Genomic DNA, 227,984 nt, shown 5'->3' with positions numbered 1-227,984 from the left:
TGGCGCGCCCGGCCGCGCCTTGCCCGAGCCGCAGCGCAGCGATGCCCTGCGCGAGTACGACTACGCACTCACCGACGACGGCCAGACCCTCACCACCGAGGGCCGTGCGCCGGCCGCGTCGCTGCCCTCGGCCGACACGGTGATCGCGGTGGTGGCCGAGTCCGACCTCAGCTGGCGCCAGGTGGAACTGCCCCGCGCCGGCCGCCAGATGCGTGCGGCGCTCGCCGGGCGCCTGGAAGAAGCCCTGCTGGACGAGCCCGACGCCTTGCACTTCGCGCTAGAGCCCGATGCCTTGGGTGGCGACACCGCGTGGGTGGCCATCACCTCGCGCCCCTGGTTGGCCGACCACCTCGCCGCGCTGGACGCCGCCCAGGTGTTCGTGGACCGCGTGGCGCCCCTGGCCTGGCCTGACGCGCAGGCCCGCGGTCATTTCTTCGAAGCGCAGCCCGACAGCACCACGCCCGCGCTGCGCTGGAGCCACCAGGACGGCGTCACCACCCTGCCGCTGGAAGGCGGCCTGCCGCGCCAGTTCTTCCCGCCGGGCCTGGTGCACGCTGCGCAATGGACCGCCACGCCCGCCGTCGCCACCGCGGCCGAACGCTGGCTGGGCACCACCGTCACCGTGCAGACGCCTGCGCAACGCGCGCTGGCCGTGGTGGACAGCCCCTGGAACCTGCGCCAGTTCGACCTCGCCCCACGGGCCCGCGGCGTGCGCGCCCTGCGCCTGCTGCACCGCGCGCTGATGCGCAAGCCCTGGCGCCCGGTGCGCTACGGCCTGGCGGGCCTGGCCCTGGTGCAGTTGCTGGGGCTGAACCTCTGGGCCTGGCACCAGCACCGCGAAGTGGCCGCCCGGCGCGAAGCCGTCACGGCCGCGCTGACCGAGGCGTTCCCGCAGGTGCGCGCCATCCTCGACGCACCGGTGCAGATGCAAAAGCAGCTGGACCTGCTGCGCGCCACCGCCGGCGCCGTGGGCGAACAAGACCTGGAAGCCCTGCTCGGCGCCGCCGCAACCGCCTGGCCCAGCGACCGCCCGCCGACCGAAGCCCTGGCGTTCGAGCCCGGGCGGCTCACGCTGTCTGGCCAGGGCTGGGCGCCGCAACAAGTCGACAACTTCCGCACCCAGCTGCGCAGCGAAGGCTGGCAGCTGGACGCCAGCGAGGGCAAGCTGACCATCAGCCGCGCCGCCGCGCAAGGACGCTCCTGATGGCTTCTTCACGCAACCCTGCCGGCGACGGGCTCGCCGCGCAGTTCCAACAAGCCAAGGGCCAGGCCCTGGCGCAATGGCAGGCTCTGGGCGAGCGCGAGCGGCTGACGCTGGGCGTGGCCGGCGTGCTGCTGGCGCTGCTGCTGGGCTGGAGCGTGCTGCTGGCCCCGGCCCTGCGCACCCTGAAAACCTCGCCCGCCGAGCTGGAGAAGCTGGAGCTGCAACTGCAACAGATGCAAGCCCAAGCCGTGGAGGCCAAGGCCCTGCGGGCCGCACCGGCCGTGCCGCCGGCCCAGGCCCAAGCGGCCTTGACCGCGTCGGTCGAACACCTCGGCCCGGCGGCCCGCCTGAACCTGACGGGCGACCGCGCCATCGTCACCCTCAACGGCGTCTCGCCAGAGCAATTGCAGGCCTGGCTGGGCGAGGCCCGCTCGGCCGCCCGTGCCCGCCCGGTGGAGGCGCAACTCACGCGCGGCCCCAAGGGCTTTGCCGGCAGCATCGTGCTGGTGCTGGGGAACAACTGATGGCCTGGTTCAAGAAAGACAACGCGCCCACGGTGGCCTTGGACTCGGTGCTGGGCCTGCCTGCCGCCGGTGGCCGGGCGGTGCGGCATGTCACGCCCAAGCGCTGGAGCATTGGCGGCGCCCTGGTAGGTGTGGTGGCCGCGCTGGTGATGTTCGCGCCGGCCAGCTGGCTGGCCCGGGCCGTGGCCTCGGCGTCTGGCGAACACGTGCTGATCGTCGACACCCGCGGCAGCATCTGGAACGGCTCGGGCGTGCTGGTGCTGACCGGCGGCGTCGGCAGCCGTGACGCCGCCGCCCTGCCCGGCCGCATGCACTGGAAGCTGGCCGTCAAGGGCTCGGGCCTGCAGCTGGCGGCCCGGCAAGACTGTTGCATCAACGGCGAGTTGCTGCTGGGCATCCGCCCCGGACTGGGCCGCGTGGATGTGAGCGTGGACAGCAAGGCCGACTGGCTGGCTCGGCTGCCGGCCGACCTGCTGGCCGGCCTGGGCACGCCCTGGAACACGCTGCAGCTGACGGGTTCGCTGCGGCTGTCGGCGCGTGACCTGCGGCTGGAATCCGTGCAGGGCCGCTGGCGCCAGTTCGGCGAACTGCAGCTGGACCTGCTGAACCTCTCGTCCCGCGTGTCCACCGTGGCACCGCTGGGCAGCTACCGCTTCACCGTCACCGCCGACACGGCCACGCCGGGCGCCAGCACCATGCGCCTGTCCACGCTGGAAGGCGCGCTGCAGCTGTCGGGCGTGGGCGTGCTGAACCCGGGGGGCAAGAGCCGCTTCACCGGCGAGGCCACGGCCGCACCGGGCCGCGAAGAAGCGCTGAACAACCTGCTGAACATCATCGGGCGCCGCCAAGGCGCACGCTCCGTCCTGACGATCGGATGATCATGAATCTCCAACGCACCGCCACGGCCGCTGCCGCGATCACCGCCCTGCTGCTGAACACCAGCAACGCGCTCGCCCAGCCTGACAACGCCGGCGTGCAGCGCGGCCGCCCGGCCGGCCCCGCCGTCAAGGCCAGCTCGCCCGTCACGCTGAACTTCGTGAACGCCGACATCGAGGCCGTGACCCGCGCCATCGGCGTGATGCTGAACCGCCAGATCATCATCGACCCCCGCGTGAAGGGCACGATCACGGTCTACAGCGAGCAGCCCGTGTCGGTGGCCGACGCCTACCGCAACTACCTGGCGGCGCTGCGCGGCCTGGGCTTTACGGTGGTGGAAGCCGCCGGCTTCCTGAAGGTCCTGCCGGAGCCCGACGCCAAGCTGCAGGCCAGCTCGGTGGCCGTGGAAAGCTCGGGCGCTCGGGGCGACCAGATCCTCACGCAGATCTTCCGCGTGCAGCACGAGAACGCCAACAACCTCGTGGCCGTGCTGCGCCCGCTGATCAGCCCCAACAACACCATCAACGCCAACCCGGGCAACAACAGCCTGGTGATCACCGACTACGCGGACAACCTCCAGCGCATCGCCAAGATCATCGCGGCCATGGACACGCCGGGCAGCAGCGACATCGAGATCGTGCCGCTCAAGCACGCGGTGGCGGCCGACCTGGCCCCGCTGGTGCAGCGCCTGGCCGATGGCGGCAGCGCCACCGGTGCGGCGGTGCCCGGGCAAGCCGGCGGCTCGGTCAGCGTGCTGGTGGACCCGCGCTCCAACGGCCTGATCCTGCGCGCCAGCAACCCCACCCGATTGGCCGCCGTGCGTTCCATGGTGGACAAGCTGGACCAGCCCAGCAGCGACGGCGGCAACGCGATTCGCGTGGTCTACCTGAAGAACGCCGACGCCACCAAACTGGCCACGGTGCTGCGCGCCGCCTTCGGGGCCGCCGCAGCCGGCAGCAGTGGCAACAGCAGCAGCACGGGCTCAACCACCGGCTCCAGCCTCAACGGCGGCAACACGCTGGCCACTAACGGCCAGAACCTCACGAACACCAGTGCCACGGGCAGCAGCGGTGGCGGCATGAACTCCGCGGCCGCCACGTCGCCGCTGAGCCAGTCGGCCGGCCCGTCCACCGGCGGCTTCGTGCAGGCCGACCCGTCCACCAACTCGCTCATCATCACTGCGCCTGAGCCGCTGTACCGCCAGGTGCGCGCCGTCATCGAGCAATTGGATGCCCGCCGCGCCCAGGTGTACGTGGAGTCGTTGATCGTGAAGATCGACAACACCAAGGCCGCGCAGTTCGGCGTGCAGTGGCAGAACATGTTCGGCAGCAAGGGTGACAGCAGCATCACCGGCGCCGGCACCAACTTCGGCACCGGGCTGGCCAACATCATCAACGCCACCGGTGCGGTGGCCAACGGCACCAGCGGCATCACGTCGGCGCTGTCCAGCGGCTCGGCGCCGTCGGGGCTGAACATCGGCCTGCTCAAGAAGTTCGGCAGCGTCTACACGCTGGGCGCGGTCGCCAACTTCTTCGAGAGCCAGAGCGGCGCGAACGTGCTGTCCACGCCCAACCTCGTGTCGCTGGACAACGAGGAAGCCCGCATCGTGATCGGCCAGAACGTGCCCTTCGTGACCGGCTCTTACGCCAGCACCTCCACCAGCGGCAGCACGGTGAACCCGTTCACCACGGTGGACCGCAAGGACGTGGGCCTGACGCTGAAGGTCAAGAGCCAGATCGGCGAGGGCGGCGCGGTGCGCATGGTGGTGTACCAGGAGAACTCGTCCGTCGTGCCTGGCTCCAACGGCACCACGGGCCCGACGCTGGACAAGAGCGCCATCGAAACCTCGGTGGTCGTCGACGACGGCGACATCATCGTGCTGGGTGGCCTGCTGAAGGACGAGTACACCGACGGTGACGACGGCGTGCCCGGCCTGTCCAAGATTCCGGTCATCGGCAACCTGTTCAGCAGCAAGAACCGCAAGCGCGTGAAGACCAACCTGATGGTGTTCCTGCGCCCGGTGGTGATGCGCTCGGCCGACAGTGCCAACCAGTTGACGCTGGACCGCTACCAAAGCATCCGCGCGGTGCAGGAAGGCGCCCAGCCGCAAAAGAGCCTGATCCTGCCCGACACCGGCGCGCCGGTGCTGCCGGAGCCGAAGTCGTCCCCCGCCAAGGCCCTGCCCCAGAAGTAAGTCACGCACGCCATGGCCGCCACCCGCCACCCCCTGCCTTATGCCTTCGCCAAGGCCAACTGCGTGCTGCTGGAGGACGACGGCGACCGCCTGACGCTGTGGACGCCGCCCGATGTGGGCTGGGCCACGCTGTCAGAAGTGCAGCGGCTGTACGTCGTCGACCGGCTGGAAGCCGAGGCCGCACCGGCCCTGGCCGAGCGCATCAATGCCGCCTATGCCGGCAGCGAGAGCAGCGCGGCCGTGGTGGTGGGCGAGGTGGAAAGCGCGGTGGACCTCTCCCGCATGATGCAGGACCTGCCGGCGGTGGAAGACCTGCTGGAGGCCGCGAACGACGCGCCCATCATCCGCATGCTCAACGCGCTGCTGACGCAGGCCGCGAAGGACGGCGCGAGCGACATCCACATCGAGCCCTACGAGCGCAGCAGCTCGGTGCGCTTCCGCGTGGACGGCACGCTGCGCGAGGTGGTGCAGCCCAACAAGGCCCTGCACGCCGCGCTCATCAGCCGGCTGAAGATCATGGCCGAGCTGGACATCGCCGAAAAGCGCCTGCCGCAGGACGGCCGCATCTCGCTGCGCATTGGCGGCCGCGCGATCGACGTGCGCGTGTCCACGCTGCCCTCGGCCCACGGCGAACGCGCGGTGCTGCGCCTGCTGGACAAGAGCGAATCCAAGTTCACGCTGGAAGGCCTGGGCATGGACGGCGCGGTGCTGTCAGCCTTCAAGAAACTGGTGCAGCAGCCGCACGGCATCGTGCTCGTGACCGGCCCCACCGGCTCGGGCAAAACCACCTCGCTCTACGCCTCGCTGCAGACCGTGGACACCAGCACCACCAACGTGCTGACGGTGGAAGACCCGATCGAGTACGAACTGCCCGGCATCGGCCAGACGCAAGTCAACGCCAAGATCGACCTGACCTTCGCCAAGGCCCTGCGCGCCATCCTGCGCCAGGACCCGGACGTCATCATGATTGGCGAGATCCGCGACTACGAGACCGCGCAGATCGCCATCCAGGCGTCCCTCACCGGCCACCTGGTGCTGGCCACGCTGCACACCAACGACGCCCCCAGCGCCGTGACCCGGCTGACCGACATGGGCGTCGAGCCCTTCCTGCTGTCGTCATCGCTCTTGGGCGTGCTGGCGCAGCGCCTGGTGCGCCGCCTGTGCCCCGACTGCAAGCGCCAGGACGAACACGGCCACTGGCACCCGGTGGGATGCGACAGCTGCGGCCACACCGGCTACAAGGGCCGCACCGGCGTGTACGAGCTGATGGTGGCCGACGAGGCCGTGCGCAACCTGATTCACCAGCAGGCCGCAGAATCCGAGCTGACCACCGCCGCCCGCGCCGCCGGCCTGCGGTCCATGCGCGAGGACGGTGAACGCCTGATTGCAGCCGGCGTGACGTCGCTCGAAGAAGTCCTTCGCGTGACCCGAGACTGAGGTCGCCGTCGTGCCCGCCTACAAGTACGAAGCCCTCACCGACGCCGGCCGCCAAAGCAGCGGCCTGATCGAAGCCGACAACCCTCGCGCCGCCCGGGCGGCCGTGCGCGCCTTGGGTCTCACGCCGCTGTCCATCGAGACCGTGCAGCAGCATGGCGCGCAGGAAGGCAGCCGCTTCACGCGCCGCGTGTTCAGCCCCACGGCACTGGCGGTGTGGACGCGTCAGCTCGCCGGCCTGGTGGGCTCCGGCCTGCCGATTGAGCGGGCACTGACCGCGCTGGCCGAAGAGAGCGAAGACACCAAGCAACGCGAGCTCATCAGTCAGCTCAAGGCCGAGGTGAATGCCGGCTCGGCCTTTGCCCGCGCGCTGGCCTCGGCCCCGCGCGAGTTCGACGAGGTGTACCGCGGCGTGGTGGCCGCCGGTGAACAAAGCGGCGCGCTCGGCCAGGTGCTGGAAAAGCTGGCCGACGACCTGGAAGAACGCCAGGACCTGAAGGCCAAGCTGGTGGGCGCCATGGCTTATCCGGCCATCGTGTCCCTCATCTCCGTGATGATCGTGATCTTCCTCGTCACCTACGTGGTGCCGCAGATCGCCACGGTCTTCACCAGTTCCAAACGCGCCCTGCCTGCGCTGACCGTGGCCATGCTGGCCGTGAGCGACTTCGTGCGCGCCTGGGGCTGGGCCATGCTGGGCGCGCTGATCGCGGGCGGCATGGGCTTGCGGTACGCCCTGAAGGCCCCAGCCTTCCGGCTGCGGTTCGATGCCGGCATCCTGCGCCTGCCGCTGCTGGGGCGGCTGGCCCGGGGCTACAACGCGGCGCGCTTTGCCGGCACGCTGGCCATGCTGGCTGGCGCTGGCGTGCCCATCTTGAAGGCGCTGCAGGCCGCGGCAGAAACCTTGTCCAACCGCGCCATGCAGGCCGACGCGCTGGACGCGCTGGTGATGGTGCGCGAAGGCGCGCCGCTGGGCTCGGCCCTGGCAGGCAAGAAGCGCTTCCCCGGCATCCTGGCCATGTTCGCCCGGCTGGGCGAGCAAACCGGCCAACTGCCCGAGATGCTGGGCCGTGCGGCGCGCCAGCTGGGGGTGGAAGTGCAGCGCCGCTCGATGGCGGCCGCCACGCTGCTGGAGCCGCTGCTGATCGTGGCGATGGGCGCGGTGGTGCTGCTGATCGTGCTGGCGGTGTTGCTGCCGATCATTCAGCTCAATACCTGGGTGAAATAGACCACCCCCTACCGCAGCGGAGCTGCGGCCCCCTCAAGGGGGCACTTGCGGCTGCCCGGCAAAGCCGGATCAGCGCAAGTTGCTGGAGGGGCTGCGGCGCTTCGCGCGCAGGGTCAATGTGAATCAGTGGATCGGTGACGCGTGTCGCCCCCTTACCGCAGCGGAGCTGCGGTAAGGGGGCATTTGCGGCTGCCCGGCAAAGCCGGATCAGCGCAAGTCGCTGGAGGGACTGCGGCGCTGCGCGCGCAGGGTCAGCGTGAATCCGTGGATCGGCGTCGCGTGATCTGGTGCGCGATTCGGTGATTTCTCTAGGTCCACGGGGCGAACAGTTTTTGCTTGAATGGACTCGGAAGGAGTTCCGGCATGAGCAGTACCGCCCTCACCTGTGTCGCCCCTCGCATCCCGGTGGCTCGCATGCGCAGCATTTACCGGCTGGAGGATGTGTCCAAACGGCTGGAGAAGCTGCCGCCCAAGGAGCACGAGTCCTTGCGTGCCACCTACGAGCGCATGCTGGAAAAGGGTGAGCAGCGCTTTCAGGTCAAGCCCTCCGGGCTGCCGGTGATGGACGCGCTGTACGACGAGATGCCCAACTTCCACGAGGTGCTGGATGACGTGAAGCGGCAGATCGCCCTGTGTGACGGCAGCAGCGATGCGCTGGAGATCACACCGCTGCTGCTGCTCGGACCGCCGGGGGTGGGCAAGACGCACTTCGCGCGGCAGCTGGCCGAGCTGCTCGGCACCGGCATGGGCTTTGTGTCCATGAGCTCACTGACCGCCGGCTGGGTGCTGTCCGGCGCCAGCAGCCAATGGAAAGGCGCCCGCGCCGGCAAGGTGTTCGAGGCCTTGGTGGACGGCGAATACGCCAACCCGGTGATGGTGGTGGACGAAATCGACAAGGCCGGCGGCGAAGCGGCCTACGACCCGTTGGGGTCGCTTTACAGCCTGCTGGAGCACGACACCGCCAGCGCCTTCATCGACGAGTTCGCGGAAGTGGCGGTGGACGCCAGCCAGGTCATCTGGGTGGCCACGGCGAATGACGCGCGCAGCATCCCGGACCCCATCCTGAACCGCGTCAACGTGTTCGAGGTGCAGGCGCCGGACTTCGACGCCGCCCGCGCCATTGCCCGGCGGCTGTACGCATCGCTGCGGGGCAGCCACGACTGGGGCCGGCGCTTCGACGAACACCCCAGCGCCGCCGTGCTGGACCGCATGGCGGAACTGGCCCCGCGGGAGATGCGGCGCGCCTGGATGACCGGCTTCGGCAACGCGCGGCTGGCCGGGCGCGGCACGGTGCTGTGCGACGACCTGCCCGCCGGCGGGCCCAAGAAAGGGCGCATCGGCTTCATGCAGTGAGCGGGCGGCAGGAAGGCAGGCAGGCAGACGGCGCGGGCTGAAAATGCCCGCATGCCAGTCAGCCTCCATGGGCAACTCGTCGTTGCCATTTCCGCCCGTGCCCTGTTCGATTTCGAGGCCGAGAACCAGGTGTTCGAGGCCGGCGACGACCGCGCCTACATGGCCCTGCAGCAGCAGCGCCTGGACGAGCCCGCGCCGCGCGGCGTGGCGTTTTCGCTGGTCGAAAAACTGCTGGCCTTCAACGAAGGCGGTGCACCCCAGGTGGAAGTGGTGGTGCTGTCTCGCAACGACCCGATTTCGGGCATGCGGGTGTTCCGATCCGCCCGCCACTACGGCCTGCCCATCGAGCGGGGCGTGTTCACGCGCGGCGCGTCACCGTGGCGTTATTTGAAGCCGCTGTCGGCGCAGCTGTTCCTGTCCACCAACGAAGCCGATGTGCGCCAGGCGCTGCAGGCCGGCGTGGCGGCCGCGCGCGTGATGCCGCAGGCCGCGCGGGCCTCGGCCGCCCACCCGCACGAGCTGCGCATCGCGTTCGACGGTGACGCGGTGCTGTTCTCGGACGAAGCCGAGCAGGTGTTCCAGCGCGACGGCCTGGCCGCCTTCCAGGCCCATGAAACCTCCCGCGCCCACCAGCCGCTGCCCGCCGGCCCGTTCAAGCCCGTGCTGGAGGCCCTGCAGCGGCTGCAGCACAGCACCGGCGGCGGCATGAAGGTGCGCACCGCCCTCGTCACCGCCCGCAGCGCGCCGGCCCACGAGCGGGCCATTCGCACGCTGATGGACTGGCAGATCGAGGTGGACGAAGCGATGTTCCTCGGCGGCTTGCCCAAGGGCGAGTTCCTGCGCGAATTCGAGCCCGACTTCTTCTTCGACGACCAGGCCGGCCACATCGCCAGCGCCGCAGCCCACGTGCCCGCCGGCCATGTGGCCATGGGGGTCGCCGCCGGCCAGGGTTGACCCGATGTGACCTCCCGCTGACGGGCCGCGCATGACCACAATGCCGCCATTCACCGGAGAACTCACATGTCTCGTATCCGTTGGGCCGCGCTGGCGGCCGCGCTTTGCGCCACCGGCGCCTGGGCCGGCACCTCGGGCTTTTATCGCCAACCCGCCTTGCAGGGGGACCAGGTCTACCTCGTGGCTGAAGGAGACCTGTGGCGCGTGGGCGCGCAGGGGGGCGAAGCCCAGCGCCTGACCACCCACGCGGGTCAGGAAACCCAGCCCGCCGTCTCGCCCGACGGCCGCTGGCTGGCCTTCACCGCCCAGTACGACGGCGGCACCGAGATCTACCTCATGCCCACGGCCGGCGGCCCGCCGCGGCGGCTGACCTGGGAAGGCGGCGGCATGCGCGTGTGGGGCTTCACCGCCGGCGGCGAGGTGCTCTACACCGCCAACGACGCCCGGCCCGGCTCGCAACTGTTTGCCGTGAACATCCAGACCGGCCAACGCCGCGCCCTGCCGGTGGGCCAGGCCAGCGACGCCGCGCTGAGCGCCGATGGCAAGACGCTGTACTTCACCCGCAGCGGCCTGCGCGGCGACAACGCCCGCCAGTACCGCGGCGGCGCGCTGGCCCGGCTGTGGACGCTGGACCTGACCCGCCAGGACGAAGCCCGCCCGCTGGTGCCTGAAGGCCACAACGACCGCCGGCCCATGCCCTACCGCGTGGGCGGCGCCGAGCGCGTGGCCTTCCTGTCTGACCGCGACGGCACGGTGAACCTGTGGTCCGTCAACGCGCAGGGCGGCGACCTGCGCCAGCACAGCACCCACCGGGGCTGGGACATCCGCCACGCCTCCATCGACGGCAGCCGCGTGGTGTACGCCCTGGGCGCGGACCTCTACCTCACAGACCTCGCGCAAACGGCGGCCCCCAGCAAGCTCGCCATCACGCTCGGCGGCGACTTTGACCAACAGCGCGAGCGCTGGATCAAGCGCCCGCAAGACTTCCTGACCGACACCGCCCTGGCCCCCAACGGCGAGCGGGTGCTCATCGCTGCGCGCGGCCACCTCGCCACCCAAGGCGTGCAGGCGTTGCGCCGGGCCGAACTGCCCCAGCCGGCCGACGGCCGCTGCAAGAACGGCGAGTTCAGCCACGACGGCAAGCAGGTGTTTGCGCTGTGCGACTTCAGCGGCGAGACCGAGATCTGGCGCTTCGCCGCCAACGGCACCGGCCAGCCCGAGCGGCTCACGCGCGGCGCCACCACCCAGCGCCGCGACCTGCTGCCCTCGCCCGACGGCCGTTGGCTGGCCCACACCGACAAGGAAGGCCACCTCTGGCTGACCGACCTCAAGACCCAAGCCACCCGCGAGATCGCCCACGGCGCGCTCGGCGAGCCCCGGCTGCAGGCCTGGAGCCCGGACGGCCAGACCCTGGCCTGGACGCTCGCGCTGCGCCATGCCAACCGCGCCCAACTGCAGCTGCACCACCTGCCCGACGGCCGCACCCACACGCTGACCAGCGACCGCTACGACACCGACGGCGCCACCTTCAGCCCCGACGGCCAGTGGCTGTACTTCAGCTCTGACCGCAACTTCGTCGTCGGCGGCAACCCGGGCCCCTGGGGCGACCGCAACACCGGCCCCTTCTTCGGCAACCGCAGCAAGCTCTACGCGCTGGCACTGCAGCCGGGCCTGCGCTCGCCCTTTGCGGCCAAAGACGAGCTGGACGCCGCCGCGCCCAAGGCCGACGACAAGAAGCCCACCGAGCTGCCCGCGAACACCAAGCCCGCGGCAGACAAGCCAGCCGACAAGCCAGCCAACCCAGCCGCCAGCGCCCCGGCAGACAAGGCCGCCGAGAAGAAGGGCAAGCCCGCCATCGTGTTCGACGGCCTGGCTTCGCGGCTGTTCGAGCTGCCGGTGCCCGCAGGCACCTACCGCGCCCTCCGCACCGACGGCAAGCGCCTGTGGTTCCTGGACCAAGACCTGGAGCGCAGGAGCCACCTCAAGTCCATCGCCATCGACAACCAGGGCGCCGCGCCCGAGGTGATGGCCAGCGATGTGCGCAGCTACACGCTCAGCGCCGATGGCAAGAAGCTGATGCTGGTGCGCAACCAGGGCCAGAACGCGCCCGAGGTGTTGATCGTGGACGCCGCGCCCAAGCTGCCCACCGAGCTGGCCAAGAGCCAGGTGCGCTGGAGCGACTGGCAGATCGCCACCCAGCCCCGCGCTGAGTGGAAGCAGATGTTTGCCGACGCCTGGCGCATGCACCGCGACCACTTCTACGACAAGGCCATGCACGGCGTCGACTGGGCCGCCGCACGCGCCAAGTACGAGCCGCTGCTGGACCGCGTGACCGACCGCTACGAACTGGCCGAACTCATGGCGCAGATGGTGAGCGAGCTGGGCGCGCTGCACAGCCAGGTCGCCCCGGGCGACACCCGCCCCACGCCGGACGAGCCCGCACTGGCCGGCCTGGGCGGCCGCTTCTCGCGCGTGGCCGAGGGCTGGCGCATCGACGCCATCTACGCGTTCGAGGCCGAACTGCCGTCCGAAGCGCCGCCGCTGGCCGCACCGGGCCTGGGCTTGAAGGTGGGCGACGTCATCACCGCCGTCAACGGCCGCCCCACCGCCACGGCGCCGCACCTACTGGAGATGCTGCGCGGCCAGGCCGGCCGCCAGGTGCTGCTGGACGTGAAGCAGGGCGACAAGGCGGTGCAGCGCATCGTGACCCCGGTGGCGCAAGCGCGCGAAACCCAGCTGCGCACCAACGACTGGCGCGTGGGCCGCGCCCGTGCCGTGGAGCAGGCCGGCCAGGGCCGCATCGGCTACGTGCACCTGCGGGCCATGGGGGCGGCCGACATCGCCGACTTCGTGCGCGAGTTCTACGCCGCCAGCGACCGCGACGGCCTCATCATCGACGTGCGCAACAACAACGGCGGCAACATCGACAGCTGGATCCTGGAGAAGCTGCTGCGCCGCGCCTGGGCCTTCTGGCAGCGCCGCTCGCCGGCGGAGTCCCCCGTGTACCCCAACATGCAAAACGTCTACCGCGGCCACACCGTGGTGCTGATGAACGAGGACACCTACTCCGACGGCGAGACCTTTGCCGAGGGCTTCAAGCGCCTGAAGATCGGCCCGGTCATCGGCAAGCGCAGCTCGGGCGCGGGCGTGTGGCTGTCGGACGGCAACCGCCTGCTGGACAACGGCATCATGCGCGCCGCTGAAACGGGCCAGATCGACGCCGACGGCCGCTTCCTCATCGAAGGCATCGGCGTGTCGCCCGACATCGAGGTGGACAACCCGCCGCGGGCCACCTTCCTGGGCCAGGACGCGCAGCTGGACGCCGCGATTGCCGAGCTGAACAAGCGCATCGCCGCCGAGCCGGTGCGGCCGGTCAAGCCCGGCCCCTACCCGCGGCCGGTGAAGCCGTAAAAAACAAAGGGAGGCCGCGGCCTCCCTTTTTTGTGGCCCGGCCTGGGCCGGGCGCTGCGCAGCCGCCGGCCGTTCAGCTCAGCGTGACCTTGGCGAACTTGCGCTTGCCCACCTGCAGCACGTGCTCGCCAGCGTCGAGCTTCAGGCCCTTGTCCGACAGCACCTCGCCGGCGCGGCGCACGCCGCCCTGCTCGATCATGCGCAGGCCTTCGCTGGTGGATGCCACAAGGCCGGCAGCCTTCAGCACCTGGGCGATGCCCATGGGCGCACCGGTGAGTGCCACGGAGGGGATGTCGTCAGGGATGCCGCCCTTAGAGCGGTTGATGAAGTCCTGCTCCGCCGCGTCCGCCGCCGCCGCGTTGTGGAAGCGGGCCGTGATCTCCTTGGCCAGCGCCACCTTGGCGTCCTTCGGGTTGCGGCCTCCCGCGATCTCGGCCTTCAGCGTAGCAATCTCAGCGATGGACTTGAACGACAGCAGGTCGTACCACTTCCACATCTGCACGTCGCTGATCGACAGGATCTTGGCGAACATGGTGTTGGCCGGCTCGGTGATGCCGATGTAGTTGTTCTTGGACTTGGACATCTTCTCGACGCCGTCCAACCCCTCCAGCAGCGGCATGGTCAGGATGCACTGCGGCTCCTGGCCGTACTCCTGCTGCAGGTGGCGGCCCATCAGCAGGTTGAACTTCTGGTCGGTGCCGCCGAGTTCCAGGTCGGCCTTCAGGGCCACCGAGTCGTAACCCTGCATCAGCGGGTACAGGAACTCATGCACGGAGATGGGCGTGCCGGCCGCGAAGCGCTTGGTGAAGTCGTCGCGCTCCATCATGCGGGCCACGGTGTACTTGGCGGCCAGCTGGATCATGCCCACGGCGCCCAGCGGCTCGCTCCACTCAGAGTTGTAGCGAATCTCGGTCTTGGCCGGGTCCAGCACCAGCTTGGCCTGGGCGTAGTAAGTCTCGGCGTTGGCCTGGATCTGCTCCTTGGTCAGCGGCGGGCGCGTGGCGTTGCGGCCGGACGGGTCGCCGATCAGCGAGGTGAAGTCGCCGATCAGGAAGATGACCTGGTGGCCCAGGTCCTGCAGCTGGCGCATTTTGTTCAGCACCACGGTGTGGCCGACGTGGATGTCCGGCGCCGTCGGGTCCAGGCCCAGCTTGATGCGCAGCGGCACGCCGGTGGCAGCCGAGCGGGCGAGCTTCTTGGTCCACTCCGCTTCGGGCAGCAACTCATCCACGCCACGGCGCGTGATGGCCAGGGCCTCCTGGACGGCATCGGTCACGGGATATTGCGGAGCTTGGGACATGGCGCTGGAGCGGCCCGTCTTTACACGGGCTTGGTGTTAAGTCATTGATCACTCGGGGTAAACCGGCATGCCCTTAGCAGGCTTGACGTTAGAATTCACCCCTCTCGTCGGCGAGTGTTGCAAGCACGCAACCGACCCAGGATTTTAGGGTGCTGTACCCCGGCGCCCGATCGCAAGGAACCGGCCCGACCGGGTTTGCCGCTGCGACAACCCCGGAATCTGTAGCGTGACCGTGTTTCAGCAACGCCTCCAGCACCTCCAAGCCCGCCTGCAGCGCGTCGAAGCCTTTGCCGCCCGCCATCCGCGTGCGCTGACGGCCTCGGTCGTGGGCGCGCTGAGCTGCTTTGCGGTCACGGCCTTCGGCATCGCGCCGCTGGCACCGGACGCAGCCGAGCTGCCCAAGCGCACTGTGGTGGAAACCGTGGCGGCGCCCAGCATCGAGGCGCAGCTGGAAGAACTGTCGGCCCACCGCATTGGCCTGAGCCGGGCGGAAGCCACCCGCTCCACCGACACCCCCGACACCCTGCTCAAGCGCGCCGGCGCCTTCGACCCGGCCGCCGCAGCCTTCCTGCGCGCCGACCCGCTGGCGCGCCGCATCTTCCAGGGCCGCGCCGGCAAGATGGTGCACGTCACGGCCGACGCCTCCGGCCAGGTCCAGCAGATCGTGGTGCGCTTCCCGGCCGAGAAGTCGGAACAGCAGGGAAGTCATTTCACCCGCCTGACCATCGCCCGTGACGGCGCGCGCTTCACCGCCCGCACCGAAACCGCGCCGCTGCAAGCCCAAGTGGCACTGGGCAGCGGCACCATCCGCACCTCGCTGTTCGCCGCAACCGACGACGCCAACATCCCCGACGCCATCGCCTCGCAGATGGCCGACATGTTCTCCGGCGACATCGATTTCCACCGCGAGCTGCGCAAGGGCGACCGCTTCAGCATCGTCTACGAAACGCTCACGGCCGACGGCGAACCCATCACCTGGGACAGCGGCGTGGGCCGGTTGCTCGCGGGCGAGTTCACGAACAACGGCCGCACCTACTCGGCTGTCTATTTCAAAGACAGCGTCACCGGCAAGGCCAGCTTCTACGGCTTCGACGGGCAGAGCAAGCGCCGCGCCTTCCTCGCCAGCCCGATGGAGTTCTCGCGCATCACCAGCGGCTTCGCGATGCGCTTCCACCCCATCCTGAACACCTGGCGCCAGCACAACGGTGTGGACTACGGCGCCCCCACAGGCACGGCCGTGCGCTCGGTGGGTGACGGCACGGTCGAGATGGCCGGCTGGCAAAACGGCTTCGGCAACGTGGTCAAGATCCGCCACGGCGGCGACCGCCTGACGGTCTACGCCCACCTGAGCAAGATCGACGTCAAGAAGGGTCAGCGCATCGAGCAAGGCCAGCCCGTCGGCGCGGTCGGCTCCACGGGCTGGGCCACGGGCCCGCACCTGCACTTCGAGTTCCACGCCGGCGGCCGCCTGATGGACCCGCGCGCCATCGCCCGCGCGTCGGAGTCGGTCACGCTGCCGGGCTACGCCAAGTCGCAGTTCCTGCAAACGGTGGCCAGCGTGCGCACCCAGCTGGCCGTGGCGCAAACCATGGACGGCGTCACCGCCACCGAATAAGCCCGGCCGTGGCCGCGCTCTACATCGGCCTGATGTCGGGCACGTCGCTCGACGGCACCGATGCGGTGCTGTTCGACGGCGGGCAACTCACCGTCTCCGGCCACGTGCACGCCCCGTTCGCCAGCGCGCTGCGCGACGAACTGCTGGCCCTGAACACCCCTGGCGATCACGAATTGCACCGCGCCGCACTCGCGGCCAACGGGGTCGCCCGCGCCTACGCCGATGTCGTGGCCCAACTGCTGGAAGCCACCGGCACGCCACGCAGCCACATCGTCGCGCTGGGCGCTCATGGGCAGACCGTGCGCCACCAGCCGCACGGGCCGGACGGCTACACCGTGCAATTGCTCAATGGCGCCTTGCTGGCCGAGCAGACCGGCATCGACGTGGTGTGCGACCTGCGCAGCCGGGATGTGGCGGCCGCCGGTCAGGGGGCGCCGCTGGTGCCGGCCTTCCACCGCGCGGTGTTTGGCGCCGAAAACCAAGACGTGGCGGTGCTGAACCTCGGTGGCATCGCCAACTTGAGCCTGCTGCACGCCGACGGCCGCACCGGCGGCTTTGACTGCGGCCCCGCCAACTGCCTGATGGACGGCTGGATCGCCCAACATCGCGGGCTGGCGTTCGACGCCGACGGCGCCTGGGCCGCCACGGGGCGCGTGTCACTCGCCCTGCTGGCCACGCTGCTGGCCGAACCTTTCTTCGCGGCCGCACCGCCTAAGAGCACCGGGCGCGATCTCTTCCACCCCGCGTGGCTTCAAGCGCGATTGACCGCAGGCGTGACGCCGGAAGATGTGCAGGCCACGCTGCTGGAGCTCACCGCACGCAGCGTCACCGACGCCCTGCGCAGCGCGATGCCGGCGGTCACCCGCCTGATCTGCTGCGGCGGCGGGGCCCGCAATGGGCGCTTGATGGCACGGCTGTCGGACCTGCTGCCGGGTGTTCAGGTCACCCCCAGTGCCGCACACGGGCTGCCGGTCGACCAGGTGGAAGCGGCCGCCTTCGCCTGGCTGGCACAGGCCTTCCAAAACAAACGGCCGGGCAATTTGCCGGCCGTGACGGGCGCCGCAGGGCTGCGACGCTTGGGGTGCCTGTATCCCGCCTGAGCACGCCGGCCTGATGAGGCCTGCGCGGGGCGGGTGGCTTCAGGGGCTCAGACCGAGAACGACGAGCCGCAACCGCAGGTGGTGGTGGCGTTCGGGTTCTTGATCACGAACTGCGCGCCTTGCAGGTCTTCCTTGTAGTCGATCTCGGCGCCCATCAGGTACTGCAGGCTCATGGAGTCGATCAGCAGGGTCACGCCGTTCTTCTGCATCTGGGTGTCGTCGTCGTTCACGGCCTCGTCGAACGTGAAGCCGTACTGGAAGCCGGAGCAGCCGCCGCCTTGCACGAACACGCGCAGCTTCAGGTCCGGGTTGCCCTCTTCGGCCACCAGGTCGCGCACCTTGTCGGCGGCGCTGTCGGTGAACACCAGAGGCACGGGGATGTCGGTCGGGGCGTCAAGCACTGCACTCATGGCGGGCTCCTAAGAAACGTACAGAAGACAGATATCGGGATTGTCGGCCCAAAAACAAAAGGCCGCGGTGAAGCGGCCTTTTGCTGAGTCGAGAAGCGATTAACGCTTGCTGAACTGCTTGCGGCGACGGGCGCCGTGCAGACCGACCTTCTTACGCTCGACTTCACGCGCGTCACGCGTAACGAAGCCGGCGCGGCTCAGTTCGGGCTTCAGGGCTGCGTCGTAGTCGATCAGCGCGCGGGTGATGCCCAGGCGCAGCGCGCCAGCTTGGCCGGACTCGCCGCCACCGTGCACGTTGACCTTGATGTCGAACGCTTCACCATTGTTCGTCAGCAGCAGGGGCTGCTTGGCGATCATGATGGAGGTCTGACGACCGAAGTAGCTGTCGATGGTCTTGCCATTGACGATGATCTGGCCCGTGCCCTTCTTGATGAAGACGCGAGCGACCGACGACTTGCGACGGCCGGTACCGTAATTCCAGTTTCCGATCATGGCCGTTCCTTAGATCTCGAGAGCCTTGGGCTGCTGAGCGGTGTGCGGGTGCGTGGGACCTGCGTAAACCTTCAGCTTCTTGACCATGGCGTAACCCAGCGGGCCCTTGGGCAGCATGCCCTTGACGGCCTTCTCCAGCGCGCGGCCGGGATGCTTGGCTTGCATGTCCTTGAACTTCGTGGCGTAGATGCCGCCAGGGAAGCCCGAGTGACGGTAGTACACCTTGTCGGTGGCCTTGTTGCCGGTGACACGGAGCTTGTCGGCGTTGACGATGACGATGAAGTCACCGGTGTCGACGTGAGGCGTGTAGATGGCCTTGTGCTTGCCGCGCAAACGGAGTGCCACTTCGCTGGCAACACGTCCGAGCACCTTGTCGGTGGCGTCAATCACAAACCACTCGTGCGTCACTTCGGCCGGCTTGGCGCTGAAGGTCTTCATGAATGTGCTTTCGCTGTGCCGACCCCTTCAAAACAAGGGGCCAGCGTTGGATGGCTGAAACTGCTCCGGCCTCGGTGCTGCTTCTGAACGCAGCCTCTCAACACGGATCTTTCCCGCAGCCTTTTGACGGAAAAGCCCACGAGTGTAGCAGCGAGCACGGTGGTTTGAAACCCCTGCGCCCGGTTACGCTTGTGAACACTGCTGGTTCTGCCATGTCCACGCTCCCGCCCACCCCGCACGCTCCGCCGGAGGAACTCACGGCGGACTGGACGCATGAGCTGTCGGCGTTCGGCCCCGATGCTCCCGACCCCACCGCCACGCGCGCCCCCAGCGGCCCGCTGGCGGGGGCCCGGGCTGCGCTGGGCCGGCTGTCGACCTGGGTGCCCATCCGCTCGCTGGGGCGGCGTCACCGGCACCGGCTCATCGAGCACCTGCTGGCGCTGGACCCGCACGACCGCTACCTGCGCTTCGGCTACCCCGCGTCGGACGAGCAGATCCGCAAATACGCGCTGGGCATCGACTTCCGGCGTGACGAGGTGCTGGGCATCTTCAACCGCCGGCTGCAGTTGATTGCCCTGGCTCACGTGGCCTACGGTCAGACGCTGGAAAGCGACCCCGCCCGCACGATGGCCGAGTTCGGCGTGTCGGTGCTGGCGCAGTCACGCGGGCGAGGGCTCGGGCGGCGGCTCTTCGACGCGGCGGCGCTGCACGCCCGCAACCGCGGCATCGACACCCTGTTCATCCACGCCCTCACCGAAAACCTGCCCATGCTGCGCATCGCCGAAGCCGCGGGCGCGGTGGTGGAGCGCGACGGCGGTGAATCGGCCGCCTGGCTGCGCCTGCCGCCCGACACCTTCGGCTCCCAGGTGGAGCAAGCCCTGGAACGTCACCTGGGCGAGCTGGACTTCCGGCTCAAGCGCCAGGTGCAGGTGCTGGGCGACATCGTGGACGGCGTGGCCGAAGTCAAAGCCCACTTCGACGCCGCCGGCCGGGCCGCACGGCAGTAGCACGCGCCCGCGCCTGCTTGGCGCCCCCTCGCCCCTCAGGCCGGGGGAATGCGGGCTAGCGAGTACTACTTTTTGGGGACGTTGCGCTACATTCTTTCGCTTCGCGCCAGGGGTTTGGCGCCACGGATCACCGCCTCACAAGGGACATGCCGTACGCCGCTTACTGGATCGCCGCCCTGGCCGCATGTGTGCTGGGCTTGGCTGTCAGCCTCATCTGGGCCTTGCGGCGGCCGGCTTACGCCAACAAGGGCTTGCCGGTGGAGTGGTCCCTCACCGCGCGGCCGGTGTTCAGCACCGATGAGCGCCGCGTGTTCCGTCTGCTGCGCGAAGCCCTGCCCCACCATGTCGTGCTGTCCAAGCTGCCGCTGGTGCGTTTTTGCCAGCCCACCGAAGCCAAGGAAGTGCGCTACTGGTTCGACCTGCTTGGCGCCTCCCACGTGACGTTTGCCGTGTGCAGCCCCAACGGTCGCGTGCTGGCGGCCATCGACCTGGAAGGCGAGCGCGGCGCCACGCCCCGCAGCCTGCAGATCAAGCAGGCCGTGCTGTCGGCCTGCCGGGTGCGCTACCTGCGCTGCGCCATGGATCAACTGCCCAGCGTGGCCGAACTGCAATTGCTCGTGCCGCAAGGCAGCAACCCACGCGGCCCGCTGCCCGCCCCCTCGCCGGCGCACACCCTGGGCCGCCGCCGCAGCGCCCTGGGCGAAGATGAACACGGCAGCGACTGGGGCCAGTTCTCTCAGCCACTGCCGCTGTGGCAAGACGCCAGCGCCTTTGGCGGGCATGACCCCTACGGCGAGCCCTACGCCCACCGGGCACCCACGCAGCGTCGCGCCTCGCTGCCGGACGTGCCGCCCCCCGCGGCGCCAGCACCCCAGCGCCGACTGCCGCCACGGCACCTCGACACCGCCCGCTTCAACCCCCGCACCCTGCCGGTGCTGGACGATGCCGACGAGGAAGCCATGATGGACGACATCGTCGGCGTCGTGGTGGACGCCCCGCGCTACGCCAGCGAACAGCGCCCCCGCCGCCGCTGAGCGGCGCACCGCCGCCCCACCACCCGCAAAGCAGTCCGGCGACACTCGCCGGATGCACCACGCCACCCCTGACCTCAGCTTCGGCGACCTGACGCCGGAGTTCATGCTCGACGCGCTCGATGCCACCGGCCTGCGCGCCGACGGCCGGCTGCTCCAGCTCAATTCCTTCGAGAACCGCGTGCTGATGCTGCACCTGGAGGAGCCCCGCGCCGGCAGCACCGCCGCGGTGGCCAAGTTCTACCGCCCGGGCCGCTGGACCGACGCGCAAATCCTGGAAGAACACGCCTTCGCAACCGAACTGGCCGCGGCCGAAGTGCCCGTGGCCGCACCCTGGGTGCTGGACCACGGCTCCACGCTGTTTCACCACCAGGGTCAGCGCCTGGCCGTCACGCCGCGCCAGGGCGGCCGAGGGCCCGAGCTGGAAGACCCCGAGGTGCTGCGCTGGATCGGCCGGCTGCTGGCCCGCCTGCACACCGTGGGCCGCCAGCGCCCGTTCGAGCACCGCCTCGCCTGGGCCAGCGCCGCCCCCGCCCAGGCGGCGCGCGACTGGCTCATGCAGAACGACGCCCTGCCACCAGAAATCGCCCCCACCTGGGACGACGCGGCCCGCCGCTGCATCGACGCCATCCAGGCCGCCTTCGACACCCTGCCCGACCTGCCGCTCACCCGCCTGCACGGCGACTGCCACCCCGGCAACATCCTCTGGACGCCCGACCGTGGCCCCCACTTCGTGGACCTGGACGACGCCGTCACCGGCCCGGTCGTGCAAGACCTGTGGATGCTGCTGCCCGGCGAGGCCGATGCCGCCCGCCAGTTGCTCAACGCCGTGCTCGACGGCTACGAGCAGATCGCCGAATTCGACGACCGCGAACTGCGCCTCATCGAGCCCCTGCGCACGATGCGCATGATCCACCACAGCGCCTGGCTGGCCCGCCGCTGGGGCGACCCTGCCTTCCCGCTCGCCTTCCCGTGGTTCGGCACGCCCAACTACTGGCTGGACCAAGTGGCCAAGCTGCGCGAACAGCTGGAAGCCATGCGCCCGCGCGACAGCGCCGCGCCGCTCACCCGCGACGAAGACGAAGTGAACTTCGACGGCGACGGCTTCGCCTGAGCCGCCGGGCCCGGCTTGCCGGGCCTCCCCCTCGCGCCCCTCCCGCGCGAGCCACCCGGGCAGCACCGCCCGCACCGCGTCAAGCCAGAGCCGGCCGGTGGGATGAAGTGCAAAAATACTGGATATACATACAGTATTGTGGTCTCATCCCTCCCCCGGTTTTCTGTTTTTCGACTCGGCCATGCTGCCCGCCCCTGCCCCTCTCTCCGCCCGTGTGCCCCCGCCCACACCAGGGCGGCCGGCGACCGCCCCTGCCGCACCCGAGGCCGCCGACGCCCTGGCCCGCCTGCAAGGCCGGCTCTGGCGCGGCACCAGCCTGGGCCGCACCGCCGAGCCCGTGCTGGCCAGCGGCTTTGAAGCGCTGGACGCCGAATTGCCCGGGGGCGGCTGGCCGCTGAAAGCCGTCACGGAACTGCTCACCCCGCAAGCGGGCACGCTGGAATGGCGGCTGCTGGCCCCCGCACTGCGCCGCTGGTGGGCCGGCCAGGCGCCGGCCAGCCCACGCCCACCCCACCCGTTGCCCCACCTGCTGCCCACCCGCCGCATGGCCCGCGCCGCGCCGGCGGCCGCCCTGCGCTCGCTGCTGCTCATCCACCCACCGCACGCCCCGCACCTGCCCGGCCTGCAACGCCTGGGCCTGCCGGCGTCGGCCCTGGTGTGGGTGTCAGCCCGCACGCCGGCCGAGGGCCTGTGGGCCGCCGAGCAAGCCATCAAGTCGCACGTGGCCGTGCTGGCCTGGTTGCCCCAGGCCCGGCCCGAGCAAATCCGCCGCCTGCAGGTGGCCGCACTCGGGTGCGACGCGCCCGTCTTCCTGGTGCGGCCCGAGCAGCTGGGCAGCCAATCTTCGGCTGCGCCGTTGCGCCTGGCCGTGCGCCCCGGCCCCGGCTGGGGGCTGGACGTGCACCTGATCAAGCGCCGCGGCCCCGCGCACGACGGCTGGCTCACCCTGCCCGCCATCCCGGGCGCCGTTGAAGCGCTGCTGCCCTGCGCCCCAACGCCGGCTCAGCCCTCGCCACGGCCGCACCCCGCGGCGCTGCCGGCCGCGCGGCCCGAACCCCTGGCCCCGGCCACCGCCTGGCCGGCCCCCGGCTTCCCCTTGGAGCGCCCCGATGCGCTGGCTCGCCCTGTGTTGCACGCCTGACGCCCCGGCCGGCGACACCGACGCTCTGGGCTGGCTCGCGCTCACCTTCACACCCCGCGTCACCCGGCTGGAAGACGCCGTGCTGGCCGAGGTGTCTGCCAGCCTGCGGCTGTTTCGAGGTGCCCGGGCGCTGCGGCTGCAACTGCTGACCCAAGCCGCACAGGCCGGCCTCGCCGTGGGCGCCAAGGCCTGGGCGCCCACGGCCCTGGGCGCGCTGGCACTGGCACGCGCCCCCGAGGCGCCCGCCCGCGGCCCCTTCGCCGAACGGCTGAACGCCCTGCCCCTGCACACGCTGAGCGCCGCCCAGGCCCACCACGCCATGCTGGCGCGCCTGGGCTGCCAACGCCTGGGCGAGCTGCGCGCCCTGCCGCGCCCCGCGCTGGCCCGGCGCTTCGGCCCGGCCCTGCTCACCGCACTGGACCAAGCCTATGGCGACCTGCCCGAAGCCCACACCTGGCTGACCCTGCCCGACCGCTTCGAGGCCCGGCTGGAACTGCCCTGGCGGGTGGAGCACGCCCCGGTGCTGCTGAGCTTTGCCGAAACCCTGCTGCGCCAGTTGTGCGCCTTTCTGGCGGCGCGCCACGCGGGCGTGCGCTCGCTGCGCCTGGCCTGGCAGCACGACGCCATGCGCGCCCGGGATGTGGCGGACAGCGGCGAGCTCACCCTGGCCACGGCCGACACCACGCGCGACCTCGCCCGCCTGACGCGGCTGCTGGGCGAGCACCTGGCCCGCACCACGCTGGCGGCCCCGGCGGGCGAGATCTCGCTCACCGCTGAACAACTGCTGCCGCTGCAGGCCCTCAACGCCGGCCTGCTGCCCGGCGAGGCCGACGAACACGCCCACACCACCACCCACGCCCTGCTGGAGCGGCTGTCGGTGCGCCTGGGCCCCGACCGCGTGCGCCAGGGCGAACTGCGCGCAGACCACCGCCTGGACCGCATGCAGCACTGGCACCCTTGGCCGGCCCCGGCCTCGGCCGCGCCGGCCGCCCCCGCGCTGCAGGCGCCGCCCGGCCCGCAACCCACCTGGCTGGTGGAGCCGCCGCTGCCCCTGCGCTGCGACCCGCACGAGCAACCGCTGCTGGCCGGCCCGCTGACCCGCATCAGCGGGCCGCACCGGGTGGAAACCGGCTGGTGGCAGCCCGGCGGCCTGCAAACACGCGACTACTTCGTGTACCGCAGTGCCACGCGCGGTGTGCTGTGGCTGTACCACGAGCGCTTTCCCGACCCCACCGCCCCCCGAGCCTCAGGGTGGTTCCTGCACGGGGTGTTTGCATGACGGCCGCACGCCTCCAGCCGGCGGGCATGCCGGCACCAGGGCCAGGGCCAAGCCCGGCGCCGGGGGCCGCCAGACACGGATCGGCCGAGGGCCACCGCTATGCCGAGCTGCACTGCCTGTCGGCCTTCAGCTTCCTGCGGGGCGCGTCTGAACCGCAGGAACTGGTGGAGCGCGCCGTGCAGATGGGCTACACCGCCCTGGCCCTGACCGACGAATGCTCGCTGGCCGGCGTGGTGCGTGCCCACAAGCAGCTGCGCGAAATGCGCGAGGCGGCCGCGGCCGAGGGGGCCGCCCCCGTGGCGCTGCAACTGCTCATCGGCAGCGAATTCCTCGTGCGCGACGACGCCGGCCACCCGCGCTTCAAGCTCGTGCTGATCGCACAAAACCTCAACGGCTACGGCAACCTCAGCCAGTTCATCACCCGGCTGCGGCGCGCCAGCCCGGTCAAGGGCGAATACACGCTGCATTGGCGCCAGCTCGCGCCCGAGCGGCTGACCGACTGCCTGGCCCTGCTCGTGCTGCCGCGCGAGCACCCCACCCCCACGCCCGACGCCGACCTGCTGGCCCCCGCGCAATGGGTGCTGCAGCACTTCACCGGCCGCGCCTGGCTGGCGGTGGAGCTGCTGCGCGAGGCCAGCGACGCGCGCTGGCTGCAGCGGCTGCAGGCGGTGTCCGAAGCCACCGCCCTGCCCCTGGTGGCGGCGGGTGACGTGCATTTCCATGTGCGCTCCCGCAAAGCCCTGCAAGACGTGATGACCGCCACCCGGCTGGGCCGGCCTGTGGCCGAGTGCGGGTTCGAGCTGCAACCCAATGCCGAGCGCCACCTGCGCAGCCGCTACCGCCTCTCCCGCGTGTACCCGCCCGAGTTGCTGGCCGAGACCCTGCACGTGGCCGCACGCTGCCACTTCAGCCTCGACGAAATCCGCTACCACTACCCCAGCGAAGTGGTGCCGCCTGGCGTGAGCGCCACCCAGCACTTGCGCCAGCTCACCGAAGCCGGTGCCGCCCGGCGCTGGCCGCAGGGCCTGACGCCCGAGCTGCGTGCACGCATCGAGCACGAACTCGCCCTGATCCAGGAACTCGGCTACGAGCACTACTTCCTCACCGTGGCTGACGTCGTTGCCTTCGCCCGTGGTCGGCAGATTCTTTGCCAGGGCCGCGGCTCGGCGGCCAACAGCGTCGTCTGCTACTGCCTGGCCATCACCGCCGTGAACCCCGAAGAAAGCACCCTGCTCTTCGAGCGGTTCATCAGCCGCGAGCGCAACGAGCCGCCGGACATCGACGTCGACTTCGAGCACGAACGGCGCGAAGAAGTCATCCAGCACCTCTATCAAAAATACGGCCGCGACCGCGCCGCGCTCACCGCCGTCGTCATCTGCTACCGGCCCAAGAGCGCGCTGCGCGACGTGGGCAAGGCCCTGGGCTTCAGCGACACCGAGCTGGAGCTGATGAGCAAAGACCACAGCGGCTGGTCCACCCAGGTGCTGCCCGAGGAGCACCGCGCTGCGCTGCTGCAGCAACTCGGGCTGGCGGCTGACGACCCACGGCTGCTGCAGCTCATCACGCTGGCGCGCCAACTCAACGGCCTGCCGCGCCACCTCAGCCAGCACGTGGGCGGTTTTGTGCTGACCCAAGGCCCGCTGGAGCGGCTCGTTCCCATCGAGAACGCCACCATGGAAAACCGCAGCGTCATCGAGTGGGACAAGGACGACATCGACGAACTCAAGATGATGAAGGTCGACGTGCTGGCCCTGGGCATGCTGAGCGCCATCCGGCGCTGCATCGACCTCGTCAACACGCTGCGCGGCGAGCACTGGGAACTGGCCACCATCCCGCGCGAATGCCCAACCACCTACGACATGATCTGCCGCGCCGACACCGTGGGCGTGTTCCAGATCGAGAGCCGTGCACAGATGTCCATGCTGCCGCGCCTGAAGCCGCGCTGCTACTACGACCTCGTCATCGAAGTCGCCATCGTGCGGCCCGGCCCCATCGAAGGCGGCATGGTGCACCCCTACCTCAAGAACCGCGCGCTGCCCGAGCACGAAGTGCCCTACCCCAGCGAGGCACTCAAGGCCGCGCTGTGGCGCACGCGCGGCGTGCCCATCTTCCAGGAACAGGTGATGCAGGTGGCCATGATTGCCGCCGGCTTCAGCCCCGGTGAAGCCGACCAACTGCGCCGCGCCATGGCCGCCTGGAAGCGACCCGGCGTGCTGGAGAAGTACTACGACAAGGTCGTGCTAGGCATGCGCGAGCGCGGCTACACCGACGACTTCGCGCAAAGCATCTTCAAGCAGATCAAGGGCTTCTCCAGCTACGGCTTCCCGGAAAGCCACGCCGCCAGCTTCGCGCTGCTGACCTACATCAGCTGCTGGCTCAAATGCCACGAGCCCGCCGCCTTCCTGTGCGCGCTGCTCAACTCCCAGCCGCTGGGTTTCTACACGCCCAGCCAACTGGTGCAAGACGCCCGGCGCCACCGCATCGAGGTGCGCGCCATCGACGTGAACCACAGCCACCGCGACAGCACGCTGGAGCCCGACACGCTGCCCAATATGCGGCCCGACATGCGGCCCGCCCCTGGCGAACGCCCCCAACCCGCCGTGCGCCTGGGCCTGCGCCTGGTCAACGGCCTGGGGCACGAGGCCGCGCTGCGCATCGAACACGCCCGCCGGCACGCCGGCCCCTTCGCCCACCCGCAAGACCTGGCCCACCGCGCGCGCCTCACCCAGCAAGACATGCAGCAACTGGCCGCGGCCGACGCCCTCACCTCCCTCGCCGGACACCGCCGCCAGCAGGTGTGGCAAGCCTCCGCCCTGCACGCCCTGCCCCAACTGTTGCAAGGCAGCCTGTTGCCCGAAGACGACCTGCCCCTGCCCGCCGCCGCCGAAGGCGAAGAAGTGCTGTGGGACTACGCCGCCACCGGCCTCACGCTGCGCAGCCACCCCCTCGCGCTGCTGCGCCCACGCCTGACCCAGCAAGGCCTGCTCACCGCCCGGCAACTCGACGGCGTCAAGGCCGGCCGTTACGCCAAGGCCTGCGGCATCGTCACCGGCCGGCAAAAGCCGCAAACCGCCAAAGGCACGCTCTTCGTCACGCTGGAAGACGAAACCGGCAACGTGCAGGTCATCGTCTGGCCGAAGGTGTACGAAGAACACCGCAGCACCATCCTCAGCGCCCGCCTGCTGGCCGTGGAAGGCCTCTGGCAACGCGGCGACGGCGACGTGCGCCACCTGCTGGCGCGCAAGTTCAAGAACCTGAACCCGCTGCTGGGAAGGTTGCCGACGGAGAGTCGGGATTTCAGGTGAGGCGGACGCGGGCTCGGGCGCGCGACGAGACCGATTCGCGTCAGATGGAAAGTGGACGCCCGCTCATGCACGTTGTGCGGAGTGGCGCCCAGAATGGCTTCACGACATAATCCAACTTAACGAACTTTCCAAACGAGGGTCGCATGATCGTCTTGAAAGCTCCCCCAGCCCCAGTGCTGCAGGCACTTCGAGCCGTGTCCGGCATCTTGGACAGACGGCACACGTTGCCCATCCTTGCCAACGTTCTGATTCGCGGCCGCGCCAACAACAACCTGTACGACGACGACTTCGCAATGCGCGGCACCCGAATGACGTCGGCGCAGAGCCCCCTGGCCTTCGCACCGCGCCTGACCGAGTCAGCAGGACCATCGATCAAGTTGGCATTCATCGGAAGTCTTGAATGGGTCCGGCGCTGCGTGCGCCAGCTGTCCGGCTTCTTCTGCGCGTCGAAGGTCAACGCGCGCAACGCGCCCTGAAGCGATAGATCCGTGTTGCCATGAAAACAGCCTTCTCCACACATCCTCTCGCACAAAGCTCGGCCCGCCCCTCCCGCGCACCCCGCCGCCCTTCACCCTATGTGTCCGCCGCGCAAACTCGATCGCTCCTTGCCGACAGCCTCGCTGTCCGCACCGAGCGCCTGCAGGCCGGCGACATGGTGACCACAGATCAAGCGGCCGAACTTGCAAGCACAACCCGCGTGACCATCAACGCCTGGATCGCCAAGGGCCGAGCCATTGGCCTGACCCAAACCCGACGCGGTTATCGGCTGCCGAAATGGCAGTTCGAGCCGGCGATTTGGGACTCGATCCCCCGCCTCGCCGACGCGCTGGGCACCAGCGAAGGCTGGGCGCTCCTGTCGTTCTTGGAGACGCCTTTGGGTGGCCTCGACGGCAAGACGCCTCGCCAGGCGATCGAACAGGGGGACACGCCCCGGGTTATCGAACTTGCAGCTGCGGAGGGCACCTAATCGATCCGCATGAAGCTTGCCGACCTCGAATTCACGCCCAGCTTTGATCTGCCTGCACCTGCCGTTCTCTATCGCATTCAGCGGATCCGAGCCCGCCGCGGCTCGATGCGAGTCGGGCGAGTCTTGCTGCCACCTGCCGATCTGCTCGGAGGCCGCTTTGACATTGCCGGTGTCGCCGTCGGTTATTTCGCAGAGGCGCCCGAGACGGCGGTGTATGAATCTCTCTGCCGCCGCGAGGCCACCAGCGTCTCGCTACGGACCGCTTCGCTGCGCACGCTGCTTTGCCTGCGAACAACCCAAATCCTCAACCTGCTCGACCTGCGCATGCACGCAAGCAGTTGGCCCGTCCTGCAGTCTCTGCGCCTAAGGCACACCCAAGAACTTGCTGCAGACGCTCACGCCCATGGGTTTGCGGGCATCGTGTATTGCTCGGCACAGCAACACAACATGCATTGCTACGCGCTCTTCGGAGACCCGCTGAACAGCCTTCGCGCCGTGTGGTCTGAGCACTTGACCGAGCCAGGCACAGGCAATCTGCACACCGTCTTGGCCGGTGCAATCAAAGGGTCTCAGGTGCCACTCGTACCTTGAACAAAGCGGCGCTGCGCGTGGCCGTGGCCACAGCGCCCCGTGTCCATCCCCCAATCAACGTCCCTGCCGCAACTCCGCCACCACCGCTTCGGCCGACTGCTGGCGCGCGGCGCGTGCCACCTCTTTGGACACGATGGTCTGGCCGATGGGGGCCAGGGCCAGGCCGGCCAGCTTCAGGTGCTGGATGCCGAACGAAATGCCCAGGATGGTGATGAAGCAAAACACCGCCGACGCCACATGGCCCAGCGCCAGCCACAGGCCAGCGAACACGAACCACACGATGTTGCCCAGCAGGCCCAAGCCGCCCGTGCCCACGTCGTCTTGCTGCGTCAGCACCTTGCGGCTGATGGCTTCCTTGCCGAAGGGCAGGAAGGCGAACTGGCCGATCACGAAGCAGGCCTTGGCCCAGGGAATGCCCACGACGGTGATCACCGCCACCAACCCGGCCGCCCACCAGCCCAGGCCCATGAAGAACCCGCCCATCAACAGCCACAACAGATTGCCAATCGCGCTCATCGAAACGTTATCCCGGTGCTTTGTTGGAGGACGCCGTCACCCCGGGTGACGGTCGCCGCAAAGCCGCGCATTGAACCCGCCGCGGGCGCAGCGGTTGATACGGTCAAACCCGGGGAGATGCCACCCCGACTTGGGCCACCCCGACCTGAGCCACCAAACGGGGGGGGGCACGTGCGGGCCACCCACAGCCCCCCCCCCCACAGGCCAGGCACCCGCACTGCCGTCAGGCCAAGGGCGCCGGCACGGCCCGCACGCAGTGCCAGGCGAAGTAAGCGGCTTTGGCGCGGGGCCGGCAGTAGCGCTGTTTCTTGAAGGTCAACCGCACGCGGCCGACCCAGGCGGCGTCGATGTCCACCGACATCACGTCGTCCACCGCGCAAGCCGGGTCGGGCAAGGTGCGTGCGGCCTGGGCCACGAACTGGCTCTGCACGCGCGCCAGGATGTCGTTCTCGGGGCCGCCCAGCGGCTGCGGAGGAAGGTGTTCAGGAACTTGCATGCGCCCGATGGTGCAGAGCGCCTGGCTCACAGCGTGAGCCCCCGGGCAACCCCGCCCCGCGCCCCACTCACAGGCCGAGTTCCGTCAGGCCCGGGTGGTCATCCGGCCGGCGGCCGAGCGGCCAGTGGAACTTGCGGTCCTGGGGCTGGATGGGCCGGTCATTGATGCTGGCGTGGCGGTGGGTCATGAGCCCCTGGTCGTTGAACGCCCAGTTCTCGTTGCCGTGGCTGCGGAACCAGTTCCCGGCGTCGTCGTGCCACTCGTAGACGAAGCGCACCGCGATGCGGTGGCCTTCAACCGCCCACAGCTCCTTGATCAAGCGGTAGTCCAGCTCGCGCGCCCACTTGCGCTCCAGCAGCGCCTGCGCCACCTCCAGCGCGCGGCGGTAGCACGAGGCCAGGAGCGCCGCCCCACCATGCCGGCCTCCACGCCAAACCGGGCCTACGCTGTGAATGATGTAGCGAGCCGGGAGTCGATGGCCGCCAGTGAGCTTGGCGTCACCGGTCTTGAAACCGCCCAGCAGTGACAAGTTGGCCGCGTGACGGCGGCGTCAATGCGCAGCGTGGTGATGTGGGCGCGCAGGCCGCGGAGAGTGGTGGGCATGGCAGGTCGGGAGTCTGAAGCGGCGGGCAACGCCCCACCCGATGCGCGGTCATCACGAATGCGGCAGCCCGTGCCTGCGCTCAACCACTCGCTTGCCGACGAACAAGCCTGCCGTACCCACCAACACCAGGGCTGACCAGGACGAGAACGGGATTCGAAAGAGAACCACCAGAAAGGGAAGCGCGAACAACCAAGCGCCGAAGGCGAGCATCAGCAAAGCGTGGCTGCGAGCCAAGCTCGGCATTTGATCGGGACGGGCTCCCTTGTAGGTCGTCAGCGCCCCGTACTTCTTTCGGACGCCGAGGTTGAAGGCTGTCCATATCGACCACAGGCCGGACAGCAAAAGCACGAGAAGGAGGACGAGAGGGATCGACACGCGCGGATTCCGCCCAAGGCGGCTCAACAAACTGACATCCATTGTTCACCGACACAGTCCGGAGCCCTCTCGCCCGGCTGCCCACACGATCCATCGGCGAGGCTCAACCGATGGACGGGCGCCATTCGCGCGCCAAACGCTCCCGCGCCCCAGGCTGCACGTTCGCCCGCGCCAAGTCGCCACCGTAATGCGCCATCACCCGCGCATCCATCAGCCAGTACCAAAGCGGCGGCACGTAGGCCACCAGCAGCAGGCCGGCGTAGCCGCTGGGCAGTTGCGGCGCCTGCTCGAAATGCCGCAGCGCCTGGTAGCGGCGCGCCGGGTGGGCGTGGTGGTCGCTGTGGCGCTGCAGGTGGTACAGGAACAGGTTGGACATGCGGTGGTTGCTGTTCCAGGAGTGCTCGGGCGCGCAGCGCTCGTAGCGGCCGTCTGCGCCCCGTTGGCGCAGCAGGCCGTAGTGCTCGATGTAGTTCACCACCTCCAGCAGCTGCGCGCCGTAGGCTGCCTGCACCAGCAGGAAGGGCAGCACGGCCCAGCCCAGCCAGGCCACCAGGCCGGCGTAGAGCAGCACGGTCATGGCCCAGGCCTGCAGGCATTCGTTGCGCCAGTGCCAGGGGCCCAGGCCGCGGCCGGCCAGGCGCTGGCGCTCCAGGTGCCAGGCCGAGCGCAGGCCGCCCACCACGGTGCGGGGCAGAAAGGCCCAGAAGCTCTCGCCCAAGCGGGCGCTGGCCGGGTCTTCCGGCGTGGCCACGCGGCGGTGGTGGCCACGCTTGTGTTCCACAAAGAAGTGGCCATACGCCACCGGCGCGAGCACAAGGCGCGACAGCCAGCGCTCCCACGCCGCGTGCTTGTGGCCCAGCTCATGCGCGGTGTTGATGGCCACGCCGTTGATGCCACCCACCGTCAGCACCAGACCCGCCAAGCCCAGCGCCCCGAGGCCGCCATGCACGGCCAGCCACGCGCCGTGCAGCGTGAGGCCGAACTGCAGCGGCACGAACAGCAGCAGCACCGCGAGGTACCAGCGGTCGCGCTCCAGTGCCGGCACCTGGGCCTCGGGCGGGTTGCTGCGGTCTTCGCCCAGCAGCCAGTCCAGCAGCGGAATCAGCGTGTACATCACCCCCGGCAGCGCCCACAGCCAGGCGACCTGACCGGTGCGCTCGGCTTGCCAGAGGTTCAGCCAAGCCAGGCCCGGAAACGCGCCGGACAGCAGCCACGCGTAGCGCTTGGCGTCATGCCACGCCGCAGCACCGGGCGGTGGCGTGGCGGATGAGGTGGGGTGGGCAGCCATCGGGCCATGCTCGGCCGTGGTGGGGTTGCCGTCAAGGACGGGAATGGTCGGGTTTACGCATGACCTCGGACACGCCAGCCGGCGCAGGTGTAAGTTCCGCCCACCTCTGGCCGACCCAAGAGCTAGCTTCACTGCGCTGCCCACCATGCTGATCAAGACCCCCTTTGCCCACGAGCCCCTGCCCAGCGAGATCACGCCGCAGGGTCTGTACCTGAACCGCCGCGCCGCGCTGGCCGGGTTGGGCTTGGCGGCGGCCTCGCCCCTGGCGCTGGCCCAAGGGGCCCCGGGTGGCGGCAAGTTGCCCAAGCTGCCTGGCACGCGCTCGGCGGTGCCCGGCGCCATCGTGCTGGACAAGCCCACCAGCTACACCGACGCCACCTCGTACAACAACTTCTACGAGTTCGGTACCGACAAGGCCGACCCCGCTGCCTACGCCCACACCCTCAAAACCCGGCCGTGGACGGTGAGCGTGGAAGGCGAATGCGGCAAGCCGCAGCGCTTTGACATCGAGGCGCTGCTCAAGCTCGTGCCCCTGGAGGACCGCATCTACCGCCTGCGCTGCGTGGAGGGCTGGAGCATGGTGGTGCCCTGGGTGGGCTACTCGCTGGCCGAGGTGCTGAAGAAGGTGGAGCCCACCTCCAAGGCCAAGTACGTGGAGTTCACCTCGCTGGCCGACAAGGCGCAAATGCCCGGCGTGCGCTCGGGCGTGCTGGACTGGCCCTACGTGGAAGGCCTGCGCATCGACGAGGCCATGCACCCGCTGGCGATGCTGGTGTTCGGCATGTACGGCGAGGTGCTGCCCAACCAGAACGGCGCGCCGCTGCGCCTGGCGCTGCCGTGGAAGTACGGCTTCAAGTCGGCCAAGAGCATCGTCAAGATCCGCCTCGTGGAGAAGGAGCCCGTGTCCAGCTGGACCAAGGCCGCCCAGCAGGAGTACGGCTTCTATTCCAACGTGAACCCCAACGTGCCGCACCCTCGCTGGAGCCAGGCCACCGAACGCCGCATCGGCGAAGACGGCCTGTTCGCCAAGAAGCGGCCCACGCTGATGTTCAACGGCTACGAGCCGCAAGTGGGCCAGCTCTACGCCGGCATGGACTTGAAGCGCAACTACTGATGAAGGCGGTGTTGACGCGCGCGCTGCTGCACCCAGCGGCGAAGGTGCTGCTGTTCCTGCTGTGCCTGGCGCCGCTGACGTGGCTGATCTACGCCGCCGCCACCAACCAGCTGGGCGCCAACCCGGCCGAGGCCTTGATCCGCCGGCTGGGCGACTGGACGCTGCGCGGCCTGTGGCTGGCGCTCACCATCACGCCGCTGCGCGAGCTGACCGGCCTGGCCGCATTGGCGCGCTTTCGACGCATGCTGGGCGTGTTCAGCTTCGTGTACGCCAGCCTGCACTTGCTGGCCTACGCCTGGCTGGACATGGGCCTGGCGCTGGACGACATCGCGGTGGACATCGCCAAGCGCCCGTTCATCCTGATGGGCTTCACGGCCTGGGCGCTGATGCTGCCGCTGACGGCCACCAGCTTCAACCGCGCCATCAAGGCGCTGGGCGCAAAGCGCTGGCAGACGCTGCACAAGGCGGTCTACGCGGTCGCGGTGATCGCACTGCTGCACTTCATCTGGATGCGCGCCGGCAAGCACAACTTTGCCGAGCCGGCGGTGTACGGCGCACTGCTGGCGGTGCTGCTGGGCTGGCGCGTCTGGAAGCGCCTGCGCCGATAATTTTTGGGTTTCAGCCAGCCCCCGTTCGCGCCCGCCATGTCCAGCACTGCTTCTTTTGATGTCGCCATCCTCGGCGGTGGCCCGGCCGGCTGCAGCGCGGCCTCGTGGCTGGGCCAGCTGGGCCTGACCACCTTGCTGGTGGAGCGCGAAGCACAGCTGTGCGCGTCGCTGGCTGCGCTGGACTTTGCGCAGAACTGGGTGCTGGGCGACCCCGCCACCCGGCTGTGCGACCTGGCCGCGCAGTACGCCGCGCAGGCCAGCGCCACGCCGGGCCTGAGCCTGCGGCTGGGCACGCAACTGGAAAGCGCCCGCCACACAGCCGACGGCTGGGCACTGCAACTGGCCGGCGGCGAGCGGGTGCAAGCCCGCGCGCTGCTGATTGCGACGGGCCTGCGCCTGCTGCGGCCGGCGCGCTACTTCGCCTCTCCTCACGCCCGCGTGCTCGACGCCTCCGGCCTGACCGCCCAGCGCGACACCCTCGCCCCCGGCCGCGCGCTGCTGCTGGGCGCGGGCGACAACGCCGCCGAGAACGCCCTGCACCTGGCCGAGCGCGGCTTCGACGTGACGGTGTGGACCCGCAGCGGCTGGCGCGCGCAAACCCACCTGGTGGAGCGCATCGAGCGCCACCCGCGCATCACGGTGCGCCTGTCCACCCCGCTGCCCGACGCCCTGCTGCCCGACGCCACCGGCGTGAGCGTGGGCGCCGAGCGCTATGACGTGGCCGCCGTGCTGCTGGGCTTCGAGCCCGAGCCCTCGGCCTTCAGCCTGCTGGACGAGCACGCCCGCCAGCGCGTGTTCGTGGCGGGCGACGCCAGCGGCCGCTGGCACCCCTGCGTGCAAACCGCGCTGGCCGACGGCGTGCAGGCCGCCAAGCAGATCGAACAGGCCCTGCGCCCACAGGCCATGGCCGCACCGCAGCGGCACAACAACCGCCAGGTGATTCACCTGCAGGGCCTGCGCTTTCGGGCCAACCTCGGCGTGCTGGACTTCGAGCGCACCGGCCCGCAGCCGATTCAGGTGGACGCCGAAGTCAACCTCGGCGCGCTGCCCGTCGTCGCGCGCGACGCCGACATCGGCCACGTGCTGGACTACCGCCGCGTGCGCACCGCCATCATTGATGAATGCACCGCCGAGCACACCGACCTGGTGGAGGCGCTGCTGGGCAAGCTGTGCAACCGGCTGATGAGCCTGCCCGGCGTGGTGGGCGTGCGGCTGAAGCTGACCAAGCTGGAGATCTTTCCGGACTGCGAGGTGGCCATCAGCACCGAACTGGGCGCCTGGTAAGCACAAGCTTTGATGTGCGGCAAACGCCGCGCACCAGCTATTGACGCAGGTTAAGGACGGCCCCGCCCCGTGCACCGAGCATTGGGGCCGTCCATGTTGCACACCCCGCACGTCAGTTGCTGCGCCAGCCTCCGCCAAGCCTTGCTGCAAGGCTGGCAGCAAGGCTTTCCGCTGCACGCCTCGCCGTTTCGGCAAATGGCGGCCCGCAGCGGCGCCACGCCGCGCGAGTTGCTGGGCCTGTGCCAGGACTTGCACCGTCAGGGCGCGCTGCAGGCCATCTTGCCGCGCTGGGGCGACGGCCTGCGCCGCCAGCGTTGGCGCCTGGCGTTTGCACAAACTGCCGACGAAGCGCGCCTGCATGCCGCCCTGCTCGCCCTGCCCGGGTGCTTCCATGTGGAGCGCAGCACGGCGCCGCAGCCGGGCTTGCCCGCGCTGTGGGCCGAGCTGGAAACCCTGAACACCCAGGCCCTGGCGCTGCAACTGCAACGCCTGCCGCACCCGCCCGTGGCGCGCTGGCTGGCGCCTGAGCCCGCGCCAGCCGACACGGCCGATGCCGCGCTGCACGACGCCGACGACCTCGCCACCGCGCGCCAACTGGAGCGCGGCTTGGCGCTGTGCTCACGCCCCTACGCCGACTGCGCACGCCACATCGGCTGCAGCGAGCTCAAGCTGCTGGCCCGCCTGCAGGCCTGGCGGCGCACCGGCGTGCTGGCCGACATGACGCTCAAGCCGCCGCCCACCCGCGTGCCGCAACCCGGCATGCTGGCCCTGTGGACTCACGCGCCCGCCACGCCGGCGGCCGTGCAGCGCTTGCAAGACCACCCGGGGGTGGACCGCGTGATCGTCGGCCCCGCCGCTTCAACAGCCCCCGGCGCCGTTGACAGCGCCTGGCCCTGGGCGCTCAGCGTGGTGCTGCAAGCCGCCCCGCAATTGGCCCTGGATCAACTGCGCGAAACGCTGGCCCACACCGGCGTGCGCACGCCGGACTTCAGCATCCCGCTGGTGATTGAACAGCCCCGCGACCAGGCCCTGCTGTTCCAGACCGTGCCCGCCACCGCCTGACGCGCCAAGCGCTGGGCCCCGCCGGTCCAGCCACTCCGACCAGGTGGAACAGGCCGGCCTGGGCCGGCCCCGCCCCGCCGTCAGGCCGGCGTGCCCACCGGCACACCCGGCGTCAGCAAGCGCTCCAGCAACTGGCGCACGGAGGTGATTTGCGTACCGAACGGCAGTGCCCCGCGGCCGCGGAAGAACAGGCCCTTGGCCATGTCGCCGCGCAGCGCGGCAGCCAGGCGTTGGTCGATGCAGAACTGGCCCCAGCCCTTGAGGCCGTCGCGCAGGCCGCACTGGCTCAGGCAGTCGAACGCCATCGTGCAGCGCTGCTTGAGCTGCACCACGGCCTGCAGCCGCTCCTCGGCCTTGAGGTACTTCTTGAGCCACGGCGTCATCACCGCGCGGGCCGGCAGGCCGGCCACGCTGGTGAACTCCATCAATTCGTCGTCACGCGCCTCGGCCAGCACCTGCTTGAAGTTCGGGTGGGCATCGCATTCCTCGGTCACCACGAACGCGGTGCCCAGCTGCGCTGCATCGGCGCCCAGCGACTGCAGGCGCAAGATGTCTTCACAACTGCGCACCCCGCCCGCGGCAATCAGCGGCACGCGACCTTCCAGGCCGGCATCACGGATGTGCTGACGCACGGCGGGCAGCACGGTCTCGAAGCTGAAGCGCGCGTCGCCCACGTCAGCCACCTTGGCCGCCCCGAGGTGGCCAGCCGCATGGCCCGGGTGCTCGATGACGATGGCGCTGGGCAGGCGCTGGCGGCGCTCCCACTTCTTCCACAGCAGGGCCACGCCGCGCGCGTCGCTCAAGATGGGCACGAGCGCGGTGTCCGGGTGGTCTTGGGCCAGCTCCGGCAGGTCCAGCGGCAGGCCGGCGCCGCAGACGATGGCGTCAATGCCTTCCTGCAGCGCGGTGCGCACGCTGGCGGCGTAGTCGCTCACCGCCCGCATCACGTTCACGGCCAGCAAGCCACGGCCACCGGCGAGCGCCCTCGCCTGACGGATTTCGCGGGCCAGGGCTTCCTGGTTGGCGTCTTGAATGAGGCCCTTCTTCCGCTCGTCGCCGTCGCTCATGCCTTCGGTGCGGGCCATCAGGTCGGGGTGGTGGCGCCGCAAGTCCACCGAGGCAATCGTGCCCCAGGCGCCTTGCGCAGCCACGCTGCCGGCCAAACGGTGCGCCGAGATGCCCACCCCCATGCCGCCTTGCACGATGGGCAGCAGCTGTCGGCCGCGGATCTGCAGGGGCTGGAGGCCGGCGGCCGCAACGCGGTCCAGCAAGGGGCTTGAGGTCATGGCACAGGCTCGGGCGGTTGAAGGAGGCGCCATGCTGGCGCGGCTGAACTCGCACCGCTTTGATGCGGTGCAAACATTGGTGAGATTGCTCAGGCGGAAGCTCAGCCGGGCCGGCCGTCCAACCGGGGGCGCGACAGCACCGGCCAGTAGCGCACCGCGTACAGGCCAAACCCGGCGGACCACAGCAGTGCCGAGGCCAACACTGCCGGCATCAGCAGCGCGGGCGCCAGCAGCGGCACGCCCACGCGCACCGCTGCGGCGGCCGCCACGGCGAGGTAGCAGGCCACCTCGTACCGGTCAGCCTTCAGCGGCCGGCCGGTGTGGCCGCGCGCGGTGCGGGTGATCATGCCGATGACCAGGCCGCCCACGGCGCCCACGGTCAGCGCATGCGTGCCCAGCGAGGCCGGCACCCAGCCGAACGCCGCCGCCGCCCGCAGGCCCAGGTGCACCGGCACCCATGCATAGGCCAGGTGCAGCACCCACACCAGCGGCGCGCGGCCGGTGCGCCACGGGCGCCACAGGGCCCAGCGCAGGCCGTGAGCCAGGCCGGCGGCGCCCGCCACGGCGGCCACCACGGGCCAGGGCAGGTCGGCCGCATCGGCCACGCCCAACACCAGCAGCGCGCCCAGGGCCACGCGCTCCACCGCCGGGCGCCGCTCGGCCCCGGCGCCGGGCACGCCGTTGTTGGTGAACATGGGAATCACGCGGCCGCCCATGACGGCCAGGATGAACAGCACCACATCCAGCGCCACCCCCACCGCACGATGGGGCGCTGCAGACAGCACCCCCAGTTGGGTCAGGTGCAGCACCGCGGCCGCGCCGGCCAGCAACAACAGCAGGCCTACGAAGAAGTAATTGCGCCGGTTGCGCGCGCGCCAGAACGGCGCGGCCAGCGCGCCGGCTGCGGCCAGCGGAAAGGCCACGTTGGCCACGGCCGCCGCCACACCCCAGGGCGTGAGCACCAGCACGCGCGCCGCCAGCCACAGCGCCACCAGGGCCGCCAAAGGACGCCCGGTGGGGGTGGGCTGGTTCGTCCAGTTGTGGCCCGCCGTGAACAAGAACCCCACGATGACCGCCAGCGCGAAGCCGAACAGCATCTCGTGGGCATGCCACACCGGGCCGGAAAGATAGGGCTGGCCCAGCAGGCCCGAGAACTGCAGTGCCCACAAGGGCACCGACAGCGCCGCGAACACGCTGGCCAGGAAATAAAACGGCCGGAATCCGAGCGCCAGCCACGCGGTGCCCGTGCGGGCCGCCGGGGCCGGCTCTTCCAGCCGGAGCAAGGGAATCATGCAGTCCACTCCGCGCGGGGCAGGTTCAGAGGCAGGTGCAGCACCTGCGCCAGCGCCTGGCGGTTGGCGGTGATGTCGGCCACCGTGTAGCCGTCCAGCACCGCATGAAAGGCCTCCACCGCCTCGGCCAGCACGCCCTTGAGCCGGCACTGGCCGACGATGGCGCACGGCGTGGCCTTGGCGGTGAAGCATTCGGCGGGCAGGTCCTGCCCTTCCGCATCACGCACCACCTCGCCCACGCGAATCTGCTCCGCCGGGCGGGCCAGCGTGAGCCCACCGCCCTTGCCGCGCACCGTGGCCACCCAGCCGCGGCGGGCCAGGTGGTGCACGACCTTGGTCAGGTGGTTGGGCTTGATGTCGTAGGCCGCGCAGATCTCGGCCACCGTGGCACGGCGGTCGGGGTCAGCGGCCAGGAACATCAGCACACGCAGGCTGTAGTCGGTGAAGGCGGTGAGCTTCATGCGGGAAGGGGCAAGTCCGGGTCAGCGCCCGCGGGCCGGTGCGGCGCCCGTGGGCAGGGTTTCAGCCGCCGGGCGGCGCAGCAGGAACAGCGCATACACGGCCAGGAAGACGCTGCCCGCGGCGAAGACGATGTCGCCCGGCACGCGCAGCCACACCAGAGTCTCCATCACCGGCGAGTGGATGACCGCCGGCGACCGCGCAAACCACAGTCCCGTGGTGATGCTGTGATAGGCCTGATAAATGCCCGCCGGCAGCAGCGACATGAACACCATCATCGCCAGGCCGATGTTCAGGCTCCAGAAGGCGGGCTTCAAGAACCGGTCGGCATGCAGCGAACGGGCAAACAGGCCGCGCAGGCAGAACAGCATCAGGCCGATGCCCAGCATGCCGTACACGCCGAACAGCGCCGCGTGGCCGTGGGCCGCCGTCATGTTCAGGCCTTGCACGTAGTACAGCGAGGCCGGCGGGTTGATGGCAAAGCCCAGCAGGCCTGCGCCCACCGTGTTCCAGAAGCCGACCGCCACGAAGCTCAGGATGACCCACTTGTAGGCGCCCAGCCAGGCCACGCCTTGCGAGCGGCGGTAGGTTTGCAGCGCTTCCAGACCGATCAGCGTGAGCGGCACCACTTCCAGCGCCGAGAACACGGCGCCCACGGCAATCACCGAGGTGGGCGTGCCCGTCCAGTACAGGTGGTGCAGCGTGCCCAGGATGCCGCCGAACAGGAACACGATGGTCTCGGCAATGATGGCGCGGTTAGCCGATTCGGCACGCACCAGTCCCAGGTTGGTGAAGATCAGCGCAACCACGGCGGTGGCGAACACTTCAAAGAAGCCCTCCACCCACAGGTGCACCAGCCACCAGCGCCAGTACTCGATCATCGAGTAGTGGGTGTGCTGGCCCCACATCAGCGACGACGCATAGAAGCCGCCGATGCAAGTGGCCGACAGGAACACCATGGCGATCAGGCCGCGGGTTTCAGACGGCTTCTTCAGTGCCGGCCACAGAGCCCGGCCCAGCAGGAACACCCAGAACAGCAGGCCCACAAACAGCAGCACCTGCCAGAAGCGGCCCATGCTGGTGAACTCCAGGCCCTGGTTGCCGAACCAGAAGCTGAAGTCCACACCCCGGTGCTGCAGCGTGCCCAGCCAGCCGGTGATCGTCGAGCCGAGCACCACGACGATGAGCGCCCAGAACAGCGCGTCCACCCCGAGCTTTTGCAGCTTGGGCTCGCGGCCCGACAGCAGCGGCGCCACGTACAGGCCGGTGGCGAGCCACGCGGTCGCGATCCAGAACACGCCGATCTGCGTGTGCACGGTGCGGCTGATGGTGTACGGCAGGATTTGCGCCAGTGGCAGGCCGAAGAACGACTGCCCCTCCACCGCGTAGTGCGCGGTGATGACGCCCATGCCGATCTGCAGCAGCATCAGCGCGATCACGATGAAGAAGTACTTGCGCGTGGCCTTCATCGACGGCGTGGCTTGCGCACCCAGCAGCGGGTCGGCCTTGGGCACCACCGCGGCGTCTTCGCCATCGCCCTTGTGCAGCCACAGCATGGCGGCAATGCCCGCCAGCAGCAGCACGATGCTGGCCATGCTCCACATGGCAGCCGTGGTGCTCATGGTATTGCCCACCAGTGGCTCATGCGGCCAGTTGCTGGTGTACGACAGGCCGGCTTCGCCCGGGCGGTCGGTGGTGGCGGCCCAGGCCGACCAGAAGAAGAACGCGGTCAACGCCTGGCGGCGCTCGGCGTCGGGCAAGGCATCGGCCGTCATGGCGTACTGCTCGCGCAGGGTGTCGAGCTGGGCGTCGTGGCCGAACAGGCCCTCGTAATGCGCGGCCACGTCACGGATGGCCTGGGCGCGCACGGCGCTCACGCGCACGGTGTTGCTGGCCTCGTCGAAGGTGTTGCGGCGCATTTCCTCGCGCACGCTTTGGTCCACCGCGGCACGCTGGGCGTCGCCCAGGGCCAGGCCGCTGCGTTGCTGCTCGGCCAGGCGCTTGTCCTTCAGCGCCACGGCTTCGCGGTGCAGCCAGTCGGCCGACCAGTCCGGCGCCACGTAGGCGCCATGCCCCCAGACCGTGCCCAGTTGCTGGCCGCCGGCCGACATCCAGGCCTGCTGGCCGAGCTGGATCTGCTCGCCGGTGAACAGCACCTCGCCGTCGGCGGTGAGCACGCGGCTCGGAATCGGCGGCGCCGAGAGATAGATCTGCCAGCCCAGGTAGCCCAAGGCCCCGAACGACAGCACAAAGATCAGCCCTAGCCAGCGCCAGAGCCTTGCGGTGGATTTCATGAATGCCTCCTTCCGGATGCCGGCTGCGCGAAGGCGCCGCCAAAACATGCATACAGAATGCATGAAATATAAAAACCGGGCCGGGCCACGGGTTTGACGCACATCAAACCGCCGGAAATTCCGACTTGCTGCGCAGCCCCATGCCCAGGCGGCTGCGCACAGGCCGTCGGGTTTGGGACAATCGCGCGCTTTCCCTCCCCGACTGCGAAGTCGCCACCAGCACCTCACCGGGTGCGTGATGAGCCCCATGTCCGACGTCCTCGCCCCCACTGCCCCCGCCACGCCCAGCGCCGAAGACCTCGCCGCCAAGAAGGCCGCGCACGAGATCAACAAGCTCTCCAAGCGGCTGCACCGCCAGGTCGGCCAGGCGATTGCCGACTTCAACATGATTGAAGAAGGCGACAAGGTCATGGTGTGCCTGTCCGGCGGCAAGGACAGCTACTCGATGCTGGACATCCTGCTGAACCTCCAGCAGCGTGCGCCCATCAAGTTCGATCTGGTGGCCGTGAACCTGGACCAGAAGCAGCCCGGCTTCCCCGAAGACATCCTGCCCAACTACCTCAAGACGCGTGGCGTGCCCTTCCACATCGAGGAGCAGGACACGTACTCGGTGGTGAAGCGCGTGGTGCCCGAGGGCAAGACAACCTGCGGCCTGTGCTCGCGCCTGCGCCGCGGCATCCTGTACCGCGTGGCGGGCGAGCTGGGCTGCACCAAGATCGCGCTGGGCCACCACCGCGACGACATCGTCACCACGCTGTTCCTGAACATGTTCTTCGGCAGCCGCATGAAGGGCATGCCGCCCAAGCTGGTGAGCGACGACGGCAAGAACGTCGTCATCCGCCCGCTGGCCTACGTGCAGGAGCCCGACCTCGTGCGTTGGGCCCAGCACCGCGAGTTCCCCATCATTCCGTGCAACCTGTGCGGCAGCCAGGAGAACCTGCAGCGCGTGCAGGTCAAGGCCATGATCAACGAGTGGGAAAAGCGCTACCCGGGCCGCATCGACAACATCTTCACCGCGATGACCAACATCGTGCCCTCGCACATGATGGACAAGAAGCTGTTCCCGTTCGAGACCATCAAGGCCACGGGCCAGGCCGACGCCGGCGGCGACATCGCGTTCGACGACGATGAATCTTGCGCGACGCCGTCGGCCAGCACCTCGGTGATCACGCTGCAACGCTGATTTACATCGGGGAAATCTGCGCGGGTCAGAATCGCTCCATCCCCAAGATGGAGGTGTTCATGAACCGCCGCCTGATCCTCACCACCCTGGCCGCCACCACCGCGGCGGCGCTTGCCGGCTGCGCCGGCCCCACCGCGTTCTCGGCCGACGTGTCCAGCTACGGCGCCTGGGCCGCCGGCCGCAAGCCCGGCACCTACGCCTTCGACCGCCTGCCCTCACAGCAGCAAAGCGAAGAAGCCGCCAAGCGCCAGGCCACGCTGGAAGACGCCGCGAAGGCCGCGCTGGAACGCGCCGGCTTCAAGCCCGCGCCTGACGCGAAAACGGCCGATGTGCTCGTCACGCTGGGCGCCCGCGTCACCGCCTACGACCCCGTGCCCTGGGACGACCCGCTGTGGTGGCGCTGGCGCGGCCGCCTGATTGCCCCGCGCTACGGCTACGCCCCGGGCTGGAGCGGCTTTGGCTGGCGGCACGACCCCTTCTTCGACCGCCGCTACGACCGCGCCGTGGCCCTGCTGATGCGCGACCGCGCCACCGGCGAAGCACTGTTTGAAACCCACGCCAGCAACGAAGGCTTCACCGCCGGTGGCGACAGCCTGCTCACGCCGCTGTTCGACGCCGCGCTGGCCGAGTTCCCGCAGGTCAACCCCAAGTCACACCGCGTCACGGTTCAGCTGCTGCGCTGAGCCCGGGCGCCGCGTGGCGCCTGCCCATAATCTCGCCTTTGTTCCAACACACCGTCGCAAGGCAGAGAAGGCAAGGCAGGCATGGCGCTCAACATCGTGATCATGGCCGCGGGCAAGGGAACCCGCATGAAGTCGGCAACGCCCAAGGTGTTGCACAAGCTGGCCGGGCGCTCGCTGCTGGGCCATGTGCTGGCCAGCTGCGAGCCCCTGGCGGCCGAAGCGCGCATCGTCATCACCGGCCACGGGGCCGACCAAGTGGAAGCGGCCGTGGCCGCCGAGGGCCTGAGCTTTGTGCGCCAGATGCCCCAGCTCGGCACGGGCCACGCGATCCAGCAGGTGGTGCCCGCGCTGCAAGGCGAAGGCACGACGCTGATCCTCAATGGCGACGTGCCACTGATTGAAACCAGCACCGCCCGCGCCCTGATCGACGCCTGCGCCGGCCACGCCCTGGTGCTGCTGACCGTGAACCTCGCCGACCCCACCGGCTACGGCCGCATCCTGCGTGATGCCGATGACGGCGGCGTGCTGGCCATCGTCGAGCACAAGGACGCCACGCCCGAGCAACGCCGCATCCACGAGGGCTACAGCGGCATGATGGCCGCGCCCACTGGCGCACTCAAGCGCTGGGTCAGCCAGCTCACCAACAACAACGCCCAGGGCGAGTACTACCTGACCGACATCGTCGCCATGGCCGTGGCCGAAGGCCTGCCGGTGCTGGGCATCCAGGCCCACAGCGAGATCGAGGTGCTGGGCGTGAACGACCCGGTGCAGCTGTCGCAACTGGAGCGTGCGTACCAATCGCGCCAGGCCGAAGCCCTGATGCGCGCCGGCGTGCGCCTGGCCGACCCGGCCCGCTTTGACCTGCGCGGCACGCTCACGCACGGGCAAGACGTGGAGATCGACGTCAACTGCGTGTTCGAAGGCACGGTGAGCCTGGGCGACGGCGTGCGCATTGGCGCGAACTGCGTGATCCGCAACGCCACCATCGCGGCCGGCGCCCGCATCCACGAGTTCACCCACATCGACGGCGAGAAACAAGGCGCCAGCGTGGGCGAAGGCGCCCTGATCGGCCCGTTCTCGCGCCTGCGCCCCGGCGCGCAGCTGGGCGCTGAAGTGCACATCGGCAACTTCGTGGAAGTGAAGAACTCGACGCTGGCCAAGGGCGCCAAGGCCAACCACCTCGCCTACCTGGGCGACGCCACCGTGGGCGAGCGGGTGAACTACGGCGCCGGCGCCATCACCGCCAACTACGACGGTGCCAACAAGCACCGCACCACCATCGGCGACGACGTGCACGTGGGCTCCAACTGCGTGCTGGTGGCCCCGGTGACGCTGGGCGCGGGCGCGACGATTGGCGGTGGATCGACCATCACCAAGGACGTCAACCCCGGCGACCTCGCCGTGGCGCGCGGCAAACAGGTGGCGCTGGCCGGCTGGACCCGCCCGACCAAGAAGCGTTGAATAGGCCGGTCTTTGTGACTTAGTTCCGGGGACGCCGTTGCAGCGCCGGGAATCGGGGGGCGCACCGCCACCCACCCCGCCGTTACGATCGGTCGACCCAGGAACGCTTCTGCAGCCCATGGCCCACGAACTCGACTTTGCCGCGCTCTCGCTCGACGACGCCATACCGGCGGACTTCAGTGCGCTCGAAATCGCCCAAGCCCAGGCCGACGCCGAGGCCCAGGCCGCCCGCAGCCGGGCGTTGGAGCTCAAGGCCCAGGCCTGCGACAACGCCGCAGACGCCTGCTGGTACCTCGCCCGCAGCCTCGGCGCCGCGCGCGACCTGCCGCAAAACGGCGAGGCCAGCCTGGAACTACTGTTTCAGCTGATCGGCGCCCTGGCCGACTTGCCGACCGACATCGCCAGCGCCCCGCTGCCCGAGGTGGTGGGCGGCCGCGACGACGGCATCACCGAACTCTGCCTGCAACTGGAAAACGCCCGCGAAGTGGCACAAGACGCGCTGATCCAGGCCGACTTGGCCCCGGCACGCACGCAGCACTGCCACTGACCCCGGCACGCACTGCACACGCCAAAGGCGCCCCGAGGGGCGCCTTTTTCTTGGGTGCGTGAGGGCGCTGCGGGGTGTTGCAACACCTTCACGCGCGCATCAAGCCCCCGTGGCGGCCGACGCCGGCCCGCTGGCCACCGCCGGCAGGCTCAGCCGGTTGTCCACCGCCTTCACGCCTTGCGTGGTGGCGGCCAGCACGCCGGCACGGTCACGCGCGGCGGGGTCGGGCGCCTGGCCTTCCAACTTCACCACGCCGCGGTCGGTGCTCACCACGATGCCCAACCCGGCCAGGCGGGCGTCCGTGGCCAAGGCCTGGCGCACCTGCTGGGTGATGCCGGCATCAGCCGGGTCCGGCGTGACGGCGGGCGCCGCCGCCACGACAGGGGCTGGGGCCGCTGCGGCCGGTTCCGAAGCGGCCGCAGGCGCTGCCGCCACGGTGGCCGGCGGGGTGGACGCTGACACCGGAGGCACCGTCATGGGCTGGACCGGGCTCACCGCGGGTGCCGGCGCCTGCGCCACGGTCTCCGGCTGCACGCGGGCCAGCGGCTGCGCCTCGCTCAGCCGGCGCTGCAGCGTGGCCACAGCGGCCGGTTCCGCTGGCACCTCCGTCACGCGCTGCGTGGGCACGCCACGCGTCGGGAGGCTGTCTTCCGAGGGCCGAGTGGGCACGGCCGTCGGGGCCGCGATCGGGGAGCGGGTCGGGGCGGCGTCCGCGGTCGGCGTCGTGCCGCTCGTCACACCTGCGGCGGGCGGTGCCGTTTTCAATTGCTGGTCGGGCGACACCGGCAACTCGGGCGGTGGCGTCCAGCCCGCCACCTGCGTGGCGGATGTCGACAACGGAGAAGCCGGATCGCGAGTGGCGCGCTGATGCGACACGGCCAGCGCCGACACCCCCACCACCAGCACGCCCACGCCGGCGGCCAACGCCCAGCCCGGCATGCCCGGCACCACGGCCGCCGGCTCCCGGTGAACCGGGCCGGCGCCGATCACACGGCTGGGCGGGTTCGCGACCCAAGGGAACGGCGTGTGCAGGCCCAGTGGCTTGGCCCCGGCGCGCAGCATGCGGTGCGGGCGGTGGGGCGCCCAGCGGCTGGCGCCACCGTGCGGGGGCAGGGTCGCGGCTGACAGCGGCGTCGCGCCGGAGCGTGAAACGGGCGCCACGCCGTCCGTCGGCGTGGTGTCGATGTGCCGGCCCCAGCCTTCAGCGTGCAGAGCATGGTTGAACTTCATCGCGGCCTCCTGTGTCTGATCGACGAGTTGCAGATGAGTTCATGGTGGCCAGCGCGGCGCGCCGCGCGTGCCGGCTTCAACCCACTCGGCCTGTAGGACGAGCGGCGCCCCCGGTTGCAAGGTGTGAGCGACGTGTCCAGGCGCTGCACTCAGCGCAAACGGCGCCCCGGCGGAATCAAAGCGCGATCGGCGCCGCGGTGTCCCAAATGAACCGGGCCATGCCGGCCACGTCCGTCAGGTTCCATTGCGGCAGCGGGCAATCCGGCACGGCCGCGTCGCTGGCCAGGGCCACGATGCCCGGCCACTCGGGCCACAGCGGCGTGGCACCGTGCGCGGCGCGCCAGACCTCCAGCTTGGGAAAGTCGCCGCTCTTGAAGCCCTCCACCAGCACCAGGTCGCAGGCCTGGATGCGGCTGAGCAGGTAGGGCAGCTCGGGCTCGGGGTCGCCGCGCAGCTCGTGCATCAGCGCCCAGCGCGTGGCACCCAGCAGCAGCACCTCCTGGCAGCCGGCCTCGCGCAGGCGGAAGCTGTCCTTGCCCGGGCGGTCCACCTCGATGTCCTTGTGGCTGTGCTTGATCAGCGACACCCGCCGCCCCGCGCGGGTGAACTCGGGCACCAGCCGCTCGAGCAGCGTGGTTTTGCCCATGCCGGAGCGCCCGGCAATGCCCATGACTTTCATGCCGGGCATCTTCGCGCAGCCCCAATGAACGTCGCTTGACCGCGCACAAGCCGCGGCGCGGTGGCGCCCCACAGAATGCCGCGATGGTCGACACACGCCGACGCTTCTTCCTGCGGGCCCAGCCCGCGCCCCCGGCCCAGCCGCGCCCGCCGGGTGCGCTGGCGGAAGGCGCTTTTCTGGACGCCTGCACGCGCTGCGGCGACTGCGCCACCGCCTGCCCCACCCAGGTCATCCAGCGAGGCGACGGCGGCTATCCGGTGCTCGATTTCTCCCGCAATGGCTGCGAGCTGTGCGGCGACTGCCAGCGGGCCTGCCGCGCGGGCGCCCTGCCCGGCTCCACCGCGCTGGGTGGCTGGCTGGCGGAGCTCACGCTGGCCCGCTGCCTGTCCAGCCGCGGCGTGGAATGCCGGCTGTGCGGCGATGCCTGCGAGCCGCGCGCACTGCGCTTCCGGCCCGGGGCGCGCGGCGTGGCGCTGCCTCAGCTGGAGGCCGAGGCCTGCACGGCCTGCGGGCACTGCGTCGGGGTGTGCCCGACGCAGGCGCTGTCAGTGCGACGCCGGCCCCTGGGCGGCTGAGGCCGCCGACGAGCCGGTGGTGGCCGGCAGCGTCACCTCACCGGCCTTGTGCTCACCGATGGGCTGGGCGATGGGCGGCAGGCTGTGGGCAATGCCCTTGTGGCAGTCGATGCAGGTCTGGCCTTGCGTGAACGCCACCTGGTGGCGGGTCGACGCACGGCTGTTCTGCTCGGCGTAGTCCATGTAGTTGAAGTTGTGGCAGTTGCGGCACTCGTGGCTGTCGGTGCGCTTCATGCGGTCCCACTCGTGCTGCGCCAGTTCGGCCCGCTTGGCGTTGAACTTCTCCGGCGTGTCGATGGACCCGAGGATCTTGTGCAGCACCTCGTTGCTCGCCTGGATCTTGCGAATCATCTTCGGCCCCCACTCCTTGGGCACATGGCAGTCCGGGCAGGTGGCCCGCACGCCGGTGCGGTTTTGGTAGTGGATGGTGTTGCGGTACTCCTGGAACACGTTCTTCTCCATCTCGTGGCAGGAGATGCAGAAGGCTTCGCGGTTGGTCCACTCCATGGCGGTGTTGAAGCCGCCCCAGAACAGGATGCCGCCCACGAAGGCGATGGACAGAATCCAGAACTGCTTGGTGTGGGCAAAGGCCCAGAGGCGGTGGATGAGCTGCTTCATGGCGTGGCCTTACTGCATGCCCTTGGCACGCTCGTAGGTGTTGGGCACCAGCGGCTTGGCGTCGCTCTGCGGCACGTGGCACTGGGTGCAGAAGTAGCGGCGCGGGCTGACCTTGTCCAGCTCCACCCCGTCGCGCGTGCGGAAGTGGGTGACGCTGATCTTGGTGGCGCCGCTTTCCTTGGTCTTCTGCCAGGCGTGGCAGTCCATGCACTTGTTGAAGTTCTTGGTGACCTGGTAGCCGCTGATGGTGTGCGGGATCAGCGGCGGCTGCTGCACGAAGTCGCGCTCGCCCACCGGGTGGTCGCGCTCCTGGCGGTAGTTGTTGGGCGGGTTGTCCTGATTCAGCGGCGTGCCGCCGCGCAGGCCGTCCAGCTTCACAGCGGCTTTGTCGGCCACCTTGTCGGCCGGTTTGTCCACGGCCTGGGCGGAGAGCCCGGCAAAGGCCAGCAGCAGGGGCAGGCAATACAGCAGTCGGCGGAGTTTCATGGGTCAGTCCCTCTGGCGGTCGAATCGGTGGGTGAAGCGCAGCACGTCGGTCGAGCACACGTCGACACAACGCCCGCAGGATGTGCATTCGCGGGCCGTCACCACGGGGCCCGCGCCGTCCTTGCCCTTGAGCGGCGCCACGAGCACCAGCGGCTCGGGGCAGACGGCATAGCAGTCGCCGCAGTCATTGCAGCGGCTCGAATGGGTTGCGGCGACCCGCAGCAGCGGCTTGCTGCCGATGAGCGCGTAGGCCGCGCCCATGGGGCACACGTGACCGCACCAGCCGCGCGGCGCTGCCAGCAGGTCGAAGGCGAACACGGCGCCCAGCGCGGCCCAGGCCAGGCCGCCGCCGAAGATGACGGCGCGCTGCGTGAGCGTGACGGGGTTCACCGCCTCCCACACCGCGTGGCCGGTGAGCGCGCTGGCCGCCAGCACGGCGCCCAGCAGCCACCAGCGCAGCTGGCGCGAGGGCGCGCGGCCGCCGGTGAGGCGCAGGCGGCGGCGCAGCCAGGCGGCACCGTCAGTCACGGCGTTGACCGGGCAGACCCAGGCGCAGTACGCCCGCCCGGCCACCAGGCCGTAGAACAACAGCACCACGGCGGCGCCGATCAGCGCCGTCGCGCCGGGTGCGTGGCCGGCCAGCAGGGTCTGGGCCAGCACGAAGGGGTCCGTCAGCGGCAGCACGCCCAGCGTGAGGCTGCTGGCCAGGTTGCCCTTCACCACCCACACGCCCGCCCAGGGCCCGAGCAGGAACAGCGCCAGCACGCCCAGCTGGCTGGCGCGGCGCAGGAGGAGAAAGCGCTCGCGCCGCCACAGGCTGCGGGGCGTGGCGAGCGGCACGGCGGCGCTCATGGCCGGGCCTCCGACGCGGCCGCAGCACCGTAGGGCGCCTGCCCGCCGCGCAAGGGCGTGATGTCGCCGCCGGCCTCGGGCAGGCGTTGGGTGGGCAGGTCGAAATGCGGCTGCACGGCGCGGGCGCCGTCTTCCCAGCCCTTGCGGTAGTGCGCGCCCGCCTGGCCCTGGGCCACCGCGCGCGGCAGCACCTTGATGGCCGCGCCTTCCAGCACGCAGGCCTTCTCGCACTTGCCGCAGCCGGTGCAGGCGTCGGCGTGCACGGTGGGCAGCAGCATGGCGTGGCGATCGCTGCGCGGGTTGCTGACCTTCTCCAGCGTGATGGCCTGGTCCACCAGCGGGCAGACGCGGTAGCAGACGTCGCAGCGCAGGCCCTGGAAGTTCAGGCAGGTCTCGTGGTCGATCAACACGGCCAGGCCCATGCGGGCGTCTTCGATGCGCTGCAGGCCCGCGTCCAGCGCGCCGGTGGGGCAGGCTTTGACGCAGGGGATGGCCTCGCACATCTCGCAGGGGATGTCGCGCGCCACGAAGTACGGCGTGCCCACGGCCACCTCGCGCGCAAGGCCATGCCCCAAGCGCGAGAGCTGCAGGTTCTGCGGCGGGCAGTCGCGCACGCACAGGCCGCAGCGCACGCAGGCCGCCAGGAAGCGGTCTTCCGCCAACGCGCCGGGCGGCCGCAGCGCCTGGGCCGGTCGCGCGGCGGCGCCGGGCGCCACCAGCGCCGCACCGCCGGCCAACAGGCCCGCCGTGCAGGCGCTGGAAGCCCCCTGCAGCAAATCCCGACGCGACAGCCTCATCGCAATCTCAAGCCTTGACGACCTTCACCGCGCACTTCTTGAAGTCCGTCTCCTTGGAGATCGGGCAGGTTGCGTCCAGCGTGAGCTTGTTGACCAGCCGGCCTTCGTCGAAGAAGGGCACGAACACCAGACCGCGCGGCACCTTGTTGCGGCCCTTGGTTTCCACCTGCACGGTGATCTCGCCGCGGCGGGACGCCACCTTCACCTTCATGCCGCGCTGCAGGCCGCGGTCGCGGGCGTCGTCGGGGTGCATGAACAGCAATGCCTCGGGCACGGCGCGGTGCAGCTCGGGCACGCGGCGCGTCATGGTGCCGGTGTGCCAGTGTTCCAGCACGCGGCCGGTGCACAACCAAAGGTCGTAGTCCTTGTCGGGGCTCTCGGCCGGCGGCTGGTAGGGCAGCGCGAAGACGACGGCCTTGCCATCCTTGTGGCCGTAGAACTTCACGTCCTCGCCCTTCTTCACGTAGGGGTCGAAGCCCTCGCGGAAGCGCCACAGCGTTTCCTTGCCATCCACCACGGGCCAGCGCAGGCCGCGCACCTCGTGATAGGTGTCGAACGACGCCAGGTCGTGCCCGTGGCCGCGGCCGAACTCGGCGTATTCCTCGAACAGGCCCTTCTGCACGTAGAAGCCGAAGGCCTTGGACTCGTCGTTGCTGTAGTCCTTGATGTACTTGGCGTTGACCTTGGTGAGGTCGGCCAGCGGGAACTTGTTGACCTTGCCGTTCTTGTAGAGCACCTCGAACAGCGTCTTGCCCTTGAGCTCGGGCTTCTTGGCGATGAGCTCAGCGGGCCAGACCTCTTCGATCTTGAACCGCTTGCTGAACTCCATCATCTGCCACAGGTCGCTGCGGGCCTCGCCCGGGGCGCTGACCTGCTGGCGCCACACCTGCGTGCGGCGCTCGGCGTTGCCGAAGGCGCCTTCCTTCTCCACCCACATGGCACTGGGCAGCACCAGGTCGGCCGCCATGGCGCTGGCGTTGGGGTAGACGTCACTGACGACGATGAAGGCCGCCGGGTTGCGCCAGCCGGGCAGGATCTCGCCGTTGATGTTCGGCCCGGCCTGCATGTTGTTGTTGGTGGTGTTCCAGTAGCACTTGAGCTTGCCGTCCTTCAGCGCGCGCGACATGGCCACGGCGTGCAGACCGATCTTGTCGGGAATGGTGCCGTCCGGCAGGCCCCAGATCTCTTCGGTGTGCTTGCGGTGGTCGGGGTTGGTCACCACCATGTCGGCGGGCAGGCGGTGGGCGAAGGTGCCCACCTCGCGCGCCGTGCCGCAGGCGCTGGGCTGGCCGGTCAGGCTGAACGGGCTGTTGCCCGGCTGGCTGATCTTGCCGGTCAGCAGGTGGATGTTGTAGACGAGGTTGTTGGCCCAGGTGCCGCGCGTGTGCTGGTTGAAGCCCATGGTCCACAGGCTCATCACCTTCACCTTGGGATCAGCGTAGAGCTTGGCCAGGTCTTCCAGCTGCTTCACAGGCACGCCCGACAGCGCACTCACCTTCTCGGCCGTGTACTCGGAGACGAACTTGGCGTACTCCTCGAAGGTGATGGGCTTGGCGTCGTTCGGGCTGCCCTTGGGCTTGCCATCGGCGCCGGGGTAGCCGTTGGACTTGGCGTCCTTCTCCAGCGCATGTGCCGGGCGCAGGCCGTAGCCGATGTCGGTCTCGCCCTGCTTGAAGTTCAGGTGCTTCTTGACGAAGTCCTGGTTCACCTTGCCGTTCTTGATGATGTAGTGCGCGATGAAGTTCAGGATGGCCAGGTCGGTCTGCGGCTTGAAGACCATGGGGATGTCGGCCAGGTCGAAGCTGCGGTGCTCGTAGGTGGACAGCACGGCCACCTTGGTGTCCGGGTGGCTCAGACGGCGGTCGGTGATGCGGCTCCACAGGATGGGGTGCATCTCGGCCATGTTGCTGCCCCACAGCACGAAGGCGTCGGCCTGCTCGATGTCGTCGTAGCAGCCCATGGGCTCGTCGATGCCGAAGGTGCGCATGAAGCCCGTCACCGCCGAGGCCATGCAGTGGCGCGCGTTCGGGTCGAGGTTGTTGGAGCGCAGGCCCGCCTTCCAGAGCTTGGAGGCGGCGTAGCCTTCCCACACCGTCCACTGGCCCGAGCCGAACATGGCCACGCTCGTTGGGCCGGTGTCCTTGAGCGCAGCCTTCCACTTGGTGGCCATGATGTCGAAGGCCTCGTCCCAGCTGACCGGGGTGAAGTCGCCGTCCTTGTCGTACACGCCGTTCTTCTTGCGCAGCAGCGGCGTGGTGAGGCGGTCGCTGCCGTACATGATCTTGGACAGGAAGTAGCCCTTGATGCAGTTCAGGCCGCGGTTGACCGGCGCCTCGGGGTCGCCCTGGGTGGCCACCACCTTGCCGGCCTGCACGCCCACGACGACGGAGCAGCCCGTACCGCAGAAACGGCACGGCGCCTTGTCCCAGCGCACGCTGTTGTCAGCGCCTGCGGCCGCAGCGGCCGGCGCAGCCGGCGAAGTCAGCGGCACGCCGGCGGCGGCCGCAGCGGCCGTGGCGGCCTGGACTTTCAGGAACACGCGGCGGCGTTCGTTGGTGTCGACGGTCATGGAGGATCTCCTGGAGCGATGGGGGTGGCGGGCCGCTCAGGCGGCGTCGCGGTGATCGAGGGTGTCGGGGCGGGAGAGGTCGCGGAGCGGGCTGCGCCACTCGGTCACCGGCGCGTGCACGGCCGGCGACTCGGGGCCCGAGTACTCGTAGACCAGAGAGGTGGACAGCAGCTGCGGCCACTCGGCCAGCTGGCCCAGGCGCGCGGGGGCGGGGCAATCGGCCGCGTCTTCAATGACGAGCACGAGGCGGCCATCACCCGGGTTGGCGGCCAGTTCCACGCCGGCTTGCTCGCCCAGACGAGCCACCACGGCGGCCAGGTCTTCCGGCCGCACGCGCGCCACAACGCCCAAGATGGACATGCTTGTCTCCCGATTCCGTGTTCTGTTGAGTCCGCCGGACTGTGGCGGTTTGGCGCCCAGCGCGCCTTAATTCAGATCAAGGCCGCGGCGGATCGGGCAGCGCCAGGCCCTGCTCGGCGCTAGCCCTCAGCGGGTCGCCCTCGGGCGCCAGCGCCTTCACGCGCGCCCAGTGCTGGCGTGCCTCGGCCGGCCGGCCGTCGGCCCAGGCCCAGGCGGCGGCCAGCGACAGGGCCTGCAAGTGATCTGGCGCCAGGCGCAGCGCCTGGGCCACCAGTTGCGCCGGCTCGCCGGCCAGCGACCCGCCCTGCTCGGTGGCGAGCAAGTCCGCCAGCGCGGCCAGGGTGTCCGGCTCGGGCTGCAAGGCCAGCGCGCGGCGGTAGGCCTCCACGGCCGCGGCCGTGCGGCCCAGCACGGTTTGCGATCGGCCCAGCATGGCCCAGTCGGCCGCGCGGGCGGTGTCGGGGCTGGCAGCCAGGCGGTCGGCCAGGCGCTGCACCATCAACTCACCGGCGTCGACCGGCGAGCGGGCCTGCCAGCCCTGCCAGTTGCCGGTGAAGGCGTAGCCGGCCAGCCCCACCACCAGCACGAAGCCGGCCAGGGCTGCCCGCTGGCGGCCGGGCAGGCGCACGCGCTCGGCGGGCCGGCTGGCCAGCAGCTCGCGGGCGATCTCGTCCAGCAGGGCCGGGCGCTCAGGCGATGCAGCCGGCAACGCCTGCAAGCGCTCGCGCAGCGCGCGCAGGCCGCTCAGGTGGCGCAGGGGGTCATGCATGGTCGTCACCGGGTTCGGGGTCGAAGTCCTGCGGCGCCAGCCGGCTGCGCTGGCGCAGCACCCAAGCCAGGCCGCCCAGCGCGGCCGCGAACAGCAGCGCCGGCCCGCCCCACAGCAGGGCCGTGCTGGCCTGCAGCGGCGGCCGATAACGCACGAAGTCGCCGTAGCGCGCGGTCAGGTGGGCCAGCACCTCGTCGTCGCTGCGGCCAGCGGCCACCATCTCGCGCACCTGTTGCTTCAGGTCTTGCGCCAGCGGCGCGGTGGAGTCGGCCAGCGTCTGGTTCTGGCACACCAGGCAGCGCAGCTCGCTGGCCAGGCGGTGTGTGCGCGCGTCCACCTCGGCGGGCGACGGCGCGGCCCAGGCGCTGGCGCTGGCGCTGGCGCACAGCAGCATCGCCCCGACAGCTCGAAGCAAGGCCCTCATCGCGCACCTCCCAGCAACGGCTCGATGTGGCGGGCCAACGCGTCGTCCGTCAGCGGGCCCACGTGCTTGTAGGCCACGCGGCCGGCAGCGTCGATGACGAAGGTCTCGGGCACGCCGTACACGCCCAACTCGATGCCGGCGCGGCCGTCGGTGTCGGCGCCCACCTCGGCGAAGGGGTCGCCCAGCTGCTGCAGCCAGCGGCGCGCGGCGCCGGCTTCGTCCTTGTAGTTGAGCCCGGCAAAGCGCACGCCGGGGTGGCGGCGGGCCAGCGCCACCAGGCGCGGGTGCTCCTCCTGGCAGGGCGCGCACCACGAGGCCCAGACGCTCAGCACCGTCACGCGGCCGGGCCAGGCGCGGGTGTCGAACGGCGCGCCACCGGGGTGGAGCGCGCTCAGTTGCAGCGCCGGCACGGGCCGCCCCACCAAGGGCGAGGGCAGCTCGCGCGGGTTGAGTTGCAGGCCGCGCGCCAGCAGCAGGGCCAGTGCCACAAAGGCCAGCAGCGGCAGCCAGACGCGCGCCTTCATGCCGCCGCCCCGCGCCGGTAGCGGCGGTCGGTGGCCGCGAGCAGGCCGCCCAACGCCATCAGCACGCAGCCGCCCCAGATCCAATTCACGTAGGGCTTGATGGAGATGCGGACGATCCAGGCCCGGCCGCGCTCGCCGTCCAGCGGCTCGGCCAGCGAGGCGTACAGGTCGCGCCACCAGCCGCTGTCAATGCCGGCCTCGGTCATGGGCATCTCGCTGCTGTTGTAGACGCGCTTCTCGGGCCGCAGCCGGGCCACCTCCACGCCGCCCTGGCTGAGTTTCAGCTCGGCCTGGGCCGCGCGGTAGTTGGGGCCCTCCACGCGGCGCAGCGACAGCATCTCCACGCGCAGCCCGTTCACGTCCACCGCGCGGCCCGGCGCCAGCGTCACATCACGCTCGGTTTGCAGGCTGCCCACCATCGTCACACCCACGATGAACACCGCAACGCCCGCGTGCGCCAGGTGCATGGCCAGCACCGCGCGCGGCACGCCGTTGCGCCAGCGCGCGCCGAGGTCGGCCGCCACCGTGGCCGCCACCCACCAGGCCAGCAGCAGGCCCATCAGGCCGGCCGGGCTCATCAACCCATGCACCCAGGCGTGGGCGGCCGTGGCCAGCGGCGCCAGCAGCAGCGGCCAGCGCAGGCGCTTGAGCAGCGCGCCCAGGTCGGCCTGCTTCCAGCTCAGCAGCGGGCCCAGGCCCATCAGCAGCACCACAGGCACCATCAGCGGCACGAACACGGCCTCGAAGTACGGCGGCCCGACCGACAGCTTTTGGCCCAGCAGCGCGTCCAGCAGCAGCGGGTACAGCGTGCCCAGCAGCACCGCGCCGCCGGCCGCCACCAGCATGGCGTTGTTGGCCAGCAGCGCCGTTTCGCGGCTGCGCCAGTCAAAGCGCGCCCCCAACCCCAGGCGGCCGGCCCGGCTGGCGTAGAGCGCCAGCGACCCGCCCACCACGATCACCAAAAAGGCCAGGATGAACAGCCCGCGCCGCGGGTCGGTGGCGAAGGCGTGCACGGAGCTCAGCACGCCCGAGCGCACGAGGAAGGTGCCCAGCAGCGCCAGGCCGAAGGTGAGCACCGCCAGCAGCACCGTCCATGCCTTGAAGGCGCCGCGCTTCTCGGTCACGGCCAGCGAGTGCAGCAGCGCCGTGCCGGCCAGCCAGGGCATGAAGGAGGCGTTTTCCACCGGGTCCCAGAACCACCAGCCGCCCCAGCCCAGTTCGCTGTAGGCCCACCAACTGCCCAGCGCAATGCCCAGCGTCAGGCTGCACCAGGCGGCCAGCGTCCAGGCCCGCGCGCGGCGCGCCCAGGCGGGCGTGATTTCGCTGCCCAGCAAAGCCGCCAGCGCAAAGGCAAACGCCACCGTGAAGCCCACGTAGCCCATGTAGAGCATGGGCGGGTGCAGCACCATGCCGGGGTCTTGCAGCAAGGGGTTGAGGTCGTTGCCGTCCGGCACGGCGGGCAGTACCCGCTCGAAGGGGTTGGACGCCGCCAGCAGGAACACCAGAAACCCCGCCGCCAGCGCGCCCATGAGGCCCAGCACGCGCGCTCGCAGCGCCTCGGGCCAGGCACCGCTGGCCGCGCGCAGCGCCAGCATCCAGCCCGCCAGCAGCGACACCCACAGCAGCAGCGAGCCCTCGTGCCCGCCCCACACGGCCGCCAGCCGGTAGGCCAGGGGCAGCTCGCGGTTGGCGTGCTGGGCCACGTAGGCCACCGAGAAATCGGCACTGGCAAACGCCCAGCTGAGCGCCGCGTAGCCGGTGCCCACGAACAGCGCCAGCCAGCCGGTCAGCGGGCCGGCCATTTGCATCCAGGCCGGACGCCCGAGCGCCGCGCCACGCAGCGGCAGCACGGCCAGCAGCAGCGCCGTGCCCAGCGCCAACCACAGGGCCAGGTGGCCGATCTCAGGAATCACCGCGCGCCTCCGGCCTTCAGGGCGGCCGCGGCCTCGGGCGGCATGTAGTTCTCGTCGTGCTTGGCCAGCACCTCGCGGGCGACAAAGTCCGCGCCTTCCAGCTGGCCTTGCGCCACCACGCCTTTGCCTTCCTTGAACAGGTCGGGCAGCGCACCGTGGAAGCGCACCGGCAGGCGCTGCGCGCCGTCACTCACGACGAAGCGCACGGCCAGGCCCTCGCGCTTCACGCTGCCGGGCTCCACCAGGCCGCCCACGCGAAAGCTCTTGCCCTGCGGCGCCTCGTGCGCCACCACCTGCGTGGGCGTGTAAAAGAACACCAGGTTGGAGCGCATGGCGTTGACCACCAGCGCGGCGATCACGCCCACCACGGCCAGCAGCCCCAGCCCCCAGGCGAGGCGACGGTGGCGCAGCTTCATGCCTCGTCCTCCGGGGTGGTCAAGGCCCGCCGCGCGCGGCGCAGGCGCAGTGCGGCCAACGCGGGCTCCACCGCAAACACCAGCGCCGCGAGCCCGTAGCTGGCCAGCAGATAGCCGAGATGGTCATTCATCGTGGGGTCTCCTCCAACTCGCCCACCCACTGCCGCCCGGCCTCGCGCTCCAGCACCAGCGCACGGGCGCGCAGGAACACCACGGCAAAGGCATAGGCCCAGCAGGCCAGCGTCGTCAACGCCAAGGCCAGCAGCATGGTGCGGGCCATGGTGGGCGCGGCCGTGAGGCTGATGCTGGCGCCCTGGTGCAGCGTGTTCCACCAGCGCACCGAAAAGTAGATGACCGGCACGTTCACCGCGCCCACCAGCGCCAGCAGCGCGCTGGCCGCGTCGGCCCGCTGCGGCTCCTCGATGGCCGACGCCAACGCCAGGTAGCCGGCAAACAGGAACAGCAGGATCAGCTCCGACGTGAGCCGCGCGTCCCACACCCACCAGGTACCCCAGGTGGGCTGGCCCCACAGCGCGCCGGTCACCAGCGCCAGCACCGTGAACAGCGCCCCGGTGGGTGCGATCGCCCGCGCCAGCATGGACGCCATGCGCGCCTTGAACGCCCAGCCGATGCCGGCCCAGAACGCCATGGCCACGTACAGCACCATGGACAGCCAGGCCGCCGGCACGTGGATGAACAGGATGCGGTAGACCTCGCCCTGCGTGGCGTCGGTGGGCGCCACCCCCAGGCCCACGTAAAGGCCGGCCGCACCCAGCAGCAGCGCCGCAACCCAGAGCCAGGGCAGCAGCCGGCCGGTCAGTGCGTAAAAGCGCAGAGGCGCAGCAAAGGTGTAGAGGCGCAGGGGTGAACTCATGACAAGGCAATGCGCAGCGCGGCGGCCGTGGCGGCGGGCGCCACCAGCCCGGTGAACAGCAGCAGCGCGGTCAGCAGCGAAAGGTGCCCGTCCAGGCTCTGACCGGCCTGCTGGGCGGCCAGCGCCCCGCTGCCGAAGATCAGCGCCGGCACGGCCAGCGGCAGCACGATGAGCAGGTTGAGCAACGCCCCATGGCGCAAGCCCAGCGTGAGCGCGGCGGCGAGGCCACCCAGCAGGCTCAGCAGCGGCGTGCCCAGCAGCAGGGTCAGCTCCAGCACACCCAGCTCGGCGGCGGGCAGGCCGAACATCAGGCCCAGCAGCGGCGCCACCACCAGCAGCGGCAGGCCGTGGCCGCACCAGTGGGCCAGCGCCTTCACCACGGCCAGGCGCAACGCGGAGTGCGGCGGCATCAGCAATTGATCCAGGGTGCCGTCCTGCGCGTCGGCCTCGAACAGCGTGTGCAGCGACAGCAGCGCCGCCAGCAGCGCGCACACCCACAGCACGCCGCCGGCCATCTCGCGCAGGCGCTGCGGCTCGGGCCCCACGCCCAGCGGGAACAGGCTGGCCGCCACCACGAAGAACACCAGCGGCAACAGCGCCTGGGCGGGCCGGCGCAGGGCGAGCCGCAGCTCGCGCTTCAACAGCAGCCCGGTCATGCGGCCAGCCTCAGGTCGTCGCCCCGGCGCACGGCCACGGCGGCGGCTTCCTGGTGGCTGGTGAACAGCACGGCGCCGCCGGCCTCGGCATGGGCCGTGAGCAGACCTTGCAGCCGGGCCACGCCGTCGTCGTCCAGCGCGTCGAAGGGTTCGTCCAGCAGCCAGACCGTGCCAGCGGGCTGCGGCAGTGCCAGCGCGGCCAGCGCGGCGCGGCGCTTCTGGCCCTGGCTGAGCAGGCGCACCGGCCGCCGGGCCTCGCGGGCCAGGCCCAGGCGCTCCAGCGCGGGCTTGAGAGGGGTGTCAGCCGGCAGCCCCTGCCAGCCGGCCGTCCAGCGCAGCGACTCCAGCACCGTCAGCTCGGCCGACAGCGCATTGGCGTGGCCCAGGTAGCGCAGCGGCCCGCGCTCGATGCGCCCGGCCGCCGGGGCCCGCAGGCCGGCCAGCGTGCGCAGCAGCGTGGTTTTGCCGCTGCCGTTGGCGCCACGCAGCCAGCGGCACTCGCCGGCCGAGAGGCGCAGCGCCAGCCCGCGCCACAGCGGGCGCCCGCCCCGTTCGGCGGTCAGGTCATGGGCCTGCAGCAGCGCGGCGGGCGGGTCGGCGAAGGCATTCACTCATTCAGTGTCAACCGCTTCACGCCAACGTGGCTTGAACTGGATCAAGCCAAATCAAAACCCTTGAACAGGAAGTGCGGCCGACCGCTGCAACCAGTTGCGGGGCGAGTAGGCGCTGGCCGCGTCGGTCACGTGCAGCGTGTACGCGTGGCGCGATTTCTCGGAGCGGTTGGCGGCCGAGTAGTGCGGCAGCAGGCCGTGGAAGACGACCAGCGAGCCAGCTTCCACCTCCAGCGGCACGGCTTCTTTGGAGTCGGCTGCAGGCCAGGGGGTCGCGTCGACCTGCTCCATCCAGGCCTTGCGGCCCTCGCGCACAAAGCGCTCGCGCAGCACGCCGCGCGCGCCCCGGTGGCCGCCGGGCTCGGCCCACAGGCAGCCGTTTTGCAGCGTGGCGTCTTCCAGCGCGAACCAGAAGGTGGTGACGGTGATGGGGTCGCTCTCGAAGAAGCTCGCGTCCTGGTGCCAGCGCACCTCGCCGCCGATGCCGGGCTGCTTGAAGATGAACATGCTTTGCCACACCTGCGGCTTCGTCAGGCCCAGGCCGGCGGCCACGCCGCGCAGCGCGTCGCCCTTGGAGAAGGCGCTGAACACCGGGTCCAGGTCGTGCATCGCATGGCCGATCTTGTTGATGGCCAGTTCCTTGGGCACGCGCAGCCGGCCCTCGGCATCGAACGCCTCTTCCTCGAAGAAGCAGCGCACCTGGTCACCGCTGTCCAGGAAGTAGTCGTCCACGTGGCGCTGCTGCTCCTCGGTGGTGAACACGGGGCGCTGCTCGCCGGGGTCGAAGGCGTCCACGATTTGCAGCGCGCGCTCGCGCAGCGCGGCGATTTCGGCGGCCGACTTGAAGCCGGGAATGATGAGGAAGCCTTGTTCGGCGTAGCGGGCGGTGTCGACAGTCATGACCAAGCGCAAAAGAAGGAGCGCTGATTGTGTCGCTGCCGCAGGCCCCTGACCGCGAAGTCCGGGAAGTCCGCAACGTGGTGCCGTCAGTGCGCGTCCGACACGAGGGCCAGCGTCAGGGCCGCTTCCGTCACGGCGCGGCCCAGCGGTGTGGCCGGGTCCGGGCGGCGCAAGCGGGGCACGGGGCCGCTCAGGTCCAGGCTGGCCACGACGGTGCCTTGGTAGAGCATCTCGTACCCCACGGCCGCGGCCTGCGGCGTGGCGCGGCCCTCCAGGCGGTGGGCCGAACGCAGGCCCAGTGTCAGCTCACCCCGGCGGTAGGCGCCCTCACGGCCGGGCAGCCCGCCCCGCGGTGTGCCCTCGCCTATTTGCAGCATGGCGGCCGGCCCGCTGCCCCAGCGGCAACTCAGCACCCACGCCTGCGGGCTGCTGGCCGGCGTCCAGCCCTCACACACGGCCTGGCTGTCGCCGGTGGGTGCGGCCCAGTTGAACCGAAGCGGCGTGGCCAGGCCCGCGGGCAGCGGCTCGAACAAGGCCAGGCGCGGCGCGCCACGCTCGTAGCGCACCCGCTGGCCATGCAGCAGGAACTCGCCTTGCCGGCCGAAGGTTGCGGCACCGAAGCTTTCCTCTGCCACACCCGCCACCGAGGGCGGCTGCACCATGCGCGGCGCGGCCTCGGCCCGGCCAAGGGTGGGGGGCGATGACGGGCTGCGAATCGACGGGGGCGCGCCGGCACAACCGGCCAGCAAGAGCGTGGCGCACCACGCGACAGGGCAACGTTTCATGGGCGGGCCTGCAACAGGCGTCGTGAAGCTGGGGGCACTCTAGGCGTCCGATCCGCCACCCACGTGTGACGCCAGGTTGCAGCGGTGAGCAGGTGCAGCCGGTCGCGCGGCAGCGTGGGTTCATCGGGCCCCGCTGCCGTTCGTCGCACGGGCACCGGGCGGCGCGGCTGCCGCTGTCATGCTGGGCGCTTTGGCTCACACATCGCCCATGTCTGCTTCACTTGCTCTGCGCCTGCGCTGGTTTGCCTTTGCCTTGGGGGCCGAGGCCCTGCACCTGGCCTGGGAGGCGATGCACGGCGGCATCGTGACGCATCACCTGATGCAGCGCAGCGACTGGCCCGGACTGTCCAACGCCTGGGGCCTGCTCGTGGTGCCCGCGCTGGCGGCTTGGGCCGCCGGACGCTGGGACGGGGCCGCCGCCCAGCGCCGGCAAGTCGCCTGGGGTGGGGTGGTGGCGTTGGCGTGGGGGCTGGCGCTGTCCACGGCGTTCGCCTGGCCGTGGCCGGCGGCCACCGAGGTGCTGTTCTTTGGCCTGCTGCTGGCAGCGCTGGCGTGGCCGGTCCACCGGGCGGAGTGCCTGCTGGGCTGGGTGCTGGGCATGAGCTGGACCTTTGGCGCCCTCTTGCCCACGGCCATCGGCGCGGTGCTGATGCTGCTGTCTTGGAGCGCGCGAGGGGCCGCCGGGCGGGCCTACCGTTGGGCTCGGCCGCACTGAAGCATCACACCCAGCGCCACACCTGGCGCATGGTGCAATCTGCAGCTTCACTTCTGGGAGCCTGGCATGCAACGCGTCACCGGCATCGGCGGCATCTTCTTCAAATCCCGTGACCCGGCGGCCCTGGCGGCCTGGTATCAAAAGCACCTGGGGCTGGAGGTGCAGCCCTGGGGCGGCGCGGCCTTCAGCTGGGTGACGCCCGACAACCCCGGCGGCGTGGGCACCACGCTGTGGACGCCGTTCAAGGAAGACACCACGCACTTCGCGCCCAGCACCGCCCCGTTCATGCTGAACCTGCGGGTGGCTGACCTGCACGGCTTGATCACCGCGCTGCGGGCCGAGGGCTGCGAGGTGGTGGGCGAGCCGCAAGACTCGGAGTACGGCAAGTTCGGTTGGGTCATGGACCCCGAGGGCCGCAAGGTCGAGTTGTGGGAGCCCCCGGCGGGGCAATGAGCTCAGTTCGCGGCGCCCGGCTCTGACGCCGCCCGTTCCGGCGCCGAGGCTGCGGCCTCGGGCGTGCCCTGCAGGCCGATGCGCGCCACCGCCAGTTCGCCTGCGAACTCGCTGTAGAACCAATTCCCGTCCTGGAACACCAGGCCCTCGGACGGCGACGTCAGCGGCGCGTGCGGCTGCCCCTTGAGCGCCACCGCCATGGTGGCCGCCCACACGGGCAGGGCCAGCCCGCCCCCGCTTTCCCGCTCGCCCAAGGATTTGGGCGTGGGGTAGCCGATCCACACCGCACCGGCCCGCGTGGCCTGGAAGCCGCAGAACCAGGCGTCCACCGCGTCGTTGGTGGTGCCGGTCTTGCCGTAGAGGTCCGAGCGGCCCAGCAGCGCGCTGGCGCGAGCCGCGGTGCCTTCGCGCGTGACGGCGGCCAGCAGTTGGGACGTCATGAAAGCGTTGCGGGCGCTCACCGCCGTGCGCATCGGCGGCGCGTCGGCCTTCCACAGCACCTCGCCCTGAGCGTCTTGCACGCGCTGGATCAACCAACCCGTGGACAGCTGCCCGCCGTTGGCAAACGCGCCATACGCCTGCGCCATCTGCAGCGGCGTGACGCTGCCGGTGCCCAGCGCCAGCGTCAGGTTCAGCGGCTGGCGGTCTTCGTCCACCCCGAACCGGGCCGCCCAGGCACGCGCCCGCTGCGGCCCCAAGGCCTGGGCGATGCGGATGGTGACCATGTTCTTGGACTTGGCCAGCGCCTGCTGCAGCGTGAGCGCCTCTTCGTACTGGCCGTCGTAGTTGCGCGGTGCCCAGTCGCCTTGCTCGAAGGGCTGGTCGCTCACCAGCGTGCCGGCCCAGCCGCCTTGCTCGATGAGCGCGGAGTAGATGAAGGGCTTGAAAGCCGAGCCCGGCTGACGCCAGGCCTGGGTCGCGGAGTTGAACTGGTTGCGGGTGAAGTCAAACCCGCCCACCAGCGCGCGGATGGCGCCGGTGGCGGGGTCCAGCGTCACAACCGCGCCTTCGGCCTGCGGCGTCTGGCTGACCTGCCACTGCCGGTTGGACTCCAGCAGCCGCACCACGGCCCCGCGCTTCAGGTTGACCAGCGGCCGCGCCGCAGCGCCCTTGAGCGTGACCCGTTCGCCATCGCCCAGCACCAGCTCAGCGGCGGTCTTGTCGGCCTTCAGCAGCACGGCTGCGCGCAGCTCGCCGAGGTCGGGATGGGCGTCAAAGGCCGCGTCCAGTGCGTCGTCCAGGCCGTCACCTTCGGGCAGCTCCACCGTGGCCTCGGGCCCGCGGAAGGGTTGGCGACGCTCCAGCTCGAACAACGCGTGGCGCAGGGCCTCCTGCGCGGCGGCCTGCTCGGCGTACATCAGCGTGGTGGTGACGGTGAGGCCGCGCGTGTAGGCCGCCTCGCCGAAGCGGTTGAGCATCTCCTGCCGCACCTGTTCGGCGGCGTGGTCAGCCACACCTGAGAGTCGCTTGGGCCGCTGGATGTGCAAGGTTTGCTCGCGCGCGGCTTGCGCCTGCTGCGCCGTGATCAAGCCCACCGACGCCAGCCGCTCCAGCACCACGGTCTGGCGGCGCTTGGCGCGGCCCAGGTTTTGCACCGGGTTGAAGCCCATGGGGTTCTTGGGCAGACCGATCAGCAGCGCCATCTCGGCGGTGTTCAGCTGGTTAAGCGTCTTGCCGAAGTAACGCTCCGACGCAGCAGCAAAACCGTAGGCGCGGTTGCCCAGAAAAATCTGGTTCATGTAGATCTCAAGGATCTGCTCTTTGCTCAGCGCGTGCTCGATCTTGATTGCCAGCAGCGCCTCCACCACCTTGCGCGACCAGCGCTGCTCCTTGGTGAGGTAGGTGTCGCGCGCCAGCTGCTGCGTGATGGTGGACGCGCCGTGCAGCGGCCCGCCGTGCGTGAGGTTGCGCACCATGGCGCGCAGGATGCCGCCGAAGTCGATGCCGGAGTGGGCGTAGAAATCGGCGTCTTCCACGGCCAGCAGCGCGTCCTGCATGGGCTTCGGAATGTCTTTGAGGGCCACGAAGCGGCGGCGCTCGGCGCCGAACTCGCCCAGCAGCTGGCCATCGGCACTCATCACGCGCAGCGGCTGGCGGGGCTGGTAGTCGGTCAGCACCTCCAGGTCCGGCAGCTGCTGCCACAGCACCACGGCCACGATGGCCCCGGCCAGCAACAGCACCACGGGCAGGGCCAACAGCGCCAGCAGGCGCGGGCGGGTCCAGAACGACGAGCGGGACGAGGGAACCAAGGGCACTTCCAAAGGCGTCGACGAGCGACAGGTGGGGCCGCAGCTTAGCGCCGCCGGCCACCCGGCCGCCAAAGGCCATGGGCGGCGTGCGGTGGGGGCCGGCGTGCCGGCCACGCCGCTGGACACCCGGTGCCATCGGTCATGCCCGACGGGCTGCGTGGCACCGCGCCCTGCAGCCTGTCCGCCCGAACGTGCAGTTCGTCGAACGCGGGCCGACACCGCCGGCCCGGCTGCCTAAGGTGAAGGCCTGTCTCGATTCCTTGCCGGAGCCTCCCATGCCTTTCCTTCGTTTCAGCGCCGCCACGGCGGCCACCGCAGCTGCCCTGCTCATGGCGGCCGCGCCCTGTGCGCACGCCGCCCCCACCCCGGCTCACTGCCCCGAGGTGCACGACCAACTGACGGAAGCCCTGGCCGCCGCCAAGCAGCGCGTGGGCCGTGACGGCCTGGTGCGGGTGGACTTCGAGGTCGATGCCCAGGGCCGCGCCCGCGCCGTGGCGCTGGACGGGACGCGCCGCTACCTCACGCCGGTGCGACTGGCCGTACCCAGCTTGCAATGCACGGCCGGCGCGCCCCAGCGCTATGTGGTGGAGGTTCGCTTCGCCGATTCGCCCGCGCCCACGCCGATGCTCGCGCAAGCCCGCGGCGGCTGAGGGCGCGGGTTCACAACGCCCGCTCGGCCGCGGCAATCAAGCGACTGATGCGCGAGACCGACAGCCCCAGTTGCCGGGCGAGGTCGGACATAGGCACGCCACCCTGGGTATGGGCCAACCACAGCGCCTGCTCACGAATGCCGTCAGCCTGCTGCAGCCACGCGTCAAACCCGGCGGCCTGCGGTGGGGTGCCCCCGGGGGCCGCGGCGAGGGCCCGCATGCGCGCGGCGAAGCGAGCGTCCCCCAGGAAGATCTGTTCCCGCAGTCGGCCGGGCCACAGCTGAAAGCCGGGGTCGGCCGCCACCAGCCTGGCGTAGCGTGCGCCGGCCTGGCGCTGTTGGGCGGCGGTGCGGGCCGGTCGCTGCAGCAGGTGCGCGTGCAGGCCGGCCGCGTCGAGCCAGTCCGGCGCGGGCTCCAGCGCGGCCAGCGCGCGGAAGCTGGAGGCGGGCCAGTCGGCCGCCGTGGGCACCAGCCCCAGCCGCACCGGGTTGAGATCCAGGTAGCGGCAGCTGTCCAGCAGGTGGTGTTCACGGTCCACCAGCACCGCGTGAAATCGCCCTTGGAACAAGGCGCCGCTGCCGCCGTGGCGGCGCTGGTGGTGCTGGGTGTAGACCCCATTCATGTGCCGCATCAGCAGCGACAGGTTGGCCCGGCGCGTGAACAGCAGCAGGTGGAAATGGTCGGGCAGCAGCACGTAGGCCAGGGCCTGCGCGTCGAATCTCAGCAGCGCCTGGGCCAGCAAGGCGCGCCAGGCGTCGTGGTCAGCCGCGTCGGCAAAGGCAGGCAGCCCGCGGTCGTACGGGCAATGGGCACTGATCAGGTAGACCGCACCCGCGATCTCAAGTCGAAGAGGCCGCGCCATGCGCCACCTTAAGTCGCGGCGCCCGGAATGGCAAGATGGCGGCTTGCCGGCCTCTGGAGGGCGCCCGCCCTTCCCCCGCTCCATGAAAACCCACCAGATCGAAATCCAGAAGTTCAAGGCCGCGTCCAACAACATCCACGGCCAGGTGATGTTCAAGATCGACGCCTTGGTGTCGAACCGCACGCCGGTCGACGGCATCGAACCCAGCAGCCTGCTGGTGATGACCGAACAGAACGCCCGTGTGCTCATGGCGCTGCTGAAAACGCAGCTCGCCGAGTTCGACAGCAAAAAACCCAAAAGCCGCCACGGCCGCCACGGCTGAACCCGCGCCCAGGACGCCCCGACGATGGAATACCCCCACTACAACCCCGCCTCCGACAACCGCCCCGTCTCTGACGAGGAACTGGAAGACCTCGACGAACTGCTGGCCGCGCTGCCCACCGACGGCGCGCTGAACATCGAGGCGCTGGACGGCTACCTGGCCGGCCTTTTGATGACCCCCGGGCGCAACCTGGCCGACGTGCCCGGCGCGGCCTGGCTGCCGGTCGTCTGGGGCGGCGACGGGGAGCCCGAGCCGGCCCCGTTCACCAGCGGCAAGCAGCGCAAGAAGGTGATGATGCTGGTGCTGCGGCACCTGCACTCCATCGACTGGGCCTGGACGAACCGCCCGCAAGCCTGGGAGCCCATCTTCAGCGTGGCCGACGGCGAGGGCGAAGACGAGGACCTGGAGTTCGCCGACGCCGAGGACTGGGCCGCCGGCTTCCTGATGGCGGTGGACCTGGCGCCCGAGGCCTGGGCCCCGTGGTTCGAGAACGGCGAAACGGCCGAGCTGCTGGCCCCGATTGCCGCGCTGGGCAGCCCGGACGGCGCGCTGGCCGAAGGCTCGATGGCCGCGCGTGACGAAGCCACCCGGAAGATTCCTGACGCCATGCTGGCGCTGTGGGCCCTGCGCAAGGGAGCGTGAACATGCACGCATTCCGGCTGGCCTCGCCCGCTGGAATGGGTCACACTCAAGTCATGTTGCACACCCTGCTCGCGTCGCTCGGCCTGGCCGTCTGCATCGCCCTGGCGGTGCACATGGCCCTGCCCTACCGGGCGCAGCGCTGGGTGGACACGCAAGCCCGGCGCGCATGGAACACCGTCAAGCAGCCGGGCGTGCGTCTGGCCGGCTGGTGGCGTGAGCGGCGAGACACCCGCGCCGCCGCGGCCGAAGCCGACCGCGTGATTCGCCGGGCCCGCGAGTCGGCCCTGCACGATGCCCGCGACAGCCGGGTGGACGGGGTCTGGGAAGGCAACGTGTACCGACCCAAGAACTTCGAGAAGCCCAAGAAGCCGCACTGAACGGCCAACAGGGCTGCAAGCCGACGCCGGTCAGTCGGCCGACTGCTGCAACTTCCACATGCTGGCGTAGCGGCCGCCCTGCGCCAGCAGCGCGTCGTGCCGGCCGCGCTCGATGACACGCCCCTGCTCCAGCACCAGGATTTCATGCGCATCCACCACGGTGGACAGCCGGTGCGCAATCACGAGCACGGTCTTGTTCTGCCCCACCGCCTCCAGCTCGGCCTGGATGGCCCGCTCGTTGGTGGAATCGAGCGCCGAGGTGGCCTCGTCAAAGATGAGCAGCGGCGGGTTCTTGAGCAGCGTGCGGGCAATCGCCACGCGCTGCTTCTCGCCGCCGGAGAGCTTCAGCCCCCGCTCGCCCACCACGGTGTCGTAACCCTTGGGCGTGCTGGCGATGAAGTCGTGGATGTGCGCTGCGCGGGCGGCGGCCTCCACCTCCGCCTGGCTCGCACCGGGCCGGCCATAGGCGATGTTGTAGGCCACGGTGTCGTTGAACAGCACCGTGTCCTGCGGCACGATGCCGATGGACCGGCGCAGGCTGTCTTGCGTGACCTGGCGGATGTCTTGCCCGTCGATGCGGATGCTGCCGCTGCCGATGTCATAGAACCGGTACAGCAGCCGCGCCAGCGTGCTTTTGCCGGAGCCACTGGGCCCCACCACCGCCACCTTGCGCCCGGCCGGGATCTCGAAACTCACGCCATGCAGGATGGGCCGCTCGGCGTCGTAGGCAAAGTGCACGTTGTCGAACACCACCGCCGCGCCTTGCACCTGCAGCGCGGGCGCGCCGGGGGCGTCGTCCACTTCCTGCGGACGGTCCAGCAGGCGGAACATCTTCTCGATGTCGGTCAGGCTCTGCTTGATCTCGCGGTACAGCACGCCCAGGAAATTCAGCGGGATGTAGAGCTGGATCATGAAGGCGTTCACCATCACCAGGTCGCCCAGGCTCATGCGGCCGTCCACCACGCCCTGCGTCGCCCGCCACAACATCAGCACCAGCGCCGTGGCGATGATGAGTTGCTGGCCGCTGTTGAGCAGCGAGAGCGTGGTCTGGCTCTTGAGCTGGGCACGGCGCAGCTTTTCCAGGCTTTCGTCGTAGCGGCGGGCCTCGAAGGATTCGTTGTTGAAGTACTTGACGGTCTCGTAGTTCAACAGCGAGTCGATGGCCTTGCTGTGCGTGACGGAGTCCAGCTCATTGAGCAGTTTGCGGAACTGCGTGCGCCACTCCGTCACCACCACCGTAAAGGCCACGTACACCACCAGCGCCGCCACCGTGATGCCGGCAAACCAGGCATCGAACTTCACGCCCAGCAGCGTGAGCACCAGCACCACCTCGATCAGCGTGGGCACGATGCTGTAGAGCGAATAGCTGATGAGCGAGTGCACCGCGCGCGTGCCGCGCTCGATGTCGCGCGTCATGCCGCCGGTCTGGCGCTCCAGGTGAAAGCGCAGGCTGAGTGCGTGCAGGTGGCGAAACACCTGCAGCGAGATGCTGCGCGCCGTGCCCTCCGTCGCCTTCGCGAACACCAGCTCGCGCAGCTCGGTGAAGAGCGACGTCAACAGCCGCAGCGCGCCGTAGGCCATCAGCAGGCCCAACGGCACCACCAGCACCGCCTCGGGCGCGCCGGGCTTGAGGTCCAGCGCGTCCACCAGTTGCTTGAGCAGCAGCGGCACGCCCACGTTGCTGAGCTTGGCCCCCACCATGAAGGCCAGCGCCAGGCCCACGCGCCAGCGGTAGCGCCACAGGTAGGGCAGCAGCCGGTGCACCGTGCCCCAGTCACCTTTCACGGCCGGGCCGGTGCCGGCGGGAATTCGATCGTTGGTTTGACGCATGTCGTGATTGTCCGCGGCGCTTCGGTGGTAGAACGGAAGCAACACCGCTCCCGCAAGGCTCGGATGACCGCCGCCCCTGACTCCCGTCTGCACGTGCTGGTCGTTGACGACGACCCACTGAACCTGCGCATCGCGGCCCGCTTGCTGCGTGAACTCGGCCACCAGGGCGCCTTGGTCAACAACGGCGCCAAGGCCGTTCAACTCGCCCGCGAGCAGCGCTTCGACCTGGTGCTCCTGGACATCCACATGCCCGGCCTCGGCGGGCAAGACACGCTGGCCGCCCTGCGCAGCCTGCCGCCCGGCAGCGCGCGGCCCAAGGTGCTGATGGTGTCGGGTGAAGCCGACCCGGCCACGCAGGCCCACTTCCTGGCCGCTGGAGCGGATGGCTTCCTGACCAAACCGCTGGCGCGCGACCCGCTGGCTCAAGCCCTGGCCAGCCTGAGCCGCGGCCGCCCGCTGGCATGAGCCCGCACAGCCGGCGCCCGCCCGGCAGCGGGCACGAGCGCTTGGCGCTGCTGGCCATCCTGGATGAGCAGGCCGGCGTGACCGAGAACGACCTGGACGGGCGCATCATCCGCGTCAACGCGCGCTTCGAGCAGTTGTGCGGTTATGGCGAGGCCGAGTTGCTGGGCCAGACCTTTGAGTTGCTGGACTCGGGCGTCCACAACGCCGACTTCTGGGAGGCCATCTGGCAGCAGCTGCGCGCCGGCCAGGCCTGGCACGGCGAGATTTGCAACCGCGCCAAGGACGGGCAGCTGTTCTGGGAAGACACCGTCATCGCCCCGGTGCCCGGCCCCGACGGCCAGACCCTGAAATACATCGCGGTGCGGCGCGACATCACGCCCACCAAGCAGGCCCAGGCCGAGCTTCAGGCCCGCCGGGCGGAACTGGCGCGCGTGCAGCACCTGGCCGGCGTGGGCGGCTGGACGCTGGACCGCGGTCGCCAGCGGCTGCTGCTGTCGGACGAATGCCGCCGCCTGTTGGGCCTGCCCCCCGGTGAGGACCTGGACCTGAACGGCGCGGCACGGCTGTTCCGGTCGGCCGACTGGAACGCCCTGCGTCAGGCCATCCGCGAAGCGGCCGAACACGGCCAGCCCTTCGACCGGCTGCTGGCCCTGCGCGCCCGCAACACAGCGCCGCGCTGGTTCCGGGCCATGGGCGAAACCGACACCGCACCGGGCCGTGCGCCCCAGCTGGTGGGCGCACTGCAGGAGGTGACCGCGCTCACGCTCGCTCAGCGCAGCGCCGAGGCCAACGAACGCACGCTGCGGTCGGCCATCGAGGCGCTGGACGAGCCCTTTGCGCTGTTCGATGCCGACGAGGCCCTGGTGTTCTGCAACGAGCGCTACCGCTACTTGGTGGGCACGCAGCACGGCACCGTGCAGCCTGGCATGCAGTACGAGGACGTGGTGCGGTTGGGCATGCGCAACGGCGGCGCCCTGCCCGACACCGACGATGTGGAAGGCTGGGTGCAGGAACAGATCGCCCTGTTCCGCACCCGCCACTCGGACCAGCAAAACGCCCTGCGTGATGGCCGCTGGATTCGTGCCATCAACCGCGGCACGGCCGACGGCATGCACGTGGTGTTCCGCATCGACGTGACCGAAAGCCGCCGCCGCATAGAAGCGGCCGGCGCGGCTGCGCGCAGCAAGAGCCAGTTCCTGGCCAACATGAGCCACGAGATCCGCACGCCGCTCAATGCGGTGCTGGGCATGTTGCAGCTGCTGGGGCACACCACGCTGGACGCCGAGCAGTCGGACCTGCTGCACAAGGCCGACGGTGCCGCGCGCCACTTGCTGGGGCTGCTCAACGACATCCTGGACCACTCCAAGGCCGAGGCCGGCAAGATGACGCTGGAGCCTTTGCCGCTGCACCTGCCGCACCTGCTGGACGAGCTGCGCGTGATCCTCAGCGCCAACATCGGCAGCAAGCCCGTCGCGCTGAACTTGGTGCTGGACCCGCAGGTGCCGCACTGGCTGGTGGCCGACGCCATGCGCCTGCAGCAGGTGCTCATCAACCTGGCGGGCAACGCCTTGAAATTCACCGAGCGCGGCGAGGTGCGCGTGGAGGTGCGCCTCGTCGGCCTCGACGACACCACGGCCCGCCTGCACTTCGCCGTGACGGACACCGGCATCGGCATCGCCCCCGAGCAGCGCGAGGCGATCTTTGCGGCGTTCAGCCAGGCCGAGATTTCCACCACACGCCGCTTCGGCGGCACGGGGCTGGGCCTGTCCATCAGCCAGCGGCTGGTGCACCTCATGGGCGGAGACCTTCAGCTCGACAGCGAGCTGGGCCGCGGCAGCTGCTTTCACTTCGAGTTGCCCCTGCCCCTGGCTGATGCCGCCACCGTGGCGGGCATGGCCCCCCGCCCGGCCGCCGCCCCCGGGCCCTCGGCAGCGCCCGGCGCGCCGCGCCTGGCCGGCCTGCGCCTGCTGCTGGCGGAAGACAACGCACTGAACCGCGAAGTGGCGCGCAAGCTGTTGGGGCGCGAGGGCGCCACCGTGGTGTGCGCCGAAGACGGCGAACAAGCCCTGGCCGCGCTGGACCGCGAGCCCTTCGACCTGGTGCTGATGGACATGCAGATGCCGCACATGGACGGGCTGCAGGCCACCCGACAACTGCGTCGTGACCCGCGCTGGGCCACGCTGCCGGTACTGGCCATGACGGCCAACGCCAGCGCCGAAGACCGCAACACCTGCCTGGCGGCGGGCATGAACGGGCATGTGGGCAAGCCCTTCAACCTCGACACCCTGGTGGCCCTGGTGCTGGGCCTGTGCGGCCACGCCCCGCTGCCCGGGCACCGCCCGGACGCCCCGCCGCCGGCGTGGGAGGACAGCGCGGTGCTGGACGACGCTGGAGCGCTGGCCCGCTTCGGCCATGACCGCAACTTCTACGCCGGCCTGCTGCGTGAATTTGACCCTCAGGCCCGCCGCCTGGTGGATCGGCTGCTGCAGCAGGGCGACCGCGACGCCGCGCACCAACTCAAGAGCGGCGCGGCGGCGGTGGGCGCCTACCGGCTCTCCGCCCTCTGTGCGGTGTTGGAGGCTGGGCGCGAGCCCAGCATTGCCGCCGACGACGCGAAACGATTGCAGGCGGAACTTGACGCCGTGAGCCGCGCCGTGCAAGGGTGGCTCAGCACCTTTGACGGTGCGCAACACGGGGCCGCGGCGCTGGCACCCACGCTGCAGGCCTTGGCCGACAGCCTGCACAGCCAGTCGCTCGACTGCTTCGACCGTTTCGACGCCCTGGTGGCGGCGCACGGCGAGCAACTCGGCGCCGCGCTGGACCCGCTGCGCGAAGCCATGGCCGCGTTCGACACCGAGGCGGCTGAGACCGCCTGCCGCGGTTTGCTGTTTGATTTAAGCCAAAGCAAGGGTCTGTCTGCGCATTGACGCGTCAGGTCTTGCCGCTATGCTGAACCACTGATCGCCGAACCGCAGCATCACCGCGGCCGGCGGACCACCGTTCCACCAGAGAGAGGGCGACATGCGTACGAACCTGCCGGTGACCCAGAACGAGTATTCCTTTCCGCCGGATCAAACACTCATCTCCATCACGGACCTCAAAGGTCGCATCACCTACTGCAACACGAACTTCGTGAACGTGAGCGGCTACACCAGCGCGGAGCTGATGGGGCAGCCGCACAACCTGGTGCGCCACCCCGACATGCCGGAAGAAGCCTTCCGCGACATGTGGGCCACCATCGAAGCCGGCATGCCCTGGAGCGCGCTGGTGAAGAACCGCCGCAAGAACGGCGACTACTACTGGGTTCGAGCCAACGCCACGCCGGTGCGCGACGGCGCACGCACGGTGGGCTACCTGTCGGTGCGCACCCGCCCGGATGCCACTGAAACCCGCGCGGCCGAGGCGCTGTACGCCAAGATGCGCGAGGAGGCCGCCGCCGGCCGCCGCGTGACCGTGCTGCGCCACGGCGTGGTGCAACGTAACGACCTGATCGGCCGCACACTGGAAGCCTTGCGGCCGGAACTGCGCGGCCGCGTGGTGGGCCTGGCATTGCTGGCCGCCGCCCTGCCAGCGGCCGCCGCGGCGATGGATGCGCCCACCTGGGGCACCGTGCTGGCGGCTGCGGTAGGGGCCACGCTGTCCAGCGTGGGCCTGCTGGTCAGCGCCGTGCAGCCCTTGCGCGGGGTGATCGCCACCGCCAACCTGCTGGCGGGGGGCGACCTGACCCGGGCCGTCGAGGTCAGCGGCCGTGGCGAGATCGGTGAGTTGCAGCTGGCGCTGGCCCAGCTCACAGTGTCGGTGCGCACCGTGGTGCGGGATGTGCGCCACGAGGTGGCCAACCTGCTCGGCGGCGCGCAAGAGATTGCCGCGGGCAATCAGGACCTGTCGTCCCGCACCGAGTCGCAGGCCAGCAGCCTGGAACAAACCGCTGCGGCCATGGACCAGATCGGCGGTACGGTGAAGCAGACCTCCGAGCTCGCCGGTGAAGGCGCGCAGTTTGCGCGCGACACCGCCGGCGTGGCCCACCGCAGCCAAGAGGCGGTGCACAGCGTGGTGGACACCATGCAGGAGATCGCCGACTCGTCACGCCGCATCGGCGACATCATCCAGGTCATTGAAGGCGTCGCCTTCCAAACCAACATCCTGGCGCTGAACGCCGCGGTGGAAGCGGCCCGCGCCGGCGAGCAGGGCCGGGGCTTCGCGGTGGTGGCGTCTGAAGTGCGCGCGCTGGCGCAGCGCACCAGCAGCGCTGCCAAAGAGATCCGAACGCTCATCGAGGAATCGCGCGAGCGCGTCGAGGCCGGCGGTCAGCGCGCGGCCGACGCCAAGGTGCGCATGGACGAAGTGATGTCCGCCGTGTCCCGCGTGACGCATGTGCTGGAGCAAATCGACAGCGCCGCCCGCGAGCAATCCATCGGCGTGGGCCAGGTGGGCGAGGCCGTGCAGCATCTGGACTCCATCACCCAGCAGAACGCGGCCATGGTGGAAGAGCTGGCCGCGTCGGCCAGTGCCCTGAACAGCCAGGTGGGTCTGGTGCACAACACCATCCGCGTGTTCCGGCTCACGTCGAAGGACAAGTCCCTCGCGGAGGAAGATGCCGTCGAGATGCGGCGTCAGGAAAAGGTCAGCGCGGCCGCCCCGAGCCGCGCACCGGCCGCGAAGGAACCCGCCCCATCGGCCGCGCCTCAAACCCACGCCAAGGCCAGCCCTTCGGGCGCCAAGCCCGCGCAGGCGCCGGTTGCCCGCCCGGCCCCACGCGCCGCACCGGCCCCGGCCGCCACCGCAGCGGACGAAGACGACTGGACGAGTTTCTAAGGCACGCGCGGCGCCACTGAAGGGACAATCCGGGCATGAATTCGATCCCTACCCCGGCTGCGGCCGGTGTCCAGCGCGAGCTGGTTCTGCGCGTGATGCCCATGCCGGCCGACGCGAACGCCAACGGCGACATTTTTGGCGGCTGGATCATGGCGCAGGTGGACATTGCCGGCTCCATCCTGCCCGCACGCCTGTCCCGCGGCCGCGTGACGACCGTGGCCGTCAATGAGTTCATCTTCAAGCAGCCGGTCTCCATCGGCGACCTGCTGAGCTTCTACGCCACCGTGACCCGCGTGGGCCGCACCTCGATCACGGTGCACGTGGAAGTGATGGCCGAGCGCGACCCCGAGAACCTGCACGTGGTGAAGGTGACCGAAGCCAACCTGACCTACGTGGCCATCGACAACGACGGCAAGCCCAGGCCCATCACCACCTGATCGGCCACGGCCTCGGCCCAGAGCGCGTAGCCGCGGGGGCCGGGGTGGAAACCGTCTTCGGCCATCCAGCGCGCGGCGTCTTGCTGCAAGGCCGCCGGCAAGGGCAACACCACGCGGCGCGGCTGGCCGGCCACTGCTGCCTGAAGGGCTGCGTTGTAGCGCGCGGCCTCACGGCCAAAAAACCAGCGCAGGGGCTGCGGCAGCAGCGGGAAGTGCTGCATCGGCGGCGCGGCGCAGTGCACGGTGAACTGCACACCAGCCCGGTCCACCGCCTGCTGGTGCAGGGCGTGCAGGTCCGCCAAGGCTTGGCGCGCGGGCACCTGCTCCACCACGTCGTTCACGCCCAGTGCGGTCACCAGCACATCGGCCGGCTGCAACACCGCCGACGCGAGCTGCGCGTGCGCCTCCCGCGTGCCGTGGCCGCTGGCTGCCACCAGCTGCCACCCCACCGGCCGGCCAAGCCGGCGGCGCAAGGCCTGGGCGAGACACCCCGCCAGGGCTTGATCCTGATGGCGCGCGCCCACGCCGGCCGCTGACGAATCGCCCACGATCAACACGCGCAGGGCATCGCCCTCGGCGGCACGGGGCCCGGCCGCTTCGGGCAGCCGCAGCGCGGTGGCGCGCACCCGGCGCCCCTGCCAGAGCAGCAGCGGCCCCAGCAGGAGCTTGGCGATCACTCGAACTTCGAGAAGTCGGGCGCGCGCTTTTGGAAGAAGGCCTGGAAGGCTTCCATCGCCTCGGGGCTGCGCAGACGGGCGCCGAAGACCTGCGCCTCGCGCGTGATGGCGGCCTTGACCGCCTCGCGCTGCGGGTCACGGATCAGCTTCTTGCTGTCGCGCACCGCGCCCGGGGCCAGGGTGTTGAAGCGCTCGGCCACACGGCGCGCGTGGTTCAGCACTTCGCTGGCAGGCAGCACACGGTTGGCGATGCCGCATTCCACGGCCTGCTCGCCGGTGAAGGGGTCGCCCAGCAGCAGCTTTTCTGCCGCGCGCACGTTGCCCATCAACTGCGGCACCACCACGCTGGACGCGAACTCGGGCACCAGGCCCAGGCCCACGAACGGCATGGCCAGGCGCGCCTCGTCGGCCACGAACACGAAGTCGCAGTGCAGCAGCATCGTCGTGCCGATGCCGATGGCCGCGCCCGTCACCGCCGCCACGACGGGCTTGCCGCAGTCCACCAGCGCGTGCATGAACTGGAAGGTGGGCGCGTCTTCGCCGCGCACCGGGCCGGCCATGAAGTCTTCCAGGTCGTTGCCCGAAGTGAAGATGCCGGGCTGACCGGTGATGAGCACGGCGCGCACGGCCTTGTCGGCGTCGGCCGCGCGCAGCGCATCGGCCATGGCCTGGTACATCGCCTGCGTGATGGCGTTCTTCTTTTCCGGGCGGGCGATCTCGATCGTCGCAACGCCATTGACGGTGTAGGTCTTGATGGTCATCGGTGGGGCTTTCAGGTCAGGCGTGGGCGGTCAGCGGCTGGAACTGGGTCCAGTGCTGGGCCAGGTGCATGAGGTGGGCGCGCTCGTACTGCGGCTTGGTCAGCTCGCCATACGCGAAATGCGGGCGCAGCGTCCCGTTGAAGTCGGCAAACGCTTCCATGGCGTCCAGCAGGCGCTGCACGGACACCTTCAGCGCCTGGGTGGCTTCCAGGGCTGGCGCGCCGGGAATGGGTTCGTCCAGGCTGTGGCTCATCTCGCCACGGGCATTGAACACGGCAAACGCCGCGGAGCCGACCGTCGAGCGAAACCAGGCGCCCTTGAGCACCGGGTAGCCCTGCATCGAGAACTCGATGCTCTGCGCGAGATGCTGCAACACCTGGCTGAGGTTCCAGGGATTGCCCTGCACAGCCTTGGGCACGAACAGCAGGTCCAGCACGGCCTGCTGCGCCTGCCGCCAGGTGGTGAACGTGGTGAGCCGCCCCGAGCAGCCGGCCAAGGGTGCGGCCGAGAGCAGCACCATCGACGATCCAAGCCATTTGCGTCTGTTCATGAAAGGCGATTCCTGCCTGTGATCAAGCGCGCATTGTCGTGCGGTGCTGGGGCCTGAGGCCCGGGCGGCGCTGGCGGGGCCAGCTCGTCACGGGCACCCCCTGGCGAGGTCGGGCGACGCCCGCCGGGGGTGGGTTGGCTTACAGGCGCTCGAAGATGCCCGCAGCGCCTTGGCCGGCGCCCACGCACATCGTCACCATGCCGTACTTGCCGCCGGTGCGGCGCAGGCCGTGGATGACCGACGCAGCGCGGATGGCACCCGTGGCGCCCAGCGGGTGGCCCAGCGCGATGGCGCCGCCGTTGGGGTTGACCTTGGCGCGGTCCAGCTCGATGCCCTTGCTGTCCAGGTCGTTCAGCACGGCCAGGCTCTGTGCAGCGAAGGCTTCGTTCAGCTCGACCCAGTCCAGGTCCTTGGCGGAAATGCCAGCGGCCTTCAGTGCGGCGGGAATGGCTTCGATGGGGCCGATGCCCATGATCTCGGGCGGCACGCCGCGCACGGCGAAGGACACGAAGCGGGCCAGCGGCGTCAGGTTGTAGCGCTTGAGCGCGGCTTCGCTGACGATCAGCAGGCCACCCGAGCCATCGGACGTTTGCGAGCTGTTGCCGGCGGTGACGCTGCCCTTGGCGGCGAACACGGGCTTGAGCTTGGCCAGGCCTTCCAGGCTGGTGTCGGGGCGCGCGCCTTCATCCAGGCTGACCGTGCGGGTCTTGATGTTGACCGTGCCGTCGGCCAGGTTGGGCGTGCGCTCGACGACGTCGAAGGGCGTGATCTCGGCGGCAAAGTGACCGGCCTGCATGGCGGCCACGGCGCGGCGGTGCGATTCCACCGAGAACGCGTCCTGCGCTTCGCGGCTGATCTTCCACTGCGCGGCCACCTTCTCGGCCGTCAGGCCCATGCCGTAGGCGATGCCGATGTTCTCGTCCTTCTCGAAGATCAGCGGGCTCAGGGACGGCTTGTTGCCCCCCATCGGGATCATGGACATGGACTCCACGCCACCGGCGAACATCACGTCGGCTTCGCCCACGCGGATGCGGTCGGCGGCCATCTGCACGGCGGTGATGCCGGAGGCGCAGTAGCGGTTCACCGTCACGCCGCCGATGGTGTTGCCCAGACCCGCCAGCACCGAGGCCACGCGGGCGATGTTCATGCCCTGCTCGCCTTCGGGAAAGGAGCAGCCGACGATGGCGTCTTCAATCGCGGCCGGGTCCAGGCCCGGGGCCTGGGCCAGCGCGGCCTGCATCACCTTGACGAGCATCTCGTCCGGGCGGGTGTTCTTGAAATAGCCGCGGCCGCTCTTGCCAATGGGCAGACGGGTGGCGGAGACGATGTAGGCGTCTTGGACTTGCTTGCTCATGTTGCTTCCTTTCAAGCCTGGGGCTTGCTTTTGGATGTCTCTTTGGGCACCCAGGCCCAGACAAATTCACACTGGATCGGCTCGATGCCGGCTTCATCGGTCACGGTCACGGCCACGGTGACCTCACCCTTGGTTTCGTTCGCCATCGCAAAGCGCTGCGCGGCCGTCAGGTGTGCCTTGGCCACCAACCCACCGGTGGCGCGGCGCTTGAAGTTCACCTGCAGCGACTTGCACAGCGGCAGACAGTCATCCCGCACATTCATGCCCACCACCATGCCGGTGGCGGTTTCGGCCAGCAGCGACATGGCCGCCGCATGCACGCCCTTGATGTGGTTTTGCACCGGACGCTGGTTGGCGATGCGGATTTCGCTGCTCTCAGGCGAGAGCGCCACGAAATCCAGCGATGCCGTGCCGGTGAAGGGCACGGCCCGGCGCAAGGCGAAGTTGCGCGCGACACCCCTCAGCGGGGCGGGCAGGCCGTCCAGCTTGGCGAGGGTGCGTTGAAGCCGGTTCATGGCCTGGCTTAGTTGCGGACGGGCTTGCCCGTTTGCAGCATCCCCATGATGCGTTCTTGCGTCTTGGGGTTGTCCAGCAGCGAGCAGAAGTGCTTGCGCTCCAGGGCCATCAGGTACTCCTCGGTGACCAGGGAACCGGCCTCGACCTCACCACCGCAGACCACGTCGGCAATCGCCGCGGCCAGGTGGTAGTCGTGCGCGCTGACGAAGCCGCCGTCACGCATGTTGGCAACCTGGCCCTTGATGGTGGCGATGCCACTGCGGCCCGCCACCGGGAACAGCGCCTTGTGCGGCGGGCGGTAGCCGGCTTCGGCCATGCCCAGCGCGGTGGCCGTGGCCACGTGCAGCAGTTCGTCCTTGTGCGGCACGATGACGTCGCTGTCCAGCAGGAAGCCGTTCTTCTTGGCTTCGTGCGCGGAGGTGGCGACCTTGGCCGTGGCGGCGGTCAGGAAACCGTCCTTCAGGAAGGTCAGGATGTCGGCACCGGCATTGCCGGCCGCGGCCATCTCGGCGGCACGGCGGGCGATGTAAGTCAGGCCGCCGGCACCCGGCACCAGGCCCACGCCCACTTCCACCAGTCCCACGTAGCTCTCGACATGCGCCACGCGGCGGGCGCAGTGGATGGCCAGCTCGCAGCCGCCGCCCAGCGCCAGGCCACGCATCGCCGCCACCACCGGCACCGAGGCGTAGCGGATGCGCAGCATCGCATCCTGCAGCTTCTTCTCTTCCGGGGCGATGCCCTTGCTGCCCATCTTCATGAAGACGGGCATCAGGCTTTCCAGGTTGGCGCCGGCGGAGAACACGTCGTCCGGGCTCCAGATCACCATGCCTTGGTAGTCGGCCTCGGCAATCTCGACGGCCTTGATCAGGCCCTCGGTCACGGCCGGGCTGATCAGGTGCAGCTTGGCGGTGATGGAGGCGATGACAACCTTGCCGTCCAGCGTCCAGACGCGCACTTCGTCGTTCTTGAACAGCTCGGTGCCGCTCTTCAGCGGGTCGGCGGCGCCGGTGCCCAGCAGCGATTCACGGAAGGCCTGGCGGCTGTAGACCGGCAGTTCGCTGCGCGGCTTGAACTGGCCTTCGGCGGCGCTCCACGAGCCTTGCGGCGTGTGCACGCCACCGGCTTCGGCGACGGGGCCGGACGTGACCCAGGCCGGCAGCGGCTCGGTGCTGAGCGCCTTGCCCGCGGCGATGTCTTCGGCGATCCAGCCGGCCACCTGGTTCCAGCCGGCGGCTTGCCACAGCTCGAACGGGCCTTGGCTGCTGCCGAAGCCCCAGCGCATCGCGAAGTCGATCTCGCGGGCGGTGTCGGCCACGGTGTTCAGGTGCACGGCGGCGTAGTGGAAGCTGTCGCGCAGGATGGCCCACAGGAACTGGGCTTGCGGGTTGGTGCTTTCGCGCAGCAGCTTCAGGCGGTCGGCCGGCTGCTTCTTGAGCATGCGAGCAACGATCTCGTCGGCCTTCTTGCCGCCGGCCACGTACTCACCCGTGGCGAAGTCCAGGCGCTGGATGTCCTTGCCCACCTTCTTGTAGAAGCCGGCGCCGGTCTTCTGACCCAGCGCGCCATTCTCGATCAGGCCGGCCAACACCTTGGGCGTGGCGTAGGTGCTGTAGAACGGGTCGTCCTTCAGGTTGTCCTGCATCGTCTTGACGACGTGGGCCATGGTGTCCAGGCCCACCACGTCGGCGGTGCGGAAGGTGCCGGAGGAGGCGCGGCCCAGCTTCTTGCCGGTCAGGTCGTCCACCACGTCCACCGACAGGCCGAACTTCTCGGCTTCGATCATCGTGGCCATCATGCCGGCGATGCCGACGCGGTTGGCGACGAAGTTGGGCGTGTCATGGGCGCGCACGACGCTCTTGCCCAGCGCGGTGGTGACGAAGGCTTCGAGCTGGTCGAGGATGACCGGCTGCGTGGTCGGGGTGTTGATCAGCTCCACCAGCGCCATGTAGCGCGGCGGGTTGAAGAAGTGGATGCCGCAGAAGCGCGGCTTGATTTCTTCCGGCAGCACTTCGGAGAGCTTGGTGATGCTCAGGCCCGAGGTGTTGGACGCCACGATGGCGTGCGGCGCCACGAACGGCGCGATCTTGGTGTACAGGTCGAGCTTCCAGTCCATGCGCTCGGCGATGGCCTCGATGATGAGGTCACAGCCCTTCAGCACGTCCAGGTGCTCTTCGTAGTTGGCTTGCTGGATCAGCGCGGCTTCCGACGCATCCCCCAGGGGCGCCGGCTTGAGCTTCTTCAGGCCTTCCACGGCCTTGGTCACGATGCCGTTCTTCGGGCCTTCCTTGGCGGGCAGGTCGAACAGCACGACGGGCACCTTGCAATTGACAAGGTGGGCAGCGATCTGCGCGCCCATCACGCCGGCGCCGAGCACGGCGACCTTGCGGACTTGGAATCGACTCATTGATTTCTCCAGGATGTTTTGGTTACTCGACGCGCACCCAAGTCTGGCTGCGGCCGAAGAGGGGGGCGCCGATGTAGCCACGCACCTCGAGTTTTTTTCCACCGTCCACGGGCTTCAAGCGCGTGCGGTAGGTCTTTCCGTCTTTGGGGTCGAGGATCTCACCGCCCCCCCAGACGCCGTCGCCCTCGCCCTTCACGCCGCGGATGATTTGCAGGCCGACGACGGGCTGGTCCTTGCGGTCGTCCTTGCACTTGTCGCACTTGGCGTCGCCCGGGTCCTTGGGGTCCAGCAGCTTGTCGATGCTGCCCACCAGGGCGCCCCCCTGTTCGCTGATGCGGACCAGCGACTTCGCGGTTTTGCCGTCGTCGTCAATGGTCTTCCACAGGCCCACGGGTGAGGTCTGCGCGAACGCAAACGCGGGCATCAGCAGGGCAACAGCGAACAGGAATTTCATCGGGGCATCCTTGGCGTCAGGCGGTGGCGAAGCCGCGTCAGAACAGGGCTTCTTCCATTTCCATCAGCGGCGACAGGCCCGCGCGGCAGGTGCGGATCAGCGTGGCAGTTTCAGGCAGCAGCTTGGCGAAGTAGAAGCGCGCCGTGGCCAGCTTGGCGGTGTAGAACGGGTCGCCGCTGTCCTTCTTGGCCAGGGCGATCTTGGCGGCCTGGGCGAAGAAGTAGGCGAAGGTCATGTGACCGACCACGCGCAGGTAGTCCACCGCGGCGGCGCCGACTTCGTCGGGGTTGCCGAAAGCCTTCATGCCGATCTCTTGGGTCAGCTTGTTGACCTTGTCGCCCAGGTCGGCCAGCGGGTTCACGAACTCCTGCATGGCTTCGTTGGTGCCCTCTTCCTCGATGAAGGCAGCGATCTTCTTGCCGAACTTCTTCAGCGTGGCGCCGTTGTTGCCCAGCACCTTGCGGCCCAGCAGGTCCAGCGACTGGATGGTGTTGGTGCCTTCATAGATCATGTTGATGCGCGCGTCGCGCACGAACTGCTCCATGCCCCACTCATGGATGAAGCCGTGGCCGCCGAACACCTGCAGGCAGTGCGACGTGGCCAGCCAGCCGTTGTCGGTGATGAAGGCCTTGATGATGGGCGTCAGCAGCGCGACTTCAGCGTCGGCTTCCTTGCGCTCGTCTTCATCGTCGCTCTTCAGCGCCTTGTCCAGCTGCAGCACGGTGTAGCCCTGCAGCATGCGGCCGCCTTCGGCAAAGGCACGCGCGGTCAGCAGCATCTTGCGCACATCGGGGTGCACGATGATGGGGTCGGCAGCCTTGTCCGGTGCCTTCACGCCCGACAGCGAACGCATCTGGATGCGGTCCTTGGCGTAGGCCACGGCGTTTTGGTAGGCCACTTCGGTCAGGCCCAGCGACTGGTTGCCCACGCCCAGACGGGCGGCGTTCATCATCACGAACATCGCGGCCAGGCCCTTGTTGGGCTCGCCCACCATGGTGCCCACGGCGCTTTCCAGCACCATCTGGCAGGTGGCGTTGCCGTGGATGCCCATCTTGTGCTCGAGGCCGCCGCAGTAGATGCCGTTGCGCTCGCCCAGGCTGCCATCGGCCTTCACCAGGAACTTGGGCACCAGGAACAGCGAGATGCCCTTGGAGCCGGCCGGCGCATCCGGCAGGCGCGCCAGCACCAGGTGGACGATGTTTTCGGCCAGGTCATGCTCGCCGGCCGAGATGAAGATCTTGGCGCCGGTGATCTTGTAGGTGCCGTCGGCTTGCGGTTCGGCCTTGGTGCGCAGCAGGCCCAGGTCGGTGCCGCAGTGCGGCTCGGTCAGGCACATGGTGCCGGTCCACTCGCCGCTGGTCAGCTTGGGCAGGTAGGTGGCCTTTTGCTCGGGCGTGCCGTGGGCGTGCAGCGCCTCGTAGGCACCGTGGCTCAGGCCGGGGTACATCGTCCACGCCTGGTTGGCCGAGTTCAGCATTTCGTAGAAGAACTGGTTCACCGTGTGCGGCAGGCCCTGACCGCCGAAGTCCGGGTCGCAGGACAGAGCCGGCCAGCCGCCTTCCACGTACTGCTTGTAGGCTTCCTTGAAGCCCTTGGGCGGCGTCACCTCGTGGGTGGCTTTGTCGAGCTTGCAACCCTCGGCGTCGCCGCTCAGGTTGATGGGGGCGATGACCTCGGCGGCGAACTTGCCACCTTCTTCGAGCACCGCGTTGATCGTGTCAGCGTCGATGTCCTCGTGGCCGGGCAACATCTTCAGCTCGTCGACGACGTTCAGCAGCTCGTGCATGACGAACTGCATGTCACGCATGGGCGGGGTGTACTGGGGCATCGAAAACTCCTGGAGAGGTGGGTGGGTGATGGGGTTCAGCGCTTGACGGCGCTGGTTTTGGAAGCCTTGCGGCGCTGCTCGATCTCGAGGCCGGCCGGCGTGGCGTAGAACTGGATCGTTCGGTCGAAACCGACCCCGGCGCGGGTGAGCGCGCCCGGGATGCGCATGAAGCGCGCGTCGTGGTGCAGCGACAGGATCAGGCCGTGCAGTTCGAACACGATCTGCTCGACATCGGCGTCGGGCTGCAGGTGTCCTTCCTGCACCGAGAGCACGATGGCCTTGTGCAACGCGGCGTGCCAGGCCTTGACCATGCCGACCAGGGCGTCACGCACCGGGCCAGGCCGGTCGTCGAATTCGACGGCGCCGCTGATGTAGATGCAGCCCGAGTCCACTTCCACGGACACGCGGCGCACCCAGCGCTCGAACATGGCCCGCAAGCGCGGCAGACCCCGCGCTTCGCGGATGGCGATGAAGAAGACTTCTTCCTCGAACTTCGCGTGGTACTCGGTCACCACCGCGATCTGCAATTCCTCGCGGGAGCCGAAGTGGGCGAACACGCCCGACTTGCTCATGCCCGTCACGTCGGCCAGCGCGCCGATGGACAAACCTTCCAGGCCCATGTGAGACGCCAGTCCGAGCGCGGCTTCGAGGATGGCGGCGCGGGTCTGCTGGCCCTTTTGCAACGAGCGCGGCACGCGCGCCGGCTTCGCAGCGCGGAGCGGTGCGGCTTTCTTGGCGGGGACGGGCAGCGGGCTCACGGCAAGGGCAGAAATAAAACGAACGATCGTTCTATTTTGCAGGTCGCTCCCGCGACAGCGCCAGCCCAGTCCGACGAAATCCTAGGGTGATGTGCCTAAAACTGCCAGGGCCTCAGGGTAATCACCAACTTCCCAAGCGCTCTCAACGACGCCGCACTGTCACGTCAGCACGCTTGAGCGGCATGCCCGTTCTGAAGTAGTCTGTCCCCAAGGAGGTTGACGCTGTGGATGTGCTCCAACTCGATGTCTCCGGCCGGCCCCAGGCCTGGATCACCACGCGCGAGGCGGCGGTGATCTATGCCAGCGACGGCGTCGCCTGGACACTGGGCGACACCTGCCAGGTACTGCGCGGCGGGCTGCAGCGCAGCAGTGGGCTGCAGTCACGCATCGAAGTGCACCCCATCATCGCGGTGCGCGGCGCGGTGCCCAGCCGGGCCTGGCGCCAGGCGCCTGCGCTGACCAACAGCAAACTCTTTGTGCGCGATCGCTTCATGTGCGCGTACTGCGGCCACCGCCACCCCGCCGAAGATCTCACCCGTGAACACATCCACCCCACCTCCCGCGGCGGGCAAGACAGCTGGATGAACTGCATCACCGCCTGCCGCGCGTGCAACGGCCGCAAAGGCAACCGCATGCCGGAAGAGGCGCACATGAGCCTCATGTACCTGCCCTACGTGCCCAGCCTGCATGAAGACATGATCCTGCGCGGCCGCCGCATCCTGGCCGACCAGATGGAGTTCCTGCTGGCCAGCGTGCCGCGCAACTCGCGGCTGCACGGCTGAGCGGCCGAATCAGCTGGGCGGCCGGGCCGTTCGGGGTAAAGACTTGTAGTGCGCCGTCGCCGCCGGTCAACGGACTGACAATTCGAGACGTTAGGCGGCTGTATCGCCTTCGGAGACCTTGAATGTCCAAACTGATCACCTCGCTCACCGTCGTTGCCGCCCTGGCGCTGTCGGCCTGCTCCACGACCAGCCCTGACGTCGTGCAACGGCACGACGCGCAGCGCCTGTCGCAGGTGCAAGACGCCACCGTCCTGTCGTCGCGCCCGGTCGTGGTGGATGGCTCGCAAAGCGGCATCGGCGGCGTGGCAGGGGGTGTGACTGGCGCCATCGCCGGCAGCTCGGTCGGTGGCCGTCGTGAAGGTCAGGTCGTCGGGGTGCTGGGCGCCGTGGCCGGCGCCGTGATTGGCAACGCCATCGAGCGCTCGGCCACCCGTGAAGACGCGCTGGAAATCATCGTGCAGTTGCGCAACGGCGAGCGCCGGGCCATCATCCAGGCCAAGGGCAACGAAACCTTCAACAGCGGCGACCCGGTGGTGCTGGTCACCACCGGCGGCAAGACCCGCGTGACGCGCGCCCCCGCGGTGACGCCCACAGCTGCCCCCGGCAGCGCCAGCTGACCCGCCACGCACCCGGGGCGACCCACGCCCCCCAGGGCTCCCCCGGGGCGCCTTCCCCTCACGGCCAGCGCTGGCTCCAGGCCAGCCCGGCCGCCCAGGCGGCACTGCCAAGGCTGTTGCCCCGCGTCACATGCAGCCGCAATTGCTGCCCGCCCCAGCGCTGCTGGCCATACACCGTCAGCTCGGCCTGCGGGCCCACGCGGCTGACCGCTTCACGGGCATGGGCAAACGCTCCCCATTGCCAATCGGCCACCCAGGGCGACTGCGCCCCCAGCTCGGCATGCCAGGCGTTGCGCCGCGGCGTGCGGCCGGCCGGTGTGCCGGTGACGCGGTAGCCCAACTCCCCGAACACCAGCCACTGCGCCGGGGCCACATGCGCCCACTCCAGCTGCACCACCGCGTCTGACGCGCCGGTGCCCAGACCCCGTGCCGCGCTGCCGGTCGCGGTTTTCCATTTCACAGCCAGGTCCCAGCCGGACTGCGCCGCCCCCAGGGCCTGCAGTTCGCGACTGAGCTTGAGCACCACGTCGCCCAGCCCCGCGGCGCGGCCATCGGCGTCACGCCGCTGCAGCACGGGCACATCCAGGCCCCACTGCCACCCGGCCGGACTGCCGCGCAGGCTCCAGCTCGCCTGGTCCAGCCGGTCGGCCTCCAACTCGCCCGCCGAACCGGTGGAGCGCTCGACAGCCCATTCCATGCGCAGCAGGCCCCAGGGTGCCGGCGAGCGCGTTGCGGCGCCCGCCGGGTCGTCCGTGCTGGCCTCGGCCGCCAGGGCCGTGGCCAGCAGCCAAACAAACGCCGGCTTCACCCGACCTTCTCAACCTTTTGGGGCTTCTCAGGCTTTTCGGGCTTCTCGAGCTTTTCCGGCTTCTCAGCCTTCTCCACCTTTTCGATCTTTTCGATCTTTTCGATCTTTTCAGCCTTCTCGACCTTCTCGACCTTTTCGATCTTTTCGACCTTCTCCACCTTCTCAGCCTTTTCCGGCTTTTCCGCCTTCTCGACCTTGGCTTGCACCGGCATCACAGCCAGGCCCAGCGCCACGCACAGCGCAGAGGAGGACAGCACGAACTTGTTCATCACGATTCCTTGGATCAAAGGGTTGGCCGGCGCCGCCATCGGTGCCGGTGCGTCCTTCAGCGCAACAGCCATGCCAGGCCTGAAAACGCCAGCCACCCCGGGGAAATGCCCCGCCTGCAACAGCTGGTTGCAGCCATCTGGGGGAAATGCCCCAACCTTTGCCCTCGATGCGCGCCTTGCCCCACCCGCCCCTCGACACCCACGGCGCGTGACAATCGCGCGCTTTGCGCAGCCCCATCGCCATGAACGACATTGAAGAGCCCGTCCACGAAGCCCGCCTGTGGCGCGACAACGGCTGGACCGCCCAGGTCATCAAGAACGAAGACGACGAGGGCTGGGCCGTGGCGATGTTCAAAGCCGGTGAAAGCGAGCCGGCGCTGGTGGGCCCGTGGACCATGGGGCGCGACAAGAAGAACCCCAAGCCGCTGGATGTGAATGCGTTCAACACGCTGGTGAAAACCGCGTCCGAGGTGATCCGCCGCCACGAGCAGCAGTTGCATGCCCAGCTCAACAAGGCGCTGTACGTGGCGCGGGATGGGCAATGGCTGAGGGTGTCGCTGGAAATCGTGCCGGCCGAGGATGACCCTTACGCGTGGCTGCGCGCGCACGACGCGGCCGGCGAGCAGCTTGCCCAGGTCAAAGTGGCGGCGAACTTCCGGCTCAGCCAGAGCGCGGCTGAGGCCTGGGTGGACGCCGGCTTCGAGCGCCCGGCCAGCCGCGACTGAGCGGCTACGCCAGATCCACCACCGACAGCGCAGCGCCATCGCGCGGCAGCGTCTTCACCCGGCGCCCGTCGGGCGCGATGACGACACTGCCGCCGAAACCCTGGGGCCCCGGCAGGTTCAGGCCTTCGGGCCAGTTGCTTTGCAGCACCCAGGCGCCCAGTTGACGCGCCAGCGTCTCGGCTCCGTGCACGTAGGCCCGGCACAGCGCCGCCTGCTCGGCGTCGCTCTCGCCGATGTAGCTGGGCCAGAACACCACACGCGGCAAGCCCTCGCCGCCGGCAGGCACGGCCGTCAGCTCGGGCAGCAGGGTGGCCACATCCAACATCTCGCGGCACAGCACCGAGGTGGCCAGCAGCCCGCCCAGCACCGTCCAGCCCCGCGCACCGCCCGGGCTGAAGAAGCTGGCCTCGCTGGCCGTCAGCCCGCGCTTATGGACGCGAGCGACCTCGCGGCCCGAGGCATCGATGTACACGTGGCTGTTGAACACCGCGCCGCCCTCGCCCAGCGTGGGCAGGCCAACGACCGCCGCGATGCCGAGCCGGGCACAGGCAGCGCACACCTGCGCCTCGGCAGCGGCCAATGCCGCTGCGTCGAGCAGTTCGGGCAGGCGGCGGTGAAAGCCCGTCAGCGCCAGCTCCGTGCACACGCAACCCTCGGCGCCGGCTGCCGCCGCGGCTTCCAGCGCGGCCAGCACCTCGGCCAGGTTGCCGGCCAGCGTCCAGTGCATGCGCGGCTGGGCAATGGCCCAGCGCTGCGCCGTCAAGCCGCGATCTCGAAGGTGAGCCCGGCGCGGGCGTGCAGGCGCCGCACCAGGGCCAGGCCCATGGCACTGCCGGGCGTCCACACGCCCCCCGCCGTGGCGCTGCGGTCCACGTCACGCAACAGGCACAGCGCCGCTTCGCTGATGAGCTTGCAGGTGGAGCCGTAGCCCGGGTCGCGGTCGCCCTTGACGATGGCGCGCAGGCTCTGCCCGCCTGCCGCGCGGCCGGTGAACCACACCTGGTAGTGCCCAGCCTCGCGCGCGGCGGCGTTCGGGCCATCCCCCGGCTGCGTCAGCACAAACCGGCGCAGAAACGCCCGCGTGGGGCCGAAGCCCAGCAGCAGGTTCTGCAGCTTGGTGAAGCGGGCCAAGGCCCGCGCCTTCTTGCGGCCCTTGTCGCCCTGGCCCGGTTTGCCGGTCAGCATCTTCTCGCTGTAGACGAAATCCGCACCCCACGGGTGGCCGCGCAGCGCGTTGCTGCGGTGCACGTTCTTGGTGTTGATGGTGGCCATCACGAAGGGGCCGGTCCAGGCATCGGCCCAGTCGTCGAAGTCAGCGCACTGGTCGGCCGGCTGACGCGGGCCCTTGAAGCCCGGCGTCAGCGCGAACGGGTTGGCCATCACCTTGATGAGCTGGGGCTCGCGCCGCACGGCAGCCACGGTTTCCATCATGCTGGCCAGCGTGCCACCCGAGGCCGCCCCCTTGAGCCGCGCCACGCGGCCGCGCACCTCGGGCAAAGGCGCGCCGAAGCGGGCCTGTGCCTCGGCCTGCAGGTACACCACGCCCAGGTCGAACGGGATGGAGTCAAAGCCGCAGGAGAACACGATGCGCGCGCCGCTCTTCTGCGCCAGCGGCGTGAGCTTGTCGACCATGCGGGCCATCCACAGCGGCTCGCCGCAGAGGTCCACATAGTCCGTGCCGCCCTCGGCGCAGGCGGTGGCCAGCGGCTCGCCATGCAACTGGTACGGGCCCACCGTGGTGATGACGACGCGCGTGCGGGCCACCAGCGCCTGCAGCGAAGCGGCATCGCCCGCGTCGGCCTTCAGCAGCGCCACCGACGGCGGCAGGTGCAGCTCGTCGCGCACCTGGGCGAGCTTGTCGAGGTTGCGGCCGGCCATGGCCCAGCGAGCGCCGTCGGCGCCACTGCGGTGCAGGTACTCCGCCACCAGCCGGCCGGTGAAGCCGGTGGCGCCGAACACGATGAGGTCGAACTCTCGCGTGCTGTCGTTCATGCTGTCTTGCCTTTCATCGCCCGCCAGTCGCTGCGCAACAGCGACAAGGCATGGCAGTCCACATACTCACCCGCCACGAACACCATGCCGCGCTGGATGCCTTCGTGCCGGAACCCGGTCTTCTCGGCCACGCGGCGCGACGCATGGTTGTGCACCGACATGCCGCACTGCAGCCGGTTGATCGGCCAGTTCTCGAACAGGTAGTCCACCAGCAGCGACGCCGCTTCCGTGGCCAGGCCCTGGCCGCGCAAGGCCAGATCGGCCATCGTCCAGCCGATCTCGCGGGCCGTGGTGTAGCGGGCCACCGAGAAGTGGATCACGTCACCGATGACGGCCCCGTCCGACAGGTGACACACCAGCAGCCGCTCGGCGTCGTCGCTGGAAAAGCCGTTGTCGTGCCAACGCTGTTCCAGCGTGTGCGGCGGCATCATGCGCGAGCCCATGAAGGGGCCGCGCACCTGCGGGTCACTGGCGGTGCGCTTGAGCCACGGCAGGTCGGCCTCGGTCACGTGGCGCAGGCCGACGCGTTGTCCTCGAATCATGGGCGTCCTTTGCAAAAAAAAGCCCGGCGCGAAGCCGGGCCGGTGCGGTGCTTGCTGGGTCAGAAGTGGATGCCGCGCATCATCTGCTGCAGCGCGATGGCCTCGGGCGACAGGCCGCCCTTGCTGCCCTTTTCCCCCTTAGCCGCGTCGCTGTCCGGGAACATGCGGAAGGTGGTGTTCATCACGATCTGCGCGATGCGCGGCGCCACGGCGTGCAGGATCTGCCCCGTCATGCCCAGGCGCGTGGCGATGCGCACCGGCTTGCTGATGCAGGCCTGCGCAATCATGTCGCCTGCCTCTTCCGGCGACAACGTGGGCACGTTGTTGTAGATCTTGGTGGGCGCAATCATCGGCGTGCGCACCAGCGGCATGTTGATGGTGGTGAAGGTGATGCCGGTGTCGGCGAACTCACTCGAGGCGCAGCGCGTCCAGGCGTCGAGCGCGGCCTTGGAGGCCACGTAGGCGCTGAAGCGCGGCGCGTTCGTCAGCACACCGATGGAGCTGATGTTGACCACGTGGCCCTTCTTCTTGGCCACCATGCCGGGCAGCAGGCCCATGGTCACGCGCAGGCACCCGAAGTAGTTCAGGTCCATGGTGCGCTGGAAGTCGTGGAAGCGGTCGTAGCTGCTCTCGATGGCGCGGCGGATGGAGCGGCCGGCGTTGTTGATGAGGAAGTCCACGCCGCCAAAGTTCGTCGTGCACCACTCGATCAGCGAGGCGCAACCGGCTTCGTCTGCGATGTCACAGGCGAAGGCGTGGATCTGCGCGTTCTTGCCCGCCTTGTCCTTGATCTCGGCCACGGCTTCGTCGAGCTTGACCTGGTCTCGCGCGCAGATCAGCGTGATGGCGCCGGCTTCGGCGAACTTGATCGCCGCGGCCAGGCCGATGCCGGACGAGCCACCCGTCACCAGCACCACCTTGCCGGCGGTGGCACCCTTGAGGGAGCGGTCGATGAAGAGGTCCGGGTCGAGGTGGCGTTCCCAGTAGTCCCACAGGCGCCAGGCGTAATCGTTCAGGTCGGGGCAGGCGATGCCCGAGCCCTTGAGCGCCGCCTCGGTGTCACGGCAGTCGAAGCGCGTGGGGTAGTTGATGAAGGTGAACAAGTCCTCGGGCAGCCCGAGGTCCTTCATCACCGCATTGCGGATGCGGCGCACCGGCGCCAGCGCCATCAGGCCCTTCTTCACGCTCTTGGGGATGAAACCCATCAACGCAGCGTTGATGAAGAGGTTCATCTTGGGCGCATGCGCGGCCTTGCTGAAGATGTCCAGCACGTCGCCCACGCGGTAGCCCTTCGGGTCCACGAGGTGGTAGCAGCCCTGGCCCTTGGTGACCTTGTGCGAGATGTGGTCCAGCGCGTTGACGACGAAGTCCACCGGCACGATGTTGATGCGGCCGCCCTCCAGGCCCACGCTGGGCATCCACGGCGGCAGGATCTGGCGCAGGCGCTGGATCAGCTTGAAGAAGTAGTAAGGCCCGTCGATCTTGTCCATCTCGCCGGTGGTGGAGTCGCCCACCACCATGGCCGGGCGGTACACCGTCCACGGGCGCTTGCATTCCTTGCGCACGAGCTTCTCGCTCTCGTGCTTGGTCATGAAGTACGGGTGGTCGAGGTTCTCGGCTTCCTCGAACATGTCCTCACGGAACACGCCCTCGTACAGGCCCGCGGCCGCGATGGACGACACGTGGTGCACATGGCCCGCGTCGATCGCCTGGGCGAACTCCACCATGCTGCGCGTGCCCTCGATGTTCACGGCCGTCTGCGCCTCTTCATCGGCGCTCAGGTCGTACACCGCAGCGAGGTGGTACAGATGGTCGATCTGGCCCTTGAGGCTCTTGATGACGTCGGCCGCCACGCCCAGCTTCTTGCTGGTCAGGTCACCGTAGACGGGAATCGCGCGCGTTTTGCTGACGCCCCAGTAGGCCAGCAAGTCCGGCAGCTTGCCGGCGCTTTCCTCGCGCATCAGGAAATAGACCGTGCTGCCGCGACGCGCCAGCAGCTTCTTGACGAGCCGTTTGCCGATGAAGCCTGTGGCGCCGGTGACGAAATACTGCATGCGAGGTCTCCTGCTTTGGAAGTGTGAAAGGACCGTGTCCAGCCTGATTCTTCACCAGCGCCTGGGCAGCGCCGGTGCGCGCTTTCCCGAGGAAAAGCCACCCCTGCATCGTAGAGCGCACTCACTAGGAATCGCCGTGTTGATGCGGGGTCTGGCCGCTACAGTGCGTGTGGCAATACGCAAACTCGCAAGGACACCGACATGGTCAAGAAGCTCCAGAAGATGGCTGACAAGAAGAAGGCCGACGCAGCCACCGGCTTGCCCAAGGGCCTGCTCGACAACGCGATGGCACAGAACGTCAAGGACAGCGCCCAGCACATCTGGGCCGCCGGTCTCGCCTCCTTCGCCAAGGCCCAGGGCGAAGGGTCCAAGGTCTTCGAGGCCCTCGTCTCGGAAGGACTGAAATTGCAGAAGAAGACCCAATCCGCTGCGGAAGAGAAGCTCAGCGCCGTGGCCAGCAAGGTCACCGGCATGGCGGGTGACGTCGGCTCCAAGGCCGGCCAGCACTGGGACAAGCTCGAATCCATCTTCGAACAGCGCGTGGCCAAGGCGCTCAAGAGCCTGGGCGTGCCCTCGGCCGGCGACGTGGAAAGCCTGATCAAGCGCATCGACGCGCTGGCCGTGTCGGCCGGCCTGAAGAAGGCAGCCCCGGTCAAGGCCGCCGCGAAGAAGGCCCCGGCCAAGAAGGCCGCCCCGGTGAAGGCCGTGGCCAAGAAGGCTCCGGCCGCCAAGAAGGCTGCGCCCGCCGCCAAGCCCGCAGCCACGCCCGCCAAGAAGGCCGCGCCCGTGGCCAAGAAGGCTGCAGCCACGCCGGCCAAGAAGGCCGCCGCCACGCCCGCCAAGAAAGCCGCTCCGGTGAAGGCCGTGGTCAAGGCGCCGGCCAAGGCCCCGGTGAAGAAGGCCGCTCCGGCCAAGAAGGTGGCCGTTAAGGCCGCCGCCGCCCCGGCGCCCGCCGCCGAGGTCAAGGCCGAGCCGACGGCTCAGGCCTGACGGCTGACGCCGGCCATCCATGCGCCAGGCTGAGGGCTCGTCGAGCCCCTCCCACGGCCAGCCCCGCATCGGGCTGGCCCTCGCCGGCGGAGGCCCACTGGGCGCCATCTACGAAGTTGGCGCCCTTTGCGCTTTAGAGGAGGCCATCGAAGGCCTGGACTGCACCGCCTGCGATGGCTACATCGGCGTGAGCGCCGGGGGCTTCATCGCCGCCGCCCTGGCCAATGGCATGACGCCGCGCGAGTTGTGCGCGGCCTTCATTGAAAACACGGCCGAGCCGCCCGACCGGTTCGACCCCGCCGACCTGCTGGAGCCGGCCTGGGGCGAGTTCGGCCAGCGCCTGCGCCAGCTGCCGGCATTGCTGGCCCACGCCGCGCGCGAGGTGCTGTTCGAGGGGCGCTCGTTGCTGGGCGCCATCGAGCGCCTGGGCCGGGTTCTGCCTACCGGGCTGCTGTCCAGTGAACGCTTCGGCGACGCCCTGCAGCGCGTGTTCGCGGTGCCCGGCCGCACCAACGACTTCCGCAAGCTGCGCCGCCCGCTGGTGCTGGTGGCCACCGACCTGGACAGCGGCGAGGCCGTGCCCTTCGGCGCGCCGGGCTGGGAGCACGTGCCCATCTCGCGCGCCGTGCAGGCCAGCGCCGCCCTGCCAGGGCTGTTCCCGCCGGTCGAGATCGAGGGCCACCACTTCGTGGACGGCGCGCTGAAGAAGACGCTGCACGCCTCGGTGCTGCTGGACCGCGGGCTGGACCTGCTGATCTGCCTGAACCCGCTGGTGCCCTACGCCAGCGACCGACATTCCTCGGCCCGTGAAGACCGCTCCCGCCGGGCGCGCGAGCTGGCCCGCAAGCTGGGCCGCCCGGGCGGGCGCTGGCTGCAGCCGGGCATCCCTCGATTGGTGGACGGTGGCCTGCCGCTGGTGCTGTCGCAGACCTTCCGCTCGCTCATCCACTCGCGCCTGGCGCTGGGGCTCAAGGGCTACGAGCTGACGCATCCGCAGACCGACATCGTGCTCTTCGAGCCCGATCCGCACGATGCCGAGTTCTTCATGGCCAACACCTTCAGCTACCGGCAGCGCCGCCACCTGGCCGAACACGCGTACCAGGCCACACGCGCCCTGCTGCGCCGGCGCGCTGACGCACTGCGGCCGCAACTGGCCCGCGTCGGGTTGACGCTGCGTGACGACCTGCTGGCCGACACCGAGGCACGCCTGCTGCCGGTGCCGGGCGAGACGCGCACCGATTCCGCCTTGCGCACGCTGCGCCGCAGCCTCAACGTGCTGGAGCGCCGCCGCCGGCGCTGATCAGGCCGCCGCGTCCACCAGCTTGCGCGTGATCGCCGCCCGCAGCGGCGGCACATGCCGGGCGAGGTCGATGACCGCCCGGCGCAAGGCCAGCACCGGTGCGCGGTCATCCGTGAACAAGCGCACCAGGGCGTTCGTGCCCGCATACATCGGCCCGGCAGCGCGGCGGTGCTCGGCCTCATAGGCCAGCAGCGGGCCCAGGGCGCCGGTGTCGCCCCCCGGCGTGAGGCGCCTTGAGAGCGCCTCCACCCCGTAGAGCCCCAGGTTGTAGCCGTGCGCCGTGACCGGGTGCATGCCCGCTGCCGCGTCGCCCGCCAGCGCCAGGCGCGGCGCGCAGAAGCGCTCGGCCCACACCGCCACGAGTGGGTACACGTGACGCGCGCCGTCCACGCGCATCGCGCCCAGCGTGCCGCCCGCGGCCTGCTCGATCTCAGCTGCCAGCACGGCATCGTCCAGCGCCTGCAGGCGCGGCAGGGCCGCGTTGGCCACCGTCCACACCGCCGAGCTGCGGCCGCCGTTCATGGGCAGCAACGCCAAGGTGTGGCCTTCCAGAAAACACTCCTGCGCCAGCCCGCCGTGGTCCTTCGCGTGGCGCAGGGGCACCAGCAAGGCACTGCGCCCGAAATCACGGTGGCGCGCCCCCAAGCCCGCCAGCCGACGCAGCGGCGAGAACCGGCTGTCGGCCGCCACCACCAGCGGGGCGGCGTGCACCTCGCCGCAGGCGGTGCGCAGCCGGGCCTCGCCCGCGTCACGCTCGAACGCCACCACCTGGCGACCACACAACACCGGCACCCCCCGGGCCTGGGCGCCCGCCCAGGCGGCCGCGCGCAGGTGGCGGTTGGACACCAGCCAGCCCAGGTCTTGCCCTGGCGCCTCGAAGGGCAACGCCTGGCGCGAGCCGCTGGAGCGCACGCTGGCCCGGCGCAGGGGGGCGATGTCAGGCAGCGCGCCCCAGAAGCCCAGCGCCTCCAGCAACCGCCGCGAGCGGTGCGTCAGCGCAATTTCACGGCCGTCGTCCGCCGGGGCGCGCAACGCGCCTTCGTCGGCCTGTTCCAGCACCCGCACCGCGAAGCCTCGGTCATGCAGGGCGCACGCCAGCGCCAGGCCCACCGGGCCGGCGCCGCTGATCAGCACCTGCGGAAAAGCAATGTCCATCATGGCCGGCAGCCTAGGCGGCGGCGCTTGAACTCACCTTGACCCACATCAGGCTTGCTCGCGGCACGCCCTCACCGGCCCTGCGGCAGGCGGTTCACGGCACCATGTCTGTATGGTTTTGCCCCCTGTCACGTCCACGTCCGAGCGACCTCGCCCCACGGTGTACTTCGATGGCGCCTGCCCGGTGTGCCGGCGCGAGATTGCGCACTACCGGCAAGGCAGCGGCGAGCACGCGCTGAACTGGGTGGACGCCGCGGCCTGCCCGCCGGGCGACCTGGGCCCGGCGCTGAGCCGCCCGCAGGCGCTGGCCCGCCTGCACCTGCGCCTGCCCGATGGACAACTGGTGCACGGCGCCGCCGCATTCCTGGCGATGTGGGCCGCGCTGCCCGATCACCCGCGCCTGGCGGCCTGGGCCCGCCGCCTGAACCGCCCGGCCGTGGTGGCGGTGCTGGATGCGGCCTACAGCGCCTTCCTGCGCGTGCGTCGCCTGTGGCGCCGAGCGGCATGAGCGCGGCGGCCCGCCCCGGCACCTTGGTGGCCCCCGACCTGCTGGCCCCCTGGCACGCGGCCCTGCGCACCGACCAGGCCGGCGAAACCGGCGCGGTGTGGATCTACCGCGGCATGCAGGCCGTGACCCGGGACCCCGCGCTGCGCGCCTTTGCCCAGCGGCATCTGGCCACCGAGCAGGCGCACCTGGACACGCTGAACTCCTGGCTGCCCGCCGCGGAACGGAGCCGGCTGCTGCCGGTGTGGCGCGTGGCCGGCTGGCTGACCGGCGCGCTGCCCGCAGCGGCCGGGCCGCGCGCGGCCTATGCCACCGTGGCCGCGGTGGAAACCTTTGTGGAGCAGCACTACCGCCACCAAATCGAGGCCCTGCCCGCCACCGGCCCCCTGGGCGCCTTGCGCACCACCCTGGAGGCCTGCCGTCAGGACGAAGCCCATCACCGCGACGAAGCGGCCGCGCAGGCCACACGGGCGCGCCTGGCCCCCTTGGCCGTCCCATTGCCACCCCTGCTGCGCGCCTGGTGCGCCCTGGTGCGCCACGGCAGCGCTTGGGCCGTGCGCCTGACCCGCCATGTCTGACCCCCGCACCAGCCGCCCGGAAGAGATCGCGCGGTTCGACGCATGGAGCGCCACCTGGTGGGACGCCCACGGGCCCATGCGCCCGCTGCACGTCACGCAGGCCCTGCGCGGCCGCTGGGTCATCGACGCCGCCCAACGGCACTGGGGTCGGCCGCTGGAGGGCTTGCGCGTGCTGGATGTGGGCTGCGGCGGCGGGCTGATGAGCGAGGCCCTGGCCCGCGAAGGCGCCACCGTGGTGGGGCTGGACGCGTCCGCCGGCAACATCGGTGCGGCCCAGCGCCACGCGGCGGCCAACCCCGCCGTGACCGCCCGGCTGGCGTACCGCCACGGCGAGCCTGGCACGGCCTTGCAGCCCGGTGAGCAGTTCGACCTGGTGCTGGCGCTGGAGGTGGTGGAGCACGTGGACCACGTGCCCACCTTCATGAGCCAGGTGGCGGCCGCCGTGGCGCCGGGCGGCCTGCTGGTGGCCTCCACGCTGAACCGCACCTGGCAGAGCTGGCTGCTGGGCATCGTGATGGCGGAGTACGTGCTGCGGGTGCTGCCGGTGGGCACACACCAGTGGCGCCAGTTCGTCACACCGCAGGAACTGGAAGCCGCCGCGCGCCATGCCGGCCTGCGGCCGGTGCAACGGCTGGGCATGCGTTACCTGCCAGTGCTGCACCGCGCGCACTGGACGCGCAGCACCGCGGTGAACTACCTCGCCAGCTTCAGCCGGCCTGCGGCGCCCGGCTGAGGTCCTGCGAGTCAGCCTCCTCCAGCGTCTGCAACTCCACCAGCCGGCGGTACAGGCCGCCGTCCAGCGCCATCAGCTTCTCGTGCGTGCCCTGCTCTTGCAGGCGGCCGTGGTTCAGCACCAGGATCTGGTCGGCGGCGCGGATGGTGGACAGGCGGTGGGCAATGGCCACCACCGTCACGCGCCCGTGCAGCGCGGCCAGCGCCTCGCTGACCTGGCGCTCGGTGGCGCTGTCGATGTTGCTGGTGGCTTCGTCCAGGAACAGGATGCGCGGCGAACCGGCCAGCGCCCGGGCCATGGCAATCAACTGCCGTTGCCCGGTGGACACACGCGCCCCGCCCTCGCCCAGCCGCGTGGCGTAGCCCTGCGGCAAGGCCTCGATGAAGTCATGCGCCCGTGCCGCGCGGGCGGCGGCCTGCACCTGCGCCTCGCTGATGCCGGGGCGGCCCATGGCGATGTTGTCGTGCACGCTGGCCGACATGAGGAAGGGCTCCTGCGGCACCAGGCCCACCGCGTCGCGGAACGCGGCATCCGGCACCGCATGCAGGGGCTGGCCGTCCACCTCGATGCGCCCTTGCTGCGCGCTGTAGAAGCGCAGCAGCAGCGACAGCAGCGTGCTTTTGCCGCTGCCGGTGTGGCCCACGATGCCCACGAGGCTGCCCGCCGGGATGCTCACGTCGATGTGGTGCAGCACCGGCCGCGCGGGGTCGTAGCCGAAGCTCAGGTCGTGGATGCGCAGGCCCCCCTGCGTGATGGGCTGGCCGTCCTGCCTGATCGCATCCATGCTGCGGTGGTCGTCTTCCTCCAGCAGCTTGCGCACGCGTGACGCGGCCACCATGGCCTGCTGCAACTGGCCGAACTGCAGGGTGATCTGGATCAGCGGCTCCACCACGCGGGCGATGTAGCTCAGAAACGCATACAGCAGGCCCACCTCGATCGCGCCCAGCGGGCCGACGAGTTCGCGCCGCCCGAAGCTGTAGATGACCGTGACGAGCAGCAGCACGTTCATCAGGTCCAGCGCCGGGCGCAGCAGCCAGGCGTTGGCCCGCAGCTCGGCAATGCGCGACAGCCGGTGCTCGGCGTTGGTCGACTCGAACCGCGCCGCAAACCGGCCCGCCGCGCTGCTGGCCTGCAGCACGGCCATGCCGGCCATGCTTTCAGCCATCTGGGCGTTGATGTCGCTGCGCAGCTGGCGCGTGCGGGCCACGGCCGGGGCAGAGAGCTTCTGGTAGCCCAGGATGATGCCCACCATGGCCGGCACCAGCGTGGCCACGATCAGCATCAGCCGCCAGTCCAGAAACGCCATGGCGGTGAGCGTGCCGGCCACCACGATGCTGGAGTCCAGCATCACGTACAGCACCTGCCGGTAGAGCTGGTTCACCGCCTCGGTGTCGTTGGTGACGCGGCTGACCAGTTGCCCGGTGATGGCCCGGTCGAAAAACGCCATAGGCAGGGCCAGCACATGGGCGTAGACGCGTTCGCGCAGGCGCAGCACCGAGCGCCGTGCCACACCCGCCATGCGCGACAGCTGGGCGTAGCGAATCCACGTCGCCGCCCAGCCGGCCAGCAGCATGGTGGCCAGCAGCGTGGCGATTTCGGCCAGGTCGTAGCGGCCGGGCAGCAGGTGGTGGTCGATGTAGCGCTTGCCGAGGATGGGGCCCAGCACTTCCAGGCCCGCGGCGGCCACCAGCCACAGCGCGCCTTGCAGCAAGGGGCGCCGCTCGGGCCGGGCCGCGTCCAGCAGCAGGCCCACGCTTTGCCAGGGGCGTTCGGTGCTCATGCGGCCTCCTTCATGCGGCGTCCAGGCTGGCTTCGATTTGTTGGTAGCGCCACTGCGAGGCGTACCAGCCGCCCAGGGCCAACAGCTCGGCATGGGTGCCGCGCTCCACAACGCGCCCCTGGCGCAGCACGACGATGGCGTCCGCGTCCATCACCGCCGACAACCGGTGCGCGATCACCAGCACGCTGCGCTCGGGCTGCGCCGCACGCAGCTCCCGCAGGTGGGCCAGGATGGCCGTCTCGGTGCCGGTGTCCACGGCCGACAAGGCGTCGTCCAGCACAAGCAGCTGCGAGGCCGGCGCCGCCCCGCCGGCGGTCTGGCTGAGCAAGGCGCGCGCAATCGCCACGCGTTGGCGCTGGCCGCCGGACAGCGTCACGCCGCGCTCGCCCACCTCGGTGGCATAGCCCTGCGGCAGGCGCGCGATGTCATCATGCACCGCCGCCAGCCGCGCGGCCGCCTCGATGGCTTGCGGCGTGGCGCCGGGGCAGGCCAGCGCGATGTTGTCGGCCACCGAGGCCGAGAACAGGAAGGGCTCCTGCGGCACCCAGGCGATGTGGGCGCGCAGCGTGGCCAGCGGCAACTCGGGCAGCGGCACCCCGCCCAGCGTGAGCCGACCGGCCTGCGGCTCGGCCTGGCGCAGCAGCAGGCGCACCAGCGTCGACTTGCCCGCGCCGGTGGCGCCCACGATGCCCAAGGTTTGGCCGGGCGCCAGCGTCAGGTCCACGCCGTCCAGCGCGGGGCGCGCGTGCGCGGTGGCACCGGGGTAGGTGAAGCTCAGGCCCTCGGCCCGCAGCGTGGTGTCGGCCGGGCGGGCGGCACGGCCGTCGTCGGCCAGGGTCAGTGGGGCGTCCAGCACCGGCGCCAGCCGCGCCCAGGCCGCGCGGCCGCGCTCCAGCAGCGCCATCACCCAGCCGGCAGCAAACATGGGCCAGATCAGCTGCCCCAGGTACATGGTGAAGGCGGTCAGCTGGCCGATGCTGATCTCGCCCCGCGCCACCAGCCAGCCGCCCACCGCCAGCGCGATGGCGAACGCCGACGACAAGGTCATGCCCACGGCGGGCTCGTACGCGGCCTCCCAACGCTGGGAACGGAAGCTCGCCTCCGCCGCGCGCCCGGCCAGTTCGCCGAACTGCTGCTCGCTGCGCGCCACCAGGCCCAGCGCCCGCACGGTGCGCACGCCGGCCAGGCTTTCCTGCACCTGCTGGTTCAGCCCGCTGAAGGCGCCCAGCGCGTCTTGCGCCGCGGTGTGCAGGTGCTTGGAGATCCACCAGAACGCCAACGCCATCACCGGGAACGGCAGCAGCGCGGCCAGCCCCAGCCGCCAATCGATGGCCAGCACCATCATGGCCAGCACGAGCAGCAGGGTTTGGGTGCCGTCGAAGCCGGCCAGCATGGCCTCGCCGGCTGCCATTTCCACGGTGTCGATGTCGTTGGTGGCCAGGGCCATCAGGTCCCCGGTGCGCTGCGCCTGAAACCACGCCGGGCCTTGCAGCGCCAGGCGCTGGAACAGCTGCGTTCGCAGCCGCGCGCCGAGTTGGTACGCCGCCTTGAACAGCGTGAGCCGCCAGCCCACGCGCAGCAGGTAAATGGCCAGGCCCGCCAGCACCAGCACGGCCAGTTGCTGCAGCAGCGCCGCACCGTGCAGTTGGCCGGCCACCAGCGCGTCCACCACGCGGCCCACCTGGCGCGGGATCCACACCGTCATCAACGCAATGCAGCTGAGCATGGCGCCCGCGCCGGCGTACGCCCGCCAGTGCTCGCGCACAAAGGCGCCGAGCATGCGGGCCAGGCTCACCGCGTGCGGGCCAGCCACAGGCCGCTCCAGGTCAGGCATCCGTTCAACAACAGCAACTCCAGTCCGATCTGATAGCCGCCCCACGGCTGGCCGAAGTCCAGCACCGCACACAGCGCGGGCGCCGCCAGGCACACCGCCAGCAACGCCCGCCCCGACACCGGGCGCGGCGTGAACAGCGCGAACGCGAACAGCCCGAGCAGCGGGCCGTAGGTGTAGCCGGCCAGCTTCAGGATGACGAAGATCATGCTGGCACTGTCCAGCGCCTTGAAGCCCAGCACCAGCGCGAGGAACAGCACCGCAAAGCCCAGGTGCACGCGGCGGCGGGTGCGGGCGTCCTGCGGCGGCAGGCGCAGCAGGTCCAGGCAGGTACTGGCCGTCAGCGCGGTCAGCGCGCCGTCGGCACTGGGCAGCAGCGCCGACACCAGGGCCAGCACAAACACGGCCTGCACCCAGCCCGGCAGGTGCTGCATGACGACGGTGGGAAAGAGCGCGTCGCCCTTCGCGGCCACGCCGTGCGCTTGTGCGTACAGCGTCAACACGCCGCCCAGCAGCAGGAACGCCGTGATCACCCCCACCAGCAGGCCGGCCAGCAGCAGCAGGTTTTTCTGGGCATCGCGCAGGCGGGCCACGGACAGGCTCTTCTGCATCATTTCCTGGTCCAGCCCGGTCATGGCGATGGTGATGAACGCGCCCGCCAGCAGCGCCTTGACCGAGAAGTCGCGCGACAGCGGATCACTCACCCACACCCGCAGCAGGCCCGCGGCGTCCAGCTGCGCGACCGCATCCGGCGGCCACAGCAGCGTAGTGCACACCGCCAGGCCGGTGAGCATGCCCAGGGTTTGCAGCGTGTCGGTCCACACCAGGGCTTTCACGCCGCCGTCCACGGTGTAGAGCAGGATCATCAGCAGCACCACCGCCGCCCCCACCGCAAACGGCACGCCCAGCGGCGCCAGGATCAGCGCGTGCAGCACCTGCACCACGAGGTACAGCCGGGCCGTGGCGCCCACGGTGCGCGACAGCACGAAGTACGCCGCCCCCAAGCGCCGTGCGCTGTCGCCCAGGCGGGCTTCGAGCAGCTCATAAATGGAGGTGACGCCGAGCCGGTGGTAGTGCGGCAGTAGCACGAAGGCGATGGCCACATAGCCGGCCACATAGCCGGCGGTGACCTGGAGGTAGGTGAAGCCGCTGGCCGCCACCGACCCCGGCACGCTGATGAAGGTGACGCCTGACAGCGAGGTGCCCACCATGCCGAACGCGACGATGGGCCAGGGGCTGCTGCGCCCGCCCACGTAGAAGGCATCGGCCCCGGCCCGGCGGGACACACCACGCGCCAGGCCGAGCAGGAGAAGGAAATAGGCAAGAACGCCGGTCAGCAACAGGGCGGGAGACATCGGGCGGCATCATGCCCGAGCCCACCCGCCCCAGGCCCACGGTCAGGGGCTCCACACCCATGAAAAAAAAGGGGCCCGAAGGCCCCTGGTGGTGATGGCGCGTGCGCGGCCGATCAGGGGTAGCTGATCGTCAGCGTGTAGCCGCTGGTGGTGCTGGAGCCGCTGTAGCTCTGCACCTTGATGTAGACCGTGCGGGCGGTGGTGCCGTTCGTGTAGGTCAGCGACTCGGACGCGGTCGTGCCTTCCGACGAGGCCAGGCCAGCGCCGGTGGACGTGACCAGGTACAGGTCGTAGTCCACACCGCTCGGGCCGGTCATGTCGACACGGATGCGCTGGCCGGCGGCCAGGTTGACCTTGAAGTAGTCCTTGTCGGTCGCGCTGCTGATGAAGCCGGTGACGGTGGTGGCGGTGCCGATGGCGTTGGCCGTGGCGATGGTGCCGTTGGACTCGGTCTCCGCCATGCCGGCGCCTGCGTTGCTCACGTTGAAGTTCACCGCGGTGGACGAGGTGCTGTTGCCCGCCGCGTCAAACGCCTTGGCCACCAGGCTGTGGGCGCCGTTGGACAGCAGCTTGGAGTCCAGCGCCAGGCTGTAGGGGGCCGTGGTGTCGGTGCCCTTGAGCGTGCCGTCCACCCAGAACTCCACCTTGGTCACGCCCACGTTGTCGGTGGCTTGCGCGAACAGCGTGATGGTGCCGCTGGTGCCGGTGACGCTGCCGCTGACCGTGGGCGGCGTGGTGTCGCCCGGGGCCACACTGCCTTGCGTCACCCAGATGGGCGCCGACCACAGCACCTTGCCGTCGTCTTGCGTGAGCTTGGCGTAGTACACGTGCGCGCCATCGGCCGGCGTGAAGCTGTGCGTGGCGTTGTTGGTCAGCAGGGTCATGGTGCCGTTGCGACCCGGCACACCTTCCCAGATTTCCACCACCGACACCGTGCGGCCGGCCGTGTTGGCGAAGCCCACGTTCAGGTTCAGCGCGCCGCTGTTGTTGATGCGCGAGCCCATGATGGCGCCGTTGGCGCTGAACACCAGCTGCGAGTTCTTGTCGTGCGTGGCGAACACGCGGCGGGCCTTGAGCGCGTCGATGAAGCTGGCTTGCGTCAGCGGCGTGCCGTTCGGGATCAGCACGGCCGTGCGGTTGGTGTACGAGGCACCCCAGTTCGCGCAGTGGTTGTCCTGGTTGGTGGCCGGTGCCACGTGGAAGCCGCGCTCCAGGATCTTGCGGAAGGCCGACTCATAGCCCGAGCCCGGCTGCTGGCTTTCGTTCTCCACGTTGGAGAACGCACTGGTGTTGGAGATTTCCGCCAGCACCATCACTTCGTCACCGTCGGCGGTGTAGCCGAAGTCCACGCCGTTGATGATGAACTGCCCGGTGGTGTCCGGGTGGTTGAACTGGCCGACCTGGCCTTGCGCGCGCATCACCGAGTAGAGCGACGCGTAGTCGTTCTTGGCGATGAAGCGGTGGCCGTACAGGTCGTTGTTGGGGTCGTACTCCCACGAGTACAGCTCGTTGCTGACAAAGATGTTCAGGTGGCCGCCGCCGCTGATGACGCCCCACTCCATGCCGTAGGTGGCCAGGAAGCCCGGGTTGTTGGCGGTGTAGGTGTTGGCCGTGGCCACACCCGCCAGGAAGCGCGACTTCGCGGTCGCCGCCGGGATGGTGCCCAGGCCGGAGCTGCCGTCGAAGTAGTGGTTGTGGTCGGTGTTGGCGAAGAAGTCCAGGCCGCGCGCCTTGGCGTAGGGGAAGGCCGCGTCCGGGCCGTACTTGCCGGTTTGCGCGGCTTGGGACGAGCTGCAGCTGGCGATGTCGCCGCCGCCGTCCGAATCGTTCGTCTGGCCGTGCAGCGAACCGAAGTACACGGTGTAGGGCCAGCTGGCGATGGCGGAGGCTGCCATCGCCTTGGCGCGCGGGGCTTCGCCTTGCGTGAGCTGTTGGCCCAGGGCCATCGCGCGGTAGGCCGGCATCTTGGCCGCGGGCGGCTTGCCCAGCGCGAACTTGAACGACACCTCGTGCGGGGCGTGGTCGCCCCCGGCGGCGAGCAGCGCGTCAGCGCGGGCCTCGGCACTGCCGCTGGCCTTGGGGTCGGCGTCGGCCGCGGTGGCGGTCAGGCGGGCTTCGTACAGGCCATCGGCCAGCGCGCCGGCGTCACGCCCGGCCCAGTCGAAGTTCAGGCGAACGGGCTCGCCCTTGTAGAGCTCCACGCCGGCATAGCGCTGCACGACGCGGCCGTCCGGCGCCACGAGTTCGAGCCGGTAGGCGAACTGTTCACCCTCAGGCGCGCCGAGGTAGCTCAGCACCACGCCAAAGCGACGCGCGCCGCTGGGCAGGTCGCTGGTGAAGGGCACCATCAGTTCGGCCTCGAACTCGTGGTGGTCGGGGTACTTGACGCTGGGATGCACGGCCGCGGCCTGCGACATCGTGTCGGTGGCCGTGGGCTGAACGGTGGCAACGGGGGTGTCGTTGCCATTGCAAGCGGCCAGCAGCGCCGGCAGCAGGCACGCCGTGAGGGCGCGCAGGGCGAAACGGGGAGAGCTCATGAGAACCTCGTCGGTGAAGGGCGGGCGGGACAGAAGCGCGCGACTCAGTGCGCGCGACGACGGCGAGCCACAGCGGCCACCGTGGCCAGGCCCGCGAGCATCAGCGCGTAGGTCTGGGGTTCAGGCACCGGCAGCGGGTCCGGGATGGCCGTGCCGGAGAACGTGACGTTGTCGTAGCGGATGGTGCCGCTCGAAGCGAACGTCGAGCCCGTGTTGGTCGCCACATAGCTGCCGCTGGGCCCGTAGCTCGCCACCAAACGGACAGCAAACGACAAACTGTCGTTTGCCTTGGTGATCGAACTGAAGTCGTAGCTCAGCGTGTACCAGTTGGGGTTCGCCCCCTGAGGATCCATCTTGAACGACTTGACCGTCGTCCATTGGGTCTCGTCGGCCGCCTTGTATTGCAACGAGGTATATGCAGACGCCGTCGATGAGTTGCGCTGGGCAAAGCTGAACTGGATGTCCGAATAGCCCGTCGTCTCGACGTTGAACTGAATGCCGTTCGACAGGTTCGCAGCCGTGGTCTTGTACCCCGTTGTGTTGAGGGCACTCAATTGCGCTCCTCCAACGCCTTGAGCGAAGCTCGACGTCACGTCGCCCACCAGCGAGTAGGAAGCGGCCGCGCCGTTTGCGGTCAACGGCTTGGTGGAGGAGGCGGTGAATTCCCAGGTCGCGATCCGATCGGCTTGAGCGGAAAAACTGGTGGCGAGAAGCGCGGCAAGCGCGAGAGCACGGAGTTGCATGGGGTGGCGATGAGCAAAGTGAAGGGGTGGGATTTCCGTCAACAACCGACCCACAGGTCTGACGAAAGGCGCGAGGGTAGTGAGACTTTTTTTACGGAGTAGGAAACATCGCCTGGGGTTGTCCCTAGGACCGTTTTCACACGCCTGATGCCCAGCTGTGGTGCAGGGGCATTCCCCCTGAGTGGAGGGGGCCTTCGTCCCCATCGCGGTGCGCGCGCCCCGGCAAGGCTCACCCCCGATTCACGGGGGGCCGGCGACCCAGGGCCGTTGTGCGGAGGCGACGCGGCGTGGCGGCCGCGGTCAGTAGGTGCGGCCGCCTTTGAACTGGGCGTGCTGGCGGCGCTGCAGCGTGGTGCTGCGGCTCATGGCCTCGAAGCTGACGCGGGCATGCGCGTGCATCACGGCCAGGCCCAGGGCGTCGGCCGCGTCCTTGCCGGGCAAGCCGGGCAGGTTCAGCAGGCGCTGCACCATGGCCTGGATCTGCTCTTTCTTGGCGTGCCCGTGGCCCACGATGGCCTTTTTCATCTGCAGCGCGGTGTACTCGCTGACCGGCAGGTCCACCGACACCAGCGCCGTCAGCGCCGCGCCGCGCGCCTGCCCCAGCAGCAGCGTGGACTGCGGGTTGACGTTCACGAACACGATTTCTACCGCCGCGCACTGCGGCTGGTAGCGGGCGGCCACCTCACGGATGCCGTCGAACAAGATCTTCAAGCGCGCCGGCAGGTCGCCCACGGCCACGCCGGTGGTCTTGATGGTGCCGCTGGCCACATAGGCCAGACGCGGCCCGTCGGCGTCAATGACGCCAAAACCGGTGGTCTGCAAGCCTGGATCGATGCCCAGAATCCTCATGACAGACAACCACCTGCGGTGGCGACGCTGACAAGGTTTCTGCGCAGGCTCATGAGCGCGCCGCGCTCGTGAAGGTGCGCCGGCAACGGGCCGCAGCGAAAACCGGTGGTCTGCAAACCTGGGTCGATGCCGAGAATCCTCATCGCGGCGCGCTCCAGCGCCCGGTCGCGGTCATTTCCAGCCCAGCGGCAGCTGGAAGTACCAGCGCACCGAGTGGAAGAGCACCGGGGCGGCAAAGCACAGCACGGCGATGCGGTCCAGCAGGCCCACCGCGCCGGTGATGGAGCTGCGGTTGCCCCAGTACACGACGCCGGCGTCCTTCTTCAGCGCCTTCATCACCAGCCCGCCGAAGCCGGCTGCGCCGGCGGTGACGAACGCCATGGCCAGGGCCTGACCGGCCTTGAACGGCGTGATCCAGAACAGCAGCGTGCCGGCCAGGGCGCCGGTGAGCGTGCCGATCCACCACGCCCGCATCGAGAAGCTGCGGCTGATGCGCCGGGCCACCGGGCGCCGGCGCAGCGTGCGGGTGGCGATCTCCTGCGCAATCTGAGAGGCAGCCACCACCATCACCAGGAAGAACAGCAGGAAGGCGCCGCGGCCCGTGTAGCCAGGGAAGTCCAGCAGCAGCAAGGCCGGCGCGTGCGACAGGCCATACACGCACACCATCACGCCCCACTGGATCTTGGCGTTGCGCTCCAGGAAGGCGCGCGGGTCATCGGCCAGCGCGCTGACGATGGGCAACGCCAGGAACCCATAGACCGGCAGGAACACGGTGAACAGGTCGAAAAAGCGCGTGCCGCAGATCATGTACTGCACCGGCAGCAGCACGAAGAAGGCGACGATGAGGGTGCGGTGATCGCTGCGCTGGGTGTGCACCAGCGTGATGAACTCGCGCAGTGCGAGGAAGGAGAACAGCGCGAACAGCAGCGTGGCGCCCAGCGGCCCGGAGATCCAGGCCACCCAGAACATGCAACCGCCGATCCAGGCCGCGCGCAGGTCGCGCCGCACGCGCTCCCAGGTCAGCTGCGACGCGGCCCGCTCGTCCTCGCTGGCGCGCTCGCGCAGCGAGTTCAGGAACAGGCCCAGCGTCAGCAGGGTCAGAAAACCGAACAGCACCACGAAGAGCAGCGCCACCTGCTCGCTGGTGTTGAGTTGCTTGAGCCAGGCCACCATCAGTCGGCCCCCGGCTCGGCACCCACCACGGCGGGGTCGGGGCGCTGTTCCATCACGGCTTCACGCGCGCGGCACAGGAAGTCGGCCTTGCACTCGCCGGGGTTCAGCTGGATGGGAGCGCCGAACGTAACGGTGCACAGAATGGGCACCGGCACCACTTCGCCCTTGGGCATCACGCGCTGCACGTTGTCGATCCAGGTCGGGATCAGCTGCACGTGCGGGAACTGCTCGGCCAGGTGAAAGATGCCGCTCTTGAACGGCATGGGGTTGCCCTTGTTGGAGCGCGTGCCTTCCGGAAAGATCACCAGCGAATCGCCCTTGGCCAGGGCCTCGGCCAGGGGCTCGAGCGGGTCTTCGTCGGGGTTGCTGCGGGTGCGGCTGACGTAAATGGCGTTGAAGACCGAGGTCGTCAGCCAGCGCTTGAAGGGGCTTTTGGTCCAGTAGTCCCGCGCCGCGATGGCCCGGGTCTGCGCGCGCAACTCGTGCGGCAACGCAGCCCAGATGAGCACGAGGTCGAAATGACTCTGGTGATTGGCGATGTAGATGCGCTGCTCGGCGGTTGGCGGGCAGCCCTTCCAGTGGCCTTGGGCACCCGTGATGAGGCGCGCAATGAAGGCAAGCAACTGGCCGGTGAAGGCGGCAAGCGTCATGGGCGGGATTATCAGCCCCGCCCAAGGGCCTGCCGGTCACGTCGGTCGGCGCCGGCCAGCACCGACGCCCGTGACCGGGGCGTTACCAGTCGCCGCCCCCGCCGCCAGAGTCGCCGCCGCTGAAATCGCCGCCGCCACTGCTGCCGCTGTCCCAGCCGTCCCCGCTGCCGAAGTCGATGCCGCGGCGGGTGAGATCGTCAGCCGCACTGTTGCCGCCGCCGTCAAAGCTGCCGGGGATGATGCCGCCGGCGCCCATGCCGGCGCCTGCATCCACATCACGCGTGCGGCGGCGTTCGTCGGCGTCGCCGTGCAGCAGCTTCTCGGCCAGCATGCCGGCAGCCACGCCGCCCGCAGCGGCCAAGCCCACGCCCATCAGGCCGGGGCCCGAAGGCGGCGCCGCTGCCGGCCCCCAGCCCGCCGGGCTGGCGCCATAACCGCCGGCGCCGTAGCCCGCCGGGCTGTAGCCGCCGGACGCCATCGGCACCGGCGCGGGCACGGCCGCGCGGCGCGCCATCCAGCGCACCGCCAGAGCGATGAACACCACCCCCCCCACCACCAGCAGCCACACGGGCACGCCGCCGCCGTGCGCCGGCTCGGGCTCACGCGGTATCACCCGGGCGGGCGGCGCGGTGGCGCCTTGCACCGCCGGCGCCGGCGTGGCCGTGGCGGCCTGCTGCCGCTCCAGCAATTGCTCGAAGGCCGTGAACTTGCCCGGGTCGGTGAACTTGATCGCCGGGTCCAGCGCGCGGGCGCGGCTGGCGTGGTCGGCGGCGGCCTTGAACTGCCGCTCGTGCGCCAGGATCTCGGCCAACACGTAATGCGCTCGGGCGCTGTCCGGCTTGGCAGCCACCACCTCGCGCATCATTTTTTCAGCGCCGGCGTAGTCACCGCGCTGCACCGCCGCCTGCACTTCATCCACCTGCGGCAGCGCCTGCGCTGCGCCCCAGCCCAACATCGCGGCCAACCCGAGGCTGACCCACACCCTGCGCCACCATGTCATGACGTCACTCCTCACACGGACGGGCCCTGCGATCGGTGCAGGGCGCTCACGCCCAGTGTGCACCCCGGATCTGGCGGCAAGCCGTCAGGCTTCAAGAGGCGAGCTGTCGGACACCGCCGGGTTCAACCGTCGAGCCTAGAACCAGTAATCGCGCACGCAGCGGCCGTCGCGCGGCAGGTCGTCGAAGGTGTCGAGGCCGTCGAAGTGGTCGATCGGGATGTCGGCCACGAGATCGGGCTCCGCGAGCCGCAGGTTCACCGCGATGCGGCGGCGCCCCTGCTCGTCCAAGCGCAGCCCGCGCCAGAACGCCAAGCAGCCGCAGCGCGGGCAGAAATGGAACTCCAGCGCCTGGCCCCGGGCGTAGGCCTGGGTGGTGCCACGGGTGTGGATGCCTTCGTCCACATAGTCATACGCCCACAGCACACCGTAGCGGCGGCAGGCGGTGCAGTTGCACGCGGTCGCGCCGTCCGGCGTACCGTCGAATCGCCAGTGCACCTGGCCACACAGACACGATCCTTCCAACATGCGCTGACCTCTCCGGTTGAGCGCCAGCGCGTCAGGCCTGAGGCACCGCCTGTCGGACCTCCGCCACCGTCGGCCGGCGTGCCGCCGATTGCATCATCTCGGCCGCCTTCTCGGCAATCATCATGGCCGGGGCGTTGGTGTTGCCGCTGATGAGCGTGGGCATGATGGACGCATCCACCACCCGCAGGCCTTCCAGGCCGTGCACCCGCAGTTCGGCATCCACCACCGCCATCGCATCGGCGCCCATCTTGCAGGTGCCCACGGGGTGGTAGATGGTGTCCACGCGCTGGCGCAGCAGGGCTTCGATGTCCGCGTCGGTGTGGGCGTCGGCGCCCCACATCTCGCGCGTCCAGTGCCGGCGCAGTGACGGCTGGTTCAGCAGCTCGCGGGTGCGCTTGAAGCCGTCCACCATCTGCGCGAGGTCGTCCGGATGCTGGAAGAACGCGGGGTCGATGTCTGGCGCATCGGCGGCGTGGCGGCTGGCCAGCGTCAGCGTGCCGCGGCTCTTGGGGCGCAGCAGGCACACGTGGCACGACAGGCCGTGGCCCAAGCCGAGCTTGCGCGCATGGTCTTCCACGGCCGCGACGACGAAGTGCAGCTGCACATCCGGCCGGTCTTGCTGCGCCGAACTGCGCAGGAAGCCGCCGCCCTCGGCGAAGTTGCTGGTCAGCATGCCGCGGCGCTCGGCCCGGTAGCGCCGCATCGCCCGCCAGAAGGCCCAACCGCCCCCCAGCGACACGCCAAAGCTGTCCAGGCTCTTGCTGCGCAGGCCAAAGACGAAGTCCGGGTGGTCTTGCAGATTGGCACCCACGCCGGGCAGGTGGTGGCGCACCTCAATGCCGTGCTGCTGCAGCTGCGCAGCATCGCCCACGCCAGACAGCATCAGCAGCTGCGGCGACTGGATGGCGCCGGCTGCCAGCACCACCTCGCGTCGGGCCTGCGCGCGGCGCACTTGCCCACCCACCGTGAACTCCACCCCGACGGCGCGGCGGCCGTCGAACAGGATGCGCTGCACCTGGGCATGTGGCGTCACGCGCAGGTTGGGCCGGTGCAGGTGCGGGCGCAGGTAGGCGCGTGCGGCGTTGCAGCGCTCGCCCCGGTCTTGCGTGACCTGGTAGATGCCGATGCCTTCCTGCGTGTCGCCGTTGAAGTCGGCATTGATCGCGTGGCCCGCCTCACGGCCCGCGGCCACCCAGGCGTTCTGCAGCGGGTTGTCGCTGCGCAACCGGCTGACCTTGAGCGGCCCGGCCTGCCCATGCAGCGGCGCACCGAAGCTGTCGTTGCACTCGCTCTTGATGAAGTACGGCAGCACATCGTTCCAGCCCCAGCCGGGGTTGCCCTGGGCGGCCCAGTCGTCATAGTCCTCTCGCTGCCCGCGGATGTAGACCATGGCGTTGATGCCCGACGAGCCGCCCAGCATCTTGCCGCGCGGCACGTAGCCCCGCCGGCCGTTCAGGCCCGGCTGCGGCACCGTCTCGAACGCGTAGTTGTGCAGCTTGGTGGGCACCATCAACACCGCGGCCGTGGGCACGTTGCCCAGCCAGTTGTTGACGTCCGCGCCCGCCTCCAGCACCAGCACGGAGGTGCCGGCGTCTTCACTCAAGCGGCCGGCCAGGGCCGAGCCGGAAGAGCCCGCGCCGATGACGATGACGTCATGGGTTTCGTCGAAGCGTTGGGAGTCAGTCATGGCGATTTCAGACGATGCGCTTCAGCAGGGCGAGCAGGCGTTCGAACGTCGCACCGTAGGGCGGCTGGAAGAGCTTGGTGCCCGCGAAGCGGGACTGGATGAACAGCGGCTTTTCCTTGCTGAAGGTGCGGAAGCCCCACTCGCCGTGGTACGCGCCCATGCCGCTGGCGCCCACGCCCCCGAAGGGCTGCTCTTCCTGGCCGAGGTGCCACAGGCAGTCGTTGACGGTCACGCCGCCGGCGTGGGTTTGCGCCATCACGCGGTCCCGCGCGGCGCCGTCCTGGCCGAACCAGTACAGGGCCAGCGGCCGGTCGCCGCGATGGATGTGCGCCAGCGCATCGTCCACCTGGTCGTACGGCACGATGGGCAGCAGCGGGCCGAAGATTTCTTCCTGCATGACGGTCGCGTCGGGCGGCACATCCAGCAAGAGCGCGGGCACGAGGCGTCGGTCATCGGGCTGGTCCACATGGCTGCGCAGCACGCGGGCGCCGCGCTGGGCAGCGTCGTCGATCAGGCCCTGCAGCCGTGCGAAGTGGCGGGGCGAGACGATGCTGGTGTAGTCGGCATTGCCGGCAATGGTCGGGTACATGCGGCGCATTTCGGCCAGCAGGCGCTGCGTGAGCGGCTCCATCAACTCGCGCGGCACCAGCAGGTAGTCCGGCGCCACACAGGTCTGGCCGGCGTTGAACAGCTTGCCGAAGGCCAGGCGCGACGCGGTGAGGCCCAGGTCGGCACTGCGGTCCACCAGCGCAGGGGACTTGCCGCCCAGCTCCAGCGTGACCGGCGTCAGGTTCTTGGCCGCCGCCTGCGCCACGATGCGCCCCACCGGCGTGGAGCCGGTGAAGAACAGGTGATCGAACGGCAGCTGCGTGAAGGCCTTGCCCACCTCGGCGTCGCCGGTGATGACGTGCATCTCCTCGGGCGCGAAATGCTCGGCCACGATGCGGGCCATGAGGGCACTCGTCTCGGGCGTGAGCTCCGACGGCTTGATCAGCACCCGGTTGCCGGCCGCCAGCGCGGCCACGGCCGGGGCCATGGCCAGGTAGTACGGGTAGTTCCAGGGCGCCACAACGCCCACCACGCCCAACGGCTGGCGCATCAACACATTGCGCGCCGGCAGGAAGTGCAGCGGGGTTTCAACCCGGCGCGGCTTCATCCAGCGGCGCAGGCGGTGGAGGGCGTGCTTGGCGCCCGATTCCACCGTGAAGACGTCCGCCAGCAGCGATTCCTGCCGCGCACGGTGGCCGAAGTCGCGGGCCATGGCGGCGGCCAGCGCTTCGCCGTGCTGGCGCGTCATCTTCAGCAGGCGCTCCAGGCGGTCGCGGCGCACCGCGTACGAGGGCATGCGCTCGGCCTCAAAGGCGCGGCGCTGCGCCGTCAGCGCGAGCTGCAGCCGTTCCTGCAACGCGATGTCCATGGGGTGTCTCCGGTGCTTTTGTGAATGCACCGAGGCTAAACCCAAGCGGCCGCGCCTCCATCGGGGTGCGCCCTTGACTAGAGGAATGCGTCTAGTCGCGCGCGTGACAGGCCGCACCGAGATTTGCGGGACGAGCGCCGGGCCGCCCCCAAGCCGGCCCGCCTTGGACGTTGGCCGGGCTCAATACCCGGGCAATCGCCGTCCCCTCGGGAGCTGAGGCCGGACACATGGCACCCGGTGGCGGCATGCGCCTGCCGAAGAGCTGCGGCGTCAGCCGCAGCGCGGTCTGCAAGATCGACTGGGCTTGCGGGCGTTGAGCCCCGCAAGACCAGGCAAGGGGCATCTCAATGCCGGAAGTGGCGAACGCCGGTGAAGACCATTGCGATGCCGCGCTCGTTGGCGGCGGCGATCACTTCCTCGTCACGCATCGAGCCACCCGGCTGGATGACGCAGCTGGCGCCGGCATCAGCCAGCACATCCAGGCCGTCGCGGAACGGGAAGAAGGCGTCGCTGGCCACGGCGCAGCCGGTCAGCGCCAGGCCGGCGTTGGCCGCCTTGATGGCCGCGATCTTGGTGGAGTCCACGCGGCTCATCTGGCCGGCGCCCACGCCCAGGGTCATGCCGCCGCCGCAGAACACGATGGCGTTGCTCTTGACGTACTGCGCCACGGTCCACGCGAACATCAGGTCGTCAAGCTGCTGCTCGGTGGGCTTGAGCGTGGTGACGACCTTCAGGTCTTCACGCTTGAGGAAGTGGTTGTCGGCGGTCTGCACCAGCAGGCCCGAGCCCACGCGCTTGACGTCCTGCGCGTTGCGGCCCTGGTCCCAGGGGCGCGGGCCACCGGCGGGCAGCGCGATCTGCAGCAGACGCACGTTGACCTTGCTCTTGAACACCTCCAGCGCCTCGGCGCTGAAGCTCGGCGCCATCAGCACTTCGACGAACTGTTTGGCCACCAGCTCGGCGGCCGCGCGGTCCACCTCGCGGTTGAAGGCAATGATGCCGCCGAAGGCGCTGGTGGGGTCGGTCTTGAAGGCCTTGCTGTAGGCCTCGGCCGGGTTCACACCCACGGCCACGCCGCAGGGGTTGGCGTGCTTGATGATGACGCAGGCCGGGGCCTCGAACGCCTTGACGCATTCCCAGGCGGCATCAGCATCGGCGATGTTGTTGTAGCTCAGCTCCTTGCCCTGCAGTTGCTTGCCCGTCACCATCGAGCCGGGGGCGGGGAACAGGTCGCGGTACAGCGCGGCGGTCTGGTGCGAGTTCTCGCCGTAGCGCAGGTCCTGCACCTTCACGAAGGTGCTGTTCATCTGGCCGGGGTACTCGGCCAGGCTGCCGTCGTCCTGGCGGGCGCTCAGGTAGTTGCTGATGGCGGCGTCGTACTGGGCGATGCGGTTGAACGCGGCCACGCTGCAGGCAAAGCGGGTCTTGTCGCTGGTCTTGCCGTGGGCCTTGAGCTCGTCGAGCACAGCGGCGTACTGGGCGGCGTCGGTCAGCACCGTCACGTCCTTCCAGTTCTTGGCCGCGCTGCGCACCATGGCCGGGCCGCCGATGTCGATGTTCTCGATCGCGTCTTCCAGCGTGCAGCCGGGCTTGGCCACGGTGGCCTCGAACGGATAGAGGTTGACGGCCAGGATGTCGATGCGGGTGATGCCGTGCTGGGCCATGGCGGCCACGTGCTCGGGCAGTTCACTGCGCGCCAGCAGGCCGCCGTGGATCTTGGGGTGCAGCGTCTTGACGCGGCCGTCCATCATTTCCGGGAAGCCGGTGTGCTCGGCCACTTCGGTCACCGGCAGGCCGGCGTCAGCCAGCAGCTTGGCAGTGCCGCCGGTGGACAGCAGCTTCGTGCCCAGCGCGTGCAGCGCCTTGGCGAATTCGAGGATGCCGGTCTTGTCGGAAACGGAGAGGAGTGCAGTGAGGGCCATGGAGGTCTCGCAGTTCAGAAGCTGTGAAGGGACTCCGCGCGGCCGAGCAGACCGTCGCGGCGGCGCCAATCAAGGCGCAAAGCGGAGCCGTAGCGCGGGCTACGGCGAGCAATTGCAACGCCGAGTGGCGGCGTTGCAGCGGGATGAGCGGGCGTGCGGAGTTCGTTCACAGCTTCTTAGAGGTTGTGATCGGTCAGCTTGCGGCGCAGGGTGTTGCGGTTCATGCCCAGCCATTGCGCGGCCTTGCTTTGGTTGCCCCCGGCTTCGCGCATGACGATCTCGAACAGCGGCTTCTCCACCAGCTTCACCAGCATGTCGTGCATGGAGTGCGGCTCTTGACCGTCGAGGTCGCGGAAAAAGGCTTCGAGGTTCTCGCGCACGCAGGCGTCGATGGGATTGCTCGGGGGGGTGTTCTTTTGGGCACTCATGACAGGAGCGTGTTCAAGCGGCGCAGGCTTCGTCGGCCTGCGCGTCGTCGTCGTTGGCAGCCGCGGTGGGCGGCAGCCTCTCAAAGTTCTGGCCGAGGTCGTCGAACCAGGCGCGCAGCGCGTGCAACTGGTCGTCGCAGCGCTCGAGCGTGTTCATGTGCTGGCGGAAGGCTTCGCCCCCGGGCAGGCCGCGCACGGCCCAGCCGATGTGCTTGCGCGCACTGCGCACGCCGCTGAGTTCGCCGTACAGGCCGTAGTGGTCGTGCAGGTGCTCGGTGAGCACATCGCGCGCCTCCACCACGGTGGGCGCGGGCAGGTGCTCGCCCGTCGCCAGGAAGTGCGCCACCTCGCGGAAGATCCACGGCCGGCCTTGCGCAGCGCGGCCGATCATCAGCGCGTCAGCGCCGGTGTAGGCCAGCACGTCGCGGGCCTTTTCGGGGGAGTCGATGTCGCCGTTGGCCACCACGGGGATGGTCAGCGCGGCCTTCACGGCGGCGATGGTGTCGTACTCCGCCAGGCCCTTGTAGCCCTGTTCACGCGTGCGGCCGTGGATGGTGAGCATCGCGATGCCGGCTGACTCGAACACGCGGGCCAGGTGCAGCGCGTTGCGTTCTTCCAGGCTCCAGCCGGTGCGCATCTTCAGCGTCACCGGCACGCCACGCGGAGCGCACACGGCCACCACGGCCTCGACGATCTCCAGCGCCAGCGCCTCGTTGCGCATCAGCGCCGAGCCGGCCCACTTGTTGCACACCTTCTTGGCCGGGCAACCCATGTTGATGTCGATGAGCTGGGCGCCGCGGTCGATGTTGTAGGCGGCGGCTTCGGCCATCATGGCCGCGTCAGTGCCGGCGATCTGCACGGCAATCGGCCCGGGCTCGCCGGTGTGATCGGCGCGCCGCGAGGTCTTGAGGCTGCCCCACAGCTCTTTGCGCGAGGTCACCATTTCGCTGACCGCATACCCCGCCCCCAGGCGCCGGCACAGCTGGCGGAAGGGGCGGTCCGTCACCCCGGCCATCGGCGCCACAAAGAGCCGGTTGGGGAGGGTGAAGGGGCCGAGTTGCACGAGGGGTCTGCTCAAAAAAGAGGCGAGATTGTAGCCAGCCGGTCTTTCCGCGCCCGCCGACAATGCCGCGCATGGAAGCTTGGCTCGGTCAACTCATCCACGATCTGCTGTCGTCGCTGGCCCTGCCGCAGGTGGGGCTGGTGGCGGTGTTCGTGATCACGTTCGTGTCGGCCACGCTGCTGCCGCTGGGCTCCGAGCCCGCCGTGTTCCTCGTCGTGAAGGCCGATCCGAGCATGTTCTGGGTCGTGATCGCCGTGGCCACGCTGGGCAACACGCTGGGCGGTGCCACCAGCTGGTGGGTGGGCTACGGCGCCGAACGCGCCGTGGAGGCCGTGCGCCACCGTGAGCCGCCCCACCCCCGCGCGCTGGCCTGGCTAAAGCGCTTCGGCGCGAAGGCCTGTGTGCTGAGCTGGCTGCCCGTCGTGGGCGACCCGCTGTGCGCCCTGGCCGGCTGGCTCAAACTCCCGTTCTGGCCCTGCGTGGGCTGGATGGCGCTGGGCAAGGGCCTGCGCTTCATTTGTTTCACCGCCGCGCTGATGTGGCTGGTGCCTGAATCCTGGATGTCATGGCTGCAATGAACACACCCGCCTACAACGATCTCGCCGCCCGCCAGTTGCGCCAGCACCGGCTGGGCCACCTGCAATCCATCGCCCAGTGGGACCAGGCCGCCAACATGCCGGCCCAGGGCAACGAGGCCCGCAGCCTGGCGCTGGCCGAGATGGACGGCCTGCTGCACCAGCTGGCCACCGACCCTGCCCTGCCCGGCCTGCTGGACGCTGCCACCGCCGAGCCCCTGGACGACACGCAGCGCGCCAACCTGCGCGAGATCCGCCGCGCCTGGCGTTCGGCCAACGCACTGCCGCAGGCGCTGGTGGAGGCCAAGTGCCTGGCCAACAACCGCTGCGAGCACGCCTGGCGCAGCCAGCGCCCGGCCAACGACTGGGCCGGCTTTGCGCCGCAACTGCGCGAGGTGCTGACGCTGGCCCGCCAGGAGGCAGAGCTGCTGTCGCAAAGCACGGGCTTGTCCAAGTACGACGCGCTGCTGGACCAGTACGAACCGGGCATGCGCAGTGCGGATGTGGAGCAGGCCTTCGCACCGCTGCGGCAGTGGCTGCCGGGCCTGATCCGTGACGTGACAGCCAAGCAGTCGCAAGAGCGCGTCATCGAACCCGTGGGCCCCTTCCCCACCGCCGCGCAGAAAGCCCTCGGCCTGGATGCCATGCGGCTGATGGGCTTCGACTTTGAGGCCGGCCGCCTGGACGAAAGCACCCACCCGTTCTGCGGCGGCGTGCCGGAAGACGTGCGCATGACCACGCGCTACCGGGAGGACAACTTCCTGCCCAGCCTGATGGGCACCATCCATGAAACCGGCCACGGCCGCTACGAGCAGAACCTGCCGCGCGAACTGCTGGGTCAGCCCATCGCGCGGGCCCGGTCCATGGGCATCCATGAAAGCCAGAGCCTGAGCTTCGAGATGCAACTGGGCAGCCACCCGGCCTTCGCCGAGTTGCTGTCGCCGCTGCTCGTGAAGCACTTCGGCGCCCAGCCGGCGTTCGAGCCCGGCAACCTGCACCTGTTGCTGACGCGGGTGCAGCCCGGCTTCATCCGCGTGGATGCCGACGAGGTGACCTACCCCGCCCACATCCTGCTGCGCTTTGACATCGAACGCGCGCTGATCGAGGGCCAGGCCGAGGTGGACGACATCCCCGCGCTGTGGGACGCGAAGATGGCCGAGTTGCTGGGCATCGACACCCGCGGCAATTTCAAGGACGGCCCCATGCAGGACGTGCACTGGCCCGCCGGCCTGTTTGGCTACTTCCCCTGCTACACGCTCGGGGCGATGTACGCCGCGCAGTGGTTTGCCACCATGCGCGCGCAGCAGCCGGGGCTGGATGCGCACATCGCCGCAGGCCAGTTGGACGGCGTGTTCACCTGGCTGCGCAGCCACATCTGGCAGGCCGCGAGCCGCTACGAGACGCCCGAGTTGGTGCGACGCGCCAGCGGCGAAGCGCTGAACCCGGCGCACTTCGAAGCCCACCTGCGCAGCCGCTACCTGGGCCGCTGACGCCGACGCGACCTGAGGCGCCCCAAGCACGGCGGGGCGCCTCACCCCCGGCTCACCCCCGGCTCACCCCCGGCTCACCCCCGGCTCAGGGCCGGCTCACAGCAACAGCGCTAAGCGCTCCAGGATGAGCACCGCGAAGAAGGCGAAGCCGGCCAGCAAGGTCCACTTCATGATGATGAGCCCCAGCCGCCGCCAGCGGGCCTGACCGGTGGCGATGGACATCGCGAAGCACACCACCGCTGCAAACAGCAGCAAGCCCACCACCAGACGTGCGATGAACATCGGCGCGTTTCCTTACCAGGCCGGGGCCAGCTCGGCGAAGCCCTTGGGCGCGTCGCGTTCGCTGTCGAAGCTCACCACCTCGTAGGCCGACTCGTCGGCCAGCAATGCCCGCAGCAGCTTGTTGTTCAGGGCGTGCCCGCCCTTGAAGGAGGTGTAGGCCGCCAGCAGCGGCATGCCGGCCACGTGCATGTCGCCAATGGCATCCAGGATCTTGTGCTTCACGAACTCGTCGTCATAGCGCAGGCCGTCGGCGTTGAGCACCTTGTAGTCGTCCACCACGATGGCGTTGTCCATCGAGCCGCCGAGCGTGAGGCCGCGCGAGCGCATGAGGTCGATGTCGGCCGTCATGCCAAAGGTGCGGGCGCGGGCAATGTCTTTCTTGTAGGCGCCGGAGCCCATGTCGAACACGTACTGGCTGCCCGTGGCGGCAACGGCCGGGTTGTCGAACTCGATCTCGAAACTCAGGGTGTAGCCGTGGTGCGGTTCCAGCCGGGCCCACATCAGCCGTTTGCCCTCGCCCTGGCGCACTTCCACCGGTTTCTTGACCTTCAGGAAGCGTTTGGGCGCGTCTTGCATGACGATGCCGGCCGACTGCAGCAGGAACACGAAGCTGGCGGCGGAGCCGTCGAGGACGGGCACCTCGTCGGCGTTGATGTCGATGAACAGGTTGTCCAGCCCCAGCCCGGCGCAGGCCGACAGCAGGTGCTCGATGGTCTGGACCTTCGGCGCACCGGGGTCACCGCCCGGGCTGATGGTGGTGGCCATGCGGGTGTCGCTGACCGACGTCACGCCGACCGGAATGTCGACCGGCGGGCACAGGTCCACACGGCGAAACACCAGGCCCGTGTTGACCGGAGCGGGCCGCAGGGTCAGTTCAACTTTTTGACCGCTGTGGATGCCCACGCCGACGGCCCGCGTGAGGGACTTGAGGGTGCGTTGCTTGACCATGCCCCGGATTGTCCCGGATCAGGCCGCCCCTTGCGGGTTTTGAGGGGATGTGCCCCCCGCGCGGCGCTGCACCGGCAGGCGCAGCGACAACCGCGTGCCATGCCCGGGCGAGGTGTCGACCCGCAGCTTGCCGCCCAGGCGCTGGGCGCGCTTGATCTGGCTCTTCAGGCCCCGGCCGTGCTGCACGTCCTTCAGGTCGAAGCCCAGGCCATCGTCTTCGACGCGGATCTCGACATAGCTGCCGTGGTCGCGCGTGACCAGGCGCACGCGGCTGGCCCGCGCGTGCTTGACCACGTTGTTCAACGCCTCCTGCATCAGCCGCAGCACGTGCAAGGCGTCCGGCGGCTCCAGCCAGGGCAGCGGGGGCAGGTCTTGCACGTCCCAGTCGAGCTTGAGGCCGCCCGTTTGCAGCCGCTTGCCCAGGCGGTAGCGCATGGTGGCCAGCAGAGAAACGAGGTCATGCCCCACAGGCTCCAGGGAATCGATCACCAGGCGCAGGTCGTCCACGCACTCGCGCAGCACCTCCACCACCTGCTCGTGCGACATGTGGCCCTGCTCCACCGCCACCAGGGCCGACAGCAGGGAGGAGCCCAGCCCGTCGTGCATGTCGGCCATGATGCGCTGGCGTTCCAGCAGCAGCGCCTGCTGGCGCTCGGCTTCACGCAACTGCGCGTTCTGCGCCTGCATCACCGACACCTGCTCGTCCAGGTCTTCCTGCAGTTGGCTGTTCTGGGCCTGCACCTGCTCCACCGCCACCACGTACCGCCGTTGCACGGCGTACAGGCAGCTCAGCATCACGGCCAGCGTGGCGCAGGGCATCAGGTAGATGTGCTCAGGCCAGGCCCAGCCGGCCAGCACGGCCAGGTCATGCCCGCCCAACACCAGCGCAAACAGCATCGCCCCGGCCATGACCCGGAGCTCCGGCTGGCCCTCACGCCACGCCAGGTGCACCAGCCACGCCATGCCCAGTGCGCCCACGCCAGCGGTCACGGCGTACTGCAGCACCACCATGTCCAGCTGCCGCAGCCACAGCGGCATGCTGACCAGGCTGACCAGCACCACACTGACCACCAGCAGCCGTTCCAGCGCCACCCAGCGCCGGCTTGCAAACCGGAACGCGAACAGCAGCGCGCTCAGCATCACCCAGCCCATGGACGCGTGCGCCGCCCACCAGAACCAGTCCTGCCCGCCCTGCGAATGCGGCGGCGTGACGTAGTAGTGCAGGTTGCGCACCATCCAGGCTGCTGCGCCCAGCGCGAACAAGCCGTAGATCGAGTCCTCCGGCCGGCGCAGCCACAGCATGGTGGCAAAGAGCCCGAGCACCACCAGCGTCAGGCTGACCGCCTGAGGCAGGCCCGACTGGGCACGCACCCGCCACATCCAGCGCTTTTCCAGCACATCGCGCGGCCCGACCCAGATGCGGCTGACCGCGTGGTAGCTGCCCGCCGGCACCGGCAGGGCCACCACCAGGTCCAGCCCTTCGGCCACCACGCCCGGCAACGGCAGCCAGACCGGCTGCACCCACTGCTCGCGCTCGGCGGGTTGGTTGTCCAGCAGCACCCGCCAGCCCTGCGGCGTGCGTACCAGCACCGCGGCCGACAGCGTCACCAGCCGCGGCAGGTACAGCGCCTGCGGCGTCTCGCCCCCAAAAGGCACGTGCACCCGGTACCAGCGCATCTCGAACGCGCTGCCCTGGGGCAGCACGGCGGCGCTGGGTCGGCTCTGCACGTCCGGCATCGCCACCGGCTGCCAGGCGCCGTCCGCCGGCGGCGGCAGCAGGTCGTCCGGCAGGTCCAGCAGGTCGCCGCCCACGGTGGCGTGCGAACGCAAGCCCGCCCACCAGGCCTCCAGTTGGTCGCGGGTCCAGGCCCGCGTGGCCAACTCGACCTTCGCCGCCTCCGAATCGGCCAATGGCGCCGTGGGCTGCGGCAGGCGCTGCGCGTGTGCAGGCAGGCTGCACGCGAACAGGGCGAACAACGCGCACCACAGCAGGCTCAGCCCGCGCTTCAGCAGCGCCGACAGGTCAAGCATGGCGTGAGGAACGAAGGGGCCAGGTCATCCGACCAGCATGCCACAGGGGGTCGGCGCATTCGAGCGGCGCATCACCGCTCAGGGCCGTGCATATGACCGTTCGGCAGGAGCGCCGGCGGTGTCAGTCCACGGAGATGGGCAGGTGCTCGCGGGCGGCCTCGCGCAACTCGCGCGACAGGTCCTCGTCGGCCACCGCACGCGACAGCAACAAGGCACCCACCATCGTCGACAGCATCGCCAGCGCCTGGCCGCGCCGTGCAGCGGCATCGGCAGCGGGCATCTGGGCCTGCAAGGCTGCCACCAGGCTCTGTACCCCCTCGCCAAACACCTCACGCACGGCCGGGCCGCCGCGGGCCGCGTCTCCCGCCAACGCGGCAAGGCCGCAGCCCTCGCCGCGGTGGTCGCGGTGGGCGTCGGACAGGTAGGTTTGCACCCAGGCCGCCAGGCTGCGGTCGGGCTGCTGCTGCCATTGCTCGCGGTTGCGTTGCAGCGCTCGCGCGCAGGCCTGCGCAGCGAGATCGTCCTTGGACGCGAAGTGCCCGTAGAAGCCTCCGCGCGTGAGGCCGGCGGCCTGCATCAGGTCGTTCAGCCCGATGCCGTCGAACCCGCGCTCGCGGAACAGCTGGGCTGCGTTGTCGAGGATGCGTTCGCGGTTCTCTTCGGCTTGGGCGCGGCTGACCTTCATGGCGATGTCCTGGTCGATGTCCTGGGCGGGATGGGGCTTTGCCGGGGTGGCCTGACGAATTTTATATGTTGGTCGACATTTATATTTATTCATGTCGACCAACATCAATAAAAGTCGGTCGCCCCTCCACCACGCACCCCTTCAAGGAATCCCGCCCCATGCAACTCCAGAACGCCGTTGTCTTCATCACAGGCGCCAATCGCGGCCTGGGCCGTGCTTTCGTGGACGCCGCCCTGGCCGCCGGCGCGGCCAAGGTGTACGCCGCCGCCCGCGACCCATCTGCGTTGAACCTGCCCCGCCTGGTGCCGGTGGTGCTGGATGTGACCGACGCCGCCCAAGTCGCGGCCGCGGCTGCACGCTGCACCGACGTCACGCTGCTCATCAACAACGCCGGCATTGCCGGCCACGGCCGCCTGCTGGCGGATGACGGCATGGCCATCGCCCGCGCCGAGTTGGACACCAACTTCTTCGGCCCCTGGGCCCTGACGCGGGCGTTTGCGCCGGTGCTGTGGGGCAACGGCGGTGGCGCAGTGCTCAACGTGCTGTCGGTGCTGAGTTGGCTGACGCTGCCGGCGCTGGCCACCTACAGCGCCTCCAAGGCGGCGGCGTGGGCCTTGAGCAATGGCTTGCGGCAGGAGTTGCGGGGCCAGGGCACGCAAGTCACCAACCTGCACGTGGGCTACATGGACACCGACATGGCCCGCGGCATGGACGGACCCAAGACCGCGCCCGCCGACGTGGCCCGGCTGGCCTTGCAAGGCGTGGCCGAGGGCGCGCCGGAGGTGCTGGCCGACGAGATCAGCCGGCAGGTGAAGCAGAGCCTGTCCGCCCCGACTGCGGCCTACCTGGGCTGACCGCACGCGAGGCCGCCATGACTGCATTGACCTCGCCGTCCGCCCTGCCGCACCCGTCCCACGCGCTGGACAACGGGCGCCTGGCCGCAGCCCGCCACGCGTTCTCGGCGCCCGATCGAGTGGCGCTGACCGCGGCGGAGCAAGCGGCGCTCACTCCGGCCGCGGCGCCGCCGCTGCGCCACGAGGGGCTCAAGCTCGCACGGTGGCGCTGGGGCCAGGGGCCGCGCGTGGTGCTGGTGCACGGCTGGAACAGCCGGGGCGCCCACCTGCTCGGCTGGGTGCCGCCCTTGCTTGCAGCCGGCCTGTCCGTCACGCTGTTCGACCTGCCCGGCCACGGGGAGTCCGGCGGCCACACTGCCAGCGTGGTGCATGCAGGCCGAGCGCTGCAGGCCGTGTTGAAGGCCGAGGGCCCTGTGCACGCCGTAGTGGGTCATTCCATGGGGTCGGCTGCCGCCTTGCTCGCCCTGGCCCAGCTGCCGGCATTGCGCCTGGCCTGCAGCGTGCACCTGGCCGGCCCGTCGTCGCTAACACCCGTGGTGCAAGGCCTGGCCCGCGCCCATGGACTGGGGCCGGCCGAGCAAGCCGCCTGGCTGGCCTGGGTGGAGGGTTTCATCGGCGGGCCGCTGGCACAGGCCGACCTGCCCGCTCTGCAGCCGGGCCTGCGCCACGCGGCGCTGATCGTGCACGACCGGGAGGACCGCACCGTGCCGTTCAGCGCCTCACAGGCTCTGCACGAGACCTGGCCGGGCTCGGTGCTGGAGGCCGTCTCGGGCCTCGGGCACCGGCGCCTGCTGCAGGACGCGAACGTGATCGCGCGCGCCGTCGAGTTCATCACTCGCCATCGGCCCGTGAGCGTGGTCTCGCCGCCTGCGCGAGACCGCCACCCGGCATTGCCGCAGGGCGCGGATTGAAAAAACAAAAAAGGCGAACCGGTGGTTCGCCTTTTTGCGGAGGGAGGCTCGCGAAGATCAGTCGGCTTGCTTGCGCAGGAAGGCCGGGATCTCGATTTCGTCCATGCCGTTGGACGACAGGGCTTCCACCTTGGCAGCGGCGCTGCCCGAACGGCCATGGCGCCACACGCTGGGCACGTTGCTGCTGGCGAAATCGCCCAGGCCCAAGCCCACATGGCCGCCTTGCGGAGCGGCTTGCGGCGCCACAGCCACGGCTTGCGTCAGCACCGGCATGCCGTCGGTACCCGTGCGCACGACCTGGTGCGTCTGCACCACTTGCAGCGGCGCTTGCTGGCGAGCGCGGCCCGCAGCCGTCAGGCCCGTGGCGATGACGGTCACGCGCAGGGCGTCGCCCAGGCTTTCGTCGTAGGCGGTGCCGTAAATGATGTGCGCGTCTTCCGAGGCGTAACGCTTGATGGCGTTCATCGCGTTCTTGGACTCGCTCAGCTTGAAGTTGGCGCGGCCGGCAGCGATCAGCACCAGCACGCCACGCGCGCCGGACAGGTCGATGCCTTCCAGCAGCGGACAGGCCACGGCGGCTTCGGCAGCCTTGGCGGCACGGTCCGGACCGGTGGCCGAGGCGGTGCCCATCATGGCCTTGCCCGGCTCGCTCATCACGGTCTTGACGTCTTCAAAGTCGACGTTCACCAGGCCCGGGATGTGAATGATGTCGGAAATGCCGCCAACGGCGTTCTTAAGCACGTCATTGGCGTGCGCGAAGGCTTGATCTTGCGTGACGTCGTCGCCCAACACATCCAGCAGCTTGTCGTTCAGCACGACGATCAGCGAGTCGACGTTGGCTTCCAGCTCGGCCAGACCAGCATCGGCGGCCTTGGCGCGACGGTTGCCTTCGAAGTCGAACGGCTTGGTGACCACGCCCACCGTCAGGATGCCCATTTCTTTGGCAACGCGGGCGATCACCGGCGCGGCGCCCGTGCCCGTGCCGCCGCCCATGCCGGCGGTGATGAACAGCATGTTGGCGCCGGCGATGGATTCGCGGATGCGGGCTTCGGCTTCTTCGGCCGCGGCCTTGCCCATTTCGGGCTTGGCGCCAGCGCCCAGACCGGTGGAACCCAATTGCAGCAATTGGTCGGCCTTGGAGCGGTTGAGCGCCTGCGCGTCGGTATTGGCGCAGATGAATTCAACCCCTTGAACGCCCTGGGCGATCATGTGGTCCACGGCGTTACCACCGCCACCACCGACCCCGATCACCTTGATTTGGGTGCCTTGGTCAAACTCTTCGATCATCTCGATGGGCATATCAAACCTCCTACTGCAATTGTGCCTTGGGCACACAAACGTTGACTAGTTCCTGAAACAACTTTTTCGTGGTTTTTGGGGGTCAGAAATTCCCCATGAACCAGTCTTTGACCCGTCCGAGCAGGGTTTGCACCGAGCCCGCCTGCTGTGCCGCCTTGAAACCCCGGCTGCGCGAGAGCCGGGCTTCTTCCAGCAACCCCATGACAGTGGCCGAACGCGGGTTGGCAACCATGTCATACAGGGCCCCGGAATAGGTGGGCAGACCGCGCCGAACCGGTTTGAGGAAAATGTCCTCGGCCAGTTCCACCATGCCCGGCATGACGGCCGATCCGCCGGTCAGCACGATGCCGCTGGACAGCAATTCCTCATATCCGCTTTCACGGATGACCTGGTGCACCAGGGAAAAGATTTCCTCGACCCGCGGCTCAATCACGCCGGCAAGGGCTTGCTTGGACAACATGCGCGGGCCGCGGTCGCCCAAACCGGGCACTTCCACCTGATCGGACGGGTCGGCCAGCAATTGCTTGGCCACGCCATATTCGACCTTGATCTCCTCGGCATCCTTGGTCGGGGTGCGCAGCGCCATGGCGATGTCGCTGGTGATCAGGTCCCCGGCGATCGGGATCACGGCGGTATGGCGGATGGAGCCGCCGGTAAATATCGCCACATCCGTGGTGCCGGCGCCGATATCCACCAGCGCCACCCCCAGGTCGCGCTCGTCGGCGGTCAGCGCGGCATGGCTGGAGGCGCTGGGATTCAAAACCAGCTGATCCACTTCCAAACCGCAGCGGCGCACGCACTTGACGATGTTTTCGGCGGCACTTTGGGCGCCGGTCACGATATGGACCTTCACCTCCAGTCGCCCGCCGCTCATGCCGATGGGCTCCTTGACCTCATGCCCGTCGATGACAAATTCCTGCGGCTCCACCAGCAACAGCCGCTGGTCGTTCGGAATATTGATGGCCTTGGCGGTTTCCACGACCCGGGTCACATCCACCGGCGTGACCTCCTTGTCCCGCACGATGACCATGCCGGTGGAGTTCTGGCCGCGGATATGGCTGCCAGTGATCCCCGTGTAAACCCGAGATATTTTGCAGTCGGCCATCATTTCGGCCTCTTTCAGCGCCTGCTGGATGGACTGCACGGTGGCGTCGATATTCACCACCACCCCACGCTTGAGCCCGTTGGACGGCGCCACGCCCAAGCCGGCGATGCGCAATTCCCCGCCCGGCAAAACCTCGGCCACCACGGCCATGATCTTGGCGGTGCCAATATCCAACCCGACGACCAAATCCTTGTATTCCTTGGCCATGTCTGTCCTCAGCGTTTTTGTTTTACGGGTTTCCCCGAAGTTTGTGTGGTCACGCCGCGCAGCTTGACGGCATAGCCGTCGGCGTGACGCAGGTCGGCCGACAGCAGTGGGCTGCGGTATTGCGTCGTGACCTGGGTGATGGTCTGGGCGAAGCGGGTGAAGCGCTGCACCACGTCGGCCTCGGTGCCGCGGCCCAGTTCGATCACGGCGCCGCTGCCCAGCGTGGCGCGCCAGGAGCCGCGACCGGACAGGTCCAGCCGGTCGATGCTTTCACCGAGCTTCTCGGCCGCCGGCGTCAGGCCGCGCAGCATCTGCAGCACGCTACCCGCAGCCCCGGCCGGGCCGGCCAGCACCGGCAGGTTGTCGTCTTCCACGTCGCCGAGGTTGGCCTGGAACACCTCACCGAAGGTGTTCACCAGCGCACGTTCGGCGGCGGCCTCGGTGGCGGCGTCGGCACCGTCGACCCGCGCCTCCCAGTAGGCCGCGGCGCGGTGTTCTTCCAGGCTGACCTTGAGCCGCATCGGCCACACGCGCTGCAGGTAAGCGCGGCGCACCCAGGGCACGGCCTCGAACGCGGCCCGGCCGTCTTTGAGGTTCATGCTCAAAAAGGAGCCTTGCAGGCGCGGCAGCGCATTGGCTCGCAGCGACGCCACGCTGTTGCGGCTGACGTCGCCTTCCACCTGAATCGCACGCACGTTGAACGCGGGCAGCCGCACCACCCAGCGCAGAGCGCCCCACGCCACCGACGCAAGCAACGCCGCGACGAGCAGCGCCGACACCGCGTTCATCAGGCGGACGTCGGGCGGCAACGCAACGGTGGCGGCGGCGGAGTTCACGTCAGCGCGCGTCCAGTCGGGCCTGGGCCAGCAGCCACAGGCACAGGTGCGGGTAGTCCACGCCCACGGCCTGCGCGGCCTTGGGCACGAGGGAATGCGAGGTCATGCCCGGGCTGGTGTTCATTTCCAGCAGGAAGGGCTTCATGTCGGACTTGCGCAGCATCAGGTCCGCGCGCCCCCACCCCCGGCAGCCCAGCAGCTGATAGGCGCGCAACACCAGTTGTTGCACCTCCGATTCCAGCGCAGCGGGCAACGTGCCGAACAGGTACTTGGTGTCGTTGGACACGTACTTGTTTTCGTAGCTGTAGTCGCCGCCCTCGGCCCGAATCTCCACCACCGGCAGGGCCACGGCACTGTCGCCCTGCCCCAGCACGGCGCAGGTCAGCTCGGGGCCTTCGATGCATTGCTCGAACAGCAGTTCGTCGTCAAAACCCAGCGCCAGGTCCACCGCGCCCTGCATGTCGGAGTAGCCCATCGCCTTGGTGATGCCGATGCTGCTGCCCTCGTGCGGCGGTTTCACCACCACCGGCAGGCCCAGCTCATCGGGAATGGCGCGGATGCGTTCGCGCGTCAGGGCAGCCCGCGGCAGCGCCAGGTAGGCCGGTGTGCTCAGGCCCTCGGCGGCCCAGACCCGCTTGGTCATGGTCTTGTCCATGGCCACGGCCGACGCCGTCACGCCCGAGCCGGTGTAGGCGATGCCCAGCCACTCCAGCGCGCCTTGCAGCGTGCCGTCTTCCCCGCCCCGGCCGTGCAGCGCAATGAACGCGCGGTCGAAGCCTTCGTCCTTCAGGGCTTGCAGCGGGCGCTCGGCGGGATCGAACCCATGGGCGTTGACGCCCAGCGATTGCAGCGCCTCCAGCACGCCGGTGCCGCTCATCAGAGAGACCGGGCGCTCGGCACTGGTGCCGCCAAACAGCACGGCCACCTTGCCCAGGGCGGCCGCGTCGATGCGCAGGTCGATTGGCGTCGTCATGCGGACGCTCCTTGCGAGAAATGTTGTGCCACCAGACGCGGCAGTGCGCTCATGGAACCCGCGCCCATGCCGATCACCACATCGCCGGCGCGCGTGAGCGCTGCCAGCGCCGCCGGCATGTCGGCCACGCCAGCCACGAAGTGCGGCGTGCCCACCGCCTGGGCGAGGGCCGTGCCCGTGGCGCCCGCGATGGGCGCTTCGCCGGCCGAGTACACCTCGGTCAGCAGCACCACATCGGCGCCTTGCATGACCTTCACGAAATCTGCAAAGCAGTCGCGCGTGCGGGTGTAGCGGTGCGGCTGGAAGGCCAGCACCAGTCGCTGTCCCGGGAAGGCGCCGCGCGCGGCCGCCAGCACCGCGGCCATCTCCACCGGGTGGTGGCCGTAGTCGTCGATCAGGGTGAAGCGCCCGCCGTCGGCCGCGGGCCACTCGCCGTGCTTCTCGAACCGCCGGCCCACGCCGGAGAACCGGGCCAGCGCCGCCACGATGGCTTCGTCCGGACAGCCCAGCTCCATCGCGATCGCCATCGCCGCGAGCGCGTTGCGCACGTTGTGTTCACCGGCCAGATTCAGCAGCACGTCCAGGTCGGACGCACCTTCGCGGCGGCAGGTGAACCGCATCTGCGCGCCAGCCAACGCTTGCACGTTGACGGCCTGCACGGCCACGCCGGCGCTCAAGCCGTAGGTCACCACCGGGCGCTCGATGCGGCCCAGGATGGCACGCACACCGGGGTCATCGGCGCACACCACGGCCGCACCGTAGAAGGGCATGCGATGCAGGAACTCGACGAATGCCGCGTGGAGCTTCTCGACCGAGTGGCCGTAGGTGTCCATGTGGTCTTCGTCGATGTTGGTGACCACCGACAGCACCGGGTTCAGCTTCAGGAAGGATGCGTCGCTCTCGTCCGCCTCCACCACGATGAACTCGCCCCGGCCCAGGCGCGAGTTGGCGCCCGCGGCATTGAGCTTGCCGCCGATGACGAAGGTCGGGTCCAGGCCCGCCTCGACCAGGATGGCCGTGACCAGCGAGGTGGTGGTCGTCTTGCCGTGCGTGCCAGCGATGGCGATGCCACGGCGCAGTCGCATCAGCTCGGCCAACATGACGGCACGCGGCACGACCGGAATCTGCCGGGCGCGGGCCGCCACCACTTCGGGGTTGTCTGCCGCCACGGCGGTGCTGGTGACCAGGGCTTGCGCGTCGCCGATGTGCGGGGCGGCATGGCCGATCTCCACCCGCAGCCCCAGCGCCCGCAGGCGCTCGGTGGTGGCGCTCTCGGCCGCGTCCGAGCCGCTGACCTGGAAGCCCAGGTTGTGCAGGATCTCGGCGATGCCGCTCATGCCGGCGCCGCCAATGCCCACGAAATGCAGCTTTTGAACGGCGTGCTTCACTTCAACATTCCTTCGATCTCGTCCGCCACGCGCGCCGCTGCACGCGGCCGGGCCAGCGAGCGGGCCTTCTCGCCCATGGCCAGCAGCGCGGTGCGGTTCAGGCCGCTCAGCAGCTCGTGCAGCTTGGGCGGCGTCAACTCGGTTTGCGGCAGGTGGATGGCCGCGCCGTGCTGGGCCATGAACACCGCGTTGTCGCGCTGGTGCGAGGTGGTGCTGACCACCAGCGGCACCAACACCGCGGCGCAACCGGCCGCGCACAGTTCGCTCACGGTGATGGCGCCGGCGCGGCACACCACCACATCGGCCCAGGCGAGGGCCGCGGCCATGTCGTCGATGAAGGGCCGCACCTCGGCCGACAGGCCGGCGTCGGAATACGCCTGCCAAACGGCACCCAAGTGGTCTTGCCCGGACTGGTGCAGCACCTGCGGCCGCTGCTCGGCCGGCCACAACGCCAGGGCTTGCGGCAGCGCCTGGTTCAGCGCGCGCGCGCCCAGCGAGCCACCCAGCACCAGCAGCCGCAGCGGGCCGGTGCGACCGGCCATGCGCTCCGCGGGCACAGGCAGCGCTTCGATCTCGGCCCGCACCGGGTTGCCGCTCACCACGGCCCCACGGGTGGAGGCCGCTGCCGCCCCGTCGAAACCGAACGCGATGCGCTTGGCAAACGGCTTGAGCGCGGCGTTGCTTTTGAGCATGGCTGCATCGGCGTTCACCAGCATCAGCGGCCGGCCACTGAACACCGCCGACAAACCGGCCGGCACGCACACATAGCCGCCCATGCCCAGCACGGCCGTGGCGTGACGCTCGGCATACACCCGCCGCGCCGCGCCCAGCGACTTGAAGAACCCGACGATGCCGCGCAGCATGTGGCCCAGGCCCTTGCCCCGCAGCCCGGCGAAGGGCAGCGCATCAATGGCAATGCCCCGGGCCGGCACCAAACGGTTTTCCATGCCCTGCGGCGTGCCGATCCACGACACCGTCCAGCCGCGGCGCTGCATTTCCTCCGCCACGGCGAGCCCGGGAATGACGTGGCCGCCCGTGCCGGCCGCCATGACGACGAGGTGCTTCTCGGTCACGAGCGCCCTCCCCGCATCATTTGCCGGTTCTGGCTGCTGTGCATCCCGCCGCTCATGCACGGCCTCCGCGCATGAGTTGCCTGTTCTCAAGATCAATCCGCAGCACCACCGCCAGCGCGACACAGTTCATCAGAATGGCCGAGCCACCGAAGCTCATCAGCGGCAGCGTGAGGCCCTTGGTGGGCAGCGCGCCCAGGTTCACGCCCATGTTGATGAAGGCCTGGCCGCCCATCCAGATGCCAATGCCTTGGGCGTACAGGCCCGCGAACACACGGTCCAGCGCCACGGCCTGGCGGCCGATCAGAAAGCAGCGGCGCGTCAGCCAGAAGAACGCCACGATCACCAGCGCCACGCCGACGAAGCCCAGTTCCTCGCCGATCACCGCCAGCAGGAAGTCGGTGTGGGCTTCGGGCAGGTAGTGCAGCTTCTCGACGCTGCCGCCCAGGCCCTGGCCGAACCATTCACCACGACCGAAGGCGATCAGGCTGTGCGTGAGCTGGTAAGCCTTGCCCTGGGCGTACTTCTCGTCCCAGGGGTTGAGGTAGGCAAAGATGCGTTCGCGCCGGAACTCACTGAAGGTGATCATCAGCACGAAGGCGCCCACCAGCACCAGCGTGATCAGCAGGAACATGCGCCCGTTCACGCCGCCCAGGAACAGGATGCCCATGGCGATGGCCGCGATCACGAGGAAGGCGCCCATGTCGGGCTCGGCCAGCAGCAGCAGGCCCACGAAGGCGAGCGAGATGGCCATGGGCGTGACCGCTTGGAAGAAGTTCTCCCGGGCGTCCATCTTGCGCATCATGTAGTTGGCCGCGTACAGCGCGATGCCGAACTTGGCCAGCTCGCTGGGCTGGAAGTTCATGACCCCCAGCGGAATCCAGCGCCGCGCGCCGTACACCACCTTGCCGACGTGCGGAATCAACACCGCCACCAGCAGCACCAACGACACGACAAACACCCAGGGCGCGTAGCGTTCCCACAGCGCCACCGGAATCTGCACGGTGATGAAGCCGCCGATCAGCGCGAAGCCGATGGCCACCATGTGCCGCGTCAGGAAGTGCGTGGGCAGGTACTTCGCAAAGCGCGGGTTGTCCGGCAGCGCGATGGAGGCGGAATAAACCATCAGCAGCCCCCAGGCCATCAGCGCCAGCACCACCCACACCAGCGTGATGTCGAAGCCCTGCAGCTGCGTGGGGCGGCCAGTGGACGTGGAGACCCAGTCGCGCACGGGCACGCTGGCGTCTTCCGCGCCTTCGCGCTTCCAGAACGACTGCAGCTTGGCGACCACTGCATTCACAGCGCCACCCCGCGGTCGTCGGCCAGCTGCTGCACCGTGGCCACGAAGACCTCGGCGCGGTGGGCGTAGTTGCGGAACATGTCCAGGCTGGCGCAGGCCGGCGAGAGCAGCACGCTGTCGCCCGACTGGGCCTGGGCCAGGCACCAGGCGGTGGCGGCTTCCAGCGTGTCGTGACGCTGCATCGGCACGCCGGTGGCCGCCAGCGCGGCCTCGATCTGCGGGCCGTCGCGGCCGATCAGGGCCACCGCGCGGGCGTGCCGCTGCACACCGTCGGCCAGCGGCGAGAAGTCTTGCCCCTTGCCGTCGCCGCCCAGGATGAGCACCAGCTGGGCCGGCGCGCGGTCGGCCCCCAGGCCGGTGATGGCAGCGACCGTGGCACCGACGTTCGTGCCCTTGCTGTCGTCGTAGAACTCCACGCCCTCGATGGCGCCCACCGGCTCCACGCGGTGCGGCTCGCCGCGGTACTCGCGCAGGCCGTGCAGCATCGGGGCCAGTTCACAGCCGGCGGCCGTGGCCAGGGCCAGCGCGGCCAGGGCGTTGGCCGCGTTGTGGCGGCCGCGCACGCGCAGCGCGTCGGCGGGCATCAGGCGCTGGATGACCAGCGGCTCGGCCTCTTCGCCGCGCTTGCGCTTGACGGTGGGGTCCAGCTCGCGGGCGCGCACCAGCCAGGCCAGGCCGCCCTCGTCCACCAGGCCGAAGTCACCCGGCGCCTGGGGCGCGTTCAGCCCGAAGCGCACCACGCGGCGCGACACGGTGCGGCCCGGCTTGCCGCGCGTGCCCTTGACGAACACCGGCTGCGGCACCAGACCCTCCACCTCGGCGTCGTCGCGGTTGGCGACGATGACGGACTCGCGACCGAAGATGCGCGCCTTGGCGCGGCCGTAGGCGGCCATGTCGCCATGCCAGTCCAGGTGGTCTTGCGTGAGGTTGAGCACCGCGCCGGCCGTGGGCTCGAAGCCGGTCACACCGTCGAGCTGGAAGCTGGACAGCTCCAGCACCCACACCTCGGGCAGCGTCTCAAACACCGGGCCGCGCGGCGGCGGCGGGGCGATGGGCAGCGGTGCGTCTTCGGCGGGCAGCACAGCGGGCGCCTCAGCGGGCTCGGCCGCCGGTGCGGCGTCGTCAGCCGGGGGCGCATCGGCGTCCTCAGCCCCATCCGCAACATCAGCCGAATCAGCAGCATCCGCCGGCAAGGCCCCCTTGGCCGGATCGCCGGCATCGGTCGCCTCCACGTCGGTGGGTGGCGGGTCGGGCTCGCGCGCCAGCGCTTCGGTCAGCGTGTCCAGCAGCGTGGGGCCGATGTTGCCGGCGATCGCCACGCGCTTGCCCGCCCGCTCGGCCAGCAGGCCGGTCATGCAGGTCGTGGTCGTCTTGCCGTTGGTGCCGGTGATGGCCAGCACCGCGGGTGCGTAGCCATGCTGCGCCTTCAAGGCGGCCAGGGCGTCGGCGAACAAGTCCAGCTCGCCGCGCACGGCCGAACCGTGTTCGTACACGGCCTTCAGGCGGGCATCCAGTGGCGACAAGCCCGGGCTCTTGAGCACCGCGTTGAAGCCGGCTGCAATCTCGGCCGTCAACTCGCCGGTGATGAACTGCGCCGCCTCGCCCAGCGCCGCCAAGGCGCCGAGCTGGGGCGGCTGCGCCCGGGAGTCCCACACGGTGACCTGCGCGCCGAAGCGCACGCACCAGCGGGCCATCGCGAGACCGGAGTCCCCGAGGCCCAGCACGAGCACGCGCTGTGCGTTCATTTGCGGCAGGTCGAGCTTCATCGTCGGCTTACCGCAGCTTCAGGCTGGCCAGGCCGACCAGGCACAGCAGCATGGTGATGATCCAGAAGCGGATGACGACCTGCGTTTCCTTCCAGCCACCTTTTTCAAAATGGTGGTGCAGCGGCGCCATGCGGAAGATGCGGCGGCCTTCGCCGAAACGCTTCTTGGTGAACTTGAACCAGCTGACCTGGATCATCACGGACAGCACTTCGGCCACGAAGATGCCGCCCATGATGCCGAGCACGATCTCCTGGCGCGTGATCACCGCCAGCGTGCCCAGGCCGCCGCCCAGCGCCAGCGCGCCGACATCGCCCATGAACACCTGCGCCGGGTGGGCGTTGAACCACAGGAAGGCCAGGCCCGCGCCGGACATGGCGGCACAGAAGATGAGCAGCTCACCCGCGCCCGGGATGTAGGGCAGCAGCAGGTACTTGGCGAACACCGACGAGCCGGTCAGGTAGGCGAACAAGCCGAGCGCCGAGCCCACCAGCACCACCGGCATGATGGCCAGCCCGTCCAGCCCATCGGTGAAGTTCACGGCATTGCTGGTGCCCACGATCACGAAGTACGCCAGCGCCACGAAGCCCCACACGCCCAGCGGCATGGAGATGGTTTTGAAGAACGGGATCAGCAGGTCGGCCTTCGGCGGCAGCTCGGTGGAGAAGCCGCTGCTCACCCAGCGGAAGAACAGCTGCACCACGCCCAGGAACGAGGTCTCGGACACGCTGAAGGCGAGGTAGAGCGCCGCGAACAGACCGATCAGGCTCTGCCAGAAGAACTTCTCGCGGCTGCGCATGCCTTCGGGGTTCTTGTCGACCACCTTGCGCCAGTCGTCCACCCAGCCCACGGCGCCGAAGCCCATGGTGACGATCATCACCACCCACACGAAGCGGTTGCTCCAGTCGAACCACAGCAGTGTGGACACGCCGATGCCGATCAGGATCAGCACGCCACCCATGGTCGGCGTGCCGCTCTTGGCCAAGTGGGTTTGCACGCCGTAGGCGCGCACCGGCTGGCCAATCTTCATCGCGGTCAGCGCGCGGATCACCCAGGGCCCGAAGGCCAGGCCGATGAGCAGCGCCGTCATGGCGGCCATCACGGCGCGGAAGGTGATGTAGTTGAACAGGCGCAGGAAGCCGAGGTCGGGGTACAGGCCCTGCAGCCATTGGGCGAGGCTAAGCAGCATGGGAGCCTCCAGATTGCAGTGCAGCGACCACGTGTTCCATCTTCATGAAGCGCGAGCCCTTGACCAGGGTCTGGCTCGCGCGGGGTTGTTCAGCCAGGGCGGCGATGAGCGCGGCTGCGGTATCGAAAGCGCGGGCCTGCGGGCCGTAGGCGGAGGCGGCGTCGCGCGCAGCGGCACCCGCCGTCCAGAAATGGGCAATGCCGCGCTCGGCCGCGTAGGCGCCCACCTCGCGGTGGAAGGCCGGGCCTTCGTTGCCCACTTCGCCCATGTCACCCAGCACCAGCCAGCTCTCGCCGGGCATGGCGGCCAGCACGTCGATGGCGGCGCGCACGCTGTCGGGGTTGGCGTTGTAGCTGTCGTCGATGAGGATGCAGCCGCGCGCATCGCGCTTGAGTTCCGAGCGGCCCTTGACCGCACGGAAGGCCTCCAGGCCTTGGGCAATCGCAGCCAGCGGCGCGCCTGCCGCCAGCGCGCAGGCAGCCGCCGCCAGCGCATTGCGCACGTTGTGCTCGCCGGCCATGTGCAGCGCCACGGGCACCGTGCCAGCCGGGGTGTGCAGTTCCAGCGCCCAAAAGCTCTGGTCGCCGGTGTCTTGCCAGCGGGCCTCGCCGGTCACATCGGCCGGGCCTTGCAAGGCAAACGTGAGGTGCGGGCGCTCGCCGGCCAGTTCAAACCAGATCGGGGCGCAGGGGTCTTCCGCCGGGAACACCGCGCAGCCGCTGGTCGGCAAGGCCTGCAGCACCGCACCGTTTTCACGCGCCACGGCCTCGACCGTGGCCATGAACTCCTGGTGCTCGCGCTGGGCGTTGTTCACCAAGGCCACCGTGGGCTGGGCCATGGCGGCCAGCGGCGCAATTTCGCCCGGGTGGTTCATGCCCAGTTCCACCACGGCGGCGCGGTGGCTGCGCTCGTTGTCGTGCCGCAGGCGCATCAGCGTGAGCGGCACGCCAATGTCGTTGTTGTAGTTGCCTTCGGTCGCCAGCGCGTCGTCGCCCACCCAGGCGCGCAGGATGCTGGCGATCATCTGGGTGGTGGTGGTTTTGCCGTTGCTGCCGGTCACGGCAATGACCGGAATCGCGTGCTGGCGGCGCCATGCGGCCGCCAGTTGGCCGAGTGCCGGTTTGGCGTCGGGCACCTGCAGGCCGGGCAAGCCCGCTTCGGCCAGGCCGCGCTCGGCCAGGGCAGCCACGGCGCCAGACTGCTTCGCCTGGGCCAGGAAATCGTTCGCGTCGAAACGCTCGCCACGCAGGGCAACGAACAGGTCGCCCGCCCGCAGCGTGCGGGTGTCGCTGTGCACGCGGGCGAAGGCAGTGGCGCCGTCACCCACCAAGGTGGCGCCGGGCAGCAAGGCCTGGGCTTGCGCGAGCGTGAGGAAGCCGGTCACAGGCCCGCCCTTTCCAGCAACGCGGCCCGGGCTTCGGCCACATCGGAGAACGGCCGGCGCACGCCGTGCACTTCCTGATAGTCCTCATGCCCCTTGCCGGCCACCAGCACGATGTCGCGCGCGCCGGCTTGCGCCACGGCCGCGCGGATGGCGGCGTCGCGCGCCTCGATGACGGTGGCGCCGGGGGCGCCGGCCGTGATGTCCGCCAAGATCTGCGCGGGCACTTCGGTGCGCGGGTTGTCGGTGGTGACCACCACGTGCGCCGCCAGGCGCGCGGCAATCGCTCCCATCAGCGGGCGCTTGGTGCGGTCGCGGTCGCCGCCGCAGCCGAACACGCACACCAGCCGGCCACCGCGGGCGGCAGCCAGTGCCTGCAAGGCCGACAAGGCCTTGTCCAGCGCATCGGGCGTGTGGGCGTAATCCACCACCACCTGCGGCAGTTCGCGGCCGTTGCCCACGCGCTGCATGCGACCCGGCACGGGCGTGACGGCAGCCAGCGCACGGGCCACTTCGGCCAGCGCATGGCCTTGGGCACGCAGGGCCCCGGCCACGCCCAACAGGTTGGCGGCGTTGTAGTCGCCGATCAGCGTCGTCTGCACGGGCACCGCGTCGGCGCCCTCGTGCAGCGTGAACGCGAGGCCCTCCCCGGTGTAGTGCAGCCCACGAGCGGACAAGCGCGCATCGGCCCGGTCCACGCCGGTGGTCCACACGTCCAGCGTGGTCAGTTCAGCCGCCAGGGCCGCGCCCTTGGGGTCGTCCAGGTTCACCACCGCGGCGCGCAGGCCGGGGAAGCTGAACAAGGCGCGCTTGGCCGCCCAGTAGGCGTCCATGCTGCCGTGGTAGTCGAGGTGGTCTTGCGTGAAGTTCGTGAACACCGCCACCCGCACGGCGGAGCCGGCCAGGCGCGCCTCGTTGATGCCGATGCTGCTGGCCTCGATGGCGCAGGCCGCAAAGCCCTGGTCGCGCATGCCCGCGAAGGCGGACTGCAGCAGCACCGGGTCGGGCGTGGTGAGGCCGTTGTAGGCCAGGGCTGGTGGCTCGCCCACGCCCAGCGTGCCCACCACGCCGCAGCGGCGGCCGAGTTGCGCGCTGGCTTGCGCAATCCACCAGGCCGACGAAGTCTTGCCATTGGTGCCGGTGACGGCGATCACGTCCAGCGTGTCGGTCGGGCGGCCGAAAAACGCCGCGGCGATGTCACCGGTGCGGGCCTTCAAGCCCGGCAGCGAGGCCACGCGGGCGTCCACAAAGCCGAAGCGCTCGACATCCGCGTCTTCCACGAGGCACGTGGCGGCCCCGGCGGCCAGGGCGGCGGCCACGTACTCGCGCCCGTCGCGCGCGTAGCCGGGCCAGGCGATGAAGGCATCGCCGGGCTGCACCTCGCGGCTGTCCGTGCGCAGCGTGCCGGTGCACCACTCGGACAACCAGCGGGCGGCAGCTTCGGGGGATTTCAGGCGGGTCAACATCAGAAGCTTTCCTCGGTGGCCACGGCGTTCTTGTTGGCGACGATCTGGCTCTTCACGTCGAGGTCGGGCTGCACGCCCAGCAGGCGCAGCGTTTGCGCGGTGACCTGGCTGAACACCGGGCCGGCCACCTTGCCGCCGTAGTACACGCCGGCCGTGGGCTCATCCACCATCACCGCCACCACGATGCGCGGCTTGCTGATCGGGGCCACGCCCACGAACCAGCTGCGGTACTTGTGGCTGGCATAGCCGCGGCCTTCCTGCTTGTGGGCCGTGCCGCTCTTGCCGCCGATGCTGTAGCCCGGCACTTGCGCGTCCGGCGCGGTGCCGCCGGGGCCGGCGGCGGCCTGCAGCATCAGGCGCACTTCGCGCGCCACCTCGGGCTTGAACACGCGGATGCCGGCCACCGGCTGGTCATGCGGCTGGCGCAGCATGCTGACCGGAATGATTTCGCCATCGCGCGCGAACACGGTGTAGGCCCGCGCCAGCTGGAACAGCGAGGCCGACAGGCCGTAGCCGTAGCTCATGGTGGCCTGTTCGATCGGGCGCCAGGTTTTGTACGGGCGCAGCTTGCCGGTGATGGCGCCGGGGAAGTTGATCTGCGGCCGCTGGCCCAGGCCGATGGCCGTGAACATCTCGTGCATCTCGCGCGGCTGCATCTGCATCGCGAGCTTGGTGGCGCCGATGTTGCTGGAGAACTTGATGACCTCGCGCACCGGCACCACGCCGTGGGCGTGGGTGTCGGTGATGACCGCACCCTGGAACGGGTACTTGCCGTTGCCGGTGTCCACCAGCGTGTCGGCCGTCACGCGGCCGGTGTCCATGGCCAGCGCGGCGATGAAGGGCTTCATCGTGGAGCCGGGCTCGAACACGTCGGTCAGCGCCCGGTTGCGCAGCTGCTCGCCCGAGAGGTTCTGGCGGCTGCCCGGGTCGTAGCTTGGGAAGTTGGCCAGGGCCAGCACCTCGCCGGTCTGGGCGTCCAGCACCACCACGGAACCCGCCTTGGCCTTGTTTTCGGCCACGGCATCGCGGATGCGCTGGTAGGCGAAGAACTGCACTTTGGAGTCGACCGACAGGTCCACATCGCGGCCGTTGGTGGCGGGCACGATCTCGCCAATGTCTTCCACGACGCGGCCCAGGCGGTCGCGCACGACCGAACGCGAACCATCGCGCCCCTGCAGTTCCTTCTGGAAGGCCAGCTCCACGCCCTCCTGACCCTTGTCTTCCACGTTGGTGAAGCCCACCACGTGCGCGGCCGCTTCGCCTTCGGGGTACTTGCGGCGGTATTCGCGGTCCTGGAACACGCCCTTCAAACCCAGCGCCTTCACCTTCGCGGCGGTGTCGTCGTCGGCCAGGCGCTTGAGCCAGACGAAGCGGGTTTCGGGGTTCAGCTTCGCCTCGAGTTCCTTGGCGCTCAGGCCCAGCGCCTTGGCCAGGTCGGCGCGCTTGGCGGGCTCCGCGTCCACTTCCTTGGGAATCGCCCAGATGGACGGCACGGCCACACTGGCAGCCAGCACCTGGCCGCTGCGGTCGTTGATGCGGCCGCGGCTGGCGGGCAACTCCAGCGTGTGGGCGTAGCGCGCCTCGCCCTGCTTCTGGAAGAACTCGGTGTGCACCACCTGCACATAAATCGCACGCCCCAGCAGCCCGGCGAACGCCAAGCCCACCAGGGCCACCAGAAAGCGCGAGCGCCACGGCGGCGTCTTGGACGCGAGCAGCGGGCTGGTGGAGTAGTTCACCGAACGCCCCGATGCCAGCGGGCGCGCACCGGCCTTGGCGGCCTTGCCGGACTTGCTCATGGCGTCACCCCCGAGGCCACGAGTGCCGGCGAAATCACGCGCATGCCCAGGCGCTCGCGGGCCACCTGCTCCACGCGCAGATTGGTGGCCTGGGCGTGGCGCTCGGCCTTCAGCCGCTCGGCGTCGGACGCCAGGCGCTGGCCTTCGTTCTTGGCCCGTTCACGTTCGGCAAACAGGCGGCGCGACTCGTACGCGTTGTGCACCAGCACCACACCGCTGAGCAGCACCGCCACGAGGAGCATGAGGTTGATCTTGGCCACGGCGGGTTCAGTCGCGAAGCGGCGCGTCGGTGCGCTCGGCCACGCGCAGCACGGCCGAGCGGGAGCGCGGGTTGGCGGCCACTTCGGCGTCGGTGGGCTTGAAGCGGCCCAGCGAGTTCAGGATCAGCGGTGCCGGCGGCGCAAACGGGGCGCGGCGGTCATACACCTCTTTGCTGTACTCGGCGATGAACTGCTTGACGCGGCGGTCCTCCAGCGAGTGGAAGCTGATCACGCTCAGGCGGCCGCCCGGGCGCAGCAGGCGCAGCGCGGCGTTCAGCCCTTGCTCCAACTCCTGAAGCTCTCCATTGACATGAATCCGAAGGGCTTGAAAGGTGCGGGTCGCCGGGTCTTGTCCGGGCTCGCGGGTCTTGACCGTGCGAGCCACGAGTTCGCGCAGTTCGTCGGTGCGCGTGAGCGGCGCACCGGCTTCCCGGCGAGCAACAACCGCCTTTGCAATCTGGCCAGCAAACCGTTCTTCGCCATAGTCCCGAATCACCCGTGCAATCTCGCGTTCCTCGGCCGTGGCGAGGAAATCCGCGGCGCTTTCGCCGCGGGTCGTGTCCATGCGCATGTCCAGCGGGCCGTCGAACCGGAAGCTGAACCCGCGCGCGGGGTTGTCGATCTGCGGGCTGGACACACCCAGGTCCAGCAGCACGCCATCCACCTCGTGCACGCCGATGGCGGCGAGCTGCTCGGCCATGTCCGCGAACGCGCTGTGCAGGATGGAAAACCGCGGGTCGGTGATGGCGGCCGCAGCCGCAATCGCTTCGGGGTCGCGGTCGATGGCGATCAGCCGCCCGGTGGGGGCCAGCTGGCTCAGCAGCAGGCGCGAATGCCCGCCACGGCCGAAGGTGCCGTCCACGTAGACGCCGTCCGGGCGGGCCAGCACGCCGTGCACGGCCTCATCCAGCAGCACGGTGGTGTGGCGGAATGCAGTGGTGTCGCTCATGCCCCGCCCCTCAGAAACTGAAGTCCTTCAGCGCGTCCGGCAGCGGGCCGGCCATCACTTCGGCCTCGTGCGCGGCATGCGCCTCGGCATCCCACAACTCGAAGTGGCTGCCCATGCCCAGCAGCATCACGTCGCTCTTCAGGCCCGCGCTCTTGCGCAGCTCCGGCGAGATGAGCACGCGGGCCGCGGAGTCGATCTCCACATCCATGGCGTTGCCGAGGAACACCCGCTTCCAGCCCGCGGCCGACATTGGCAGCGCAGCGACCTTGTCACGGAAGACCTCCCACGCCGGGCGCGGGAACACCATGAGACAGCCGTCCGGGTGCTTGGTGATCGTCAGGCGCCCCTGGCAAAGCAGCTGCAGGGCATCGCGGTGTCGACTGGGCACGCTCAGGCGTCCCTTGGCATCTAAGGCCAAGTTGGAGGCTCCCTGAAAGACGATTTCCGACACTTTTCACCACGAAACGACACTTCCTCCCACTTTAAGTGGCACCCCACAAAGGGTCAAGGTTCGCGAACAAGTTTTTTCAATGAAATCAAGCACTTAGAACCGACTGTTGTTTCGTACAGGCGGAAATAAAAAGGCGTTTAGAAATAAGGACTTGGGGCGATATTGCGAAGTACCGCTTGAATTCATGGCGCCGGCGCATTCGCGTTTGTCCCCACGGTGGGGGACGACTTCCGCCCCCGTTCGTGACGTAGGCAGCGAAATCGACGCACATGTCACACCCCGCGGGGGCGCGCCGCCCCTCAGAATCAGGTGGCGTTCAGTTTTCTATTGAGAATTTCAAGCAGTTTCGGTAGCAGACCGCGACAGCCGCCTGGCTCGACCGGGTGACACAACGAGACAAGACGCAAGGACACCCCATGAACTTCCTCACCCACATGCGCATCGGCCAGCGCCTCACGGCGGGCTTTGCGGTGGTGATCGCCTGCCTGATGGCCATGGCCGGCCTGGGCTACTTCGGCATCCAGACCCTGAACGGCGAGATCAGCCAGTTGCTGAACACCGACTACAAGGCGGTGGCGCTGGCCAACAAGGCCAAGGGGGAGTTGGGGGACGCCGTGCGCAGCATGATGACCACGCTCATCATGACGGGCGAAGACCAGATCAAGAAAGAGCTGGACACCGTGGCCAGCCAGATGGCCGCCCATGAAAAAACCATGGCTGAACTGGAGCCCCTGCTGACCGACGAAGCCAGCCTGGAGCAGTTGAAGGCCGTGAAGGAAGCGCGCGCCAAATTCATGCCCGCCCAGGCGTCCTTCGTGAAGACGGTGGCCTCCGGCGACACCGAAGGCGCACCGCTGAAGTTCCAGTTCTCGGTGCGCGCGGCGCAGGTGAAGTACATGGCCGCGCTGGACAAGCTGGTGGAAGCGCGCAACACCGCCATGGACGCCGCGGGTGCCAAGTCCAACAGCGTGGCGCGCAAGACGGCGCTGCTGCTGCTGGTGCTGGCCGCCGCGGCCATTGGCGCCAGCGTGTTGACGGGCGTGCTCATCACGCGCGGCATCGTGAACCCGCTGCGCGGCGCGGTGAACGTCGCACGCAAGGTGGCCTCCGGCAACCTGACGAGCGAAATCGAAGTGCGCAGCCGCGATGAAACCGGTGACCTGCTGCAGGCCCTGCGCGAAATGAACGACAGCCTCAAGGGCATCGTGGGCCGCGTGCGCGAAGGCACGGAGTCCATCGCCTCCGCCTCGTCCGAGATCGCCAGTGGCAACCTCGACCTGTCCGTGCGCACCGAGGCGCAGGCCGCCTCGCTGGAGCAAACACTGTCGGCCATGAAGACCCTGACGGACGCCGTTCAGCAAAACGCGCAGAACGCCCAACAGGCCAACCAGCTGGCGCAGGCCGCGTCCACCGTGGCCGCCGAAGGCGGCGCCGTGGTGGCGCAGGTCGTCACCACCATGGGCAGCATCGACGCGTCGTCCAAGAAAATCGTGGACATCATCAGCGTGATCGACGGCATTGCGTTCCAGACCAACATCCTGGCGTTGAACGCTGCGGTGGAAGCGGCACGAGCCGGCGAGCAGGGACGCGGCTTCGCGGTGGTGGCCGGCGAGGTGCGCTCGCTGGCCGGCCGCAGCGCCGACGCTGCCAAGGAAATCAAGCGCCTGATCGCCGACTCGGTGGAGAAGGTGGCGCAGGGCAGCGACCTCGTGGCCAAGGCTGGCAGCACCATGCAGGGCGTGGTGGCGAGCGTGCAACGGATGACCGACATCATGGGTGAGATCACACATGCCAGCGCCGAACAAAGCTCCGGCATCGAACGCGTGACGCATACCATCCACGACATGGACAAGAGCACGCAGCAAAACGCCGCCCTGGTGGAAGAAGCCGCCGCCGCGGCCGACTCGCTGCGCACGCAGGCCCAGGGGCTGGAAGAGGTGGTGAGCCTCTTCAAGCTTGAAGGCCGCCACTGACCCGCCCGACTTTCCCAACCACAGGAGACCGCATGAAGACGAAACCCGTCACCCGTTGGCTGACTGGCCTGACGCTGGCCCTGGGCCTCGCCGGCCTTGGCCAGGCCGCCGAAGTGGCCGGCGTGAAGCTGGAAGATTCGGTGAAGGTGGCCGGCAAGGAGCTCAAGCTCAACGGCGCTGGCGTGCGCACCCGCATCGTCGTGAAGGTCTACGTGCTGGCGCTGTACCTGTCCGAGAAGAAGGACAACCCGGCCGCCATCTTCGAGTCCAGCGGCCCGCGCCGCTTCTCCTTGACCATGATGCGCGAAGTGACCGGTGACGAACTCGGCCAGGCCTTCCTCGCCGGCATCACCGCCAACACCGACAAGGCCGAGCGCTCCAAGTTCGTGAACCAACTCGCGCAGTTCGGTGACGCCTTCGTGAGCATTCCGCAAGCCAAGAAGGGCGACACCGTGACCGTGGACTGGGTGCCCGACACCGGCACCGTCATGTACTTCAACGGCAAGCAGCAAGGTGAACCGATGAAGGACATCGGCTTCTACAACGCGCTGCTGAAGATCTGGCTGGGCGACAAACCGGTGGATTCGTCGCTGAAACCCGCGCTGCTGGGCAAGGGTTGACCCTCGGATGAGCCCCTTCACGCGCCCCGCCGCCCCCCGCGACGTGGCGCGTTTTGTTTTGCAGGCCCCTGTTCATGGCAGCATGAGCCCATCTTGAGTCGCAAGCCTTCGTCTTCCCTGTTCGTGGCCTTGGCACTGGGCGCCAGCATCGGCCTGCTGCTGCCCGCCCTCATCGTGGGCGGTTTGCTCATCGGGCTGCGCGAAGCCCAGGTGGCCGAGCAGGCGCTTCAGCGCGAGCTCGACGCCAAGCTGGACGTGCTGGCCAGCAGCCTGCCCGAACTGCTGTGGAACCTGGACGCGGTGGCCGCACGCGAAGTGGTGTCGGCCATCGTGAAGTCGCCCGAGGTGGTGCGCGTAAGCGTGAGCGACGCATCGCAAGGCCTGCCCTTCATCGAGAACCACCTGCCCGAGCGGCGCCTGGGCCAGACGCTCACCGGCGAGCGCGACATCGTGCGCGGCGCCACCCGCATCGGGCACATCCAGATCGAAATCGACGACCACCTCAGCACCGCCGCCGTGCTGCGCCAGCGCTGGCTCTACGGCGCCACGGTGGGCGGACAGCTGCTGGTGTCACTGGCGCTGGTGCTGTGGCTGCTGAACTCTCGGCTCTTTCGCCCGCTGCGCGAGCTGGGCGGCTTCGCCAACGACCTGGCCGACGGCCGGTTCGACGCCAAGCTGCAGCACACCCGGCAAGACGAGATCGGTCTGCTGGGCAACCACCTGGAGCACATGCGTGACGCGCTCCAGCAGCAGTTCGATGCGCAGCACGCGCTGATCGAACGCCTGCGCGGCATGGCCGAAACCGTACCCGGCGTCGTGTACCAGCTGCGCCTGGCCGTGACCGGCGAATTCAGCTTTGCGTACGTGAGCGAGGCCGTGCGCGAGTACTTCGCACTCGGCAGCGCCGACCTCAGCCGTACCGCCGCCCCGTGGTTCGACCGCATCCACCCCGACGACCGCGTGGCCGTGCGGGAAAGCCTGCTGGCCTCGGCCCGCAACCTCAGCCCCTGGCAGCAGGAGTTCCGCGTGCCGCAATTGGGCGGGCTGGAGCGCTGGATGTACGGCAACGCGATTGCGCAGCGTGAGCCCGACGGCAGCGTGCTGTGGCACGGCTTCCTGACCGACATCTCCCGCCAGCGGCGCGACGCCAACGAACTGGAACGCTACCGCCACCACCTGGAAGAACTGGTAGAGGCACGCACCGCCGCGCTGGCCGAAGCCACCCATGCCGCACAGGCCGCCAGCCTGGCCAAGAGCGCCTTCCTGGCCAACATGAGCCACGAGATCCGCACCCCGATGAACGCCATCATCGGCCTGACCTACCTGGCCCAGAGCGATGCGATCGAGCCCGAGCAGCAGCAGCGCCTGCAAAAGGTGGCCAACGCTGCGGAGCACCTGCTGAGCGTCATCAACAACGTGCTCGACTTCTCCAAGATCGAGGCCGGCAAGCTGACGCTGGAGCACCGCGAGTTCACGGTCGACCAGGTGTTGGACAACATCGCCAACATGACCCAGCAAACCGCCGCGGCCAAGCGCCTGCGCGTGGAGACCACACTCGCGCCAGCCCTGCGCGGGCGGGTGCTGCTGGGTGATGCCCAGCGCATTTCGGAAGTGCTGCTCAACTTCACCGGCAACGCGGTGAAGTTCACCGAAGCCGGCTTCGTGCGGCTGCTGGCCCGCCCGGACGACACCCCCGCACCGCTGGGCCGTGTGCGGCTGCGCTTCGAGGTGCAAGACAGCGGCATCGGCATTCCCGCCGAAGCGCAAGACCGGCTGTTCCGCGACTTCGAGCAAGCCGACAGCTCCACCACGCGCCGTTACGGCGGCACCGGGCTGGGCCTGGCCATCTGCCGCCGGCTGGCGGAACTGATGGGCGGCACCGTCGGCGTGGACAGCACCCCGGGCCGCGGCAGCACCTTCTGGTTCGTGCTGACGGTGGACGCCGCCGCACAGCCGCCCGCGCTGGCCGCGCCCCCGGCGGAGCGCCCGCACTCCGCGCGCGAGCGACTGGCCGAGCTGGCACGCCAGCACCCGCGCCGCCTGCTGCTGGCCGAAGACAACCCCGTCAACCAGGAAGTGGCCGTGGCCTTGATCGGCAGCGCCGGCTTGACCGTGGATGTGGCTGTGGACGGCCAACAGGCCATCGACATGGTGCGGGCTGGAGACTACGCACTGGTGCTGATGGACGTGCAGATGCCGGTGATGGACGGGCTGGACGCCACCCGCGCCATCCGCGCCCTGCCCCAGGCGGCCGACCTGCCCATCCTGGCCATGACGGCCAATGCCTTCGACGAAGAGCGCCAGCGCTGCCTGGATGCCGGCATGGACGACCACGTCGCCAAGCCCGTGGTGGCCGAACAGCTGTTCGCCACGCTGCACGACTGGCTCTCGGGCGCACGCAAGACCACCAAGGGCCGCGCGCCCGGCGTCACGGGGCCGTCAACGACTCCTTGATCACCCGGCCCGCGCCCGCCTGCAGCGGCCGGGCGTTCATCGGGTAGAGCTTGGCGAACACCTCCAGCTGCTGCGCGGTGACGACCGCCGGCTGGCGCATCACCATCCACAACACGCCCTCGCTGCACGGCGGCGTCGTGAGCGAGCCCATGTAGGTGAAGTAGCCGCGCTCGGCAGGCAGGAGCAGGTTCAGGTCCAGCGGCGCCGGGCCGGCCAGGGCGTCGCCCTTCTCCAGTGGCAGGCTGGCCCACACCGCCTGCACGGCGGGGTGCGGGGTCGCGTCGCGGCCCCGCTCCAGCAACACCGCCACCACGGCCAGGCGGCCTTGGGCGTCACGGTGCACGAGGTGCGCGCTCATGTCGAACTGCTTGCCGTTCACCCGCTCCTCACTGGGGCGATGGAAGTGGAACTGCTGCAGCTCATAGCGGCGGCCCATCACGGTGATGCCGCTGCCGGCCGCCACTTTCACCTGGATGGTGTGGCCGTTGTCCAGCACGGAGAACGCGGCCGGCTGGTAGTCAAAGCGAATCGGTTCCATGTCGACCGCCAGGCCGTCGCGGATGTCGATGGGGCTTTGGCGCGTACCCACCGCGCACTGCTTGAATTCGGGCGACAACTCGGCCCAATGTTCAGGCCCGATGTCGCCGGTGTAGCCCCAATGCGGCGCTTTGTGCGCATCGCCCTTCTCCGCGCGCGGCGCCTTGGGCGCTGCCTTCACGGCCGCGCGCCCCTCGCCCGGCGTGGCCAAGCGCTCGGCCAGGCGCTGACGCAGCACCTCCACCGGCTCCTTGGCACCTTGGCCATGGGCCGTGCATGCCCACAGGCAAGCCCAGAGAACCCAACGCTTCTTCATACCCCGGGATTTCGGCAGCCGCGCTGCAGGCTTGAGCCCAAGCTGCGGGCGATCAGGCCGCCACCGAGCGGCGCACCCCGTACCAGGCCGCCAGGCCCACCAGCATCAGGCCGGCCGACGTGACCGCCAGCGCCAGCGTGGAGTGCATGACCAGCGGCACCAGCAAGCCCGCCACCAGCCCGTTGGCGGCCGAGCCGATGCAGGCCTGCAGCGACGACGCCATGCCCCGCCGCTCGGGCGCCTGATCCAGCACCAGCAGGGTCACCACCGGCACCATCATGGCCCAGCCGAAGGCGAACAAGCCCACCATGGGCAGCGCCCAGAAGGCGCTCAGCGGCGCGAACAAGTTCAGCCCGATGTTGGCCACCGACACCGCGAACATGATGCGAAAGCCCCGCATGATCTGGCGCTGCGGGCTCATCTTGCCGGCCAGCCGGCCGCTGACCCAGGCGCCGGCCATGATGCCGCCGATGGAGCACAGGAAGAACCAGAAGAACTGCTGCGGCGCGAAATGCAGGTGCTCACCCAAGAACACCGGCGTGGCCAGCACGTACAGGAACATGCCGTTGAATGGGATGCCGCTGGCCAGCACCAGCATCATGAACTTGGGGCTGCTGCACAACCGCCAGTACTCGCGCATCAGCGCGCCCACGTGGAAGGGCTGAACCAGGTTCGGATGCAGCGTTTCCGGCAGCAAGCGCCAGTTGGCCACCAGCAGTGCCGCGCCCACCGCGGTCAGGAACCAGAAGATGGAGTGCCAATCGGCGTGCACGAACAAAAAGCCGCCCACCATGGGGGCAATCGCCGGCGCCACACCGAAGAAGAGCGTGACCTGCGACATGACGCGCTGCGCATCGGCCGGCGGAAACATGTCGCGGATGATGGCGCGCGACACCACGATGCCCGCGCCCGCCGACATGCCCTGCACCGTGCGCCAGAACACCAGCTGGCCGATGGACCCCGCCACCGCGCAGCCGATGCTGGCGCCCGTGAACAAAGCCAACCCGATCAGCACCACCGGCCGGCGGCCGAAGCAGTCGGACAGCGCCCCGTGGAAGAGGTTCATGAAGGCAAAGCCGAGCAGGTAGGCCGACAGCGTCTGCTGCATTTGCAGCGGCGTGGCGTCCAGCGCGGCTGCGATGCCCGAGAACGCGGGCAGGTAGGTGTCGATGGAGAACGGCCCCACCATGGCCAAACAGGCCAGCAGCACCGACAAAGCCCATCGGGGCGCGCGCCACAGGCGACTGGCGTCAGGATTCATCGGGGCAGGCGATCGGCACAGGCATGGACAGCGGGTCAGTGTATCGACCGCACCCCGCCGCGCCGAAAGTCAGAGCCCCCATCGCGACCACGTGAACGGAGAACCGGAAGAGGCCGGACGGACGGGAAGGATCGCGCGGATCGCGCTCAGGCCCGGCCGGTCTTGAACTTGGCCACCACCTGACTCAGGCCCGCGGCCTGCTGCTGCAAGCTCTCCGCCGCCGCCGCACTCTCTTCCACCAGCGCGGCGTTTTGCTGCGTGCCCTGGTCGATGGACGTGACGGCCTGGTTCACCTGCGTGATGCCGGTGCTCTGCTCGGCGGCCGACGCATTGATCTCGGCCAGCAGGTCGGTCATGCGGCGGATCTGCGTGACGATTTGCTCCATCGTCGTGCCCGCTTCCCCGACGAGCGCGGAGCCCGACTCCACCCGCTCCACGCTGGTCTGGATCAGCGACTTGATCTCGCGCGCCGCCGTGGCGCTGCGCTGCGCCAGCGCCCGCACCTCGCCGGCCACCACCGCAAAGCCGCGGCCTTGCTCGCCGGCCCGCGCGGCTTCCACCGCGGCGTTCAGGGCCAGGATGTTGGTTTGGAACGCAATGCCGTCGATGGTGCCGATGATGTCGGCCACCTTGCGGCTGGAGTCGCTGATCTCGCCCATGGTCTGCACCACGCGCTGCACCACGGTGCCGCCCTGCTCCGCCACCTGCATGGCCGCAGAAGCCAGCTGGTTGGCCTGGCGCGAACTCTCCGCCGCCTGCTGCACCGTGCCGGTCATCTGCTGCATGGAGGCCGCGGTTTCCTGCAGGGCGCTGGCCTGGTGCTCGGTGCGGCTGGAGAGGTCTTGGTTGCCGGTGGCAATCTCGCGCGAGGCAGTGGAGATGCTGTCGGCCGACTGGCGGATCTGCGTCACCAGGTCCAGCAGCCCCGTGTTCATGCGCGCCAGCGCCGCCATCAACTGGCCGGTTTCGTCTTGGGTGTCGGCCCGGGCGTCGGTGGTGAGGTCACCCCCGGCCACGGCTTCGGCCACCGCGATCGCCCGCTGCAGGGGGCGCGAGATCCGATTGCCCAACCACCAACCCAAGCCCATCGCCGCCCCAATGGCCAACACGGCGGCGACAACCAGCATGCTGCGCTCCTGCGCGAACAGCGATTGGGATTGGTCGATGCGGCGCACTGTCGTGGCCGCTTCCTCGGCCAAATATGCATCGACCGCTTTCACCAACGCCTGCAGCAATGGGCGGCATTCGGTGTTGATCTTGCGGACGGCCTCGTCCCGTTGACCCGTGGCCGCCAGCTTGACGATGGCCAAGGCCACCGGGCCATATTGGGCCTCGACACGGTCAATGTCCGACACCAGCGCTTTGTCCTTCTCGTCGGCATCCGGGCGAGAGGCAACCAACGCCTTGAGCTTGCCCAACGCCGCCTCAGTGGCGGCATGCTCCCGAGCGGCCAGTTCCCCCAGTTCTTGGATGAGCTTTGCGTCGTCGCTGAGTGCCATGTCGCGCACGGCCAGCGCACGGCGGGATGCTGCTCCCTGCAAGGCAGACGCCAATTCAATATCTTTGCCCACGCCATCGACGTAGGTCACGAAGCGGTCATTGGCACGCGACAAGGACTGGATGGCGATGACCGACACCAGCAGCACCACGAGAGCCAGCACACCAAAGCCCGATTGCAACTTGGTACGAAGTTTCAAGTCTCTCCAGTTCACACCTGATCTCCTGTCATGGGTCGCTCAGGCGCCGGCAAACGGCATGCGCGACAAACGCTTCAAGGCAACGCCTTGTGCACGAACAAGACTGTGGTCTACCGCGCGCCGACTGGCTAGGGGGTTGCGGGTGGCGGGCGTGACGCCCTCCGCGATTAAATCGATTGCAAACCCGCTAAAAGAGTGAAGCAAGCCGATAGGCCGGATTCTGTGCACCGGGGTTGCCCCCGGCGTGACCGCCATTCCTCTGGGCCGGACCTCACGGCCCGGCTCGGTGCCACCTACCCGCCAGCTCTGCGAGCCGCATCAACGCTGGCCTACTTGGTGTTGCTGCGCGTAGAGATTGCCCGTTTCACCCAAGGCGGGCCCTGGCCCGCCTTGGGTGCTACGCGGTTCGCGCTTTCGCGCGATGGTGCGAGGCTTTCGCCTCACCCCACGCCAGCTTGCGCTGGCGCCGCATAGACCACCACCTGACGGGGGCCTGCCTTGACTCGTCTCTGTTGCTCTGATCCTCGGCTTTCGCCGGGCAGCCGTTAGCTGCTACGCCGCTCTATGCAGTCCGGACCTTCCTCCAGGGCCTCGTTTCCGAGATCGCCCCAGCGGCGGTCTGGCTTGCTTCACACTAGCGATTATCCCTGCACCCTGAACCTGGAGACCGCATGAAGGCCAGCAACGTCCTCGACACCATCGGCAACACCCCGCACATCCGCCTGCAGCGCCTGTTCAGCGGCGCTGAGGTGTGGGTGAAATCCGAGCGCAGCAACCCGGGCGGCTCGATCAAGGACCGCATCGCGCTGGCCATGGTGGAAGACGCCGAGGCGCGCGGGCTGCTCAAGCCGGGCGGCACCATCATCGAACCCACCTCGGGCAACACCGGCGTGGGCCTGGCCATGGTGGCGGCGGTCAAGGGCTACAAGCTCATCCTCGTCATGCCCGACAGCATGAGCATCGAGCGCCGCCGCCTGATGCTGGCCTACGGCGCGAGCTTTGACCTCACGCCACGCGAGAAGGGCATGAAGGGCGCCATCGCCCGCGCCAAGGAGTTGCTGGAGCAGCACCCCGGCTCGTGGATGCCGCAGCAGTTCGAGAACGGCGCCAACCCGGCCGTGCACGTGAAGACCACGGCGCAAGAAATCCTGCGCGACTTCCCTGAAGGCCTGGACGCGCTCATCACCGGCGTGGGCACCGGCGGCCACATCACCGGCTGCGCGCAGGTGTTGAAGGCGGCCTGGCCGCAGCTGCAGGTGTTCGCGGTTGAACCCACGGCGTCGCCCGTCATCAGCGGCGGACAGCCCAGCCCGCACCCCATCCAGGGCATCGGCGCCGGCTTCATCCCGGCCGTGCTGGACACCGCCCTGCTCAGCGGCGTGATTCAAGTGGAAGCCGAGGCGGCCCGCGAATACGCCCGCCGCTGCGCGCGCGAAGAAGGCCTGCTGGTGGGCATTTCCAGCGGCGCCACGCTGGCGGCCATCGCGCAGAAGCTGCCCGAGCTGCCGGCCGGCGCCCGCGTGCTGGGCTTCAACTACGACACCGGCGAGCGCTACCTCTCGGTGGAGGGTTTCCTGCCGCAGGCCTGAGGCGGATTCGCGCTCGGTACGAGCCGAGCGCCGGGCCGCCCCGCCTTGCCCGCATTCAGCCCGGCAAGGCGGCGCGGGGCGCGGGGTGTCACTCCCCGCCGCTGTCGTCCTCGCCCAGGCTGTCGTTGTCTTTGCGGGCTTGCTTGGCCAGCTCCGCCTTCAGCGGCTGCAGAGACTCGATGAGCGACTGGGTCGACTGCGTGGGCGCCACGCGCAACGCGGGCGGCGGCAAGCTGGCCAGGTACGGCGGGCCGAACAGGTGCTGCTGCTCCTGCCGGTTGGCCACCTGCAGCCCCAGCCACAACAGCAGCAACGAGGTGATGCCGATGTTCAGCACCCGCTGCGCCCCCGGCCACACCAAGCGCGAGTGCCAGGCCATCAGCACCGCCAGCGTCACGGGCAGCGTGAACGCCTCCACCGCCATCAGGCGCGGCCACGACATCGCATAGGCCACCGCCGGCAAGACCCAGTCCAGCAGCTGCGTCACCAGCGTCACCAGCAGCACGCGCCGCAGGTGGATGGCGAACGGAAAGCGGTGCTGAAAGATCTGGCTGGCCAGCGACCACAGCCCCGCCCAGCCCAGCATGAAGGCCAGCGGCGTGAGCATGGGCGACACGTAATCCACCCAGCGCGCATCCGGGTCCACGGCCGACCAGCGGTCCAGCCAGTGAAAACCGAGCATGCTCAACAGCATCAGCGGCAGCAGCGCCCAGTGGCGCACCGGGTGCACCACCATCACCTGCTCGGGCGCCAGCACATCGGCACTGGTGCGCAGCCGCAGCGCGCACCCGGCCAGCTGGAAGTTGCCGCCCGTCGGCAGCACGGCCTCGCCGCCCGCCGCCAGGCGCCGGCCCGCCACCGCACCGCCGTTGACGCTGGGCAGCAGCCGCAGCTGCACGCCGCCGCCCGGCGCCAAGTGAAGCTCCGCATGCTCGGGCGCCAGGTGCGGGTCGTCCAGCACCACGTCGCAGCCCGGCGAGCGGCCCAGGCGCACAGGCCAGCCCGTCACGCGTTGCACCAGCACGGCACGGCCGTCGCGGCCCAGCAGTTCAACCACGGCCGACGCCGGCGCCACCCCGACGGGCGCCGTCATTTCGCCTTGCTGCTCGTCCACGCGAAGCCCTCCAGGTAATGCGCCGCGAGCTTGAGCGCGTTGTCAAAGCTGACGCCCTTGGCATCGAAGCGGCCCAGTGCACCTTGCGTGGACGAGTCCACCGTGGTCACGAGCACCGTCAGGTCGTGCAGGCCTTCCAGCTTGCGGTAGGCCCGCAGGCACACCACCGCGCGCAGGGGCAGCCCGTCGCGCTCCACAAACTGCTCTTTGCAGTAGGGCGCCGTGCGGGCTTTGTCGGCCTGGCCCAGCCGCTCGTTGCGGAAGCTGCTGGAGTACTGGCGTGAGAAGCGCAGCGGCCCGAGCTTGCTGCCGTCGTAGGCCTCGTGGCTCATGTCCAGCCACCCGGTCTGCAGGCTGCCGCTCACGAAGAGGGCGTGGTCCATGCGGCACTGCGAACGCTCGAACTCCAGGCCCTTGGTGTCGGCCGACGTGCCGCGCCCCCAGCAGCGCATGAAGTCTTGCTTGGGCACGGGCAGGCGGTAGCGGTCGTGGTTGGCGCTCTCCCACGGCAGGGCCACGAAGCGACTGACCAGCTCGTCTTGATAACGCGTCAACTGCTCGCGCAGCCGGCCCCAGGCGGCGCTGCGAATCGGCTTGGCACCGAGGCTGCGCTTGACCAGGCTCTCCGCGAACTCACCGGGCACCAGAAAACTCACCTGCTGCGCGAACAGCATGGTGGACACGTTGACGCCCACCACGCGGCCGTCTTCGTCCAGCACCGGGCCGCCGCTCATGCCGGGGTTGATGCCGCCCGCGTAGTAGATCAGCGGGTCGAAGCTGCGCTCCACCAAGCCGTTGTAGTTGCCCTCCACCACCGCAAACGCCACATCGTGCGGGTTGCCCATGGAGTAGATGCGCTCGCCCTTGGCCAGCGGCTGGCTCACCGGCCGGAAGGCCAGCGCGCCGCGGCCCTTCAGGCCGCCGCCCTTGCCGTCGTCCACGGCCCGCAGCAAGGCGAGATCGCGGCGGGCGTCAAAGTCCAGCAGCTCCAGCGCGCCGCCCTGCCCATCCGTCGTGGCGTAGCGCAGGCGGTAGCTGTCGGGCTCCAGCGCGAACTGGCTGATCACGTGGTAGTTGGTGACGACATGGCCGTCGTCGCTCACCACGAAGCCCGAACCCACCGAGGCCTGGCTGTCTTGTGTCTTGAGCAGCGTGCGGATCTGCAGGAGCTGGCCCTTGCTGCGCTCGTACAGGCGCCGGGCGCTGGCCGACACCGGGGCCGGCTCGGCCGCAGCCGCGGCCGGCGTGGCAACGGGCGCTGAACCAGGCGCCGGCACCGGGGTGGGCTTGGCCTGCGCCAGCGCACTGGCGGCCAGCAGCAGCCCCGCGGCGGCACTCAGCCCCCGCTTCAGCAACTTCCAACATGACGTCTTCAACGAGCGGCTCCTCCGGGCATGGCTGCCGATGCTAGCCGCTTTGGGCGGAAGACCGCGGGGTCGTCATAGAAGCCCGGCGCCTCATTGGCTGGCCACCAGCCGGGCAAGCCCAGCACGGGCAGCGGCGGCAGGGCAGCAGGCGTCAACGGGTGCGGCAGCACCGGCGCTTCCACATCGGCCACCACCAGCACGCGGGCGCACCAGGGCTTGCGCGGGGTCAGCAGCTTTTCCAGCAACGCATGGCCCACCACGCGCACCTGGGCCTGCGCCCACAGGGCCCGATGGGTGAGGAACAGGGCCCGCCAGTCCTGCGCCTGCAGCGCTCGCAGCAGGGGCTCGGGCGCCGCCAGCAGCAGGCCGCTTTCATCCAGCAGCGTGAGCGCGTCTCGCACCGGGCCGCGCCGCCCCTTTGGAGCCGGCGGGGCGGCCAGGTGGGCCTGGTTCAAGGCCGCCTTGAACGCCGGGAAGCGCAGCCACACCAGGCCGTTGAACAGGTCGTGCGCGTTGTCGCGCGTGGGCACACGTCCGGTGGCCGCCACGTGGTGCTCGTAGCCGTGGGCCCGCGGGGTGTCGGGCTCGAAACGGTCGTGGCCCAGGGCCGCGTGCACCGGCTGGCCTTGCGCCAACCGGGCCATCACCGGCCCGGCCACCTCACGGTAGGGCGCGAACCAGGGCGCGGCCCAGTCTGGCGCCGGGATCAAGTGGCGAAGCGCACCCGGTTGGGCTGCTTCTCCGGCTGCAGCTCGAACGCGTGGGCGTGCTTGCGGAACAGCTTGGTGGCTGGGGCCGACTTGGCCAACAGGCCTGCATCCTTCAACGCCTTGGCGGCCGCACCCAGGTCATGCCACTGGCCATCGGCCAGCTTGGGCAGCAGCGCCAGCACGGCGTTGATCTCCTTGGCGGCGGCCACCTGGGGGTCGTCAGCCGTTGGCGCGGGTGCCAGAGGGGCTTTGCCCGAGGGCGCGGCTGTCGCAGGCGCTTTGGCCGCAGGCGCAGGGGCGGCCGCAGGATCGCGCTTGTCGCCCTTGGCCCGCTTGGCAGCGGCCTTGGCCGAAGGCTTCGCGTTGGGCTGGGGGGTGACAGGCTCCGCGGCCGCCACAGCGCCTTGCGCCTCAGCCGGTGCGCTGGCCTCAGCAGCAGCGGCCTTCGCGGCTTTGCCCACCGGCTTGCGGCGTGACTTGGCCGATGCAGGCACCGGCGCCGCGGCGTCAGCCACGACCTCGGGCACATCCGGCATCTGCGGCGCGGCCGGCAGCAGTTCCGGGCGCTCCACCACCACCTCGGGCGCGTGGTCCAGCACGTCCTGCGGCACGGCCGCTGGGGTGGCCGCCGGAGCCGGCAGCGCTTCCGCACGGGGTGCGCGGGCCACCGGGGCGTTGTTGCCACGCCCTTCGGTGCCCCCCCGGCCACCTCGCCCACCGCGGCGGCGGCCGCTGCCGGTGGGCTTGGCGGGTGCGGCGTCCCGCGCCGGCCGGCCCACGCCGTGCGCCAATTCGTTGAACTGGTCGTAGATCTGGATCACGCCGTCGCCCGTCTTGCCGTACTGGCCGAAGCCGCGCAGCCAGGCGCCCTTCTCGCGCAAGCGCAGCACCAGCGGGGCGAAGTCGCTGTCCGACGACACGAGCACGATGACATCGGGCCGCTCAGTGATGGCGATGTCCATCGCGTCGGCGGCCAGCGCGATGTCGGTCGAGTTCTTGCCGATGGCCAGGTTCACGATGGCCCGCAGGCCCAGGCGCTTCATGAAGGCCTGCTGGTGGTGCGCCTGCTCGGCGTTGCAGTAGGCACGGCGGATGTGGGCGGCGCCGTAGTCCTTGAACACCATGGTCAGCGCCTGCTCGATCACGTCAGTGGCGACGTTGTCGAAGTCAACGAGGAAGGCAACTTTCTTGCCGGACGCGTTCATGCCATCAGCTTCCAGTTGAGCGTGTCGCCGCCTCGCAGCGGCTTGAGTTGGGCCTCGCCGAACGGCACGGCGCTGGGCAACGTCCAGGGCTCGCGCTTGAGGGTGACGGTGCCGGTGTTGCGCGGCAGGCCGTAGAAGTCGGGCCCGTGGTGGCCGGCGAAGGCGTCGAGCTTGTCCAGCGCACCGATGGCTTCAAACGCCTCGGCGTACAGCTCCAGCGCCGACAGCGCCGTGAAGCAACCAGCGCCGCAGACCGAGTTCTCCTTGAGCTGCGCGGCATGCGGCGCGCTGTCGGTGCCCAGGAAGAACTTGGGGCTGCCCGAGCCCGCAGCCTTCAGCAGCGCCTGGCGGTGCTCCTCGCGCTTGAGCACGGGCAGGCAGTAGTAGTGCGGGCGCAGGCCGCCCGTGAAGAGCGCGTTGCGGTTGTAGAGCAGGTGCTGCGGCGTGATGGTGGCGGCGGTAAAGCGGTCGGCCTCGGTCACGTACTGCGCTGCTTCCTTGGTGGTGATGTGCTCGAACACCACCTTCAGCTCAGGCATGGCGGCGCGCAGCGGCGTCATCACGCGGTCCACGAACACGGCTTCGCGGTCGAAGACGTCGATGTCTGCATCCGTCACCTCGCCGTGCACGAGGAACAGCAGGCCTTCGCGCTGCATGGCTTCCAGCGTGGCGTAGGTTTTGCGGATGTCGGTCACACCGGCATCGCTGTTGGTGGTGGCGCCCGCGGGGTAGAGCTTGAGGGCGACGACGCCGGCATCTTTGGCGCGCTTGATCTCGTCTGGCGGCGTGTTGTCCGTCAGGTACATGGTCATCAGCGGCTGGAAGTCGCTGCCCGGGCCGTCTTCCGGCAGGGCGGCCAGGATGCGCTCGCGGTAGGCGGCGGCCTGCGCGGCGGTGGTGACCGGCGGGCGCAGGTTGGGCATGACGATGGCGCGGGCGAACTGGCGCGCGGTGTAGGGCAGCACGCTCTTCAGCGCGGCCTCGTCGCGCAGGTGCAAGTGCCAGTCGTCAGGACGGGTGAGGGTCAGGGTGTCACTCATACCCGGATTGTCGTCTCCCGGCGACGGCCGATTCGGTGACACTCCGCCTCACGTTGAAAGGAGCCTGCACCCACTCATGAACACCCCGAAACGTCTGGTTGGCACCCTGGTGCTGTTGGCGCTGTTTGGCGGCGCCCTGTTTTTTGCGATGCGCAGCAACCACGAGACGCAGCGGATCGCGCAGGAGCAGCAGGCCATCGCCACGGCCGAGCCGCTGAAGGGCTTGATTGCGGTGGACGTGGAGGCGTTCTTCAAAGACGACCGCGTCGCCCAGGTGCTGACCCAGGCCAAGCTGCCGGTGCACGCCGCGCGCGTGGGCAGCCGCGACATGGCCGCCAAGATTGGCACGGCCGACCAGCCCGACTTCTTCATCGCCAGCGGCGTGGTGGCCGCCAACATGATTGCTGACGCCGCCCGCAAGGCCGGCAAGACGGCCACGCAAACCGCCCCCTTCCACACCCCGCTGGTGGTGGCCTCTTGGGAGCCGGCGGCCAAGATCCTGGCCGCCAACGGCATGGCAAAGGCCATGGCGCCCAAGGTCTACAGCCTGGACATGGAAAAGCTCACGCAGGCGATGCTGGCCAAGCAGCGCTGGCGCGACCTGAAAGGCAGCGGCGAGTACGCGGTGTCGCGCAGCGTGCTGGTGAGCACCACCGACATCCGCCGCAGCAACTCCGCCGCCATGTACCTGGCCCTGACCTCGGCCGCCTTGAACGGCGATGTGGTGGCCGACCGTGCCACCGCGCAAAAGTACGCGAGTCAATTGACCGAGCTGTTCAAGCGCCAGGGCTTCCAGGAGAACTACGTCAACGGCGCGTTCGACGACTACCTCTCCATCGGCATGGGCAAGACGCCGCTGACCTTCATCTACGAAGCGCAGATGGTGGCCCAGGCCCTCAAGGGGGCGCAGGGCGGCATCCGGCCGGAGATGGTGCTGATGTACCCCCAACCCACCATCGTGAACAAATGGGTGCTGGTGGCGCTGAACGAGCGCGGCAAGCAACTGGCCGAACTGCTGGCCACGAACAAGACGCTGCAGGCCGTGGCGCTGGAACAGGGCTTCCGCACCGGCGACAGCGCCGCCTTTGCCGCGGCCGCCGAGAAGGCTGGGCTGGCCGTGGACCTCAAGCTCAACCAGGTCATCGACCCGCCGGGCTTTGACCTCATGTTCGACATGATCGACACCGTCAGCCGGGAGATGAACCAGTGATGCGCCGCGCCCTGCTCCTGTTGAGCTTCACGTTGCTAGCCGCCTGCGGCAAAAAGGCCGACGACGCACCCGCGCCGTCCGCCGCACCGCCCGCCACGGCCGGCGCGCCCCTGCAGGTGCTGGCCACCAGCGACTTGAAGGACGTGGAACCGCTGGCCGCGCAAATTCAGGCCGCCACGGGTGTGGAGGTGCGCTTTCGCTTCGGCGGCACCATGGAGAGCACGCAAGAGGTGCTCAGCGGCGACAGCGGCCGTGCCGTCAAGCCCGACGCGGCCTGGTTCGCCAACGCCAAGTACCTGCTCAGCGACGCCGCCGGCCAGGGCAAGGTGAAGCTGCAGGAAAAGATCATGCTGTCGCCGCTGGCTGTGGGCGTGAGCAAGAGCGACGCCACCAAGTACGGCTGGGACAAGCCCGACGCCAAGCTCACTTGGGGCGACATCACCCGCGCCGCCAAGGCCGGCAAGCTGCAATACGCCCTCTCCAACCCGGCCACCAGCAACCAGGGCTTCATGGCGCTGCTGGGCGTGGTGGCCGCAGCCGGCGGCAAAGGCGAGGCGCTGACCGCTGCCGACGTGGACCGCACCGCGATTGCCGACTTCCTGAAGGGCTACAAGATCGTGGGCGACAACTCCACGTACCTGGCCGAGCAATTCGCCAAGCAACAGGGCACGCGGGCCAATGCGTTCATCAACTACGAGAGCTGGCTGCTGAGTCTGAACGCCAGCGGCAAGCTGCGCGAGCCGCTTCACCTGATCTACCCGTTCGAGGGCGTGTCCACCGCCGACTACCCCTTCATGCTGCTGAACGACGCGCGCCGGGCCGACTACCAAAAGGTGGTGGACTACCTCAAGAGCGACGCCGCCCAGCTGTGGCTGGCCCGCCAGACGCTGCGCCGCCCGATGCGTGCCGAAGTGGCCGCCCAGGTGGCCGACCTGCTGCCCGCGCGCGGCGTGCAGGTGGAGCTGCCCTTCTCGCCCGACCGCAAGCTGGCCGACGGCCTGATCGACGCCTACCTCAACGAGTTCCGCAAGCCCATCGCCAGCACCTTCGTGCTGGACACCAGCGGCAGCATGCAGGGCAAGCGCCGCGAGCAGCTGGTGGAAGCCATCCACTACCTTGCGGGCGCGGACGCCAGCCTCACCGGCCGCGTGGCCAAACTTACCAACCGCGAGCGGCTGTGGTTCCTGCCGTTCAGCGACCGGCCGGGCGAGCCCGTGCCCTTTGAGATTCCGGCCGGCACCAAGCTCGCCAAGGGCGTGGCCCCGCAGGTGGACACCGACGCCAAGCTGGCCGAACTGCGCCGCGTGCGCGACGCCGCCGACAGCCTGCACATGACCGGCGGCACCGCGCTGTACGACGCCGTGCTGCAAGGCCTTCAGCACATGCTGGAGGAGCGCAAGCGCAACCCCGACTACCAGTACTCGGTGGTGGCCTTCACCGACGGCAAGAACAACATGGGCCGCCGGCTGGACGACTTTCGGCGCGACTACGAGCGCCTGCCCGAAGACGTGCGCGGCATTCCGGTGTTCATGGTGCTGTTCGGCGAGGCCGACGCCGGCGACCTGAAGGCCTTGGTGGACATCACCGGCGGCAAGGTGTTCGACGCCCGCAAGACGCCGCTGTACGCGGTGTTCAAGGACATTCGGGCCTACCAATGAAAGCCACGGCATGAGCGGCTTGCTGCGATGGCTGAACGCACCGGCCAACTGGTGCGGCCTGCTGGCCGCCACCGGCGTGCTGGTGCTCAAGGGCCTGGGCCTGCTGGGCGCGTGGGGCCTGGGCGTGGCGGCCTTGGGCTATGCGGTGGGCCTGACGGCCGGCGCGCTGTGGTGGGGCTGGCCCAGCACGCGTGAAGACGCCTGGGAGGCCCTGCAGTTCGAAGACGAAGGCGATGCACGCGAAGCCATGGGCCGGGCGCTCACCGGCGTGCGGCGGCTGACCGAGCACAACCCCGGCCAGCGCATCCCCTTCCAGCTGGCCCAGCGCATCCAGCGCCTGTGCGAGCGGCTGGAGGGGCTACTGGACCAATGGGAGCGCAGCCGCGGCCAGCTCAGCCTGCAGGAAACCTTCCACGCGCGGCACATCGCCATCAGCTACCTGCCTCAGGCGCTGAACACCTACCTGAGCATCCCACCCAAGTTCGCCACCACCAAGCTGCTGGCCAACGGCAAAACGGCGCAAGCCACCTTCGAGGGCGTGCTGGCCGAGCTGGAGACCAAGGTCGACCAACTCGGTGACGACCTCGCCTCTCAAGACGCGCAGGCCTTCCTGCGGCACAGTGAATTCCTGAATCAGAAATTCGGCTCCAAGGACATTGCATGAACACCACGACGACTGCCACGCCCGCCTTCACGCTGACCCCGCCCGAAGTCATCACCCCGGTGCAGCCGGTGCAGGCGGTGGAAGCCGTGCCGCTGAAGGCCGAGGTGTCGGACCAGGTGGACGAGCAGGTGCGCCGCTTCATTGACGCGTTGGAGAAAGAAGACCTGCACAGCGAGCCGTTCAAAGCCAAGCTCGACAGCGCCTTTCAACTGGGCCGCCAGGAGATCAGCACCGCCGCGAGCCTGATGCAAGGCAGCCTGATGCAGCGCAACTTCGTCGGCGCTACCGACACGCCGGCCTACAAGGCCATCGCCGCCATCCGCGGCCAGCTCGATGAGCTCAATCCCGGCAAGGACGGCGACCTGCTGCAGCCGCGCAAGCTGCTGGGGCTGATCCCGTTCGGCAACAAGCTGGAGGCTTACTTCCGCCGCTTCCAGTCCGCCAGCTCGCAGCTGCAAACCGCCATGACGCAGCTGTACGCCGCCAAGGACGACATCCAGCGCGACGTGGTGGACATCGAAGCCACGCGCGCCAAGCTGTGGGACGCGATGCAAAAGCTCGCCGCCGCCGCCCGCTTCGCCCGCGTGCTGGACGAGCGCCTGGCCGGCCGCTTGCAACAGCTGCAGGCCACCGACCCGATGAAGGCCAAGGCGCTGGAGCAGGAGGTGCTGTTCTACGCCCGCCAGAACCTCGCCGACATCCAGACCCAGCAGGCCGTGTGCGTGAACGGCTACCTGGCGCTGGACGTGCTGAAGAAAACCGGCCGCGAAATGATGATCGGCTGCGACCGCGTCGCCACCACCGGCATGAGCGCGCTGGCCGTGGCCCAGACCGTGGCCCGCGCCACCGGCAACCAGATCGAAGTCATGCAGATGCTGCAGGGCGTCAACAAGACCATCGGCGACCTCATCCACCAAACCGGCACCGCGCTGAACCAGCACGTGGACGCGACTGCCGAGTTCTCGTCCAACCCCATGCTGGGCATTCAGCAGATCCAGTCCATGTTCGACCAGACCTTCCAGGCCATGGACGCGATGGACAACTTCCGCAGCAAGGCCATCGAGACGATGGGCACCAACAACAAGCTCATCCAGGAGCAGTTGCAGCGCTCCGAGGGCTACCTGGACCGCGTGCGCCAGCAGCAGGCCAAGGCAGCCGTGGCCGCCAGCATCGACGGGCCGGTGAAGCTCTGACGCGACGCGTCAGCCCTTCGGGTCCAGCCGATCGGTCAGCCGATCGGCCAACCAGTCCATGAACACGCGCACCCGCCGTGGCGTGTGACGGCGTTGGCTCATCACCAGGCGGACGGGCAAGGGGGCAGGCTCGTATCCCGCCAGGATTTGAATGAGGCGTCCCTCGGCCAGCGCACGGCGCACGCCTTGAATGGGGACCTGCGCGATGCCGGCGCCGGCCAGCGTGGCCGCCTGGTAGGCGTCGGTGTTGTTGACGGTGACGCGTGAGGGCAGCGTCAGCGACTGCGGCTGGCCTGCAGCGTCCAGCCATTCGAAGCGCGGGCGACGGTCGGCCCAGGTCTGGCTGTAGTGCACGAGTTGATGGCCCTGCGTGACGAGCTCGTCCGGCGTGAGCGGCGTGCCGCGTGCGGCGAGGTAGCTCGGGCTGGCGACGTTGACCATGCGCATCTGGCCCAGCGGTCGGGCCACCAGCAGCGGGTCGTGCACGGCGCCCACGCGCAGCACGCAGTCAAAGCCCTCCTCCACCAGGTCCACGCGGCGATCGGTGCAGCTCAGCTCCACGGTCAGCCCCGGGTGGGCGGCCAGGAATTCAGGCAAGGCCGGCAGCACGGTGTCCAGCGCCAGGCGGACGGGCATGTCCACCCGGAGGCGCCCGGTGAGCTGCTGGTCTTGCTGGAACAGCGCCTCGATGTCGCTGGCGTCCGCCAGCAAGGCACGGGCGCGCTCGGCCAGCAGTTCGCCGTCGGCTGTCAGGCTCACGCGGCGCGTGGTGCGCTGGAACAGCCGCGTGCCCAGTTGGGCCTCCAAATCTCGCACCAGCTGGCTCACCCGTCCTTTGGGCAGGCCCAGCTCGTCGGCCGCGCGGCTGAAGTGGGCCAACTCGGCCACTTGCAAGAAGACGCGCAGGGCGGTCAGATCGATATTGGATGCCATTTCGATCACAGTCATTTCAGATTCGGAGACTTTATCCACGAAAGCGCAAACAATAAATTTCGCTCCGTTCTCGAACCCTTTTGGAGCTACACCGTGACTTCGTCTTCCACATCCACCCCCATCACCCTCATCACCGGCGGCAGCCGCGGCCTGGGCGCCGCCATGGCCGTGGCCCTGGCCCGAGACGGGCATGACATCGTCATCACCTACCGCGAGGCCGCCTCGGCCGCGCAGGCCGTGGTGGCGCAAATTCAGGCCCTGGGCCGGCGTGCCGCCGCGCTGCCGCTCGATGTGGCGCAGGCCCACACCTTCCAAGCCTTTGCCACCCAAGTGCGCGAAGTGCTGACCGGCTGGGGTGCCGATGCGCTGAATGGCCTCATCAACAACGCCGGCACCGGCGTGCATGCCAGCTTCGCCGAAACCTCACCCGAGGCGTTCGACAGCCTGGTGGCCATCCACCTCAAAGGCCCGTTCTTCCTGACCCAAGCCCTGCTGCCGCTGCTGGCCAGCGGCGAGCACACCGGCGCGCGCGTGCTGAACATCTCCAGCGGCCTGGCGCGCTTCACGGTGCCGGGCTACGCCGCCTACGCCGCCATGAAGGGCGGCATCGAAGTGCTGACGCGCTACCAGGCCAAGGAGTTGGCCGCCGGCGGCATCCGCGTGAACACGCTGGCGCCGGGCGCCATCGCGACCGACTTCGGCGGCGGCGCGGTGCGCGACAACCCGGAGCTGAACCGCTTTGTCACCTCGGTCACCGCGCTGGGCCGCGTGGGCGCGGCGGACGACATCGGAGGCGCAGCGGCCGCCCTGATGCGTTCCGGGTCGGGCTGGATCACCGGCCAGCGCGTGGAAGCCTCGGGCGGCATGTTCCTGTGACTTCCTGACATGACGCCGGGTGGCCGTGATGGCAAGAATGGGGGCAAGACAGCCTCCAACACCTCATGCGCCGCCCTGCCCTTGCCCTGCTTTCCCTGGCCACCACCTTGCTCGCAGCGTGCGCCTCCGCGCCCCCGGGGCCGCTGGGCCCCCTGGCCAAGGAGACCATCCAGGCCGTGACGCCGGGGAACCAGCTCGTCAGCTTCAACGCGGGCCAGCCGCAGAAGACGCTGAGCTCCCGCCCGCTGACCGGCCTGCTGCCCGGCGACCGGCTGCTGGGCGTGGACTACCGCGTGGCCAAGGGCCAGCTGTACGGGCTGGGCGCCAGCGGCCAGCTCTACCGCATCGACACCCGCACGGCCACCGCCAGCACCGTGGGCACGCCCAACGCATTGCCCAGCCCCGGCGCCACCGAATGGGGGGTCGACTTCAACCCCACGGTGGACCGAATCCGCGTCGTCAACGATGCGGGCGACAACCTGCGCCTGCACCCAGACACCGGCGCCATCGTCGACAGCGACCCTAGCCAACCCGGCGTGCAACTCGACGGCCGGCTGGCCTACGACGCGTCGGACGTGAATGCCGGCAAGACGCCCGGCGTGGTGGCAGCGGGCTACACCTACAACAAGGACAACGAGAAGATCACCACCAACTACGTGCTGGACGGCCGCCTGGGCGTGCTGGCGCACCAGGGCAGCAAGGAAGGCGTGCAGCCGGTGATCTCGCCCAACACCGGGCGCCTGTTCACGGTCGGGTCGCTGGGCATCGGCCCCTTCCAGCATGCAACGCTGGACATTTCAGACCTTTCCAACACCGCCTATGCGGCCATCAGCACCACGGGCAGCGCCGTGTGGTACCGGGTCGATCTGGCCACGGGCCGCGCGACACGCATCGGCTCAATCGGCGCGGGCGCCGTGGTGGGGGCCGCCATCGAGCCCTGAAATGAAAAGGGCCCGCTGGTGGCGGGCCCGGTTTCGTCGCAAGTGCTTCGACACGCCGGCGGGGCGCTTTGGCGCCAGACGGCGTGGATGCGGATCGCTCAGTGCTGCAGGATCTTCGCGAGGAAGTCCTTGGCGCGCGGCGAGCGCTCTTCCGGCTTGTTGAAGAAGTCGCTGCTGCTGCAGTCTTCGATGATCTTGCCGGCGTCCATGAAGATGACGCGGTTGCTGACGCGCTTGGCAAAGCCCATCTCGTGCGTCACGCACATCATGGTCATGCCTTCCTGGGCCAGCTGCACCATCACGTCCAGCACTTCGCCCACCATCTCAGGGTCCAGCGCCGAGGTGGGTTCGTCGAACAGCATCACGATCGGGTCCATGGAAAGCGCGCGGGCAATCGCCACGCGCTGCTGCTGACCGCCGGAGAGCTGGCCCGGGAACTTGTCCTTGTGCGCAGACAGGCCCACGCGGTCCAGCATCTTCAGGCCGCGGGTCTTGGCGTCGTCCAGGCTGCGGCCCAGCACCTTGACCTGTGCAATCGTCAGGTTCTCGGTCACCGACAGGTGGGGAAACAGCTCGAAGTGCTGGAACACCATGCCCACGCGCGAGCGCAGCTTGGGCAGGTTGGTCTTGGGGTCGGCGATGGAGATGCCGTCCACCACGATGTCGCCCTTCTGGAAAGGCTCCAGCGCGTTGACGGTCTTGATCAGCGTGGACTTGCCCGAGCCGGACGGACCGCACACGACGACGACCTCGCCCTTCTGGATGGAGGTGGTGCAGTCGGTCAGCACCTGGAAGGAGCCGTACCACTTGGAGATGTTTTTGATGTCAATCATGGGGATGACTCGACTCAGCGAATGATGGCGATCTTCTTCTGCAGGCGGCGGACCAACGTGGACAGGCCGTAGCAGATGACGAAATACACGACGGCAGCGACGAGGTAGGTTTCCACCGGGCGGTTGAAGTTCTTGCCCGCCACCTCGAAGCCCTTGAGCAGGTCGTACTCGCCGACCGCGTACACAAGGGACGTGTCCTGGAACAGGATGATGGTCTGCGTCAGAAGCACCGGCAGCATGTTGCGGAAGGCCTGCGGCAGCACCACCAGCTTCATGCTTTGGCTGTAGGTCATGCCCAGCGCATAGCCGGCGTTGACCTGCCCCTTGGACACCGACTGGATGCCGGCCCGCATGATCTCGGAGTAGTAGGTCGCCTCGAACAACGTGAACGTGATCAGGGCGGACATCTGCCCACCCAGCGGCCCCAGCAACTTCGGAATCAGCAGGAAGAACCACAGGATCACCATCACCAGCGGGATGGAGCGCAGCGTGTCGACATAGACCGCCGCAGGCACCGACAGCCACTTGTGGCTGGACAGCCGCATCATGGCCAGCAACGTGCCCAGCACGATGCCGCCGATCATGGCCACCAGCGTCAGCTGGATCGAGAACCAGAAGCCCTTGGCAACAAAGCTCTGGATGACCGCCCAGTTCAGGAAGGAATAGTCAAGGTTCAGCATCACTTGCCCCCTGCCTGGCCGGGGATGCGCACACGGGCTTCAATGACCTTGGCGATGCGGTTGATCGCGAACGCCGAGATGAAGTACAGCAGCGTGACGGGGATGAAGATTTCCTCGAAGTGCGAGGTTTCCTCCGACGCCTGCTGCGCGAACTGCGCAAGCTCCGGAATGCTGACCGCGAACGCCACGGCCGAGTTCTTGACGATGTTCATGCTCTCGCTCGTCAGCGGCGGAATGACGATGCGGTAGGCCATGGGCAGCAGCACGAAGCGGTAGGTCTGCGGCAGCGTCATACCCATCGCGAGGCCGGCATAACGCTGGCCGCGCGGCAAGGTGTTGATGCCGGCCTTCACCTGCTCGCCAATGCGGGCACTGGTGAAGAAGCCCAAAGCGCACACCACCAACACGGTGGGCGACAGCGCGTCGCGCAGCGACGGGATCAGCGCGGGCAGCACGTGATACCAAAGGAACACCTGCACCAGCAGCGGGATGTTGCGGAACAGCTCCGTCCAGGCCTCGCCGAAACGCGCCAGGCCCTTGTTCGGCGCGGTGCGCGCAATGCCGATCAGCGAGCCCACCACCAGCGCCAGCACCAGCGCCAGCAGCGACACGCTCAGCGTCCAGCCCCACGCGTTCAGCATCCATTGCAGATAGGTCTGCTCCTTGCCCCCAGGGCCGAAACACCCGGCCACGGCTTCACCCGTGGCGGTGTCGTTGCAGTAAAACTGCCAATCCCAACTCATGGCTTCTCCTCAAGCCTCTTCCCTAAAGCAAAGCGGGTGCCATGCACCCGCTTTGGCACCCTGTGAGCCCGTCGATCACGGGCCGAGCGCCGGGCCGCCCCAAGCCGGCCCGCGCTGGCGATGTGCGAACGGGGCCAGCCCCGTGAGCATCGCCGCCCCCTCGGGGGGCCGACCCGACTCACGCGCGTCCAGCGCCGTGAGCCGGGGCCAGGGGCTCACTTCTTCGCGTAGTCTTCCATCGGCTTGTCGTTCGGGTTGGCCCAGGCGTCCTTGGTGGCCGCAGACAGCGGCAGACCGATCTTGGTGTTCGTCGGCGGGATGGGCTGCATGAACCACTTGTCGTACAGCTTGGCCAGTTCGCCCGACTTCATCATGGCCTTGATGCTGTCGTCCACGGCCTTCTTGAAGGCGGGGTCGTCCTTGCGCATCATGATGGCGATGGGCTCGACGCTCAGCACTTCACCGACGATCTTGAAGTCGGCCGGGGCCTTGGAGGTGGCGATGTTCTTGGCCAGGATGGAGCCGTCCATCACGAAGGCGTCGGCACGGCCGGAGTCCAGCAGCAGGAAGCTGTCGGCGTGGTCCTTGCCGAACACTTCCTTGAAGTCCACGCCCGTGGCGCGCTCGTGCTTGCGCAGCGTCTGCACCGAGGTGGTGCCGGTGGTGGTGGCCACGGTCTTGCCGTTGAGCTGGTTGATCGACGTGATGCCGGAGTTGGCCTTCACGGCGATGCGCACTTCTTCCACGTAGGTTGTCACGGCGAAGGCGACATCCTTCTGACGGGCGGCGTTGTTCGTGGTGGAGCCGCACTCCAGGTCCACCGTGCCATTGACCGTCAGCGGGATGCGGTTGGCCGAGGTGACCGGCTGATACTTGACGTCGATCTTGCCGCCCAGTTGCTTGCGCAGGTCGGCGATGACGCGCTCGCACACGTCGATGTGGTAGCCCACGTACTTGCCGTCACCGATGGTGTAGGACAGGCCCGAGGACTCGCGCACCCCCATGGTGATGGCGCCGCTGTCCTTGATCTTTTTCAGCGTGTCGTCCGCTTGGGCGGCGGACACACCAGCCAACAGGGCAGCAACGAGCAGAACTTTCTTCATGAAAACTCCAACAACAGGAAGTGTTTATCGATAACAAGCGTGAGGAGACCACGCCAAGAACTCAGACCGAATCCGGGTTTACACGATCCATGCACAGGGCGGATGGGGTCATGCGCCGGACGTCAGATAGTCCCACAAAGCCAAGGAGGCAGGCTTCTGGCGGCGCGAAAGCTCGGGCCGCTCGCGGTAGATGCGCAGTTCCATGCTCACACTGAACTGGCCGGCAGCCGCCGCCGGCACCAAGCGTCCGCTCGCCAGTTCCTTTTGCACCGAACTGGCCGGCAGGAACGCAAAGCCGTGGCCTTCCAGCGCCATGGCCTTCAGGCCCTCGGCCATGTCGGTTTCATAAATCGCGTCCAGGTTGAGCGCGCAGTCAGCGTCCTTGACGATCAACTCCACCAGCCGGCCCAGGTAGGCCCCCGCGGCATAACTGAGGAACGGAATCTTCTGCCCCGGCCGCCCCGGCAGGCGGAACAGCGGGTCGCCATGGGCATCGGCCTTGGCGTAGGGCGCCAGGGTTTCGTGGCCCAGCGACGCCATCTGGTAGCGCTCCGGGTCCAGTTGCAAGGGTTGGCTGGCGTGGTGATAGACCAGCAGCAGGTCGCAGTTGCCCTCGCTGAGCTGCAGCATGGCGTCGTGCACATTGGCGGCGTTGAGCCGGCACTTGATGGCCCCGAAGCCGCGGCGCAGGCCCATCAGCCAGTGCGGGAAGAACGAGAACGCCAGCGAGTGCGGCACGGCGAACTCGATCATGTCCTGGTCAGCCGCCTGGTGGCTGCGCAGCATGTTGCGCGTCGCCTGCAGGTTGCCGAGCAACTCCACCGCCTGGGCCAGCAAGGTGGCGCCTGCGGCGGTCAGCCGGGTCGGGTACGACGAGCGATCCACCAGATCCACACCCGCCCACGCCTCCAGCGCCTGGATGCGGCGCGAAAAGGCCGGCTGCGTCACATGGCGCAACTGGGCGGACCGCGAGAAGCTGCGCGTCTCCGCCAGGCTCACAAAGTCTTCAAGCCACTTGGTTTCCACCGGCGGCAGTGTAGCCAGCCCTCCAAAAGACGTCGGCGCTCGGCGATCCGGTCACCCTTGCCGCCCCTTGAATCGCAAAACTCCGTCCCTATAATCAGTCGCTGCTAGCACTCAACACTCTTGAGTGCTAACGAAATCGGGCCGCAGCTTGCGGTCCCAAGTTTCGGTAAGCCGCCGCCTTCGGGCTCGGCGGCCGGTTCTGTTCCAACACACAAGGAGATTCCATGAAGCTGCGCCCCCTGCACGATCGCGTGATCGTTCGCCGCCTGGAGCAAGAAACCAAGACGGCCTCCGGCATCGTCATCCCCGACAACGCCGCCGAGAAGCCTGACCAAGGCGAAGTCCTGGCCGTTGGCCCGGGCAAGCGCAACGACAAGGGCGATTTCGTGGCCCTGAACGTGGCCGTGGGCGACCGCGTGCTGTTCGGCAAGTACTCGGGCCAGACCGTCAAGGTCGACGGCGAAGAACTGCTGGTCATGCGCGAAGAAGACCTCTTCGCCGTCGTCCAGAAGTAAAGCTTTGCGGGGCCGACCGCTGCGCGTCGCGCGCGCTCTGCCCCTCACCGAATCAGAGCATTCATCTCTGACCCCAATTTAAGCATTTGGAGATTCAAATGGCAGCAAAAGACGTGATCTTCGGCGGCGAAGCCCGCGCCCGCATGGTTGAAGGCGTGAACATCCTGGCCAACGCGGTCAAGGTGACCCTGGGCCCCAAGGGCCGCAACGTGGTGCTGGAGCGCTCGTTCGGCGCCCCCACCGTGACCAAGGACGGTGTCTCGGTCGCCAAGGAAATCGAGCTGAAGGACAAGCTCCAGAACATGGGCGCCCAGATGGTCAAGGAAGTCGCTTCCAAGACGTCTGACAACGCCGGTGACGGCACCACCACCGCCACCGTGCTGGCCCAGGCCATCGTGCGCGAAGGCATGAAGTACGTGGCCGCCGGCATGAACCCGATGGACCTGAAGCGCGGCATCGACAAGGCGGTTGCCGCCCTGGTCGCCCAGCTGAAGGCCGCCTCCAAGGCCACGACCACCTCCAAGGAAATCGCCCAGGTCGGCACCATCTCGGCCAACAGCGACTCCGACGTCGGCCAGATCATTGCTGACGCGATGGACAAGGTCGGCAAGGAAGGCGTCATCACCGTCGAAGACGGCAAGAGCCTGAACAACGAGCTGGACGTCGTCGAAGGCATGCAGTTCGACCGCGGCTACCTGTCGCCCTACTTCATCAACAACCCGGAAAAGCAAGCCGCGATCCTGGACAACCCGTTTGTCCTGCTGTTCGACAAGAAGATCAGCAACATCCGCGACCTGCTGCCCACGCTGGAAGCCGTGGCCAAGGCCGGCCGTCCGCTGCTGATCATTGCCGAGGAAGTCGAAGGCGAAGCCCTCGCGACCCTGGTGGTCAACACCATCCGCGGCATCCTGAAGGTTGTCGCCGTCAAGGCTCCGGGCTTCGGCGACCGCCGCAAGGCCATGCTGGAAGACATCGCCATCCTGACGGGCGGCAAGGTCATCGCCGAAGAAGTGGGCCTGTCGCTCGAGAAGGTCACGCTGGCTGACCTGGGCCAAGCCAAGCGCGTCGAAGTGGGCAAGGAAAACACCACCATCATCGACGGCGCCGGCGCTGCTGCCGACATCGAAGCCCGCGTCAAGCAAGTGCGCATCCAGATCGAGGAAGCCACCAGCGACTACGACCGCGAGAAGCTGCAAGAGCGCGTGGCCAAGCTGGCCGGCGGCGTGGCCGTCATCAAGGTCGGTGCTGCCACCGAAGTCGAGATGAAGGAAAAGAAGGCTCGCGTGGAAGACGCGCTGCACGCCACCCGTGCGGCCGTGGAAGAAGGCATCGTCGCCGGTGGCGGCGTGGCCCTGCTGCGTGCCAAGCAAGCGGCTGGCGAAATCAAGGGCGACAACGCCGACCAGGACGCCGGCATCAAGCTGATCCTGAAGGCCATCGAAGCCCCGCTGCGCGAGATCGTCTACAACGCCGGTGAAGAGTCGTCCGTCGTCGTGAACGCCGTGCTGCAAGGCAAGGGCAACTACGGCTACAACGCCGCCAACGGCACCTATGGCGACATGATCGAAATGGGCATCCTGGACCCGACCAAGGTGACCCGCACCGCGCTGCAGAACGCCGCTTCGGTCGCGTCGCTGATGCTGACGACCGAGTGCATGGTTGCCGAGTCGCCCAAGGAAGAAGCCGCCGGCGGCGGCATGCCTGGTGGCATGGGCGGCATGGGTGGCATGGGCGGCATGGACATGTGATGTCCGCCGCCTGAGCACACCTCGCTCAAGCATCAAGGGCCGCAGCAATGCGGCCCTTTTTCATGGGGTCAGCGGCCTCAAGGGCCCAGCGCGCGCATCCGCATCGCGCGCCCAAGTCCGTGTCGCCACCCTGCAGCCGCCCGGCAACAGAGGCCTGCACGCACACGAAGCGTCGCCACACACCCATCCTCAAAAACCGTGAAAAGGTCCCGATTCGCGGCATTGACCATCCGCATCGGGGGTGCTTGGACAGGGGGATGAAAGCCTGGGGCGCTCCACTGAGCGCCAGATAATTCGACGCACGTCATTTCTGCTGCCCCATGTCCGCTCGCTTGCATCCTCACGACCTGATCGACCACGCCCTCACGGAGGCGGGTTCGCTGGCACGCGAGTTGATGAACCTGGTGCAGGACGAACTGGACAGTCAACCGCAACACTTCCAGCTGCGCGAAATCTGGCGCAAGGTGCGTGGGCGGTTCGCCACCGATTTCGAAGGCAAGTTGATCGATCTGCTGCAAACCGGCCGTCGGGGTGACGACCCGCTGCAGCGCAGCCCCGTCTCGCGCGGCAGCCTCGATGGGCTGAGCCTCGTCGACGAGCACCAAGCCTTGCAAGACGTGGCCCTGGCCCATGTCACGCACACGGCGGAAGAGGTCAGCCGTGCGGAGCTGCACCAGATTGGCAACTTCTTTGCTGCGCTGCGCGGCATCGCCCGCGCTCGCGAGCGCGACAACCCGCTGCGCCCCGCCCTGTTCGCCCATGCTCTGCGGCATGCGCTCGTGAGCAGCGGCCTGGGCGGGCAGGCCCAATACGAATTGATGCGCGTGGCCGCCGGCCCCTTGGCCGAGTCGCTGCATCGCCTGTACGCCCAAGCTTGCGCCACCCTGCACGCCGCCAACATCGGCGACATGGTCGCGTCTCACGGCCGCCCCCAGGCGGACACCTACGCCCAGCGCATGGCCACCGGGCGCGGCGGCCTGGGCCGCAGCAGCAACCCCGGCACGCTGGACAGCCTCTCGCAGCGCGTGGAGGTTTTCAACTCACGCCCGCAAGCGCTCACCAGCCTGCCCCCGCAGCGCGACCCCGATGCGCCCGCGCCGTTCGTGCGCAACGCCGGCCCCGACATGCTCAGCCGGCTGTACGACCAGATCCTGGCCGACCCCCGGCTGCTGCCGCCCATGAAGGGCCTGCTGGCGCGCCTGCAGATTGCCGTTGTGCGCTTGGCCCGCAGCGACGCGAACCTGCTGCGCCGGCAAGACCACCCGACCTGGGCGCTGCTCAACCGCGTGGCGGCCCACGGCATGGCATTCGACCGCGCCGACGATCCGCGGCTCGTGGAATTCCTGCGATTCATGGAAGGCGAGGCCCAATTCCTCGTCGACAGCCCGACGCCCACGGCCTTGCAGTTCCAGCAGGTGCTGGCACGCGTCGACAGCCATGTCGACCAGCAGGCGCGCCTGGCCGGCGAGCGCAACGCGCTGGCCCTGGCGGCGCTGGAGCGCGAACAGCAGCGCCGCGAGTGGCGGGAATTGGTCCGCGAGCAGATCGACCACCAGGTGGTGGGCGCACCGCTGGCCCCGCTGGTGCACCGTTTCCTGCAAACCAACTGGGTCGACGTGATCGTGGAGGCCATGGTGCGCCACGGTCGGGATTCGCGCGAAGCCCAAGGCGCGATGGAAGTGGTGGACGCCGTGCTGGACAGCCTCATCACCCCGCGCGACATGGTCGAGCGCGAAGCGCTGCGCATGCGGCTGCCCGTGCTGATCGAACGCCTGGTGGCTGGTTGCGACAGCATCGACCTGTCTGACGCCCGGCGCGAACCGCCGCTGACGGCACTGATGGGTCAGCACGCCCGCCTGCTGCGCGGCCTGCCAGCGCTCGACCCGTCCGAACGCCGCCCTCGCCCACCGCAGCCGGCCAGCGCCCCGGGCAGCGCGCCGTCTGCCGACGAAATCGTGCGCCGCTTGATGGAAGAGCGCGACTCGCAAATTCCGTCGATGTGGCTGCGCGCCGATGTGGACCGCGGCGAACTGCCCACGGTGCCGACCCAGCTTTACAGCGAAGACAACTCCCCTGAAGCCCGGGCGGCGCTGCAGCGCTGGATCGACAGCATCCAGATCGGCCGCTGGTATCACATGTTCATCCAGGCCGAGTGGCACACCGCGCAGGTGGCCTGGATCGGCGAGGGCCGCCAGTTCATGCTCTTCGTGGGCCGGGACACCGACGAGCGGTTGCCGCTCACACGCCGGGCCCTGGAAGCCCTGCTGGCCAACGGCCTGATCACCGCGCTGGAGGAAGAAGACAGCGTCGTTCAGCGCGCGGTGGATTCACTCATCAGCGACCTGGACGGCGGCTGACCCTGCCGGCGGCGCGTCCGCTGCGGGCATCTCGCCCAGCGCAGTCATGGCCGGCAGCGGGCGCGCGGAATGCGCCCATTCGTGCAGCGCCAACGCCACATCGCCCACGCCCTGCTTCTTGAGCGCCGAGAACAAAGTGACGGCGACGTCGGAATGCTCGGTCGTCATGCCGGCCAGGAAATCGCTCGTGGCGCGCAAGGCGGCATCGGCCTCCTTGCGGTTGAGCTTGTCGGATTTCGTCAGCAGCACCAGCAGCTTGATCTCGCCGGTAGCCACGCGGGCGGCGACGAACTCGAGCAGTTGCTTGTCCAGGTCGGTCAGGCCCAGGCGGGAATCGACCATCAGCACCACGCCGGACAGGCTGCGCCGCACGGCCAGGTAGTCCGCCATCACCTTCTGCCAGCGCAGCTTGGCGGCCTTGGCCACGGCCGCGTAGCCGTAGCCAGGCAGGTCGGCGAACAAGGCGTCGGCCGCGTCCTTCGGGCCGAGCTCGAACAGGTTGATGTGTTGCGTGCGGCCGGGCGTCTTGGACGCGAACGCCAGCCGCTTTTGCTGCGCCAGCGTGTTGATCGCCGTGGACTTGCCGGCGTTGGAGCGGCCGACGAATGCGATCTCGGGCAGCTCGGTGGCAGGCAGGTGAATCAGTTGGCTGGCCGTGGTCAGGAAGCGCGCGGTGTGGGTCCAACCCAGCGCCAACTTCTCTGTCACGGGCTCGGCGGGGATGGCATCAGGGATTTCGTCGGTCATGGAGAGCTCGGGCGCTGTGATTCAGCATTGTAAAATTCGGAAGTTGCGCCCAACAAAACCTCCATAAATCCATGAAGACTGTCGCCTACCTCCTGTCGAGTCTGCTGCTGGCTGCTTCCGCTCACGCGAACGAACCTGCTGCCGCTCCGGCCAAGCCCGACCTCGCCAAGGGTGGCGCCATCTCCTCGCAGGTCTGCGCGGCTTGCCACACGGCCGACGGCTCGCGCGGCAGCCCGGCCAACCCCATCCTGCAGGGCCAGCACCCCGAGTACCTCGCCAAGCAGCTGGCCGAGTTCAAGTCCGGCAAGCGCAAGAACGCGGTGATGGGCGGCATGGCCGCCCCGCTGTCGGAAGAAGACATGCGCAACGTCGCGGCCTTCTACGCCTCCAAGACCGCCAAGCCGGGTTTCTCCAAGAACAAGGACACCGTGACGCTGGGTGAAAAGATCTGGCGCGGCGGCATTGCCGAGCGCAACGTGCCGGCCTGCGCAGGCTGCCACGGCCCGACGGGCGCCGGCATGCCTGCCCAGTACCCGCGCCTGGCCGGCCAACACGCCGACTACGTGGAAGCCCAGATGAACGCCTTCCGCAGCGGTGCCCGTGCCAACGGCCCGATGATGGTGACCATCGCAGCCAAGATGAACGACAAGGAAATCAAGGCCGTCTCGGATTACGCAGCCGGCCTGCGTTGATCCAACGCAAACTGCCTCGCTGATGAAGGCCGGTGTGATGCACCGGCCTTTTTTCTTGGCCGACACTCCCTGATCCAGCCCCTGGTCGCCCGATGTCTTCTGCCACTGCCCCCCGTTCGTCCCTGGCCCGCGAGCTGCTGGACCTGCTCGCGTCGATGCGCTTCGCGATTGCGCTGCTCAGCGTCATCTGCATCGCGTCGGTCATTGGCACGGTGCTGCGCCAGAGCGAGCCCATGGGCAACTACGTCAACCAGTTTGGGCCGTTCTGGGCCGAGGTGTTCGGCCGCTTCAACCTGTACACCGTGTACAGCGCACCGTGGTTCCTCGTGATCCTGGCGTTCCTGGTGCTGTCCACCAGCCTGTGCGTGCTGCGCAACACGCCCAAGATCCTGGCCGACCTGAAAAACTACAAGGAAGGCGTGCGCGAGCAATCGCTGCAGGCCCACCACCACAAGGCCATCGGCGAGTTGCCCAGCAACCCGCAGCTGGCCCTGGTGGAAGTGGGGTCCGCGCTCACCCAGCTGGGCTGGAAAGCGCGCGTGCAGCAGCGCGAGCACGGCACCATGATCGCCGCGCGGCGGGGCGCCTCCAACAAGCTGGGCTACATCGCGGCGCACTCGGCCATCGTGCTGATCCTCGTGGGCGGCGTGCTGGACGGCAACGCCATGGTCAAACTGGCGATGTGGGTGCAGGGCAAGCAGATCTACACCGGCGCTGGCTTCGTCAGTGACATCAAGCCCGAGCACCGGCTCTCGGTGGCCAACCCGAGCTTCCGCGGCAATGTGTCGGTGCCCGAGAAGCAGCGCCAGGGCATTGCGGTGTTGAGCCTGCCCAGCGGTGTCGTGCTGCAAGACCTGCCCTTCGACATCGAACTGCAGAAGTTCTCGGTGGAGTACTACCCCACCGGCATGCCCAAGAGCTTCGCCAGCGACATCGTCATCCACGACGGTGGCACCACGCGGCAAGCCACCGTGAAGGTGAACGAGCCGGTCATCCACAAGGGCCTGGCCATCTACCAAAGCAGCTTCGAAGACGGGGGCAGCCGCCTGCAACTCAGCGCCGTGCCGCTGAACTCGGCCGGCACGCCGGTGAAGATCGACGGCCGCGTGGGCACCCGCATGGCCTTCGGTGACCAGTCGCTGGAACTCGACGGCCTGCGCGTCATCAACGTCGAGAACCTGGCCGGCGACAACGCCAACGCCAGCGGCGCCGATGTGCGCAAGGTGGACCTGGGCGACCGCCTGAACCAGCACCTGGGCAGCGGGGCCAAATCGCGCACCGACAAAACGCTGCGCAACGTGGGGCCGAGCTTCAGCTACAAGCTGCGCGACGCCTCCGGCCAGGCCCGCGAGTTCAACAACTACATGCTGCCGGTGGAGCTGGATGGGCAAAAGCTCTTCCTGGCCGGCGTGCGCGACACGCCCGCCGAGACCTTCCGCTACCTGCGCATGCCGGCCGATGAAAACGGCGAGCTGACCGGCTGGCTGCGCCTGCGCCAGGCCCTGGCCGACCCGGCCCAGCGAGACGCCGCCGCCCAGCGCTACGCCAGCGCCGCCACGCCGCCCAACCAGCCGCAGCTGACGCCGCAGCTCAAGGTCACGGCCCAGCGCGCGCTCACGCTGTTTTCGGGTGCGGCCGCCAAGCCGGGCGACGAGGTGAAGGGCGGGCTGCCGGCGCTGTCGCAGTTCATCGAACGCGAGGTGCCCGAGGCCGAGCGGCAGCGGGTGTCCGAAGTGCTGCTGCGCATCCTCAACGGCAGCCTGTTCGAACTGCACCAACTCGCGCGTGAACACGCCGGCCAACCCCGCGTGGCCACCGACGCAGCCACGCAGGCCTTCATGACGCAGGCCGTGCTGTCGCTGTCCGACAGCCTGTATTACCCGTCCCCGGCGTTGCTGCAGTTGCAGAACTTCGACCAGGTCCAGGCCAGCGTGTTCCAGGTGGCTCGCGCGCCGGGCCAAAAGCTGGTGTACCTGGGAGCTCTCTTGCTCGTGCTCGGCGTGTTCGCCATGCTGTACGTGAAGGAGCGACGCCTCTGGGTGTGGATCGCCCCCAGCACCGACACCGCCTGCTCGCAGGTGCGCATGGCCATGTCCAGCACCCGCGAGTCGCCTGACAACGCCACCGTCTTTGCCCAGCTCAAGGCCGCCGTCCTGAAGGAGCACGCATGAACACCACCACGTTTGACTTGGCCCCCCGCCGCAGCTTCCAACGGCGCGACGCGCTGGACTGGCTCTTCGCCGCGCTCGTGCTCATCGGCGGCGGCTATGCCCTCAGCCGCTACCACGCCAGCATGGATGTTTACGAGCAAGGCATCCTGCTCGCCGCCATGCCGTCGCTGGTGGCGCTGGGCTGGTTCTGGAAACCGCTGCGCCTGCTGAGCGTGCTGACCGGCGGCGCCACGCTCGTGGCCATCGCCTTGTACGGCCAGCACACCGACAGCTTCGGCGCCGACCTGGCCGCCGGCGAGCAGGTGTTCTGGCTGAAGTACATGCTCTCCAGCCAAAGCGCCATTCTGTGGATGAGCCTGCTGTTCTACATGAGCACGCTGTTCTACTGGGGCGGCTTCTTCACCGGTGCGGGCCGCAACAGCGTGGCCGAGGTGGTGGGCTCCAAGCTGGCCTGGGGCGGCGTGGGCATGGCGCTGATCGGCACGCTGGTGCGCTGGTTCGAGAGCCACCAGATCGGCCCGGACATCGGCCACATCCCGGTCAGCAACCTGTACGAAGTGTTCGTGCTGTTCTGCTGGCTGACCACCGTGTTCCACCTGTACTACGAAGAACGCTTCGCAACCCGCTCGCTCGGCGCCTACGTGATGCTGGTGGTCAGCGGCGCGGTGAGCTTCCTGCTTTGGTACACGGTCGCGCGGGACGCGCAAGAGATTCAGCCACTGGTGCCGGCCCTGCAAAGCTGGTGGATGAAGATCCACGTGCCCGCCAACTTCGTGGGTTATGGCGCCTTTGCGCTGGCCGCCATGGTGGCACTGGCCTACCTGCTGAAGACCGCAGCTGTGCGGTCGCTCTGGATCGGGCTGGTGGCCATGCCGGTGGGCATCATCGCGATCATCCTGGCGGTGCGCCTGCTGGCGGACGTGGACGCCGCAATGGTGGCCGGCCTGGACGGCTGGGCCCGCAAGATCGCCGGCGTGGCCGCCTTCCTGGCCGTGAGCGTCGCGCTGCGCCAGCGCCTCACGGCCCGCCTGCCCGATGTGCTGCAGCTCGACGACCTCATGTACAAGGCCATCGCGCTGGGCTTCGCCTTCTTCACCATCGCCACCATCCTCGGCGCCTTCTGGGCCGCCGAGGCCTGGGGCGGCTACTGGAGCTGGGACCCGAAGGAAACCTGGGCCCTCATCGTGTGGCTGAACTACGCCGCCTGGCTGCACATGCGGCTGATGAAGGGCCTGCGCGGTGCGGTGTCGGCCTGGTGGGCGCTGGTGGGTCTGCTGGTGACGACTTTCGCCTTCCTGGGCGTGAACATGTTCCTGTCGGGCCTGCACAGCTACGGCACGCTCTGATCGGCCGCAACGCCGACTCAGCGCCCCGTAGGAGGCGCCGGGTGCGCAAGCTCAGTTCGCGCCGAGTCGGCGCCCCTGCTTGACGCGGTACATCGCCGCGTCGGCCTCGTGCAGCACCTGGGCGGCATCCGCCTGCAGGGAATCGAGGCAGGCCACGCCCACGCTGGCACCGGGGTAGTCCAGCCGCGCGTGGCCCACGTCGTGGCTGCCCACGGTGGCAGCCGCCAGGCGGCGCTGCATGAGCCGGGCGGCCTCGGCCCCGTCGGCGTCCAGCCGCGGCCCCAGGCCCACCACCACAAACTCGTCGCCGCCCAAGCGAGCCAGCACATCACCCGAGCGCAGCACTTGCTGCAGCCGGGCCGCCACCGCACACAGGAAGGCATCGCCAGCGGCGTGGCCGTGGGTGTCGTTGATCTGCTTGAAACCGTCCAGGTCGATGCAGCCGGCCAGCAACCAGCTGCCGGTGCGCTGCGCCAGCGAAATCAGCCGGGCCATTTCCTGCATCAAGGCACGGCGGTTGGGCAGTCCGGTCAACACGTCGGTCAGCGCCTGGGTCTGCAATTCCGCATTGGCGCGGTGCAGCCGCTCCACCAGCCGCTCCCGTTCCACCTGCTGCTCGATCAGCCGGGCGAACATCAGCATCGCCTGCCCGGCGGTGTCGCTCAGCGGGCTGCGCTGCGAACTGGCCGCGCACAGCGTGCCGAACAGCGAGCCGTCGTCCGTGCGCACCGGGGTGCTCACGTAGGTCTGGATGCCCAGCTGCTGGGCCGCCTCAGAGTCTTTCCAGACGTGGGCCACATCGTCGGTGTAGGGCACGCCCTCATCCAGCGCGCGTTTGCACAGGGTGTCGTCCCAGGGCACGCTCAGGCCCTCGGGAATGCGCAGTTGCTGCGTGTTGTGGGCGAACACCACCTGCTGGCGCCCGGCCTGCAGATCCACCGTGGTGAGGTAGGTGGACTCCAGCCCCGTCACGGTTTCCAGCACCTCCAGCAGGGGGCGGGTCAGCTCTTCCAGCGAGCGGGCCTGGGTGACGGAGGCGGAAAGCTGGGAAAAGAAGGAATCCATGGCGGGCGGCGCCGGGGCGCGCGGGTGGATGCACTCAGTGGCCGACTGTAGACACTGAAGGCGACAAGGGCCAGCGCCCAAACCCGCTTCAACCGACGGGCAGGGCCGTGTCGTACTTCACCTCGCGCAGCACCACGTTGCTGCGCACGCTGGCCACGCCGGGCAGTTTGAAGATCTGCTGCTGCAGGAACTGGTCGTACGCCTTCATGTCGGTGGCCACCACTTTGATGACGTAGTCCGCCTCGCCGGTGATGGCGTGGCACTCGATGATTTCGCGCGTGCCGGCCACCAGGCGCTCGAACTGCTCCACCGCGCCCTCGCTGTGCCGCACCAGGCTCACGTTGGCCAGCACCAGGATGGACAGCCCCAGCTTCTCCCGGTCCACCAGCGCCACCTGCCCGCGGATGACGCCGCGCTCCTCCAACTCCCGCACCCGGCGCCACACGGGCGTGGCCGACAGCCCCACCTTGTCCGCCAGCGCCTGCGTGCTGAGCCGCGCATCGGCCTGCAGGGCCTCCAGAATCTGTCGGCTGGCCCGGTCGAGTTCGTTTGTTTCCATAGACGCGATTTTGTGAGTTGAATATTCTCCTCACAACCCGGAATCGCAGGCATTCAGGCAAGTTCTTTCGGCCCAGCAGCGAAAGAATCTCGCGCCCCACAGGAGACTCCGATGCCCGACCTGCCCGCTGTGAACGCCGCCCAGACGCCGGCACTGCGCGACTACCGCCTCAGCGACAACCTCGCCGCCGACCAGGGCGCGGTGTTCCTGACCGGCACGCAAGCCCTGGTGCGCCTGCTGCTGGCGCAAAAGCGGCTGGACGAGCGCAACGGGCTGAACACCGCCGGCTTCGTCTCGGGCTACCGCGGCAGCCCGCTGGGCATGGTGGACCAGCAGCTGTGGAAGGCCAAGAAGTTCCTGGACCAGGCCCACATCGAGTTCCTCCCCGCCATCAACGAAGACCTGGCTGCCACCGCCTGCCTGGGTGTGCAACGCGTGGCGCTGGACCCGCAGCGCACCGTCGATGGCGTGTTTGCGATGTGGTACGGCAAGGGCCCGGGCGTGGACCGTTCGGGCGACGCGCTCAAGCACGGCAACGTCTACGGCACCAGCACCCAGGGCGGCGTGCTGGTGGTGTGCGGCGACGACCACGGCTGCGTGTCCAGCAGCACGCCGCACCAGAGCGACCAGGCCCTGCAAGCCTGGAGCATGCCGCTGGTGCACCCGGCCAACGTGGCCGAGTACCTGGAGTTCGGCCTGTACGGCTGGGCGCTGAGCCGCTTCAGCGGCGCGTGGGTGGGCTTCAAGGCGATCTCCGAGGTGGTGGAGAGCGGCATGACGGTGGACCTGGACGCCGTGCCGCTGGACTTCGAGCATGCGGTTGACTACGTCGCGCCCACCAACCTGCACATCCGCGCGGTGGACCTGCCCTCGCTGGACCTCGAATCGCGCCTGGCGCACAAGCTGGATGCGGTGCGCGCCTTTGCCAAGGTCAACAGCATCGACAAGCACATCGTCACCAGCCCGGCAGCCACGCTGGGCATCGTGACCGTCGGCAAGGCGCACTACGACTTCATGGAGGTGCTGCGCCGGCTGGACCTGGACCCCAACGCGCTGGCCGCGGCCGGTGTGCGCGTCTACAAGGTGGGCCTCGTGTTCCCGCTGGAGCCCACGCGCATCGTGGAGTTCTGCAGCAACCTGACCGACGTGCTCGTCATCGAGGAAAAGGGGCCGGTGGTGGAGCGCCAGATCAAGGAGCTGCTCTACCACCTGCCCGAGTTCCAGCGCCCGCGCGTCGTGGGCAAGACCGACGAACACGGCGCTCCGGTGTTGAGCGCCTTGGGCGAGCTGCGCCCCAGCCGCATCATGAACACCGTGGCCGACTGGCTCGCGCGCCTGAACCCCGCGCTGGACCGCCGCCACCTCGTCGTCGACTTCCTGACGCCCTGCCTGCTGAGCAATGCGGCCGACGGCGTGCGCCGCCAGCCCTACTTCTGCTCGGGCTGCCCGCACAACACCAGCACCAAGCTACCGGAAGGCTCACGGGCACTGGCCGGCATCGGCTGCCACTTCATGGCCAGCTGGATGGAGCGCGGCACCTCGGGCCTCATCCAGATGGGCGCCGAGGGCGTGGACTGGGCGGCGCACTCGCGCTTCACGAAAGAGAAGCACGTCTTCCAGAACCTGGGCGACGGCACCTACTACCACTCGGGCTACCTCGCCATCCGCCAGGCCATCGCGGCCCGGGCCAACATCACCTACAAGATCCTCTACAACGACGCGGTGGCCATGACCGGCGGCCAGCCGGTGGACGGCACCACCAGCGTGCCGCAGATCGCGCGGCAGGTGGAGGCCGAGGGCGTGAAGAAGCTGGTGGTCGTGTCCGACGACATCGCCAAGTACGACGGCCACCACGGCCTGTTCCCGGCCGGCACCACCTTCCACGACCGCAGCGAGATGGACGCCGTGCAGCGCGAGCTGCGCGACATCGAAGGCGTGACGGTGCTGATCTACGACCAGACCTGCGCCGCCGAGAAGCGCCGCCGCCGCAAGAAGGGCGAGTTCGCCGACCCGCCCAAGCGCATCTTCATCAACGAGGCGGTCTGCGAAGGCTGCGGCGACTGCGGCGTGGCGAGCAACTGCCTGAGCGTCGTGCCGGTGGAGACCGACTGGGGCCGCAAGCGCACCATCGAGCAGAGCAGCTGCAACAAGGACTTCTCCTGCGTGAACGGCTTCTGCCCGAGCTTTGTCTCGGTGCACGACCCGGTGCTGAAGAAAAAGGCCGGCGCCCGCTACACCGCGCAAGACCTGGCCCGCGAGATCGCGGCGATCCACCCGCCCGCCACGTGGGCGTGGACCGGGCCGTTCGACATGCTGGTCACCGGCGTGGGCGGCACGGGCGTTGTCACGGTGGGCGCACTCGTGTCCATGGCCGCGCACCTGGAAGGCAAGCAGGCCTCGGTGCTGGACTTCATGGGCTTTGCGCAAAAGGGCGGCGCGGTGCTGAGCTTCGTGCGCGTGGCGCCCACGCTGGACCTGCTGAACCAGGTGCGCATCGACACCCAACAGGCCGACGTGCTGCTGGCCTGCGACATGGTGGTGGGCGCCTCGCCCGACGCGCTGGGCACCGTCAAAGCCGGGCGCACCGTGATCCTGGCCAACACGCATGAACTGCCCACCGCTGGCTTCGTGCGCAACCCCGATGCCTCGCTGCAAGGCGACTCGCTGCTGGCCAAGATGAAGTTCGCCGTGGGCGAGCACGGGGCACTGGACACGGTGGATGCGCAAGACATCGCCCAGCGCCTGATGGGTGACACGCTGCCCAGCAACATCATCATGCTGGGCGCCTGCTGGCAGCGCGGCCTGGTGCCTGTGAGCGAAGCGGCGCTCATGCGTGCGATCGAACTCAACGGCGTGGCGGTCGAGGCCAACAAAACGGCCTTTGCCCTCGGCCGCCTGGCCATCGCCGCGCCGGATGCGCTGCAGCGCCTGACCGGCGACGTCAACGTCGTGAAGTTCTTCAACTTCGACCAGCTCGATGGGTCTGACGGCCTGATCGCGCGCCGCATGGCCTTCCTGACCGACTACCAGAACGCCGCCTACGCGCAGCGCTACCGTGCGCTCGTCGACCGCGTACGCACCGCGGAAGGCACGCTCGGCAAAGGCCAGCGCCTGACGCAGGCCGTGGCCCGCTACTACGCCAAGCTGCTGGCCATCAAGGACGAATACGAGGTGGCGCGCCTCTACACCGACGGCCGCTTCGAGCAGGCCATGAAAGACCAGTTCGAGAACTGGAAGTCCTTGAGCTTCCACCTCGCGCCGCCGCTGATTGCCAAGCCCGGCGCCGACGGCCGCGCCAAGAAGATCGAACTCGGTTCGTGGACCTTCACCGCCTTCAAGTGGCTGGCCAAGCTCAAGGGCCTGCGCGGCACCGCGCTGGATGTCTTCGGCAAGACCGAGGAGCGCCGCATGGAGCGGCAGCTGATTGCCGACTACGAACAGCTGATCGACGAGATCCTCGCGTCACTGACGGCCGACAACCTCGCCGCGGCCGTGGACCTGGCCCGCCTGCCCGAGAAGATCCGCGGCTATGGCCACGTGAAGCACGCCAACGTGGTGGCCGTAAAGAAGCAGTGGCAGGCGCTGCTGGACCGCTTCCACGGCGGTACGGCCGAGGTGTCGGTGCAGCCGGTGGCGATGCCGGTGCGGGTGAAGGGTGTCGCGGAGCTCTAGTCAGAAGGGCGAACGGCGCACCGCCGGCCTCATCCGGAGAACCGAGGCCAGACCTCCGGAGCAAACACCGACGGGAACGCGCCGATGGTTTGCCGCAAGACTACGACAGTGCAGCGCGCTTGCGACGGGCTGCGCCGAGAACGACAAGAGACAAGCCCATGCTCAACATCAGCGCGCTTGCGGGCTCCGGCACCGCCGCGGCAACGCGCGCGTCAAGCTGAAACGCCCCAAGGGTCCAGGTCTGAACAAACCATTCATTGGGCTGCTGCCACAAGGCACCCGTGGACGCGTTGAGGCCCTTGACCTGGCCGGGGTTCTGATACCAGCCGACAAGCGTGGTGGGATCGGTTGCGGCCAACCCGAACCAGTAGGCGCGTTGAGCGGATATCCAGACATCTCCGGAGAATGCGCCCGACACCAGCCCACCGTTAGCACCAAAACTGACCGTGGCCAACGCAAGAACGGCGCCGGGGTGCCCACCTTCATCGGCGCGGACTTCAAACCGAAGGGGTGCCAACGCGCCACCTCCGTGCCAGATAGGCGCGATCGCGCTCGCGAGGTAGCCCGACTGCAAGGGGCTGAATTGCGCGAAAGACGAATAGTGCGCACCGTTGCTCGGGTTGCCAATGGTCCAGCCCTGCTGGTTTTCATAGGCATTTCCAACACCGATCGTGTCGTAGATTGTTGTGGCGTGCGCCACTGCGCATGGCAACGAGATGGCAACCGCCATCGACGTCAGGAACCGCTTCATCCGACCTTCTCCCTGAAGGAATTGTTAGGGCGCCAAATTCTGGCGGCAGTCGTCTGCGTTCTGGCTAGGTGATTTCATCCCTGTGCGCCGAGAGTTCAAACCGGCTCGGCCCAGCCCAGTGCCGCCATGTCTTCCACGCGGTGCTTGTCGTCCCCCAGCAGGATGAAGTCATCCAGCTGCGGCGGCTTCACCGACGTGCCGGCCAGCATGGCGTGCGCCTGGCCGCGGTGGTGGGTTTGATGCATGAACAGGTGCGCCAGCACGCGCCCCAGGGGCTCGCGCGGGCCGGACTCGATGCCACTGCCCCGGTCGAACGCCACCACGCGGCGGTCGTCGTCGGGTTCCAGGCGCGCGCAGAAGGTGATCAGCCGCTCGTCACTCACGGCCTGGCGCTCGGCCAGTTCCTGCGCCGTGCGGGCGGGCACATAACGGGCCCAGATGTGGCGCATGTCGGCGTCACCATGCAGCGCGGCGATGTAGTAGTGGTCCACGTTCAGCACATGGTTGAGCGTGAGGGCCAGGCTCGGAAAGAAGCTGGTGCGCGGCGCGTGGAATTCGGCCTCGCCCAACTGCGCCACCGCGTGGAGCAGCCGGTGATTGGCCAAGCGGTTGGCGCGGGCTTGGATGAGGTGCAGGTTCATGCGCCGATTGTGGGTGGGCGTCGCAATCGATGCCAAGGGTGCGCTCCACGGGTCCGGCAGCGGTTCTGCAATGTTTGCTAACAAACCCGAAGGCCCATTGACCTCGGGATTGCACCGGAGCCGATTTAGTTCACAGCCGAGACGCCCGGGTGGGGGCATGATGCCGCCCCATGCAAACCCGTCGTCGCTTCCATCAACTTGCGCTGGCCAGCCTCGGGCTGCCGGCGGCTTTTTCGGCTCGCGCCCAAGAGCGCGGCATCGTGCTGGGCCAGTCCGTGCCCCTCACCGGCCCCGCCGCCCAGTTGGGCCTGCAAATGCAGCTGGGCGCCAAGGCCTACCTCGAGACCGTGAACGCTGCGGGCGGCGTGGCCGGCCTGCCGGTGGTGCTCAAGACGCTGGACGACGGTTACGACCCGGTGCGCTGCAAGGCCAACACCGAGAAGTTCATCAAGGACGAGGTGTTTGCGCTGTTCGGCTACGTGGGCACGCCCACGTCGCTCGCCGCCCTGCCCCTGGCCACGGCGGCCAAGCTGCCCTTCGTGGCCCCGTTCACCGGCGCCGAGGCGCTGCGCGACCCGTTCAACCGGCTGGTGTTCCACATCCGCGCGTCGTACTACGACGAGACGGAACTCATCGTCAAACAGCTCACGCAGCTGGACCTGAAGAAGATCGCCGTCTTCCACCAGAACGACGCCTACGGCCAAGCGGGCTTGAAGGGCGTGCAGCGGGCGCTGGAAAAGCGCGGCCTGCAGGCGCTGGGTGTTGCCACGGTCGAGCGCAACAGCGTGGATGTGGCCGCCGCCGTGAAGACGCTGGTGCCGCTGGGCGCCGAGGCCATCGTGCAGATCGGCGCCTACAAGGGCTGCGCCGCGTTCATCCGTGAAGCCCGCAAGGCAGGCTACGGCGGCCAGTTCTACAACGTGTCGTTCGTGGGCACACAGGCGCTGGCCGACGAGTTGGGTAAAGACGCGGCCGGCGTGGTGGTGTCGCAGGTCATGCCCTCGCCGTTCGGCACCGCAGCCGGCCTGGTGAACGACTACCAGCAGGCCCTGCACAAGCTGGACCCCAAGGCCGAGCCGAACTACACGAGCATCGAGGGCTACCTCGCCGCCCGCGTGGTGGTGGACGCGCTGCGCCGCATGGGCGGCCGGCCCAACCGTGAGGCCTTCATCAACGCGCTGGAAGGGCTGTCAGGTTACGACGCGCGCGGCTACCGGCTGCAGTTCAGCGGCACGCGGCACGTGGGCTCCAGCTTTGTGGAGCTGTCCATGCTGACGGCGGACGGCAAGGTCAAGCGCTGACGCGCTGACCTCGCCCCGCAAGGGCAGCGCCAGCCTCGCCGGCGCGCCCGCTCCCCAGGTCACTGCACGGCGTCAAAGCGCCAGCGGGTGTTGTCCCCGCCGCAGTCCCACTGCTGCACCAGCGCGCCGTCCAACGTGGACACGCCGGTCACGTCCAGGCACTTGTTGCTGTGGGCCGGCCGCACGTAGAAGTAGCCACCGCCCTGGTCTTCCAGGCGGAACTGCTGGTTGGCCCCGCCGGTGCAGGCCCACTGCTGCACGGCCGCGCCGTTGGCGGTGCTCACGCCCGCCACATCCACGCACTTGCCGCTGCTGACCGAGCGCAGCTGCCACAGGCCGTTGCCGGTGGTGGTGGCCGTCCACTTCTGGTTGGCGCCGCCGCCGTAAGCCCATTGCTGCAGCGGCGCACCATCGGCCAGCGAGGCGTCTTTCACATCAAGGCTGCGGTTGCTGTGCTTGGCCACCACCGCGTAGTTGCGGCCAGACACCGGCTGCCCCGGCACCACGCCACCGGTGCTGTCTTCGAACTTCAGCCAGTCCAGGTTGGCCACGCCGTTGCCGCCTCGCGCCACGAGGACCACGTTGTGCAGGCCCGTGGTGCGCTGGATGGGGGCCACCACCTCGCGGTAGGTCGTCCAGCCGCCGGTGTTCGGCACGGTCACGGTGCCCACGAGGGCGCCGGTGGGGCTGTCCAGCCGCACCTCCAGCGTCTTGCCGGCAAAGGCCGGGTCCACCGCCAGGTTCAGCCGGATGCGGTCCATGCCCGCGCCGAAGTCCAGGTCGATGTAGCGCAGCCAGTCACCGGCATCCAGGCTGCCCACGCTGGTGGTGTCGAAGCTCACGCCGCTCTGCGCGTAGTAGTGCTCGGCCTCCAGCTTGCTGCCAGCGGGCCAGCGGCCTTCATACGGCAGCGGGCGGATCAGGCTGTTGGCACCGGTGAGCGCGGCCTTGAACACGCCGTTGAGCATGGTGTTGGCCACCATGTTCTGCTCCACGTCCCAGCTGCGCCATTTGGACTCGATGGTGGCGTAACTGTCAGTCGCCACATTGGGCGTGGCAGCACCGGCGTTGGCGTGGTTGTACAGCGCCCAGTTGCCCACGTTGGTGCCCTTGTAGCTCCAGCTCGTCCAGTGCCAACCCACCTCGTTGTAGCGGCGCAGGGCGTACTCCCAGCTGCTTTGCAGGTTGAACAGCATGAACTCGCCCACGTAGTGCGGCACGTTGTAGGAGAGGTACTGCTGCTCCTGGTTCACCTTCTGCTCGACGAAGTTCACCTGCGACTGGTAATTGCTGTCGTTGCCCCAGTTGTAGTAGTGGAACTCGTACATCACGTTGGTCCAGCCGTAGTCGCTCGGCCGGGTGATGGCGGTCCAGTCCCAGATGCCTTCCATGATGACGATGTGGTTCGGGTCCACCGCGCGGATCTCGCGGTAGATGCGGTCGTACATGTCGAGCACCGGGCGCGTGGCCGCGGCGGGGTACACGGTCGACGGCTCGTTCAGCACGTCGTAGCCCGCCACGGTCGACTCGTTGCGAAAGCGCGTGGCGAGTTCGCGCCAAAAGGTCAGCGTCTGCGCCTGGAAGGTGGCGCTGTTCCACAGCGCGCCGGAGCCGCCGATCTGCCCGCTGTGGTCGGCCCCGTTCTGCGAGCCCGGGGCGCCGTGCAGGTCGAGGATGACGTACATGCGGTACTTCTTGGCCATGGCCACCACCCACTCGATGCGGCGCAGGTCCGGCCGCCCGGCGGGGTCGCGCTTCCAGCTGCCGTCCTCGTTCATGTGGTTGCGGTAGTAGATCGGCAGGCGCACCGCGCTCATGCCCAGGTTGGACAGCAGGCGGAAGTCCTTCTCCTGCAGGTAGCTGTCCTGGTAGGCGTTGATCAGCGCGTCGCGCCCGGCATCGCCGAAGCGCTGGCTGAGCGTGCTGCGCATGGTGTGGTCGTCCTTCACGCCGGCGAGTGCCGACATCCACGGCTCATGCACCTGCCAGCCGCCGAGGTTCACCCCGCGCAGGTACACCACGTCGCCCGTGCCGTTCTGGTTGCGCACCAGGCGGCCATCGGTTTTCAGGAAGTTGCTGTGCGCCTGCGCCAAGCCCGGCAGGGCCAGCGTGAAGGCGGCGGCCAGGGTGGCGAGGCCAGCCCCCCAGGCGCGTGCGGGGGTGCGCCCACGGCGCGGGTGAGATGCGGTCATGAAGGTCTCCGTGCTGGTTCTTTTGAACTCGGAGGCACGGACATTCACAGGCCGGCCGCCGGGATTGGAACCGATTCCAATCGGGCGGGAATTTAGGCGGCCGCGGCCGGAACGCGAACAGGGTTTACGCGGGAATGTGCGGTCTGGCTGTACGGCCTGGATGTGCGATCTAGGGGGGTGCGGCGGCACAGCCCTCAGCCGGCCAACGGCTCCACCGTCACGGCCACGTGCAGGCTGGCCATGCCACCACCGCGCAGCACGCCGCGCAGCGGCGCCACATCGGCGTAGTCACGGCCCCAGGCCAGCGTGACGTGGTCCAGGCCCGCCGGCACGGCATTGGTGGGGTCCAGGGCCAGCCAGCCCTGCTCCGGGCACCACAGTTCCACCCAGGCGTGCGAAGCGTCGGCCCCCACCAGCCGGGGCTGGCCGGCGGGCGGATGCGTCAGCAGGTAGCCGCTGACATAGCGCGCGGCCAGCCCCAGGGCCCGGCACGCGGCGATGAACACATGGGCAAAGTCCTGGCACACGCCGCTGCGCTGCGCCAGCGCATCGCTGGCCCGCGTGGCCACCGTGGTGCTGTGCGGCAGGTACTGCAGGTCGGCATGGATCTGGTGCATGAGTGACAACCCGCCCGCAGCCAGCGTGCGGCCCGGCGAGAACGCGCGGCGCGCGTAGGCCGCCAGGGCGCTGTCCGGCACGGTGTGGGGCGAGGCCAGAGCGAACTCTTCGGCCGCCTGCAGGGCGCGGCCGGCGCGGTAGCGCAAGCCTTGCGCCACGGCCTCCCAGGCCGGCCCGCGCTGGGGGTCTGGGCCGGGGCGCGGCTGCAGGTCGGCCACGAAGCGGCTGTCCACCCGCAAGCGCTCGTGCACGCGGGCGTGGCCAAAACTCAGGTGGCGGTTGCCCCAGGGGTCTTGCCGCAGGTGGCGCGCAATCTCGGCCGCCTCCAGCGGCCGGCCGAGCGCGGCCCAGCCGTCGGGCACGGGGTCGATGTCCAGCTGCCAGTCGTGCACCTGCTGCCAGGGCGTGTCCTGCGGGGCCAGGCACGCGGTGTGGTGCGCCCACTCCACCGGCGTGGCGTAGCTGTACTCGGTGACGTGGTGAACGCTCAGCTTCACTGCCACACCCTCAAGTCGCTGCCCAGCACGTGCGCAAAGTAGCGCTGGCTGAGCAGGCTGGACAGTGCCGTGGCTTGCGCGGCGGCACGGCGCAGTTGGTTCACCAGCACCGGGCCGGGCTCGGCCAGTTCGTCCAGCGGCCAGGCTTCGGGCACCGGCAGGTCGGCCGCCACCTCGGCCACCCACTCGGGCTGGTGCCGGGCCAGCTTGGCGAAGCGCTCGCGCAGCGTGCGCGCCACCCAGCCCAGCGAGCGCGGGTTGTCGGTGTCGTGCACCAGCAGGTGCAGCAGGGGCGCGGCCTCACGCCGGGCCTGGAACTGCGCGCGGTAGGTGATGGTGGAGTCGAACACCCCCAGCAGCAGCGCAAAGCCGTCTTCGGTGAGCGCCAGACCTTGCTCGAAGGCCTCGGCCAGCACGTCGGCATGGAAGGCCAGCCGCTCGATCTGCCGGCCCATGGACAGCAGCCGCCAGCCGTCGTCCCGCGTCATGCGGTCGGTTTGCGCGCCGGTGATGGCGGCCAGATGCGTGTCAGCGCGGCCCAGCACGTTCAGCACATCGCTGACCGGGGCCATCGCATCGACCAGCGCCGGGCGGTCCAGCACCGCACGCAAGTGCTGCTCGAACTGCGCGGCGGTTTCATGGATGAGCCGCCACGACTCGGGCGACAAGCGCTCCCGCAGCGCCTGCGCGCACCCCTGCAAGGCCTTGAGGTTCCAGCCCACGCTGGTGACACCCGAGCCTGGCAGCAGCGCGGCCAGCAGCGCGTGCTCGAAGCCCCGCGCATCAGTCGCCGCAGGTGGCGCGGTCGGGCCGACCAGCCCGTGGCGGCGGGCCAATGCGTCCAGCAGCGGCAGCATGGCCGGGGCCATGGCGCCCCGCCGGGCCATCACGCTGGCCTCGATCACGTGGCGCGCCAGGCGTGCGCTGTTTTCGGCCCGCTCGGTGTAGCGGCCCAGCCAGAACAGGTTCTCGGCGGCGCGGCTGGTCACGGTCCAGTGCACCCGGGCCAGGTCGGCCGGCTGCATGGGGCGGTTCAACAGCGAGGTGGTGTCCACCGCGCCGTCGGTCATCACCCAGGTGTCGGCGCTCAAGCTGCCGCGCTGGATGGACAGCCAGGCATCGGCCACCGGGTCACGGCGCGGAGCCACCCGCGTGAGGCCGCCGGGCAGCACGGTCCAGTCGCCCAGGCCGTCGGTCAGCGCGAACACGCGCAGCACGGCCACGCGCGGCTCCAGCGCGCCGCGCGTCCACACCGGTTGCTTGGTGGGCTTGACCCGCGCTTGCAAGGTGTAGGCGGCCGGGTCGGCATCGATGCGGTCGGCCAGCGCGCGCAGGGCGTCGCCGTCCAGTTCGGCCGCCACCACGGGCTGGAAGCTGCGCGTGGTGCTGCTGGCCGAGAAGCTGGGCACCACGATGAACTCGGCCAGACGCGGCCGCAGCGTGCGCCACGCGCTTTCTTCGCCGCACCACCAGCTTTGCAGCGCCGGCAGCTCCAGGGTTTCGCCCAGCAGCTCCTGCGCCACCGCCGGCCAGAACGCAGCCAGGCCGGGGCTTTCCAGCCAGCCCGCGCCGGGCATGTTGGCCACCACCACCGCGCCGGCCCGCACGGCCTGCAACAGGCCCGGCACGCCGAGCATGGAGTCCGCCCGCAGTTCCAGCGGGTCCAGCCAGGTGTCGTCCACGCGGCGCAGCAGCACGTCCACGCGCTCCAGGCCGCCCAGGGTCTTGAGGTAGACCTTGTCACCCCGCACGGTCAGGTCAGCCCCCTCCACCAACGTGATGCCGAGGTAGCGCGCCAGGAAGGCCTGCTCGAAATAGGTTTCGTTGCGCGGCCCCGGCGTGAGCAAGGCCACGCGGCTGCCCTCGCCCGCCGGCGACAGCCGGATCAGCGCCTGGATGAAGTCGCGGTAGCTCGCGGCCACGCGCTGCACCTGCATCTGGCGGAAAGCGTCCGGGAACTGCTGGGCCACGATCAGCCGGTTCTCCAGCACATAACCCAGGCCCGACGCTGCCTGCGTGCGCTGGCCCACCACCCACCAGTGGCCGTCGGCCCCGCGGGTGAGGTCGAAGGCCAGCACATGCAGGTGCACGCCGCCGGGCGGCTGGTGGCCGTGCATGGCACGCAGGTACTGCGGGTGCGCCAGCACCAGCGAGGCCGGCAGCAGGCCCTGCTGCAGCAGCCGGCGCTCGCCGTACAGGTCGGCCATCACCGCGTTCAACAGCCGCGCGCGCTGGCGAATGCCCGACTCGATCTCCCGCCACTCGTCGGGCTCGATCAGCATGGGCAGCAACTCCAGCGGCCAGTGGCGCGCCAGGTTCAGGCCCGCCGCGCCTTCACGGCCGGGCAGCGGCGGCCCGTCGCTGTGGACGTTGTAGCTCGCGCCGTCTTCCAGCACGCGGCGCTGAACGCGCAAGGCCTTGGCCCCCAACTCCTGCCACCCCGCCGCGCCACCCGCCGCGAAGAAGCGCTGCCAGCGCGGCGCCAGCGGGCCTTGCGGCTCGCCGGGCTGGTTGACCTGGCCGGTCAGCTCGTTGAAGTGCCCGTCACGGCTGCGCAGGGCCGCCGCCTGGGCCTGGGCCACCGGGTCGGGCGCAGACACATCGGCCGCATCCTCCGGCAGCAGGCTCCACTGGCTGGGGGTGGGCTCGCCCATGGCGGGGTCAGGCCGCGGTCAGGAAGGCCCGCAGCACGCGCTCGGCGGCATCGGGGTCGTCACGCCACGCGCCGTGGCCCACGCCGGGGAAGCGCTCGAACCCGGCGCGCCACGGCGCGGGCACCGCCGCCACGATCTCCTCGGCGTCTTCCGGCGGCGTCACCGGGTCTTCCTCACCGGCCATCACCAGCACCGGGCACTGCACCGCGGCCAGGCCGGGGCGCAGGTCCATGCCGGGCAGCTCGGTGCGGGTGTGTTCGAACAGGATGTCGGGGTTGAACTGCATCCAGCCGCCCGCGTTCGGGTCCTTGGGGCGGGTGTTGTAGAGGTGGCGGCAGTGTTGCTCGTAAGCCCCCCACGTGTCGGGCCCGGGGCGCTCCCAGAAGTCGCGCGTGGCCTGCGCGGCGGCCGGTCCGCCCAGGCGGCCGAAGTGGTGCACCTTGCGTTCCAGCCCGAAGTGGTGCGAAGTGCTGGACAAGATGACCTTGGCCGGATGCGCCGGGTGGCGGGCCAGGTAGCGCTGGGCCACGAAGCCGCCAAAGCTCTGACCCAGCACGATGGGCTTGACGATGCCCAAGGCGTCGCACAGACGCACCACGTCGTCGGCCAGCGTGTCCAGCCGGCATTCGCCCAGTGGCCGCGGGCTGCTGCGGCCGTGGCCGCGCTGGTCGAAGTAAACGACCTGGCACAGGTCGGCCAAGCGGCTGAAGAAGGGCCGAAAGGCCGTGTGATCAAAGCCCGGGCCGCCGTGGATCAACACCAGCGTGGGCTTCTCGCGCAGCGCGCGGCCGTCAGGCACGTGGCCCAGGCCTTCGATGTCGACGAACAGGCGAACGCCCGGTTGGATTTCAATGTGCATGGACGGGACCTACTTGCCGGATTCGCGCTGATGGCGCACCAGCATGACGAAAACAGCGTCGACGCGCTGCATGTATTGATAGCGAACCACATAGCCACGCCCAGCGCGGCCGATCACCAGCTCCCGCGATTTGGCGCCGGAGCGACGGCCGATCTCCGGCGCATGCGTCAGCACGTCGAGCCCCTCCAGAAGTTCATCGATCCGGTCCACCAGGTGGTCGGGATCATGCGTTCGAAGAAAATCTCGAATCCGTTCCAGGTCTGCCAGCGCGGCAGCCGTGAAATGGATCGCCGTCATCCGAGGATCTTGCGGGGCACCGGCCGCTTGGCCTTCTTGCCCGCAGCGGTCGCCTTCATGTAGGCCTTCACCTCGTCCCACGGGATGGCCTCACCCGTCTCCGAGAAATCCGCCCACCGCTCTTCGCAGATGCGATCGGTTTCCGCATCGAACTCCGCCTGCGCGACGGACTCCGCGATGGCATCGCGGATGAAGGCATGCGCCGTCTTGCCCGCCCGCTCGGCGGCAGCGCTGAGGCGCTCCTTCAGGTCATCTTCCAGGCGGATCGTGGTGGTGGACATCTCAGCCTCCAAAGGATGTAGCGCAATTGTGCTACATCACCCAGCCTTGCGCAGATCCAGCGTGAACGGGAACTCCAGGCTGCGCCGCGGCTCACCCACCTCCACGCGACCCGGCGTGTGGCCGTGCGACGTGAAACGCGCGAGGCGTCGGCTCTCGGCCTCGTAGGCGTTGACCGGCAGCGTGGCGTAGTTGCGCCCGCCCGGGTGGGCCACGAAGTAGCGGCAGCCGCCGAGCGACTTCTGCTGCCAGGTGTCGATGAGGTCCACGGTCAGCGGCGCATGGATGCCGATGCTCGGGTGCAGGGCCGAGGGCGGCAGCCAAGCGCGGTAGCGCACGCCGGCCACGAATTCGCCGACGCGGCCAGTGGGCTGCAGCGGCAGCGGGTGGCCGTTGACGGTGATGCGGTGGCGCGGGTCCACCAGGCCGCTCACGTGCACCTCCAGCCGCTCCAGCGACGAGTCCACATACCGCACCGTGCCGCCGGCCGCGCCCTCCTCGCCCATCACATGCCAGGGCTCCAGCGCGCCGCGCAGCGTCACGTGCACGCCGCGTGCGGCGAACTCGCCGTACTTGGGGAAGCGGAACTCCACATGCGGCGCGAACCAGCTCGCGTCGAATGCGTAGCCGGCCTCGGCCATGTCTTGCATGACGTCGGCAAAGTCCTCGCGGATGAAGTGCGGCAGCAGCCAGCGGTCGTGCAGTTCGGTGCCCCAGCGCACCAGCGGCGCCTTGTAGGGCTGCTGCCAGAAGCGGGCGATGAAGGCGCGCAGCAGCAACTGCTGCACCACGCTCATACGCGCGTGCGGCGGCATCTCGAAGGCGCGCAGCTCCAGCAGGCCCAGGCGCCCGGTGGACGAGTCGGGCGAGTAGAGCTTGTCGATGGAGAACTCGCTGCGGTGGGTGTTGCCGGTCACGTCCACCAGCACGTTGCGCAGCGTGCGGTCCACCAGCCACGGCGGCATGGCTTCGCCGAACTTCGCCTCGGCCTTGAAGATCTCGCCCAGCGCAATCTCCAGCTCGCGCAGCTGGTCGTTGCGGGCTTCATCCACGCGCGGCGACTGGCTGGTGGGGCCGATGAACAGCCCGCTGAACAGGTAGCTCAAGGACGGGTGGTTGTGCCAGTAGCCCAGCAACGAGGCCAGCAGCGACGGCCGGCGCAGGAAGGGCGAATCCGCCGGCGTGGCGCCGCCCATCACGAAGTGGTTGCCGCCGCCGGTGCCGGTGTGCCGGCCGTCGATCATGAACTTCTCGGTCGACAGCCGCGTCAAGCGCGCAGCTTCGTACAGGAACTCGGTGTGCGACACCAGCTCTCGCCAGTTGTGAGCGGGGTGGATGTTGACCTCGATGACGCCCGGGTCCGGCGTGACCTGCAGCACCTTCAGCCGCGGGTCGCGCGGCGGGGGGTAGCCCTCCAGCACGATCTTGTAGCCCGTGTCCTCGCAGCTGGCCTCCACCGCGGTGAGCAGTTCCAGGTAGTGCTCCAGCTTCTCCAGCGGCGGCATGAAGACGTAGAGCACGCCACTGGCCTGGCCCTTGCCTTCGGCGGCCGGGCCGTTGGCGCGGCGGGGGTCGCGCGCCTCCACGCAGAGCGCGGTGCGCGTGACGCCGCCGGCGCTGGCAAAGCGGTCGGGCGAGCCGTCCGCGCTCAGGCCGTACCCATCGCCCGGAGCGCCCACCGCACCCGGGCGGCCGGCGCTCGCCGCCTGCGGCCGCTGCGCAGGCGTGGGCCCGGTGGACGACACGCCCTGCACCTGCGCACGCAGCGTGGCCGAGGCCGGCAACATGCCGCGGGGGGCGAACGGGTCCTGCTCCACCAGGTAGGGGTAATCGGCCGGCGCCACCCAGGGCAGCGAGTCCAGCGGCAGGCGCCAGCCCATGGGCGAATCGCCGGGGTGCAGGTACAGGCGCTCGTCGCGCAGGAACCAGGGGCCCGTTTGCCAGCGCGTGCCGGCCAGCGCCGGGGCCTCGCCGCTGTGGCGCAGCGGCAGCACGTAGCCCACCACGTGCGACAGGCCCTGGTCGAACACCCGGCGCAGCCGCACGCGCTCCAGTTCATCGTCCAGGCGCGAATCGAACGGGTCCACGTTCACCGGCAGGCGGCGCTCGCGCCAGAGGTAGTACCAGGTGTCTTCATAGCCCGGCTGCACGTGGGTGTCGGTCAGCCCCAGGCGGCGTGTCAACGCCTTCATGAAGACGTCCGCGTCTTCGCTGGTGTAGCGGTGCGGCTCGCGCTCGTCGGCAAACCAGTCGGGGTTGCGCCAGCAGGGCTGGCCGTCGGCCCGCCAGTGGATGGACAGCGCCCAGCGCGGCAGTTGCTCGCCGGGGTACCACTTGCCCTGGCCGAAGTGCAGGAAGCCGCCCTGGCCGTATTCATCGCGCAGCCGGTGCGTGAGCTGTTGGGCGTAGATGCGCTTGGTGGGGCCCAGCGCCTCGGTGTTCCATTCCGGCGCGTCGCGGTCATCCACCGCCACGAAGGTGGGCTCGCCGCCCATGGTCAGCCGCACATCGCCGGTCAGCAATTCGCGGTCGACTTGCTCGCCGAGCTTGAGGATGCGGCTCCACTGGTCGTCGGTGTAGGGCTTGGTCACGCGGGGTGACTCGTAGATGCGCGTGACGCTCATCTCGTGGTCGAACTCCACCTCGCTCTTGTCCACCCCGCCGCTGATGGGCGCAGCACTGCTGGGCGTGGGCGTGGCGGCCAGCGGAATGTGGCCTTCGCCGGCCAGCAGGCCCGAGGTCGGGTCCAGCCCGATCCAGCCCGCGCCGGGCAGATACACCTCGCACCAGGCGTGCAGGTCGGTGAAGTCCACCTCGGTGCCGCTGGGGCCGTCCAGCGCCTTTTCGTCCGGCGTGAGCTGGATCAGGTAGCCCGACACGAAGCGCGCCGCCAGCCCCAGGTGGCGCGCCACCTGCACCAGCAACCAGCCGGAGTCACGGCAGGAACCCGAGGCCTTCTCCAACGTTTCCTCCGGCGTCTGCACGCCGGGCTCCAGGCGGATCAGGTAGGACACGCTTTGCTGCACGCGCTGGTTCAGGTCGACGATGAAGTCGATGGTGGGCCGCTCGGTGCGCGGGATGCCGGCCAGATAGGCCGCCAGGCGGGGCGTGGTGGGCTCCACCTGCAGGTACGGCGCCAGCTCGACCTGCTGGGCCTCGTCGTACGCGAACGGGAAGGTCTGCGCGTGCGGTTCCAGGAAGAAGTCAAACGGGTTGTAGACCGCCATCTCGGCCACCAGGTCCACGGTGACCGTGAACTCGGTGGTCTTCTCCGGAAACACGAGCCGCGCCAGGTAGTTGGCGAAGGGGTCTTGCTGCCAGTTGATGAAGTGGTTGGCTGGCTCGATGCGCAGCGAGTAGCTGAGCACGGGCGTGCGGCAGTGGGGCGCCGGGCGCAGGCGCACGACCTGGGGGCCCAGGTTGACGGGGCGGTCGTACTTGTAGCGGGTGACGTGCTTGAGGGCGACGTGGATGCTCATGCGTGGGTCATCGCTGGAGGGCGACGCTTTCTCTGAGATTGGATTGGTGGCCTGGCCCATGCCGGGAGTTCGCCCCGGCGGGCGACCTTCTTTTTGAGCGACCAAAAAGAAGGCAAAAAGTCGCCCCTGCTCCGTCGCCCCTTCGCTGTGCGAAGGGGTGCCCTGCGATGCTCAAAGCCCGAGGCTCGCGCAGAACTCGCTTCGCTACGCTGCGCTCAGACAGCTGCGCGAAGTCAGTCGTTGATGCGCACTGCGCGCGCGCCTCGGGCTTCTGCGCTTCTCGGCTCCTCCAAAGGGGGGTGAAGGAACAACTGAACAGCCCGACCGCCAAGCCCGGAAGCCGTTCGCACCGAGGTATTCCTCTCGCCCCCTTGAGCACCGCCGAGCAGCGCAAGGGCTTGAGGGCGTGCGCGAAGCGCACTTCAAGAACTGACTCCGTGCGGCTGTTTGACCGGAGCGTAGCGAAGGGAGTTCCGCACGGGCCCTCAAGGCCTGAGCAGCGCAGGGAACCCCTCGCAACGCGAGGGGCGGTGCGGTCGGGGGTCGCTTCTTTGCCTACTTTCTTGTCGACACAAGAAAGTTGGTCGCCCGCCGGGGCGAACTCCCGGCACGGTGCCACGCGCAATGAAGCTGCAAGCAAAGCCCACCCCGCTCCTGTGCCCTCAGGCCGACGGCACCAGGAAGTCCTCGCTGATGCGAACTCCCAGGTCCGCCACCTCCGCCAGGAACCCATCCAGGAAGGGATGCAACCCTTCAGCCAGGATCTCGTCGATACGGCCGAACGCCAGCTCCGCCTCCAACCGGCCCACCCGCCGCAGCGTCTCGGCCGAATGGCCGTTGGCCACGCGCTTCAGGTTGGCCTGCATGCGCGTCACGCAGTGCGACAGCGAACGCGGCATGTCCGGGCGCAGGATCAGCAACTCCGCCACCTTCTCCGGCTGGATCACGTTGCTGTAGACCTTGCGGTAGATCTCAAAGCCCGACACCGAGCGCAGCACCGCCGACCAGTAATAGAAGTCGCGGGCGGCATCGTGCCCTGGCAACTCGGGTTCCCCTTGGCCCTGCGATTGCGCCTGCTCCTGGTCCTGGCGATAGAACTTCACGTCCAGCAGCCGCGCGGTGTTGTCAGCCCGCTCCAGGAAGGAGCCGATGCGGATGAAGTGAAACGCCTCGTCCTGCAGCATGGTGCCCACCGTCACGCCACGCGACAGGTGGCTGCGGTACTTGACCCACTCGAACAGCTGCGAGGGGTCGCGCGCAAGCGCGCCGTCCCGCAGCAGCCGGCGGAACTCCAGCCAGGTCTGGTTCATCGTCTCCCAGACCTCGGTGGTCAGCGCGCCGCGCACGGCCCGGGCGTTCTCGCGGGCGGCACGCAGGCAGTTGAAGATGGACGAGAGGTTGTTCTCGTCGGCCACCATGAACTCCATGACGTTGCGCGCATTGATCTGCGCATAACGCGAGCCGAACAAACCGTTGAGCTCGGAGATGGACACCAGGCTGCGCCAGGTCTGCTCGGATTCGTCAGCCGACTGGGGCTGCAGGGACGTCTGGTACGCGATGTCCAGCATCCGAGCCGTGTTCTCGGCACGTTCGATGTACCGGCTCAGCCAGAAGAGGTGGTCAGCGGTTCTTGAAAGCATCTCGTTGTCTCCCTCAGTCTTCCAGCACCCAGGTGTCCTTGGTCCCACCACCCTGGCTGCTGTTCACCACCAAGGAGCCCTCCTTCAAAGCCACACGCGTCAAACCGCCGGGCACCATGCGCACGCTGGAACCCGACAGCACGAAGGGTCGCAGATCAATGTGACGGGGCGCGATGCCTGCCTCCACAAACGTCGGGCAGGTGGACAGCGACAGCGTCGGCTGCGCGATGTAGTTGCTCGGGTTGGCGATCAGCTGGGCGCGGAAGGCCTCCACTTCGGCTTTCGTCGCCGCCGGGCCGACGAGCATGCCGTAGCCGCCCGCGCCGTGCACTTCCTTCACCACCAGCTCGGGCAGGTGGGCCAGCGTGTAGGCCAGGTCCTCCTTCTCACGGCAGACGTAAGTGGGCACGTTCTGCAGGATGGGTTTCTCGCCGAGGTAGAACTCGATCATCTTCGGCACGTAGGGGTAGATGGACTTGTCGTCCGCGATGCCCGTGCCGATGGCGTTGGACAGCGTCACCTTGCCCGCCTTGTAGGCCTCCACCAACCCAGCGCAGCCGAGTTGTGAATCGGGGCGGAAGACCTTGGGGTCGAGGAAGTCGTCGTCGATGCGGCGGTAGATCACGTCCACGCGCTTCGGCCCGCGCGTGGTGCGCATGTACACAAAGCCGCCGTCCACGAACAGGTCTTGCCCTTCCACCAGCTCCACGCCCATCTGCTGGGCCAGGAAGGCGTGCTCGAAGTAGGCCGAGTTGTACATGCCCGGCGTCATGACCACGACCGTCGGGTCCGCCACGCCCGAGGGCGCGACGCTGCGCAGCGTGTCCAGCAGCAGGTCGGGGTAGTGCGCCACCGGCGCGATGCGGTGGTTGACGAAAAGCTCGGGGAAGAGCCGCATCATCATCTTGCGGTTCTCGAGCATGTAGCTCACGCCCGAGGGCACGCGCAGGTTGTCTTCCAGCACGTAGTAGTGGCCGCTGCCGTCGCTGTGGCCGGCGCGCACGATGTCGACCCCGGCGATGTGGCTGTAGACGCCGCCGGGCACGTCCACGCCCATCATCTCCTTGCGGAACTGGGCGTTGTTCAGGATCTCGTCCGCCGGGACGATGCCGGCCTTCAGGATTTCCTGGTCGTGATAGACGTCGTGGATGAAACGGTTGAGGGCCGTGACCCGCTGGGCCAGGCCGGCCTGCATGCTCGTCCACTCGGCGGCTGGAATGACCCGCGGGATCAGGTCGAAAGGGATCAGGCGTTCGGTGCCTTCCCCGGAATCCTTGTCGCCATAGACGGCGAAGGTGATGCCCACGCGGCGGAAGATCAGCTCCGCCTGTTCGCGCCGTTCGCGCATCAGGCTCTCGGGCTGGTCGGCCAGCCAGCGGGCGTAGGCCTCGTAGTGGGCACGGGTGGCGGGGCCGGAGAGCCCCGCAGCGTTCATCTCGTCGAAAGCGGTCTGCATCGTTGCTCCTCTTCAGAGCCTGCGACGCAAGTTCCGCGCCCACCTGGGGTGGCGGCTTGTGGTGCGCGCAGGCACCGTTGAGGTGCAGCATGCCCGCGCCGCAAGCGCCGGCGCACCAGGGTATGCCCCGGGGCCGGCGCTTGCGGGGTCAGAAGCGCACTTGCACCCCGGTCATCACCGCGCGGCCGGGCTGCGGGCTGAGGTCGCGGATGGTGGGCACGGCCGTGGCGTTGTAGGCCAGCTTGTTGCCCAGGTTGGTCAGGCGCAGGTACCACAGGCCGTCCAGTTCGCCCAGCTTGAGCTGGCGCGCCAGGCTGGCGTTGACCGTGCCGTAGCCGGCGGTGGGCTGGTCGAACGCATCCACGCGGTCCTGGCGGGCGGCGCCCCGCCACTCCACCCGGGCCGACCACGGGCCCTGCTGAGCCTCCAGCCCCAGCATCGCGCGGCGCGGTGCCAGGCGCGGCAGCGGCTCACCGGTCTGGGTGTTCTCGCCCCGCACCGCATCGAACTGGGCCAGCACCGCGAACATGCCGGTGGCCTGCCAGCGGCCTTCCAGCTCCACGCCGCGCAGCCGCGCCGGCACGCCCTGGAACACATACACCGGCAGGTCGTCTCCCTCCGGCCCGGTCACGGTCTGGCCGTTGGCTTGCAGGGCGATGTAGTTGCTGAAGCGCGTCTCGTACACGTTCATGTGCAGGTGGCTGCGCTCGCCCTCCCACTTCACGCCGAAGTCGGCCCCGCGCGAACGCTCCAGGCCCAGATGGGCGTCCCCGCGCTCGAACGCGTGGGTGGCCAGGTGCAGGCCGTTGGCGAACAGCTCGTAGTAGGCCGGAGCGCGCTCGGTGTGATTGAGGTTGCCGCTCAGGCTCCAGCCGCCCGCCAGCCCGTACACGCCGCTGAACGCAAGGCTGGTGGGGCTGAAGCGGCGCTGCTGCGGCATGCCGAAGCGCCCGTCGCTGGTATCGCTGTCGCCGCTGGAGTTCACGCGCACCTGCTCGTGCCGGGCGCCGGCCGACAGCTGCAACTCGCCCACCCGGTATTGCTCCAGCACGAACAGGCCGGCGTTGCGGGTGCGGGTGCTGGGCACAAAGGCCTCTTCACCCAGCGCCGAGAAGTCCAGCCCCTCCCACTGCACGCCCACCAGGCCATGCAGGCCGCCCACCGGCGCATGCGTCAGCTCCAACCGGCCATCGGTGCCGGTGCTCTTGAAGGTGGTGCCCACCTGGCCGTTCTCCACCTCGGAGTGCTCGTAGCGGTTGCGGCTGAGCTGCCAGCTCAGCCGGCGCACAGGGCCGTCTTCGGTGTTCCACTCGCCGGCCGTGGCCACACGCTGGCGCTGCATCTGGATCTTGGCGGCGTCTTCCACCGTGGTGCCGTAGGTGGTGCGGAAGTCGTCCACCGACACCCCCGCATAGCCGCCCTGGAAGAACACCGAGCCGCCCAGCGCGGCGCTGTGGTTGTGCGAGGCCGAATTGCGCACCGTGGTGCGGCTCTCGGTGCCGTCATCGGTGGGGCTGTCAAAGCGCGGCGTGCGCTGATCGCCCGCGTCGCGCGCCGACAGGTCGGCATGCCAGCCCCAGCCGTCGTTCGGCCGGCCGGCCCCGCCGTCCAGCACCACGGCGCCGCTGCGGTCGTTGGAGGGCCCGCCCAGGCGCATTTCGGCCGCACCGCTCAGGCCGCGGATGAGCGTGCGCGGGATGCGGTTGTCCAGCGTGTTCACCACGCCGCCCACCGCGTTGCCGCCGTACAGCAGCGCCGCCGCCCCGCGCAGCACCTCGACCTTGTCGATGACCAGCGGGTCGATCGCCACGCCATGGTCGAAGCTGAGGTTGGACGCGTCCACCGACGCGCCGGAGTTGTTCAGGATGCGCACGCGGTCGCCATCCAGGCCGCGGATGCTGGGTCGGCTGGCGTTAGGCCCGAAGTTGGTGGCCGACACGCCGGCCAGCCCCTGCAGGGTGTCGCCCAAGTTGGCGGCGCGGTTGAGCACGAGCTGGTCGCCGCTGAGCGAGTCGCTCGGCTGGGCCAGCACCTGGCTTTTCAAGGGGTTGCCGGTGACCACGACCTTGTCGAGGGATTCGGCGGTGTCGGCCTGCGCGGCCGAAGCAAGAACAAACAGGCAGGCGGCCGCGATCGGCGCCAGAGCAAAGGAACGCATGGACATGACTTCTGCAAAAAACACGAAAGCCCGCAGCCCCACCAGGGGCGCAGGACGCAAGGTGTTCAGGCAGAAGCAGGCGGCGCGCGGGCGGGCGGCAGGCCCAGGCTGACCGCGCGGGGGGCGCCGCCGCGGGCCAAAACCGGCGCGGCGTAGGCGGCGTCCGCCAGCATCACCCGCGGCGCCTCGGCCACGGGCGCGCCGCTGCCGAGGTCGGCCGCGGTCAGGCAAAGGTCGCATTGCGCCAGGTGAACGATGCCGTCGCTGGTGCGGTCTGACGTGACGTGCGACAAGGCGTGCGCGCCCGCCAACGCTTGCGCGAGCGGGAGCAGCAGGGCCAGCCACAGCAGCCAGGTTCTTGACCAACGACCAGGGTTCACGGGCGCAATCCTAAACTTGACGCTTCCCCAGAGCCTGAAGTCACCCTGTCATGAAGCTCATCGACTCCATCCTGGCCGACGCGCCAGAGATCACGGCCATCCGCCGCGACCTGCACAAGCACCCCGAACTCTGCTTCCACGAGGCGCGCACCGCCGACGTCATCGCCAAAGCCCTGACCGACTGGGGCATCCCCATCCACCGCGGCCTGGGCACGACCGGCGTGGTGGGCATCGTCAAGAACGGCACCTCCGACCGGGCCGTGGGCCTGCGGGCGGACATCGACGCGCTGCCCATGACCGAGCGCAACCAGTTCCCGCACGCCAGCTCGTATCTCGGCCGCATGCACGCCTGCGGCCACGACGGCCACACCGCCATGCTGCTGGCCGCCGCCAAGCACCTGGCCCAGCACCGCAACTTCGACGGCACGGTCTACCTGGTGTTCCAGCCCGCCGAGGAAGGCGGCGGCGGCGCCCGCGAGATGATCAAGGACGGCCTGTTCGAGAAGTTCCCGATGGAGGCCATGTTCGGCGCCCACAACTGGCCCGGCATGAAGGCCGGCGAGTTCGCGCTCAAGACCGGCCCGGTGTTCGCCAGCAGCAACGAGTTCAAGATCACGCTGCGCGGCAAGGGCTCGCACGCGGCGATGCCCCACCTGGGCGTGGACCCGGTGCCGGCGGCCTGCCAGCTGGTCACGGCCTTCCAGACCATCATCAGCCGCAACAAGCGGCCCATCGACCCGGGCGTGATCTCGGTCACCATGATCCACGCCGGTGAGGCCACCAACGTGGTGCCCGACTCGGTGGTCATGGAAGGCACGGTGCGCACCTTCACACTGGAGTTGCTGGACCTGCTGGAGCAGCGCATGAAAGCCATGACCGAGCAACTGGCCGGCGCTTTCGAACTGACCGCCGAGTTCGAGTTCCGCCGCAACTACCCGCCCACCATCAACCACCCGGCCGAAACCGAATTCGCCCGCCGCGCGCTGACCGACATGGTGGGCGCCGACCACGTGCACGAGTTTGAGCCCACCATGGGCGCCGAAGACTTCAGCTACTACCTGCTGGACAAGCCCGGCTGCTACTTCCTGATCGGCAACGGCGACGGCACCCACCGCGTCGGCGGCCACGGCCTGGGCCCCTGCACGCTGCACAACCCCAGCTACGACTTCAACGACGACCTGATCCCGCTGGGCGGCTCCATGTGGGTTCGTCTGGCCGAGGCCTGGTTGGCCCCTCGCCCCGCCGAGCCCCGCTGAACGCGGGCGCGTCGGGTCGATCCCCCGAGGGGACGGCGATGCTCACGGCCCCGAGCCGCGAGCACATCGCCCACCGGGCCGGCTTGGGAGCGGCCCGGCGCTCGGCCCGAGATGCCAAAGGAAAAATGAGATGAACCACGAACAAGTCATTGCCGACACCCGCGACTGGGTGGTCAAAGCCGTCATCGGCCTGAACCTGTGCCCGTTCGCCAAGAGCGTGCACGTGAACGAGCGCATCCGCTACGTGGTGAGCGACGCCACCGACCCGGAGGCCTTGATCAAGGACCTGGCGCGCGAGCTGCTGGCGTTGAACCGCGCCGACCCCGAGGAGGTGGACACCACGCTGCTCATCCACCCCGGCGTGCTGACCGAATTCCTGGAGTTCAACGACTTCCTGGACGCGGCCGATGCGCTGGTGGACGAGTTGAAGCTGGACGGCATCTTGCAGATCGCCGACTTTCACCCCGACTACCAGTTCGAGGGGACGCCCGAGGGCGACATCGGCAACTACAGCAACCGCTCGCCCTACCCCACGCTGCACCTGCTGCGCGAGGAAAGCATCACCCGCGCGGTGGAGTCCATGCCCGACACGGCCGCGATCTTTGAGAACAACCTCGACACCCTGGCCCGCCTGGGGCTGGACGGCTGGCGCAAATTGGGCCTGAAGGGCTAGGGCCTGTTCACACTACGGGAATCGGTGCGAGAGGGTCTGCGCGGGTGCAGGGCTAGGCGTGCGACGCCGCCTGGGCTCGTGCCCAGGCAAGGCGCGCAACGACGCCTTGCGCCCGCGCAGTCCCTCTCCCGAAGGGTTGTCACTCAAAAGCCCGCGCGCGGCGTTGCGAAGCCTCGCTGGGGACGACCCCAGCGTCGACTTCGCGCCTTGCCCGCGGGCTTTTGAGTGGCAACGCATCCGATCCCCGTAGTGTGAACAGGCCCTAGTCCTTCACCCACGACAACGAGGCCGCGCGCTTGGGCGAATTCGCCCGGGTGCGCAGCACCGCCTCAAACCCACTCTTGCCGCCGTTCCACACCGCCGTGAGCAGGCTCACCACGTCCTCGCGCGTGAAGGCGTCCAGGTCCGCGCGGAACTGCTTGATCGCCACCGCCAGCACCTCGCGTGGCAACTCCTGGTGCGTGGCCAGCACCACGAACAGCGCGGCATAAAGGTCGGGCCACGCCGCACACAAGCCCTGGATGTGGCGCAGCGCCTCCTGCGGCGGCACCCGTTGCCCGGGGCGCAACCAGTGGGGCAATTCTTGGCCTTCGTCCTGCGGCGCCGCGTCCATGTCCTGTCTCCTGTGGGGAGTCGATTTCACACCCACAGACCCGCTTGTCAATCATTTCTGACCGGCCGATCGAGCAAATCAGCACACCACCCGGCAGGGGTTCGATGCTGACGCCTCCATCATGCGGCAAACTTCACGGTTGATCCCGTGTGCCCAGCCGCCATGCAGCCCAAAACCCTCGCCCTCATCGATGACGATGCGGAGTACTCCGAATTCCTCGGCCTGTTCCTGCAGGAACAAGGCATCACCGTCAGCCGCTTTGACGACAGCAACGCGCTGCTGGCCGCGCCGGAGGCGTTCTCGTTCGATTTCTACCTCGTCGACCTGATGCTGCCCGGCGTGAACGGGGTGGAGCTGATCAAGATCCTGCGCCGCCGCACCGATGCCGGCGTGGTGGTGGTGTCGGGCCGGCTCGGGCCGGAGGTGTTCAGCGAAGTCATCACGGCCGGGGCCGACATGTACCTCGTCAAGCCGGTGCAGTTCGAGCAGGTGGCGCTGGCCATTGCTGCGGTGCAGCGGCGCGTGGCCAAGCCGTCAGCGGCCGACGCGGCCTGGAAGCTGGACCGCAGCAGCGGCGAACTGCTGGTGCCCGATGGCACCCGCATCCAGCTGAGCGATGCCGACCGGCAGGTGCTGGAATGCTTCGCCCAGGCCGGCGGCGAACCGGTGACCCGCGAAGCCCTGCTGAACAAGCTGGGCCGCGAGGTGAACGAGGGCGACAGTGACGACGGCCTCTCCGCCACCATCTACCGGCTGCGCCGGCGCATCGAACGCGCCACGCCCACGCTGGTGCCGCTGCAAAGCAAGTCGCGCGTGGGCTACGTGTTCCGCGCCCCGTTGCACCTGATCTGAGCCGGCGCGCGCCGCGTCAGCCGGCCGCAGCGGCTGCAGCAGCTTCAGCCGGCGCGCCCACCTGAGGCGCCCGCATGCGCGCGCTGTCGCGCATCAGCCGCGCCACCACCAGGCGCATCACATGGAACCCGAGCTTGGGGTTCTGGTAGTACAGCAAGGCCATTTCTTCGGCCGACAGGCGGTACACCACGCAGTCGTCCACGGCCTCCAGCGACAAGGTGCGGCGGTTGTCCGGCGCGAACAGGCCGATCTCGCCCACCAGCGCGCCCGCGTGCAGGCGCTCGTCGTACTCCACCAACCGCAGCGTGCCGCGGTCCAGATACAGCATGTCGCGCGCGGCATCGCCCTTGCGCCACAGCACCGTGCCGGCCGGCACCGTGTGGCGGTGCATGTGCGGCAGCAGCCACTCCGACACGGGTGTGTCGTCCCGGGCGCGCTCGATGGCCTTCACGAGCTGGCGCATCTGCAGCGTCTTCTTCACGTTGATGGGAATCAGCGCGCCGTACAGCAGCAGCGTGGGCAGCGCCTGCTTCAGCGCGCCGTACGCCACCAAAAAGCAGCAGGCCACCAGCGCCGCCACGCGCAGCGGCAGCATGCTTTTCATCAGGTAGCTGGCCAGCATCAAGGCAGCGCCGATGAGGCCCAGGGCAGTGGCGAGGTGGTCGGTCATGGGGAGGCGTCGAAGGAAGTGGAACCGTCAGGCAGCGACAAGGCGAACACGTCGACCTCGCTGCGTTTGCCTTTGAACTGCACCGGCCCGAGGCGCACCACCGGCCAGTCGTCGCCGAGCTGCGCACGGGTGCCGGCATCGAACAACACGCTGTGCTCGGTCAGCTTGGTGTGCGCTTCCAGCCGGGCGGCCACGTTCACGGTGTCACCGATGCAGGTGTAGGTGGCGCGGCTGCGGGTGCCGGTGTAGCCGGCCACCACATCGCCGCTGGCCACGCCCACCCCGATGCGAATCTCCGGCCGGCCCAGCACGCACTGCTCCATGCTGAACTGCTCGGCCATCTGCACCATCTCCTGCGCCGCCAGCAAGGCGTTGCGCCCGGGTGCAGCCAGCGGCTGCGGCGCGCCGAACACCGCCATGAGGCCGTCGCCGATGATCTGGTTCACCACGCCGCCCTGCCCGTTGATGGCCGCAAACATCAGCGTGTAGTAGGTGTTCAGCAGCTCGATGATGTCTTCCGGCTGCTGGGTCTCCACCATGGAGGTGAAGCCCCGGATGTCGCAGAACATCACCGTCGCCTGCACGCGCCGGCCGCCCAGGGCAAAGCCCTCGGCTTCCAGGTTCTGCGCCACCTCGCGCGTGGCGAAGCGCCGCACCAGCTCACGCTGCTGGTCGCGCAGGCGCTTGCGCTCCAGCGTCGAGCTGATGCGGGCCTTGAGCAGCACCACGTTGACCGGCTTGCGCAGGTAGTCTTCCGCGCCCAGTTCGATGCAGCGCACCACGCTGTCCATGCCTTCCACCGCCGAGGTGACGATGACCGGCAGCTCGCGCAGGTCGGCATGAGCGCGCAGCCGCTCCAGCAGCTGGATGCCGTCCAGGCCCGGCATGTCGATGTCCATCAGCACGAGGTCGTAGCTGGCGGATTCCAACCGGGCGAGCGCGGCCAGGCCGTCTTCGGCCATCTCCACCTGGTGGCCCAACAGCTCGACATGGCGGGCCAGCAGCAGGCGGTTGACCCGGTTGTCCTCCACCAGCAGCACACGCGCCGTGCCGGCGCGGCGGTCACGCATGGCGGCGCCCCTGCAGCACCGCGGCGGCGGCGTCGTAAAGCCCACGCAGGGCCGCCACCCGGGGGCCGGCGTCGGCGCCCAGATCGGTCAATGGCGTGTGCTCCAGCGCCCGCGCCGCGTCGGCCAGCGCCGTGGCGCCGAAGGTGTGGGCGTTGGACTTGACGGTGTGCGCGCAGCGCCGGAAGGCGTCGGCATCCCCATAGGCGGCCGCCGCCGCCAGCGCGGCCAGCAGCGCGGGGGCGTCGTCCAGGAAGGAGCCCACCAGCTCGGCCACGAAGTCGGCGCCGGCGCTGTCTTGCAGCTCGGCAAACACCTGCTCGTCAATCACGCCGGGCGGATTCATGCGGGGCCTCCGTGCGGCTCAGGCGGCGGCCCGCCGTGGCGGGGTGGCCTGCAAGGCAGCCACCAGCGCCTCCACGCGGATGGGCTTGGTGAGGTAGTCGTCCATGCCGGCCTCCAGGCAGGCCTCGCGGTCACCCTTCATGGCGTTGGCCGTCATGGCCACGATGCGCGGCCGCTGCGCCCCCAGCCGCTCGGTCAGCAAGCGGGTGGCCTGCAAGCCGTCCAGCTCGGGCATCTGCACATCCATCAGCACCAGGTCGTAGGGCTGGCGCTGGGCCGATTCCACCGCCTCCACGCCGTCGGCCGCCACATCGGCCCGGTAGCCCATCTGGGCCAGCAGGCGCAGCGCCAGCTTCTGGTTCACGGCGTTGTCTTCCGCCAGCAAGATGCGCAGCGGGTGCCGCGCGGCCAGGCCCGGGTCCAGCCGGGGGGCCGTGGCCGCCGCGGGCGCTGGCGGCAGGCGTGCCACGACGGCGTCGTCCCGGTGCAGCACGGTCACCAGGGTGTCGAACAACTGGCTTTGGCGCAGCGGCTTCATCATCACCGCGCCAAAAAGGCCTGGGGGCACGTCACGCCGCCCCAGCGAGGTGAACAACACACGCGGCAGGCTCGGCTTCAGGTCGCGCAGCCGGCCCGCCAGGGTGGCGCCGTCCATCTCGGGCATGTGCATGTCCAGCACCGCCAGGTCGAAGGGTTCGGACAGCGCCAGTTGCAGCGCCTCCAGCGGTGAATCGGTGTCGCGCACCACCATGCCCCACTTGCCGGCCTGCAGGGCCAGGATGCGCCGGTTGGTGGCGTTGTCGTCCACCACCAGCATGCGTTTGCCTTTGAGGGCGGGCTGCGCGCCGATGAGGTCACGCCGCGGCGCCGGCGCCTGGGCCGACACGCGTTCGGGCAACTGGAAATGGAACTGGCTGCCCTGCCCCGGCCCGGCGCTGTGGGCCCACATGCGCCCGCCCATCAGCTCCACCAGCCGCTTGCTGATGGCCAGCCCCAGCCCGGTGCCGCCGTACTTGCGGGTGGTGCTGCTGTCCGCCTGGCTGAAGCTCTGGAACAGACGCGACAGTCCCTCCTCCGACAGCCCGATGCCGGTGTCGCGCACGATGAAATGCAGTTGCCCATCGGCGCGGTGCAACTCCACCACCACCTCGCCCTGGGCGGTGAACTTCACGGCGTTGGACAGCAGGTTCAGCAGCACCTGGCGCAGCCGCGTCACGTCGCCCAGCAACGCGTCGGGCAGTTCGCCCTGGGGCTCGAACGCCAGGTCCAACCGCTTCTCGGCCGCACGCGGGGCCACCAGGTCCAGCGCCGACTCCACGCATTCGCGCAGGTCGAAGGGGTGCACCTCGATGTCCATGCGCCCCGCCTCGATCTTGGAGAAGTCGAGGATGTCGTTGATGATGGTCAGCAGGGTCTCGCCGCTGTCGCGGATGGTGGCGGCGTAGTCGCGCTGCTCGGGGTTCAGCGGGGTGTCCAGCAGCAAGCCGCTCATGCCGATGATCGCGTTCATCGGCGTGCGGATCTCGTGGCTGACCGTGGCCAGGAAGGCCGACTTGTGCGCGCTGGCGGCTTCCAGCACGGCCGTGCGTTCGCGCACCCGCTGCTCGGTCAGCGCCTCGTTGAGCCGCTGGTTCTCGAACCGCATGCGAATGGACGCCACCAGGGCCCGCGCAAAGTTGTGCGCGTAGGTCAGCATGCACACCTGCACCAGCAGCAGCGTGGCCGCGAACACGCGCGACAGCACGTCATCTTCCAGCAGCGCACGCAGCATCAGCAAGGCACTGAACGGCACCAGGAACGCGTACGCGTGCGCCACCCGCACCGCGGCAGCCGGCCCCACGCTGATCATCATGCCCACCTGCAGCACCATCAGCACCGCCATGCGCGGCAGGCCCGGCGTGAAGAACAACCAGCCCGACGCACCCCAGGCCAGGCCCAGCACCACACCGAAGGCCAGCAGCGACTGGTCCCACACACGGATGGCCCCGGCTTCCCGCCAGCGGGCCATGCGGGGCCACAGCGCGAAATAAAACACCCCGATCAGCGCGAGCACGCTGCTGGCCCAGGCGGTGTAGACGGTCACGTCCAGCGGCCCCGTGGCCTGCAGGCCCACCAGCAGCAGCACCAGGCCCAGCGCACCACCCAGCAGGCCGGCGCGCATGTTGCGCGAGAGGATGTCCAGCCGCACCTCGTCCAGGTGGCGCAGGTCGGCCTCGTCCATGGAGAAATTCGCCATCACGCCTCCCTGGCGCTGGTGTTCCTCACGATCGCGCCCGGCCTGCGGCCGTGTCGCGTCGTGCGCTGGGCAGGACGGTAGCCGAAGAACTTGCGCCGGCGCAAGGCCGGCTTGCCCGCGCGGGGCCGTTCAGCCCTCGGTCGGCGCCCGGTACACCACCGCGTTGCGCCCGGCGCGCTTGGCCTCGTACAGCGCGGCGTCGGCCCGGTCCACCAGCGCGCGAGGGTCCGCCTCGTCGGGCGACGCCAGGCTCACGCCGATGCTGACCGTGAGGGCCCCCACCTGGGGAAAGGTGGCCGCCTGCACCGCCTGGCGGATTTTTTCGGCCGCCCGCATCGCATCCAGCGGGCCGGGCAGCTCCGGCAGCAGCACGGCGAACTCTTCACCCCCGAAGCGCGCCGGCAGGTCGCTGACGCGGATGTGGGTTTGCAGCAACTGCGCCAGTTGGCGCAGCACCGCGTCGCCCGTCGGGTGGCCGTGCACGTCGTTGACCTGCTTGAAGTGATCGGCATCGATCAGCAGCAGTCCGTGCACCCGGCCGTTTTGCCGGCCATAGCGGCGGTCCAGCGCCTGCGCTTCCTGCAAGCGGGTATCCAGGCTGCGCCGGTTGTGCAAGCCGGTCAACGGGTCCCGCGTGGCCAGATGCTCCAGCGCCGCGTTGGCGGCACGCAACTCCGCCGTGCGTTCCTGCACCTGGGCTTCCAGGCCGGTGTTGACCTGCTGCAAGGCCCGTTCGGTGGTCAGCAGCGACTGCGTCATCGACTGCATCGCCTGGCTCAGGTGCGCCAGCTCCCGGGTGGCGGGCAGCGGCGGGAAGGTGGGCATGCGGTGCTCAGCCTCCACCTGCTGCGCGATGCGGGCCAGCTCTTCCACCGGCCGGCTCACCCGGCGCGCCAGCAGCAACGCCGCCAGCGTGAGCACGCCGGCCACCGCCAAGCCCAGCAGCACCAGTTCACGCTGCAGCGCCCGCACCGGCCGCTGGGCCAGCGCCATGGGCTGGCGGGCCACGATGCGCCAGCCGAGTTCGGCATTGGTGCGTGCCAACAAGGGGGCCTCGCTGGTCAGGTACTCCTGGCCATCGCCAAAACGCATCCCGCCCTCGAAACGGCCACGCCCCAGATCGGGCGGCAGCACCGGCTGGCCCTGGGCCTGGGCCGCCTTCAGCGACTCCGGGTACAGCACCCGCCCCTCGCGGTCGATGATCAGGGCCTCGATGCCGCTGGCTGGGTCCAGCCGGCGCACCGAGCCCTCCACCAGCCCGGTCACCCAGCGCCAGTGGGCGTGCGCGCCCACCACGCCCCGCAGCCGCCCCTGGGCGTCGCGCACGGGGGCAGCGAAGTCGATGAACCGGGTGGGTTCGCCCTGCGGCGCGGCCGGCAACAACTTGGCCAGCAGCTTGGCCTCGTGCACGTCGCCCACGTAAATGCGCTCGCGGCCGGCAATGAACCATTCGCGCTGCGCCACCGACCGGCCCACCAGCATGCCGGCGGTGGACTGCAACACCGTGCCGTCGGCATCGGCCACGCCGAGCCAGGCGTATTCGTCGTGCAGCGCGGCGCGCCGGTCCAGCGCCTCCCGCACTTGCAGCGCATCCAGCGGCCCACTCACCAGGTGGGGCGCCACGCTCAGCAGTTCGATTTCACGCTCGCGGTCGCGCAGCTGCGTGGCCAGCAGCTCGGCGGCCGACTGCGCCACCCCGCGCACGGCGGTTTGCTGGGCTGCGTACAGCTCCTGCGTGGCCACGCGCCCCAGGTAACCGCCCACCAGCGCCAGGATGGCCAGGGACAGCCCCCCCAACACCAGGCTCAGCTGCCCACGCAGGCTCCACCGGCGCTTCATGCGCAGCGCAGGGCCGCTGGCAAACGGCGCAAAAAGGGCGAGGTCACGGGTAGCAAGGCAGCGCGGTTCTTCAGCAATTCAGAGGTGCGCAGCGTAGCGCCCCGCGTGCCACACATCGGCCTGGCGTGCACGCCGGCAAGCGGCGCAAGCGTGTCAGGCGTCACGCGAATCGTCCTGGGGCAGGGTCAGTCGCATGGTGGTGCCCAGCGGGCCAGTGCGCAGCAACTCAGCCTGGCCTCGGTGCAGGTCCATCACGCGCCGCACGATGTACAGGCCCAGCCCGTGGGTGGACTCGGGGCCCGTGCCGCCGCGCGCACCGCGGGTGAAGAGCCGCGGCAGCAGCTCGCGCGCAATGCCCGGCCCGGCATCGGCCACCTCCAGCTGCAGCGCGGCGGGCTCGTCGAAGTCCAGCACGCTCAGCGTCACCGGGCTCACGCCCGGCGCGTACTTCAGCGCGTTGGACAGCAGGTTGCGCAGCGCCAGGCGCATGAGGCTCATGTCCATCAACGCGGTGCGGGTGGCCGTGTGGCGGTGCACGACGATGCGGTCGCGTTGCTCGCGGGGCAGGTCGGCAATCGTCACGGCGATCAGGGTGTCGATGTCGGTGTCGCCGCGCGCGATGCGGCCCCCACCGGCCAGCAGGCTGGCGGCCGCCAGCGTGTTGTCCACCCCGGCCAGCACCGTGGCCAGCACGGCCTGGGCGCGCATCAGCCGCTCCTGGGCCTGGCGCTCGCCCCGCCCAGCCAGGCTGGACGCCGCGCTTTGCAGCGCCGCACTGGCGTTGTTCAAGGGCTGGCGCACCTCGTGGGCCAGCACGTCCAGCATCTCGGAGCGCTCGCGCAGCAGGCGGTCCAACTCCTGCGCATGGCTTTCCATCTGCCGGCGCATGGCCTGCTCGCGCGCCAGTTCGGCCCGGCGCCGCAGGTCGTCGGTCACGTCCACCACCAGGGCCAGTGCGCGCAACGGCCGCCCTTCGGCGTCGAACTCGGCGACGGCCGAGCCCAGCGCGTCGCGCACCTGGCCGTCGGCACACACCAGCTGGATGGGGCAGTCGGTCACCTGGCCGTCTCGCCACAGCGCCACCCGGTGCAGCTCCTGCACCTGACGGGCGGACTCGGGCGTCAAGAAGTCTTCCACCAAGCGGCCGATGACCTGCGAGCGCTGGTAGCCCAGGCGCTCCAGCCAGCGGTTGGACACGCTCAGCACGCGGCCGGCCGGGTCCACCGAGTGCATGAGCGCCGGGGTCGATTCGTACAAGGCCCGCAAGCGCTGGCGGCTCTGCTCCAGCTCCACGGCGGCGCGGTGGTGCTCGGTCACGTCCTGCACCGCCCCCACCAGGCGCACGGGCACGCCGTCCTGCCAGTCCACCTGCCCCTGCGCCAGCACCCAGATCTCACGGCCGCGTGCGGTCACCATCGGCAGCTCCAGGTTCCAGGGCTCGCCGTGCTGGATGCCCCTGTCCACCGCGGCCTCGATGGTGGCCCGCGCCTCAGGTTTGTAAAAGCGCAGCGCCGACGCCAGCGTGGGGCGGTGGCCCGGCGGCAGGTCGTGGATGCGGCAGGTCTGGTCGCTCCACACCAGCTCGCGGGTCTGCAGGTCCAGGCTCCAGCCGCCCACGCCGGCCACGCGGCCGGTGCGGTCCAGCAGGGCCTGGCTTTCGCGCAGTTCGCGCGCGGTGCTGTTGCGGTCGGTCACGTCCTCCAGCAAGCCCACGTAGCCCCGCACGCGGCCATCCGGCGCCAGCAGAGGCTGCGCGCGGCAACGTACATCGCGCGTGGCGCCGCCCGGGGCGGCGGCCCGCAGGCGGTAGTGCTGCTCAAATTCGCCGCGCGCTGCCACGCAGCTGCGCCAGTGCTCCAGCACGGTGACCCGGTCGTCCGGCACCAGCGCACGGGCCCAGCCTTCGCCCAGCCCTTCACGCGCCGACAGGCCACAAATCTCCTGCCAACGCGCGTTGGCGTAGATCTGCCGCCCGCGGGCATCCGTGCGGAAGATGCCCAAGGGGGCGATGTCAGCCAGCACATCGAACGGCTGCTCCAGCACGCCCGGCGCCACGCGCTGCTGGGCCCGCTCGCGCATCATCAGCGCCTCGGCCGCTGCATCGGCCAGACGGCTCAGGGCCTCGCGTTGGGCCTCGGTCAGTTGGCGGGGGCGGTGGTCCACCACGCACAGCGTGCCCGGGTGGCTGCCGTCGTCCAGCCGGATCGGCGCGCCGGCGTAGAACCGCAGGCCCGGCGTGGCCTGCACATCCGGGTGGTCGGCAAAGCGCGGGTCGGCCGACGCGTCGCGGACCTCGAACAGGCCATCGGCCAGCAAAGCATGCGCGCAGAAGGCCTGGGCGCGCGGGGTTTCATGCCGGTCAAAGCCCACGGCCGACTTGAACCACTGCCGCCGCTCGTCCAGCAGGCTCAGCAGCGCCACCGGCGTGCCGCAGATCTGCGCGGCCAACGCGGTGAGGTGGTCGAACAGAGGTTCGGACTCACTGTCCAGCACGGACAAAGCCGCCAGACGTTGGAGGCGGCGATCTTCATCGGTCGGCACAGACGGGCTCCGCATGACCGCAAGCTTATGCCGGCGCGAGGCCCTCGCCATCCCTTGTCCCCACGGTGCGCAACGGTCATCACCCCGTGACAGACCGCACCATGAAAAAAGGCCCGCCGAAGCGGGCCCTTGCAGGCGAGGCGGCGTGGCACCGGCCCCACCGACGGCGCGTTCAGCGCGATCAGCGCGCCGTGGCGCCGCCCAGCGTGCGCAGCCAGAAGGCTTCGTACTTGCGGTGCCAGCCCGCCGGCTTCACCGCGCCGCCCAGGGCGTGCTCGCCGTCCGGGTCCAGGAACAGTTCCACCAGCGATTCCTTGCCCGACACCAGCAGCTCGCGGTAGACGTTCACCGTGTCCTGGTACAGCACGTTGGGGTCCTGCATGCCGTGCACCAGCAGCAACGGCTTCTTCAGGTTGCGCGCCAACGGCAGCAGCGAGTACTTGCGCAGGTTGGGCTTGCTGCGGTCCACCTTGCCGATGGTGCGGCCGCTGTACCAGGAGTTGTAGTTCTCCCATTCGGTCGGGCCGGCGCCGGCAATGCCTGCGGCGAAGAGGTCAGGCTTGGTGTACATCGTGTACTGGGTCTGGAAGCCGCCGAAGCTCCAGCCGTTCAAGCCCACGCGGGCCGTGTCCACGCCCCAGCCGGGCAGTGTCTTGACGAGGTCTTCCAGGTCTTCGGCCTGCGGCTCGCCGGCGCGCTCCCAGTTGGCGTCGGAGAACTTGCGGCCGTAGTTGCTGTGGCCGCGCGGGTCCACCGCAATCGTCACGAAGCCATGCTGGGCCGCCATGTACTGACCGAACAGGTACGCGGTGGCTTGGAAGCTGTCCACCTCCACGATGTGGCGGTCGTTCAGCGGGCCGCCGTACACATAGACCACCGCCGGGCGCTTGTCGGTCGCCTTCCAGCCGGCGGGCTTGAAGGCATAGGCCTCGATGCGGTCGCCATGGCGGTTGGTGAAGGCAAAGCGCTCGGGCTGCAGCAGCTTGACGTCGGCCAGGGCCTTGTCGCTGCTGTCGGTCAGCGTGCGGGCGGCGGCCTTGCCGTCCACCGCGAGCAGCTTGAGCTCGGGGCGCTGCGCCCAGTTGCCGGCGTTGGCGGCCACCCAGCGGCCGTCTTCCGACACCGCAGCACCGCGGTGGAACTCGCCCGAGGCCCCCACGGCCTGCGTGGCGCCACTGGCCAGGTCCACGCGCAGCACGTTCATCGCCGCCGTGTCGCCCGCGTTGGCCAGCACGAACATCGACTTGCTGTCGGCGGTGAGGCCCACCACCTGGTGCGCCTCGAAATCACCCTTCATCAGTGGGCGCAGGGCCTTGGTGGCCAGGTCGATGGCGTAGGGCTGGCGCCAGCCGGCTTCGTCCAGCGTCAGCACCAGGGTCTTGCCGTCGGGCGTGAAACGGGGCTTGAGCACGTTGACGACTTCGTGGCCGACATCGCCGCGGCGCTCCAGCACCACCTCGGGCTTGGCGTTTTCGTCGGCCTTGCCGACGTACACGCGCAGCAGTTCCTTCTCGCGCTCCCAGGTGGTGAAGGCGTAGCGGCTGCCGTCCTTGGCCCAGGCCACGTCGCTCATCTCGAACCACACATCGCCGCCGTTGGCGGTGAACACCGGCGCGGGCTGCTTGCGCGGGGCCTCGGCACCCGTGGGCACGGCGCGGATGTACAGCGCCACCGGGCGTTCGGTGCGCTTGTCGTCCGACACCTCGCGGTTGACCTTCTTGGCCGCGGCCCAGCGGTCGCTGTAGTTCATGATCTCGACCTGCTTGGCCACCGGCTGCGTGGCCGGCTTGCCATCTGCGCCTGGCGGATTCAGCGGCGCGCGGGCCAGCAGCGACATCCAGCGGCCGTCTTCGCTGATGACGGTTTGCTCGATGCGGTACTTCTTCTGCTCGTCGTCCGGGTGGATGAGTTCGCGGTTCACCACCTGCACGCCGGCCTGCTTGAAGCTCAGGCGCAGCACGCGGGCCTCGTCCATGTAGACGAAGCCGCTGTCGTCCGCCGTGTAGGCCACGGTGCGCAGGTCGCGCTGGGTGCTGACCAGCGCCGTGGGGGCCTTGTCGTCGGCCTTCCAGCGGTACAGGCCGCCGCGGTACTGGAACACCAGCTCATCGGCCTTGTGGGCCCACACGAACTGCGCGACGCCGGGGTAGAGGTCGCTGGGCTTGAGCTTCTCGCGGGCGAGCTTCTTCTTCAGCTCGTCACGCAGTTCCCACAGTTCCTTGTCTTTTTCGGCCTTCTCGGCCTTGTCGGCCTTCTCCGTCTTCTTGTCGGCGCCCGACGCTGCCGAGGCCGGCGCCGCTGCCGCCGCAGGCGCGGGTGCGGGCTTGCCGGCGCGGCGCGCTTCCAGTGCGGCCATGGCCTGCTTCTCGGCGTCGGCTTCGGCCTTGTCGGCCGCCTTCTGCGCGTCGTCCTTGGCCTTTTTGTCGGCCAGTTCCTTCTTCAAGGTGTCCAGCGCGGCGGTTTCCCACTGCGACAGGTCCACCTTCTCGCCGCGCAGGTAAGCCTGCTGGGCCACTTCCTTGGCCTGGCGCTCGGCGTACTCGGTGTTGCGCTGGGCCAGCTTTTTCTCGAAGCGGGCCAGGTCTTCCGGCGCATCGAAGGCGGCCATCACCTGGGGCGAGGTGATGCGGGTGGTCTTGCCGGTCTTGGTGTCGTGCACCCACAGGTCGCTGCCCGGCTCGCCGAAGGGGCTCCACAGGTAGGCCAGGTAGCGGCCGCTCTTGCTGAAGGCGGCGTCCTTGGCGTTCTCGCCGCGGTAAGGCTGGGCGCGGAAGATCTGTTCCAGGCTGGGCGTGCCTGCCGCCACAGCGGGGGTTTGCGCCTGCAGCGGCGCCCCGGCCGACAGGGCCAAAACAAGGGTGAGGCTGCCCAGGGCAGCAAAGGTCAGGGGCTTCAAGGGGGTCTCCTCAGGGTGCCCCCGCCGGTGAGGGGCGCGCGATTCTAGGAATCGGCGCCCCCACCCGCCATGTGCCGGACGTCAGCCGGGCGACGACGTGGCCACCTCCGCGGCTGCCTGCCGCGTCTTCCAGAGCGACACCAGCACGCCGCCGGCAATCAGCCCGAAGGTGACGCTCAAGGACACCACCGCCGGCACCTTGCCGATGAAGCCCACCAGGAAAATCTTGCTGCCGATGAACACCAGCACCAGGGCCAGGGCGTACTTCAGGTACTTGAAGCGGTGAATCATCGCGGCCAGCGCGAAGTACAGCGCCCGCAGCCCCAGGATGGCGAAGATGTTGCTCGTGTAGACGATGAACGGGTCGGTCGTGATGGCGAAGATGGCCGGCACCGAATCCACGGCAAAAATCAGGTCCACGAACTCCACCAGCATCAGCGCCATCAGCAGCGGGGTGGCGAAGCGCTCCACGCGGCCGGTCTTGGGGTCGGTCTCGCGCACCCAGAAGGCGCTGCCGCGCAGGCCGTCGGTCACGCGCATGTGCCGCTTGAGCCACTTCAGCACCGGGTTGTTGGCGATGTCGGGCTCGTGGTCCACCATGAACCACATCTTGATGCCCGTGAGCACCAGGAAGGCGCCGAACAGGTACAGCACCCAGCTGAACTGGCTGACCAACGTGGTGCCCAGGCCGATCATGATCGCGCGCAGCACGATCACGCCCAGGATGCCCCAGAACAGCACCCGGTGCTGGTACTGCCGCGGAATGGCGAAGAAGCTGAAGATCAGCGCGATGACGAAGACGTTGTCCATGGACAGCGACTTCTCGATCATGAAACCGGTGAAGTAGTCCATGCCGCTGGGCGCGCCGAGGTACCACCACACCCAGGCGCCAAAGGCCACGGCCACACCGATGTAGCCGGCCGACAGCAGCAGGCTTTCGCGCACGCCGATCTCGTGCTGGTCGCGGTGCAGCACGCCCAGGTCCAGCGCCAGCAGCGTCACCACCACCGCCAAAAAGGTCAACCAGATCCAGACCGCCTTGCCCAGGAAGTCGGCTTGAAGCACACCCATCAAAACGTCCATGTCGATCTCCTCGTCAACTCACGAACGCGACCGCCGCGCCCAGCGCCGCCACACCGCCGCTGACGCCCAGCAGCGCCACATCCCGGCGGTCATTGCCAATGCGGCGTGCCTGCCAGGTGGCAGCCGCCAGCACCACGGCCATCAGGGTGCAAAGCAAGGTCAGGGTGTCCATGTCGTACTCCAGCAGTGAATCGATGAGAGGCTGTTGCGGGCGCGGTCACGACGCCACCAACGTGACGCGCGGCGTGGCGGCCTGGTGCCGCTGCCAGGCGCGCAGGCCGACATGCGACGCCGCTCCGGCCAGCAGCAGCAGCGCCGAACCCAAAGCCCACACCCCCCAGGCCAAGACCGTGAACCCACCGGACAGCACCGGCAGCCCGTCCACCAGCACCTGCAACCCGGGCTGAGCGGCTTCCACGGCGCGGGTGAGCGACTCGGACACCTCCTGCGGCAGCCAACGCGTCCAGGACTCGGGCACCGCCAGCGCGCCCACAGGCAGCTGCCCTGCGCCGGCCACCAGTGCGCCCAACGCAGCCTGGCACGCCCACACCACGGCAGACCACAACCCCCACAGCAAGGCCACCACGGCCCACAGCCATCCCACCATCACACGCCTCCGGCAAAGCAAACCGGGGCGCAGTGTCAGTCGCGTTAGATTTCCTACAAAGCGAACTTCACCGCCAATTCACTTCGGAATTTCCGAAGCATGGATCGTGCGGCCGTCGCAGTTGGCATGCGGACGGATCAACAACGCCTGCAGCCCGTGGGCGGCGCACGGCCGGCCGGCGCAGCAGGCTGATGCACTGGTGCACTGGTGCACTGGTGCGCGGGTGCGCTACAGCGCGTCAGCCGTGAGCACCAGGTCCGCGAGCGCCGCGCAGAGCCCGGTCACCAACGCACAAAGTCGAAGCGTTGCTGATCGTCGTGACCGTTGATTTCGGAGTGCGAGCGCAGCACCAGATGGTTCTCGAACGCGTGACCCTCGAACCGGACCGCGCCCTCCTTGGACACCGCCCGGAACGAGATGCGGTTGCCGCGATGCACCACGCGCCCCCTGGATACGCCCGACACCTTCGGGCCCGCGCGTGAGGCGCGGAACCAGGCCTTGAGACTCTCCAACGCCTCCGGCCCGCATTCGGAGCTGACCGTGATCACCGTGCCCGTGGGGTAGAAGCGCAGGTACTCGCAGTAGGTTTCGTCGTCGACCTGCTCCCGGCTGACGTACACGCCATCGCTGCGCAAGGCCACGCCGGGCGTGTCCGCCTGCGCCCACGCGCCCTGCAGCGCGCCGCACAGCAACCCAGCCAGGGCCCAGCGCCTTCGCATCACGCCACGCGCGCCAGCACCGGCGCCAGCGCCACGCCGGTGTGACTGCCGCCGGCCACCACTTGCTCGGGTGTGCCTTGCACCACCACACGCCCGCCGGCGGTGCCGCCTTCCGGCCCCAGGTCCAGCACCCAGTCGGCCTCGGCAATCACATCCAGGTCGTGCTCGATGACCACCACCGAATGCCCACCCGCCACCAGCCGGTGCAGCACGCGGATGAGCTTCTCCACGTCGGCCATGTGCAGGCCCACCGTGGGCTCGTCCAGCACATAAAGCGTGTGCGGCGCCTTCTGTCCGCGCCGCGTGACGTCGTCGCGCACCTTCACCAGTTCACTCACCAGCTTGATGCGCTGCGCCTCGCCGCCAGACAGCGTGGGCGACGGCTGGCCCAGCGTCAGGTAGCCCAGGCCCACATCCTTGAGCAACTGCAGCGGGTGCGCGATGGACGGCATGGAGGCAAAGAACTCCACCGCCTCGTCGACCTCCATCTGCAGCACATCGCCGATGCTCTTGCCGCGCCAACTCACGCCCAGGGTCTCGGGGTTGAAGCGCTGGCCGTGGCACTGGTCGCACGGCACCTTCACATCGGGCAGGAAGCTCATCTCGATGGTCTTCATGCCCTGGCCTTCGCAGCCCGGGCAGCGGCCCTCGCCGGTGTTGAAGCTGAAGCGACCCGGCGCGTAACCGCGCGCCTTGCTCTCCAGCGTCTCGGCGAACAGCTTGCGGATGGCATCCCAGAAGCCGATGTAGGTGGCGGGGCAGGAACGGGGCGTCTTGCCGATGGGGGTTTGATCCACCTCCAGCACGCGGTCCACCTGTTCGTGGCCGGTGAGGCCGTCGCAGCCCTGCCATTTCGCCGGCGCCTTGCGCAGCGGCACGGCCACGGCCATGTTGGCCAGCAGCACATCGCGCGCCAGCGTGGACTTGCCGGAGCCCGACACGCCGGTCACCGCCACCAGGCGGTGCAGGGGCACGTCCACCGTCACGCCCTGCAGGTTGTGCAGGGCGGCGTTGAGGACGGTGAGCTTGGGGGCGTCCGGGTCGATGGCGCGGCGCGCCTGCAGCGGGTGGATGAGCGGGTGGGCCAGCATGCGGCCGGTGGTGGAGTCGGGCTGCAGGGCCAGCTCGGCCGCCGTGCCCTGGGCCACCACGCGGCCGCCGCGTTTGCCCGCGCCGGGGCCGATGTCGATGATGTGGTCGGCCCGGCGGATGGTGTCTTCGTCATGCTCCACCACCACCAGCGTGTTGCCTTTGTCGCCCAGCGTGGCCAGGGCTTTGAGGAGGATCTGGTTGTCGCGCGGGTGCAGGCCGATGGTGGGCTCGTCCAGCACGTAGCAGACGCCCTGCAGGTTGCTGCCCAGCTGCGCCGCCAGCCGGATGCGCTGCGCCTCGCCGCCCGACAGCGTGGGCGCGGCGCGGTCCAACGTCAGGTAGCCCAGCCCCACTTCTTCCAGGAACTGCAGCCGGCCCAGGATTTCGCTCACCACATCGCGGGCGATGTCGGCATCGCGGCCTTCGAGGTGCAGGCCCTGCACCCACTCGCGGGCCTGGCCCACGCTCCAGGCTGCAACCTCGCCAATGCCCTTGTCCTCGAACTCCACCGAGCGCGCCGTCGCGTTCAGCCGCGTGCCGTGGCATTCCGCGCAGGGCGCGTCGGTCAGGCCTTCGATCTCGGCCTCCTCGGCCGGAAAGCTTTGCTCGCGGCCGCGGTTGTCGTCGGCCGGTGCGCTGTCGTCCAGCGCCTTGCGCTGTTCGCGCGTGAGGCTCAGGCCCGTGCCCACGCAGTTGGTGCACCAGCCGTGCTTGGAGTTGTACGAGAACAGGCGCGGGTCCAGCTCGGGGTAGCTGGTGCCGCAGGTCGGACAGGCCCGCTTGGTGGAAAACACCTTCACGGTGCCCACGCCCGCACCGGTGCCGCCGCCTTCCAGGCTCAGGCCGTCCAGCGGGCTCAGCAAGTGCAGCACGCCCTTGCCAGCGTCCAGCGCCTTGGCCAGCAGCTCACGCAGTTCGGGCTCCTTCTCGGGCGAAATCACCAGATCGCCCACCGGCAGCTCCAGCGTGTGCTCCTTGAAGCGGTCCAGCCGCGGCCAGGGTGAGGTGGGCAGGAACTCGCCGTCCACCCGCAGGTGGGTGTGGCCACGGCCCTTGGCCCATTTGGCGAGGTCGGTGTAGACGCCCTTGCGGTTGACCACCAGCGGCGCTAGCAGCCCCACGTGTTGGCCACGGTAGTCGCGCATCAGCTGCGCGGCGATGCTTTCCACGCTCTGCGGCCGCACCGGCGCGCCATCGTGCACGCAGTGCTGCACGCCCAGCTTCACGTACAGCAGACGCAGGAAGTGCCAGACCTCGGTGGTGGTGGCCACCGTGCTCTTGCGGCCGCCGCGCGAGAGGCGCTGCTCGATCGCGACCGTGGGCGGAATGCCCCAGACCGCGTCCACCTCGGGCCGACCGGCCGGCTGCACGATGCTGCGGGCGTAGGCGTTCAGCGATTCGAGGTAGCGGCGCTGGCCTTCGTTGAACAGGATGTCGAACGCGAGCGTGCTCTTGCCCGAGCCGGACACGCCGGTCACCACGTTGAACTTGCCGCGCGGCACCTCCACGGTCACGCCCTTGAGGTTGTGCTCGCGGGCGTTGACGATCTTGATCGCCTCGTCCGCCTGGCGGCGCGCGCGGATCAACTGCTGCAGCGGCCGGCCTTCTTCCACGGCCACGGCCGGGCGGTCCATGTGCAGGGCGTAGTCGCGCAGCGCGGCGGCGGTGTGCGAGGTCTTGTGGCGCGCCACCTCTTCCGGCGTGCCCACGCACACGACCTCGCCACCGGCCTCGCCACCCTCGGGGCCGAGGTCGATGAGCCAGTCCGCCGCGCGGATGACGTCGAGGTTGTGCTCGATCAGGATGAGCGAATGGCCGGCGGTGAGCAGTTTGCGCATGGCGCGCATCAGCTTGGCGATGTCGTCGAAATGCAGGCCGGTGGTGGGTTCGTCGAACATGAACAGCGTGCCCTTCTTGGCCACACCAAAGCGCGGTGACGACGCCGCCTCGGCCAGGAAGCCAGCCAGCTTGAGGCGCTGCGCCTCGCCGCCGGACAGCGTCGGCACCGGCTGGCCCAGGCGCACGTACTCCAGGCCGACATCGACGATGGGCTGGAGCTTTTGCAGCACGGCGCGGTGATCGCTGAACAGGTGAACGGCCTCGGCCACGGTCAGCTCCAGCACGTCGGACACGCTCAGGTCGCGATCCTTGAGCGACAGCTTCACGTCCAGCATCTCGGCGCGGAAGCGCTTGCCGTCGCAGTCCGGGCAGCGCAGGTAGACGTCGCTGAGGAACTGCATCTCCACGTGCTCGAAGCCCGAGCCGCCGCAGGTCGGGCAGCGGCCGTCGCCCGCGTTGAAGCTGAACATGCCGGCGCTGTAGCTGCGCTCCACGGCCAGCGGGGCCACGGCGAACAGCTTGCGGATCTCGTCGAACGCGCCGACGTAGCTGGCCGGGTTGGAGCGCGCCGTCTTGCCGATGGGCGATTGGTCCACAAACACGGCGTCGGCCAGGAAGTCTGCGCCCAGCAGCGCGTCGTGCGCGCCGGGCGTCTCGGTGGCCTTGCCGAACTGGCGGGCCAGCGCGGGGTACAGCACGTCCTGCATCAGCGTGCTCTTGCCCGAGCCGCTCACGCCCGTCACGACCACCAGGCGCTGCAGCGGGAACTGCACGGACACGTTGCGCAGGTTGTGCTCGCGGACGCCTTCGAGGATGAGCTTGGGCGTGTTCTCTTCCACCAGGCGCTTCAGCCCCATGCCCACGTGTTTGCGGGCGCCCAGGTAGGCGCCGGTCAGCGTGTCGGCCGCGCGGATTTCCTCGGGCGTGCCGTCGAACACGATGGCCCCGCCCTTCTCGCCCGGGCCGGGGCCCATGTCGATGAGGCGGTCGGCGGCCAGCATGACGGCCGGGTCGTGCTCCACCACCACCAGCGTGTTGCCCGCGTCGCGCAGCCGCTGCATGGCCTGCACGATGCGGCCCATGTCGCGCGGGTGCAGGCCGATGCTGGGCTCGTCCAGCACGAACAAGGTGTTGACCAGGCTGGTGCCCAGTGCGGTGGTCAGGTTGATGCGCTGCACCTCGCCGCCCGAGAGCGTGCGGCTCTGCCGGTCCAGCGTCAGGTAGCCCAGGCCCACATCGCACAGGTAGCGGCTGCGGTGGCGGATCTCATCCAGCAGCAGCTTCAGCGCTTCGTCCAGCATCGTGCTGGGCAGCTGCAGGCCGTCCACGAAGTCGCGCAGGCGGCTGATGGGCAGCTGCATCAGGTCGTGCAGGCTCAGGCCGGGCAGAGCCTCCAGCTGCTCACGCGTCCAGTCCACCCCCACGGGCAGAAAGCGCTGCGCCGCCGGCAGCGCGGCATCGGCCAGCGCCTTGGCGCCCACGCGCCACAGCAGCGCCTCGGTCTTGAGCCGTGCGCCGCGGCAGCTGGGGCATTCGGTGTAGCTGCGGTACTTGGACAAGAGCACGCGGATGTGCATCTTGTAGGCCTTGCTCTCCAGGTAGTCGAAGAAGCGCTTGACCCCGTACCACTGCTTGTTCCAGTTGCCGTTCCAGTTCGGCGTGCCGTCGATGACCCAGCGGCGGTGTTCGGCGCTCAAGTCCTTCCAGGCCGTGTCGCGCGGAATGCCCGCCTCGCCGGCGTACTTCAGCAGGTCGTCCTGGCAGTCCTTCCACGCCGGCGTCTGCATGGGCTTGATGGCGCCGTTGCGCAACGTCTTGCGCTCATCCGGAATCACCAGCCCCAGGTCCACGCCGATGACACGGCCGAACCCCCGGCAGGCCTCGCAGGCACCAAAGGCCGAGTTGAACGAGAACAGCGCCGGCTGCGGGTCGGCGTAGCGCAGGTCACTCTCCGGGCAGTGCAGGCCGGTGGAGAAGCGCCACAGCGTGGCGCCGTCGTCGCCCACGTACACGTTCAGCCGGCCGGAGCCCCGCTTGAGCGACAGCTCGATGGCTTCCATCGCCCGCTGCTTGTCCGCCCCCAGGATGCGGAAGCGGTCGGCCACCACATCCAGCACCTTCTTGCCGTCCACCTCCCGCTCCGCCTGCACCCGGGTAAACCCGCTGGCCGACAACCACTGCGCCACCTGCTCGGCCGTGGTGTTGGCCGGCAGCTCGATGGGGAAGGTCAGCACCAGGCGCGGGTCCTGCTCGCGCTCGGCCCGGGCCATCAGCTCCGCGTGGATGCTCTGCGCGGTGTCGTGCCGCACCGGCAGGCCGGTCTTGCGGTCGAACAGCTCGGCCGCGCGGGCGAACAACAGCTTCAGGTGGTCGTTCAGCTCGGTCATCGTGCCGACCGTGGAGCGGCTGGTGCGTACCGGGTTGGTCTGGTCGATGGCAATCGCCGGCGGCACGCCGTCCACCTTGTCCACGGCGGGGCGGTCCATGCGGTCCAGGAACTGCCGGGCGTAGGCCGAGAAGGTTTCGACATAACGCCGCTGCCCCTCGGCATAGAGGGTGTCGAACACCAGGCTGGACTTGCCCGAGCCGCTGGGGCCGGTGACGACCGTCAGCTCCGCCGTGCGCAGGTCGACATCGAGGTTCTTGAGGTTGTGCTGGCGGGCGCCTCGGATGCGGATCAGACCGTCGGACATGGTGGGGGCCAAAACTGGGAAGGCGGGCAGTGTAGGGAGCGCTGCTGACGAAAACTGTCAGCACGGCCGCCCGACCCGCGCATGAACCGCCCCCCCCAAGAACAGCGGGTCGCCACCGTTTTTGGGTTCAACAGGTTGCGCCGCGCGCGTGCCTGAGGCAACAATCGCTGATGGCCCAAAAAGCCGGCATAAGAACAAACGAACTGAGGACTATGGGGATGGATGTGTTGAGGTTGTCGGAGCCGGCCGCAGGGTCGCCCCCCTGTCATTTGAGTGCTGCAGCCGGACACGACGACGGGGCCACCCCGACGCCGGACGGCCACACGCCCGCCCGCGCGCCACGGCAAGCCCTGGTGCTGCTGGTGGAAGACAACCACATCAACCAGGTCGTCGCCCTGGAATTCCTGCAGTTGATGGGCGTGCAAGCCCGCCTGGCCAAGAACGGCATCGAAGCCCTGGCCGCCTGCGCCGACGTCGCCCCCGACCTGGTGCTGATGGACATCCAGATGCCCGGCATGGACGGCCTGGAATGCTCGCGCCGCCTGCGCGCCCAGCAACGGGCGGGCACGCTGCCGGCCTTCCCCATCCTGGCGCTGACCGCCCACGCCCTGGACGCCGACGTGGCCGCCAGCATGGAAGCGGGCATGGACGAGCACCTGACCAAGCCGCTGGACTTCGTCGCCCTGCGCACCCGCCTTCAGCGCTGGCTGAACCTCAGCGCGCCGAACTGAGGCGCTCCGCCCAGCACCTCCTGCGCCCCGCAGTGCCACACTTGCGGGCGCTGCAGGCGCCACCCGGCACGGTGGGCTTGTGGCCAGTCGCTGACTCGCCTTGCCCATGAACCTCTACCAAGCCCTGCGGGACGGCTTTCCGGCCGACCTGGACACCCCCGCCATCGACGCCGAGGGCGCTCTCTACAGCTGGCGCGACCTCGATCGCGGCAGCGCCATGCTCGCCAACTGGCTGGCGCGGCTGGACCTGCCGCCCGGCAGCCGCGTGGCGGTACACACCGACAAGAGCGTGGAGGCGCTGCTGCTGTACCTCGCCGTGCTGCGCGCCGGGCTGGTGTACCTGCCGCTGAACCCGGCCTACCAGGCCAGCGAGTTGGCGCATTTCATCGGCGACGCCGCACCGGGCGCGGTTGTCTGCGCCGGCCGGAACTTCGGCTGGGTGAGCCAACTCGCCTTCCAGCGCGGCGTGCGCTGGGTGTTCACGCTCAACGACGACCGCACCGGCACCCTGCTCGATCGCGC

201 protein-coding genes, 1 other RNA gene and 2 pseudogenes (2 of these 204 running past the window's edge) are annotated in these 227,984 nt (G+C 69.2%); 75 read left to right on the top strand and 129 right to left on the bottom strand.

Annotated features, from left to right (window positions below; genetic code table 11):
• The 9 genes from gspL to ACG01O_RS01925 form a co-directional block, all read left to right on the top strand.
• Positions 1-1,204 carry the 3' portion of a type II secretion system protein GspL gene (gene gspL / locus ACG01O_RS01965; RefSeq protein WP_394380748.1) on the top strand. It extends 41 nt beyond the left edge of the window, so only the last 1,204 of its 1,245 coding nucleotides appear in the window; its start codon lies beyond the left edge, outside the window; it ends in the stop codon at positions 1,202-1,204.
• Positions 1,204-1,728 carry a type II secretion system protein GspM gene (gspM, locus tag ACG01O_RS01960; RefSeq protein WP_394380745.1) on the top strand — a complete coding sequence of 175 codons (525 nt, stop codon included), beginning with the start codon at positions 1,204-1,206 and terminating at the stop codon, positions 1,726-1,728. Before gspL ends, gspM begins: the two co-directional genes overlap by 1 nt.
• Positions 1,728-2,606 (top strand): type II secretion system protein N, encoded by an 879-nt coding sequence (gene gspN, locus ACG01O_RS01955; RefSeq protein ID WP_394380741.1) that lies wholly within the window; start codon positions 1,728-1,730, stop codon positions 2,604-2,606. The genes gspM and gspN overlap by 1 nt, the downstream gene beginning before the upstream one ends.
• Positions 2,607-2,608: 2 nt before the next feature.
• Complete coding sequence (gspD, locus tag ACG01O_RS01950) at positions 2,609-4,798, top strand: type II secretion system secretin GspD (RefSeq protein ID WP_394380740.1); 2,190 nt, start codon at positions 2,609-2,611, stop codon at positions 4,796-4,798.
• A 12-nt stretch (positions 4,799-4,810) separates the two neighbouring features.
• Positions 4,811-6,235: a type II secretion system ATPase GspE gene (gene gspE / locus ACG01O_RS01945; protein ID WP_394380738.1), complete on the top strand. Its 1,425-nt coding sequence runs from the start codon at positions 4,811-4,813 to the stop codon at positions 6,233-6,235.
• 10 nt (positions 6,236-6,245) lie between these two features.
• Positions 6,246-7,457, top strand: coding sequence for a type II secretion system inner membrane protein GspF (gspF, locus tag ACG01O_RS01940; RefSeq protein ID WP_394380736.1), 1,212 nt, complete (start codon positions 6,246-6,248; stop codon positions 7,455-7,457).
• 363 nt (positions 7,458-7,820) lie between these two features.
• Positions 7,821-8,810 (top strand): AAA family ATPase, encoded by a 990-nt coding sequence (locus ACG01O_RS01935; RefSeq protein ID WP_394380735.1) that lies wholly within the window; start codon positions 7,821-7,823, stop codon positions 8,808-8,810.
• Between the two features lie 51 nt (positions 8,811-8,861).
• Positions 8,862-9,764 (top strand): 5'-nucleotidase, encoded by a 903-nt coding sequence (locus ACG01O_RS01930; protein WP_394380732.1) that lies wholly within the window; start codon positions 8,862-8,864, stop codon positions 9,762-9,764.
• Positions 9,765-9,830: 66 nt separating this feature from the next.
• Positions 9,831-13,175 carry a S41 family peptidase gene (locus tag ACG01O_RS01925; RefSeq protein WP_394380729.1) on the top strand — a complete coding sequence of 1,115 codons (3,345 nt, stop codon included), beginning with the start codon at positions 9,831-9,833 and terminating at the stop codon, positions 13,173-13,175.
• Positions 13,176-13,248: 73 nt separating this feature from the next.
• On the opposite strand, the gene tyrS is transcribed toward ACG01O_RS01925, so the two are convergent.
• Positions 13,249-14,475: a tyrosine--tRNA ligase gene (gene tyrS / locus ACG01O_RS01920; protein WP_394380726.1), complete on the bottom strand. Its 1,227-nt coding sequence runs from the start codon at positions 14,473-14,475 to the stop codon at positions 13,249-13,251.
• A gap of 226 nt (positions 14,476-14,701) precedes the next feature.
• On the opposite strand from tyrS, the gene ACG01O_RS01915 reads away from it, so the two are divergent.
• Both ACG01O_RS01915 and ACG01O_RS01910 read left to right on the top strand, forming a co-directional pair.
• Entirely contained in the window at positions 14,702-16,090 is a 1,389-nt protein-coding gene (locus ACG01O_RS01915) for a M23 family metallopeptidase (RefSeq protein ID WP_394380723.1), read from the top strand.
• Between the two features lie 8 nt (positions 16,091-16,098).
• Positions 16,099-17,190 carry an anhydro-N-acetylmuramic acid kinase gene (locus tag ACG01O_RS01910; protein WP_394380720.1) on the top strand — a complete coding sequence of 364 codons (1,092 nt, stop codon included), beginning with the start codon at positions 16,099-16,101 and terminating at the stop codon, positions 17,188-17,190.
• Positions 17,191-17,237: 47 nt separating this feature from the next.
• Here ACG01O_RS01910 and erpA read toward each other — a convergent pair whose 3' ends face one another.
• The 3 genes from erpA to rplM all read right to left on the bottom strand — a co-directional run bounded on the left by erpA (position 17,238) and on the right by rplM (position 18,530).
• Positions 17,238-17,600: an iron-sulfur cluster insertion protein ErpA gene (gene erpA, locus ACG01O_RS01905; RefSeq protein WP_394380717.1), complete on the bottom strand. Its 363-nt coding sequence runs from the start codon at positions 17,598-17,600 to the stop codon at positions 17,238-17,240.
• Between the two features lie 99 nt (positions 17,601-17,699).
• Positions 17,700-18,092 (bottom strand): 30S ribosomal protein S9, encoded by a 393-nt coding sequence (gene rpsI / locus ACG01O_RS01900; RefSeq protein WP_394380714.1) that lies wholly within the window; start codon positions 18,090-18,092, stop codon positions 17,700-17,702.
• Between the two features lie 9 nt (positions 18,093-18,101).
• Complete coding sequence (gene rplM / locus ACG01O_RS01895) at positions 18,102-18,530, bottom strand: 50S ribosomal protein L13 (protein ID WP_088482271.1); 429 nt, start codon at positions 18,528-18,530, stop codon at positions 18,102-18,104.
• A gap of 212 nt (positions 18,531-18,742) precedes the next feature.
• On the opposite strand from rplM, the gene ACG01O_RS01890 reads away from it, so the two are divergent.
• The 9 genes and pseudogenes from ACG01O_RS01890 to ACG01O_RS01850 all read left to right on the top strand — a co-directional run bounded on the left by ACG01O_RS01890 (position 18,743) and on the right by ACG01O_RS01850 (position 28,965).
• Positions 18,743-19,537 carry a GNAT family N-acetyltransferase gene (locus ACG01O_RS01890; protein ID WP_394380709.1) on the top strand — a complete coding sequence of 265 codons (795 nt, stop codon included), beginning with the start codon at positions 18,743-18,745 and terminating at the stop codon, positions 19,535-19,537.
• 146 nt (positions 19,538-19,683) lie between these two features.
• The gene (locus ACG01O_RS01885) at positions 19,684-20,571 is read left to right on the top strand and encodes a DUF2726 domain-containing protein (RefSeq protein ID WP_394380706.1); all 888 of its coding nucleotides are present in this window, start codon (positions 19,684-19,686) and stop codon (positions 20,569-20,571) included.
• A gap of 52 nt (positions 20,572-20,623) precedes the next feature.
• On the top strand, positions 20,624-21,682 hold the full coding sequence (locus ACG01O_RS01880) for a serine/threonine protein kinase (RefSeq protein WP_394380703.1): 1,059 nt from the start codon (positions 20,624-20,626) through the stop codon (positions 21,680-21,682).
• A 181-nt stretch (positions 21,683-21,863) separates the two neighbouring features.
• The gene (locus ACG01O_RS01875; RefSeq protein WP_394380700.1) at positions 21,864-22,823 is read left to right on the top strand and encodes a recombinase RecA; all 960 of its coding nucleotides are present in this window, start codon (positions 21,864-21,866) and stop codon (positions 22,821-22,823) included.
• Positions 22,792-24,102, top strand: a complete 1,311-nt coding sequence (locus ACG01O_RS01870) for a Y-family DNA polymerase (protein ID WP_394380698.1) — start codon at positions 22,792-22,794, stop codon at positions 24,100-24,102. The genes ACG01O_RS01875 and ACG01O_RS01870 overlap by 32 nt, the downstream gene beginning before the upstream one ends.
• Positions 24,099-27,407 carry an error-prone DNA polymerase gene (locus ACG01O_RS01865; RefSeq protein ID WP_394380695.1) on the top strand — a complete coding sequence of 1,103 codons (3,309 nt, stop codon included), beginning with the start codon at positions 24,099-24,101 and terminating at the stop codon, positions 27,405-27,407. The genes ACG01O_RS01870 and ACG01O_RS01865 overlap by 4 nt, the downstream gene beginning before the upstream one ends.
• Positions 27,408-27,550: 143 nt before the next feature.
• Positions 27,551-27,673, top strand: a pseudogene (locus ACG01O_RS01860) (DNA polymerase III subunit beta); the annotation flags it as partial.
• Between the two features lie 230 nt (positions 27,674-27,903).
• Positions 27,904-28,374, top strand: coding sequence for a MerR family transcriptional regulator (locus ACG01O_RS01855; RefSeq protein WP_394380692.1), 471 nt, complete (start codon positions 27,904-27,906; stop codon positions 28,372-28,374).
• A 9-nt stretch (positions 28,375-28,383) separates the two neighbouring features.
• Positions 28,384-28,965, top strand: coding sequence for an RES family NAD+ phosphorylase (locus tag ACG01O_RS01850; RefSeq protein ID WP_394380689.1), 582 nt, complete (start codon positions 28,384-28,386; stop codon positions 28,963-28,965).
• A gap of 54 nt (positions 28,966-29,019) precedes the next feature.
• Here the strand turns inward: ACG01O_RS01850 and ACG01O_RS01845 are convergent, their stop codons facing one another.
• The 5 genes from ACG01O_RS01845 to ACG01O_RS01825 form a co-directional block, all read right to left on the bottom strand.
• Positions 29,020-29,481 (bottom strand): YccF domain-containing protein, encoded by a 462-nt coding sequence (locus ACG01O_RS01845; protein WP_394380686.1) that lies wholly within the window; start codon positions 29,479-29,481, stop codon positions 29,020-29,022.
• A 223-nt stretch (positions 29,482-29,704) separates the two neighbouring features.
• Complete coding sequence (locus ACG01O_RS01840; protein ID WP_394380683.1) at positions 29,705-29,977, bottom strand: hypothetical protein; 273 nt, start codon at positions 29,975-29,977, stop codon at positions 29,705-29,707.
• A gap of 67 nt (positions 29,978-30,044) precedes the next feature.
• The gene (locus ACG01O_RS01835; RefSeq protein ID WP_394380680.1) at positions 30,045-30,506 is read right to left on the bottom strand and encodes a DUF1348 family protein; all 462 of its coding nucleotides are present in this window, start codon (positions 30,504-30,506) and stop codon (positions 30,045-30,047) included.
• Positions 30,507-30,632: 126 nt separating this feature from the next.
• Positions 30,633-30,956: a hypothetical protein gene (locus ACG01O_RS01830; RefSeq protein WP_394380677.1), complete on the bottom strand. Its 324-nt coding sequence runs from the start codon at positions 30,954-30,956 to the stop codon at positions 30,633-30,635.
• Positions 30,957-31,059: 103 nt separating this feature from the next.
• On the bottom strand, positions 31,060-32,244 hold the full coding sequence (locus ACG01O_RS01825) for an alkane 1-monooxygenase (RefSeq protein WP_394380674.1): 1,185 nt from the start codon (positions 32,242-32,244) through the stop codon (positions 31,060-31,062).
• Positions 32,245-32,389: 145 nt separating this feature from the next.
• Between ACG01O_RS01825 and msrP the strand changes: the two genes are divergently transcribed.
• The 5 genes and pseudogenes from msrP to ACG01O_RS01800 all read left to right on the top strand — a co-directional run bounded on the left by msrP (position 32,390) and on the right by ACG01O_RS01800 (position 36,312).
• Positions 32,390-33,358, top strand: a complete 969-nt coding sequence (gene msrP / locus ACG01O_RS01820; protein WP_394380671.1) for a protein-methionine-sulfoxide reductase catalytic subunit MsrP — start codon at positions 32,390-32,392, stop codon at positions 33,356-33,358.
• Entirely contained in the window at positions 33,358-33,966 is a 609-nt protein-coding gene (locus ACG01O_RS01815) for a protein-methionine-sulfoxide reductase heme-binding subunit MsrQ (RefSeq protein ID WP_394380668.1), read from the top strand. Before msrP ends, ACG01O_RS01815 begins: the two co-directional genes overlap by 1 nt.
• A gap of 36 nt (positions 33,967-34,002) precedes the next feature.
• Positions 34,003-34,536, top strand: a pseudogene (locus ACG01O_RS01810) (FAD-dependent oxidoreductase); the annotation flags it as partial.
• Between the two features lie 333 nt (positions 34,537-34,869).
• A complete protein-coding gene (locus tag ACG01O_RS01805; RefSeq protein WP_394382465.1) occupies positions 34,870-35,250 on the top strand; it encodes a dihydroneopterin aldolase in 381 nt (126 codons plus the stop codon).
• A 93-nt stretch (positions 35,251-35,343) separates the two neighbouring features.
• Entirely contained in the window at positions 35,344-36,312 is a 969-nt protein-coding gene (locus ACG01O_RS01800; protein WP_394380665.1) for a hypothetical protein, read from the top strand.
• Positions 36,313-36,392: 80 nt separating this feature from the next.
• On the opposite strand, the gene ACG01O_RS01795 is transcribed toward ACG01O_RS01800, so the two are convergent.
• The 4 genes from ACG01O_RS01795 to ACG01O_RS01780 all read right to left on the bottom strand — a co-directional run bounded on the left by ACG01O_RS01795 (position 36,393) and on the right by ACG01O_RS01780 (position 41,643).
• Positions 36,393-37,598, bottom strand: a complete 1,206-nt coding sequence (locus ACG01O_RS01795; protein ID WP_394380662.1) for an NAD(P)H-dependent flavin oxidoreductase — start codon at positions 37,596-37,598, stop codon at positions 36,393-36,395.
• Between the two features lie 101 nt (positions 37,599-37,699).
• On the bottom strand, positions 37,700-38,890 hold the full coding sequence (locus ACG01O_RS01790) for an NnrS family protein (protein ID WP_394380660.1): 1,191 nt from the start codon (positions 38,888-38,890) through the stop codon (positions 37,700-37,702).
• The gene (locus tag ACG01O_RS01785) at positions 38,887-39,351 is read right to left on the bottom strand and encodes an Rrf2 family transcriptional regulator (protein ID WP_394380657.1); all 465 of its coding nucleotides are present in this window, start codon (positions 39,349-39,351) and stop codon (positions 38,887-38,889) included. The genes ACG01O_RS01790 and ACG01O_RS01785 overlap by 4 nt, the downstream gene beginning before the upstream one ends.
• A 21-nt stretch (positions 39,352-39,372) precedes the next feature.
• Positions 39,373-41,643, bottom strand: coding sequence for a nitric-oxide reductase large subunit (locus tag ACG01O_RS01780; RefSeq protein ID WP_394380654.1), 2,271 nt, complete (start codon positions 41,641-41,643; stop codon positions 39,373-39,375).
• 247 nt (positions 41,644-41,890) lie between these two features.
• On the opposite strand from ACG01O_RS01780, the gene ttcA reads away from it, so the two are divergent.
• The 4 genes from ttcA to ACG01O_RS01760 all read left to right on the top strand — a co-directional run bounded on the left by ttcA (position 41,891) and on the right by ACG01O_RS01760 (position 45,517).
• Entirely contained in the window at positions 41,891-42,826 is a 936-nt protein-coding gene (gene ttcA / locus ACG01O_RS01775) for a tRNA 2-thiocytidine(32) synthetase TtcA (protein WP_394380651.1), read from the top strand.
• Between the two features lie 59 nt (positions 42,827-42,885).
• Complete coding sequence (locus ACG01O_RS01770) at positions 42,886-43,509, top strand: DUF4136 domain-containing protein (protein ID WP_394380649.1); 624 nt, start codon at positions 42,886-42,888, stop codon at positions 43,507-43,509.
• An 81-nt stretch (positions 43,510-43,590) separates the two neighbouring features.
• Complete coding sequence (gene glmU / locus ACG01O_RS01765) at positions 43,591-44,970, top strand: bifunctional UDP-N-acetylglucosamine diphosphorylase/glucosamine-1-phosphate N-acetyltransferase GlmU (RefSeq protein ID WP_394380646.1); 1,380 nt, start codon at positions 43,591-43,593, stop codon at positions 44,968-44,970.
• A 118-nt stretch (positions 44,971-45,088) separates the two neighbouring features.
• Positions 45,089-45,517 carry a hypothetical protein gene (locus ACG01O_RS01760; protein ID WP_394380643.1) on the top strand — a complete coding sequence of 143 codons (429 nt, stop codon included), beginning with the start codon at positions 45,089-45,091 and terminating at the stop codon, positions 45,515-45,517.
• A gap of 99 nt (positions 45,518-45,616) precedes the next feature.
• Here the strand turns inward: ACG01O_RS01760 and ACG01O_RS01755 are convergent, their stop codons facing one another.
• Both ACG01O_RS01755 and mobB read right to left on the bottom strand, forming a co-directional pair.
• Positions 45,617-46,747, bottom strand: coding sequence for a BON domain-containing protein (locus ACG01O_RS01755; RefSeq protein WP_394380640.1), 1,131 nt, complete (start codon positions 46,745-46,747; stop codon positions 45,617-45,619).
• Between the two features lie 175 nt (positions 46,748-46,922).
• Entirely contained in the window at positions 46,923-47,426 is a 504-nt protein-coding gene (gene mobB, locus ACG01O_RS01750) for a molybdopterin-guanine dinucleotide biosynthesis protein B (protein ID WP_394380637.1), read from the bottom strand.
• 83 nt (positions 47,427-47,509) lie between these two features.
• Between mobB and ACG01O_RS01745 the strand changes: the two genes are divergently transcribed.
• Positions 47,510-48,001: a ferredoxin-type protein NapF gene (locus ACG01O_RS01745; protein WP_394380634.1), complete on the top strand. Its 492-nt coding sequence runs from the start codon at positions 47,510-47,512 to the stop codon at positions 47,999-48,001.
• On the opposite strand, the gene ACG01O_RS01740 is transcribed toward ACG01O_RS01745, so the two are convergent.
• The 17 genes from ACG01O_RS01740 to ACG01O_RS01660 all read right to left on the bottom strand — a co-directional run bounded on the left by ACG01O_RS01740 (position 47,972) and on the right by ACG01O_RS01660 (position 61,555).
• Positions 47,972-48,619 (bottom strand): NapC/NirT family cytochrome c, encoded by a 648-nt coding sequence (locus ACG01O_RS01740; protein WP_394380631.1) that lies wholly within the window; start codon positions 48,617-48,619, stop codon positions 47,972-47,974. The genes ACG01O_RS01745 and ACG01O_RS01740 overlap by 30 nt on opposite strands.
• A gap of 9 nt (positions 48,620-48,628) precedes the next feature.
• Positions 48,629-49,105, bottom strand: a complete 477-nt coding sequence (locus tag ACG01O_RS01735) for a nitrate reductase cytochrome c-type subunit (protein WP_394380628.1) — start codon at positions 49,103-49,105, stop codon at positions 48,629-48,631.
• Positions 49,106-49,108: 3 nt separating this feature from the next.
• Complete coding sequence (gene napH / locus ACG01O_RS01730; RefSeq protein WP_394380626.1) at positions 49,109-49,957, bottom strand: quinol dehydrogenase ferredoxin subunit NapH; 849 nt, start codon at positions 49,955-49,957, stop codon at positions 49,109-49,111.
• On the bottom strand, positions 49,954-50,754 hold the full coding sequence (gene napG / locus ACG01O_RS01725; RefSeq protein WP_394380622.1) for a ferredoxin-type protein NapG: 801 nt from the start codon (positions 50,752-50,754) through the stop codon (positions 49,954-49,956). The genes napH and napG overlap by 4 nt, the downstream gene beginning before the upstream one ends.
• A 7-nt stretch (positions 50,755-50,761) precedes the next feature.
• Entirely contained in the window at positions 50,762-53,323 is a 2,562-nt protein-coding gene (gene napA, locus ACG01O_RS01720) for a nitrate reductase catalytic subunit NapA (RefSeq protein WP_394380620.1), read from the bottom strand.
• Between the two features lie 36 nt (positions 53,324-53,359).
• Positions 53,360-53,683 (bottom strand): chaperone NapD, encoded by a 324-nt coding sequence (locus tag ACG01O_RS01715; protein WP_394380617.1) that lies wholly within the window; start codon positions 53,681-53,683, stop codon positions 53,360-53,362.
• 76 nt (positions 53,684-53,759) lie between these two features.
• On the bottom strand, positions 53,760-54,452 hold the full coding sequence (locus tag ACG01O_RS01710) for a tetratricopeptide repeat protein (RefSeq protein ID WP_394380615.1): 693 nt from the start codon (positions 54,450-54,452) through the stop codon (positions 53,760-53,762).
• On the bottom strand, positions 54,445-54,876 hold the full coding sequence (locus tag ACG01O_RS01705; protein ID WP_394380612.1) for a cytochrome c-type biogenesis protein: 432 nt from the start codon (positions 54,874-54,876) through the stop codon (positions 54,445-54,447). Before ACG01O_RS01705 ends, ACG01O_RS01710 begins: the two co-directional genes overlap by 8 nt.
• Positions 54,873-55,400 carry a DsbE family thiol:disulfide interchange protein gene (locus tag ACG01O_RS01700; protein WP_394380609.1) on the bottom strand — a complete coding sequence of 176 codons (528 nt, stop codon included), beginning with the start codon at positions 55,398-55,400 and terminating at the stop codon, positions 54,873-54,875. Before ACG01O_RS01700 ends, ACG01O_RS01705 begins: the two co-directional genes overlap by 4 nt.
• Positions 55,397-57,313, bottom strand: a complete 1,917-nt coding sequence (locus ACG01O_RS01695) for a heme lyase CcmF/NrfE family subunit (protein ID WP_394380606.1) — start codon at positions 57,311-57,313, stop codon at positions 55,397-55,399. Before ACG01O_RS01695 ends, ACG01O_RS01700 begins: the two co-directional genes overlap by 4 nt.
• Positions 57,310-57,729, bottom strand: a complete 420-nt coding sequence (gene ccmE / locus ACG01O_RS01690) for a cytochrome c maturation protein CcmE (RefSeq protein ID WP_394380603.1) — start codon at positions 57,727-57,729, stop codon at positions 57,310-57,312. Before ccmE ends, ACG01O_RS01695 begins: the two co-directional genes overlap by 4 nt.
• A complete protein-coding gene (locus ACG01O_RS01685; protein WP_394380600.1) occupies positions 57,726-57,860 on the bottom strand; it encodes a hypothetical protein in 135 nt (44 codons plus the stop codon). The genes ccmE and ACG01O_RS01685 overlap by 4 nt, the downstream gene beginning before the upstream one ends.
• On the bottom strand, positions 57,857-58,603 hold the full coding sequence (gene ccmC / locus ACG01O_RS01680) for a heme ABC transporter permease CcmC (protein WP_394380597.1): 747 nt from the start codon (positions 58,601-58,603) through the stop codon (positions 57,857-57,859). Before ccmC ends, ACG01O_RS01685 begins: the two co-directional genes overlap by 4 nt.
• Positions 58,600-59,259 carry a heme exporter protein CcmB gene (ccmB, locus tag ACG01O_RS01675; RefSeq protein WP_394380594.1) on the bottom strand — a complete coding sequence of 220 codons (660 nt, stop codon included), beginning with the start codon at positions 59,257-59,259 and terminating at the stop codon, positions 58,600-58,602. Before ccmB ends, ccmC begins: the two co-directional genes overlap by 4 nt.
• Positions 59,256-59,870, bottom strand: coding sequence for a heme ABC exporter ATP-binding protein CcmA (ccmA, locus tag ACG01O_RS01670; protein ID WP_394380591.1), 615 nt, complete (start codon positions 59,868-59,870; stop codon positions 59,256-59,258). The genes ccmB and ccmA overlap by 4 nt, the downstream gene beginning before the upstream one ends.
• 54 nt (positions 59,871-59,924) lie before the next feature.
• Positions 59,925-60,770: a phytanoyl-CoA dioxygenase family protein gene (locus tag ACG01O_RS01665; RefSeq protein ID WP_394380588.1), complete on the bottom strand. Its 846-nt coding sequence runs from the start codon at positions 60,768-60,770 to the stop codon at positions 59,925-59,927.
• 86 nt (positions 60,771-60,856) lie between these two features.
• Complete coding sequence (locus tag ACG01O_RS01660; protein WP_394380586.1) at positions 60,857-61,555, bottom strand: hypothetical protein; 699 nt, start codon at positions 61,553-61,555, stop codon at positions 60,857-60,859.
• 208 nt (positions 61,556-61,763) lie between these two features.
• Between ACG01O_RS01660 and ACG01O_RS01655 the strand changes: the two genes are divergently transcribed.
• Together ACG01O_RS01655 and ACG01O_RS01650 are read left to right on the top strand one after the other, a co-directional pair.
• Positions 61,764-62,270 (top strand): hypothetical protein, encoded by a 507-nt coding sequence (locus ACG01O_RS01655; protein WP_394380583.1) that lies wholly within the window; start codon positions 61,764-61,766, stop codon positions 62,268-62,270.
• Between the two features lie 66 nt (positions 62,271-62,336).
• A complete protein-coding gene (locus ACG01O_RS01650; protein ID WP_394380581.1) occupies positions 62,337-62,723 on the top strand; it encodes a VOC family protein in 387 nt (128 codons plus the stop codon).
• 2 nt (positions 62,724-62,725) lie between these two features.
• On the opposite strand, the gene ACG01O_RS01645 is transcribed toward ACG01O_RS01650, so the two are convergent.
• Complete coding sequence (locus ACG01O_RS01645; protein WP_394380578.1) at positions 62,726-64,978, bottom strand: penicillin-binding protein 1A; 2,253 nt, start codon at positions 64,976-64,978, stop codon at positions 62,726-62,728.
• Positions 64,979-65,247: 269 nt separating this feature from the next.
• Between ACG01O_RS01645 and ACG01O_RS01640 the strand changes: the two genes are divergently transcribed.
• Positions 65,248-65,622 (top strand): hypothetical protein, encoded by a 375-nt coding sequence (locus ACG01O_RS01640; protein WP_394380575.1) that lies wholly within the window; start codon positions 65,248-65,250, stop codon positions 65,620-65,622.
• A gap of 10 nt (positions 65,623-65,632) precedes the next feature.
• Here ACG01O_RS01640 and ACG01O_RS01635 read toward each other — a convergent pair whose 3' ends face one another.
• Entirely contained in the window at positions 65,633-66,484 is an 852-nt protein-coding gene (locus tag ACG01O_RS01635; protein ID WP_394380573.1) for a transposase, read from the bottom strand.
• 82 nt (positions 66,485-66,566) lie between these two features.
• Between ACG01O_RS01635 and ACG01O_RS01630 the strand changes: the two genes are divergently transcribed.
• From ACG01O_RS01630 to ACG01O_RS01620, 3 genes are read left to right on the top strand one after another with little or no spacing between them, the layout of a single operon-like run.
• On the top strand, positions 66,567-66,806 hold the full coding sequence (locus ACG01O_RS01630; RefSeq protein ID WP_394380571.1) for a hypothetical protein: 240 nt from the start codon (positions 66,567-66,569) through the stop codon (positions 66,804-66,806).
• A gap of 24 nt (positions 66,807-66,830) precedes the next feature.
• Complete coding sequence (locus tag ACG01O_RS01625; protein WP_394380568.1) at positions 66,831-67,448, top strand: UPF0149 family protein; 618 nt, start codon at positions 66,831-66,833, stop codon at positions 67,446-67,448.
• 53 nt (positions 67,449-67,501) lie between these two features.
• Entirely contained in the window at positions 67,502-67,825 is a 324-nt protein-coding gene (locus ACG01O_RS01620) for a hypothetical protein (RefSeq protein WP_394380566.1), read from the top strand.
• A 30-nt stretch (positions 67,826-67,855) separates the two neighbouring features.
• Here the strand turns inward: ACG01O_RS01620 and ACG01O_RS01615 are convergent, their stop codons facing one another.
• Entirely contained in the window at positions 67,856-69,655 is a 1,800-nt protein-coding gene (locus ACG01O_RS01615) for an ABCB family ABC transporter ATP-binding protein/permease (RefSeq protein WP_394380563.1), read from the bottom strand.
• Between the two features lie 63 nt (positions 69,656-69,718).
• Here ACG01O_RS01615 and ACG01O_RS01610 point away from each other — a divergent pair, with 63 nt between their 5' ends.
• The 4 genes from ACG01O_RS01610 (at position 69,719) to ACG01O_RS01595 (ending at position 75,372) form a co-directional block, all read left to right on the top strand.
• Positions 69,719-70,120, top strand: coding sequence for a response regulator (locus ACG01O_RS01610; protein WP_394380560.1), 402 nt, complete (start codon positions 69,719-69,721; stop codon positions 70,118-70,120).
• Positions 70,117-73,047, top strand: a complete 2,931-nt coding sequence (locus ACG01O_RS01605) for an ATP-binding protein (protein WP_394380558.1) — start codon at positions 70,117-70,119, stop codon at positions 73,045-73,047. Before ACG01O_RS01610 ends, ACG01O_RS01605 begins: the two co-directional genes overlap by 4 nt.
• Before the next feature lie 94 nt (positions 73,048-73,141).
• Complete coding sequence (locus ACG01O_RS01600; protein ID WP_394380556.1) at positions 73,142-74,935, top strand: methyl-accepting chemotaxis protein; 1,794 nt, start codon at positions 73,142-73,144, stop codon at positions 74,933-74,935.
• Positions 74,936-74,970: 35 nt separating this feature from the next.
• On the top strand, positions 74,971-75,372 hold the full coding sequence (locus tag ACG01O_RS01595; protein WP_394380553.1) for an acyl-CoA thioesterase: 402 nt from the start codon (positions 74,971-74,973) through the stop codon (positions 75,370-75,372).
• On the opposite strand, the gene ACG01O_RS01590 is transcribed toward ACG01O_RS01595, so the two are convergent.
• From ACG01O_RS01590 to ACG01O_RS01550, 9 genes are all read right to left on the bottom strand, one after another.
• A complete protein-coding gene (locus ACG01O_RS01590) occupies positions 75,324-76,049 on the bottom strand; it encodes an SGNH/GDSL hydrolase family protein (RefSeq protein ID WP_394380550.1) in 726 nt (241 codons plus the stop codon). The two genes, ACG01O_RS01595 and ACG01O_RS01590, sit on opposite strands and share 49 nt — an antisense overlap.
• Entirely contained in the window at positions 76,046-76,810 is a 765-nt protein-coding gene (locus ACG01O_RS01585; protein ID WP_394380547.1) for an enoyl-CoA hydratase, read from the bottom strand. Before ACG01O_RS01585 ends, ACG01O_RS01590 begins: the two co-directional genes overlap by 4 nt.
• A 16-nt stretch (positions 76,811-76,826) precedes the next feature.
• Positions 76,827-77,360, bottom strand: a complete 534-nt coding sequence (locus ACG01O_RS01580) for a DUF1569 domain-containing protein (RefSeq protein ID WP_394380544.1) — start codon at positions 77,358-77,360, stop codon at positions 76,827-76,829.
• Positions 77,361-77,499: 139 nt separating this feature from the next.
• Complete coding sequence (locus ACG01O_RS01575) at positions 77,500-78,714, bottom strand: acetyl-CoA C-acyltransferase (protein WP_394380541.1); 1,215 nt, start codon at positions 78,712-78,714, stop codon at positions 77,500-77,502.
• Between the two features lie 11 nt (positions 78,715-78,725).
• Positions 78,726-79,229 carry a DUF4442 domain-containing protein gene (locus ACG01O_RS01570; RefSeq protein ID WP_394380538.1) on the bottom strand — a complete coding sequence of 168 codons (504 nt, stop codon included), beginning with the start codon at positions 79,227-79,229 and terminating at the stop codon, positions 78,726-78,728.
• Positions 79,230-79,237: 8 nt separating this feature from the next.
• Positions 79,238-81,634, bottom strand: coding sequence for a 3-hydroxyacyl-CoA dehydrogenase/enoyl-CoA hydratase family protein (locus ACG01O_RS01565; protein ID WP_394380535.1), 2,397 nt, complete (start codon positions 81,632-81,634; stop codon positions 79,238-79,240).
• A gap of 22 nt (positions 81,635-81,656) precedes the next feature.
• Complete coding sequence (locus ACG01O_RS01560; protein ID WP_394380532.1) at positions 81,657-82,088, bottom strand: DUF2147 domain-containing protein; 432 nt, start codon at positions 82,086-82,088, stop codon at positions 81,657-81,659.
• A 37-nt stretch (positions 82,089-82,125) separates the two neighbouring features.
• Positions 82,126-83,916 (bottom strand): acyl-CoA dehydrogenase C-terminal domain-containing protein, encoded by a 1,791-nt coding sequence (locus ACG01O_RS01555; protein ID WP_394380530.1) that lies wholly within the window; start codon positions 83,914-83,916, stop codon positions 82,126-82,128.
• Positions 83,917-83,951: 35 nt separating this feature from the next.
• On the bottom strand, positions 83,952-84,665 hold the full coding sequence (locus ACG01O_RS01550; RefSeq protein WP_394382462.1) for a TetR/AcrR family transcriptional regulator: 714 nt from the start codon (positions 84,663-84,665) through the stop codon (positions 83,952-83,954).
• Positions 84,666-84,898: 233 nt separating this feature from the next.
• Between ACG01O_RS01550 and ACG01O_RS01545 the strand changes: the two genes are divergently transcribed.
• Together ACG01O_RS01545 and ACG01O_RS01540 are read left to right on the top strand one after the other, a co-directional pair.
• Complete coding sequence (locus ACG01O_RS01545) at positions 84,899-85,456, top strand: HNH endonuclease (protein ID WP_394380527.1); 558 nt, start codon at positions 84,899-84,901, stop codon at positions 85,454-85,456.
• A 122-nt stretch (positions 85,457-85,578) separates the two neighbouring features.
• A complete protein-coding gene (locus ACG01O_RS01540; RefSeq protein ID WP_394380524.1) occupies positions 85,579-86,073 on the top strand; it encodes an outer membrane lipoprotein in 495 nt (164 codons plus the stop codon).
• Positions 86,074-86,131: 58 nt separating this feature from the next.
• Here ACG01O_RS01540 and ACG01O_RS01535 read toward each other — a convergent pair whose 3' ends face one another.
• Positions 86,132-86,881, bottom strand: coding sequence for a hypothetical protein (locus ACG01O_RS01535; RefSeq protein ID WP_394380521.1), 750 nt, complete (start codon positions 86,879-86,881; stop codon positions 86,132-86,134).
• On the bottom strand, positions 86,878-87,150 hold the full coding sequence (locus ACG01O_RS01530; RefSeq protein ID WP_394380518.1) for a hypothetical protein: 273 nt from the start codon (positions 87,148-87,150) through the stop codon (positions 86,878-86,880). Before ACG01O_RS01530 ends, ACG01O_RS01535 begins: the two co-directional genes overlap by 4 nt.
• A gap of 242 nt (positions 87,151-87,392) precedes the next feature.
• On the opposite strand from ACG01O_RS01530, the gene ACG01O_RS01525 reads away from it, so the two are divergent.
• Positions 87,393-87,875 (top strand): hypothetical protein, encoded by a 483-nt coding sequence (locus ACG01O_RS01525; RefSeq protein WP_394380515.1) that lies wholly within the window; start codon positions 87,393-87,395, stop codon positions 87,873-87,875.
• Between the two features lie 4 nt (positions 87,876-87,879).
• Here ACG01O_RS01525 and ACG01O_RS01520 read toward each other — a convergent pair whose 3' ends face one another.
• Genes ACG01O_RS01520 through ACG01O_RS01505 form a run of 4 tightly spaced genes read right to left on the bottom strand, consistent with a single transcriptional unit; the run spans position 87,880 to position 92,463 of the window.
• The gene (locus ACG01O_RS01520; protein ID WP_394380512.1) at positions 87,880-88,638 is read right to left on the bottom strand and encodes a nitrilase-related carbon-nitrogen hydrolase; all 759 of its coding nucleotides are present in this window, start codon (positions 88,636-88,638) and stop codon (positions 87,880-87,882) included.
• Positions 88,635-89,867 carry a saccharopine dehydrogenase family protein gene (locus ACG01O_RS01515; RefSeq protein WP_394380509.1) on the bottom strand — a complete coding sequence of 411 codons (1,233 nt, stop codon included), beginning with the start codon at positions 89,865-89,867 and terminating at the stop codon, positions 88,635-88,637. The genes ACG01O_RS01520 and ACG01O_RS01515 overlap by 4 nt, the downstream gene beginning before the upstream one ends.
• On the bottom strand, positions 89,864-90,409 hold the full coding sequence (locus ACG01O_RS01510) for a GNAT family N-acetyltransferase (protein ID WP_394380506.1): 546 nt from the start codon (positions 90,407-90,409) through the stop codon (positions 89,864-89,866). Before ACG01O_RS01510 ends, ACG01O_RS01515 begins: the two co-directional genes overlap by 4 nt.
• Positions 90,410-90,468: 59 nt before the next feature.
• Positions 90,469-92,463, bottom strand: a complete 1,995-nt coding sequence (locus ACG01O_RS01505) for an SDR family oxidoreductase (protein ID WP_394380503.1) — start codon at positions 92,461-92,463, stop codon at positions 90,469-90,471.
• A gap of 201 nt (positions 92,464-92,664) precedes the next feature.
• Here ACG01O_RS01505 and ACG01O_RS01500 point away from each other — a divergent pair, with 201 nt between their 5' ends.
• Positions 92,665-93,453, top strand: a complete 789-nt coding sequence (locus ACG01O_RS01500) for a phasin family protein (protein ID WP_394380500.1) — start codon at positions 92,665-92,667, stop codon at positions 93,451-93,453.
• Positions 93,454-93,472: 19 nt separating this feature from the next.
• Entirely contained in the window at positions 93,473-94,753 is a 1,281-nt protein-coding gene (locus ACG01O_RS01495) for a patatin-like phospholipase family protein (RefSeq protein WP_394380497.1), read from the top strand.
• Here ACG01O_RS01495 and ACG01O_RS01490 read toward each other — a convergent pair whose 3' ends face one another.
• A complete protein-coding gene (locus ACG01O_RS01490; protein WP_394380494.1) occupies positions 94,754-95,911 on the bottom strand; it encodes an FAD-dependent monooxygenase in 1,158 nt (385 codons plus the stop codon).
• 109 nt (positions 95,912-96,020) lie between these two features.
• Here ACG01O_RS01490 and ACG01O_RS01485 point away from each other — a divergent pair, with 109 nt between their 5' ends.
• The 3 genes from ACG01O_RS01485 to ubiG are packed head-to-tail and all read left to right on the top strand — an operon-like array spanning position 96,021 to position 97,724.
• Entirely contained in the window at positions 96,021-96,416 is a 396-nt protein-coding gene (locus tag ACG01O_RS01485; RefSeq protein ID WP_394380492.1) for a thiol-disulfide oxidoreductase DCC family protein, read from the top strand.
• Positions 96,413-96,991: a demethoxyubiquinone hydroxylase family protein gene (locus ACG01O_RS01480; RefSeq protein ID WP_394380489.1), complete on the top strand. Its 579-nt coding sequence runs from the start codon at positions 96,413-96,415 to the stop codon at positions 96,989-96,991. Before ACG01O_RS01485 ends, ACG01O_RS01480 begins: the two co-directional genes overlap by 4 nt.
• Positions 96,984-97,724 carry a bifunctional 2-polyprenyl-6-hydroxyphenol methylase/3-demethylubiquinol 3-O-methyltransferase UbiG gene (ubiG, locus tag ACG01O_RS01475; protein ID WP_394380487.1) on the top strand — a complete coding sequence of 247 codons (741 nt, stop codon included), beginning with the start codon at positions 96,984-96,986 and terminating at the stop codon, positions 97,722-97,724. Before ACG01O_RS01480 ends, ubiG begins: the two co-directional genes overlap by 8 nt.
• Here the strand turns inward: ubiG and ACG01O_RS01470 are convergent.
• From ACG01O_RS01470 to dusB, 15 genes are all read right to left on the bottom strand, one after another.
• A complete protein-coding gene (locus ACG01O_RS01470) occupies positions 97,699-99,504 on the bottom strand; it encodes an ABC transporter ATP-binding protein (protein ID WP_394380484.1) in 1,806 nt (601 codons plus the stop codon). The two genes, ubiG and ACG01O_RS01470, sit on opposite strands and share 26 nt — an antisense overlap.
• A gap of 10 nt (positions 99,505-99,514) precedes the next feature.
• Positions 99,515-101,284, bottom strand: coding sequence for an ABC transporter ATP-binding protein (locus ACG01O_RS01465; RefSeq protein ID WP_394382460.1), 1,770 nt, complete (start codon positions 101,282-101,284; stop codon positions 99,515-99,517).
• A gap of 11 nt (positions 101,285-101,295) precedes the next feature.
• On the bottom strand, positions 101,296-102,690 hold the full coding sequence (locus ACG01O_RS01460) for a sodium:solute symporter (protein ID WP_394380481.1): 1,395 nt from the start codon (positions 102,688-102,690) through the stop codon (positions 101,296-101,298).
• A 113-nt stretch (positions 102,691-102,803) separates the two neighbouring features.
• Entirely contained in the window at positions 102,804-105,227 is a 2,424-nt protein-coding gene (locus ACG01O_RS01455; protein ID WP_394380478.1) for a CehA/McbA family metallohydrolase, read from the bottom strand.
• A 44-nt stretch (positions 105,228-105,271) separates the two neighbouring features.
• On the bottom strand, positions 105,272-105,970 hold the full coding sequence (locus tag ACG01O_RS01450; protein WP_394380475.1) for a PEP-CTERM sorting domain-containing protein: 699 nt from the start codon (positions 105,968-105,970) through the stop codon (positions 105,272-105,274).
• Positions 105,971-106,270: 300 nt separating this feature from the next.
• On the bottom strand, positions 106,271-106,819 hold the full coding sequence (gene ruvC, locus ACG01O_RS01445; RefSeq protein WP_394380472.1) for a crossover junction endodeoxyribonuclease RuvC: 549 nt from the start codon (positions 106,817-106,819) through the stop codon (positions 106,271-106,273).
• A 171-nt stretch (positions 106,820-106,990) separates the two neighbouring features.
• The gene (locus tag ACG01O_RS01440; protein WP_394380469.1) at positions 106,991-107,992 is read right to left on the bottom strand and encodes a phosphatidate cytidylyltransferase; all 1,002 of its coding nucleotides are present in this window, start codon (positions 107,990-107,992) and stop codon (positions 106,991-106,993) included.
• Entirely contained in the window at positions 107,992-108,642 is a 651-nt protein-coding gene (locus ACG01O_RS01435) for a lysophospholipid acyltransferase family protein (RefSeq protein ID WP_394380467.1), read from the bottom strand. The genes ACG01O_RS01440 and ACG01O_RS01435 overlap by 1 nt, the downstream gene beginning before the upstream one ends.
• 82 nt (positions 108,643-108,724) lie before the next feature.
• Positions 108,725-109,642, bottom strand: a complete 918-nt coding sequence (locus ACG01O_RS01430) for a tetratricopeptide repeat protein (RefSeq protein WP_394380464.1) — start codon at positions 109,640-109,642, stop codon at positions 108,725-108,727.
• A 135-nt stretch (positions 109,643-109,777) separates the two neighbouring features.
• A complete protein-coding gene (locus ACG01O_RS01425; protein WP_394380461.1) occupies positions 109,778-110,167 on the bottom strand; it encodes a GFA family protein in 390 nt (129 codons plus the stop codon).
• Between the two features lie 31 nt (positions 110,168-110,198).
• Positions 110,199-111,854 (bottom strand): GMC family oxidoreductase, encoded by a 1,656-nt coding sequence (locus ACG01O_RS01420; RefSeq protein WP_394380458.1) that lies wholly within the window; start codon positions 111,852-111,854, stop codon positions 110,199-110,201.
• Positions 111,855-111,861: 7 nt separating this feature from the next.
• Entirely contained in the window at positions 111,862-113,271 is a 1,410-nt protein-coding gene (locus ACG01O_RS01415) for a coniferyl aldehyde dehydrogenase (protein ID WP_394380455.1), read from the bottom strand.
• Positions 113,272-113,615: 344 nt separating this feature from the next.
• The gene (purH, locus tag ACG01O_RS01410) at positions 113,616-115,193 is read right to left on the bottom strand and encodes a bifunctional phosphoribosylaminoimidazolecarboxamide formyltransferase/IMP cyclohydrolase (RefSeq protein WP_394380453.1); all 1,578 of its coding nucleotides are present in this window, start codon (positions 115,191-115,193) and stop codon (positions 113,616-113,618) included.
• A 176-nt stretch (positions 115,194-115,369) separates the two neighbouring features.
• Positions 115,370-115,621, bottom strand: a complete 252-nt coding sequence (locus tag ACG01O_RS01405) for a helix-turn-helix domain-containing protein (protein ID WP_394380451.1) — start codon at positions 115,619-115,621, stop codon at positions 115,370-115,372.
• 13 nt (positions 115,622-115,634) lie between these two features.
• Positions 115,635-116,684 carry a tRNA dihydrouridine synthase DusB gene (dusB, locus tag ACG01O_RS01400; protein ID WP_394380448.1) on the bottom strand — a complete coding sequence of 350 codons (1,050 nt, stop codon included), beginning with the start codon at positions 116,682-116,684 and terminating at the stop codon, positions 115,635-115,637.
• 71 nt (positions 116,685-116,755) lie between these two features.
• On the opposite strand from dusB, the gene ACG01O_RS01395 reads away from it, so the two are divergent.
• Positions 116,756-117,262 carry a YqaA family protein gene (locus ACG01O_RS01395; protein ID WP_394380446.1) on the top strand — a complete coding sequence of 169 codons (507 nt, stop codon included), beginning with the start codon at positions 116,756-116,758 and terminating at the stop codon, positions 117,260-117,262.
• Positions 117,259-118,749 carry a carboxypeptidase M32 gene (locus tag ACG01O_RS01390; protein ID WP_394380444.1) on the top strand — a complete coding sequence of 497 codons (1,491 nt, stop codon included), beginning with the start codon at positions 117,259-117,261 and terminating at the stop codon, positions 118,747-118,749. The genes ACG01O_RS01395 and ACG01O_RS01390 overlap by 4 nt, the downstream gene beginning before the upstream one ends.
• A gap of 96 nt (positions 118,750-118,845) precedes the next feature.
• Here the strand turns inward: ACG01O_RS01390 and ACG01O_RS01385 are convergent, their stop codons facing one another.
• The 4 genes from ACG01O_RS01385 to ACG01O_RS01370 all read right to left on the bottom strand — a co-directional run bounded on the left by ACG01O_RS01385 (position 118,846) and on the right by ACG01O_RS01370 (position 122,695).
• Positions 118,846-119,031 carry a hypothetical protein gene (locus ACG01O_RS01385; protein ID WP_394380441.1) on the bottom strand — a complete coding sequence of 62 codons (186 nt, stop codon included), beginning with the start codon at positions 119,029-119,031 and terminating at the stop codon, positions 118,846-118,848.
• A 12-nt stretch (positions 119,032-119,043) separates the two neighbouring features.
• Positions 119,044-119,979: a UDP-3-O-acyl-N-acetylglucosamine deacetylase gene (gene lpxC, locus ACG01O_RS01380; protein WP_394380438.1), complete on the bottom strand. Its 936-nt coding sequence runs from the start codon at positions 119,977-119,979 to the stop codon at positions 119,044-119,046.
• 18 nt (positions 119,980-119,997) lie between these two features.
• Complete coding sequence (locus ACG01O_RS01375) at positions 119,998-122,010, bottom strand: sensor histidine kinase (RefSeq protein ID WP_394380435.1); 2,013 nt, start codon at positions 122,008-122,010, stop codon at positions 119,998-120,000.
• 121 nt (positions 122,011-122,131) lie between these two features.
• Positions 122,132-122,695 carry a TetR/AcrR family transcriptional regulator gene (locus ACG01O_RS01370; protein ID WP_394380432.1) on the bottom strand — a complete coding sequence of 188 codons (564 nt, stop codon included), beginning with the start codon at positions 122,693-122,695 and terminating at the stop codon, positions 122,132-122,134.
• A 158-nt stretch (positions 122,696-122,853) separates the two neighbouring features.
• On the opposite strand from ACG01O_RS01370, the gene ACG01O_RS01365 reads away from it, so the two are divergent.
• Both ACG01O_RS01365 and ACG01O_RS01360 read left to right on the top strand, forming a co-directional pair.
• Complete coding sequence (locus ACG01O_RS01365; RefSeq protein ID WP_394380429.1) at positions 122,854-123,549, top strand: SDR family oxidoreductase; 696 nt, start codon at positions 122,854-122,856, stop codon at positions 123,547-123,549.
• Between the two features lie 17 nt (positions 123,550-123,566).
• On the top strand, positions 123,567-124,460 hold the full coding sequence (locus tag ACG01O_RS01360) for an alpha/beta fold hydrolase (protein WP_394380426.1): 894 nt from the start codon (positions 123,567-123,569) through the stop codon (positions 124,458-124,460).
• 57 nt (positions 124,461-124,517) lie between these two features.
• On the opposite strand, the gene ftsZ is transcribed toward ACG01O_RS01360, so the two are convergent.
• From ftsZ to mraZ, 15 genes are all read right to left on the bottom strand, one after another.
• Positions 124,518-125,759, bottom strand: coding sequence for a cell division protein FtsZ (gene ftsZ / locus ACG01O_RS01355; protein ID WP_394380423.1), 1,242 nt, complete (start codon positions 125,757-125,759; stop codon positions 124,518-124,520).
• An 82-nt stretch (positions 125,760-125,841) separates the two neighbouring features.
• Positions 125,842-127,071, bottom strand: coding sequence for a cell division protein FtsA (gene ftsA / locus ACG01O_RS01350; RefSeq protein ID WP_394380419.1), 1,230 nt, complete (start codon positions 127,069-127,071; stop codon positions 125,842-125,844).
• Positions 127,072-127,079: 8 nt separating this feature from the next.
• Positions 127,080-127,907, bottom strand: a complete 828-nt coding sequence (locus tag ACG01O_RS01345; RefSeq protein WP_394380416.1) for a cell division protein FtsQ/DivIB — start codon at positions 127,905-127,907, stop codon at positions 127,080-127,082.
• Position 127,908: 1 nt separating this feature from the next.
• Positions 127,909-128,880, bottom strand: a complete 972-nt coding sequence (locus ACG01O_RS01340) for a D-alanine--D-alanine ligase (protein WP_394380413.1) — start codon at positions 128,878-128,880, stop codon at positions 127,909-127,911.
• Positions 128,877-130,268 (bottom strand): UDP-N-acetylmuramate--L-alanine ligase, encoded by a 1,392-nt coding sequence (gene murC / locus ACG01O_RS01335; protein ID WP_394380410.1) that lies wholly within the window; start codon positions 130,266-130,268, stop codon positions 128,877-128,879. The genes ACG01O_RS01340 and murC overlap by 4 nt, the downstream gene beginning before the upstream one ends.
• On the bottom strand, positions 130,265-131,341 hold the full coding sequence (gene murG / locus ACG01O_RS01330) for an undecaprenyldiphospho-muramoylpentapeptide beta-N-acetylglucosaminyltransferase (protein ID WP_394380406.1): 1,077 nt from the start codon (positions 131,339-131,341) through the stop codon (positions 130,265-130,267). The genes murC and murG overlap by 4 nt, the downstream gene beginning before the upstream one ends.
• A 52-nt stretch (positions 131,342-131,393) precedes the next feature.
• A complete protein-coding gene (gene ftsW, locus ACG01O_RS01325; RefSeq protein WP_394382457.1) occupies positions 131,394-132,629 on the bottom strand; it encodes a putative lipid II flippase FtsW in 1,236 nt (411 codons plus the stop codon).
• A gap of 5 nt (positions 132,630-132,634) precedes the next feature.
• Complete coding sequence (gene murD / locus ACG01O_RS01320; protein WP_394380403.1) at positions 132,635-134,404, bottom strand: UDP-N-acetylmuramoyl-L-alanine--D-glutamate ligase; 1,770 nt, start codon at positions 134,402-134,404, stop codon at positions 132,635-132,637.
• A 7-nt stretch (positions 134,405-134,411) separates the two neighbouring features.
• Entirely contained in the window at positions 134,412-135,590 is a 1,179-nt protein-coding gene (mraY, locus tag ACG01O_RS01315; protein WP_394380400.1) for a phospho-N-acetylmuramoyl-pentapeptide-transferase, read from the bottom strand.
• Positions 135,580-136,974, bottom strand: a complete 1,395-nt coding sequence (locus tag ACG01O_RS01310) for a UDP-N-acetylmuramoyl-tripeptide--D-alanyl-D-alanine ligase (protein WP_394380397.1) — start codon at positions 136,972-136,974, stop codon at positions 135,580-135,582. The genes mraY and ACG01O_RS01310 overlap by 11 nt, the downstream gene beginning before the upstream one ends.
• Positions 136,971-138,437, bottom strand: a complete 1,467-nt coding sequence (locus tag ACG01O_RS01305; protein ID WP_394380394.1) for a UDP-N-acetylmuramoyl-L-alanyl-D-glutamate--2,6-diaminopimelate ligase — start codon at positions 138,435-138,437, stop codon at positions 136,971-136,973. The genes ACG01O_RS01310 and ACG01O_RS01305 overlap by 4 nt, the downstream gene beginning before the upstream one ends.
• Entirely contained in the window at positions 138,437-140,233 is a 1,797-nt protein-coding gene (locus ACG01O_RS01300) for a peptidoglycan D,D-transpeptidase FtsI family protein (RefSeq protein ID WP_394380391.1), read from the bottom strand. Before ACG01O_RS01300 ends, ACG01O_RS01305 begins: the two co-directional genes overlap by 1 nt.
• Complete coding sequence (ftsL, locus tag ACG01O_RS01295) at positions 140,230-140,493, bottom strand: cell division protein FtsL (protein ID WP_394380388.1); 264 nt, start codon at positions 140,491-140,493, stop codon at positions 140,230-140,232. Before ftsL ends, ACG01O_RS01300 begins: the two co-directional genes overlap by 4 nt.
• 7 nt (positions 140,494-140,500) lie before the next feature.
• On the bottom strand, positions 140,501-141,442 hold the full coding sequence (rsmH, locus tag ACG01O_RS01290) for a 16S rRNA (cytosine(1402)-N(4))-methyltransferase RsmH (RefSeq protein WP_394380385.1): 942 nt from the start codon (positions 141,440-141,442) through the stop codon (positions 140,501-140,503).
• Between the two features lie 10 nt (positions 141,443-141,452).
• Positions 141,453-141,884 carry a division/cell wall cluster transcriptional repressor MraZ gene (gene mraZ, locus ACG01O_RS01285; RefSeq protein WP_394382454.1) on the bottom strand — a complete coding sequence of 144 codons (432 nt, stop codon included), beginning with the start codon at positions 141,882-141,884 and terminating at the stop codon, positions 141,453-141,455.
• 425 nt (positions 141,885-142,309) lie between these two features.
• Here mraZ and ACG01O_RS01280 point away from each other — a divergent pair, with 425 nt between their 5' ends.
• The 3 genes from ACG01O_RS01280 (at position 142,310) to ACG01O_RS01270 (ending at position 146,940) form a co-directional block, all read left to right on the top strand.
• A complete protein-coding gene (locus ACG01O_RS01280) occupies positions 142,310-143,866 on the top strand; it encodes a methyl-accepting chemotaxis protein (RefSeq protein WP_394380382.1) in 1,557 nt (518 codons plus the stop codon).
• 32 nt (positions 143,867-143,898) lie between these two features.
• Positions 143,899-144,486: a chalcone isomerase family protein gene (locus tag ACG01O_RS01275; protein ID WP_394380380.1), complete on the top strand. Its 588-nt coding sequence runs from the start codon at positions 143,899-143,901 to the stop codon at positions 144,484-144,486.
• Positions 144,487-144,579: 93 nt separating this feature from the next.
• Positions 144,580-146,940, top strand: a complete 2,361-nt coding sequence (locus tag ACG01O_RS01270; protein ID WP_394380377.1) for an ATP-binding protein — start codon at positions 144,580-144,582, stop codon at positions 146,938-146,940.
• Here the strand turns inward: ACG01O_RS01270 and ACG01O_RS01265 are convergent.
• The 4 genes from ACG01O_RS01265 to rnpB all read right to left on the bottom strand — a co-directional run bounded on the left by ACG01O_RS01265 (position 146,915) and on the right by rnpB (position 151,382).
• A complete protein-coding gene (locus ACG01O_RS01265) occupies positions 146,915-147,793 on the bottom strand; it encodes a carbonic anhydrase (RefSeq protein ID WP_394380375.1) in 879 nt (292 codons plus the stop codon). The two genes, ACG01O_RS01270 and ACG01O_RS01265, sit on opposite strands and share 26 nt — an antisense overlap.
• A 52-nt stretch (positions 147,794-147,845) precedes the next feature.
• Positions 147,846-149,054: a multidrug effflux MFS transporter gene (locus ACG01O_RS01260; RefSeq protein WP_394380373.1), complete on the bottom strand. Its 1,209-nt coding sequence runs from the start codon at positions 149,052-149,054 to the stop codon at positions 147,846-147,848.
• Positions 149,055-149,200: 146 nt separating this feature from the next.
• Positions 149,201-150,751 carry a methyl-accepting chemotaxis protein gene (locus tag ACG01O_RS01255; RefSeq protein ID WP_394380371.1) on the bottom strand — a complete coding sequence of 517 codons (1,551 nt, stop codon included), beginning with the start codon at positions 150,749-150,751 and terminating at the stop codon, positions 149,201-149,203.
• A gap of 193 nt (positions 150,752-150,944) precedes the next feature.
• Positions 150,945-151,382: RNase P RNA component class A (gene rnpB / locus ACG01O_RS01250), an RNA gene on the bottom strand.
• A gap of 40 nt (positions 151,383-151,422) precedes the next feature.
• Here rnpB and cysK point away from each other — a divergent pair.
• Entirely contained in the window at positions 151,423-152,340 is a 918-nt protein-coding gene (gene cysK, locus ACG01O_RS01245; protein WP_394380369.1) for a cysteine synthase A, read from the top strand.
• A gap of 88 nt (positions 152,341-152,428) precedes the next feature.
• On the opposite strand, the gene ACG01O_RS01240 is transcribed toward cysK, so the two are convergent.
• Genes ACG01O_RS01240 through pyrC form a run of 5 tightly spaced genes read right to left on the bottom strand, consistent with a single transcriptional unit; the run spans position 152,429 to position 157,776 of the window.
• Positions 152,429-153,454, bottom strand: coding sequence for an FHA domain-containing protein (locus ACG01O_RS01240; RefSeq protein WP_394380366.1), 1,026 nt, complete (start codon positions 153,452-153,454; stop codon positions 152,429-152,431).
• Complete coding sequence (locus tag ACG01O_RS01235; RefSeq protein ID WP_394380363.1) at positions 153,430-154,830, bottom strand: S1 family peptidase; 1,401 nt, start codon at positions 154,828-154,830, stop codon at positions 153,430-153,432. The genes ACG01O_RS01240 and ACG01O_RS01235 overlap by 25 nt, the downstream gene beginning before the upstream one ends.
• Positions 154,827-155,531 (bottom strand): DUF3025 domain-containing protein, encoded by a 705-nt coding sequence (locus ACG01O_RS01230; RefSeq protein ID WP_394380361.1) that lies wholly within the window; start codon positions 155,529-155,531, stop codon positions 154,827-154,829. Before ACG01O_RS01230 ends, ACG01O_RS01235 begins: the two co-directional genes overlap by 4 nt.
• On the bottom strand, positions 155,528-156,736 hold the full coding sequence (locus ACG01O_RS01225; RefSeq protein ID WP_394380359.1) for an NYN domain-containing protein: 1,209 nt from the start codon (positions 156,734-156,736) through the stop codon (positions 155,528-155,530). Before ACG01O_RS01225 ends, ACG01O_RS01230 begins: the two co-directional genes overlap by 4 nt.
• Entirely contained in the window at positions 156,733-157,776 is a 1,044-nt protein-coding gene (gene pyrC / locus ACG01O_RS01220; protein ID WP_394380356.1) for a dihydroorotase, read from the bottom strand. Before pyrC ends, ACG01O_RS01225 begins: the two co-directional genes overlap by 4 nt.
• Positions 157,777-157,852: 76 nt before the next feature.
• Here pyrC and ACG01O_RS01215 point away from each other — a divergent pair, with 76 nt between their 5' ends.
• From ACG01O_RS01215 to ACG01O_RS01200, 4 genes are read left to right on the top strand one after another with little or no spacing between them, the layout of a single operon-like run.
• Positions 157,853-158,986, top strand: coding sequence for a hypothetical protein (locus ACG01O_RS01215; RefSeq protein WP_394380355.1), 1,134 nt, complete (start codon positions 157,853-157,855; stop codon positions 158,984-158,986).
• The gene (locus tag ACG01O_RS01210) at positions 158,986-160,644 is read left to right on the top strand and encodes a substrate-binding and vWA domain-containing protein (protein WP_394380352.1); all 1,659 of its coding nucleotides are present in this window, start codon (positions 158,986-158,988) and stop codon (positions 160,642-160,644) included. Before ACG01O_RS01215 ends, ACG01O_RS01210 begins: the two co-directional genes overlap by 1 nt.
• A gap of 10 nt (positions 160,645-160,654) precedes the next feature.
• Positions 160,655-161,308, top strand: a complete 654-nt coding sequence (locus tag ACG01O_RS01205) for a hypothetical protein (protein ID WP_394380350.1) — start codon at positions 160,655-160,657, stop codon at positions 161,306-161,308.
• Positions 161,305-162,501: a toxic anion resistance protein gene (locus ACG01O_RS01200; protein WP_394380347.1), complete on the top strand. Its 1,197-nt coding sequence runs from the start codon at positions 161,305-161,307 to the stop codon at positions 162,499-162,501. Before ACG01O_RS01205 ends, ACG01O_RS01200 begins: the two co-directional genes overlap by 4 nt.
• A gap of 9 nt (positions 162,502-162,510) precedes the next feature.
• Here the strand turns inward: ACG01O_RS01200 and ACG01O_RS01195 are convergent, their stop codons facing one another.
• Complete coding sequence (locus tag ACG01O_RS01195) at positions 162,511-163,449, bottom strand: LysR family transcriptional regulator (RefSeq protein WP_394380344.1); 939 nt, start codon at positions 163,447-163,449, stop codon at positions 162,511-162,513.
• Positions 163,450-163,527: 78 nt separating this feature from the next.
• Here ACG01O_RS01195 and ACG01O_RS01190 point away from each other — a divergent pair, with 78 nt between their 5' ends.
• Together ACG01O_RS01190 and ACG01O_RS01185 are read left to right on the top strand one after the other, a co-directional pair.
• Positions 163,528-164,310, top strand: a complete 783-nt coding sequence (locus ACG01O_RS01190; protein WP_394380341.1) for an SDR family NAD(P)-dependent oxidoreductase — start codon at positions 163,528-163,530, stop codon at positions 164,308-164,310.
• 65 nt (positions 164,311-164,375) lie between these two features.
• Positions 164,376-165,251: a DUF4394 domain-containing protein gene (locus ACG01O_RS01185; protein ID WP_394380338.1), complete on the top strand. Its 876-nt coding sequence runs from the start codon at positions 164,376-164,378 to the stop codon at positions 165,249-165,251.
• Positions 165,252-165,349: 98 nt separating this feature from the next.
• Here the strand turns inward: ACG01O_RS01185 and ACG01O_RS01180 are convergent, their stop codons facing one another.
• The 5 genes from ACG01O_RS01180 to ACG01O_RS01160 form a co-directional block, all read right to left on the bottom strand.
• On the bottom strand, positions 165,350-166,084 hold the full coding sequence (locus ACG01O_RS01180; RefSeq protein ID WP_394380335.1) for an amino acid ABC transporter ATP-binding protein: 735 nt from the start codon (positions 166,082-166,084) through the stop codon (positions 165,350-165,352).
• A gap of 14 nt (positions 166,085-166,098) precedes the next feature.
• Positions 166,099-166,764, bottom strand: coding sequence for an amino acid ABC transporter permease (locus ACG01O_RS01175; RefSeq protein WP_394380332.1), 666 nt, complete (start codon positions 166,762-166,764; stop codon positions 166,099-166,101).
• Positions 166,764-167,507, bottom strand: coding sequence for an amino acid ABC transporter permease (locus ACG01O_RS01170; protein WP_394380329.1), 744 nt, complete (start codon positions 167,505-167,507; stop codon positions 166,764-166,766). Before ACG01O_RS01170 ends, ACG01O_RS01175 begins: the two co-directional genes overlap by 1 nt.
• Before the next feature lie 215 nt (positions 167,508-167,722).
• On the bottom strand, positions 167,723-168,610 hold the full coding sequence (locus ACG01O_RS01165; protein ID WP_394380326.1) for an amino acid ABC transporter substrate-binding protein: 888 nt from the start codon (positions 168,608-168,610) through the stop codon (positions 167,723-167,725).
• A 108-nt stretch (positions 168,611-168,718) separates the two neighbouring features.
• A complete protein-coding gene (locus ACG01O_RS01160; RefSeq protein WP_394380323.1) occupies positions 168,719-169,636 on the bottom strand; it encodes a LysR substrate-binding domain-containing protein in 918 nt (305 codons plus the stop codon).
• Positions 169,637-169,860: 224 nt separating this feature from the next.
• Here ACG01O_RS01160 and groES point away from each other — a divergent pair, with 224 nt between their 5' ends.
• The 3 genes from groES (at position 169,861) to ACG01O_RS01145 (ending at position 174,256) form a co-directional block, all read left to right on the top strand.
• Positions 169,861-170,151 carry a co-chaperone GroES gene (groES, locus tag ACG01O_RS01155; protein WP_233373401.1) on the top strand — a complete coding sequence of 97 codons (291 nt, stop codon included), beginning with the start codon at positions 169,861-169,863 and terminating at the stop codon, positions 170,149-170,151.
• A 98-nt stretch (positions 170,152-170,249) separates the two neighbouring features.
• Positions 170,250-171,899 (top strand): chaperonin GroEL, encoded by a 1,650-nt coding sequence (groL, locus tag ACG01O_RS01150; RefSeq protein WP_394380319.1) that lies wholly within the window; start codon positions 170,250-170,252, stop codon positions 171,897-171,899.
• A 320-nt stretch (positions 171,900-172,219) separates the two neighbouring features.
• Positions 172,220-174,256: a DUF1631 family protein gene (locus ACG01O_RS01145; RefSeq protein ID WP_394380316.1), complete on the top strand. Its 2,037-nt coding sequence runs from the start codon at positions 172,220-172,222 to the stop codon at positions 174,254-174,256.
• Here ACG01O_RS01145 and yihA read toward each other — a convergent pair.
• A complete protein-coding gene (gene yihA / locus ACG01O_RS01140; RefSeq protein WP_394380313.1) occupies positions 174,227-175,003 on the bottom strand; it encodes a ribosome biogenesis GTP-binding protein YihA/YsxC in 777 nt (258 codons plus the stop codon). The two genes, ACG01O_RS01145 and yihA, sit on opposite strands and share 30 nt — an antisense overlap.
• A gap of 71 nt (positions 175,004-175,074) precedes the next feature.
• On the opposite strand from yihA, the gene ACG01O_RS01135 reads away from it, so the two are divergent.
• From ACG01O_RS01135 to ccsB, 3 genes are all read left to right on the top strand, one after another.
• The gene (locus ACG01O_RS01135) at positions 175,075-175,695 is read left to right on the top strand and encodes a c-type cytochrome (protein ID WP_394380310.1); all 621 of its coding nucleotides are present in this window, start codon (positions 175,075-175,077) and stop codon (positions 175,693-175,695) included.
• Between the two features lie 92 nt (positions 175,696-175,787).
• Positions 175,788-177,866, top strand: a complete 2,079-nt coding sequence (locus tag ACG01O_RS01130; protein ID WP_394380307.1) for a cytochrome c biogenesis protein ResB — start codon at positions 175,788-175,790, stop codon at positions 177,864-177,866.
• On the top strand, positions 177,863-179,212 hold the full coding sequence (gene ccsB / locus ACG01O_RS01125; RefSeq protein WP_394380304.1) for a c-type cytochrome biogenesis protein CcsB: 1,350 nt from the start codon (positions 177,863-177,865) through the stop codon (positions 179,210-179,212). Before ACG01O_RS01130 ends, ccsB begins: the two co-directional genes overlap by 4 nt.
• A gap of 51 nt (positions 179,213-179,263) precedes the next feature.
• Here ccsB and ACG01O_RS01120 read toward each other — a convergent pair whose 3' ends face one another.
• Together ACG01O_RS01120 and ACG01O_RS01115 are read right to left on the bottom strand one after the other, a co-directional pair.
• Complete coding sequence (locus tag ACG01O_RS01120) at positions 179,264-180,277, bottom strand: sensor domain-containing diguanylate cyclase (protein ID WP_394380301.1); 1,014 nt, start codon at positions 180,275-180,277, stop codon at positions 179,264-179,266.
• Positions 180,278-180,365: 88 nt separating this feature from the next.
• The gene (locus ACG01O_RS01115) at positions 180,366-180,836 is read right to left on the bottom strand and encodes an Lrp/AsnC family transcriptional regulator (RefSeq protein WP_394380297.1); all 471 of its coding nucleotides are present in this window, start codon (positions 180,834-180,836) and stop codon (positions 180,366-180,368) included.
• Positions 180,837-180,947: 111 nt separating this feature from the next.
• On the opposite strand from ACG01O_RS01115, the gene ACG01O_RS01110 reads away from it, so the two are divergent.
• A complete protein-coding gene (locus ACG01O_RS01110; protein ID WP_394380294.1) occupies positions 180,948-184,508 on the top strand; it encodes an indolepyruvate ferredoxin oxidoreductase family protein in 3,561 nt (1,186 codons plus the stop codon).
• Between the two features lie 100 nt (positions 184,509-184,608).
• Here the strand turns inward: ACG01O_RS01110 and ACG01O_RS01105 are convergent, their stop codons facing one another.
• Both ACG01O_RS01105 and ACG01O_RS01100 read right to left on the bottom strand, forming a co-directional pair.
• Positions 184,609-185,259, bottom strand: a complete 651-nt coding sequence (locus tag ACG01O_RS01105; RefSeq protein ID WP_394380292.1) for a PEP-CTERM sorting domain-containing protein — start codon at positions 185,257-185,259, stop codon at positions 184,609-184,611.
• 95 nt (positions 185,260-185,354) lie between these two features.
• Positions 185,355-185,900: a DinB family protein gene (locus tag ACG01O_RS01100; protein WP_394380289.1), complete on the bottom strand. Its 546-nt coding sequence runs from the start codon at positions 185,898-185,900 to the stop codon at positions 185,355-185,357.
• A 170-nt stretch (positions 185,901-186,070) separates the two neighbouring features.
• On the opposite strand from ACG01O_RS01100, the gene ACG01O_RS01095 reads away from it, so the two are divergent.
• A complete protein-coding gene (locus tag ACG01O_RS01095) occupies positions 186,071-187,201 on the top strand; it encodes an ABC transporter substrate-binding protein (RefSeq protein WP_394380286.1) in 1,131 nt (376 codons plus the stop codon).
• A 59-nt stretch (positions 187,202-187,260) separates the two neighbouring features.
• Here ACG01O_RS01095 and ACG01O_RS01090 read toward each other — a convergent pair whose 3' ends face one another.
• The 11 genes from ACG01O_RS01090 to ACG01O_RS01040 all read right to left on the bottom strand — a co-directional run bounded on the left by ACG01O_RS01090 (position 187,261) and on the right by ACG01O_RS01040 (position 203,710).
• Positions 187,261-189,393, bottom strand: a complete 2,133-nt coding sequence (locus tag ACG01O_RS01090; protein WP_394380283.1) for an RICIN domain-containing protein — start codon at positions 189,391-189,393, stop codon at positions 187,261-187,263.
• 194 nt (positions 189,394-189,587) lie between these two features.
• Positions 189,588-190,514, bottom strand: a complete 927-nt coding sequence (locus ACG01O_RS01085) for a transglutaminase family protein (RefSeq protein WP_394380280.1) — start codon at positions 190,512-190,514, stop codon at positions 189,588-189,590.
• Positions 190,505-193,162 (bottom strand): circularly permuted type 2 ATP-grasp protein, encoded by a 2,658-nt coding sequence (locus ACG01O_RS01080; RefSeq protein ID WP_394380278.1) that lies wholly within the window; start codon positions 193,160-193,162, stop codon positions 190,505-190,507. The genes ACG01O_RS01085 and ACG01O_RS01080 overlap by 10 nt, the downstream gene beginning before the upstream one ends.
• A 7-nt stretch (positions 193,163-193,169) precedes the next feature.
• On the bottom strand, positions 193,170-194,021 hold the full coding sequence (locus ACG01O_RS01075) for an alpha/beta fold hydrolase (protein ID WP_394380275.1): 852 nt from the start codon (positions 194,019-194,021) through the stop codon (positions 193,170-193,172).
• A gap of 9 nt (positions 194,022-194,030) precedes the next feature.
• Positions 194,031-194,318 carry a type II toxin-antitoxin system RelE/ParE family toxin gene (locus ACG01O_RS01070; RefSeq protein WP_394380272.1) on the bottom strand — a complete coding sequence of 96 codons (288 nt, stop codon included), beginning with the start codon at positions 194,316-194,318 and terminating at the stop codon, positions 194,031-194,033.
• Positions 194,315-194,599, bottom strand: coding sequence for a ribbon-helix-helix protein, CopG family (locus ACG01O_RS01065; RefSeq protein WP_394380269.1), 285 nt, complete (start codon positions 194,597-194,599; stop codon positions 194,315-194,317). Before ACG01O_RS01065 ends, ACG01O_RS01070 begins: the two co-directional genes overlap by 4 nt.
• A 36-nt stretch (positions 194,600-194,635) precedes the next feature.
• Positions 194,636-198,076 (bottom strand): transglutaminase family protein, encoded by a 3,441-nt coding sequence (locus tag ACG01O_RS01060; protein ID WP_394380266.1) that lies wholly within the window; start codon positions 198,074-198,076, stop codon positions 194,636-194,638.
• 662 nt (positions 198,077-198,738) lie between these two features.
• The gene (locus ACG01O_RS01055; protein WP_394380264.1) at positions 198,739-199,716 is read right to left on the bottom strand and encodes an alpha-E domain-containing protein; all 978 of its coding nucleotides are present in this window, start codon (positions 199,714-199,716) and stop codon (positions 198,739-198,741) included.
• 13 nt (positions 199,717-199,729) lie between these two features.
• The gene (locus ACG01O_RS01050; protein WP_394380261.1) at positions 199,730-201,172 is read right to left on the bottom strand and encodes a circularly permuted type 2 ATP-grasp protein; all 1,443 of its coding nucleotides are present in this window, start codon (positions 201,170-201,172) and stop codon (positions 199,730-199,732) included.
• 148 nt (positions 201,173-201,320) lie between these two features.
• Positions 201,321-203,330 (bottom strand): TonB-dependent receptor, encoded by a 2,010-nt coding sequence (locus ACG01O_RS01045; protein WP_394380258.1) that lies wholly within the window; start codon positions 203,328-203,330, stop codon positions 201,321-201,323.
• 65 nt (positions 203,331-203,395) lie between these two features.
• Positions 203,396-203,710 carry a hypothetical protein gene (locus tag ACG01O_RS01040; protein WP_394380255.1) on the bottom strand — a complete coding sequence of 105 codons (315 nt, stop codon included), beginning with the start codon at positions 203,708-203,710 and terminating at the stop codon, positions 203,396-203,398.
• 50 nt (positions 203,711-203,760) lie between these two features.
• Here ACG01O_RS01040 and ACG01O_RS01035 point away from each other — a divergent pair, with 50 nt between their 5' ends.
• Both ACG01O_RS01035 and ACG01O_RS01030 read left to right on the top strand, forming a co-directional pair.
• Positions 203,761-204,966, top strand: a complete 1,206-nt coding sequence (locus ACG01O_RS01035) for a M20 aminoacylase family protein (RefSeq protein WP_394380252.1) — start codon at positions 203,761-203,763, stop codon at positions 204,964-204,966.
• Positions 204,967-205,096: 130 nt separating this feature from the next.
• Positions 205,097-205,639 (top strand): DUF1415 domain-containing protein, encoded by a 543-nt coding sequence (locus ACG01O_RS01030; RefSeq protein ID WP_394380249.1) that lies wholly within the window; start codon positions 205,097-205,099, stop codon positions 205,637-205,639.
• A 262-nt stretch (positions 205,640-205,901) separates the two neighbouring features.
• Here the strand turns inward: ACG01O_RS01030 and ACG01O_RS01025 are convergent, their stop codons facing one another.
• Positions 205,902-206,252 carry a hypothetical protein gene (locus ACG01O_RS01025; protein WP_394380246.1) on the bottom strand — a complete coding sequence of 117 codons (351 nt, stop codon included), beginning with the start codon at positions 206,250-206,252 and terminating at the stop codon, positions 205,902-205,904.
• Between the two features lie 162 nt (positions 206,253-206,414).
• Between ACG01O_RS01025 and ACG01O_RS01020 the strand changes: the two genes are divergently transcribed.
• Positions 206,415-207,104: a response regulator transcription factor gene (locus tag ACG01O_RS01020; protein WP_394380244.1), complete on the top strand. Its 690-nt coding sequence runs from the start codon at positions 206,415-206,417 to the stop codon at positions 207,102-207,104.
• A gap of 16 nt (positions 207,105-207,120) precedes the next feature.
• On the opposite strand, the gene ACG01O_RS01015 is transcribed toward ACG01O_RS01020, so the two are convergent.
• The 12 genes from ACG01O_RS01015 to uvrA form a co-directional block, all read right to left on the bottom strand.
• The gene (locus ACG01O_RS01015) at positions 207,121-207,774 is read right to left on the bottom strand and encodes a Crp/Fnr family transcriptional regulator (RefSeq protein ID WP_394380242.1); all 654 of its coding nucleotides are present in this window, start codon (positions 207,772-207,774) and stop codon (positions 207,121-207,123) included.
• Complete coding sequence (locus ACG01O_RS01010) at positions 207,771-208,844, bottom strand: adenylate/guanylate cyclase domain-containing protein (RefSeq protein ID WP_394380239.1); 1,074 nt, start codon at positions 208,842-208,844, stop codon at positions 207,771-207,773. The genes ACG01O_RS01015 and ACG01O_RS01010 overlap by 4 nt, the downstream gene beginning before the upstream one ends.
• Positions 208,837-209,187 carry an Hpt domain-containing protein gene (locus ACG01O_RS01005; RefSeq protein WP_394380236.1) on the bottom strand — a complete coding sequence of 117 codons (351 nt, stop codon included), beginning with the start codon at positions 209,185-209,187 and terminating at the stop codon, positions 208,837-208,839. Before ACG01O_RS01005 ends, ACG01O_RS01010 begins: the two co-directional genes overlap by 8 nt.
• A gap of 18 nt (positions 209,188-209,205) precedes the next feature.
• On the bottom strand, positions 209,206-211,422 hold the full coding sequence (locus ACG01O_RS01000; RefSeq protein ID WP_394380233.1) for a response regulator: 2,217 nt from the start codon (positions 211,420-211,422) through the stop codon (positions 209,206-209,208).
• A gap of 129 nt (positions 211,423-211,551) precedes the next feature.
• Complete coding sequence (locus tag ACG01O_RS00995; RefSeq protein WP_394380230.1) at positions 211,552-213,261, bottom strand: sensor domain-containing diguanylate cyclase; 1,710 nt, start codon at positions 213,259-213,261, stop codon at positions 211,552-211,554.
• A gap of 153 nt (positions 213,262-213,414) precedes the next feature.
• A complete protein-coding gene (locus ACG01O_RS00990; protein WP_394380227.1) occupies positions 213,415-215,817 on the bottom strand; it encodes a sensor histidine kinase in 2,403 nt (800 codons plus the stop codon).
• Between the two features lie 166 nt (positions 215,818-215,983).
• Positions 215,984-218,698: a S9 family peptidase gene (locus ACG01O_RS00985; protein WP_394380224.1), complete on the bottom strand. Its 2,715-nt coding sequence runs from the start codon at positions 218,696-218,698 to the stop codon at positions 215,984-215,986.
• 81 nt (positions 218,699-218,779) lie between these two features.
• Entirely contained in the window at positions 218,780-219,781 is a 1,002-nt protein-coding gene (locus ACG01O_RS00980; protein WP_394380221.1) for a TerC family protein, read from the bottom strand.
• A gap of 13 nt (positions 219,782-219,794) precedes the next feature.
• Positions 219,795-219,953, bottom strand: a complete 159-nt coding sequence (locus ACG01O_RS00975; protein ID WP_394380219.1) for a hypothetical protein — start codon at positions 219,951-219,953, stop codon at positions 219,795-219,797.
• 45 nt (positions 219,954-219,998) lie between these two features.
• Complete coding sequence (locus tag ACG01O_RS00970; RefSeq protein WP_394380216.1) at positions 219,999-220,388, bottom strand: hypothetical protein; 390 nt, start codon at positions 220,386-220,388, stop codon at positions 219,999-220,001.
• Between the two features lie 281 nt (positions 220,389-220,669).
• Complete coding sequence (locus ACG01O_RS00965; protein ID WP_394380213.1) at positions 220,670-221,107, bottom strand: hypothetical protein; 438 nt, start codon at positions 221,105-221,107, stop codon at positions 220,670-220,672.
• On the bottom strand, positions 221,107-226,731 hold the full coding sequence (gene uvrA, locus ACG01O_RS00960) for an excinuclease ABC subunit UvrA (RefSeq protein ID WP_394380210.1): 5,625 nt from the start codon (positions 226,729-226,731) through the stop codon (positions 221,107-221,109). The genes ACG01O_RS00965 and uvrA overlap by 1 nt, the downstream gene beginning before the upstream one ends.
• Before the next feature lie 269 nt (positions 226,732-227,000).
• Between uvrA and ACG01O_RS00955 the strand changes: the two genes are divergently transcribed.
• Both ACG01O_RS00955 and ACG01O_RS00950 read left to right on the top strand, forming a co-directional pair.
• A complete protein-coding gene (locus tag ACG01O_RS00955; RefSeq protein WP_394380207.1) occupies positions 227,001-227,462 on the top strand; it encodes a response regulator in 462 nt (153 codons plus the stop codon).
• Between the two features lie 106 nt (positions 227,463-227,568).
• A protein-coding gene (locus ACG01O_RS00950) for a malonate--CoA ligase (protein ID WP_394380204.1) crosses the window boundary here: on the top strand, positions 227,569-227,984 show its start. Its footprint extends 1,144 nt past the window's final position; only the first 416 of its 1,560 coding nucleotides appear in the window; the start codon lies at positions 227,569-227,571; its stop codon lies off the right edge, out of view.

The organism is Pelomonas baiyunensis, assembly GCF_043555935.1.
GTDB lineage: Bacteria > Pseudomonadota > Gammaproteobacteria > Burkholderiales > Burkholderiaceae_C > Pelomonas > Pelomonas baiyunensis.
Note: the sequence above shows the minus strand (reverse complement) of the source record. Positions and strands in the feature narration are given on the sequence as shown.

Coding starts and splice junctions, on each gene's coding strand:
- gspM (WP_394380745.1), top strand. CDS start 1,204: ATGGCTTCTTCACGCAACCCTGCCGGCGACGGGCTCGCCGCGCAGTTC.
- gspN (WP_394380741.1), top strand. CDS start 1,728: ATGGCCTGGTTCAAGAAAGACAACGCGCCCACGGTGGCCTTGGACTCG.
- gspD (WP_394380740.1), top strand. CDS start 2,609: ATGAATCTCCAACGCACCGCCACGGCCGCTGCCGCGATCACCGCCCTG.
- gspE (WP_394380738.1), top strand. CDS start 4,811: ATGGCCGCCACCCGCCACCCCCTGCCTTATGCCTTCGCCAAGGCCAAC.
- ACG01O_RS01935 (WP_394380735.1), top strand. CDS start 7,821: ATGAGCAGTACCGCCCTCACCTGTGTCGCCCCTCGCATCCCGGTGGCT.
- ACG01O_RS01930 (WP_394380732.1), top strand. CDS start 8,862: ATGCCAGTCAGCCTCCATGGGCAACTCGTCGTTGCCATTTCCGCCCGT.
- ACG01O_RS01925 (WP_394380729.1), top strand. CDS start 9,831: ATGTCTCGTATCCGTTGGGCCGCGCTGGCGGCCGCGCTTTGCGCCACC.
- tyrS (WP_394380726.1), bottom strand. CDS start 14,475: ATGTCCCAAGCTCCGCAATATCCCGTGACCGATGCCGTCCAGGAGGCC.
- erpA (WP_394380717.1), bottom strand. CDS start 17,600: ATGAGTGCAGTGCTTGACGCCCCGACCGACATCCCCGTGCCTCTGGTG.
- rpsI (WP_394380714.1), bottom strand. CDS start 18,092: ATGATCGGAAACTGGAATTACGGTACCGGCCGTCGCAAGTCGTCGGTC.
- rplM (WP_088482271.1), bottom strand. CDS start 18,530: ATGAAGACCTTCAGCGCCAAGCCGGCCGAAGTGACGCACGAGTGGTTT.
- ACG01O_RS01890 (WP_394380709.1), top strand. CDS start 18,743: ATGTCCACGCTCCCGCCCACCCCGCACGCTCCGCCGGAGGAACTCACG.
- ACG01O_RS01885 (WP_394380706.1), top strand. CDS start 19,684: ATGCCGTACGCCGCTTACTGGATCGCCGCCCTGGCCGCATGTGTGCTG.
- ACG01O_RS01880 (WP_394380703.1), top strand. CDS start 20,624: ATGCACCACGCCACCCCTGACCTCAGCTTCGGCGACCTGACGCCGGAG.
- ACG01O_RS01875 (WP_394380700.1), top strand. CDS start 21,864: ATGCTGCCCGCCCCTGCCCCTCTCTCCGCCCGTGTGCCCCCGCCCACA.
- ACG01O_RS01870 (WP_394380698.1), top strand. CDS start 22,792: ATGCGCTGGCTCGCCCTGTGTTGCACGCCTGACGCCCCGGCCGGCGAC.
- ACG01O_RS01865 (WP_394380695.1), top strand. CDS start 24,099: ATGACGGCCGCACGCCTCCAGCCGGCGGGCATGCCGGCACCAGGGCCA.
- ACG01O_RS01855 (WP_394380692.1), top strand. CDS start 27,904: ATGAAAACAGCCTTCTCCACACATCCTCTCGCACAAAGCTCGGCCCGC.
- ACG01O_RS01850 (WP_394380689.1), top strand. CDS start 28,384: ATGAAGCTTGCCGACCTCGAATTCACGCCCAGCTTTGATCTGCCTGCA.
- ACG01O_RS01845 (WP_394380686.1), bottom strand. CDS start 29,481: ATGAGCGCGATTGGCAATCTGTTGTGGCTGTTGATGGGCGGGTTCTTC.
- ACG01O_RS01840 (WP_394380683.1), bottom strand. CDS start 29,977: ATGCAAGTTCCTGAACACCTTCCTCCGCAGCCGCTGGGCGGCCCCGAG.
- ACG01O_RS01825 (WP_394380674.1), bottom strand. CDS start 32,244: ATGGCTGCCCACCCCACCTCATCCGCCACGCCACCGCCCGGTGCTGCG.
- msrP (WP_394380671.1), top strand. CDS start 32,390: ATGCTGATCAAGACCCCCTTTGCCCACGAGCCCCTGCCCAGCGAGATC.
- ACG01O_RS01815 (WP_394380668.1), top strand. CDS start 33,358: ATGAAGGCGGTGTTGACGCGCGCGCTGCTGCACCCAGCGGCGAAGGTG.
- ACG01O_RS01805 (WP_394382465.1), top strand. CDS start 34,870: ATGGCCGCACCGCAGCGGCACAACAACCGCCAGGTGATTCACCTGCAG.
- ACG01O_RS01800 (WP_394380665.1), top strand. CDS start 35,344: ATGTTGCACACCCCGCACGTCAGTTGCTGCGCCAGCCTCCGCCAAGCC.
- ACG01O_RS01795 (WP_394380662.1), bottom strand. CDS start 37,598: ATGACCTCAAGCCCCTTGCTGGACCGCGTTGCGGCCGCCGGCCTCCAG.
- ACG01O_RS01790 (WP_394380660.1), bottom strand. CDS start 38,890: ATGATTCCCTTGCTCCGGCTGGAAGAGCCGGCCCCGGCGGCCCGCACG.
- ACG01O_RS01785 (WP_394380657.1), bottom strand. CDS start 39,351: ATGAAGCTCACCGCCTTCACCGACTACAGCCTGCGTGTGCTGATGTTC.
- ACG01O_RS01780 (WP_394380654.1), bottom strand. CDS start 41,643: ATGAAATCCACCGCAAGGCTCTGGCGCTGGCTAGGGCTGATCTTTGTG.
- ttcA (WP_394380651.1), top strand. CDS start 41,891: ATGTCCGACGTCCTCGCCCCCACTGCCCCCGCCACGCCCAGCGCCGAA.
- ACG01O_RS01770 (WP_394380649.1), top strand. CDS start 42,886: ATGAACCGCCGCCTGATCCTCACCACCCTGGCCGCCACCACCGCGGCG.
- glmU (WP_394380646.1), top strand. CDS start 43,591: ATGGCGCTCAACATCGTGATCATGGCCGCGGGCAAGGGAACCCGCATG.
- ACG01O_RS01760 (WP_394380643.1), top strand. CDS start 45,089: ATGGCCCACGAACTCGACTTTGCCGCGCTCTCGCTCGACGACGCCATA.
- ACG01O_RS01755 (WP_394380640.1), bottom strand. CDS start 46,747: ATGAAGTTCAACCATGCTCTGCACGCTGAAGGCTGGGGCCGGCACATC.
- mobB (WP_394380637.1), bottom strand. CDS start 47,426: ATGAAAGTCATGGGCATTGCCGGGCGCTCCGGCATGGGCAAAACCACG.
- ACG01O_RS01745 (WP_394380634.1), top strand. CDS start 47,510: ATGGTCGACACACGCCGACGCTTCTTCCTGCGGGCCCAGCCCGCGCCC.
- ACG01O_RS01740 (WP_394380631.1), bottom strand. CDS start 48,619: ATGAAGCAGCTCATCCACCGCCTCTGGGCCTTTGCCCACACCAAGCAG.
- ACG01O_RS01735 (WP_394380628.1), bottom strand. CDS start 49,105: ATGAAACTCCGCCGACTGCTGTATTGCCTGCCCCTGCTGCTGGCCTTT.
- napH (WP_394380626.1), bottom strand. CDS start 49,957: ATGAGCGCCGCCGTGCCGCTCGCCACGCCCCGCAGCCTGTGGCGGCGC.
- napG (WP_394380622.1), bottom strand. CDS start 50,754: ATGAGGCTGTCGCGTCGGGATTTGCTGCAGGGGGCTTCCAGCGCCTGC.
- napA (WP_394380620.1), bottom strand. CDS start 53,323: ATGACCGTCGACACCAACGAACGCCGCCGCGTGTTCCTGAAAGTCCAG.
- ACG01O_RS01715 (WP_394380617.1), bottom strand. CDS start 53,683: ATGTCCATCTTGGGCGTTGTGGCGCGCGTGCGGCCGGAAGACCTGGCC.
- ACG01O_RS01710 (WP_394380615.1), bottom strand. CDS start 54,452: ATGCATGACCCCCTGCGCCACCTGAGCGGCCTGCGCGCGCTGCGCGAG.
- ACG01O_RS01705 (WP_394380612.1), bottom strand. CDS start 54,876: ATGAGGGCCTTGCTTCGAGCTGTCGGGGCGATGCTGCTGTGCGCCAGC.
- ACG01O_RS01700 (WP_394380609.1), bottom strand. CDS start 55,400: ATGAAGGCGCGCGTCTGGCTGCCGCTGCTGGCCTTTGTGGCACTGGCC.
- ccmE (WP_394380603.1), bottom strand. CDS start 57,729: ATGAAGCTGCGCCACCGTCGCCTCGCCTGGGGGCTGGGGCTGCTGGCC.
- ACG01O_RS01685 (WP_394380600.1), bottom strand. CDS start 57,860: ATGAATGACCATCTCGGCTATCTGCTGGCCAGCTACGGGCTCGCGGCG.
- ccmC (WP_394380597.1), bottom strand. CDS start 58,603: ATGAGTTCACCCCTGCGCCTCTACACCTTTGCTGCGCCTCTGCGCTTT.
- ccmB (WP_394380594.1), bottom strand. CDS start 59,259: ATGACCGGGCTGCTGTTGAAGCGCGAGCTGCGGCTCGCCCTGCGCCGG.
- ACG01O_RS01665 (WP_394380588.1), bottom strand. CDS start 60,770: ATGACTGTCGACACCGCCCGCTACGCCGAACAAGGCTTCCTCATCATT.
- ACG01O_RS01660 (WP_394380586.1), bottom strand. CDS start 61,555: ATGAAACGTTGCCCTGTCGCGTGGTGCGCCACGCTCTTGCTGGCCGGT.
- ACG01O_RS01655 (WP_394380583.1), top strand. CDS start 61,764: ATGTCTGCTTCACTTGCTCTGCGCCTGCGCTGGTTTGCCTTTGCCTTG.
- ACG01O_RS01650 (WP_394380581.1), top strand. CDS start 62,337: ATGCAACGCGTCACCGGCATCGGCGGCATCTTCTTCAAATCCCGTGAC.
- ACG01O_RS01640 (WP_394380575.1), top strand. CDS start 65,248: ATGCCTTTCCTTCGTTTCAGCGCCGCCACGGCGGCCACCGCAGCTGCC.
- ACG01O_RS01635 (WP_394380573.1), bottom strand. CDS start 66,484: ATGGCGCGGCCTCTTCGACTTGAGATCGCGGGTGCGGTCTACCTGATC.
- ACG01O_RS01630 (WP_394380571.1), top strand. CDS start 66,567: ATGAAAACCCACCAGATCGAAATCCAGAAGTTCAAGGCCGCGTCCAAC.
- ACG01O_RS01625 (WP_394380568.1), top strand. CDS start 66,831: ATGGAATACCCCCACTACAACCCCGCCTCCGACAACCGCCCCGTCTCT.
- ACG01O_RS01620 (WP_394380566.1), top strand. CDS start 67,502: ATGTTGCACACCCTGCTCGCGTCGCTCGGCCTGGCCGTCTGCATCGCC.
- ACG01O_RS01615 (WP_394380563.1), bottom strand. CDS start 69,655: ATGCGTCAAACCAACGATCGAATTCCCGCCGGCACCGGCCCGGCCGTG.
- ACG01O_RS01610 (WP_394380560.1), top strand. CDS start 69,719: ATGACCGCCGCCCCTGACTCCCGTCTGCACGTGCTGGTCGTTGACGAC.
- ACG01O_RS01605 (WP_394380558.1), top strand. CDS start 70,117: ATGAGCCCGCACAGCCGGCGCCCGCCCGGCAGCGGGCACGAGCGCTTG.
- ACG01O_RS01600 (WP_394380556.1), top strand. CDS start 73,142: ATGCGTACGAACCTGCCGGTGACCCAGAACGAGTATTCCTTTCCGCCG.
- ACG01O_RS01595 (WP_394380553.1), top strand. CDS start 74,971: ATGAATTCGATCCCTACCCCGGCTGCGGCCGGTGTCCAGCGCGAGCTG.
- ACG01O_RS01585 (WP_394380547.1), bottom strand. CDS start 76,810: ATGACCATCAAGACCTACACCGTCAATGGCGTTGCGACGATCGAGATC.
- ACG01O_RS01580 (WP_394380544.1), bottom strand. CDS start 77,360: ATGAACAGACGCAAATGGCTTGGATCGTCGATGGTGCTGCTCTCGGCC.
- ACG01O_RS01575 (WP_394380541.1), bottom strand. CDS start 78,714: ATGAGCAAGCAAGTCCAAGACGCCTACATCGTCTCCGCCACCCGTCTG.
- ACG01O_RS01570 (WP_394380538.1), bottom strand. CDS start 79,229: ATGAACCGGCTTCAACGCACCCTCGCCAAGCTGGACGGCCTGCCCGCC.
- ACG01O_RS01565 (WP_394380535.1), bottom strand. CDS start 81,634: ATGAGTCGATTCCAAGTCCGCAAGGTCGCCGTGCTCGGCGCCGGCGTG.
- ACG01O_RS01560 (WP_394380532.1), bottom strand. CDS start 82,088: ATGAAATTCCTGTTCGCTGTTGCCCTGCTGATGCCCGCGTTTGCGTTC.
- ACG01O_RS01555 (WP_394380530.1), bottom strand. CDS start 83,916: ATGCCCCAGTACACCCCGCCCATGCGTGACATGCAGTTCGTCATGCAC.
- ACG01O_RS01540 (WP_394380524.1), top strand. CDS start 85,579: ATGTCCAAACTGATCACCTCGCTCACCGTCGTTGCCGCCCTGGCGCTG.
- ACG01O_RS01530 (WP_394380518.1), bottom strand. CDS start 87,150: ATGAACAAGTTCGTGCTGTCCTCCTCTGCGCTGTGCGTGGCGCTGGGC.
- ACG01O_RS01525 (WP_394380515.1), top strand. CDS start 87,393: ATGAACGACATTGAAGAGCCCGTCCACGAAGCCCGCCTGTGGCGCGAC.
- ACG01O_RS01515 (WP_394380509.1), bottom strand. CDS start 89,867: ATGAACGACAGCACGCGAGAGTTCGACCTCATCGTGTTCGGCGCCACC.
- ACG01O_RS01510 (WP_394380506.1), bottom strand. CDS start 90,409: ATGATTCGAGGACAACGCGTCGGCCTGCGCCACGTGACCGAGGCCGAC.
- ACG01O_RS01505 (WP_394380503.1), bottom strand. CDS start 92,463: ATGCAGTATTTCGTCACCGGCGCCACAGGCTTCATCGGCAAACGGCTC.
- ACG01O_RS01500 (WP_394380500.1), top strand. CDS start 92,665: ATGGTCAAGAAGCTCCAGAAGATGGCTGACAAGAAGAAGGCCGACGCA.
- ACG01O_RS01495 (WP_394380497.1), top strand. CDS start 93,473: ATGCGCCAGGCTGAGGGCTCGTCGAGCCCCTCCCACGGCCAGCCCCGC.
- ACG01O_RS01490 (WP_394380494.1), bottom strand. CDS start 95,911: ATGATGGACATTGCTTTTCCGCAGGTGCTGATCAGCGGCGCCGGCCCG.
- ACG01O_RS01485 (WP_394380492.1), top strand. CDS start 96,021: ATGGTTTTGCCCCCTGTCACGTCCACGTCCGAGCGACCTCGCCCCACG.
- ACG01O_RS01480 (WP_394380489.1), top strand. CDS start 96,413: ATGAGCGCGGCGGCCCGCCCCGGCACCTTGGTGGCCCCCGACCTGCTG.
- ubiG (WP_394380487.1), top strand. CDS start 96,984: ATGTCTGACCCCCGCACCAGCCGCCCGGAAGAGATCGCGCGGTTCGAC.
- ACG01O_RS01470 (WP_394380484.1), bottom strand. CDS start 99,504: ATGAGCACCGAACGCCCCTGGCAAAGCGTGGGCCTGCTGCTGGACGCG.
- ACG01O_RS01465 (WP_394382460.1), bottom strand. CDS start 101,284: ATGCTCGGCGCCTTTGTGCGCGAGCACTGGCGGGCGTACGCCGGCGCG.
- ACG01O_RS01460 (WP_394380481.1), bottom strand. CDS start 102,690: ATGTCTCCCGCCCTGTTGCTGACCGGCGTTCTTGCCTATTTCCTTCTC.
- ACG01O_RS01455 (WP_394380478.1), bottom strand. CDS start 105,227: ATGAGCTCTCCCCGTTTCGCCCTGCGCGCCCTCACGGCGTGCCTGCTG.
- ACG01O_RS01450 (WP_394380475.1), bottom strand. CDS start 105,970: ATGCAACTCCGTGCTCTCGCGCTTGCCGCGCTTCTCGCCACCAGTTTT.
- ruvC (WP_394380472.1), bottom strand. CDS start 106,819: ATGAGGATTCTGGGCATCGATCCAGGCTTGCAGACCACCGGTTTTGGC.
- ACG01O_RS01440 (WP_394380469.1), bottom strand. CDS start 107,992: ATGGTGGCCTGGCTCAAGCAACTCAACACCAGCGAGCAGGTGGCGCTG.
- ACG01O_RS01435 (WP_394380467.1), bottom strand. CDS start 108,642: ATGACGCTTGCCGCCTTCACCGGCCAGTTGCTTGCCTTCATTGCGCGC.
- ACG01O_RS01430 (WP_394380464.1), bottom strand. CDS start 109,642: ATGACATGGTGGCGCAGGGTGTGGGTCAGCCTCGGGTTGGCCGCGATG.
- ACG01O_RS01425 (WP_394380461.1), bottom strand. CDS start 110,167: ATGTTGGAAGGATCGTGTCTGTGTGGCCAGGTGCACTGGCGATTCGAC.
- ACG01O_RS01420 (WP_394380458.1), bottom strand. CDS start 111,854: ATGACTGACTCCCAACGCTTCGACGAAACCCATGACGTCATCGTCATC.
- ACG01O_RS01415 (WP_394380455.1), bottom strand. CDS start 113,271: ATGGACATCGCGTTGCAGGAACGGCTGCAGCTCGCGCTGACGGCGCAG.
- purH (WP_394380453.1), bottom strand. CDS start 115,193: ATGGCCCTCACTGCACTCCTCTCCGTTTCCGACAAGACCGGCATCCTC.
- ACG01O_RS01405 (WP_394380451.1), bottom strand. CDS start 115,621: ATGAGTGCCCAAAAGAACACCCCCCCGAGCAATCCCATCGACGCCTGC.
- ACG01O_RS01395 (WP_394380446.1), top strand. CDS start 116,756: ATGGAAGCTTGGCTCGGTCAACTCATCCACGATCTGCTGTCGTCGCTG.
- ACG01O_RS01390 (WP_394380444.1), top strand. CDS start 117,259: ATGAACACACCCGCCTACAACGATCTCGCCGCCCGCCAGTTGCGCCAG.
- ACG01O_RS01385 (WP_394380441.1), bottom strand. CDS start 119,031: ATGTTCATCGCACGTCTGGTGGTGGGCTTGCTGCTGTTTGCAGCGGTG.
- lpxC (WP_394380438.1), bottom strand. CDS start 119,979: ATGGTCAAGCAACGCACCCTCAAGTCCCTCACGCGGGCCGTCGGCGTG.
- ACG01O_RS01375 (WP_394380435.1), bottom strand. CDS start 122,010: ATGCTTGACCTGTCGGCGCTGCTGAAGCGCGGGCTGAGCCTGCTGTGG.
- ACG01O_RS01370 (WP_394380432.1), bottom strand. CDS start 122,695: ATGAAGGTCAGCCGCGCCCAAGCCGAAGAGAACCGCGAACGCATCCTC.
- ACG01O_RS01365 (WP_394380429.1), top strand. CDS start 122,854: ATGCAACTCCAGAACGCCGTTGTCTTCATCACAGGCGCCAATCGCGGC.
- ACG01O_RS01360 (WP_394380426.1), top strand. CDS start 123,567: ATGACTGCATTGACCTCGCCGTCCGCCCTGCCGCACCCGTCCCACGCG.
- ftsZ (WP_394380423.1), bottom strand. CDS start 125,759: ATGCCCATCGAGATGATCGAAGAGTTTGACCAAGGCACCCAAATCAAG.
- ftsA (WP_394380419.1), bottom strand. CDS start 127,071: ATGGCCAAGGAATACAAGGATTTGGTCGTCGGGTTGGATATTGGCACC.
- ACG01O_RS01340 (WP_394380413.1), bottom strand. CDS start 128,880: ATGACGACGCCAATCGACCTGCGCATCGACGCGGCCGCCCTGGGCAAG.
- murD (WP_394380403.1), bottom strand. CDS start 134,404: ATGAAGCTCGACCTGCCGCAAATGAACGCACAGCGCGTGCTCGTGCTG.
- mraY (WP_394380400.1), bottom strand. CDS start 135,590: ATGCTGCTTAGCCTCGCCCAATGGCTGCAGGGCCTGTACCCCGACCTC.
- ACG01O_RS01305 (WP_394380394.1), bottom strand. CDS start 138,437: ATGTTGACCCGCCTGAAATCCCCCGAAGCTGCCGCCCGCTGGTTGTCC.
- ACG01O_RS01300 (WP_394380391.1), bottom strand. CDS start 140,233: ATGAGCAAGTCCGGCAAGGCCGCCAAGGCCGGTGCGCGCCCGCTGGCA.
- rsmH (WP_394380385.1), bottom strand. CDS start 141,442: ATGAGCGACACCACTGCATTCCGCCACACCACCGTGCTGCTGGATGAG.
- ACG01O_RS01280 (WP_394380382.1), top strand. CDS start 142,310: ATGAACTTCCTCACCCACATGCGCATCGGCCAGCGCCTCACGGCGGGC.
- ACG01O_RS01275 (WP_394380380.1), top strand. CDS start 143,899: ATGAAGACGAAACCCGTCACCCGTTGGCTGACTGGCCTGACGCTGGCC.
- ACG01O_RS01265 (WP_394380375.1), bottom strand. CDS start 147,793: ATGAAGAAGCGTTGGGTTCTCTGGGCTTGCCTGTGGGCATGCACGGCC.
- ACG01O_RS01260 (WP_394380373.1), bottom strand. CDS start 149,054: ATGAATCCTGACGCCAGTCGCCTGTGGCGCGCGCCCCGATGGGCTTTG.
- cysK (WP_394380369.1), top strand. CDS start 151,423: ATGAAGGCCAGCAACGTCCTCGACACCATCGGCAACACCCCGCACATC.
- ACG01O_RS01225 (WP_394380359.1), bottom strand. CDS start 156,736: ATGAACGCGTCCGGCAAGAAAGTTGCCTTCCTCGTTGACTTCGACAAC.
- pyrC (WP_394380356.1), bottom strand. CDS start 157,776: ATGAGTGACACCCTGACCCTCACCCGTCCTGACGACTGGCACTTGCAC.
- ACG01O_RS01215 (WP_394380355.1), top strand. CDS start 157,853: ATGAACACCCCGAAACGTCTGGTTGGCACCCTGGTGCTGTTGGCGCTG.
- ACG01O_RS01210 (WP_394380352.1), top strand. CDS start 158,986: ATGCGCCGCGCCCTGCTCCTGTTGAGCTTCACGTTGCTAGCCGCCTGC.
- ACG01O_RS01205 (WP_394380350.1), top strand. CDS start 160,655: ATGAGCGGCTTGCTGCGATGGCTGAACGCACCGGCCAACTGGTGCGGC.
- ACG01O_RS01200 (WP_394380347.1), top strand. CDS start 161,305: ATGAACACCACGACGACTGCCACGCCCGCCTTCACGCTGACCCCGCCC.
- ACG01O_RS01195 (WP_394380344.1), bottom strand. CDS start 163,449: ATGACTGTGATCGAAATGGCATCCAATATCGATCTGACCGCCCTGCGC.
- ACG01O_RS01185 (WP_394380338.1), top strand. CDS start 164,376: ATGCGCCGCCCTGCCCTTGCCCTGCTTTCCCTGGCCACCACCTTGCTC.
- ACG01O_RS01180 (WP_394380335.1), bottom strand. CDS start 166,084: ATGATTGACATCAAAAACATCTCCAAGTGGTACGGCTCCTTCCAGGTG.
- ACG01O_RS01175 (WP_394380332.1), bottom strand. CDS start 166,764: ATGCTGAACCTTGACTATTCCTTCCTGAACTGGGCGGTCATCCAGAGC.
- ACG01O_RS01170 (WP_394380329.1), bottom strand. CDS start 167,507: ATGAGTTGGGATTGGCAGTTTTACTGCAACGACACCGCCACGGGTGAA.
- ACG01O_RS01165 (WP_394380326.1), bottom strand. CDS start 168,610: ATGAAGAAAGTTCTGCTCGTTGCTGCCCTGTTGGCTGGTGTGTCCGCC.
- groES (WP_233373401.1), top strand. CDS start 169,861: ATGAAGCTGCGCCCCCTGCACGATCGCGTGATCGTTCGCCGCCTGGAG.
- groL (WP_394380319.1), top strand. CDS start 170,250: ATGGCAGCAAAAGACGTGATCTTCGGCGGCGAAGCCCGCGCCCGCATG.
- ACG01O_RS01145 (WP_394380316.1), top strand. CDS start 172,220: ATGTCCGCTCGCTTGCATCCTCACGACCTGATCGACCACGCCCTCACG.
- yihA (WP_394380313.1), bottom strand. CDS start 175,003: ATGACCGACGAAATCCCTGATGCCATCCCCGCCGAGCCCGTGACAGAG.
- ACG01O_RS01135 (WP_394380310.1), top strand. CDS start 175,075: ATGAAGACTGTCGCCTACCTCCTGTCGAGTCTGCTGCTGGCTGCTTCC.
- ACG01O_RS01130 (WP_394380307.1), top strand. CDS start 175,788: ATGTCTTCTGCCACTGCCCCCCGTTCGTCCCTGGCCCGCGAGCTGCTG.
- ccsB (WP_394380304.1), top strand. CDS start 177,863: ATGAACACCACCACGTTTGACTTGGCCCCCCGCCGCAGCTTCCAACGG.
- ACG01O_RS01120 (WP_394380301.1), bottom strand. CDS start 180,277: ATGGATTCCTTCTTTTCCCAGCTTTCCGCCTCCGTCACCCAGGCCCGC.
- ACG01O_RS01115 (WP_394380297.1), bottom strand. CDS start 180,836: ATGGAAACAAACGAACTCGACCGGGCCAGCCGACAGATTCTGGAGGCC.
- ACG01O_RS01110 (WP_394380294.1), top strand. CDS start 180,948: ATGCCCGACCTGCCCGCTGTGAACGCCGCCCAGACGCCGGCACTGCGC.
- ACG01O_RS01105 (WP_394380292.1), bottom strand. CDS start 185,259: ATGAAGCGGTTCCTGACGTCGATGGCGGTTGCCATCTCGTTGCCATGC.
- ACG01O_RS01100 (WP_394380289.1), bottom strand. CDS start 185,900: ATGAACCTGCACCTCATCCAAGCCCGCGCCAACCGCTTGGCCAATCAC.
- ACG01O_RS01095 (WP_394380286.1), top strand. CDS start 186,071: ATGCAAACCCGTCGTCGCTTCCATCAACTTGCGCTGGCCAGCCTCGGG.
- ACG01O_RS01090 (WP_394380283.1), bottom strand. CDS start 189,393: ATGACCGCATCTCACCCGCGCCGTGGGCGCACCCCCGCACGCGCCTGG.
- ACG01O_RS01080 (WP_394380278.1), bottom strand. CDS start 193,162: ATGGGCGAGCCCACCCCCAGCCAGTGGAGCCTGCTGCCGGAGGATGCG.
- ACG01O_RS01075 (WP_394380275.1), bottom strand. CDS start 194,021: ATGCACATTGAAATCCAACCGGGCGTTCGCCTGTTCGTCGACATCGAA.
- ACG01O_RS01070 (WP_394380272.1), bottom strand. CDS start 194,318: ATGACGGCGATCCATTTCACGGCTGCCGCGCTGGCAGACCTGGAACGG.
- ACG01O_RS01065 (WP_394380269.1), bottom strand. CDS start 194,599: ATGTCCACCACCACGATCCGCCTGGAAGATGACCTGAAGGAGCGCCTC.
- ACG01O_RS01060 (WP_394380266.1), bottom strand. CDS start 198,076: ATGAGCATCCACGTCGCCCTCAAGCACGTCACCCGCTACAAGTACGAC.
- ACG01O_RS01055 (WP_394380264.1), bottom strand. CDS start 199,716: ATGCTTTCAAGAACCGCTGACCACCTCTTCTGGCTGAGCCGGTACATC.
- ACG01O_RS01050 (WP_394380261.1), bottom strand. CDS start 201,172: ATGCAGACCGCTTTCGACGAGATGAACGCTGCGGGGCTCTCCGGCCCC.
- ACG01O_RS01045 (WP_394380258.1), bottom strand. CDS start 203,330: ATGCGTTCCTTTGCTCTGGCGCCGATCGCGGCCGCCTGCCTGTTTGTT.
- ACG01O_RS01035 (WP_394380252.1), top strand. CDS start 203,761: ATGAAGCTCATCGACTCCATCCTGGCCGACGCGCCAGAGATCACGGCC.
- ACG01O_RS01030 (WP_394380249.1), top strand. CDS start 205,097: ATGAACCACGAACAAGTCATTGCCGACACCCGCGACTGGGTGGTCAAA.
- ACG01O_RS01025 (WP_394380246.1), bottom strand. CDS start 206,252: ATGGACGCGGCGCCGCAGGACGAAGGCCAAGAATTGCCCCACTGGTTG.
- ACG01O_RS01020 (WP_394380244.1), top strand. CDS start 206,415: ATGCAGCCCAAAACCCTCGCCCTCATCGATGACGATGCGGAGTACTCC.
- ACG01O_RS01015 (WP_394380242.1), bottom strand. CDS start 207,774: ATGACCGACCACCTCGCCACTGCCCTGGGCCTCATCGGCGCTGCCTTG.
- ACG01O_RS01010 (WP_394380239.1), bottom strand. CDS start 208,844: ATGCGTGACCGCCGCGCCGGCACGGCGCGTGTGCTGCTGGTGGAGGAC.
- ACG01O_RS01005 (WP_394380236.1), bottom strand. CDS start 209,187: ATGAATCCGCCCGGCGTGATTGACGAGCAGGTGTTTGCCGAGCTGCAA.
- ACG01O_RS01000 (WP_394380233.1), bottom strand. CDS start 211,422: ATGGCGAATTTCTCCATGGACGAGGCCGACCTGCGCCACCTGGACGAG.
- ACG01O_RS00995 (WP_394380230.1), bottom strand. CDS start 213,261: ATGAAGCGCCGGTGGAGCCTGCGTGGGCAGCTGAGCCTGGTGTTGGGG.
- ACG01O_RS00990 (WP_394380227.1), bottom strand. CDS start 215,817: ATGCGGAGCCCGTCTGTGCCGACCGATGAAGATCGCCGCCTCCAACGT.
- ACG01O_RS00980 (WP_394380221.1), bottom strand. CDS start 219,781: ATGGACGTTTTGATGGGTGTGCTTCAAGCCGACTTCCTGGGCAAGGCG.
- ACG01O_RS00975 (WP_394380219.1), bottom strand. CDS start 219,953: ATGGACACCCTGACCTTGCTTTGCACCCTGATGGCCGTGGTGCTGGCG.
- ACG01O_RS00970 (WP_394380216.1), bottom strand. CDS start 220,388: ATGGTGGGATGGCTGTGGGCCGTGGTGGCCTTGCTGTGGGGGTTGTGG.
- ACG01O_RS00965 (WP_394380213.1), bottom strand. CDS start 221,107: ATGCGAAGGCGCTGGGCCCTGGCTGGGTTGCTGTGCGGCGCGCTGCAG.
- uvrA (WP_394380210.1), bottom strand. CDS start 226,731: ATGTCCGACGGTCTGATCCGCATCCGAGGCGCCCGCCAGCACAACCTC.